The sequence below is a fragment of the Winogradskyella sp. HaHa_3_26 genome (assembly GCF_019278425.1).
Taxonomy (GTDB): domain Bacteria; phylum Bacteroidota; class Bacteroidia; order Flavobacteriales; family Flavobacteriaceae; genus Winogradskyella; species Winogradskyella undariae.
The window spans coordinates 1,852,571-2,047,500 of sequence record NZ_CP058981.1 but is presented as its reverse complement, the minus strand read 5'-3'; the positions used below and the strand labels follow the sequence as shown (position 1 = coordinate 2,047,500).

General features: G+C 31.1%; 174 protein-coding genes, 1 tRNA gene and 1 pseudogene (1 of these 176 cut by a window edge). 78 read left to right on the top strand and 98 right to left on the bottom strand.

Annotated features, from left to right (window positions below):
* Positions 1 to 8: 8 nt before the first annotated feature.
* Positions 9 to 1,355 (bottom strand): RIP metalloprotease RseP, encoded by a 1,347-nt coding sequence (gene rseP, locus H0I32_RS08860; RefSeq protein WP_173587761.1) that lies wholly within the window; start codon positions 1,353 to 1,355, stop codon positions 9 to 11.
* A gap of 96 nt (positions 1,356 to 1,451) precedes the next feature.
* A complete protein-coding gene (locus H0I32_RS08855; protein ID WP_179314091.1) occupies positions 1,452 to 3,386 on the bottom strand; it encodes a M1 family aminopeptidase in 1,935 nt (644 codons plus the stop codon).
* A gap of 85 nt (positions 3,387 to 3,471) precedes the next feature.
* Here H0I32_RS08855 and H0I32_RS08850 point away from each other — a divergent pair, with 85 nt between their 5' ends.
* The 4 genes from H0I32_RS08850 (at position 3,472) to H0I32_RS08835 (ending at position 6,754) form a co-directional block, all read left to right on the top strand.
* Complete coding sequence (locus tag H0I32_RS08850; protein WP_179314092.1) at positions 3,472 to 4,152, top strand: SCO family protein; 681 nt, start codon at positions 3,472 to 3,474, stop codon at positions 4,150 to 4,152.
* A gap of 98 nt (positions 4,153 to 4,250) precedes the next feature.
* Positions 4,251 to 4,478: a ferrous iron transport protein A gene (locus H0I32_RS08845; protein WP_179314093.1), complete on the top strand. Its 228-nt coding sequence runs from the start codon at positions 4,251 to 4,253 to the stop codon at positions 4,476 to 4,478.
* Positions 4,471 to 6,570: a ferrous iron transport protein B gene (gene feoB / locus H0I32_RS08840; RefSeq protein ID WP_179314094.1), complete on the top strand. Its 2,100-nt coding sequence runs from the start codon at positions 4,471 to 4,473 to the stop codon at positions 6,568 to 6,570. The genes H0I32_RS08845 and feoB overlap by 8 nt, the downstream gene beginning before the upstream one ends.
* A gap of 43 nt (positions 6,571 to 6,613) precedes the next feature.
* Complete coding sequence (locus H0I32_RS08835) at positions 6,614 to 6,754, top strand: FeoB-associated Cys-rich membrane protein (RefSeq protein ID WP_173587756.1); 141 nt, start codon at positions 6,614 to 6,616, stop codon at positions 6,752 to 6,754.
* A 273-nt stretch (positions 6,755 to 7,027) separates the two neighbouring features.
* Here H0I32_RS08835 and H0I32_RS08830 read toward each other — a convergent pair whose 3' ends face one another.
* Both H0I32_RS08830 and H0I32_RS08825 read right to left on the bottom strand, forming a co-directional pair.
* Positions 7,028 to 7,837, bottom strand: a complete 810-nt coding sequence (locus tag H0I32_RS08830) for a DUF6503 family protein (RefSeq protein ID WP_246293621.1) — start codon at positions 7,835 to 7,837, stop codon at positions 7,028 to 7,030.
* Positions 7,838 to 7,946: 109 nt separating this feature from the next.
* Positions 7,947 to 8,600, bottom strand: coding sequence for a metal-dependent transcriptional regulator (locus H0I32_RS08825; RefSeq protein WP_173587755.1), 654 nt, complete (start codon positions 8,598 to 8,600; stop codon positions 7,947 to 7,949).
* Between the two features lie 101 nt (positions 8,601 to 8,701).
* Here H0I32_RS08825 and H0I32_RS08820 point away from each other — a divergent pair, with 101 nt between their 5' ends.
* From H0I32_RS08820 to H0I32_RS08790, 7 genes are all read left to right on the top strand, one after another.
* Positions 8,702 to 11,056 carry a TonB-dependent receptor gene (locus H0I32_RS08820; RefSeq protein ID WP_179314095.1) on the top strand — a complete coding sequence of 785 codons (2,355 nt, stop codon included), beginning with the start codon at positions 8,702 to 8,704 and terminating at the stop codon, positions 11,054 to 11,056.
* A gap of 12 nt (positions 11,057 to 11,068) precedes the next feature.
* Positions 11,069 to 11,539: a thioredoxin family protein gene (locus H0I32_RS08815; protein ID WP_173587753.1), complete on the top strand. Its 471-nt coding sequence runs from the start codon at positions 11,069 to 11,071 to the stop codon at positions 11,537 to 11,539.
* Positions 11,540 to 11,771: 232 nt separating this feature from the next.
* Positions 11,772 to 12,215 (top strand): tetratricopeptide repeat protein, encoded by a 444-nt coding sequence (locus tag H0I32_RS08810; RefSeq protein WP_179314096.1) that lies wholly within the window; start codon positions 11,772 to 11,774, stop codon positions 12,213 to 12,215.
* Positions 12,216 to 12,299: 84 nt separating this feature from the next.
* Complete coding sequence (locus tag H0I32_RS08805) at positions 12,300 to 13,214, top strand: metal ABC transporter solute-binding protein, Zn/Mn family (protein ID WP_179314097.1); 915 nt, start codon at positions 12,300 to 12,302, stop codon at positions 13,212 to 13,214.
* Positions 13,214 to 13,948, top strand: coding sequence for a metal ABC transporter ATP-binding protein (locus H0I32_RS08800; protein ID WP_173587750.1), 735 nt, complete (start codon positions 13,214 to 13,216; stop codon positions 13,946 to 13,948). Before H0I32_RS08805 ends, H0I32_RS08800 begins: the two co-directional genes overlap by 1 nt.
* A gap of 113 nt (positions 13,949 to 14,061) precedes the next feature.
* Positions 14,062 to 15,189, top strand: a complete 1,128-nt coding sequence (locus tag H0I32_RS08795) for a metal ABC transporter permease (protein WP_179314098.1) — start codon at positions 14,062 to 14,064, stop codon at positions 15,187 to 15,189.
* Positions 15,182 to 16,342: a metal ABC transporter permease gene (locus H0I32_RS08790; protein WP_173587748.1), complete on the top strand. Its 1,161-nt coding sequence runs from the start codon at positions 15,182 to 15,184 to the stop codon at positions 16,340 to 16,342. The genes H0I32_RS08795 and H0I32_RS08790 overlap by 8 nt, the downstream gene beginning before the upstream one ends.
* Before the next feature lie 267 nt (positions 16,343 to 16,609).
* Here the strand turns inward: H0I32_RS08790 and H0I32_RS08785 are convergent, their stop codons facing one another.
* Complete coding sequence (locus H0I32_RS08785) at positions 16,610 to 17,383, bottom strand: TerB family tellurite resistance protein (RefSeq protein ID WP_179314099.1); 774 nt, start codon at positions 17,381 to 17,383, stop codon at positions 16,610 to 16,612.
* A gap of 125 nt (positions 17,384 to 17,508) precedes the next feature.
* Here H0I32_RS08785 and H0I32_RS08780 point away from each other — a divergent pair, with 125 nt between their 5' ends.
* The 5 genes from H0I32_RS08780 (at position 17,509) to H0I32_RS08760 (ending at position 20,988) form a co-directional block, all read left to right on the top strand.
* A complete protein-coding gene (locus tag H0I32_RS08780) occupies positions 17,509 to 17,922 on the top strand; it encodes a hypothetical protein (RefSeq protein WP_179314100.1) in 414 nt (137 codons plus the stop codon).
* A gap of 121 nt (positions 17,923 to 18,043) precedes the next feature.
* Positions 18,044 to 18,454: a BrxA/BrxB family bacilliredoxin gene (locus H0I32_RS08775; protein WP_173587745.1), complete on the top strand. Its 411-nt coding sequence runs from the start codon at positions 18,044 to 18,046 to the stop codon at positions 18,452 to 18,454.
* A gap of 120 nt (positions 18,455 to 18,574) precedes the next feature.
* A complete protein-coding gene (locus H0I32_RS08770) occupies positions 18,575 to 19,312 on the top strand; it encodes a lysophospholipid acyltransferase family protein (protein ID WP_179314101.1) in 738 nt (245 codons plus the stop codon).
* A gap of 23 nt (positions 19,313 to 19,335) precedes the next feature.
* Positions 19,336 to 20,316: an acyl-ACP desaturase gene (locus tag H0I32_RS08765; RefSeq protein ID WP_173587743.1), complete on the top strand. Its 981-nt coding sequence runs from the start codon at positions 19,336 to 19,338 to the stop codon at positions 20,314 to 20,316.
* Positions 20,317 to 20,325: 9 nt separating this feature from the next.
* Entirely contained in the window at positions 20,326 to 20,988 is a 663-nt protein-coding gene (locus tag H0I32_RS08760; RefSeq protein ID WP_179314102.1) for an HD domain-containing protein, read from the top strand.
* Positions 20,989 to 21,103: 115 nt separating this feature from the next.
* Here the strand turns inward: H0I32_RS08760 and H0I32_RS08755 are convergent, their stop codons facing one another.
* Both H0I32_RS08755 and H0I32_RS08750 read right to left on the bottom strand, forming a co-directional pair.
* Entirely contained in the window at positions 21,104 to 21,277 is a 174-nt protein-coding gene (locus H0I32_RS08755; protein WP_173587741.1) for a hypothetical protein, read from the bottom strand.
* Between the two features lie 9 nt (positions 21,278 to 21,286).
* Positions 21,287 to 22,165, bottom strand: coding sequence for an AraC family transcriptional regulator (locus H0I32_RS08750; protein ID WP_173587740.1), 879 nt, complete (start codon positions 22,163 to 22,165; stop codon positions 21,287 to 21,289).
* A 284-nt stretch (positions 22,166 to 22,449) separates the two neighbouring features.
* Here H0I32_RS08750 and H0I32_RS08745 point away from each other — a divergent pair, with 284 nt between their 5' ends.
* Both H0I32_RS08745 and H0I32_RS08740 read left to right on the top strand, forming a co-directional pair.
* Positions 22,450 to 23,007, top strand: coding sequence for a hypothetical protein (locus H0I32_RS08745; RefSeq protein WP_179314103.1), 558 nt, complete (start codon positions 22,450 to 22,452; stop codon positions 23,005 to 23,007).
* Between the two features lie 573 nt (positions 23,008 to 23,580).
* Positions 23,581 to 24,138 (top strand): hypothetical protein, encoded by a 558-nt coding sequence (locus H0I32_RS08740; RefSeq protein WP_179314104.1) that lies wholly within the window; start codon positions 23,581 to 23,583, stop codon positions 24,136 to 24,138.
* Between the two features lie 787 nt (positions 24,139 to 24,925).
* Here H0I32_RS08740 and H0I32_RS08735 read toward each other — a convergent pair.
* The 5 genes from H0I32_RS08735 to hemH form a co-directional block, all read right to left on the bottom strand.
* Complete coding sequence (locus tag H0I32_RS08735; protein WP_179314105.1) at positions 24,926 to 25,708, bottom strand: enoyl-CoA hydratase/isomerase family protein; 783 nt, start codon at positions 25,706 to 25,708, stop codon at positions 24,926 to 24,928.
* Positions 25,709 to 25,839: 131 nt separating this feature from the next.
* The gene (locus tag H0I32_RS08730; RefSeq protein WP_179314236.1) at positions 25,840 to 27,249 is read right to left on the bottom strand and encodes a sensor histidine kinase; all 1,410 of its coding nucleotides are present in this window, start codon (positions 27,247 to 27,249) and stop codon (positions 25,840 to 25,842) included.
* A 165-nt stretch (positions 27,250 to 27,414) separates the two neighbouring features.
* Positions 27,415 to 27,963: a CopD family protein gene (locus tag H0I32_RS08725; protein ID WP_173587736.1), complete on the bottom strand. Its 549-nt coding sequence runs from the start codon at positions 27,961 to 27,963 to the stop codon at positions 27,415 to 27,417.
* Between the two features lie 12 nt (positions 27,964 to 27,975).
* Positions 27,976 to 29,328, bottom strand: a complete 1,353-nt coding sequence (locus H0I32_RS08720; protein WP_179314106.1) for an MATE family efflux transporter — start codon at positions 29,326 to 29,328, stop codon at positions 27,976 to 27,978.
* 12 nt (positions 29,329 to 29,340) lie between these two features.
* Positions 29,341 to 30,363 carry a ferrochelatase gene (hemH, locus tag H0I32_RS08715; RefSeq protein WP_179314107.1) on the bottom strand — a complete coding sequence of 341 codons (1,023 nt, stop codon included), beginning with the start codon at positions 30,361 to 30,363 and terminating at the stop codon, positions 29,341 to 29,343.
* A gap of 219 nt (positions 30,364 to 30,582) precedes the next feature.
* Between hemH and H0I32_RS08710 the strand changes: the two genes are divergently transcribed.
* Positions 30,583 to 34,089, top strand: coding sequence for a TraB/GumN family protein (locus H0I32_RS08710; RefSeq protein WP_179314108.1), 3,507 nt, complete (start codon positions 30,583 to 30,585; stop codon positions 34,087 to 34,089).
* Positions 34,090 to 34,166: 77 nt separating this feature from the next.
* Positions 34,167 to 34,349, top strand: coding sequence for a hypothetical protein (locus H0I32_RS08705; RefSeq protein WP_179314109.1), 183 nt, complete (start codon positions 34,167 to 34,169; stop codon positions 34,347 to 34,349).
* On the opposite strand, the pseudogene H0I32_RS08700 reads toward H0I32_RS08705, so the two are convergent.
* Positions 34,346 to 34,570: pseudogene (locus tag H0I32_RS08700) on the bottom strand (helix-turn-helix domain-containing protein); the annotation flags it as partial. The gene H0I32_RS08705 and the pseudogene H0I32_RS08700 overlap by 4 nt on opposite strands.
* A gap of 42 nt (positions 34,571 to 34,612) precedes the next feature.
* Between H0I32_RS08700 and H0I32_RS08695 the strand changes: the two are divergent.
* Together H0I32_RS08695 and H0I32_RS08690 are read left to right on the top strand one after the other, a co-directional pair.
* Positions 34,613 to 35,158, top strand: a complete 546-nt coding sequence (locus H0I32_RS08695; RefSeq protein ID WP_179314110.1) for a GLPGLI family protein — start codon at positions 34,613 to 34,615, stop codon at positions 35,156 to 35,158.
* A 288-nt stretch (positions 35,159 to 35,446) separates the two neighbouring features.
* The gene (locus H0I32_RS08690) at positions 35,447 to 38,035 is read left to right on the top strand and encodes a carboxypeptidase-like regulatory domain-containing protein (RefSeq protein ID WP_246293622.1); all 2,589 of its coding nucleotides are present in this window, start codon (positions 35,447 to 35,449) and stop codon (positions 38,033 to 38,035) included.
* Positions 38,036 to 38,038: 3 nt separating this feature from the next.
* On the opposite strand, the gene H0I32_RS08685 is transcribed toward H0I32_RS08690, so the two are convergent.
* Complete coding sequence (locus tag H0I32_RS08685) at positions 38,039 to 38,242, bottom strand: helix-turn-helix transcriptional regulator (protein WP_411292368.1); 204 nt, start codon at positions 38,240 to 38,242, stop codon at positions 38,039 to 38,041.
* Positions 38,243 to 38,330: 88 nt separating this feature from the next.
* On the opposite strand from H0I32_RS08685, the gene H0I32_RS08680 reads away from it, so the two are divergent.
* Together H0I32_RS08680 and H0I32_RS08675 are read left to right on the top strand one after the other, a co-directional pair.
* The gene (locus H0I32_RS08680; protein ID WP_179314111.1) at positions 38,331 to 39,068 is read left to right on the top strand and encodes a GLPGLI family protein; all 738 of its coding nucleotides are present in this window, start codon (positions 38,331 to 38,333) and stop codon (positions 39,066 to 39,068) included.
* A 3-nt stretch (positions 39,069 to 39,071) separates the two neighbouring features.
* Positions 39,072 to 41,741, top strand: a complete 2,670-nt coding sequence (locus tag H0I32_RS08675; RefSeq protein WP_179314112.1) for a carboxypeptidase-like regulatory domain-containing protein — start codon at positions 39,072 to 39,074, stop codon at positions 41,739 to 41,741.
* A 36-nt stretch (positions 41,742 to 41,777) separates the two neighbouring features.
* Here the strand turns inward: H0I32_RS08675 and H0I32_RS08670 are convergent, their stop codons facing one another.
* Positions 41,778 to 42,677 (bottom strand): helix-turn-helix transcriptional regulator, encoded by a 900-nt coding sequence (locus tag H0I32_RS08670; protein WP_179314113.1) that lies wholly within the window; start codon positions 42,675 to 42,677, stop codon positions 41,778 to 41,780.
* A gap of 208 nt (positions 42,678 to 42,885) precedes the next feature.
* Here H0I32_RS08670 and hemA point away from each other — a divergent pair, with 208 nt between their 5' ends.
* From hemA to H0I32_RS08630, 8 genes are all read left to right on the top strand, one after another.
* Positions 42,886 to 44,133, top strand: coding sequence for a glutamyl-tRNA reductase (gene hemA, locus H0I32_RS08665; RefSeq protein WP_179314114.1), 1,248 nt, complete (start codon positions 42,886 to 42,888; stop codon positions 44,131 to 44,133).
* Entirely contained in the window at positions 44,126 to 45,703 is a 1,578-nt protein-coding gene (gene hemC / locus H0I32_RS08660) for a hydroxymethylbilane synthase (protein WP_179314115.1), read from the top strand. Before hemA ends, hemC begins: the two co-directional genes overlap by 8 nt.
* Before the next feature lie 58 nt (positions 45,704 to 45,761).
* Positions 45,762 to 47,513, top strand: coding sequence for a TrkH family potassium uptake protein (locus H0I32_RS08655; protein ID WP_173587727.1), 1,752 nt, complete (start codon positions 45,762 to 45,764; stop codon positions 47,511 to 47,513).
* Between the two features lie 34 nt (positions 47,514 to 47,547).
* Positions 47,548 to 48,264: a potassium channel family protein gene (locus tag H0I32_RS08650; RefSeq protein ID WP_173587726.1), complete on the top strand. Its 717-nt coding sequence runs from the start codon at positions 47,548 to 47,550 to the stop codon at positions 48,262 to 48,264.
* 1 nt (position 48,265) lies between these two features.
* Positions 48,266 to 49,294, top strand: coding sequence for a uroporphyrinogen decarboxylase (gene hemE, locus H0I32_RS08645; RefSeq protein ID WP_179314116.1), 1,029 nt, complete (start codon positions 48,266 to 48,268; stop codon positions 49,292 to 49,294).
* A 72-nt stretch (positions 49,295 to 49,366) separates the two neighbouring features.
* Positions 49,367 to 50,152, top strand: coding sequence for an EI24 domain-containing protein (locus tag H0I32_RS08640; protein ID WP_179314117.1), 786 nt, complete (start codon positions 49,367 to 49,369; stop codon positions 50,150 to 50,152).
* A 689-nt stretch (positions 50,153 to 50,841) separates the two neighbouring features.
* Positions 50,842 to 51,744, top strand: a complete 903-nt coding sequence (gene hemF, locus H0I32_RS18080; protein WP_246293627.1) for an oxygen-dependent coproporphyrinogen oxidase — start codon at positions 50,842 to 50,844, stop codon at positions 51,742 to 51,744.
* Positions 51,745 to 51,761: 17 nt separating this feature from the next.
* On the top strand, positions 51,762 to 52,148 hold the full coding sequence (locus H0I32_RS08630) for a YchJ family protein (protein ID WP_179314119.1): 387 nt from the start codon (positions 51,762 to 51,764) through the stop codon (positions 52,146 to 52,148).
* 68 nt (positions 52,149 to 52,216) lie between these two features.
* Here H0I32_RS08630 and H0I32_RS08625 read toward each other — a convergent pair whose 3' ends face one another.
* Positions 52,217 to 54,853 carry a DEAD/DEAH box helicase family protein gene (locus tag H0I32_RS08625; protein WP_246293623.1) on the bottom strand — a complete coding sequence of 879 codons (2,637 nt, stop codon included), beginning with the start codon at positions 54,851 to 54,853 and terminating at the stop codon, positions 52,217 to 52,219.
* Positions 54,854 to 54,964: 111 nt separating this feature from the next.
* On the opposite strand from H0I32_RS08625, the gene hemB reads away from it, so the two are divergent.
* From hemB to H0I32_RS08555, 14 genes are all read left to right on the top strand, one after another.
* The gene (gene hemB, locus H0I32_RS08620; RefSeq protein WP_179314121.1) at positions 54,965 to 55,957 is read left to right on the top strand and encodes a porphobilinogen synthase; all 993 of its coding nucleotides are present in this window, start codon (positions 54,965 to 54,967) and stop codon (positions 55,955 to 55,957) included.
* Between the two features lie 131 nt (positions 55,958 to 56,088).
* The gene (locus H0I32_RS08615; protein ID WP_179314122.1) at positions 56,089 to 57,483 is read left to right on the top strand and encodes a sensor histidine kinase; all 1,395 of its coding nucleotides are present in this window, start codon (positions 56,089 to 56,091) and stop codon (positions 57,481 to 57,483) included.
* Between the two features lie 5 nt (positions 57,484 to 57,488).
* Positions 57,489 to 58,175: a response regulator transcription factor gene (locus H0I32_RS08610; RefSeq protein WP_173587718.1), complete on the top strand. Its 687-nt coding sequence runs from the start codon at positions 57,489 to 57,491 to the stop codon at positions 58,173 to 58,175.
* A 133-nt stretch (positions 58,176 to 58,308) separates the two neighbouring features.
* On the top strand, positions 58,309 to 58,911 hold the full coding sequence (locus H0I32_RS08605) for a hypothetical protein (protein ID WP_179314123.1): 603 nt from the start codon (positions 58,309 to 58,311) through the stop codon (positions 58,909 to 58,911).
* Positions 58,912 to 59,224: 313 nt separating this feature from the next.
* Positions 59,225 to 59,632, top strand: coding sequence for an Lrp/AsnC family transcriptional regulator (locus H0I32_RS08600; protein ID WP_173587716.1), 408 nt, complete (start codon positions 59,225 to 59,227; stop codon positions 59,630 to 59,632).
* Positions 59,633 to 59,639: 7 nt separating this feature from the next.
* Positions 59,640 to 60,575, top strand: coding sequence for a hypothetical protein (locus H0I32_RS08595; protein WP_179314124.1), 936 nt, complete (start codon positions 59,640 to 59,642; stop codon positions 60,573 to 60,575).
* 175 nt (positions 60,576 to 60,750) lie between these two features.
* Entirely contained in the window at positions 60,751 to 61,446 is a 696-nt protein-coding gene (locus H0I32_RS08590) for an Ig-like domain-containing protein (protein ID WP_179314125.1), read from the top strand.
* A 21-nt stretch (positions 61,447 to 61,467) separates the two neighbouring features.
* A complete protein-coding gene (locus tag H0I32_RS08585) occupies positions 61,468 to 62,331 on the top strand; it encodes a hypothetical protein (protein ID WP_179314126.1) in 864 nt (287 codons plus the stop codon).
* A gap of 232 nt (positions 62,332 to 62,563) precedes the next feature.
* Positions 62,564 to 63,688 (top strand): CNNM domain-containing protein, encoded by a 1,125-nt coding sequence (locus tag H0I32_RS08580; RefSeq protein WP_173587712.1) that lies wholly within the window; start codon positions 62,564 to 62,566, stop codon positions 63,686 to 63,688.
* A 3-nt stretch (positions 63,689 to 63,691) separates the two neighbouring features.
* The gene (locus tag H0I32_RS08575) at positions 63,692 to 64,165 is read left to right on the top strand and encodes a methylated-DNA--[protein]-cysteine S-methyltransferase (RefSeq protein ID WP_179314127.1); all 474 of its coding nucleotides are present in this window, start codon (positions 63,692 to 63,694) and stop codon (positions 64,163 to 64,165) included.
* 3 nt (positions 64,166 to 64,168) lie between these two features.
* Positions 64,169 to 64,690 (top strand): PaaI family thioesterase, encoded by a 522-nt coding sequence (locus H0I32_RS08570; protein WP_179314237.1) that lies wholly within the window; start codon positions 64,169 to 64,171, stop codon positions 64,688 to 64,690.
* 12 nt (positions 64,691 to 64,702) lie between these two features.
* Positions 64,703 to 65,851 (top strand): serine hydrolase domain-containing protein, encoded by a 1,149-nt coding sequence (locus tag H0I32_RS08565; RefSeq protein ID WP_179314128.1) that lies wholly within the window; start codon positions 64,703 to 64,705, stop codon positions 65,849 to 65,851.
* A 54-nt stretch (positions 65,852 to 65,905) separates the two neighbouring features.
* Positions 65,906 to 66,619 carry a 3'-5' exonuclease gene (locus H0I32_RS08560; protein ID WP_173587782.1) on the top strand — a complete coding sequence of 238 codons (714 nt, stop codon included), beginning with the start codon at positions 65,906 to 65,908 and terminating at the stop codon, positions 66,617 to 66,619.
* A 28-nt stretch (positions 66,620 to 66,647) separates the two neighbouring features.
* Complete coding sequence (locus H0I32_RS08555) at positions 66,648 to 68,339, top strand: ABC transporter ATP-binding protein (RefSeq protein ID WP_179314129.1); 1,692 nt, start codon at positions 66,648 to 66,650, stop codon at positions 68,337 to 68,339.
* On the opposite strand, the gene H0I32_RS18075 is transcribed toward H0I32_RS08555, so the two are convergent.
* The 9 genes from H0I32_RS18075 to H0I32_RS08515 form a co-directional block, all read right to left on the bottom strand.
* Positions 68,334 to 68,459 (bottom strand): hypothetical protein, encoded by a 126-nt coding sequence (locus H0I32_RS18075; RefSeq protein WP_256928796.1) that lies wholly within the window; start codon positions 68,457 to 68,459, stop codon positions 68,334 to 68,336. The genes H0I32_RS08555 and H0I32_RS18075 overlap by 6 nt on opposite strands.
* A 229-nt stretch (positions 68,460 to 68,688) precedes the next feature.
* Entirely contained in the window at positions 68,689 to 69,342 is a 654-nt protein-coding gene (locus tag H0I32_RS08550) for a 3-oxoacid CoA-transferase subunit B (protein ID WP_173587781.1), read from the bottom strand.
* A gap of 94 nt (positions 69,343 to 69,436) precedes the next feature.
* A complete protein-coding gene (locus H0I32_RS08545; protein WP_173587708.1) occupies positions 69,437 to 70,138 on the bottom strand; it encodes a CoA transferase subunit A in 702 nt (233 codons plus the stop codon).
* A 90-nt stretch (positions 70,139 to 70,228) separates the two neighbouring features.
* Positions 70,229 to 72,583 carry a penicillin-binding protein 1A gene (locus tag H0I32_RS08540; RefSeq protein WP_173587707.1) on the bottom strand — a complete coding sequence of 785 codons (2,355 nt, stop codon included), beginning with the start codon at positions 72,581 to 72,583 and terminating at the stop codon, positions 70,229 to 70,231.
* 2 nt (positions 72,584 to 72,585) lie between these two features.
* On the bottom strand, positions 72,586 to 73,092 hold the full coding sequence (locus H0I32_RS08535) for a gliding motility lipoprotein GldH (protein ID WP_173587706.1): 507 nt from the start codon (positions 73,090 to 73,092) through the stop codon (positions 72,586 to 72,588).
* On the bottom strand, positions 73,076 to 74,314 hold the full coding sequence (locus H0I32_RS08530) for a stage 0 sporulation family protein (RefSeq protein ID WP_173587705.1): 1,239 nt from the start codon (positions 74,312 to 74,314) through the stop codon (positions 73,076 to 73,078). The genes H0I32_RS08535 and H0I32_RS08530 overlap by 17 nt, the downstream gene beginning before the upstream one ends.
* Before the next feature lie 158 nt (positions 74,315 to 74,472).
* On the bottom strand, positions 74,473 to 74,703 hold the full coding sequence (locus H0I32_RS08525; protein WP_173587704.1) for a ferredoxin: 231 nt from the start codon (positions 74,701 to 74,703) through the stop codon (positions 74,473 to 74,475).
* A complete protein-coding gene (locus H0I32_RS08520) occupies positions 74,703 to 75,947 on the bottom strand; it encodes a peptidase U32 family protein (protein ID WP_173587703.1) in 1,245 nt (414 codons plus the stop codon). Before H0I32_RS08520 ends, H0I32_RS08525 begins: the two co-directional genes overlap by 1 nt.
* Positions 75,948 to 75,953: 6 nt before the next feature.
* Positions 75,954 to 77,027 carry a rhodanese-related sulfurtransferase gene (locus H0I32_RS08515; RefSeq protein ID WP_173587702.1) on the bottom strand — a complete coding sequence of 358 codons (1,074 nt, stop codon included), beginning with the start codon at positions 77,025 to 77,027 and terminating at the stop codon, positions 75,954 to 75,956.
* A 489-nt stretch (positions 77,028 to 77,516) separates the two neighbouring features.
* Between H0I32_RS08515 and H0I32_RS08510 the strand changes: the two genes are divergently transcribed.
* From H0I32_RS08510 to H0I32_RS08485, 6 genes are all read left to right on the top strand, one after another.
* A complete protein-coding gene (locus H0I32_RS08510) occupies positions 77,517 to 79,940 on the top strand; it encodes a TonB-dependent receptor (protein WP_173587701.1) in 2,424 nt (807 codons plus the stop codon).
* Between the two features lie 18 nt (positions 79,941 to 79,958).
* Positions 79,959 to 81,266: a hypothetical protein gene (locus H0I32_RS08505; RefSeq protein ID WP_173587700.1), complete on the top strand. Its 1,308-nt coding sequence runs from the start codon at positions 79,959 to 79,961 to the stop codon at positions 81,264 to 81,266.
* A 210-nt stretch (positions 81,267 to 81,476) separates the two neighbouring features.
* The gene (gene recA, locus H0I32_RS08500) at positions 81,477 to 82,481 is read left to right on the top strand and encodes a recombinase RecA (protein WP_173587780.1); all 1,005 of its coding nucleotides are present in this window, start codon (positions 81,477 to 81,479) and stop codon (positions 82,479 to 82,481) included.
* A gap of 105 nt (positions 82,482 to 82,586) precedes the next feature.
* A complete protein-coding gene (locus H0I32_RS08495; RefSeq protein ID WP_173587699.1) occupies positions 82,587 to 83,015 on the top strand; it encodes a hypothetical protein in 429 nt (142 codons plus the stop codon).
* Positions 83,016 to 83,057: 42 nt separating this feature from the next.
* The gene (locus H0I32_RS08490) at positions 83,058 to 83,603 is read left to right on the top strand and encodes an RNA polymerase sigma factor (protein WP_179314130.1); all 546 of its coding nucleotides are present in this window, start codon (positions 83,058 to 83,060) and stop codon (positions 83,601 to 83,603) included.
* 3 nt (positions 83,604 to 83,606) lie between these two features.
* Positions 83,607 to 85,178 carry a hypothetical protein gene (locus tag H0I32_RS08485; protein WP_179314131.1) on the top strand — a complete coding sequence of 524 codons (1,572 nt, stop codon included), beginning with the start codon at positions 83,607 to 83,609 and terminating at the stop codon, positions 85,176 to 85,178.
* 19 nt (positions 85,179 to 85,197) lie between these two features.
* Here the strand turns inward: H0I32_RS08485 and H0I32_RS08480 are convergent, their stop codons facing one another.
* The gene (locus H0I32_RS08480) at positions 85,198 to 85,947 is read right to left on the bottom strand and encodes a lysophospholipid acyltransferase family protein (RefSeq protein WP_173587696.1); all 750 of its coding nucleotides are present in this window, start codon (positions 85,945 to 85,947) and stop codon (positions 85,198 to 85,200) included.
* Between the two features lie 122 nt (positions 85,948 to 86,069).
* Here H0I32_RS08480 and trpS point away from each other — a divergent pair, with 122 nt between their 5' ends.
* Together trpS and H0I32_RS08470 are read left to right on the top strand one after the other, a co-directional pair.
* Positions 86,070 to 87,038, top strand: a complete 969-nt coding sequence (trpS, locus tag H0I32_RS08475) for a tryptophan--tRNA ligase (RefSeq protein WP_179314132.1) — start codon at positions 86,070 to 86,072, stop codon at positions 87,036 to 87,038.
* 1 nt (position 87,039) lies between these two features.
* Positions 87,040 to 87,216, top strand: a complete 177-nt coding sequence (locus tag H0I32_RS08470; protein ID WP_173587694.1) for a hypothetical protein — start codon at positions 87,040 to 87,042, stop codon at positions 87,214 to 87,216.
* 89 nt (positions 87,217 to 87,305) lie between these two features.
* Here the strand turns inward: H0I32_RS08470 and H0I32_RS08465 are convergent, their stop codons facing one another.
* Positions 87,306 to 90,623: a T9SS sorting signal type C domain-containing protein gene (locus tag H0I32_RS08465; protein WP_179314133.1), complete on the bottom strand. Its 3,318-nt coding sequence runs from the start codon at positions 90,621 to 90,623 to the stop codon at positions 87,306 to 87,308.
* A 238-nt stretch (positions 90,624 to 90,861) separates the two neighbouring features.
* Positions 90,862 to 91,965 carry a DNA-processing protein DprA gene (dprA, locus tag H0I32_RS08460; protein ID WP_179314134.1) on the bottom strand — a complete coding sequence of 368 codons (1,104 nt, stop codon included), beginning with the start codon at positions 91,963 to 91,965 and terminating at the stop codon, positions 90,862 to 90,864.
* A 473-nt stretch (positions 91,966 to 92,438) separates the two neighbouring features.
* On the opposite strand from dprA, the gene H0I32_RS08455 reads away from it, so the two are divergent.
* Together H0I32_RS08455 and H0I32_RS08450 are read left to right on the top strand one after the other, a co-directional pair.
* On the top strand, positions 92,439 to 93,374 hold the full coding sequence (locus H0I32_RS08455) for an SPOR domain-containing protein (protein WP_179314135.1): 936 nt from the start codon (positions 92,439 to 92,441) through the stop codon (positions 93,372 to 93,374).
* 261 nt (positions 93,375 to 93,635) lie between these two features.
* Positions 93,636 to 94,148 (top strand): acyl-CoA thioesterase, encoded by a 513-nt coding sequence (locus H0I32_RS08450; protein WP_173587690.1) that lies wholly within the window; start codon positions 93,636 to 93,638, stop codon positions 94,146 to 94,148.
* 14 nt (positions 94,149 to 94,162) lie between these two features.
* Here the strand turns inward: H0I32_RS08450 and H0I32_RS08445 are convergent, their stop codons facing one another.
* The 24 genes from H0I32_RS08445 to H0I32_RS08330 form a co-directional block, all read right to left on the bottom strand.
* Positions 94,163 to 95,401: a murein hydrolase activator EnvC family protein gene (locus H0I32_RS08445; protein WP_173587689.1), complete on the bottom strand. Its 1,239-nt coding sequence runs from the start codon at positions 95,399 to 95,401 to the stop codon at positions 94,163 to 94,165.
* Entirely contained in the window at positions 95,401 to 96,192 is a 792-nt protein-coding gene (locus H0I32_RS08440; RefSeq protein ID WP_246293624.1) for a DUF4292 domain-containing protein, read from the bottom strand. Before H0I32_RS08440 ends, H0I32_RS08445 begins: the two co-directional genes overlap by 1 nt.
* A 6-nt stretch (positions 96,193 to 96,198) precedes the next feature.
* Positions 96,199 to 97,554: a tetratricopeptide repeat protein gene (locus H0I32_RS08435; RefSeq protein ID WP_179314136.1), complete on the bottom strand. Its 1,356-nt coding sequence runs from the start codon at positions 97,552 to 97,554 to the stop codon at positions 96,199 to 96,201.
* Positions 97,547 to 97,861: an antibiotic biosynthesis monooxygenase family protein gene (locus tag H0I32_RS08430; RefSeq protein ID WP_173587687.1), complete on the bottom strand. Its 315-nt coding sequence runs from the start codon at positions 97,859 to 97,861 to the stop codon at positions 97,547 to 97,549. The genes H0I32_RS08435 and H0I32_RS08430 overlap by 8 nt, the downstream gene beginning before the upstream one ends.
* A 97-nt stretch (positions 97,862 to 97,958) precedes the next feature.
* Positions 97,959 to 98,978: a sugar phosphate nucleotidyltransferase gene (locus H0I32_RS08425; protein WP_179314137.1), complete on the bottom strand. Its 1,020-nt coding sequence runs from the start codon at positions 98,976 to 98,978 to the stop codon at positions 97,959 to 97,961.
* Between the two features lie 113 nt (positions 98,979 to 99,091).
* Positions 99,092 to 99,526, bottom strand: coding sequence for a dUTP diphosphatase (gene dut / locus H0I32_RS08420; RefSeq protein ID WP_173587685.1), 435 nt, complete (start codon positions 99,524 to 99,526; stop codon positions 99,092 to 99,094).
* Between the two features lie 20 nt (positions 99,527 to 99,546).
* Positions 99,547 to 101,007: an oligosaccharide flippase family protein gene (locus tag H0I32_RS08415; RefSeq protein WP_173587684.1), complete on the bottom strand. Its 1,461-nt coding sequence runs from the start codon at positions 101,005 to 101,007 to the stop codon at positions 99,547 to 99,549.
* 137 nt (positions 101,008 to 101,144) lie between these two features.
* Positions 101,145 to 101,618 carry a hypothetical protein gene (locus H0I32_RS08410; RefSeq protein ID WP_179314138.1) on the bottom strand — a complete coding sequence of 158 codons (474 nt, stop codon included), beginning with the start codon at positions 101,616 to 101,618 and terminating at the stop codon, positions 101,145 to 101,147.
* Positions 101,619 to 101,665: 47 nt separating this feature from the next.
* Positions 101,666 to 102,619 (bottom strand): hypothetical protein, encoded by a 954-nt coding sequence (locus H0I32_RS08405; RefSeq protein ID WP_179314139.1) that lies wholly within the window; start codon positions 102,617 to 102,619, stop codon positions 101,666 to 101,668.
* A 145-nt stretch (positions 102,620 to 102,764) separates the two neighbouring features.
* Entirely contained in the window at positions 102,765 to 103,625 is an 861-nt protein-coding gene (gene atpG, locus H0I32_RS08400) for an ATP synthase F1 subunit gamma (RefSeq protein WP_173587681.1), read from the bottom strand.
* A 143-nt stretch (positions 103,626 to 103,768) separates the two neighbouring features.
* Positions 103,769 to 105,349 (bottom strand): F0F1 ATP synthase subunit alpha, encoded by a 1,581-nt coding sequence (gene atpA, locus H0I32_RS08395; RefSeq protein WP_173587680.1) that lies wholly within the window; start codon positions 105,347 to 105,349, stop codon positions 103,769 to 103,771.
* A 61-nt stretch (positions 105,350 to 105,410) separates the two neighbouring features.
* On the bottom strand, positions 105,411 to 105,947 hold the full coding sequence (gene atpH, locus H0I32_RS08390; RefSeq protein WP_179314140.1) for an ATP synthase F1 subunit delta: 537 nt from the start codon (positions 105,945 to 105,947) through the stop codon (positions 105,411 to 105,413).
* Between the two features lie 5 nt (positions 105,948 to 105,952).
* On the bottom strand, positions 105,953 to 106,453 hold the full coding sequence (locus H0I32_RS08385) for a F0F1 ATP synthase subunit B (RefSeq protein ID WP_173587678.1): 501 nt from the start codon (positions 106,451 to 106,453) through the stop codon (positions 105,953 to 105,955).
* A 97-nt stretch (positions 106,454 to 106,550) separates the two neighbouring features.
* Positions 106,551 to 106,745, bottom strand: a complete 195-nt coding sequence (gene atpE, locus H0I32_RS08380; RefSeq protein WP_179314141.1) for an ATP synthase F0 subunit C — start codon at positions 106,743 to 106,745, stop codon at positions 106,551 to 106,553.
* Positions 106,746 to 106,783: 38 nt separating this feature from the next.
* Positions 106,784 to 107,950 (bottom strand): F0F1 ATP synthase subunit A, encoded by a 1,167-nt coding sequence (atpB, locus tag H0I32_RS08375; protein WP_173587676.1) that lies wholly within the window; start codon positions 107,948 to 107,950, stop codon positions 106,784 to 106,786.
* Positions 107,951 to 108,040: 90 nt separating this feature from the next.
* Entirely contained in the window at positions 108,041 to 108,433 is a 393-nt protein-coding gene (locus H0I32_RS08370) for a DUF6168 family protein (RefSeq protein WP_173587675.1), read from the bottom strand.
* Positions 108,426 to 108,644, bottom strand: a complete 219-nt coding sequence (locus tag H0I32_RS08365; protein WP_256928795.1) for an AtpZ/AtpI family protein — start codon at positions 108,642 to 108,644, stop codon at positions 108,426 to 108,428. Before H0I32_RS08365 ends, H0I32_RS08370 begins: the two co-directional genes overlap by 8 nt.
* The gene (locus H0I32_RS08360; RefSeq protein ID WP_179314142.1) at positions 108,628 to 109,062 is read right to left on the bottom strand and encodes a polymer-forming cytoskeletal protein; all 435 of its coding nucleotides are present in this window, start codon (positions 109,060 to 109,062) and stop codon (positions 108,628 to 108,630) included. The genes H0I32_RS08365 and H0I32_RS08360 overlap by 17 nt, the downstream gene beginning before the upstream one ends.
* A 16-nt stretch (positions 109,063 to 109,078) precedes the next feature.
* Positions 109,079 to 111,697 (bottom strand): tetratricopeptide repeat protein, encoded by a 2,619-nt coding sequence (locus H0I32_RS08355; protein ID WP_317166995.1) that lies wholly within the window; start codon positions 111,695 to 111,697, stop codon positions 109,079 to 109,081.
* A gap of 187 nt (positions 111,698 to 111,884) precedes the next feature.
* Positions 111,885 to 112,607: an ABC transporter ATP-binding protein gene (locus H0I32_RS08350; RefSeq protein ID WP_173587673.1), complete on the bottom strand. Its 723-nt coding sequence runs from the start codon at positions 112,605 to 112,607 to the stop codon at positions 111,885 to 111,887.
* 14 nt (positions 112,608 to 112,621) lie between these two features.
* Positions 112,622 to 114,100, bottom strand: coding sequence for a DUF5687 family protein (locus tag H0I32_RS08345; protein ID WP_179314143.1), 1,479 nt, complete (start codon positions 114,098 to 114,100; stop codon positions 112,622 to 112,624).
* 51 nt (positions 114,101 to 114,151) lie between these two features.
* Positions 114,152 to 114,841, bottom strand: coding sequence for a hypothetical protein (locus H0I32_RS08340; RefSeq protein ID WP_179314144.1), 690 nt, complete (start codon positions 114,839 to 114,841; stop codon positions 114,152 to 114,154).
* On the bottom strand, positions 114,838 to 115,473 hold the full coding sequence (locus H0I32_RS08335) for a hypothetical protein (protein ID WP_179314145.1): 636 nt from the start codon (positions 115,471 to 115,473) through the stop codon (positions 114,838 to 114,840). The genes H0I32_RS08340 and H0I32_RS08335 overlap by 4 nt, the downstream gene beginning before the upstream one ends.
* Positions 115,474 to 115,479: 6 nt before the next feature.
* Positions 115,480 to 115,812 (bottom strand): PadR family transcriptional regulator, encoded by a 333-nt coding sequence (locus tag H0I32_RS08330; RefSeq protein ID WP_115838117.1) that lies wholly within the window; start codon positions 115,810 to 115,812, stop codon positions 115,480 to 115,482.
* A 139-nt stretch (positions 115,813 to 115,951) separates the two neighbouring features.
* On the opposite strand from H0I32_RS08330, the gene H0I32_RS08325 reads away from it, so the two are divergent.
* Positions 115,952 to 117,010, top strand: a complete 1,059-nt coding sequence (locus H0I32_RS08325) for a ferredoxin--NADP reductase (protein WP_179314146.1) — start codon at positions 115,952 to 115,954, stop codon at positions 117,008 to 117,010.
* A gap of 724 nt (positions 117,011 to 117,734) precedes the next feature.
* On the opposite strand, the gene H0I32_RS08320 is transcribed toward H0I32_RS08325, so the two are convergent.
* Both H0I32_RS08320 and H0I32_RS08315 read right to left on the bottom strand, forming a co-directional pair.
* Entirely contained in the window at positions 117,735 to 118,751 is a 1,017-nt protein-coding gene (locus H0I32_RS08320; RefSeq protein ID WP_246293625.1) for a glycosyltransferase family 9 protein, read from the bottom strand.
* A gap of 186 nt (positions 118,752 to 118,937) precedes the next feature.
* A complete protein-coding gene (locus H0I32_RS08315; RefSeq protein ID WP_173587667.1) occupies positions 118,938 to 119,546 on the bottom strand; it encodes a DUF4254 domain-containing protein in 609 nt (202 codons plus the stop codon).
* A 72-nt stretch (positions 119,547 to 119,618) separates the two neighbouring features.
* On the opposite strand from H0I32_RS08315, the gene upp reads away from it, so the two are divergent.
* Positions 119,619 to 120,278: a uracil phosphoribosyltransferase gene (upp, locus tag H0I32_RS08310; RefSeq protein WP_179314242.1), complete on the top strand. Its 660-nt coding sequence runs from the start codon at positions 119,619 to 119,621 to the stop codon at positions 120,276 to 120,278.
* On the opposite strand, the gene H0I32_RS08305 is transcribed toward upp, so the two are convergent.
* Positions 120,267 to 121,184 carry a DUF6427 family protein gene (locus tag H0I32_RS08305; protein WP_173587666.1) on the bottom strand — a complete coding sequence of 306 codons (918 nt, stop codon included), beginning with the start codon at positions 121,182 to 121,184 and terminating at the stop codon, positions 120,267 to 120,269. The genes upp and H0I32_RS08305 overlap by 12 nt on opposite strands.
* A gap of 75 nt (positions 121,185 to 121,259) precedes the next feature.
* Between H0I32_RS08305 and H0I32_RS08300 the strand changes: the two genes are divergently transcribed.
* Positions 121,260 to 121,487 (top strand): DUF6341 family protein, encoded by a 228-nt coding sequence (locus H0I32_RS08300; RefSeq protein WP_173587665.1) that lies wholly within the window; start codon positions 121,260 to 121,262, stop codon positions 121,485 to 121,487.
* 122 nt (positions 121,488 to 121,609) lie between these two features.
* On the opposite strand, the gene purD is transcribed toward H0I32_RS08300, so the two are convergent.
* Positions 121,610 to 122,881 (bottom strand): phosphoribosylamine--glycine ligase, encoded by a 1,272-nt coding sequence (gene purD, locus H0I32_RS08295; protein ID WP_173587664.1) that lies wholly within the window; start codon positions 122,879 to 122,881, stop codon positions 121,610 to 121,612.
* Positions 122,882 to 122,966: 85 nt separating this feature from the next.
* Here purD and H0I32_RS08290 point away from each other — a divergent pair, with 85 nt between their 5' ends.
* The 3 genes from H0I32_RS08290 to H0I32_RS08280 are packed head-to-tail and all read left to right on the top strand — an operon-like array spanning position 122,967 to position 126,538.
* On the top strand, positions 122,967 to 124,277 hold the full coding sequence (locus tag H0I32_RS08290) for a phenylacetate--CoA ligase family protein (RefSeq protein ID WP_179314147.1): 1,311 nt from the start codon (positions 122,967 to 122,969) through the stop codon (positions 124,275 to 124,277).
* Positions 124,278 to 124,280: 3 nt separating this feature from the next.
* Positions 124,281 to 125,375, top strand: coding sequence for a non-hydrolyzing UDP-N-acetylglucosamine 2-epimerase (wecB, locus tag H0I32_RS08285; RefSeq protein ID WP_179314148.1), 1,095 nt, complete (start codon positions 124,281 to 124,283; stop codon positions 125,373 to 125,375).
* Positions 125,375 to 126,538, top strand: a complete 1,164-nt coding sequence (locus H0I32_RS08280; RefSeq protein WP_179314149.1) for a glycosyltransferase family 4 protein — start codon at positions 125,375 to 125,377, stop codon at positions 126,536 to 126,538. The genes wecB and H0I32_RS08280 overlap by 1 nt, the downstream gene beginning before the upstream one ends.
* Here the strand turns inward: H0I32_RS08280 and H0I32_RS08275 are convergent.
* The 15 genes from H0I32_RS08275 to H0I32_RS08205 all read right to left on the bottom strand — a co-directional run bounded on the left by H0I32_RS08275 (position 126,535) and on the right by H0I32_RS08205 (position 142,907).
* Positions 126,535 to 127,890, bottom strand: a complete 1,356-nt coding sequence (locus tag H0I32_RS08275; RefSeq protein WP_179314150.1) for an exopolysaccharide biosynthesis polyprenyl glycosylphosphotransferase — start codon at positions 127,888 to 127,890, stop codon at positions 126,535 to 126,537. The two genes, H0I32_RS08280 and H0I32_RS08275, sit on opposite strands and share 4 nt — an antisense overlap.
* A 37-nt stretch (positions 127,891 to 127,927) precedes the next feature.
* Positions 127,928 to 129,058 carry a glycosyltransferase gene (locus H0I32_RS08270; protein ID WP_179314151.1) on the bottom strand — a complete coding sequence of 377 codons (1,131 nt, stop codon included), beginning with the start codon at positions 129,056 to 129,058 and terminating at the stop codon, positions 127,928 to 127,930.
* A 183-nt stretch (positions 129,059 to 129,241) separates the two neighbouring features.
* Positions 129,242 to 130,348: an O-antigen ligase family protein gene (locus H0I32_RS08265; RefSeq protein WP_218747122.1), complete on the bottom strand. Its 1,107-nt coding sequence runs from the start codon at positions 130,346 to 130,348 to the stop codon at positions 129,242 to 129,244.
* A 101-nt stretch (positions 130,349 to 130,449) separates the two neighbouring features.
* The gene (locus tag H0I32_RS08260) at positions 130,450 to 131,250 is read right to left on the bottom strand and encodes a glycosyltransferase (protein WP_179314153.1); all 801 of its coding nucleotides are present in this window, start codon (positions 131,248 to 131,250) and stop codon (positions 130,450 to 130,452) included.
* Entirely contained in the window at positions 131,210 to 132,616 is a 1,407-nt protein-coding gene (locus tag H0I32_RS08255) for an O-antigen ligase family protein (protein ID WP_179314154.1), read from the bottom strand. The genes H0I32_RS08260 and H0I32_RS08255 overlap by 41 nt, the downstream gene beginning before the upstream one ends.
* A gap of 61 nt (positions 132,617 to 132,677) precedes the next feature.
* Positions 132,678 to 133,112 carry a serine O-acetyltransferase gene (locus H0I32_RS08250; protein WP_179314155.1) on the bottom strand — a complete coding sequence of 145 codons (435 nt, stop codon included), beginning with the start codon at positions 133,110 to 133,112 and terminating at the stop codon, positions 132,678 to 132,680.
* Positions 133,109 to 134,368: an oligosaccharide flippase family protein gene (locus H0I32_RS08245; RefSeq protein WP_179314156.1), complete on the bottom strand. Its 1,260-nt coding sequence runs from the start codon at positions 134,366 to 134,368 to the stop codon at positions 133,109 to 133,111. The genes H0I32_RS08250 and H0I32_RS08245 overlap by 4 nt, the downstream gene beginning before the upstream one ends.
* A 112-nt stretch (positions 134,369 to 134,480) precedes the next feature.
* Positions 134,481 to 135,338: a dTDP-4-dehydrorhamnose reductase gene (rfbD, locus tag H0I32_RS08240; protein ID WP_179314157.1), complete on the bottom strand. Its 858-nt coding sequence runs from the start codon at positions 135,336 to 135,338 to the stop codon at positions 134,481 to 134,483.
* Positions 135,335 to 135,880, bottom strand: coding sequence for a dTDP-4-dehydrorhamnose 3,5-epimerase (gene rfbC, locus H0I32_RS08235; protein ID WP_179314158.1), 546 nt, complete (start codon positions 135,878 to 135,880; stop codon positions 135,335 to 135,337). The genes rfbD and rfbC overlap by 4 nt, the downstream gene beginning before the upstream one ends.
* 5 nt (positions 135,881 to 135,885) lie before the next feature.
* Positions 135,886 to 136,749 (bottom strand): glucose-1-phosphate thymidylyltransferase RfbA, encoded by an 864-nt coding sequence (gene rfbA / locus H0I32_RS08230; RefSeq protein WP_179314159.1) that lies wholly within the window; start codon positions 136,747 to 136,749, stop codon positions 135,886 to 135,888.
* A 1-nt stretch (position 136,750) separates the two neighbouring features.
* On the bottom strand, positions 136,751 to 137,770 hold the full coding sequence (gene rfbB / locus H0I32_RS08225) for a dTDP-glucose 4,6-dehydratase (protein ID WP_179314160.1): 1,020 nt from the start codon (positions 137,768 to 137,770) through the stop codon (positions 136,751 to 136,753).
* Positions 137,763 to 138,815 (bottom strand): hypothetical protein, encoded by a 1,053-nt coding sequence (locus H0I32_RS08220; protein WP_179314161.1) that lies wholly within the window; start codon positions 138,813 to 138,815, stop codon positions 137,763 to 137,765. The genes rfbB and H0I32_RS08220 overlap by 8 nt, the downstream gene beginning before the upstream one ends.
* Before the next feature lie 3 nt (positions 138,816 to 138,818).
* Positions 138,819 to 140,510, bottom strand: a complete 1,692-nt coding sequence (locus H0I32_RS08215; RefSeq protein ID WP_173587646.1) for a DUF6909 family protein — start codon at positions 140,508 to 140,510, stop codon at positions 138,819 to 138,821.
* A 28-nt stretch (positions 140,511 to 140,538) separates the two neighbouring features.
* Positions 140,539 to 142,041: a GH3 auxin-responsive promoter family protein gene (locus H0I32_RS08210; RefSeq protein ID WP_179314162.1), complete on the bottom strand. Its 1,503-nt coding sequence runs from the start codon at positions 142,039 to 142,041 to the stop codon at positions 140,539 to 140,541.
* The gene (locus H0I32_RS08205) at positions 142,041 to 142,907 is read right to left on the bottom strand and encodes a M23 family metallopeptidase (protein ID WP_173587644.1); all 867 of its coding nucleotides are present in this window, start codon (positions 142,905 to 142,907) and stop codon (positions 142,041 to 142,043) included. The genes H0I32_RS08210 and H0I32_RS08205 overlap by 1 nt, the downstream gene beginning before the upstream one ends.
* A gap of 115 nt (positions 142,908 to 143,022) precedes the next feature.
* On the opposite strand from H0I32_RS08205, the gene H0I32_RS08200 reads away from it, so the two are divergent.
* Positions 143,023 to 143,205, top strand: coding sequence for a twin-arginine translocase TatA/TatE family subunit (locus H0I32_RS08200; protein ID WP_173587643.1), 183 nt, complete (start codon positions 143,023 to 143,025; stop codon positions 143,203 to 143,205).
* An 84-nt stretch (positions 143,206 to 143,289) separates the two neighbouring features.
* On the opposite strand, the gene H0I32_RS08195 is transcribed toward H0I32_RS08200, so the two are convergent.
* The 4 genes from H0I32_RS08195 to H0I32_RS08180 are packed head-to-tail and all read right to left on the bottom strand — an operon-like array spanning position 143,290 to position 148,038.
* Positions 143,290 to 144,270: a DUF4837 family protein gene (locus tag H0I32_RS08195; protein WP_173587642.1), complete on the bottom strand. Its 981-nt coding sequence runs from the start codon at positions 144,268 to 144,270 to the stop codon at positions 143,290 to 143,292.
* A gap of 23 nt (positions 144,271 to 144,293) precedes the next feature.
* Positions 144,294 to 145,853 carry a LysM peptidoglycan-binding domain-containing protein gene (locus H0I32_RS08190; RefSeq protein ID WP_173587641.1) on the bottom strand — a complete coding sequence of 520 codons (1,560 nt, stop codon included), beginning with the start codon at positions 145,851 to 145,853 and terminating at the stop codon, positions 144,294 to 144,296.
* 34 nt (positions 145,854 to 145,887) lie between these two features.
* Positions 145,888 to 146,847, bottom strand: coding sequence for a hypothetical protein (locus H0I32_RS08185; protein ID WP_173587640.1), 960 nt, complete (start codon positions 146,845 to 146,847; stop codon positions 145,888 to 145,890).
* Between the two features lie 3 nt (positions 146,848 to 146,850).
* A complete protein-coding gene (locus H0I32_RS08180) occupies positions 146,851 to 148,038 on the bottom strand; it encodes a phosphoglycerate kinase (RefSeq protein ID WP_173587639.1) in 1,188 nt (395 codons plus the stop codon).
* Between the two features lie 178 nt (positions 148,039 to 148,216).
* Here H0I32_RS08180 and H0I32_RS08175 point away from each other — a divergent pair, with 178 nt between their 5' ends.
* On the top strand, positions 148,217 to 149,377 hold the full coding sequence (locus tag H0I32_RS08175) for an ATP-binding protein (protein WP_179314163.1): 1,161 nt from the start codon (positions 148,217 to 148,219) through the stop codon (positions 149,375 to 149,377).
* A 37-nt stretch (positions 149,378 to 149,414) separates the two neighbouring features.
* Here H0I32_RS08175 and H0I32_RS08170 read toward each other — a convergent pair whose 3' ends face one another.
* The 5 genes from H0I32_RS08170 to H0I32_RS08150 form a co-directional block, all read right to left on the bottom strand.
* Positions 149,415 to 149,936 carry an OmpH family outer membrane protein gene (locus H0I32_RS08170; RefSeq protein ID WP_179314164.1) on the bottom strand — a complete coding sequence of 174 codons (522 nt, stop codon included), beginning with the start codon at positions 149,934 to 149,936 and terminating at the stop codon, positions 149,415 to 149,417.
* A gap of 213 nt (positions 149,937 to 150,149) precedes the next feature.
* Positions 150,150 to 151,007, bottom strand: a complete 858-nt coding sequence (locus H0I32_RS08165) for a class I SAM-dependent methyltransferase (protein ID WP_179314243.1) — start codon at positions 151,005 to 151,007, stop codon at positions 150,150 to 150,152.
* A gap of 1,741 nt (positions 151,008 to 152,748) precedes the next feature.
* On the bottom strand, positions 152,749 to 154,620 hold the full coding sequence (gene mnmG / locus H0I32_RS08160) for a tRNA uridine-5-carboxymethylaminomethyl(34) synthesis enzyme MnmG (RefSeq protein ID WP_179314165.1): 1,872 nt from the start codon (positions 154,618 to 154,620) through the stop codon (positions 152,749 to 152,751).
* Positions 154,621 to 154,747: 127 nt separating this feature from the next.
* Entirely contained in the window at positions 154,748 to 155,161 is a 414-nt protein-coding gene (gene ybeY, locus H0I32_RS08155) for an rRNA maturation RNase YbeY (RefSeq protein ID WP_179314166.1), read from the bottom strand.
* Positions 155,154 to 158,753, bottom strand: coding sequence for a DUF4175 family protein (locus H0I32_RS08150; protein WP_179314167.1), 3,600 nt, complete (start codon positions 158,751 to 158,753; stop codon positions 155,154 to 155,156). The genes ybeY and H0I32_RS08150 overlap by 8 nt, the downstream gene beginning before the upstream one ends.
* A gap of 278 nt (positions 158,754 to 159,031) precedes the next feature.
* Between H0I32_RS08150 and gltX the strand changes: the two genes are divergently transcribed.
* Both gltX and H0I32_RS08140 read left to right on the top strand, forming a co-directional pair.
* Positions 159,032 to 160,549 carry a glutamate--tRNA ligase gene (gene gltX, locus H0I32_RS08145; RefSeq protein ID WP_179314168.1) on the top strand — a complete coding sequence of 506 codons (1,518 nt, stop codon included), beginning with the start codon at positions 159,032 to 159,034 and terminating at the stop codon, positions 160,547 to 160,549.
* Positions 160,550 to 160,660: 111 nt separating this feature from the next.
* Entirely contained in the window at positions 160,661 to 161,593 is a 933-nt protein-coding gene (locus H0I32_RS08140; protein ID WP_179314169.1) for an SPFH domain-containing protein, read from the top strand.
* 98 nt (positions 161,594 to 161,691) lie between these two features.
* On the opposite strand, the gene H0I32_RS08135 is transcribed toward H0I32_RS08140, so the two are convergent.
* Both H0I32_RS08135 and H0I32_RS08130 read right to left on the bottom strand, forming a co-directional pair.
* Positions 161,692 to 161,898 (bottom strand): hypothetical protein, encoded by a 207-nt coding sequence (locus tag H0I32_RS08135; protein ID WP_173587631.1) that lies wholly within the window; start codon positions 161,896 to 161,898, stop codon positions 161,692 to 161,694.
* Positions 161,899 to 161,958: 60 nt separating this feature from the next.
* Positions 161,959 to 163,968, bottom strand: a complete 2,010-nt coding sequence (locus H0I32_RS08130; RefSeq protein WP_179314170.1) for a glutamine--tRNA ligase/YqeY domain fusion protein — start codon at positions 163,966 to 163,968, stop codon at positions 161,959 to 161,961.
* 137 nt (positions 163,969 to 164,105) lie between these two features.
* Between H0I32_RS08130 and H0I32_RS08125 the strand changes: the two genes are divergently transcribed.
* From H0I32_RS08125 to H0I32_RS08115, 3 genes are all read left to right on the top strand, one after another.
* Positions 164,106 to 164,306 (top strand): zinc ribbon domain-containing protein, encoded by a 201-nt coding sequence (locus H0I32_RS08125; protein ID WP_179314171.1) that lies wholly within the window; start codon positions 164,106 to 164,108, stop codon positions 164,304 to 164,306.
* 129 nt (positions 164,307 to 164,435) lie between these two features.
* On the top strand, positions 164,436 to 164,798 hold the full coding sequence (folB, locus tag H0I32_RS08120; RefSeq protein WP_179314172.1) for a dihydroneopterin aldolase: 363 nt from the start codon (positions 164,436 to 164,438) through the stop codon (positions 164,796 to 164,798).
* An 81-nt stretch (positions 164,799 to 164,879) separates the two neighbouring features.
* Positions 164,880 to 164,950 (top strand) — tRNA-Cys (locus H0I32_RS08115).
* Between the two features lie 62 nt (positions 164,951 to 165,012).
* On the opposite strand, the gene H0I32_RS08110 is transcribed toward H0I32_RS08115, so the two are convergent.
* The 6 genes from H0I32_RS08110 to rnr are packed head-to-tail and all read right to left on the bottom strand — an operon-like array spanning position 165,013 to position 169,815.
* Positions 165,013 to 165,549, bottom strand: coding sequence for a GldL-related protein (locus H0I32_RS08110; RefSeq protein WP_173587627.1), 537 nt, complete (start codon positions 165,547 to 165,549; stop codon positions 165,013 to 165,015).
* 13 nt (positions 165,550 to 165,562) lie between these two features.
* A complete protein-coding gene (locus H0I32_RS08105; protein ID WP_179314173.1) occupies positions 165,563 to 166,243 on the bottom strand; it encodes a LysE family translocator in 681 nt (226 codons plus the stop codon).
* Between the two features lie 44 nt (positions 166,244 to 166,287).
* Positions 166,288 to 166,959, bottom strand: coding sequence for a head GIN domain-containing protein (locus H0I32_RS08100; protein WP_173587625.1), 672 nt, complete (start codon positions 166,957 to 166,959; stop codon positions 166,288 to 166,290).
* 9 nt (positions 166,960 to 166,968) lie between these two features.
* A complete protein-coding gene (locus H0I32_RS08095; protein ID WP_173587624.1) occupies positions 166,969 to 167,205 on the bottom strand; it encodes a hypothetical protein in 237 nt (78 codons plus the stop codon).
* Complete coding sequence (locus tag H0I32_RS08090) at positions 167,205 to 167,504, bottom strand: YbjQ family protein (protein WP_173587623.1); 300 nt, start codon at positions 167,502 to 167,504, stop codon at positions 167,205 to 167,207. The genes H0I32_RS08095 and H0I32_RS08090 overlap by 1 nt, the downstream gene beginning before the upstream one ends.
* Before the next feature lie 55 nt (positions 167,505 to 167,559).
* Positions 167,560 to 169,815, bottom strand: coding sequence for a ribonuclease R (gene rnr, locus H0I32_RS08085; RefSeq protein WP_179314174.1), 2,256 nt, complete (start codon positions 169,813 to 169,815; stop codon positions 167,560 to 167,562).
* Between the two features lie 1,125 nt (positions 169,816 to 170,940).
* Between rnr and rpiB the strand changes: the two genes are divergently transcribed.
* The 3 genes from rpiB to H0I32_RS08070 are packed head-to-tail and all read left to right on the top strand — an operon-like array spanning position 170,941 to position 172,754.
* The gene (rpiB, locus tag H0I32_RS08080; RefSeq protein ID WP_173587621.1) at positions 170,941 to 171,375 is read left to right on the top strand and encodes a ribose 5-phosphate isomerase B; all 435 of its coding nucleotides are present in this window, start codon (positions 170,941 to 170,943) and stop codon (positions 171,373 to 171,375) included.
* Positions 171,376 to 171,399: 24 nt separating this feature from the next.
* On the top strand, positions 171,400 to 172,311 hold the full coding sequence (locus H0I32_RS08075) for a cation diffusion facilitator family transporter (RefSeq protein ID WP_173587620.1): 912 nt from the start codon (positions 171,400 to 171,402) through the stop codon (positions 172,309 to 172,311).
* Complete coding sequence (locus H0I32_RS08070) at positions 172,311 to 172,754, top strand: GNAT family N-acetyltransferase (protein ID WP_179314175.1); 444 nt, start codon at positions 172,311 to 172,313, stop codon at positions 172,752 to 172,754. The genes H0I32_RS08075 and H0I32_RS08070 overlap by 1 nt, the downstream gene beginning before the upstream one ends.
* On the opposite strand, the gene H0I32_RS08065 is transcribed toward H0I32_RS08070, so the two are convergent.
* The 3 genes from H0I32_RS08065 to rnpA all read right to left on the bottom strand — a co-directional run bounded on the left by H0I32_RS08065 (position 172,755) and on the right by rnpA (position 175,700).
* Entirely contained in the window at positions 172,755 to 173,597 is an 843-nt protein-coding gene (locus H0I32_RS08065) for an OmpA family protein (RefSeq protein ID WP_179314176.1), read from the bottom strand.
* Between the two features lie 61 nt (positions 173,598 to 173,658).
* The gene (locus tag H0I32_RS08060; RefSeq protein ID WP_179314177.1) at positions 173,659 to 175,293 is read right to left on the bottom strand and encodes a S41 family peptidase; all 1,635 of its coding nucleotides are present in this window, start codon (positions 175,291 to 175,293) and stop codon (positions 173,659 to 173,661) included.
* Positions 175,290 to 175,700, bottom strand: a complete 411-nt coding sequence (rnpA, locus tag H0I32_RS08055) for a ribonuclease P protein component (protein WP_179314178.1) — start codon at positions 175,698 to 175,700, stop codon at positions 175,290 to 175,292. Before rnpA ends, H0I32_RS08060 begins: the two co-directional genes overlap by 4 nt.
* 172 nt (positions 175,701 to 175,872) lie before the next feature.
* Here rnpA and H0I32_RS08050 point away from each other — a divergent pair, with 172 nt between their 5' ends.
* The gene (locus tag H0I32_RS08050) at positions 175,873 to 177,867 is read left to right on the top strand and encodes a DUF3352 domain-containing protein (protein ID WP_179314179.1); all 1,995 of its coding nucleotides are present in this window, start codon (positions 175,873 to 175,875) and stop codon (positions 177,865 to 177,867) included.
* 77 nt (positions 177,868 to 177,944) lie between these two features.
* Here the strand turns inward: H0I32_RS08050 and H0I32_RS08045 are convergent, their stop codons facing one another.
* The 3 genes from H0I32_RS08045 to H0I32_RS08035 form a co-directional block, all read right to left on the bottom strand.
* On the bottom strand, positions 177,945 to 179,747 hold the full coding sequence (locus H0I32_RS08045; protein ID WP_179314180.1) for a M1 family metallopeptidase: 1,803 nt from the start codon (positions 179,745 to 179,747) through the stop codon (positions 177,945 to 177,947).
* A gap of 181 nt (positions 179,748 to 179,928) precedes the next feature.
* Positions 179,929 to 181,536, bottom strand: a complete 1,608-nt coding sequence (locus tag H0I32_RS08040) for a S8 family peptidase (RefSeq protein WP_179314181.1) — start codon at positions 181,534 to 181,536, stop codon at positions 179,929 to 179,931.
* 25 nt (positions 181,537 to 181,561) lie between these two features.
* On the bottom strand, positions 181,562 to 182,422 hold the full coding sequence (locus tag H0I32_RS08035; protein WP_179314182.1) for an MBL fold metallo-hydrolase: 861 nt from the start codon (positions 182,420 to 182,422) through the stop codon (positions 181,562 to 181,564).
* 156 nt (positions 182,423 to 182,578) lie between these two features.
* Here H0I32_RS08035 and H0I32_RS08030 point away from each other — a divergent pair, with 156 nt between their 5' ends.
* Together H0I32_RS08030 and H0I32_RS08025 are read left to right on the top strand one after the other, a co-directional pair.
* Positions 182,579 to 182,941: a DUF202 domain-containing protein gene (locus H0I32_RS08030; RefSeq protein ID WP_218841355.1), complete on the top strand. Its 363-nt coding sequence runs from the start codon at positions 182,579 to 182,581 to the stop codon at positions 182,939 to 182,941.
* 110 nt (positions 182,942 to 183,051) lie between these two features.
* Positions 183,052 to 184,956, top strand: coding sequence for a cation:proton antiporter (locus H0I32_RS08025; protein WP_173587611.1), 1,905 nt, complete (start codon positions 183,052 to 183,054; stop codon positions 184,954 to 184,956).
* A gap of 144 nt (positions 184,957 to 185,100) precedes the next feature.
* On the opposite strand, the gene H0I32_RS08020 is transcribed toward H0I32_RS08025, so the two are convergent.
* Positions 185,101 to 185,961, bottom strand: coding sequence for a T9SS type A sorting domain-containing protein (locus H0I32_RS08020; protein WP_179314183.1), 861 nt, complete (start codon positions 185,959 to 185,961; stop codon positions 185,101 to 185,103).
* 1,584 nt (positions 185,962 to 187,545) lie between these two features.
* On the opposite strand from H0I32_RS08020, the gene H0I32_RS08015 reads away from it, so the two are divergent.
* Positions 187,546 to 187,824, top strand: coding sequence for a hypothetical protein (locus tag H0I32_RS08015; RefSeq protein WP_173587609.1), 279 nt, complete (start codon positions 187,546 to 187,548; stop codon positions 187,822 to 187,824).
* A gap of 104 nt (positions 187,825 to 187,928) precedes the next feature.
* On the opposite strand, the gene lepA is transcribed toward H0I32_RS08015, so the two are convergent.
* Positions 187,929 to 189,725, bottom strand: coding sequence for a translation elongation factor 4 (gene lepA / locus H0I32_RS08010; RefSeq protein WP_179314184.1), 1,797 nt, complete (start codon positions 189,723 to 189,725; stop codon positions 187,929 to 187,931).
* 210 nt (positions 189,726 to 189,935) lie between these two features.
* Here lepA and H0I32_RS08005 point away from each other — a divergent pair, with 210 nt between their 5' ends.
* On the top strand, positions 189,936 to 192,299 hold the full coding sequence (locus tag H0I32_RS08005; RefSeq protein ID WP_246293626.1) for a TonB-dependent receptor domain-containing protein: 2,364 nt from the start codon (positions 189,936 to 189,938) through the stop codon (positions 192,297 to 192,299).
* A gap of 141 nt (positions 192,300 to 192,440) precedes the next feature.
* Here the strand turns inward: H0I32_RS08005 and H0I32_RS08000 are convergent, their stop codons facing one another.
* Positions 192,441 to 192,974, bottom strand: a complete 534-nt coding sequence (locus H0I32_RS08000; RefSeq protein WP_179314186.1) for a hypothetical protein — start codon at positions 192,972 to 192,974, stop codon at positions 192,441 to 192,443.
* Positions 192,975 to 193,090: 116 nt separating this feature from the next.
* On the opposite strand from H0I32_RS08000, the gene dusB reads away from it, so the two are divergent.
* Entirely contained in the window at positions 193,091 to 194,086 is a 996-nt protein-coding gene (dusB, locus tag H0I32_RS07995; RefSeq protein WP_179314187.1) for a tRNA dihydrouridine synthase DusB, read from the top strand.
* A 186-nt stretch (positions 194,087 to 194,272) separates the two neighbouring features.
* On the opposite strand, the gene H0I32_RS07990 is transcribed toward dusB, so the two are convergent.
* On the bottom strand, positions 194,273 to 194,930 hold the 3' portion of the coding sequence (locus H0I32_RS07990) for a T9SS type A sorting domain-containing protein (protein ID WP_179314188.1). The gene runs 2 nt beyond the window's last position; the window shows 658 of its 660 coding nt (coding positions 3–660); the start codon is cut by the window's right edge — 1 of its three bases falls inside, at position 194,930; the stop codon is at positions 194,273 to 194,275.

Genomic DNA, 194,930 nt, shown 5'->3' with positions numbered 1-194,930 from the left:
TTCAAAATTTAATTGCTGAATGCCTTAAAGATGTCATTTCCATTAGCAAACAACACTAAGGCAATTAAAATAAAGAAGCCTACCATTTGTGCACGCTCTAAAAATTTCTCACTTGGCTTACGTCCAGAAATCATTTCATATAGTAAAAAGACTACGTGACCACCATCTAAAGCAGGAATTGGTAATAAATTAAGTATCGCCAGCATAATTGATAAAAATGCTGTTAAACCCCAAAAATAAGACCAGCTCCATGCGCTTGGAAATTGATCGTAAATAGCTTTAAATCCACCTAAACCCTTATAAGCACCTGTACTTGGATTTGTAATTGCAGCTAATTGATCAAAATAATTAGTAATCGTCTTTGTGAATTTACGTCCACCTGCAGAAAAGCTTTCTCCAAAAGAGTATTCCTTTCTTGTAATTTCTAAATACCCTAGCTCATCAAAACGGCTGTAGTTATTTGTCCAAGGACGAATACCAAACTTACCTTCTTCGTCTAATGTTAATTCTTCTTTTACTATACTATTATCGTCTTTAAGAACTTCGACTGTAACTTTTTGATTTTTTAAGTCTTTAGTAAGCGCTTCAACTTGATCAAAATATTTAATCTCCTTACCATTTACACTCTTAATGATATCACCCATTTTTAAATCCTTCTTAGCATTTAAAGAAGAATCTGCAACTTCACCTATCATAAAAGGCACACGGTATTCAAAATTGAATTTACTTTTACTAGAAGAATATTGTCCTAAAAAGTCTTCAGGCAAATGAATATCTTTCTTTTCACCAGCTCTTTCGATAGTTATGGTTTCTGCACTAATAAGATTAAACCCAACATCCGAATCATTAACAACAGGTATATTATTAATAGACAAAATCTTATCTCCAGTCTTAAAACCGATATCTAATAACGTAGGGTTATCTATCCAATAACCATCTTTTAAACTGTCTACTTTTACATCCGAATCACCGTAAGTAAATGAAACTGCCACATAAATAACATAGGCCAATATAAAATTCACCGTAACACCACCAAGCATAATAATAAGACGTTGCCAAGTTGGCTTAGAACGAAACTCCCACGGTTGTGGTGGTAAAGCCATTTGTTCTTTATCCATACTTTCGTCAATCATACCCGCAATCTTAACATAACCACCAAGCGGCAACCAACCAATACCATATTCGGTATCTCCTATTTTCTTTTTAAAGAGTGAAAACTTTACATCAAAAAAGAGGTAAAATTTTTCAACTTTAGTTTTAAAAAGCTTTGCTGGTATAAAGTGTCCAAGCTCGTGTAAAACAATCAGCAAGGATAAACTAAGTAAAAATTGAGATATTTTTATAACAAATTCCATGTACTATTTTTCAAATTTCGATTTGCAAAAGTAAGGTTTTTATATGAAATGATATATTACTTAACAATTGGTAATATATTAAAATTCAGACCTACACTAATTTTTTATAATTCGTTTATTGATGATTTGATCATCTGTTTGAAATTGAACAAATAATAACCCCGAAGACAACGCCGTTAAATCTACTTGAGGACTCCAATTTTGTTCGAGTAACAATTGCCCTAAACTATTATATATTTTTATACTATTTATAGTAGTCTGCTCTGGTTTTTCAATATGAATTAAAGAGGTTGTAGGATTTGGATACAGGGTTATTTCTGTATTAAAATCATAATCATCAGTACCTAAAGTTACCGTATTGTTTTTTGAAATTAAATGATAATCGGGATCAAATAACACCTCATCTACTGTAAAATCAACAGTTTCTAAAAACTCTTCATTATTAATTGTATGATCTAAAACGACGTCTATACTTTCTCCCAAACTCCCTAAAATCCTAATAGATACTCCGGCTTCGAAAAAAGAAACAGATTCATCACTTTGAGTTTGCGCTAACGTAAGCTGTAACTGATTTCCATTTTGGCTCCAGTTAACCTCATAACTTGGATAGCCTTCATTATAAACCCAATCATCGAAAAACTCACCTAAATCTTCACCTGTAGATAATTCCATTGCAGTAATAAAATCATCCGTTTTAGCATAATCATAAGCTAATGTTGGTGTCGTTAAATAATCTTGTAAACCCTGATAAAAATCGGTGTCTCCTAATTTTTTTCGTAATTGATGTAGCACCATCGCTCCCTTATTATAACTTAAACGACTGCTAAAAATTCGACTTATACTCGTTGTATCTTGATCGGTAAGATAAACAGCACCTCCAGGTTGAGAGGTAATACTAGAAACGGTTTGTTGTCTCCAAGATTTAAAAGTTTCTTCACCATCTAAATCTTCAATAACTAAACCAGCTAAATAGGTTGCAAAACCTTCGTTAAGCCAAATATCTTTCCAACTACCACAGGTAATTTTATTACCAAACCATTGGTGCGCTAATTCATGTGCAATAAGACTTCTACTAAACGACCCCATAAAAGAAACGGTTGTATGCTCCATACCGCCTCCCCAACCAAATTGGGCATGTCCATATTTTTCGTCTGCATAAGGATATTCTTCAAATTTATTAGTGAAAAAATTCATGATATCTACAGTAACTTCTGTACTAGCTTGTGCACTTGTTAGGTTTTCTGGATATACATAGTTGACGATATCAAAAGGATTTCCATCATTAGGAACCTGATGCGAATACACCTCATAATTAGTAACTGCAATAGCAATTAAATATGCAGGAATGGGGTGACTATGTTTAAAATGTGTTGTTTTTTCTGAACCAATTATGGTCTGACTCTGTTCTAAGCCATTAGAAACGGCAACATAACTTTCGCTTGAAGGATTAAGCTCTGGCGTTGTAATATAAACATCAATCTCATCTATTTTATCTATTAAATCTTGCTTACAAGGCCACCAACCTTTAGCACCGTAAGGTTCAGAAAGTGTCCAAATAATAGGATCTCCATTATGTGTGGTTTGCTCAAAAGAATCAAACCCCGAACTTACAGGATTACCGGAATAACTTACAGTTAACGAGTCTAAAACTCCTAAATTTTGTATAACTGGTAATGTAATCACCAACTCGTCATCTGTATTTTGAGTAAAACTTAAAGCTGTTCCTCTTTGTAAAACTTGAGAAACAATCATATTATCAGCCAAATCAAAAGTGATTTCAGACACGTCTTCTTTAGCTTCGAAATAAGTGGTTACATCTCCAGAAATTGATGCTACAGACGGATCTATATCGAACTCTAATCGGTGATATTTTACATCATAATTTCCTGTATTAGTATTCTGACTGCTTAGAATTTGATTCATAGCTGATTTAGCTTCCACATCACGAATTTCATTTAATGTATCATGAAAATCTTGAGCACCTATTTGTAGTGCGAATGCCAGGATTAAGCACCCCAAAAATTGTTTCATAGCAATGGTTTTTATTGTTAAAAATAAAGCTTTTATTGAGATACAGTCGTATTTTTGTATGACAACTATCTTTAATACATACATAATGTCATTTCTTGCGTTCTTTAAAGGCTATAAAAAATTTGGAATCTTTTTTTCTGTACTTTCAATTATTATCCTTGTAATTATCTATAATATTCTTAATGTAAAACAAAATTTACCCATTTATCAACCAGGAATGGTGAGTGAAGAATTAGTAGATAGCACAATTCAATATCAATTAAAATATCACAAAATTGCTGACTTTAGTTTAACCAACCAAAACGGAAAAACGATAACACAAGACGATTACAAAGACAAGATCTATGTCGCTGATTTCTTTTTCACAACATGCCAAACCATTTGCCCAATAATGACAGGCCATATGGCTGAAGTACAAAAAGCAATTATGGGTGACGATGATGTAATGCTGCTTTCACATTCTGTAACACCTGAAATTGATAGTGTTGCCCAATTAAAAAAATACGCTTTAGAAAAAGGTGTTAATGACCAAAAATGGAACCTTGTAACTGGTGATAAAAAACAAATCTACGAACTGGCTAGAAAAAGCTACTTAGCAGTTAAGACAGACGGTAATGGTGATCAATATGATATGATACATACCGAAAACTTTATACTTGTTGACAAAAAACGTCAAATTAGAGGTTTTTACGACGGTACTAAACCTGAAGATATAAAGCGCCTTATAGAAGACATAGAAACTTTAAGGTATTTTGATAAGCAGTAAGAAATGGATAAAGCCGTTAAATATTCCTTATCTAGCTTCTTACACTAATAAATTTCTCTTACTTTTGCTTCTTTAAAACAATTCTAAATAAGCAAAGGTTGACATTAGCAGAATTAAAACGCGGACAACAAGGCATCATTACAGATGTGTCTTCTATTCATATTCCATTAAAACTTCTTGAAATGGGATGTTTACCTGGGAATACGGTAGAGCTTGTACAAGTCGCACCTTTTGCAGACCCATTGTACCTAAATATAAATGGTACACATTTAGCTATTAGAAAAGAAACTGCTATTCATATTATAATTGAAACTGCGCATGAGTAAGCAAATTAATGTTGCTTTAATAGGAAACCCAAACACAGGGAAAACTTCTGTTTTTAACGCCCTAACCGGTTTAAATCAAAAAGTAGGAAACTACCCAGGTATTACAGTTGAAAAGAAAGAAGGTATTTGTAAACTTCCTAGAGGCGTAAAAGCACATATTATTGACCTACCCGGAACCTATAGCTTAAACGCTTCTTCATTAGATGAAAATGTTGTTATAGAATTACTTCTAAATAAAAATGGCAAAGATTATCCTGATGTTGCCATTGTTGTTAGTGATGTTGAAAACCTAAAACGTAACCTTTTACTATTTACACAAATTAAAGATTTAGAGATCCCAACAATTTTGGTGATTAATATGTCTGATAGAATGGCTTACAAAGGTATTTCTTTAGATATCGCACATTTAGAAAGAGAACTTAAAACAAAAATTGCCTTAGTCAGCACCCGAAAAAATAAAGGTATAGAGCAGATTAGAGAACTAATTATAAAACATAAAGAACTCTCTGTAGAGCCTTGTTTAAATTCGTCAACCATAGACGAATCCTATTTTGATAATTTAAAAAAAGCATTCCCAAACCAATTATTATATAAACTTTGGTTGGTTATTACGCAAGATGTCAATTTTGGTAAAACAGACCGAAAAAATTACGAAGCTGTTGAGGATTTTAAAACAAAATCTAAAACAGATTTAAAACGCCTTCAACAAAAAGAAACAATAAAGCGTTACCAATTTATAAACGAAACGCTTAAAAAAGGACAAACTATTGACCTTAAGTCGGCAAAAGATTTACGTATAAAATTAGACCGAATATTAACCCATAAAGTTTGGGGATATTTAATTTTTGGACTCATTTTATTATTAATGTTTCAAGCTATTTATGATTGGTCTAGTGTACCAATGGATTTTATAGATAGTTCTTTTGCATCTTTAAGCGAATGGGTCAAAGAAACTTTACCAGAAGGCGCTTTCACTAATTTACTAGCAGAAGGAATCATTTCTGGACTTGGAGGAATCGTTATTTTCATTCCACAAATTGCATTTTTGTTCTTGTTTATTTCTATTCTAGAAGAAAGTGGTTACATGAGTCGTGTGGTCTTTTTAATGGATAGAATTATGCGCCGCTTTGGACTTAGTGGAAAAAGTGTAGTGCCCTTAATTTCTGGTACTGCTTGCGCTATTCCGGCTATTATGGCAACACGTAATATTGAAAGTTGGAAAGAACGCTTAATCACCATATTAGTCACACCTTTTACAACCTGTTCCGCTAGGTTACCTGTATACCTTATTATTATTGCTTTGGTAATTCCTGAAGGTCGAATTTTAGGTTTAAGCTACCAAGCATTAACATTAATGCTATTATACCTTATCGGTTTCGGAACTGCAGTTGGTTCAGCTTGGATACTAAACAAGATAATGGGATTAAAAAGCAAGAGCTTCTTTGTTGTAGAAATGCCAAATTATAAGTTACCATTATTTAAAAATGTAGCACTAACAGTTTTAGAAAAAACAAAAGCTTTTGTATTTGGTGCTGGTAAAATCATTTTAGCCATCTCAATTGTACTTTGGTTTTTAGCATCTTACGGACCTGGAGATAATTTTAATAATGCAGAAAGTATTATTACAGAAAAATATGCTTCTGAGAATTTAACGAAAGAAGAATTACATCAAAAAATAGAATCTCAGAAATTAGAACATTCCTATATCGGAATTGCAGGTCATGCTATAGAACCTGCAATAAGACCTTTAGGTTACGACTGGAAAATTGGTATTGCCATTGTTAGTTCTTTTGCTGCTCGTGAAGTATTTGTAGGAACTCTAGCAACTATATATAGTGTTGGTAGTGACGAAGAAGAAACCATTAAAAATAGAATGGCAGGAGAAGTAAACCCTATTTTAGGTGGACCTTTATTTAACTTTGCTTCTGGTATTTCATTATTACTATTTTACGCTTTTGCTATGCAATGTATGAGTACACTTGCTATTGTAAAACGAGAAACTAACTCTTGGAAATGGCCTATTTATCAATTAGTAATCATGAGTACTTTTGCTTATATTGTAGCTCTAGTGGCTTACCAAGTCTTAATTTAAAGAAGTAATAGTATAAAACGTAAAACTTTTAAAAAAGAAATATATGAACACTATTATCCAAAACACACTAGCATTTTCCGCTGTAGGATTAGCAGTGCTCTTTTTAGCAAAAAAGTACGTATTGCCTACTAAGAAAAAATCGAATAAAGCCTGTGGAGGTGATGATGGTTGTGGATGCCACTAAAAAATCCCTTTAAAAAAAAGGGATTTAATATCAATTAGAATTTGTCTATAATATTTATTTTAATAGCTTACTTCTTCGATTACAAAGAAAACAAAGCAACTTTTTCAAAAGATTTTATTAGTAGTCTAATTCTATGTATTTGCTTATGCTTTTCCGCAATAGCGTTTGTTACTTTTTTTAACCTCACCATTATACATGGCATCTTTTATATAGGCATAGAGATTATCTTAATCTTTGTAATAAAAGCTTTAATTCAGAACAAGTAAATTATTATTACTTCTCAATAAAACCTTCTGGAATCGTAAATGTATCAGCTTCTGGAGTTACAAATTTTATATTTTTTAACGTTGCTTCACCTATCACTTTTCCTAAACCACCATCTTTAGTCCATTCATAAAATTCCCAATTGTGAGCAAATGGAATTCCATCTATGGTTTTAAAATTAGAATACCCTATAGCGTGTGGATCAGATTCCGCAGCTTCTTTAGATTTATTAACGGTAACGATATAAGCAACATATTCCACCATATGTGTTTCAGGATCGCTATAAACAACATACCAATCATCAGGAGCATCACCCGTATTAGCTTCAAAACTTAAATGTTGTGTATCATACATTTTATTATTAAGCTCAGAAGTTTCTAGTTCAGACCAAATTGTTCCTTGGTCACTTAATTTATTTTGAAACAGTAAGAAATACATCCAAGTATAAGCATCAAAACGAGCTGCTTTATCATTTTTTAAATCTGATGAATGAAATACTTTATCACCATCATAATATATAAACGAACCATCCTTTAATTCTATTTTACCTTTTGTAGAATTTGTTAGATAAGTCATTTTTGCATCTAAACGCTCTTGACCTCCAAAGCTAATTACCATATCTAACTCAATAGCTTCTTTAGATAAAAACGCCTCATTATTGTAAGCTTTTTCAATAGTTTCTATAGGTGACATTGGCATCTCATCTATTATCAGTTCAGGCACTTCAACTTCCTTATCTTGTTTGTTTTCATTTTTACAACTTACAGTAAGTAGTAAAATGAATAAACAAAAAACACACGATCTCAACATATTTGACATAAAAATAGATTTTAAAATTAAAAATTCCCTTATTAATTAGGGCGTAAGATAAGCACTAACAATTAGACCTCAATATTTTAATGGAATTTTTAGCTTTAAAAAATGAATACTATACCTTTTTTAAATAAAGATTTTTTGCTACGCTTTGAGAAACGACAATTTCAGAATCCTCTATCTCTAACTTTATAGAATTATCAAAAGGCTCTTTGTGCAAAATCTTAATTATAGTACCTAACCCAATACTATTACTGTCTAAATATTTTAAAAATTCAGAAGACGTATCATCTACACCTATACATTTATAAGTAAACCCGATTTCAGCTTTAGCTAAAATAATTTTTTCAACAGTTTTAAAATTACCGTCTTTATCCGGTATAGGATCACCATGCGGATCGTAAATAGGAAATTCTAAAAACGCATCTAATTCGTTAACTAATTTATCAGAATTAATGTGCTCTAAATGTTCTGCAACTTCATGAACCTCATCCCATGAGAAATTTAATTTCTCCACCAGAAACACTTCCCATAAACGATGACGGCGTATCACTTTTACAGCATAATCACGACCTGCTTTAGAAAGTGTTGCGCCTTGATAAGGTACATGTGTAACCATCTTTTTTTCAGCCAACTTTTTAACCATATCAGTTGCTGATGATGCTTTTGTATTCATTTCCTCAGCAAGCGCATTGGTAGAAACACCTTTTTTAAATTGTTGCTCTAAATGGTAAATGGCTTTTAGATAATTCTCTTCTGCTAAAGTCACAAGTTTTTAATTTATGCAAAGATATATTTTTTTTATTAAAAACATATTTTTAGATTTGCCTAAATTATAATTCAATCAAGTCTAAATAATAATTTAACTATATGAAATATTTTACCCTCATTAGCTTATTAATGGTCACATTGATTTCCGCTCAAAATGACAAAACCACAATTTCGGGCCAGGTAACAATTGAAGGAGCCCCTGTCCCATATGCTAGTATTTATGTTAAAAACGGAACAAAAGGCACAGATACTAACGAAAATGGAGATTATAACCTAACCCTTGCCTCTGGAGAAATTATATTAATAGTGAAATCGCAAGGTTACAGAACACAAGAAACACCATTAACCTTAACCCCTGGAGTTAACCAAATCATTAATTTTGAAATGATTGAAGATGTACTTGGCTTGGATCAAGTTGTAGTCAGCGCCACAAGAAACAGAATTAGCAAAAAAGAAGCACCTGTAATTGTAAAAGTACTAAGTCCCAAACTCTTTAATGCCACACAATCTGTATCCTTAGCAGATGGTTTAAATTATCAACCTGGAGTACGATTAGAAACCAATTGCCAAAATTGTGGTTTTACACAGGTACGTATGAATGGTTTACAAGGACAATACACACAGATTCTAGTCAATAGCCGCCCTGTATTTAGTGCTTTAAATGGTGTTTATGGATTAGAACAAATACCCGTTAGCATGATAGACCGTGTCGAAGTTGTGCGTAGCGGTGGTTCTGCCCTTTTTGGATCTAATGCAATAGCAGGAACTATAAACGTGATTACTAAAGAACCTGTAAATGATAGCTGGGAAATTAGTACAAACCTAGGATTAATAGATGGAAAAACAGCAGACCGTACCGTTAATATTAATGGATCTGTTGTTAGTGAAGATTTAAAAAGTGGGGTTACCGTTTACGGTATATTCCGTGATCGTGACGCCTACGATGCAAACAACGATGGTTTTAGTGAAATTACAGAATTAAAAAACAACTCTTTAGGATTAAAAACTTTTTTAAGACCAAATGACAATAGTAAAATTGGGTTAGATTTTACCGCCATTAGAGAATACAGACGTGGTGGAAATAAATTAGAATTATCACCTCAATTTAGTGACATTACAGAAGAACTTGATCATAATACCGTTTTTACAGGTTTAGATTATGAACTTTTTAATGATGACCACACCAACACCTTAAGTGTTTATACTTCTTTACAGCACACAGATAGAGGAAGCTATTATGGTGGATTAGGGGGCGGAAGAACTGCTGAAGATTCTATCGCTGCAAATAATGCATTTGGAAACACTAAAGATTTAGCTTTTGTTGCAGGAGCTAAATTTAATCATGAATTTAAAAACAATGATATCGTAACAGCGGGTATAGAATACCAATTAAATGACACTAATGATGCTATTATTGGCTACAACCGTCTTGTAGATCAAAAGGTAAATAGCATAGGTGTTTATGGGCAATACGAATGGAAACCAATAGAGAGATTTTCTGCACTTATCGGCGTACGTTTAGATAATGTAAACGTGGATGGCTATTATACTATTCAAGACATAGAGAGCTCTTCAGATGTTTCAGAAACAGTAATAAGTCCAAGACTAACCTTATTATATAACCTAACAGACGAACTAAAATTCAGAGGTGGTTATGCTAGAGGATTTAGAGCACCACAAGCCTTTAATGAAGATTTACACATCTCTTCTGTCGGGGGAGAACAACGTTTTGTTATATTATCTAACAATCTAGAAAGTGAGTTTTCAAATGCCTATACAGCTTCATTTGATTACACAAAGGATTTCAACAAAACACAAACTAATTTATTGGTTGAAGGGTTTTACACCACATTAAAAAATCCATTTACAATTGTAAGTACAGGTACCCCATTATCTAACGGCTCTATTTTAGAAGAAACTCGTAATGGTTCTGGTGCTTATGTTACAGGTGCTAATATTGAACTAAGTGTTTCACCAAGTTCAGATTTATTTTTCCAAGCAGGTTTAACCGTACAAAAGTCAATATTTAAAGAAGATCAACTACTATTTGAATCTGATGGTTCTATACCAGGAGAACAAGATGTTTTATTAGATGAATTTGTAAGATCACCAAATACTTATGGTTTCTTAACTTCTAGCTGGGAAGTTAGCGATGCTTTTAAACTAGACGTTACAGGAAGCTATACTGGTTCTATGATTGTTCCTCTTGTTGTTAGTGATTCTGGTTTTGTAGACCTAATAGATACAGAATCGTTTTTTGACATGACTACAAAACTAACCTACCATTTTGATCCTATTGAAAATTTTCACGTAGAATTAAGTGGAGGTGTTCAAAATATTTTTGACAGTTACCAAAGTGATTTTGATACCGGAGCAGGAAGAGATTCAACCTATGTTTACGGACCTAACCGACCACGTACTTTCTTTATTGGTCTTAAGTTTGGAGACTTTTAAAACCTTATCATTATGAAATACATTTTTTATACACTAACCTTATTTCTAATACCACAAATCCTCTTATCTCAAAGTGATGTAGAGATCCATTGGAAAACATGGACAGAACTAGAAAAAGCAGTAGAAAAAGAACCAAAACCTGTATTTGTTTATTTTAATGCAGAATGGTGTGTCTATTGCAAAAAGTTAGATAGAGAAGTCTTTACCAAACAAGCGGTTATTAAAAAAATGAATAGCGATTATTATGCCGTAAAGATGAATGCTGAATCTTTAGACACTATTGTATTTGATGGCGTAACATTCACCAATAAACAAGCCATAACCAAACGTAATGGCATACACGAGCTTCCACTACTCTTAGCCTCTAGAGAAGGTGTAGAATTCACACTTCCAGCAACATTAATTTTTAATAGAGATTTTGTAATTAAACAGAAGGTATTCAATTACTACACCTCTAAGCAATTATTAAAAATGCTTAAATAATCTCATAAATAGTTTTTTACTTAAAACCATTAAAGGCATAGTAACCTTAATAAAAGTTACTATTTTTTTCATATTCTGAGAGTTAGGCAGTACCGCGATTTCATGTTAAAAAGCGGTACAGCCGTCTAACTTTTAAACAAACACCATTAAAACCCTATAATTCTACTTACTACTAAAATTTATTGAAAATTTTTAAGACCTCATTAACTATGAATTATAACAATAAAAACTCATGAGCGATATTTGTCTAAACCATATTGAAAATTATTGGAAAACAAGAACAAAGATTTCTAATCAATTATTCGAAGAAAAACAATTCGAAAAAGCGTTAATAGATTATAAAAATGCAATTTACAGATCTGAAGTTCTAAACAATCATCCTTCAAGCTGTAAAGAACTAGGCATACCGTTTGCTCAAATATATCTTGTTTCGTGTAACAACCTTATAAACACATACGAAGAGTTAGGCAATTTATCAGAGGTAGAAAAGATGCTAAAACGAAAGATCTATTTTATCTTACATTTTAAAAACTCAGAGCACACAGATAAAACAATATTACAATCCGAATTAAGTCGTGCAGCTCTAGCCTATTTAAATTTTACAGAACAAGAGGGTGGTCATAATAAAAAGCAAACACAACTATATAAAACACTTAAATCTGAAATCAGATCTTAATAATTCTATTCCTTATAAAATTGAATTTAAAACTAACGATAGATATTTCAATATTTAGTATATTCGTAATAAATATTTAGACCTATGAAAAAAATAATTTCCCTTTTAGCTATCATTCTCATTTTTACAGCCTGTAAAGACAATAATGCTAAAGATAATGGAAAACTAAATATAGTTACCACAACCACTATGCTTACCGATTTAGTTCAAAATATTGGTGGAGGTATGGTAAATGCACAAGGATTAATGGGCTCTGGTGTAGATCCTCACCTTTACAAAGCCAGCGAAGGCGATGTTTCTAAATTAGTTAATGCTGATATTATTTTTTATAGCGGCTTACATTTAGAAGGTAAATTGGTTGAAGTACTTGAAAAAATGGAAAGTTCAAATAAAACAACCATAGCACTTGCAGATGCATTAGATAAGAAAACACTTATAGGGTCTGAATATTTTGCTTCAAATTACGACCCACATGTTTGGTTCGATATTAATTATTTTGAACAATTTGCAGAAAAAACAGCTGCGGTTTTAGCTGAAAAAGACCCAACAAATGCTGCTAAATATGAAGCAAACAAAAATGCTTATATCATAAAGCTTGAAGCACTTCAAAATACCATAAAACAAACGATAGAAACACTTCCAAAAGAAAAAAGAGTTTTAGTTACTGCACATGATGCCTTTAATTATTTTGGAAAAGCTTACGGTTTTGAAGTTGTTGGTTTGCAAGGCATATCTACCGCAACAGAAGCTGGTGTACAAGATGTTCAAAAATTAGCTACCTTTATTATAGACAAACAAATTAAAGCTATATTTATAGAAAGCTCAGTACCAAAACGAACTATTGAAGCTTTACAAGCATCCGTTAATTCAAAAGGACATGATGTAAAAATAGGTGGAACGTTATATTCCGATGCCCTCGGAACCACAGGGACAGTGGAAGGAACTTACATTGGAATGTTTGAATATAATGTGAATACAATTGTTAATGCACTTAAATAATGGATAAAATAGCCGTAAAAGTTGACGATTTAACCGTAGCCTACAACTACAAACCTGTACTTTGGGATATTGATTTAGAAATTCCTGAAGGTGTACTTATGGCCATTGTAGGACCAAATGGCGCTGGGAAATCAACACTTATAAAATCGATATTAGGGATCCTAAAACCCATTGCTGGTAGTGTAACTATTTATGGCAAATCGTACGAAAAACAACGTAAATTAGTAGCCTATGTACCACAAAAAGGAAGTGTAGATTGGGATTTTCCAACTACCGCCTTAGATGTTGTTATGATGGGAACTTATGGAAGTTTAGGATGGATAAAACGCCCTGGTCAGAAAGAAAAAAAATCAGCTTTAGAAGCTTTAGAAAAAGTGGGCATGCTAGCTTTTAAAAGCCGACAAATTAGTCAACTTTCTGGAGGTCAACAACAACGTATTTTCTTAGCACGTGCTTTGGTACAAAATGCTTCTATTTATTTTATGGATGAACCTTTTCAAGGTGTAGATGCAACTACCGAAATAGCGATTATCAATATTTTAAAAGAATTGAGAAAAGCAGGAAAAACAGTTATTGTAGTGCATCATGATTTGCAAACGGTACCCGAATATTTTGATTGGGTAACTTTTTTAAATGTGAAGAAAATTGCCACAGGTCCTGTAAAAGATATTTTTAATGATGATAACCTGACGAAAACTTATGGTATTAATTACCAAGTGAGTATTCAGGAATAGATACTATTCCTGCGAAGACAGGAATCTAAAAAACAGAAACAAAGGTCTAAAATAGATTCCTATCTTAGTAGGAATGAAAAATAAAATATAAAATCCCTGATTTCTCAGGAATTATGGACATATCAAAATACATAGAATTAGTCTTTACAGATTACACGCTTAGAACCATAACATTAGGAACGGCAATTTTAGGTGCTATTACCGGAATGCTAGGGAGTTTTGCTGTACTAAGAAAACAAAGTTTATTAGGTGATGCCATTTCGCATGCTGCCTTACCTGGTATCGCAATTGCTTTTTTAATTACAGGAGCAAAAGACACCAACACGCTTTTAGTAGGTGCACTTGTCAGTGGACTTATTGGAACCTTTTGGATAAAAAGCATCGTCACTAAAACCCATTTAAAATCTGACACCGCATTAGGACTTATTTTATCTGTATTTTTTGGTTTCGGAATGTTATTACTCACCTTTATTCAAAAACAACCCAATGCCAACCAAGCAGGTTTAGACAAATATCTTTTTGGGCAAGCAGCAACTTTAGTAGAAAGTGACGTTTGGATGATGGCTATCGTTACCGGACTTTGTTTAATAGTAATGTTAACTTTTTGGAAAGAATTTAAACTCTTACTCTTTGATGCTGATTATACAAAAACACTTGGTTTTAACACCAAATTCATAGATATTCTTATTACTGTTTTTATTGTATTAGCGATTGTATTAGGGCTACAAACTGTCGGCGTTGTATTAATGAGTGCTATGCTTTTAGCACCCGCAGCAGCTGCTAGACAATGGACTAATAGTTTAGCAAAAATGGTATTTTTAGCAGCAATATTCGGTGCATTTTCAGGAGTTTTTGGAACTGCAATTAGCTCTACTCAGAACAATTTATCTACAGGTCCTGTCATTGTGCTTGTAGCAAGTGTGTTTGTTGCATTTTCATTTATATTTTCACCAAGCAGAGGCTTACTATTCAAACAAATTAGAGTCTTAAAAAACAGACGCGATTTAGAATTACATAAAACGTTAGCCTTTATGTATCATATTGCAGAAACACATGATAATATTTCGCATCCACACAAGATTAAACTTTTAAATAATTTTCAAGGTTACACCAAAAGCACCCTTCAAAAATTAGTAGATAAAAACTATGTAGAACGTAACGGAAGTATGTGGAACTTAACACAAATCGGCTTTGAAACTGCCGCAAATTTGTACACTAAACAAGAGACAGAAGATGAATAGTGCTCAAATAGAAATACAACTTATAGCAAGTTTAGTTGCCATTGCTTGTGCCATCCCAGGAACATTTTTAGTGCTGAGAAAAATGGCTATGATTAGCGATGCCATAAGTCACGCTATATTACCAGGAATAGTGATTGGCTTTTTTGTTACACAAGATTTAAATTCACCTGTACTTATTCTTTTAGCGGCTTTAACCGGAATTATTACCGTTGTCTTAGTTGAATATATTCAGAAAACAGGCTTAGTAAAAGAAGACACAGCAATTGGTTTAGTGTTTCCTGCATTATTTAGTATTGGCGTCATTCTTATTGCAAAAAACGCTAATGATGTACACCTAGATGTCGATGCCGTTTTATTAGGTGAATTAGCCTTTGCCCCTTTTGATAGATTATTAATCGGCGGTACAGATGTAGGACCAAAATCACTTTGGGTAATTGGTTCAATTTTACTCGTTACAATATCACTATTAATCTTATTTTTTAAAGAATTAAAAGTAAGCACATTTGACACAGGACTATCTGCTTCTCTCGGGTTTTCACCAGCAATTATCCATTACGGATTAATGTCTGTATCATCCGTAACTACGGTTGGTGCCTTTGATGCCGTTGGCGCTATTTTGGTCGTTGCACTTATGATTGCACCAGCAGCTTCGGCCTATTTACTCACCACCGATTTAAAGAAAATGCTTGCTTTAGCCATTAGCTTTGGCGTATTTAGTGCTGTATTTGGGTATTGGGTAGCACATTGGCTAGATGCGTCAATCGCCGGATCAATAACAACTATGCTTGGTATTGTATTCTTACTGGTTTATTTATTTGCACCTTCAAAAGGTATTATTGCCGTAATGTATAGAGAACGTCAACAACGCACAGAAGTATCTTTATTAACTTTCCTACTACACCTAAAGAATCATGAAGAGCTAGAAGAACGCCACGTTAATCATCTTTACGAACATATTAATTGGCAAAAAGTTCGAGCGAGAAGCGTCTTAGATTTAGCACAGAAAAATAATATGATTCTTATTGAGAAAAACATCGTTTCCTTAACTAAAAAAGGAAATGAATTTACCTCAAAAGCCATCGATTATATTATAACTAATGAGGATTCGCAAATTGAAGATATGAAAGATGACTTCTTCCTGTTTAGAGGATAAATCAAATATCTTTGCTAATTATTACTAAATAACAACGAAAGATTTAGCCGTAAAAAACGACTGAGCTAAAAATTTTAAAAATAATCATGAAACTACTGAGTTATATTACTGGCAAAAACGGATTAATTATAGTAGGATTTGTTGTCCTATGTGTTTTTATCTATAATAAATACAAATCTATGCGCTACTTTAAATACATAGAAAAACGCCAAAAAGAAAAAGAGAGAAAAGAGTAAAATCTACTTAATTTATCTAATAATCAAAAATCTACTTAAAGCCACGTTCTTTCTGAATGTGCTCATAAGCCTCTTGTACCTGTCTAAACTTAGCCTCAGCACCTTGTTGATGCTCTTTACCTAAGTGACCTACACGATCGGGATGGTATTTTTTAGCCATAGAACGATATGCTTTTTTAACTTCTGTATCAGTTACAGACTTATCTATTTCAAGAATTTTATAAGCATTATCACTACTATTATAAAACATCGCTTTAATACTTTGGTAATCTCTGTTGCTTATTCCTAGATAACCCGTAATCATATAAATCTGATTCAACTCATCTTCAGTAACAATACCATCTGCTTTTGCTATTCCGAATAAAAAATGAAGCAATTGCAAACGCGATGCATGATCCATCATTTGTTTGATCTGCAAACAAACTTGTCGTGTAGAAATTTCTTGCTTACTTATACGTTTAAATAATTCAAAAGATTTATTAGCACGATCCTTACCATACATATTAACAAATTGCTGACGCACAAAATCAAGCTCACGTTGGTCTTGTTTACCATCAGCTTTTATAACAACAGAAGCTAAAATTAAGAGGCTTACTTCAAAATCCCCTGATTGGGTTTGCGTTCGCGGTCTAGTTTGCGTTGTTCTGTATGGATCTTGCTTTCCTTTTTCACCATCATTAAGTAAAGTAGCTCCTTTATCTGCTATATTATCAACAAAACTACCCAAAGCTAATCCTATAATAGCACCGATAGGACCACCAAAAGACCATCCTAAAGCACCACCAATCCATTTTGCAAAACTCATCTATTCTTTTTTTTGAAATTCAAAGATACTATTTGTTAGTTGTATGAAATTACATTTTGTTACGTTTTTGTACGCAACCTTTTATATAATTTGGTATCTTTTAAATACAATCAACAATTCATATTATGAAATCTAAATTATACATTCTAATCCTAACACTAATTACTTTTGGCTGCAATTCTGATGACGACGCACAGCAAAACACAAACGCGACTCTTAATGGTCCTTGGTCTTTAATAAATGTTTCTGGCGGTTTCGCTGGTGTAGATAACGATTTTGAAATAGGACTTATAACATGGGATTTTGATACTGATAATTTACAATTAACAGTGACCAATAATAACACCGAAGCTGTTATTTATGATGGTTTATCTTCTGGAGATTATGATTTTCAAGTGCTTACAACCACTGGAGAGGTGGGATATTTAGTTATACATAATCATGGTATTAATCACGCAATTACTACCTTAACAGCAACGCAACTTATATTAGACGAAGGTGTTGCAGCAGATGGTTTTCTACTCACATTTAGCCGATAGTTTTACACCACTATTGAAAACCAAAATACCATCATTTAAACTGACAACTAGCTATTGAATTCTGCCCACTATTTTTCATTATCTTTGCAATTCAAAAAAGATTAATTAAAAAGAAAAAAATATGTACCCAGCAGAATTAGTAAAACCAATGCGTGAGGATTTAACCAAAGTTGGTTTTGAAGAATTACATACAACAGAAGCTGTAGAGAGTGCTATTGCAAAAGAAGGAACAACTTTAGTCGTTGTAAACTCTGTTTGTGGATGTGCAGCAGCAAATGCTAGACCTGGATCTAGAATGAGCTTAGAAAACGCAAAAAAACCAGACCATATCGTTACTGTTTTTGCAGGTGTAGATAAAGAAGCCGTTGATGCAGCAAGAGCACATATGGTTCCTTTTCCCCCAAGTTCTCCATGTATGGCTTTATTTAAAGATGGTGAATTAGTACACATGTTAGAACGTCACCATATTGAAGGTCGTCCTGCTGAGTTAATCGCAGAAAACCTTAAAGATGCTTATAACGAGTATTGCTAGAGTAAACGAAACTTAAAGTTTCAATACTTATTAAAGGCTGTCATTTTAAATATTGTTGATTACAACATGAAAATTTAAAATGACAGTTTTTTTATGCCTAACATTTTATATTTTTGCTGAATGAGAAAACTATTAGCCTATCCACTTTCGGTTATATTCTATTTGTGCTTTGGCTTCACCTTGGTCGTGTTTCACCCTATTCAATGGATTAGCTTTAAGGTATTTGGCTATAAAGCATTAAAAAACACAGTAGATACTTTACAGTTTTTCATTATGCGCTGCCTAAATCTTTTAGGTACAAGAATTTCATTTAACACCCCTTACAACTTAAGCACAGACCGCCCTTTAATTATCGTTTCTAATCACCAAAGTATGTTCGATATATCACCAATTATGTGGTATATGCGTAAACATCATGTAAAATTTGTATCTAAAATTGAATTAGGAAAAGGAATCCCAAGTGTGTCTCATAATCTTAGACATGGTGGCTCTGTTTTAATAGACCGAAAGAATCCAAGACAATCATTGTCTGCTATGATGACTTTTGGATCTTATATTGAAAAAACAAAAAGAGCAGCTGTTATTTTTCCTGAAGGAACACGAAGTAAAGACGGAAAACCAAAACCTTTTAAGACTAAAGGATTAGAAATGTTGATTAAAAAAATACCGTCAGCACTTATAGTTCCGGTCACTGTAAACAACTCTTGGAAGATGCTGCGCTATGGTAATTTCCCTATGGGAATAGGAAATCATATGAAATTTACGGTACATAAGCCCGTAGAAATTACTAACTTTACAGATAAGACTGAATTAATTCAGCAAGTAGAACAAACTATTATTAATGCAATCGAGAAATAATCTTCTCAAAAAAACCCTAAGAGATGTCGTTAAAAAATGTAAGACTAGAAGTGATGCAACATCTTGAAAAAGATGTACAATCCTTAATTGAAAAATATTTAATTCCTGTTGAAAAAATCTGGCAACCCACTGATTTTTTACCAGACTCTACAAAAGATTCATTTTTTGAAGAAGTAAAAGAAATTAGAGAACTCTCTAAAGAATTACCTTATGATTTCTGGGTCGTTTTAGTTGGTGATATGATAACTGAAGAAGCTTTACCAAGTTACGAATCTTGGCTAATGGACGTAGAAGGTGTTGACCAAATTGAACGTAACGGATGGTCTACTTGGTTAAGACATTGGACAGGTGAAGAAAATAGACATGGAGATGTTTTAAACAAATACTTATACCTATCTGGACGTGTAAATATGCGTGAAATTGAAAAAACCACACAATATTTAATTAATGATGGTTTTGATATTGGTACAGGTAGAGATCCTTATAAAAACTTTGTATATACTAGTTTTCAAGAACTAGCAACATATATTTCTCACAACCGTGTGGCTAAGATGGCTAAGCAAAAAGGGAATAGACAATTAGCTAAGATGTGTAAGATTATTTCTGGAGATGAAATGCGTCACCACCATGCGTATTCAGAATTTGTAGAACGTATTTTTGCTGTAGATCCGAGCCAAATGATGATGGCTTTTCATGATATGATGAAACGTAAAATTGCGATGCCTGCACACTTTTTAAGAGAATCGGGTGAAAGTATCGGAACTGCTTTTGAAGAATTTTCTAACACAGCACAACGTATTGGCGTGTATACTTCTAACGATTATGTAGATATTTTACAGAAATTAATTGATCGTTGGGAAATAGGAAATATGACCGGTTTAAACGAAGAGGCAGAAAAAGCAAGAGATTACTTAATGAAGTTACCTCCTAGAATGTATCGCTTATCAGAACGTATGAAGATTCCTGAAAACTCATTTCAATTTAAGTGGGTAGATCCTGCATAATATTTTAGAATGACAGCAACAGACACACAACTCATTGAAGCAACTATTAACTTCGTTAAAACGGAACTTAAAAATGCAGAAGGTGGACACGATTGGTTCCATATTGAACGTGTTTACAAAAACAGCTTGTTAATTGCTAAGGACGAAAATGTAGATATAACTATAGTTTCATTAGCAGCATTATTACATGATATAGCTGATCCTAAGTTTCATAATGGAGACGAGACTTTGGGATCTAAAGTTGCTAGCGCATTTCTATTAAGCCAAAATGTTAATGGAGAGATTATTAAGCATGTGACTCAGATTATAGATAACATGTCTTTTAAAAATTCATTTGATTTAAACACTAGTTTTTCTTCAAAAGAAATGGAAGTTGTACAAGATGCTGATCGATTAGATGCCATTGGCGCTGTTGGTATTGCGCGCTGTTTCAATTATGGCGGATTTAAAAACAGGGCATTATATAATCCTGAAATTAAACCCAATCTCAATATGTCTAAATCAGAATATAAAAATTCTGAAGCACCAACAATTAATCATTTTTATGAAAAATTGTTATTATTAAAAGACAAAATCAACACCAAAACAGGTAAAAAGATTGCTTTAGAAAGACATCTATATATGGAAGGCTTCTTAAACCAGTTTTTTGCCGAGTGGGAAGGACAGAAATAAAAAAGAGCGATTTTGAAAATTTTCAAAATCGCTCTTTTAAGTTTATATATTTAATTAACCTTTACTCCTTAATGATTACAAATACTAATAACCTCAATAAAAACTAGAAAAAGACCTAACTCTCTCTTGCAACTTCTAGCGCCGTAAGCTTGTATTCAATTTTAGACATCTCTTCTCCATAATGAATAATCTCATCTGCCGTTAAATTATTGCTAGAATTCACTTTTGCTAAAATAGCATCACCTTGCTTAGTATAATAAGCGATTGCATTTTCTATTTTATCATCCATACCTATATATTACTGAACCATTAACTTTAGCTCTCCTCTATACTTAGAAGCACTTTTGCCCGTAAACTCTTTAAACAATTTATTAAAGTGAGAGAAGTTATTAAAACCACATTCAAAACTAACATCTGCAATACTCATTTGACTTTCAGAAAGTAGTTTGGTAGCATGTACAACGCGATATTCGTTAACAAGCTTTGTAAAAGTCTTACCTGTTACCTTTTTAAAATAACGACAAAACGCAGGAACCGTCATACTCACTTTATCTGCAATTTCATCTAAACTAATGTGTTCTTTAAAATTCTGGTTCACATGCTTAAAGATAATATCAATCTTAGCACTGTCTTGAGGTTCTGTTTCAAAAGCAAAACCATCTGCATTTAATATGGTATAGTCTTCAGATTTAGCTAAACCATGTAAAACCTCTAATAGAATAAGTATTCTTTTAAATCCTGTTTTCTCATTTAGCTTTTCAATTTTTTTCCCAAGCTTAAGCTTTGTTGGGACTCCAAACAGAATTCCTTTTTTAGAAAGTTCAAATAATTTATTAATCGCTTCCATCTCAGGAATATCAAAAAAATGATTTCCTAAAAACTCTGGTCTAAATTGCACTAAGGTTTCAGAACCATTTATAGTTAAACGATCCGTAAAACCATTGTGAGGTAAATTAGATCCTATTAATAATAACTGACTATTATTAAAGTAAGATAAATGATTACCTATATGGCGTTTACCTTGTCCTTTATTAACGTATACCAATTCGATTTCAGGATGAAAATGCCAATAGGGCTTCACTTCTCCTTTATATGCATCTATTTTATGCTTCCTTACTAAGATGGAACTTCCAAATTCAGGGCTTATTTTTTCTAAAGTAGGTTTTCTTGTATTCATAATATATTAATTATGGCAAAGTTAAATCTATTCAAACTCAAAACCTATAGAAAATTACCAATAATATATACTATTTTATCCTAATAATACAATAATAACACGCGTTAGGGTAATTATGTATATATATTAGCCAACATGCTTGTTTTCAAAACCTAAGAACCACTATACCTTTGTAGTGTTAAAACATTTGAACTGAATAGTATAAAATTCGCGACTTAAAAAGAACAAACGAAAATGATTAAGGTCAATTTTAAAATTCCAGTTTAACTCAAAAAAAGAAAATTATGAAAAATTTATTTAAAAACATTTTAGTATTAGCTGTGATGTTAGGAACATTGACAAGCTACGCAAATTCAACATTAGAAGTTTCACCTACTTTTAATGATTTAAAAAAAGGAAATTCAATCACTGTAACTGATTCTTCAGGATTAGTAGTTTTTAGTGGTCTAATTAACTTTAACGGAAACATTAGTAATCTTTACGATTTCTCTCAATTAAACGATGGAGTTTATACTATTGAGGTAAACAAAGATTATGAAATTGAAATCAATACAGTAGAAATTAAAAACAACACTGTTAGTTTTATAAACCAAGGAAGTGAAAAGTTTTTTAAGCCTGTGTTTAGAGTAGAAGATAACAGAATAATCATTTCAAAATTAGCTTTAAATTCTGCTGACATGAAAGTAGATCTTTATTTTGAAAATGAATTAATTCACACAGAAACTATTTCTGGAAATAAAGTATTAAATAGAATATACAAATTAGATAAAACAATAAAAGGAGAATACTCTGCTATTGTTACATCTAATAAAAGAGTATATGTTGAGAATTTTAAAATATAAATTGTTGTTTAAATATTAGTTTATTTGTAAAAAGTGGGTCACTAAGTGCCCACTTTTTTTTTGCTTATAATTTATTTACAATACTTAAAAACAAATGAAACCCATTCATAATATTATTAAATAAAGATTGCATCATTAAGTTACAATAAAGTAATAGAAAATATATGCTATTAAAAATAATAGATCCTTTGTATGTTTATACAAAGGATCTATTATTTTGATTTTATTTACACATCATAATACCTAATTCACATACCTACCCCACAATAAAAACACCTAACAGAAGACGTATTTTAAAAACCAGGCCTATTAACCCCAAAACTTATAGGGTATAAAATATAAAATGTAGAATTTACGATTGTTAAGTATTAAATATTGACCTCAAAAAATGATCAAATCATCAAACCTATGTAAGATTACCATTAATATACACTAAATTAACCCTGTTAAATACTCCAATTATCGATATGGTTAATATTGCATATAAATAAGCAAAAATCGTTGTTTTCTATAATTACAATGCCCTATATCTTTGCACATGTAATTAGTTTACAATATTTAAATAATTAGATAATGAAAAGTATTTTAAAATATATATTAGTATTAGCTGTGATGTTAGGATCATTTACAAGCTACGCAAACGAATCTTTAGAAGTTGTACCAACTTCTAACTATGTAAAAAAAGGAAATTTAATTTCAGTGTTTAATATTTATGGTGAAGTATTATATAGTGGAACAGTTAATTTTAACGGAAACCTTACTTCTCTTTTTAATTTCACACAATTAGAAAATGGTAAATACACTGTTGAAATCACTAGAGATTATGAAATTGAAATTAACACTATTGAAGTAAAAAACAATATTGTTTCTTATTTAAATATTGACAGAAAAGTAGTTTTCAAACCAGTTGTTAGAATTGAAGACTCTAAAGTATTAATTTCTAAATTAGATTTTGATACAAAGAAAATGGATATTGAACTTTATTATGAAGGAAAGTTAATACTTTCAGATACTGTAGAAGGAAGTAAAGTTTTAAATCGTGTGTACCAATTAGACAAAACACTTAAAGGCAATTACACAGCCGAAATCAAATCAAATGACAGAGTGTTTGTCGAGAATTTCAGAATATAGATTGTTGTTTATATTAGTTTATTTAGTTCAAAAAGTGGGTTGTAGAGAGCCCACTTTTTTTTGTTTAAAAAAGTTTCATCTTACTTAGCCTAAGATTACAAAGATTGATATTTAATACCTGCTTATTTTAAAAATACTCAATCCTTGACAATTATATCAGATCATAATTTCCTTTATTTATCTACCCACTCCATTAGTCAACTACAATAAAAACTTCCATTGATGTATTATTTCAATAACAATTCTTTATTTGCCTGAACACACTAGTAAATACTATTGCAATTTGGAGTTTTTTTTGTAAACTAGACACTAACAATTATAATCTTACAATTGTTATTCAATTATTAAAGCGCTTTTAAAATCAATACCAATTCATGGTTCTTTATTAAAGGAAATTAAGCCTACTTTTTTCTGTTATTTGAAGTTTTTCATACTCTAAAACGAGTATAAAATAGAGCATATTATAAACAAAAATTATTACTATAACAGTTTTGCTACTTACAAAACAAAATACTGCTAATCACCCCATAAAGAAGAGGTTAATATAGATTAGTAATATGACAAAATAGATGTTATAAGCTATGTAACCGCACAATATATTTGCCTAAAATAAAGATATAAAGACATGTACAAATTTTACAAAATACAATTAGCAATCATGAGCCCTTTTATTGTAGCAAGCTTCATATTAGTAGCTCCTATCTATTTATCATATAAAATGTTATCTAAAAAAACTATTGTTAGATAACATTTTACACGACTATTATTTTATTACTTCCCTGGAATATTACTTTCCAGGAAAATCTGCCTTACGTTTTTCTAAAAAAGCCGTAGTACCTTCAACAAAATCTTCGGTACCAAAACAATTACCGAAAGCTTCAATCTCTACCTCAAATCCATTGACTCCGTCATCATAATTTGCGTTAATTGCACCAATAGCCTCAGCAATGGCAACAGAAGAGTTGCGCATTATTTTACTAGCAATCTTTTCAGCAAGAGGTAATAATTCTTCTTGAGGCACAACATAATTCACCAAACCGTAGCTTAAAGCTTTATTTGCGTCAATCATACCTGCTGTCATAATCATTTCCATAGCTCTCCCCTTACCTACTAATTGTGGTAAACGTTGTGTACCTCCATATCCTGGAATAACGCCAAGAGACACTTCTGGTAATCCCATTTTTGCATTATCACTTGCCAATCTAAAATGAGAAGCCATAGCTAATTCTAATCCACCACCAAGAGCAAATCCATTTACAGCAGCAATAACCGGTGTACTTAAATTAGCTACAAAATCAAATAAAATTTCGTGACCATAAGCAGCTAAATCACCTCCTTCTTCAACATTAAAATCAGCAAACTCACTAATATCAGCACCTGCGACAAAGGCTTTCTCCCCACTTCCTGTAATAATGACCACCTTAGTATCACCATCTGTATCAGCAGCTTCAAAAGCATCATGCAATTCTTGAATGGTAGCTCTATTTAAAGCATTTAACTTTTTAGGTCTGTTAATTGTAATGGTTGTAATTCCGTTAGAATGTTCTGATAAAATATTTTCGTAGTTCATAGAAAGTTTATTTTTATTCCTCTTAAAAAAAAGGAATCTAGTTGTTATATTATCTAAATTTCTTTACTAATTTAAGAACTCTAAAATAAGTTTAGATTAATATACCAAGAGCTTCTTAAACTTTAAAAAAGTTAATTCTTAGGAAAAGTTACTGTAAAAATGGTTCCTTTTCCTAGTTGTGATGTAAAGGTAATACTTCCATTATAAGTTTCTACAATGTTTTTAACCATTCCTAAACCAAGTCCCATACCACTAGATTTAGTAGTAAATTTAGGTTCAAAAATCTTAGCCTTAGTATCGTCTGGTATACCAGAACCATTGTCTTCAATAGTAATAATCACATTAGTATTATCACTAAAAACACAAACAGAAATTTTTGAATTTTCAGAATTATCAGGAATCGATTGAATCCCATTTTTAACTAAATTGGTCACAACTCTAATTAATTGTGTTCTATCAAACTTAGCTATAATCTCATCTTTTTCTGAATGAAATTCAATATAATCTTCATTAAAAATATCGAGTGCCATCTTAACAATAAGCGCCACATTAAGAATTTCACTTTTTTGCGCAGGCATTTTCGCAAAGTTTGAAAAAGCAGAAGCAATAGAGCTCAAAATATCTATTTGCTGTATAAGGGTATTACTATATTCTTTAAGTTTTTGATGAATATTTTCATCTTGTGGATCAAATTTTCGTTCAAAACTCTGAACGGTTAATCGCATCGGTGTTAAAGGATTTTTAATCTCGTGAGCGACCTGTTTAGCCATTTCTCGCCAAGCTTGCTCTCGCTCATTGGTCGCTAATTTAACAGCACTTGCCTCTAACTCATCAATCATACTATTATATGAATTTACTAACGTTTCAATTTCTTCACTAGAAGATTCAATTTCAATTTTCTTATTTCGTTTTTCAAGTCGTGTTTCACTCATTTTATCACTAATCGTTTTAAGTGATTTTGTAATAAACTTAGAGATGAAATAAGCAAAAATGATAGCAACAAGAATAAGTACCAAATAAGCATAAGCTAAACGAAACAAAAACTCCTTAAGCTCTTTATTAAAGAAGTCATCATTTTCTAAATACGGTAAGTTTAAAATTGCAATGTTTTTAAACTTTTCGTCCATAATATAGCTATACGAAGATTGAAAGGTATGACCCGAAACTTTGTTTTTTAAAACATAACGATGCTCTAAAGTATTAGATAAAACATTCAGTATTTCAGCATCTAAACAGCGTTCATTTGGATCTACCTGCAAGGTTCGTTTAGAACTTTTTAGTAATTGCCCATCGAGATCGTATAGTTTAATTTGTAGATTATGAATGGCATCTATTTCAAATATTTCATCTTTAAAAATTAGTGGAATATTTTCTGTAGTTACAGGATAAGTAGTTTCCCTTATAACAAAATCAATACTTTGCTTAATGGCTTTTTCCTTTCGCTCTAAACGTTCTTTATGGTAATCTTTAGCCTCTTCACTATATTGATAAATCGTTACTGCTGCAATTAAACCAGATGCCAACAAGACCAAAAGGATCATGTTTAAAACTATTCGGGCTCTTAAGGATAGGCGTTTAATCATTATGGAAATACCCAATATGAATGGGCGTCTTTTAATTCTTAGTTACAAGTCTTAAAGATAGCAATAATCAATCCAAAGCAAGTACGTCTAATTTTCAAATTAATTAAAATTTTAAAGACACCTTTAAGCTTCTGGGTTTTTAGAACGCATATTTTTATACAGCTTAAACCCGAGCATAATTAAAATACCCAAAACAAAAATACCTACAACACCAAAAATCCAATTAATTGAACTTTTAAGAATCACCAAGAAAACAACAGCAAAGAGTATAAATGTTGCACCTTCGTTCCAAATACGCATAAAACTAGAAGTTACTTTTACTTCATCATTTTGAAGTTGCTTAAAATAAATATGTGTTTTATAATGGTAAATAAATAAGAGCAATACAAACGTGAGTTTTACATGCATCCAGCTTTGCTGAAACCAGCTTGGCATTAAAATCATTAATATGACAGCAAATAAAGTCGCTAAAATTGCTGAAGGCCAAGTGATAATAAACCACAATCGCTTTGCCATTAGTTTTAATTGTTTACCTAAAATTTCTTTTTCGGGTGAAGGCTTATCGGATGCTTCAATTTGATACACAAACAACCTAGGAATATAAAATAACCCAGCAAACCATGTAATTACAAAAATAAGATGAAAGGATTTTATATATTGGTAATACTCCATGAGCTCACTAATTTAAACTATTTTATTGATTAGATTTTTTCGGATTTCACGATTTAAAAAATAGCCCGTTACAATTGTAGCTAAAACATCTGCAATAGGAAATGACATCCACACGCCAATTTCACCATAAAATTTTGGTAAAATTAATATCAATGGAATAAAGAAAAACCCTTGCCGAGACAACGTAAGTAACAATGCAGGTGTGGCCTTACCAATCGCCTGAAAATAAGCAGCACCAATAAGTTGCAATGCTATAATTGGTGTCGCAGCAAAAACCCAGCGCATTGCAGAAGGTGTTTGTCTTATAACATCTAAATCTGAAGTAAATACCCTAGTAATTGCCTCAGGAAACAACATAAGCACTACAAATATTACAGAGGCTAAAATAGCGGCATATTTTATAGCAATATTAATACTCTCCCTAACACGTTCGTAATTTTTAGCGCCATAATTAAATCCTGCAATTGGTAAAAAACCTTGAGTTACACCAAGTACAGGAAACAAAGCAAACATTAACATTCTACCCACAATAGCATATGCTGTAACAGAAGTTGCACCACCTAAATTGAATAGAATATTATTCATAAACAAGTATGTAACGCTAACAACAGCTTGTCTTGCCAAGGTTACAAAACCCAAAGCTGCAATTTCTTTTACAATAGACAAATCAAGACCAAAGTGTGATAAGCTTATTTTTAATTCTGAATGCTTTGAATTAAAAAACCAAACAACAAATAAGAATGAGCAACTATAAGAAATTGTTGTTGCCCATGCCGCACCAGCCATTCCGTAACCCAACAAATTGATAAAAATATAATCTAAAAGTAAATTACCAATCGATGGAATCATCATGGCATACATTCCGAATTTTGGTTTTCCTTCTGCTCTAATTACATTATTACCAAGCATAGAAAAGGCCAACATAGGAATTCCGTAAAGCACAATTTTATAATACACTTTTGCAGGGGCAAAAATTTCGCCTTTACCACCAAAGAGCAGAATAATATCATCTACAAAAAATAAGCCTAACGCTACAATAGATGTGGTTAATACTAAAACTAATGTAATTTGGTTTCCAAAAGTTTTTAGAGCTTTCTCGTAATTAGAAGCACCAAGTGCGCGAGAAATAATAGATGCTCCACCAACACCAACACTCATTCCTAAAGCCGCAATAAAGAACGAAACAGGTAATACAATATTTATAGCTGCAATAGCAATGGCACCAATCCATTGCCCAACAAAAATAGTATCAACTACAACATTTAGAGACATAACCAACACTCCAATAGATGCAGGCACAGCTTGCTTAATTAGCAATTGACCAATTGGTTGATTTCCTAATTCTTCTGACGACACTTTTGCCATTAATTAACTTAACTATTTAGAAGTTGCCCATTCATTAATCCATTTTGCTAAAAGACTGACCCATTCGGCATCATCATTTAAACATGGAACTGTAGAAAATTCTTTTCCTCCCATTTCGTGAAAAATCTCTTCACCTTCCATAGCAATTTCTTCTAAAGTTTCAAGACAATCACTAACAAACGCAGGCGTTACAATGGCCATTTTCTTAATCCCTTCTTTTCCAAAACGCTCAATGGTTCTATCTGTATAAGGTCTTAACCATGGATCGAAACCTAATCGCGATTGAAAACTGGTAGAGTATGTTCTCTCTTTCAATTTAAGATGTTCCCCAACCAAACGTGTTACCTCTTTACATTGGTGTCTGTAACAAAACTCATGTGCTTTAGATGGTGTTGCACAACAACTTCCATCAATTTTACAATGCGATTTTGTAACATCACTTTTTCTAATATGACGTTCAGGAACTCCATGATAAGAAAACAATAAATGATCGATATCTTTTCCTTCAATACTTCTAGAAATACTGTTAGAAAGTACTTCGATATATTCTGGATTATTATAAAATGCTTTTAAATCTGAAAATTTTAACTGAGGGAAATGTTCTTGTCTTATTTCTTCAGCTAACACCAAAATAGTTTCGGTAGTTGCCATAGCAAACTGAGGATATAATGGTACTAAAAAGACCTCATCAACACCTTTATCGACTAATTCTTGTAAGCCTTTTTTAATCGTCATACTACCATAACGCATGGCTAATGCAATAGGATATTCTACTTGTTCTTGAACTTTTTCTTGAAGTCGTTCAGATAACACAATTAAAGGCGAACCATCTTCCCACCAAATTTTCTTGTATGCAGCTGCAGATGCTTTTGGTCGTGTATTTAAAATAATACCTTTTACTAATAGCGTTCTAGCCCAAAGTGGTACATCAATAACACGTTCATCCATTAAAAATTCCCCAAGATATTTCTTAACATCTTTAGGATTTGGACTCTCTGGTGAACCCAAATTGACTAATAAAATTCCTTTTGCCATAGTTTTCTTTTTCGCTTACAAAAATACACCCTTAATATAATAATTTCTAATGGTTGGTATTGCTTTTATTTATTCTACTATCTTAAATGTTTTGTTAACTTTTAAGTTATCCATTAAAAAATGAATAGTTTTAATCTTGGTATTTAATCGAGTTTAACGAATTCTACCCAACCCTTAAAAGGATTTAAATATCTTTACAAGTACCGCTTAAATTATATTATGAAAAAAACCGCTTCTATAATTCTTGTTTTATTTACCGCTTTTGCTTTCTCACAACAACAATATCAGAGTTTACTTTGGAAGGTTACCGGAAACGGATTAGAAAAACCGTCTTATCTCTATGGCACCATGCATGTCAGCAAAAAAGTAGCTTTTAGACTCGATGATGTGTTTTATAAAGCCTTAGACCAAAGTGATTGTATTGCTTTAGAATCTGACCCCACAACTTGGCCTGAATTTAATCATGAAACCATGCTAAATCAAATAGCTGCCTACAATGATTATAATGAAGATTTCTACACCAATGCATTTAAGTTAATGCACCCTGAAGAAACCACAATTAGAAGTTCTGTTAGGATGGATAACAATGCCATAAATGCCTATTTATACAGAAAAAGCAATGCTTCAGATAATTTTGAAGAAGAAACTTATTTAGACATGTTTATTTTTCAAGCGGGAAAGAAAAATAACAAAGAAATATATGCTTTAGAAGACTTAGAAGAATCGAGATACTTGACCTCAAAAGCAGCTTACAATGCTAATAAAAAGGAATTAGAACCGTGGATTCAAAAGCTATACGCTAAAGAAAATCCTTATTTAATTCAAGAAAATCTTTATCGCGATCGCAATTTAGATTTATTAGATTCTATTGGAGCTGCTGTAAACACAAAATTCTTTAGAGAAAACATGCTTTACATCCGTAATGAAAATATGGTGGTTTCTTTAGATAAACTAATGCCAACCAAATCGGTTTTTGCCGGTGTTGGAGCTGCTCATTTACCAGGCGAACACGGCATGATTAATCTGTTACGAAAAAGAGGTTACACTGTAAAAGCATTAACATCTAAGCAAACTAATTACAGTAAAATAGAAAAAATAAAGTTAGACAGCCTATTTATAGCACCAACACTTAAAAAACACACAACACCAGATGGGTTTTTAAGCATCAACACTTACGATGAGTTACGTGAGTTTTCTTACGGCGGACAAAAGTATTATTTAGATCCAGATATGACTAATGGAGCCTATTTAACCATTAATAGAATTAGCCGTTTTAGATATTTACCAAACGAAAAATCTAATATCACCTTAAAGGATATTGATAATTTATTATACGAGGACATTCCTGGAGATATTATTAAAAAAGAAGAATTAACAGATCCTTATCCTGGTATAAGCATTGTTAACAAGACTAAAAAAGGAGAGTTTCAGAAATATCATATTTACGAAACACCTTTAGAAATCATCATTATAAAATTTGCAGGTCGAAGTGATTTTGTATTAAAACATGAAGGTGACGTTTTTAATTCTATCGATTTAAAAACATCTTCAAATAGCACACAATTATTTGTGTCACCAGAAAAAAAATTTCAAGTTAATTTTCCTGAATATTATACCTCTAGTAACATGAATAATTATGGAAAAAAACTACTTGAAGGTTATAAAGATGATGCCTATTATTTTTTGGAAGAAGCGGTATTAAACGACCTCTCTTATATTGAAGAAGATAGCTTTGAGGCTAAATATTTTCATCATGCTTTATATAAAAACTATAAGCTCTCAGAAGCTAAAGGCGGATTTAAAGCTGGTGATTACAAAAATTATGAATCTTATGCTGTTTTAGATTCTTTAACAGGCAAAAAACTCCATCTTAAAACCATAGCAAAAGATGGTAGCTATTACTTATTAGGTTACGTTGGAAATAATGCTGCTGATAAAACTGCATTTTTCAAATCTTTTAAATTCAACAAAACCGATTATACCAATTTTAAAACAGTAATCGACACATCGCTATACTTCTCTGTAAATACAAACGGAAAAGCACCATTACCAAACCCTTATAATTACAACGGCAATACAAAACTTAAAGATTATGAGCAAACAATAAACGAAACGGTTTATTCTACAAATGCCAATGAACAAATTGCAATCTATAGAACTAAGTTTCACGATTTACAAATGTTTTATAACGTAGATAGTCTTTGGAAAAATTTAGAGGATAAAGTAAACTATAAGTCGCGTTATTATATATCAGAAAAACCATTTAATATAGGCAATCGTTCGTCATTAAAAACTGGTGATATTTACACTCACAATTTTACTTACTCGGATTCTTCGAGTGCCAAACAAGTGTTAGTTAAAAATATTTTGAAAGAAGGCGTTCTATATGAATTAAAAACTTTGATAGATTCAATAAATGGTCCTTCAAAATTTGTATCAGAATTCTACAATTCATTCACGCCAAAAGACACCTTATTAGGTAAAAGTGTTTTAAAAGATAAAACTAATTTGTTTTTTAAAGCACTAAGAGCCAATGATAGTATCGTTTTAGAAGCTTATGAACTTGTTAAGTTTAAAAAGCACAACAGTAAAGACATCATTTCGGTATTAAAAGATTTTCAGTTTGATAAAGACCGCCTAGACATTAAATCTCACCTCGTAGAACAGCTTATTACAATCGACTTAAAGAATAATTTAGAATTTATAAAGCAACTGTATCTCGATAGTTATTCCGATCCGCAAACACAAACCTCAATCTTAGAAGGCTTATTAGATTCTAATAATAAAGCATCCTATAAAATTGCTTTAGAACTTATGGAACGTGATTTACCCTTAGGAAGCGTAAACAGCATGTTTTACAATTATAACAGTAAAGACTCTTTACAACTTAAAGCTTCTTTATTCCCTAAAATACTTGAATACTCTACCATAGAAGAGTATAAACAACCTCTTTACACTTTACTAGCCAAAGTAAAAGATAGCGGTTTAATAAGACAAAAAACATACAAAAAATATAAAAATCAGTTGATTAATGACGCTAAAATGGAAATTAAGCGAAATTTAGGAAACTATAATTACGGATACAACACCTACTCTAGTGATTTATCTACTTATGTTCGTTTAATTTTCCTCTACAGAAATGAACGCTCGGCAAAAGATTTCTTTGACAAATTACTAAATGTAGATGACGCATATGCCTTAGTAAAATATTATGTATTATTATCTAAAGCAAAAGAAACCATACCAGAAAAGCTGAACGAAATACTCGTAGAAAACGAAGAAAACCAATACTTACTTTTAGAAGAGTTAGACAAAGAAAGGCTTTTAAATAAAATTAAATCTATTGGAATTAACCAACAGCAATTTGCAAAATCTAAACTCTTATCGGATGCTAATTATGAAAAAGAAAAAGATTCAATTAAGTTTATTCTTAAACGCGATTTTATAACGGACAAAGGAAAAGATGCAGTGATGTATTTCTTTAAAATAGATAAAGACGATGAGTATTCTGGCAAATTAGAAACTTTACATTACATATCTTTTATAAAACCCAAAAACCCAAATGAATTGGTAGTGAATTATTACTCTAAATCTGAAAATTACGGCACTATGATAGACAAAACAAAAGAGTTAAAAGAGCAGTATACTGAAATCTTAAATCTTGCTATTTATAAAGACAGACAACGTGTTAGAGCTATCGGTGGTGATGGGTATTATGATTACTAAGATTTAATTTGTCTTTTCACCTTAAATCAACTAGACCAAAAAATATGCTTTTTATTACACCAATGTAAATTATTTTCATGGGAACATTACTAGTCGTAATGATTATTACAAGCTTAGTTTTAGCATCAAAAAACGAGAGTACTTTTAAGTTTTTAATTTGGACAGTACTAATTGTAGGCTTACCTTTTATAGGAAGTGCCAGCTACTTAATAAAACATTATACGTCTATAAATACCAAAACCAATAATGCTTTTAGTTAACTAGAAACCGTTATATACTTCTTAGACGTAGTTACAAATTTCTTGTTAAAAGCCGCAATAAAATGGCTTCCGGTGCTGTAACCCACTCGTAACCCAACTTCGTTAACATTATAATCACCAGATTCTAAAAGTTTACGTGTCACTTTCATTTTATAATCGAATAGAAAACTAAAAACCGAGTCGCCATAAATCTGCTTAAAGCCTTCTTTTAATTTTTTAATGATTGAAGCGCCTGATAGACAAACCTTAATCGTTCAAATTACATGAAAATAATTTCTTATTCAATTATACTTTTTTATATCATTACTCATATTACCTATGCACAGAATATGAATTATGATGTTGAAATAGAATATACAATCTCCTTTAATACCGAAAGACCAACCACACAAAAAGGCATTTTATATTTAGATAGCTCGAGAAAAAAGTCCATGTTCATGTACGGGAAAAATACAGAATCTAGCATAAAACAAAGTGACGAGGAAAACACGGAATATGATTTATTTTCCGCAGGAAAGAAAAAAGTTTTTTACCAAGATTTCAATAAAGATACCCTTATATCAAGAATAAATTTATTTTCTGAACAATTCATAGTAGAAGAAAATATCCCACAATTGAAATGGGAAATTCATGATGAAGAAAAAATGCTTGATAAGTACCTTTTAAAAAAAGCAACTTTATACTTTAGAGGTAGAAATTATATTGCATGGTATTCGGAAGAGTATCCTTTGCCTTACGGACCTTGGAAATTTAGTGGTTTACCAGGGCTGATTATGGAAATATATGACACAACTAAACGTTACCATTGACAAGTAAATTCAATCAAACAAACTGAAGAAACTGCTTTAGACTTGCAGCCTGTTTTAAAAGGAAAAGAAACTTTAACAATAAAACAATACGCTGACAGAAAATTTAACAATAATACACAGTTTAAAAGAATGGCAAGCAAACTCCCAAAAGGAGTACAAGTAACTCAAACAAAAGTTCCAAGAACAGGTTTCGAAATTAAATTTGAATGGGAAGAGAAAAAGAACTAATTCTATTAATTTTTTTATTTTTTAATGGTCTCATTTATTCCCAAACAATTATTTCAGGATTTGTTAAAGAAAAAAAATGGAAATTCAATTCCTTCAGCAAGTATTATTCTAAAAGATTCTCTTGGCTCTTCAACTATTGGATATACATTTTTAGATCAAAATGGAAACTATAAATTAACCACTAACCAATACGGTCATTTTAAACTTTCGTTTTCCTCCCTTGGCTATAAAACCAAAATCATTTCCATTACTATTTTAAAAAATCAAAGCCATCTTAACTTAGATATCGTTTTAGAAGAGCAACCCATAGATTTAAAAGAAGTAATTATCCATGCAGAAAAACCTATTTCTATCCTTAAAGACACCATCCTTTTTAAAACTAGATTCTTTACTAATGGCACAGAACAAACGGTAGAAGACCTATTAAAAAAAATTCCAGGATTAAATATAGATAGTAACGGCACAGTTAAAGTAGGCAATCAAGAAATTGAGAAACTTATGATTGATGGAGACGATCTTTTTGAGAAAGGCTATAAAATATTGTCAAAAAATATGCCTGCCTATCCTATAGAAGAGGTTGAGGTATTAAAACACTACTCAAACAATCGGTTACTAAAAGACATTGAAGAAAGCAATAAAGTAGCTCTAAATTTGAAGCTAAAAGAAGATGCTAAACGTATTTGGTTTGGTAATGCTGAACTAAGTATTGGTAATGATAGTTTCTACCAACTCAAAGGTAACCTTATGAATTTTGGCAAAAAAAATAAATACTATTTTTTAGCCAACGGCAACAGTGTTGGTTATGATACCACAGGAGATATTCAACAACTCATAAAGCCTTACCGTATTAATGAGCCGGCCAGTATTGGGGACAACCAACAGGTTAATAATTTACTACATTTATCTGCTGGTAGCTTAAATTTTAAACGTAGCAGAACCAATTTTAATAATGCAGAACTGGTTTCATTAAATGCTATATTTAATCCTACTGAGAAACTAAAAATAAAAACATTAGGCTTTTTTAATTGGGATGAAACCGATTTTTACAGAAATAAAATTGATAATATCAATGCAAACAACACCAACTTTACCAATACCGAAGACTATAATCTTAGAAACAAAAAAAGAATTGCATTTGGTAAGTTAGATTTAACTTACAACATCTCTAAAACCAAAATGCTAGAAGCGACCACAAAATTTAATAGTGGTAATTATAATGATGGCTCTAATTTAATCTTTAACGGGAATTCTACAATAGAAAATCTAAAGCATCAAAATACATTATTTGATCAAAAAATCAATTACACCAATAAATTTACAGATAAAAAAGTCTTTTTACTTACAGGTCGCTTTACTCAAGAAAAATCACCACAAAATTATAGTATCAACCAATTCTTTTATCAAGACTTATTCCCAGATGCAACTAATACAAACAACGTAAAACAACAAAGCACCAACCAAATGCAATTTGCAGGTGTAAGCGCACATTTATTAGATAGAAAACCTAATGGGAACTTATTAGAACTTCAATTTGGTAATGAATATCGAAAAGACAAATTAAATACTGAGTTTTCAATCTTAGAAAATGAAACTACTTTAGAACAACCCATAAATTACCAAAACAATACCACCTATACCGTTAATGATTTGTATGTAAAAAGCAAATACCGTTATAAAATAGGCGATTTTGGACTCACAGGAAAATTAAACATACATCAGCTTTTTAATCAATTAGAATTCAGCAATAGCTCAGAGAACCAAAACCCTTTCTTCCTTAACCCAAGTATAGGTTTGGATTGGAAAATAAATGATAAAAATAAAATTACTTCGTCGTATTCTTATAATACTACAAATGCAACAATTTTAAATGTATATAACAATTTTGTACTTACTGGCTTTAGATCGTTTTCTTCTGGCACTAGTAGTTTTAATCAATTAGATGCCTCTAGTGTTTCGTTTAATTATCAATTGGGTAATTGGAGCGATCGCTTTTTTGCAAATACATTTATTTTGTACAGTAAAAATCACGATTTCTTTTCTACGAATACAGAAATTCAACAAAATTTTACCCAATCGCGACAAATACTAATAAAAGACCGAGCGTTTATAAGTATAAATTCTAAATTCGATTATTATTTTAAGTTTATATCTTCTAATTTAAAACTAGATTTAGGCTACTCTAAAAGCGAATTTAAAAACATTGTAAATAATTCAGACCTAAGAACCATAATCTCTAATAATTATAATTACGGCATAGAATTACGTTCAGGTTTTAAAGGTGTCTTCAACTACCATATAGGTACAAAATGGACAACAAACGAAATAGAAACCACAATTAATAATACTTATTCTAACAATGAAAGTTTTTTAGACTTAACCTTTATTTTTAATGACAAATTTGATTTACAGTTACAATCTGAGCGTTATTATTTTGGAAATATACAAACAACGGATAACACGTATTATTTCTTAGATTTTAATGCCAGATATCAACTCCCAAAAAGTAAACTATCTTTGGGTTTAACCGGTAAAAACCTATTCAACACTAAAACCTACAGAACATTCTCAATAAGCGATATTGGCTCTTCTTCCACCGAATATAGGTTACTACCAAGACATGTGCTATTAAAACTAGAATATAGGTTCTAAAACCTAACTAGAAGCCGATATATACTTCTTAGGCGTCGTCCCAAATTTCTTCTTAAAAGCCGCAATAAAATGGCTTCCGGTGCTGTAACCCACTCGTAACCCAACTTCGTTAACATTATAATCACCAGATTCTAAAAGTTTACGTGCCACTTCCATTTTATAATCAAATAGAAAACTAAAAACCATAATGTTAGTGTTTTTTTTTATCTTTAAGGTATTCATATAGTTACAGATAAGCTTTGCAAATTAATCATATCTAAAGATTAAATACCTTTAGATTTTTTATAAAAAACACATGAAATATCTTAGAATACTAATAGTTTTTACCATCTTTTTTGGAACATGGGCTTTGAGCGCGCAATCTAATCTTTCTGGTATTGTAACTTACGAGTCTACTATAAATCAAAATAAAAAAGATGATTACTTTAAAAAAAGAGATTCATTAATCAAAGAAAAGAAAGGTGAGTTTATGGTAAAAAGCCTGGATGCTATTTTCTCAAATACAAAACCCATTGTGTCAAAAATTGTATTTAATAATGGTGAAGGTCTATATAAAGTAGAGAAAGATTTAAATTTAGACAATAGTGACATAGCGCAAGGGACAGCTAGAATAAGTGCAGGTGGCTCTAATGAGTATTACTATAATATTAAGAAAGACACATACTTAATAAAAAATTGTGTGATAGGTGAATGTTTTATATATCCAAACCCAGATTTAGAGTGGGAATTAACACAAGAAGCAAAAGAAATTAATGGCTACACAGTCTTTAAAGCCAAAAGAAGTGAAGGCAAAGTTACAGCTTGGTATGCACCAGCATTACCCTTAAATTTTGGACCAAAAGGCGAATATGGTTTACCTGGATTAATTTTAGAACTAGAACTGGGTAAAACAACCTTTAAGGCTACTAAAATAGAACTTAATCCCAAAAAAAAGATTAAAGTAAAAGCTCCAACGAAAGGAAAGGTTGTTACTTATGAAGAATATGAAAAAATTATAGAAAAAGCAAAACGCAGTGTCTTCGGTAACAATTAGTGGATGAAAATAAACTATATCATTTTATTCCTATTTTTTTCAACACAGTTATGGGGTCAAAAAATAACAATATCGGGTACCGTTAAAGATAGCCTTAATAATGTGGTTCCGTATGCTAATGTAATTGCTAAACCCAAAGACCTATCAAAAAACTTACAATTTTCTATAACGGATAATGAGGGATTGTACAAATTACAACTTACTAAAGGAGATACAGTAACAGTTAGAATTTCGTATTTAGGTTACAAGCCTATTAATTTTCAATTTATAGCCTCAAATGCGCTAAAAAAAGATTTTATTTTAGAGCCATCTTCAGAGGAGTTAGATGAAGTTGTTATAGAAATGCCCGTAACCGTGAGTGGTGATACCACTACCTACAAAACCGATAAATTTGTTGATGGCTCTGAGCGAAAATTAAGAAACGTACTCAAAAAACTACCTGGTGTAGAAGTAACCAAAGATGGTAGTGTGACCGTTTTAGGTAAAAAAATCACCCATATGCTAGTTGATGGAAAAAAATTTTTCGGTGGCAACTCTAAATTAGCCGTAAAAAACATTCCTGCAAATGCAATTGGAGATATAGAAGTCATTGATAATTATAATGAAATCGCCTTTTTAAAGGGTTTAACAGATTCTGATGAAATGGCTATGAATATTAAACTAAAAAAAGATAAAAACCGATTTACTTTTGGTGATATATCTGCTGGAATAGGCAATAACGATTTTTATAAAACAAGTGCAAACCTCTTTTATTATGCACCAAAAATCAATATAAATTTTATCGGTAATATTAATAATATAGGTGAGCAAACCATGTCCTTTAAAGATTATCTTAGTTTTTCTGGTGGTGTAAATGCTGTTTTTAAAGGTAATTTTAATTTCCGTGGAGGCGACTTTTCTCAATTTATGGACAATAAAGATGTCTTAACAAGCACGCAAAAATTTGGTGCTTTAAACATTACTAAAACAGTTTCCTCAAAATTAGATATTTCTGGTTATATAATTCTTTCAGATAGTGATACCAACAATTTTGTTGAGGATTTTAATGAATACACAACCTATACAGAAGAGAAAACCAATAAAACAAATGCTCAAAATTTATTAGGTATAACAAACCTTAATTTAGAATATGTGCCAAACGCATCAGAATGGTGGCATGCGAGAACCCAAATAAAAAGAACAAATACAACTAATAACGATAATTTAGCAACAATTGTCTCAAACAATACTAATAACATAAATACAAACAGAAATTTAACGGCTACTTTTTTAAACCAAAATGTAGAGTGGCACAAAAGAAAATCTAAACACCATACGTTTTCAGCTGTTATCAATTATGTATTCGATTCAACCGACAGAAATAACTTTTGGTCTACACAAGATCCAATTCTACAAGGATTAATTCCAACAGATAATAGTCAAGATTTAATACGTCTTAACCAAAATAGAGACACGGAACAGCAAAATTTTGATGGTATCTTTAAATATTACTGGGAAATTAACAAGAGTAACCACATATATACCACACTCGGCAATAAACTTTTAGCAGAGGATTTCCTTACTACAGACCAACAAATATTAGATAATGGTGATGAAAATAATTTTCAATCTGATGGTTTCAATAATAATCTAGATTTTAAATTAAACGATGCCTTTGTAGGAATACATTATAAATTTAGAACAGGTATTTTTACTTTTAAGCAAGGTGCCTTTTTACACAATTATAATTGGAACGTAAATCAACAAACTAAGATTCACAAAAATAAATGGATTGTGTTACCAGATTTTTTAGCTAAAATCGACTTTAATAAATCTAGAAAAATTCAACTGAATTACAACTTAAAAACAAGCTTCTCTGATGCTAGTCGTTTTGCAAACCAATTTTATTTACAATCTTATAATTCTGTTTTTAGAGGTAATGAAAATTTAGAAAACAACTTATTTCATTCGCTGAATATAAGATATAGTAGATTTAGCCTGTATAGAGGTTTAGTTCTATTTGCAAATCTTAGCTATAACAAGCAAATTAGAGGTGTAAAGAATACTGTTGTTTTTGATTCTTCCAATCCAAACGCCTCTCAACAAATTAATCAATTTATAAGTGCCAAACTATTTAATAACGCTTCTGAAGATTTTACGGCTAACATTCACTTAGAAAAAGATATTAAAAACATAAAATCTAAATTTAATGTAGGATACAACAAGTCAAACTTCAAACAAGAGGTAGATAATACTATTGAAACAAACAGAAATACAAGTTATAATTATGAATTGGGTTTAGAAACGCTCTTTGAAAAGTTTCCAACCATAGAAATCGGTTTAAAACAGGATATTAGTCGATTTACATCTAACAGTACAACTTCTAAATTTGTAACTACAGTACCTTTTTCAAAAATAGATTACTATTTTTTTGATGGTTTTATATTCAATTTTGAATACAGTAAAAACATTTATAACAACAAAGATTTAGCTCGAAAAAACGACTATCAAATTGCAAATACATCTTTATCATACAAAAGAGAGAATAGCGCTTGGTCTTTTAAAATCACGAGTCAAAACCTATTTAATGAAGAATTTAAACAAAGTAATAGTTTTTCTGATTATCTAATTTCAGATAGTAAGACTTATATTTTACCTCGCATTATTATGTTTAGCATTGGCTATAACTTGTAATTTGAGAAACTAAGTAATTTTTAATCATTTCGCTTTTCAACTAGAAGCCGTAATATACTTCTTAGGCGTAGTCCCAAATTTCTTTTTAAAAGCAGCTATAAAATGGCTTCCAGTGCTGTAACCCACTCGTAATCCCACTTCGTTAACATTATAATCGCCAGATTCTAAAAGTTTACGTGCTACTTCCATTTTATAATCGAATAGAAAACTAAAAACCGAGTCGCCATAAATCTGCTTAAAGCCTTCTTTTAATTTTTTAAGACTTAAACCAATTTCATCTGCTAACTCTTGTAACGTTGGTGGCTCTGACATATTAGCAATAATAATATCTTTTGCTTTTTTTAGTTTAGCAACATTAACCTCATCAACTAAAAACGGACATTGCTCAATATCTGCATCCTCGCTTCTATTAAAAAACAGACTTAATAATTCGTAAGCCTTACCTTTAAAATATAAAGGTTTAATAGAGTTATTAAGATTAAAACTAATTAACTGATTTAAAACCACAGCCATTGATGGAGAAATTTTTCCATCCTTATAATACTTTTTATCCTTATTATCATCCATTAAAAAAGTAACGTAATTGGTATCTTCAGAAAATAAACCATGAAACTTCTTAATAGAAATCACTAAAGACACCAACCAAGAATGCGGTTGTAATTCTAAATGAATAGGTAAATCGCGCTCAGGATTATAAAGTAATAAAGACGTTTCTTCATCAATATTTAAAGTATAACGCCCTTGGTTAAACACAAAAGCAGCAGTTCCTTTATTACAAAAATGAAACTGAATATAGCTGCTATCTATCTTCCGTTCAAGAATTTCTACAGTATCATTTTCATTTTTATGCGTTAAAACAAAAAAGCCTTCTTCTAGATATGTTTCTTCAAAAGTACCTTTAGCGATACTTTTTAAGTCCTTTTTTTCTGAATTCATTTTACTATTATTTAGATTTGTTCTAAACAAGAAGCTCGAAAGCTCTTAATTATATACAAAAGTATGATTTTTATCATCTTTTTGATAAAAACGAGGCTAAAAAACCACAAGCGATACTAAAAGTTCTCCTAGCGTTGTTTTTTTAAAAATATCGAAATTACATTTGCGCCGTTACTTTCCAAAGTCAGGTAAACGAGCGAACGTCACAATGCAACATAAAAGTAAATATTTTTACGCTATAGGTCTCAGCTATAAAAAAGCTGATGCGGAAGTGCGTGGTCATTTTAGTCTTAGCGATACCGCTAAAGAAAACGTATTGACCCAAGCCAAAGAAAACGGTATAGAAAGCCTAGTGGTAATTTCTACATGTAATCGTACGGAATTGTATGGTTTTGCAGAACATCCATTTCAGCTGATTCATTTATTATGTGAAAACACTAAAGGAACTGTAGAAGAGTTTCAAGAAGTCGCTTACGTACATAAAAATAAAGAAGCCATTAACCACATGTTTCGTGTAGGTTCTGGTTTAGATAGTCAGATTTTAGGTGATTTTGAAATTATCTTTCAACTTAAAGCTGGTGCAAGAGCTTCTAAAAAATTCAACTTACTTAATTCATTTACCGAACGTTTAGTAAATTCGGTAATTAGAGCAAGTAAGCGTATTAAAAACGAAACGTTGTTATCTTCGGGTGCAACATCTGTTTCTTTTGCTTCTGTTCAGTATATAATGAATAATGTAGAAAATATTTCAAAAAAGAATATTCTACTCTTCGGAACAGGTAAAATAGGAAGAAATACATGTGAAAACTTAGTGAAACACACTAAAAACTCTCACATCACCTTAATCAATAGAACCAAAGGTAAAGCAGAAGAAGTTGCAGGTAAATTTAATCTTGTAGTAAAAGATTACGATAATTTAGCCGAAGAATTAAACGCTTCAGATATTGCCATTGTTGCAACAGGTGCTCACAGCCCAACGGTTTATAAAGATTTAATTTCGACTACAAAACCTTTATTAGTTTTAGATTTATCTATTCCAAAAAATGTGAATGAAGATATTAGAGAACATTCTAATATTACGCTTGTACATTTAGATGATTTAGCTAAAATTACGGATGATACTTTAGAAAAACGTAAAGCATTTATTCCTGAAGCTGAAGGTATAATTGTAGAAATTACAGCCGAATTTAATGCTTGGTTAGATACCTTAAAATTTGTACCGACCATTCAGGCTATAAAACATAAGTTGACAGATTATAAAAATTCTGAACTCAACAACCAACGCAAAAAAATAGCTGATTTTAATGAAGATCAGGCCGAATTGATTAGTAATAATATTATTCAAAAAATTACCAATCAATTTGCACACCACTTAAGAGAAGATAGTGACTCTTCTGATGAAAGCATAGAGCTCATCAAAAAAATATTCCAGTTAGAAACTACAGATAATGTCTAAAATTATTCGCATTGGCACACGCGACAGCCAGCTCGCTATGTGGCAAGCAAAAACCGTTCAATCTCAACTTGAAAGATTGGGTCACAAAACCGTACTTGTACCTATAAAATCTACCGGAGACTTAGTTCTAGATAAACCCTTATACGAAATGGGAATTACTGGAGTTTTTACTAAGACTTTAGATGTTGCTATGCTGAAAGGCGCCATTGATATTGCAGTTCACTCATTAAAAGACGTACCAACTGTTTTACCAAAAGGTATTATACAAGCTGCTGTTTTAAAACGTGGAAATGTTAATGACACTCTAGTTATTAAAAAAAATGAAGAGTTTTTATCTGCTAGAAATGCCATTATTGCTACAGGAAGTTTAAGACGTCGTGCACAATGGCTAAACCGTTACCCAACGCACACTATAGTTGGTCTACGTGGTAATGTAAATTCACGATTAGAAAAATTAGACGAGAACGAAGATTGGGATGCTGCTATTTTTGCAGGGGCTGGTTTAGGACGTCTAAATCTTACACCCGAAGATGCTATTAATCTACATTGGATGATTCCTGCACCAGCACAAGGAGCCGTAATGATTACAGCATTAGAAGCAGATGAAGAAACACGTGCTATTTGTGCCGAAATTAATCACGAAGAAACAGAAATAAGCACATCAATTGAGCGCGAGTTTTTAAATCGTCTTGAAGGCGGTTGTTCTGCACCAATCGGAGCTTTAGCTTACATTAAAGACGAAGAGGTTAATTTTAAAGCTATTCTTTTAAGTACAGATGGTTCTAAAAAGATCGAAGTTTCTAAAGTTGTCCCTCTTGGTAGTCATCATAATTTAGCAGAATTCTGTGCTGATTATGTTATTGGTAAAGGAGGGAAAATTTTGATAGACGAATTAGGTCAAGGTGATAAAGTCACTAATATTTATTCAACTAAGAAATTAACAAAAGATCAGGTTGCTAAGTTCCATGGGGATGTTGTACCTGTAAGTAACGATGATATAAAAACGAATCCTAACCGATTAAATAAAAATATCGTTCGTAATGAGATTGAAAATGTCATTATCACAAGTCAGAATGCTGTAGAAGCTTTACTAACTAACTTCTCTGCTATAGAATTACAATTCAAAAACATATATTGTGTTGGTAGACGTACTAAACGTTTAGTAGAAAAACGCATAGGTAAAGTAAAGCACCATGAATCTTATGCTAAAAATTTAGCTGAACATATGGCTGAATTTATGGATGGTACAGAAGTAACTTATTTTTGTAGTAACTTAAGGTTAGATACAATTCCAGACATTTTATCTAAAAACAATATTAAAGTTAACGAAGTTGAAGCTTACGAAACAAAACTAGACGCTAAAAAAATTGAAGAAGATTTAGATGGTGTTATGTTTTACAGCCCATCTACAGTTCAAAGTTTCTTACAATTAAACGAAGCAAAAGGAATTGCGTTTTGTATTGGAGAAACAACAGCTACAGAAGCTAAAAAGCACTTTAAAGAAGTACGCGTAGCAAAAGTTCCTTTAGTAGAAAGTGTTGTAGAATTAGTTAATGAATACTATAGTTAATAGTAAATTTACACCTATTTTAAAAATAGGTGTTTTAAAATAAACCATAGTGATTTAAATGTCAAAGCTAGAAAGACAATCTGTCCTCAATTACATTTATCGTTTTTTCGATATTATTGTATTGTTCTTTATTGTCTTTGATTTTGGTTATGATCATACTGATAATTTTACATCACCACATGTCTTTGGCTTAATTGCTTTATCAGTCTTATTAATCATTTTTAATGCTGTTAAACTTTATGCTTATAAGTATAAAAAAAACCAAAGAGTTGCACTTGTTAATATTGTTATCATCTCAATATTACTATTAGCTTCTGGTTTTTTAGCAATTACGCATAGACATAACGATTATCATTATATTTTACAAAAAATAAAGCCAATATTAGAATTAGGTCTTGTTTTATACTTCTTACTTAGACTGCTAGTTTTTGTACGTTACATTTATGAAAAGTATTTTAATCCTGCCATCGTATTTGTAGGAAGCTTTTTTATACTAGCCATCTTAGGTGCTTTTTTATTAATGCTACCAAGTGCAACTACAAATGGTATAAGCTTTACAAATGCTTTATTTACAGCCACAAGCTCTGTTTGTGTAACAGGCCTAGCGGTATTAGATACCAGTAAAGACTTTACTATTGTAGGACAATCTATTATCCTAGTTCTAATACAATTAGGCGGTTTAGGTATTTTAACATTCACCTCTTTTTTCGCCTTCTTTTTTAGAGGAAGTTCATCCTTTAAAGAAGGTTTAAATACGCGAGATTTTATTGCTCAAGATGGCCTTAAAGATGTTTTTCGTGCGGCACTAAATGTGGTAATTTTCACAATGTCTTTAGAAATGATTGGAGCCATATTTATTTATTCTTCAGTTATAGATAACACCGTTATTAAAGATAGAATTTTCTTCTCAGTTTTTCACTCTATATCTGCTTTTTGTAACGCTGGATTTTCCATTTTACCATCCGGATTATTTGAAAAAAGCATCCGTTTTAACTATAGTTTTCAATGGATAATTATGATGCTTGTTATTTTTGGTGGATTAGGTCATAATATTATTTTCAACTACTATAAGAAAATTAAAATCTTCTTCTTAGAATTATTTGATCCTGAAGGTGTACATAAACGAATAAGCATCATTACACTAAACACAAAGATCGTTATATACACTACAGTAATATTATTATTTTTAGGTTGGGTTGTATTCTTTATTTCAGAATACAACAACACTATGTTAGAGCACACAACTTTAATAGGTAAATTAACAAACGCAGCCTTTAACTCGGTAAGTCCAAGAACAGCCGGTTTTAATGTTATTGATTATAGCCAAATGACTGTTCCATCATTGTTGTTTGTGATATTTTTAATGTGGATTGGAGCATCACCAGCATCTACAGGTGGTGGTATAAAAACAAGTACATTTGCATTAGCAACACTAAATATTTTCACCGTTGCAAGAGGTAAAACACGTATTGAGATTTTTGGAAAAAGAATATCATCACAATCCACCTCAAGAGCGTTTGCTATTTTAAGTATTTCACTTATAGTTATTGGCTTAGCAATAATGGCATTGTTGGTATTTGAACCTAAAAACACACCTATATTAAATATTGTTTTTGAATGTTTTTCTGCCTTTAGCACCGTTGGCTTAAGTTTAAATTTTACACCAACTTTAAGTGAGGCTAGTAAATATGTTATCATTTTAATCATGTTTATTGGTCGTATAGGAATGCTCAACTTAATGATTGGTTTATTAAAACAAATAAACCATCAGTTTTACGAGTATCCTAAAGAGAATATTTTAATTAACTAAGGTTATTTTACAAAGCATATAAATTTTTATAAAGATGAAAGTAATCGTTATCGGACTCGGAAATTTTGGGAATGCACTCGCATTAAGTCTTACAGAAACAGGTAATGAAGTCATTGCCATAGACAGAGATATGGAGAAAATAAATTTGTTAAAAGATTTAGTTTCTCACACCATCTGTATGGACTCTACAAACGAATTAGCTTATGATGCTGTACCATTAAAAGACGCAGATAAAGTGGTCGTTGCTATTGGTGAAAATGAAGGTGCTGCCATAATTACAACAGCTATCCTTAAAAAACTAAGCGATGTAAAGATTATTAGCCGTGCCATATCTCCTATTCACGATACCGTTTTAGAAGCGATGGGAGTGAATAGTATTGTTCACCCAGAACAAGATTCCGCAAGACGATTAACTCAACAAATTAACTTTAAATCTACTTTAGAAAACTATCAATTAGATAATAATTTCACCATTTCTGAAGTAAAAGCTAAAAAAGATTTCTTCAATAAATCTTTAAAAGAACTTGATACAACAAACAAGTTTAAACTGACATTAATTACCATTATTCGTGAAAAAGAAATTCATAATATAATAGGTAAAAAACATATAATTAAAGAAAGTATAGGTCGAATCAATTCAGAAACCGTAGTACAAGAACATGATACTTTAGTCGTTTACGGAAACAACAAAGACATAGAGAATTATTGCGCAGGACAAGAAGAATACGATTTGAGAAATAAAAATATATAACATGATTAAGAACGATTTATTTTTAAGAGCATTAAAAGGGGAAACAGTAGAACGTCCACCAGTATGGATGATGCGTCAAGCAGGACGTTATTTACCAGAGTTCATGGAAATTAAAGCGAAGTATGATTTTTTTACACGCTGCCAAACACCTGAATTAGCAAGTGAAATTACCGTACAACCTATTCGTCGTTATGGTATGGATGCTGCTATTTTATTTTCAGATATTTTAGTAATTCCACAAGCTATGAATATCGAAGTGGAAATGAAACCAAATTTTGGTCCTTATTTACCAAACCCTATTCGTTCTCAAAAAGATGTCGATAATGTTATTGTTCCTGATGTAAAAGTAGCTCTAAACTATGTTTATGAAGCTGTAAAAGCTACCAAGGAAAAATTGAATGATGAGATTCCTTTAATTGGTTTTGCAGGTTCTCCATGGACAATCCTCTGTTATTGTGTGCAAGGACAAGGTTCTAAAAACTTTGATAAAGCCAAAGAATTTTGTTTTACAAGTCCTATAGCTGCTCACGGTTTATTACAGAAAATCACAGACACAACCATTGCTTATCTTAAAGAAAAAGTAAAAGCTGGTTGTAATGCTGTACAAGTATTCGATTCTTGGGGAGGTATGTTATCTCCAGTAGATTATCAAGAATTTTCTTGGCAATATATGCAACAAATCATTGACGCTTTAAAAGACGATGCTCCGGTAATTGCTTTTGGAAAAGGATGTTGGTTTGCTTTAGATACTATGGCAAAATCTGGTGCTTCTGCTTTAGGAGTAGATTGGACATGTTCTCCTAAAAACGCACGTTACCTAACAGGGGGAAACATTACTTTACAAGGTAATTTTGATCCAACACGTTTATTTTCGCCACCAGCGGAAATTAAAAAGATGGTAACACAAATGATTAACGATTTCGGAAAAGATAAATACATCGTTAATTTAGGACACGGTATTTTACCAAACATTCCATTAGAAAATGCAAAAGCATTTATTGACGCGGTTAAGGAATATAAAGCAGAATAAGTAAATCTTCAATTATTGTAACTTACAATACGTTTTAACGTCTTTTAAGTGTAGTTAACTAAAAACAATAATATGATCAATAATATATTAAAAGGTATAAAAGCCTATTCTGGATCATTTGCTTTAATTTCAAAATTAAAACTTTGGAAATATTTTGCAATTCCTGTGCTTATTAGCATTATTACCGCCACTATTATCGGATTGATGTCTTATGGCCTTTCGGATAATATGGGGCGCTTTATAGCTAAAGCCTGGACTTGGGAATGGGGCAAAGGAACCTTTACAACCATTTCTACCTTTATAGGTGCTATTATGATTGTGGCTATAGGCTTAATTCTATACAAACACATCATTATGGCATTGTCTGCGCCTTTTATGAGTCCAGTTTCTGAAAAGATTGAAGAACACATAACCGGAATTGACAGACATAACCATAGAAAAACCTCTTTCCAAGAGCAATTATGGAGAGGTATACGAATCAATGTTAGAAATTTAGGAAAAGAGTTACTTGTAACTATACCCATTTTATTCTTAAACTTTATTCCTTTAATAGGAAGTATTGCTGCTACAGTTATTTTGTTTTTAGTACAGGCTTATTATGCCGGCTTTGGTAACATGGATTATACTTTAGAGCGCCATTTTAAATATAAAGAAAGTCTACAATTTGTAAGAAAGTATCGTGGTGTTGCTATAGGTAATGGCATTGTGTTTATGCTATTTTTATTCATTCCGTTTATTGGTGTTATTATCGTTTTACCCTTAAGTGTTACGGCTGCATCTTTAAAAACAGTAAATCTTTTAAAGGAAGAAAACCTTTTAAATAAAAAGCTTTCTAACTTAGAGAAACTGAAAGCTTAAATTACTTAAGATCTAGTAGGTTTAAAAGCTTATAAATAACAAAATAAGACCTCGCAGGTTTTAAAAACCTAGCAGGTCTACCCAATCTTTATAAAAAAACGCTGTATTTTAACAAAATGGAATTACTAATAAAAGAGAATTACTATCATATTTATAATCGTGGAATTAATAGAGAAACTATTTTTCAAGATGAGAAGAATATGACTTATTTTCTAAAATTAGTTGAAAAGTATATAATCCCAAAAGCTAATATTTTAGCCTATTGCCTACTTAACAATCATTTTCATTTTATCATTGAAGTAACTTCAGAAACTAAAGAAGTTAATCAAGCATTTTCAAATTTATTTAATGCTTATACAAAAGCTTATAATAAGCAAAACTCAAGAACGGGAGCCTTACTAGAACGCCCTTTTAAAAGGAAAGTTATCAAAGAGGAAAGTTATTTAAAACAACTCATTTTATACATTCATAAAAACCCAGAAAAGCATAATATTGTTAAAGATTTTAAAGCTTATGAGTTTTCTTCGTTTCAATCTTACATATCTAGAGAAGAAACCCTTATCAGTAATAAAAAAAACTACATCATAGAACTTTTTGATGATTTAGAAAACTTCAGCGCAACTCATAATAATAACATATCGATAGAATTAAATATGGAATACGATGATTCTAGACCTGCTAGGTCTTCAATGAAAGATAAATTCTTCAAATACATCCACCAATTACAAGATACCATCACCTCTAAATTAGAAGAAGTCGATGGTAAAGTTAAATTTCAAGAAGATATTTGGGAACGTCCAGAAGGTGGCGGTGGAAGAACACGTGTTATAGAAAATGGTGCTGTTTTTGAAAAAGGAGGTGTTAATATTTCTGGTGTTCATGGTAAATTACCAGACAGTATGCAGAAGTATTTTGGCGTGGAAGATGCTGATTTTTTTGCCTGCGGATTAAGTTTAGTCTTACACCCCACTAATCCAATGGTTCCAACAGTACATGCGAATTGGCGTTATTTTGAAATGTATGATAAAGAAGGTAACATCGTAGATCAATGGTTTGGTGGCGGACAAGATTTAACGCCTTATTATTTGTTTGAAGAGGATGCTAAACATTTTCACCAAACATGCAAAACAGCTTGCGATAAACACAACCCTGAGTTTTACCCAAAATATAAAGCACGTTGTGATGAATATTTCCATAATGCACACCGAAATGAAGGGCGTGGTATTGGTGGATTATTCTTTGATTATTGCAAATCTACCGATGAAATGGACATGCAAAACTGGTACAATTTTGTAACCGAAGTAGGCGATAGTTTCTTAGAAGCTTATGTACCAATTGTTGAAAAACGAAAAGCTTTAGAATACACCAAACCTCAGCGAAATTGGCAAGAAATACGTCGTGGTCGTTATGTAGAATTTAATTTAGTACATGATAAAGGCACACTATTTGGATTAAAAACCAATGGACGCATAGAAAGTATTCTTATGAGTTTACCACCACATGTGCAATGGGTTTATGATCATAACCCAGAATCTGGAAGTGAAGAAGAAAAATTAATTAAGGTGCTACAAAACCCTATAGATTGGGTTTGAATTAAATATATTTAATTATGAACTGCCATTGCGGAAACAAAAAAATCTACCAAGAATGCTGTGAAATTTTTCATTTAAACAATGGAAAAACAGACACCGCAAAACAACTTATGCGTTCTCGATATAGCGCATTTGTTTTAGCTGATGGCGACTATTTAATGGCAACACACCATAAATCTACACGACCAATAAAAGAGAAAAAAGCCATTGTAAAATGGGCTAAATCGGTACAATGGATTAGATTGGAAGTCTTAGAAACTATCAAAGGATCGGAAAAGGATACAGAAGGCACCGTAACTTTTAATGCTTATTTCTTTGAAAATGGAAAAGTAGATGTTATACACGAAATATCAGCTTTTGTAAAAGAGAATGATCAATGGTTTTATTTAGGTTTAAGTCAGTAAACAAGTTAAACCTTTGCTGATTTCAAAAATACTAACAGATCTATTATTTGAGTCTACACCTTAATAAACTATTTCCAAACCATAACTTCCTTAGTCACTTCTTTAAAAGCATTATACACATGATATAATCTTGCTTTTAACAATAACTTTCTCCCCTCTACACTTCTTGTAAATAAGAGTTTTGTTTTTCCTAAATAAGTATTCCAATGCTTTTGAAACACCAAAGCATTTCCCTTTTTATCACCAAATAATTCAGGAACAGGATAAAAATTCTCTACGTCAAAACGCTTTCGTAATACGTTAGTTTTAATAATTAAATATCTAGGCGATTCAATTGGTTCTAAAAGTTGACTTAATGCTTTAGTAAACAAGGAATTTTCAAGGGCATTAGCACCAACCAAATTGCAAACTACATCTCCTTTTCCTAATAGATAAGAATTTACACTAATAGCGTCTCTATTAGACGTTAAATAACCAAGTTCGTGCAATGTATCTAAAATTGCTAATCCCATTTTACCTATCTTTTTATAAAGATAACCATGCCGTATATACAGTTTTAAAGCTTTATAAAACTTGTAACCAAACCCAAAAACAAAGGCTGCTAAAAATGTATAAATAAAATAGTAAAAACCACGTTGCAGAATGAGATGGAAACTTTCCACAACAAATTCAACATAAAAGAGCAACACCGTGAAAAATAATTCGACTACAAAAAACCGAAGCACATCAAAATAATAGATTTGCTTTTGTGCCTGAAAAGGGCGGTTTCCAGAATGTAAAACCTTAACCTCTTTGGTTAACTTTGTCCCTTTACCAATAGCATTATTCCATTTTTCGGTAACTAAAACACGTTTCTTAGCGTGGTTTAAAGTGGCTATATTTAAAGTTTCAATAGTATCTACGGGAATTTCATCAGGAATATCTAAACGTTCAAAACCATTTGAAATAAACGGAATGGTACTATTAGTAACCCCTACAAAAGCTTCAAAACGACGTTTTAGTGTATCTACTTCTTTTCCGCCATCTAAAACTGTAGGATCTACACAAGCCAAATGCCAAATATTTCCGGTTTTATTAGGCTGATTTGCATCTTTCCGAATGGCTCGACCACGCATTTGATTAGAAGACACAAACGAACCTATAAAAGAAGCCAGAATTAAGCTATTTATTGAAGGTGCATCCCAACCCTCTCCTAATAAAGATTTTGTACCAATGAGGACTTTAATGTATCCGGCTTCAAAAAGTTGCGTAATGAGGCTTACTATAGAAGTATTTGACTTCCCTTTAGCACTAACCAATAAAAACGAAGCGTCTGTTTGTAATGGCAAAAAGCTAAAACTATCTAAAGCTTCAATCGTTTCAAACACCTCTAAAATAGACTGATGTATAATAACAATGCTTCCAGAAAGTACTGCTAATTCCTCTGGCTTTTGACAATAATGCCTTACATATTGAAAAATAGGAAGCACTCCAATTTTGTTAATATCCTTTATACCTTCATCTGTAACATTTAAAAACTCTTTCCGAATGTAATCTGTAAGAATAACACATCGTAAATCAGCTTTTAAACTTACCCGTTCTGCGTTAACAATACTCACAATACTTTTAAGTTTACTAGGACTGTTAGAAAGGGATTTATACAATAATTGTTCACCTATAAAATCTATCGATTTTTTTTCAAAAACATGAAGTCGTCGTAATTTTTTTTCTAATTTTAAAAGGTATTCTTCCTGCTTAATAAGTTGCTCTCTATCAGAAACTAACAAATATTTAAACAAAATACCAAGCCAATGCAAATCGAGTTCAGGAAACTGAATTATTTCTTGTTTACCAAACCCTAAAACTTCTAATTTTTGATGGTCAATACCAAAACCGCAAGCGTATAAAAAAATAAGAATTGAAGAAAAATATTCGGTGTTAGTATAGAGTTCTTCTAGGTGCCAATTTGGGTTTTTATAAAAACGGTGATGTGTTAAAAAGGAAATAAAATCTTCATCCTTTAATAATTCATCTTTAAAATTAGCAATATCTCTTCGGTAATCTACAATAAAATTGATCTCTAAATCTTCAGGTTTTGAGAAATACACAAAATCCTGATGGGGACTTAAATCTTTTTCGCGCACTAAATCTGGAACCGCAATTTCATCATCAACTTCACCACAAAGAGTAAAATATTTAGAAACCTCTGCCCTACTACTATCATAAGGAGGCGTAGCCGTAAGTGCCACAATATAGAAATCAGAATTCTTTTTTAAATCCATTAAACAAGTCCACCACGCATTTTTTAAATGGTGTGCTTCGTCTAAAACAATGGTTTCAATCTGATGTTTTTTAAAAAATTTATAATAGTCTTCTTTATCCTCAAATGTCTTATAAAAGGCATGAAGGGACTGGTAGGTAGAGAAAGTAATGTCGCTAGGCGCTTTTAAATCGAAAGAAAAAACTTCAAAATTAGCAGTTTTCGTAAAAAAAGACTGCAATCTGTTTTCCCATTGGTTCCTAATAGTCAATGTTGGCGCTAAGACTAAAGTTTTCTTTCCAAGCCTCCTAATGATCTCTAATCCTAAGATGGTTTTTCCAGAACCGGGAGGTGCAATAACATGAAAATGGTGATCTGCTATATGACTATTAAAATCTTTTAAAAGTTCTGCCTGATAGCTTCGCCAAGGATAAATAAATTGTAAAAGTCTTAAGCTTTCTAGCAATATAAAATGGGTTATAATGAGTAACTTTGTAGGCATTAAAAGTAATCATAAAACTTAAACTAAAAACCTGTCTGGTTTTTAAAACCAAACTGGTCTATAAAAAACATAATCATGTTTCCAATACAAAGAAATAGAAGACTGAGAACTAGCGAAGCTATTAGAAGTTTAGTTAGAGAAACTTACATCACACCAAACGATTTTTTAGTACCACTTTTTGTGGTGGAAGGAAAAGGTGTTAAGGATGAAATTCCTTCAATGCCAAATTACTATAGGTTTAGTTTAGACACACTTCAAAATGAAGTAAAAGAACTATGGTCTTTAGGTTTAAAATCTGTTTTACTATTTGTTAAAGTAGACGACAAATTAAAAGATAACAAAGGTACAGAAGCTATAAATCCTAACGGATTAATGCAACGCGCTATAAAAGCAGTAAAAGATGCATGTCCAGGCATGTTAGTAATGACAGATGTAGCTTTAGATCCTTATTCTGTTTACGGCCACGATGGTATTGTAGAAAATGGTATTATATTAAATGATGAATCTTCTAAAGTGTTAGCAGAAATGGCATTAAGCCATGCCGTAGCAGGTTCTGATTTTATTGCACCTAGCGATATGAATGACGGAAGAACTTTAAGAATTCGTCAGTTACTAGAGCAGGAAGGTTTTAAAAACACTGGGATTATGGCTTATACCGCAAAATATGCTTCGGCTTTTTATGGTCCTTTTCGAGATGCTCTTGATTCGGCTCCAGTTGATTTGGTAGATGTGCCAAAAGACAAAAAAACATATCAAATGGATTACGGCAACAGACTAGAAGCCGTTCGTGAAACCCTTATAGATATTGAAGAAGGTGCAGATATTGTAATGGTAAAACCAGGATTATGCTATCTAGATATTGTCCGTGAAATTAAAAATGCAGTGAATGTGCCTGTTGCTGTTTATCAAGTTTCTGGTGAATATGCCATGTTAAAAGCTGCAGCTGAAAAAGGGTGGTTAGATCATGATGCTGTGATGATGGAACAAGTGACTGCAATTAAGCGCGCTGGTGGTGATATTATTGCAAGTTATTTTGCAAAGGATGTTGTAAAGCTTATTAATGGTTAAACAATAGCCTACAATTAAACTAAGAACTGCTAACCACGATATTTATAATTTAAGTTAATGCAAGGTTAACGGGTTCTGTTTTTGCGCTTATTAAAATCTACAGCTTACATTTGTGAATACATCATAATCTTGTGAACAAAAAGATAAATATTTTAATAAGCGCATCTATTTTAGGATTATTAGCCTTGTCTCTTATTCAAGGCTATTTAATTAATAACACTTACAAATTAAAAAAAGAAGCTTTTATAAACGATACTAGACGTTCTATTTCTCGTATTGACGATTTCTCACCTACACTAGATTCTCTCTCAAACATCTGGCAAGAAGATTTGTTAACAACCCTTACTGATTACAAAGTTAAAACAGCTACAAAAACAGATGTTATCAATAACCTACAACGCGTTATTAACTCTATAAACGAACTGTTTAAACAAGGTTATCAAAAAGAATTACTTAAAAACAATATACCGTATGGCATAAAATATCATAAAAGCGTTAAGCATATTATCCTGATGGACTCCATAAGTAATGATACCATTTATGATTATAAAAAAATGCCTAAAGCCATAATATTAGGAGATAGTATCCCTGTAAAAAACGAATTATATATAAGCAATACACTCTGGGAAACAGATCATTTAGACACACGAGAAATTGACGGAAAAGCTGTAAATACCTCATTATATCTTATGTTTCATACCGAAGATGTAATGGATATAGACGGCTGGAAAACCGAAGTTTTTAAACAAATGATCGGTCTTTTAATGCTATCGCTTCTTATATTTTGTTTTGTTTTTGGACTACTTTACTATTCTATAAAAAATCTTATCACACAAAAGAAAATTGCAGATATAAAAACGGATTTTGTTAATAATATTACTCACGAATTAAAAACACCTTTAACTACCTTAAGCTTAGCTAGCGAAATGCTTAAAAACCCTCTAGTAAAAAAAGATAGCCAACATTTTGATGCTACTATAAATACTATTGAACGCCAAAATAAAAGACTTCAAAAACTAATTGATCAAGTACTTAGTAACAGTTTGGGATACAAAGAAATTAAACTTATTAAAAAGCCCGTAGAAATTGAAGCCTATTTAAATACCGTTTTAGATGATTTTTCACTAATCCCATACACGAAAAATGTGACATTGAATCGTGTGTTTTTAGCAAAAAATAAAGTTATTAAAATTGATAAATTTTATATCACAACAGCACTCTTAAATATTCTTGAAAATGCCGTAAAATACTCAAACGACGACTGCGTTATTACTTTTAATGCAGAAATTGATTCCGATTTAAAAATTAGCATTACAGATCACGGTATTGGCATTTCTGAAGAAAACCACAAACATCTTTTTGATAAATTCTACCGCGTAGAAGACAAGGCACTTCATGATGTAAAAGGTTTAGGTTTAGGCTTGTATTATTCTAACCAAATAGTAAAAGCACACCACGGCACTATTACAGTGAAGAGCGAAAAAGATATAAAAACAACTTTTGTTATAACACTTCCCATAAATTAATAGTTATGAAACACATCCTCTTAGCAGAAGACGATTTAGATTTTGGGAACATTTTAAAGCAATATTTAGAACTTTCTGGTTATACCATCACTTGGGCTAAAGACGGACAAGAGGCTTTAGATCTTTTTAAAACTGAAACCTTTAATATCTGTGTTTTTGATGTGATGATGCCAAAACTTGATGGATTTTCATTAGCTAAACAAATCATTGCCATTAATCCTGAAACTCCTTTCATATTTTTAACCGCAAGAAAACTGAAAGATGATAAAATTAAAGGATTAAAACTAGGTGCAGACGACTACATTATTAAACCATTTGAAGCCGATGAATTGGTATTACGTTTAAATAATATTTTAAAACGAACTCAAAATCATTCCAATCAAATTAAAACCTCTAGTGTTGTAACTATTGGTAATTACTCTCTAGACACGCAGCGACTAGAGTTAACCTGTAAAGACTTCAAAAAACAACTCACTCAAAAAGAAGCTGAACTAATTCTTTTTCTTTTTCAACATAAAAACCAACTTCTAAAGCGCGAAGCTATTTTAAAAGCCGTTTGGGAAAATGACGATTTTTTCTCAGGGAGAAGCATGGACGTTTTTATTAGTCGGTTACGAAAATATTTTAAACACGATTCTTCTATTTTAATTAAAAGCACTCGCAATATTGGTTTAGAATTTAAAGTCAATTAACAAAAAATTCAACTGTTGGTTAACGCTAGGTTAACGCTTCTCATTTTCTTTTTTTTAGGATATTTCTCTTCTAATTTTGAATCATCAATAAAAACGAACAGTTATGAATGTTTCAAAATCAAATCAAAAAATCATGAAAATCTTAAACAAAAAAATCGGATTCCTTGTCGTTGCTACTTTATTTTCGGCTATACAAGGCCAATCGCAAACAGCACCCAATCCACCAACACCTCCAACAACAATGAGTGTATCAACTAATATCTCACGGTCTATTTCTATAGAAGAAAATAATGATGTACAACATAGTAGCTCTATTTCTGTTTCAAATTCTGACGACACCTATAAATTTAGAGCACGATATGACAATTCAAAAAATGAAGGAATAAAAGCTTTAGTCTTAAAACAATTAGGAAAGGATAATCTACTTATTAGCGGTAAAACATACCTATGGACCATCGAAAAAGATAATAATAAGACTTTCGAATGCAAATTAAATAAAGGAAATATTAAAATTTTCGTAAATAAAAATAAAGTTTCACATTCGTTTCAAAATAAAATAATTGAACTCGGAAAAGACTTGAAAAATTATATTTCTGGCACAGATACTGATAAAGAAGAAGCTAAAAACACAGAAGAAGCTAAGCAAAATCTTGAAAAAGCCAAAAGAGAACTAGAAAAAGCACAGCAAGAATTAGAACGTGCCGAGCAAGCTGCTAAACGAGAAACAGAAAATTAAAAAACAATTTTATTATTTATTTTTAGAGAAACGTCCTTATCAAAATTTGCTAAGGACGTTTCTTATAAGATCGCTCTATCACCTAGCAAAAGGTTAATCTATCTTATGTTTATTATTACATCGCAACGGATTCTTGTTTCATTCTATTTCAAAAAACAATAGTATCTAGATTTAGATAATCATCCAGAAGATTTTTAAACTGAACCATAATTTCAAACAAACTGCTTGTTTATCTTAAAAATAAATGCAAAAATTTTCCTACATTTGGTTTCGAATCTTTTGAATAACAAACAAATTAATTTCGAAACAGAAAATGGACGCTATTGACCAAAAAATTGTAAAAATGCTTCGCGAAAATGCACGTGAATCATTTGCTACTATAGGAAAAGCTGTAGAATTATCAGCTCCAGCAATTGGTAAACGTGTAAAACAACTAGAGAAAAAAGGATTTATTTTAGGGTATTCTTTAAAGCTTAATCATGATAAATTAGGCGTTACAGTTAGGGCTTATATCAATTTAAAAATTCATCAATCTAGTACTATAAGAACAGCATACAACCAAATCAAATACATAAACGAAGTAGAACGTTGCGACCGTATTACAGGAGAAGATAGTTTATGTATTTTAGGCTATTTTAAAGACAACAAGGCTTTAATTACTTTTTTAGAACGTATTTCGCAATACGGAGTTCCTAATACTAGTATTATATTAGAAAGTTAGATAACCTATGTATTACAATTGTAAAATACAGATAGCATTTATACTCTTAGCATTGGTTTTTGGATGCAAAGACAAACACCAATCTAAAATTAAGGATATATCGGTTTCTGAAATCCCCTCAAATAATTATGAAGAGAATCAAAAATTAGATTTAACAGAAACAATCAAAGACTCTCTGGAAATTAAAAAAGGTGAATTTGCAGACTATCCCTTAGAAGAAATTCATTCAAACTATATAATGTCTCATAAAGACTCTTTGGATTTACTTCTTTTTTGGAGAAAAATAGCCTTCTCTACTTTAGAAACTGAAAATTCCAACTTATCAAATTCAAAAATAAAATCATTATTAACTAATCATTTTGATGGTGACAGAAGCATCTTAGTTGCCAGTGTATATACTTCTCCTGATAACTTGTTTAAAATATTTGTTGGTCGGGGAGAATCTTGTGGTGCGTATTGTAATCCTTATTGGGTTTCCCAAATTGTGCTAGAAAATGGACAAATCATCGAGAAATTAGAGTTTAAAAATCTAGAACATATTTACCTAATGCCTGATGGAAAATACCTAATAAAGGAAAAAAGTTTTGGTAGACCTGCATCTGTTTACTCTGAGAAAACAAAATCTGCCACTTTAATTTCTTTTAAAGATAATGAGATAAACTATCACCAAATCGATTATAATTATCCAAAGTACAATGAAATTCTAAACGACAGTATTTACAATCCTAGCGGAAAACTATCGTTATCTCAAGAAAGTTTTATTGAGACAAAGCACTATTTAACTTACAACAAAAAATCGAAAACACTCTCGTATAGTTATGCCACCGATTTTTCATTTTGCTGTCAGGTTGATTCAATATATGCTTACAAAGGGGAATTTAAATATAAAAATGGACAATTCATTCATTTAACTGAGCAAAAAAAGTATATCGAAATAGATTAAAAGTTGCTATAATTAATAATTTTGAATCGTAAAAAAACACTCTTGTATAAAATATAAGAGTGTTTTTTTTATGATCTATTTCCAACGCCCCCTAATAGTGAATTCTTAATTTTTTAACATTATAGTGTAAGGGTTTTAAATTATTAAAGACAACTACTTTATAAATTTACTATCTATGATTAAAAAGTACACGTTTTTACTTGTTTCATTATTACTATTACAAACAAGTTGTATCGGAGAAGATATTGTTAATGACTTTATTGAACCTGAGCTCAGAATTCTAAACCCTATTAACTCATTACCCGTTCCTGAAACTTATCAGCTAAACACTGCATATTTTAATAATATAGGAATTGAAGAAGAAACAATAGTAACCTGGAGCAGTTCTAATTTAAACATTGCAACCGTTGACACTTCTGGGTTTCTAACTGCTATTTCTGAAGGAACCACCACAATATCTGCTTCTGTATTAGAAAATGATATTTTTTTAGAAGAAAGTTTTTCTATAACCATTACAGAAAATGGAACTGTGGTAATTATAGAACCCGTTGTAAAATCGGGTACCATTGTAACGACTAGTAGTTATTTACTTACCGGTAGTTTTACACTCGCAGAACAAGAAAACTCTGACAACCTACTGCTTTCTGTAAATAGCGACTACCAAGCTACAACTAGCCTACCTGGACTTTACTTGTACTTAACTAATAATCCTAACTCAATTTCTGGTGCCTATAGTGTTGGACCTGTTAGTGTTTTTAATGGCGCTCACACATACACAATTCCCAACACTAACATTAACGATTACACCTATTTACTTTACTGGTGCCAACCTTTTGGTGTAAAAGTAGGTACAGGCGAAATATTAGATTAATTACATATTTAAATTATGACAATGACTTTAAAAAAAATAATCCCAACTTTAATTATCATCTTAAGCTTTCAACATTCTTTTGCACAATGGACTAAAGATAAAGGCAAAGGATATTATAAAGTTTCAGCCTGGTATTTAGAATCTGACGAACATTATACAGATACCGGAGATAAAGATCCTAACGCCACCAGAACAAATTTTAATTTCAACTTTTATGGACAATATGGACTTACTAAAAAATTAGATTTAGTAGCCTATATTCCTTTTTTCTCCAGAACAACTCAAAATGATGCTGTTTCAAGAACAACCGGACAAGTTTTAACTGAAGGTGAAGCCGTAAATTCTATTGGAGATATCGACTTAGGTGTCAACTATAGCCTATTTAATAAAAACTCTTGGGCTTTATCTGCCTCTTTAAAATTTGGCTTGCCTACAGGAAAAAGTGAAGGTGGATCTGATGGAAGTTTTCAGACTGGTGATGGAGAATTTAACCAACTAGTACAGCTTAACTTAGGTAAATCCTTTAATATATATAACCAATCCTTTTACAGTAAAGTATATTTAGGGTTTAATAATAGAACCAATGATTTTTCTGATCAACTAACCACAGGATTAGAATTAGGAACTCAATTAATTCAAAATAAATTTTGGCTAATAGGAAGACTAAACACAATACAATCCTTACATAACGGAAGTTTAAATGCACAAAATTCTCAAGGTAGCATATTTGCAAATAATATCGAATATGTTGGTTTAGGCGCAGAAGTTGCTTATTACATCAATAAAAAACTAGGTGTCTCGTTCAACTATTCTTCTCTTTTAAGCGGAAAAATTATTGCAGCAAATCCTTCATTTAGTGCTGGCGTATTTTTAGATATAAAATAATTTAGCCTATCTCAATTAAAAAAAACTAATTTATATAAAAGGATTAGTCAATAATTAAATTTATGACTAATCTTTTTTGTTTACAGTCCTAGAAGTATTTTTTTTCCTGTTACACCAAGGTGAAAGATTAACAAATTAATAAGTAAAACCAATATTTTTAAGGTCGATAAAATAAATCTACAATTCAACATTCATTTTGTAACTTAGCCCTAACTAAAACACTTATTTATTAATGGGCTTACTTATTTTTTACGCTGTCATATCTATATTCTTTTCTTTTATATGTTCTATTCTAGAAGCTGTACTCTTAAGTTTAACACCTACATTTATAAATCTTAAAAAGAAAGAAGGCAAAGTTTATGCTACGGAACTAGAAGAATTAAAAAAAGATGTTGACCGTCCTTTAATTGCTATTCTTACATTAAACACTATTGCCCACACGGTTGGTGCTATCTTAGTTGGTGTACAAGCTAAAGTAGCTTATGCCGAAATGTATGGCACTACAGAAAGAACCATTTTAGGTATTACTATTACTGAAGATTTAATGGTAGCCATTGTATCTACCGTAATGACTATTCTAATTTTAGTTGCTTCAGAAATTATTCCAAAAACAATAGGGGCAACATACTGGAAACAGTTAGCCAACTTTACATCTAAAGCTCTTAATATTTTAATATTCCCTCTTAAATACACCGGTATTTTATGGGTGCTTCAGTTAACCACAAAACTCATTGGCGGAAAAGGACACGGAAGTGTTTTAAACAGAGAAAGTTTTGCTGCAATGGCAGATATTGCACATGAAGAAGGGGTTTTTGAAGAAAATGAAAGTAAGATTATAAAAAACCTACTCACCTTTAAAGAAGTTTTTGCCAAGGATGTAATGACACCTAGAACAGTAATGAAAACTGTGGATGAAAACATGACTGTAAAGGAGTTTTTTAAAGAAAATATGAATCTACGATTTAGTAGAATCCCTATATATTCAGGAGATGCAGACAACATTCAAAACTTAGTTTTAAAAGATGAAGTTTTTAAAGAAATGGCCTTAGATAATGGATCTAAAAAATTATCTGATCTTAAACGAAATATTATTGTTATTGAACGAAATCTACCTATTCCTAAACTATTTGAAAAGTTAGTAGAAAGCAGAAATCATATGGCTTTAGTGGTCGATGAATATGGTTCTGTTAGTGGAATTGTAACCATGGAAGATGTTATAGAAACTCTTCTAGGTCTAGAAATCATGGATGAAAGTGATAACGTTTCAGACTTACAATCTTTAGCTAGAAAAAGCTGGGAAGCTAGAGCGAAGAAACTAGGTATTATTGAAGAGGAAAAAACACCAGAAAACGAATAGAAAATGGTTTCGTGCATCATTAATTCTCCTTTAGGTTACGCAAAAATTATTGGAGATGAAAATGGTATTACTCAAGTTAGCATACTAAATACTGAAGAACAAATCACAGATATAATTCCTCATGAACTTGAGGATTGTGCTAATCAACTTCAAGATTATTTTGAAGGTACTCTAAAAACATTCAACTTAAATCTAAATCCTGAGGGTACAGAATTTCAGAAAAAAGTATGGAAACTTTTAGGAGATATTCCTTTAGGTAAAACCATATCTTACCTTCAATTATCTAAGCAATTAGGCGACCCAAAAGCCATTAGAGCTGTTGCTAATGCTAATGGTAAAAACCCACTTTGGATCATTGTTCCATGTCATCGCGTTATTGGAAGCAACGGAAGTCTTACCGGTTATGCTGGTGGTTTACACCGAAAACAATGGTTACTTAATCACGAGAGCGAAAACAAACAACAAACCTTATTTTAATTGATGTACAAAGTTGCTACCGAATTTTTAAAACGTTTTTTTAAAACCTCAACAATCTATAAATACGGTTTTAATTGGTCGCCTATGTATAGACGGACAACTGCTAAACTTATTGAAGTAAGTGACGATCTACACTACGTAAAAATAAGACTCAAACTTAATTGGAAAAACCGGAATTATGCCGGTTCCTTATTTGGAGGCAGTATGCTTGCTGCTACAGACCCAATCTACATGATACAGTTAATTCAGATCCTTGGTGATGATTACGTTGTTTGGGATAAAGCAGTAGAAGCACGCTATAAAAGACCTGCAAGAACAACAATTTATGGTGAATTTATATTTTCTGAACAAGAAGTTAAAAACATAAAAGACTCAATATCAAAAAATAAAGAAACTGACATTCTTAAAACAATGAGTCTTGTAGATGATAACCAAAATATAATTGCTACATTTAATAAAACACTATATATCGCTGACAAACAATTTTATAAAGACAAATTAAAAAAACGTCAAGCAACTAATTAACACTTACCACAAATGAAGTTTCTAAAAAACACACTTAAATTCATTGTTATTCTATTGGCAGTTGTTATTGCTGCACTTTACATAACGGATACCGATTATTTATTAAAAGCTGTACGAACCATATATATGAATGGCCACAAAACAGCATATTTAGAAGACTACAAACAATTTGATAACCAAGCCATTAATATAGGAACACCTGAACCTTGGCCAAATCATAAAGATTATAACAGCGCCTCAGAAACAGAAGAGCTTACAAAGCTAAACGAATCTTCAGGTACCATTGCCTATGTTATTATTAAAAATGATAGCATTTGGTTTGAGAATTATTACGATGAATTTAATGAAAATTCTAAATCGAATAGTTTTTCTATGGCTAAAAGTTACGTTTCTGGATTGATGCAAAAAGCGATTCAAGATGGATATATTAAAAGTTTAGACCAACCTGTTTGCGATTTCCTTCCTGCATTTTGTGATGGAAAAGCGGCAAAAATGACGGTTGGTGATTTATCTAGCATGAGCTCTGGTACAAATTGGGATGAAGCCTACTATTCTCCTTTTTCTATTACCACACGTGCCTACTTTGATGATGACTTATCTAAAGTTATGAATGGCTTAAAAATGGCAACAGATCCTGGAAAAAGCTACAAATATGCAAGTGGAGACACTCAAATGTTAGCTATGGTGATTGAAAAAGCTACAGGTAAAAAATTATACAAGTATTTTGAAGAAAGCTTTTGGAAACCTTTGGGTGCAGAAAACGAAACACTTTGGCAAGTAGATAGTGAAGATCACGACTTGGTAAAAGCCTATTGTTGTATTGCAAGTAATGCAAAAGATTTTGCACGTTATGGAAAACTTTTTAAAGACCATGGAAAATGGAATGGTAAACAAATTCTAGATTCTACATTTGTAGCAAAATCAGTACATCCACGTTTTAAAAATGGTCCAATGTATGGTTACGGCTGGTGGATCGCCAAGCACAAAAACAAAGATGTTTTTTATATGCGTGGCCACTTAGGTCAGTATGTAATTGTAATCCCTGAAGATAATGTTATGGTAATCAGACTGGGACACACGGTTGCAAAAGCTAAAGGTGATGCACATTCACCTGATTTTTATACCTTTATAGACGAAGCTTATTCCATGATGGAAAAGTAAAACGCTAAACCTTTCAGTTTTTAAAACCTGTTGGGTTTGCCAAATACACAATACATGATTAGCAAACTCAACTTAGAAAACATTCTATTTTTAGATATAGAAACCGTTCCTGAAACAGAAAATTTTTCAGATTTAGATAATGCAAAACAGGACCTTTGGAATGCCAAGTCGCGTTACCAGCGAAAAGAAGAATTTTCAGCAGAAGAGTTTTATGACCGAGCAGGCATTTGGGCTGAATTTGGTAAAATTGTATGTATTTCGGTTGGCTACTTTAACATAGAAGAAGAAATTCGAAGTTTTAGAGTGACTTCCTTTTACGGTGATGAAATAAAAATTTTAAATGATTTTAAAAACTTACTAAACACACATTTTAATTCTGATAAGTATTTACTGTGTGCTCATAATGGTAAGGAATTCGATTTTCCATACATAGCAAGACGCATGATTATTCACCATATAGAATTGCCAGAAAAACTAAATTTATTTGGAAAGAAACCTTGGGAAGTACCTCATTTAGATACTTTAGAATTATGGAAATTTGGTGATTTTAAAACCTATACGTCATTAAAATTATTAACTAATGTATTAGGCATTCCTTCACCTAAAGATGATATTGATGGTAGTGAAGTTTATCACGTCTATTACAAAACGAAAGAAATAAATAGAATTGTTGTTTATTGCGAAAAAGATACAATTGCAGTCGCACAAATATTTTTAAGATTAAGAGGCGACAAATTGCTTCAAGATAATGAAATAAAACATGTGTAATCTAGTTTTCTAGATTCAAATCTCTCTTATGGCAGATCAAAAATTACTTCAAGTTGAAGGTTTAAATATTTCCTTTTATAAGGATAGAATTGAAAATAAAATTATAAAAAATAGCTCATTTCATATCAATAAAAATGAAATTGTAGCCGTTGTAGGCGAATCTGGATCTGGTAAATCTATTTCTTCACTAGCCTTAATGGGATTATTACCTAAACAGATTTCGAAAATTACATCTGGAACCATTCAATTTGAAGATAAAAACTTGGTGGATCTATCTGATAAAGAATTTCAAGCTATAAGAGGAAGAGAAATTGCCATGATTTTTCAGGAACCTATGAGTTCTTTGAATCCTTCTATGCGCTGTGGTAAACAAGTTGAAGAAATCTTAAAACAACATTTTAAATTATCTAATTCAGAAATTAAATCCGAAGTTCTAAATCTTTTTGATAAAGTAAAGCTACCTAATCCCGACCGAATTTATAAAGCGTATCCTCATGAAATCTCCGGAGGACAAAAACAGCGTGTTATGATTGCCATGGCTATTGCTTGCAAACCTAAATTACTGATTGCAGACGAACCAACCACAGCTTTAGATGTTACTGTACAAAAAGAGATTTTAGAGTTGCTTAAAACGATTCAAATTGAAACAAAAATGAGCGTTCTGTTTATCTCTCATGATTTGTCTTTAGTTTCGGAATTAGCAGACCGTGTTTTAGTGATGTATAAAGGTGAAATTGTAGAACAAGGTACAACCAAAACCATATTTAATCATCCAAAAGACAATTATACCAAGGCGTTAATTGGCGCTAGACCATCAACAGATTTTAGATTAAAACAATTACCGACAATCTCTGACTTTATGAATAACAGCGTAAGTCAAACCATTATTTCTGATGAAAACAGAATTGAAAATCACAACAAATTATATGCTCAAAACCCTTTATTAGAAGTTATTGATGTTGAAAAAACATACCTATCCAAAACGGGATGGTTTACGAAAGACAAACCTTTTAATGCCGTAGATGGTGTAAGCTTTAAAGTTTACCCAGGAGAAACGATAGGCTTGGTTGGTGAATCTGGTTGCGGAAAATCGACTTTAGGAAATGCTATTTTACAGTTAAACAAAGCGACTTCTGGACAAATATTATATAAAGGGAAAGACATTACAAATTTGAATACTTCGGATATGCGAACGTTACGAAAAGATATTCAGATTATATTTCAAGATCCATTTGCTTCGCTCAATCCAAGATTAACTGTTGGTAATGCTATTTTAGAACCCATGACGGTTCATAATATAGGATCTTCAAATAAAGAACGAAAAGAAAAGGTTATTGAAATTTTAGAAAAAGTAGGCTTAGATGCTTCTGCTTTTGACCGCTATCCACATGAATTTTCAGGAGGTCAGCGTCAGCGTGTAGGTATAGCAAGGACTATTGCTTTAGAACCTCAGCTTATTGTATGTGATGAGTCTGTTTCGGCTTTAGATATTTCAGTACAAGCACAAGTTTTAAATCTATTAAATGACTTAAAGGAGCAATTTGGCTTCACTTATATATTTATTTCACACGACTTGGCCGTTGTAAAATATATGGCAGATCAGTTATTAGTAATGAATAAAGGAAAAATTGAAGAAATTGGAGATGCAGATACAATATATGCTTCCCCTAAAAAAGAGTATACAAAAAAGCTGATTCATGCTATTCCTAAAGGATTATAGCATGAATACTCTTTTTGTTAATTTAAAAACATCAGAGATAAACTCTAAAGTGCTTTCTAATACTGAAAATTCATGATTTTCAGTTAAAGTAGGGTTTGGTAAGCTTGATTTAGTTTTCATAATCAATATTTCAATATAGGTTTGGGGCAAAAAGGAAATTAAGTTTATGGTAACTTACGTTTTCTAATATATTTCTTTTATTAGATACAGCAATATCTAATATATTTTAACATTAACCGCTTAAACACTTAATAAATCGCTGAAATACATTTTAATTTAACATTTAAAAGATTTTACCTTCAAAAAAAAGCAGCTAAAATTAGCAGCTCTTACAAATAAAATTTATTTTTCACACATTCATTTCCGGTATTTCAGCTTCAATAATTAATTCACCTTCCGTAGCAGAAATAATAGCCTCGACAGAAACTCCTGGCGCACGTTCTAAAAGCTGAAATCCTTTTGGAGTAACTTCTATCACCGCCATATTTGTTACAATTTTCTTTACACAACCAACACCTGTTAAAGGTAAAGAGCAATTTTTTAATAATTTAGACTCACCTGCTCTGTTGGTATGCATCATTGCAACAATAATATTTTCTGCACTTGCTACTAAATCCATAGCACCTCCCATTCCTTTTACCATCTTTCCTGGTATTTTCCAATTAGCGATATCACCTTTTTCAGAAACTTCCATAGCACCAAGTATCGTTAAATCTACGTGTTGACCTCTAATCATACCAAAACTTGTTGCTGAATCAAAAAATGATGCTCCTGGCAAAGTAGTTATTGTTTGTTTGCCTGCATTAATAACATCTGCATCTTCTTCTCCTTCAAAAGGAAATGGCCCCATACCCAAGACTCCATTTTCACTTTGAAATTCGACTTCAATATCTTCTCTCACAAAATTAGCTACCAAGGTTGGAATACCTATACCTAAGTTAACATAATAACCATCCTTAACTTCCTGTGCAATGCGCTTTGCGATTCCGTTTTTGTCTAACATATCTTCTGTCATTTCTGCCGAGGCAGAAATCTATTTAATTAATATTATAACTCTATTTGGAGATTCCTATCCTAATAAATAGGATTGACAAGCTTTAACCTCGTTGTCTTACTGTAAGTTGCTCAATTCGTTTTTCATAAGTTTCACCTTGAAAGATACGTTGAACAAATATTCCGGGAATGTGTATTTGATTAGGATCTAATGTTCCAACCGGAACTAATTCTTCAACCTCAACAACGGTTACTTTAGCAGCACCGCACATGTTTGGGTTAAAATTTCGAGCAGTTCCTTTAAAAATTAAGTTCCCTGCGGCATCACCTTTCCAAGCTTTAATAAAAGCAAAGTCGGCTTTAAAAGCATGTTCTAAGACATACATTTTCCCATCAAATTCTCTAGTTTCTTTTCCTTCGGCTACTTCTGTTCCGTAACCTGCGGGTGTATATATCGCAGGAAACCCAGATTGAGCTGCTCTGCAACGTTCGGCTAGTGTGCCTTGCGGAATTAATTCGACATCTAATTCACCAGAAAGCATTTGACGTTCAAATTCATCATTCTCTCCAACATAAGATGAAATCATTTTTTTGACCTGCTTTTGCTGTAGTAACAGACCTAGACCAAAGTCATCAACCCCTGCATTATTAGAAATACAGGTTAACCCCTTAATATTTAGTTTTACGAGCTGAGCAATGGCATTTTCAGGAATTCCAGATAAGCCAAAACCACCAAACATAAAGGTCATATTATCAGTAACACCCTTAAGTGCCTGAGAAATATTATCTACTTTTTTATTAATCATAGGTACTAGTTTTTGCATTTGAAAAATACAAAAACTAGTATCAAATTAATAATATAAAATCATAAAATGGAATACCTAAGTTGAGATTCTTTAAAAATCGAAATCAACATTATCTTCAGGATTATCATCGCCAACAAGATCACCTTCATCTTTAGCTTCACAATCTATATTGATTGTTAAATTAGAAGGCTTTTCAAAATTACTTGTAGATACATCTAAAGTTTCATCTGCGTAACAAGCTTTCATATAAAGCCCCCAAATTGGTAATGCCATAGATGCACCTTGACCATAAGTAATTGTTCTAAAATGCGCTGCTCTATCTTCTGCACCAACCCAAACACCAGTTACTAAATTGGGCACCATACCCATAAACCAACCATCACTTTGGTTTTGTGTTGTTCCTGTTTTACCAGCTATTGGATTCTGAAGATCATAAGGATAACCCGTCATCACTTCTTGATACATTTTATTATACTTTTCTACTCCTTTAGTTCTTAAACGTCCACCAGAACCTGCTTTTGTAACCCCTTCCATAAGATTAACAGTTACATAAGCAACTTCTTCACTTAATACATCTCTACTTTCTGGTGCAACTTGATATAAGATAGTTCCATTTTTATCTTCAATACGTGTTACCATAACAGGCTTGTTATAAACTCCTTTATTAGCAAAGGTAGAATATGCAGCAACCATTTCGTAAACACTAATATCTGCTGTTCCTAAAGCAATTGCGGGCACAGGTACAATATCTTGTTCAATACCTAATTTCTTAGCCATTTCTACAACAGGTTGAGGTCCTATTTCATTCATTAACCTTGCCGTAACTGTATTTGTAGAACTTGCCAAAGCATCTTTAAGCGTTTGCTCACCTGAATAATTACCATCAGAATTTTTAGTTGTCCAAGGTTCTGGATTTCCAAACTTATTAGCAGCAATAGTAATTTGTGTTCTTGGAAAATAGTCGCAAGGCGATAATTGTAATTGATCAATAGCAGTAGCGTAAACAAAAGGTTTAAAGGTAGATCCTACCTGACGCTTCCCTTGTTTTACCATATCGTATTGAAAATTTCTGTAATCTATACCACCAACCCAAGCTTTAACATGACCTGTTTGTGGATCCATTGACATCATCCCTGTACGTAAAAATGATTTATAATAACGCATAGAATCTTTAGGCTTCATTATAGTATCTATTTCACCTGCTTTACCATTCACCCATTTAAAAACTCTCATTTCTGTTGGTACCTCAAATGAAGCACGGATCTCTTTCTCAGACTTTCCTTGCTTTTTAAGTATTCTCCAACGTTCTCCACGCTTCATACCGTCATTCATTAGCTTAGTAACTTCAGATTTTGAAAGATCTAAAAATGGCGCTGTTTTATTACGGTCTGGTGTATTTTGATTATCAAACTCTGCTTGTAATCTAGACATGTGTTGTTCAACCGCCGTTTCTGCATATTTCTGCATGCGAGAATCTATTGTTGTGTAAATTTTAAGACCATCAGTATATAAACTATATTTACTACCATCTGGTTTTCTATTCTGATCATCCTTTGCCCAATCTTTCATGAAACCCCTAAGGTATTCTCTAAAATAAGTCGCAATACCTTCACGGTGAGATTCTGGTGAATAGTTTAAATCTAATTCTGTTTTTTGAAGAGAGTCTTTTACTTCTTCTGTGATATAATCATATTTAGCCATTTGAGCCAAAACAACATTACGTCTATTTCTAACACCAACAGGATTTTTGTGAGGTCTAGGATTGTATAACGAAGGGTTTTTTAACATCCCAACAATCATACTAGATTCTTTAGTATCTAAATCTCTTGGTTCTTTTCCAAAATATATTCTAGAAGCACTACGAATACCATCTGCATTGTTGTTAAAATCAACAATATTAAAATACATCGCTATTATTTCCTCCTTAGTATATTGACGTTCTAAACGGATAGCAATAACCCACTCTCTTACTTTTTGAGAAAGACGCTCAATAATATTTGAAGAAACCTGTTTTGTAAATAAGTTTTTTGCTAATTGTTGAGAAACGGTACTTGCTCCACCACCAGCGCCTAATTTATAAATAGCTCTCAAAGTTCCTCTACCATCAATACCAGAGTGTTCATAAAATCGGATATCTTCTGTTGCAACCAATGCATCGACCAAATTTTGAGGTAAATCTTTAAAACCAATTGGAGTTCTGTTATCGTCAAAATAAAACTTCCCTAATGTTTCATCATTTGAAGAAATAATTTCTGAAGCTAAATTAGTTTCCGGATTTTCTAATCTTGTATAATCGGGCATTTCACCTAAAAATCCCCAAGACGCGAATAAAAACAATAACACAATAGCTGAGATACCAGCTAAAAATAATATCCAAAACCAACGTACATATTTTGAAAAATCTAATGTTTCTGACTTAGATTTTACTACTTTCTTTTTTGCCATATTTACTCTTTTTGAGCTTTTTCTACTCTAAAACCAATATCTGTAATTCCTTTTAAAAACTCTACACCATTAACATCTCCATTTTTTCTCATGGCATGCTGAATATTAACAATGTATTCTCCTTCTTCGTTAAATTTAAACGGTTCTTTATAACCTCTAAACCACAATTTATTTTCTTTTAAATCTGAAAATCCCGTTCCTAAAAGTTCCCCATTAGGAGCTGCCATTTTATACTCTAAAGTATCTGTAACAACCTTGCCGTTAGGATAATCTAATTCTACAATAAGAAATAAATTACTAAACTTATAAGCATCTGTATTTCTTAAATTAACATATAAATTATAATTCTTTAAAGTGTCTGGTGCTTTAAAATTAAATGAAGCAATAGAATCTTTGTGCCATTCTTTAGGTACTGATTTGTAAGTATCAAAGACTGCATTAGAATCACAACTTACCACAAAAAAACAACTTATAATTCCAAAAAATAATGCCTTAATTGTTCTTAGCATTTGGCTTTGAATTTTGCTTTGGCTTTGCATTAATATTTTGATTACGGTTTCTATTTCTAGGTTTGTTTTTGGTATTATTGGTATTATTTCTGTTATTCTTATTGGTTTTACGTTTCTTATTCGGTTTTGGATTATCGAAACGTGTTAAACTATCTTGACCAACAACATTTTCAAATTCGGTTTTAGGATCTTGTATCTGCTCTACAGCATACATTTCTAAACTAGCTACCTTTTCCCTTTTCTTATTTTTCTCAATAATTTCATTGGCCTGTTCTGTAGTAATAATATGCCAGTTCATCCATTCTCCCTCATAAGCATACCACATTAAACCTTTAAAAATATCGGTTTTTTGGCAAACAGCATTCCCTTTTTCGGTGTACAATTTTACATCGGACTTTGGAAATGCTTTTAAGGCGTCTAAGTAAGCATCTAACTCGTAATTAAGACAACATTTAAGCTTACCACATTGTCCTGCAAGTTTTAAAGGATTAAGCGATAATTGTTGGTAACGCGCTGCTGATGTACTTACCGATCTAAAATCGGTTAACCAAGTAGAACAACACAACTCTCTACCACAAGAACCAATACCACCAAGTCTTGCTGCTTCTTGTCTAAAGCCAACTTGTTTCATTTCTATACGTGTTCTAAACTCACGTGCAAAAACTTTAATTAGTTCTCTAAAATCTACGCGTTCTTCTGCGGTATAATAAAATGTAGCTTTACTGGCATCTCCTTGAAATTCGATATCCGAAATTTTCATTTTCAGATTTAAATCAATAGCAAACTGACGTGCCTTAACCTTCATTGGTTCTTCTCTATCTCTAGCTTCAGACCAAATATCAATATCTTTTTGTGATGCTTTTCGGTATATTTTCAGAACATTTTCTGCATCATCAAGTCTAACTTTCTTACGCTTCATTTGTACGCTTACCAATTCTCCGGTAAGCGTAACCATTCCGATATCGTGACCCGTTTTTGCTTGTGTTGCCACAATATCCCCAATACTTAAAGTGAGGTTTTCTGTATTTTTATAATATTGTTTTCTGCCGTTTTTAAAACGTACCTCAACACCTATAAAAGGTTGTTGTCCGTTAGGAAGCGACATGTTAGCTAACCAATCAAAAACAGTAAGTTTATTGCAGCTATCTGTGCCACAAGTCCCATTGTTTTTGCATCCTTTTGGTTGGCCATCATTACCAGTTGAGCAACTGTTACAAGCCATAAAATTTATATATTAAATCTAGACAATACATGTCTAAATAGAGGATTCGTAAATAATTAATGAGTAAAGATAAGATTATTTCCTGAGTTAGCTAAAATCTGATTTATTATTGCAACTTCACGATAACTTAGAAACCTTTTAAAACAGCGTGTTTACTATCATTTAATCTTAACAGAAATGATATTTACAGGACACGCTTTTGATGCATTTTCACAAGCCTCTAAAATCTCATAATCATTTGATTTTAGAGTATAAAAACCTTTCTTTTCTTTTGTGTTTAGCAAAACTGTTTTTCCGTCTTTTTTAGACATCTGAAACTGATTTGGTGCCATTTCCACACAGTAATTACAGCCAATACATTTATTGCGTTGTAAAGTTATAACGACCATTAAGCTTCAACTTTATTTTCAACAATTTTGTACAATTTATCTGAAGGTCTAATTCTGAATTCAAGTGGTATCGTAATCGAGTCTCCTTTGGTTCCTTTATTTAATTTTTTATCATTAACTAACATATCTTTTAACTGAAACTCTTTTGCTCCTGTTGTAGGACCTGTAATTAAGATCTTATCACCAATAGACAGATCATAAGCTTCGATTTTAAATTCTCCAACTTTAGCTTTAGGATAAAAATGAACACCTTTACCAATATACACTTTCTTTTGTGTAGCATGACTTCCTGATCCTTTACTCCATTCTCCTAATTTTTGACCTAAATAATAACCACTCCAAAAACCACGATTATAGACTTTTTCCAGATCTTGCATCCACAAAATCACCTTTTCCTTATTATAGGTATCATTTTTAACGCTATCAATAGCATCACGATAACACTTAATAACATTCGCTACGTATTCTGGTGCTCTACCTCGTCCTTCAATTTTTAAAACCTTTACTCCAGCATCTGCAATTTCATCTAAAAAATCAATAGTACACAAATCTTTAGGCGACATAATGTACTCATTATCTAGTTCCATTTCAAAACCAGTTTCCTGATCAATAACCGTATATTTTTTTCTGCAATTTTGTTTACAAGCACCTCTATTTGCTGAAGAATTACTAGAATGTAAACTCATATAACACTTCCCAGAAACAGCCATACAAAGTGCACCGTGACCAAAAATTTCAATTTCTATTAATCGTCCTGAAGGTCCTTTTATTTGCTCCTTTTCAATTTGCTCTGTAATATGTTTTACTTGACGCAAACTCAGCTCTCTACTCAACACCATTGTATCAGCAAAAAGTGCGTAGAATTTTACGGTTTCAATATTAGTGATATTAATTTGAGTAGAAATATGTACTTCCATACCGTGCTCTCTTGCCACAGCAATCACTGCTTGATCCATAGCAATAACTGCAGTTATATTAGCTTCTTTTGCTTTTTTAATCAAGGTTTTTACAATCGATAAATCGTGATCGTAAATTATAGTATTTAAAGTAAGGTAGGTTCTAACATTTTTGGCTTCACAACGTTTTACAATTTCTTGTAAATCATCTAGAGTAAAATTAACTGAAGCTCTCGCTCTCATATTAAGTTGCTCTACTCCAAAATATATTGAATTTGCGCCATTATCTAAAGCTGCCTGCATGGATTCAAAATTACCGGCAGGTGCCATTAATTCTATTTTCTGCATAACAACTTATATTTTATCTGTTTTTAAGGTTTCAAAAATATTTCTTAAATCTTTTTTATACGGTAAGTGATCGGCACGGCCTTTTTTGAAAATATCGTTACTATTTCCTTGCCCTTTTCGTAATGCTTTTTGTTCTTCGAATGGTAATCTGTTTATTTCCATACAGTTTGTAGAACAACAGTTTTCCATTTTTTCTTTACAAGAATCGCACTGAATAAATAATAAATGACAAGCTTCATTAGCGCAATTGGTATGTAAATCTGCTGGCTCACCACATTGATGACAATGAGCAATGACATCGTCGCTAATACGCTCTGATCTACGTTCATCGAAAACGAAATTCTTACCTAAGAATTTATTTTCTAAACCCTGTGCTTCAATTTGTCTTACGTAATTAATGATTCCACCTTCAAGCTGAAATACATTTTTAAAGCCTTTATGTTTGTAGTATGCACTGGCTTTTTCGCATCTAATTCCGCCTGTACAATACATTACTAACTTCTTGTCTTCTTTGTGCTCTCTTAAATCTTCTTCAATTAAATCTAAAGATTCTCTAAAAGTATCGACATCTGGAGTTACTGCATTTTTAAAATGACCTATTTCGCTTTCATAATGATTACGCATATCTACCAAAACAGTGTTTGGATCTTCAATAAGTTCATTAAACTTCTCAGCATTGACGTGAACCCCCTTGTTGGTAACATCGAAAGACGTATCGTTTAAACCATCTGCGACTATTTTTTTACGGACTTTGACTTTCAACTTTAAAAAGGCAAAATTATCGTGCTCTACAGCGATATTTAATCTTACGTTTTCTAAAAATGTAATGGTATCTAAATGATTTTTGAAAGCTTCAAAATTTTCTGCAGGTACAGAAAGTTGGGCATTAATACCTTCTGTAGCCACATAGATTCTACCCAAGACCTCTAATTGATCCCAAGCAAGAAATAAGTGATTTCTAAAAATTTCGGTATTATTAATTTTGGCGTACTTGTAGAAAGAGATTGTTAAGCGTTCTTTTCCCGCTTGTTCAATAAGTTCAGCTCTTTCTTTAGCACTTAAGTTATTGTACAGTTGCATGCTATACTAATTTTTAAGGTTAAAGAATAATTAGCCGCAAAGGTATCATTTTTAACGAAAACGAAATACTGAAGCACAAAAAAAGCACTAAGAATATCTCATAGTGCTTGATTAACTTACTAACTTAAAAATTAATCTACATCGGTTTAACAGTCACAGAGGATTTAACAGCAACTGAAACACCAAATACATTACTTAAAAATTTAAAAAGCCGAAAACCAATCGACTCTTTAAATTTAATCATAGCAATTATTTTCCTTTTTCACTTAGTAGATGTAAAAATCACTGAAGGGTTGCGTATAGAAATTGATTTTCATTTTCTACACCAAATACAATTGAAGACCTATAACCTTATTCATAAAAAACAACAGTAAAATAAAACAGGAATTTAAAAGTAAAAACCTAGCAATCATAAGATATTTGCAACTAAAAGATATTTTAAAAAAAAGGCTATTTTTATTTGGAATAAATATAAATAAGGATATTTTTGTGAAAAATTTATACGTGTTTAGAATCAAAATATTTTCTTTTTACTTAGTCCTGATTTCTAGCCTTACAGCTTTTAGTCAAAATGGGAATTTTTACGGAAAAGTGAAATACAATTCTAACGAACCAGCAGTAGCTATATTTATAGCCCTAAAAGGTGATCAGGTAGAAAAAGAAACAAATTCTAACGTAAATGGTTCATTCAATTTTAAAGACATCCCTTACGGAGATTACACCATTACATTTTATTCACTAAACGATCTTCCTAAAATAGTTTCTGTAAAATTAGATTCAAAAAACAAAGAAGTTAATGTTATTCTAGAGATTTCAGCACTTGATGAAGTATTTGTAAAATCTAAAACCGTACAGCAAAAAATTGAAGAAAAAGGTTTTGCTGTAAATGTTATTGAAACTAAAGAAGCTGCAATACAATCTATACAGGTTAATGAAATGCTAGATCAATCTGCAGGGGTTAGGGTTCGTCAATCTGGTGGTTTAGGATCTCATGCCCATTATAATTTAAATGGAATGACTGGTAATTCGGTTAAAATTTTCATTGACGGTGTACCTATTCGAAATTTTGGACCCTCATTTTCATTAAATAGTATCCCTCCCTCTTTAATTAAACGTATTGAAGTTTACAAAGGCGTTGTACCACCACATTTATCAGATGATGCTATGGGTGGCGCTATAAATGTTGTATTAAATGATATTACTAAAAATGAATTAAAAGCATCTATTTCTACGGGATCGTTTGGAACTTACAGAACGGACGTTAATGGAGGTTACAGAAATAACAAAAATGGGTTTACCGCTAGAGGTTCTGCTTTTGTTAACTATGCCGATAACGATTATGAAGTTTGGGGGAATCAAGTTGCCGTAGCACTGTCTGCAGGAACACCGGATGTTTATATACACGCCAAACGTTTTCATGACAGATATAGGTCGCAAGGAGGAAAAGCTGAATTTGGATTTACAAATGTTGAATGGGCAGATAAACTTTTGGCTGGAGTTTTACTTTCTAATATGGATCAACAAATACAAACTGGTGCAACCATGGAGATTGTTTATGGAAATAGGCACACAGAGCAAAGCACCAATATGTACAGCTTAGATTTTGCAAAAGAAAATATTGCGAAAAATTTAGATGTAAGTGCATTTGTGTCTTACTCACGCCTAAACAGAAAAACTATAGATACCATTGCTACACAATACAGTTGGTTAGGTTACCCAACAAGTTATTTTAATGACCCAGATGTTTGGTCTAGCGGCGCTGAAGCAGGAGACCCAACACTTCAAAAAGACATAGATGAAACGGTAAACACTCGTACTAATCTAGCCTATCATATCAACGAGAATAATACTATTCAATTAAATCACTTACTAAATACATTTACTAGAGATTCTGACGACCCAATGCTTCCTGCTGCTGAAAATGCATTGAAAGAAGAACGTAAATATTTAAAATCCATCTTAACGGTTTCATTAGAAAACAAAGCCTTTGATGAAAAACTAAGAACTTCCGTTTTTGGAAAATCTTATTACATGGATAGAACTTCGAAGTTACGAACAAGAAGTTCTAACACCTCAGGATCGACTATTATAATTGACGAAAACAATATCACTTCTAATGACTTTGGATTTGGAGGCTCTATTTCTTATTCAATCACACCTAAAATTACGGTATTTGGTTCAGCAGAAAAAGCCATTCGCTTACCTGAATCTGACGAAGTTTTTGGTAATGTAGCTTCAAATTTAAATGCCTCTGTAAATTTAAAACCAGAACATAGTAACAATTATAATTTAGGTTTCACCTATGATAATATTCAACTAAAGAAACACACTTTCGGAATTACTTCAAATATATTTATTAGAGACACCGAAGATTTAATTATGTCATTTCCAACAGGAAGTAATGAAGAATTTTTTGAGAACTCAAATATTGGAAAAATCTATACTGAAGGATTCGACTTTACCTTAAATTATAATTACAACGAAGCACTTTTCTTTAGTGCTAACACATCATTTTTTAATGCCAGAGATTACAATGTAACCTATGATGTTAATGGAAACCCTATAACACCAAGTTACGAGCGACTTGCCAATACGCCTTACTTTACAATGAATTACAATTTAAAATTCAATACCAAGAATTTTATTCAAAAAGGATCTACGTTATCGACTTATACTAATGTATTGTATGTACATGAATTTTTTAGAGGTAGTAGTGTTCTTGGTGGTTCTGGAAAAATTGTAATTCCCGGCCAAGTTTCTTTTGATGCTGGTTTTGCTTATACATTTCCTAAAAACAAAGTCTCTTTAAGTTTTGATGTAAAAAACATATTAAACAAACAATTATTCGATAATTACGCCCTTCAAAAGCCTGGTAGAGGATTTTACGGGAAACTAACTTTTTCAATTTTATAAATAATAATTTCAAATATTATGAATTTCAATTTTAGATCAATTTTAAGTATCGCCTGTATATCGGCATTAGTTTTATCAACTTTTTCGTGTAGTGAAGATGACTCACCTTCAACAACATCGACAAATGATTCTGCTTATAGACCATACCACTTGGTAATTGGGTCTAGCCCAACGGGGGAATCTGAAACTTATACACAAGGAGTAACAGTTGAAGACCTTAATAACCCTGATAAAACATTTACATTTAGTGGTTACGGTCAAGAAATTCCATCGACACGTACAGCAAGATTATACACTTCTGATGATGGAGAAACGGTATACAACTTAAATTATGGTGGTGGAGACATCGCTAAATATGATTACATCAGTGGACAAACCTATAATTTACTTTTAACAACAGATGTCCAAGCCGTAATGGGAACTGCGTACCCACGTTGGACAAAAATTGACGACAACTACGCCATGTTACATAACGTAACGACTGAAAATATCTATGAAGATCCAACAGACGAAACTTCTCCTTATATAAAAACCACTGCTACTGTTACTTTAGCGCGTGTAGATTTAAGCACAATGAGTGTTTTAGAGAATACTTCATTTGAGTTTCCTTATAACCTAGATGAATCTGGGGAAGGTATCCATACGTTTAGAATTGATGCTCCCGTTATTACCAACGGAAAATTATATTATGGTGTTGCTAAACGTTTTTACGATGCATTAACTGGTGAAAATGGCACTATGGTTTATGACAACGTTGAAACTTTGGTTGTAGATTATCCTTCTTTAGAGAATGAAACAACAATCACTTCTACATTAGCACAAGGTTCTACTAACGGCTATAGAACACCTGTTGCTCATAAGGATGAAAATGGAGACACTTACCAATTAGTAACTTCTGGAGATGTATCAATGATGAAAATAAGCAACGGTACTTACGATGAAGCTTATGGTAAGTTTGATATTAAATCACTTTTAGGTCATAATGCAGAAGCAAACACAGGTTGGTTTTATGTAGGTAACGGAATTGGCTATGTACCTGTTTTAAATACAGACTTAGGAGATAGTGCTAGCTCTAACTGGGATGTTGTACGTATTGATATATATAACAAAACAGCAACTACAATGAATGTACCATTAGATTTATGGCTACGTCAATACCAGTGGGCAAGCCTAATTGATGGTAAATTATACATGGCTTTAGCATCTTTAGGTGGTGAAGGTAAAGTTTACATTTTTGATCCTAGCTCTACAAGTGCAGATGGTTTTACAACTGGAGCAACGTTACAAACAGGAACAACTGATGCATCATATATTGGATTATTCTAAAATAGAAATACCGATTTAATATATTAAGCCAGAGCATTTATTTGTTCTGGTTTTTTTATACCTTATAAACATCGAATGAGACCAATCAATTTTAAAAACTAAAAATCATCACTTTCATTTGTAGTAATTTGAAAACGAGAAATGTTTTAATTAAAATAAGTGTTATTTTTGAATAATAATTTAATGAAGAATTCTAAGAAAAAAGAAGATATGAGTAGTGAAAAAGACGCAAAATTAAAAGCTTTAAAGTTAACTTTAGACAAGTTAGATAAAGCTTACGGAAAAGGAACAGTAATGAAAATGAGCGATCAAGCTGTGGTAGATGTTGAAGCTATCTCTTCTGGCTCATTAGGATTAGATATTGCATTAGGCGTTGGCGGTTATCCTAGAGGTCGTGTTATAGAAATATATGGACCAGAATCTTCAGGTAAAACAACCTTAACACTTCATGCTATTGCAGAAGCACAAAAAGCAGGAGGTATTGCTGCGTTTATTGATGCGGAGCATGCTTTTGATAGAACTTATGCTGAAAAATTAGGAATAGATATTGATAACCTAATCATCTCTCAACCAGATAACGGTGAGCAAGCATTAGAAATTGCTGATAACTTAATTAGATCGGGTGCTATTGATATTGTTGTTGTCGATTCTGTTGCTGCCTTAACACCAAAGAGTGAAATTGAAGGTGAAATGGGAGATTCTAAAATGGGCTTACATGCACGTTTAATGTCTCAAGCACTTAGAAAATTAACAGCTTCTATTAGTAAAACAAACTGTACTGTGATTTTCATTAACCAATTACGTGAAAAAATTGGAGTAATGTTCGGTAACCCAGAAACTACAACAGGTGGTAACGCTTTAAAATTCTACGCTTCTGTACGTTTGGATATTAGAAGATCTACACAAATTAAAGATAGCGATAGTAATGTAATGGGTAATAAAACCCGTGTTAAAGTCGTTAAAAACAAAGTTGCTCCACCATTTAGACTCGCTGAATTTGATATTATGTATGGACAAGGCATCTCTAAAGTAGGAGAAGTTTTAGACCTTGCTGTAGAGCACGAAATTGTTAAGAAAAGTGGATCATGGTTTAGTTATGGTGATACCAAATTAGGACAAGGACGTGATGCTGTTAAAATGATCATTAAAGATAATCCGGATTTGATGGACGAACTAGAAGAGAAGGTTAGAGCTCTGATAAACGAAGCAAAATAATTGAAATTAAAAATCCTGAAATTAATCTTTCAGGATTTTTTTTGGTTTAAAACGCAACCATTTTGTCATTTTTACATCTACTATAATAATTGACTATGTTTTAATATGAAAAAATACGCTTTACTAATTCTTGTTTTTATTACAACATTAACCTCATGTAGCATTGACGATGATAATTCAGATTTATTTTACGTAAATTTTATGCCTATAGAAAGTGTAGATATTCCTGAATATTTTGTTTACGGGGAAACTTATGAAATTTTCATGACCTATACAAAACCTAACTCTTGCTATTTCTTCCGTGATTTTTATTATGCAATTGATGGTAATGAAAGAATCGTTGCGATAGAAAACAATGTTTACCAAGAAGATAATTGTGATGAAACACCAGAATCTGAAACCGTAAGCCTTAACTTTTATGTTACAAGTAATGAAACATATCTTTTTAAATTTTACCAAGGAAAAGATGAAGAAGGTGTTGACCAGTTTCTCTTAGTAGAAGTACCTATTATAGACGAAAGACCAGAAGCTTAAAGTTCAATAAAAAAATTAATTATTAATTAATCCCCAAACAATTTGAGTTTAGAACAACTCATAAAAAATTGTAAGAACAACGATGCTCAAGCTCAAAGCCAATTATACAAGCAATTTGCAAGTAAATTATTTTCGCTTTGTCTTAAGTACTCAAAAAACTATGCCGAGGCCGAAGACAATCTGCACGATACCTTTATAACAGTATTTCATAAAATAGAGCAGTATAATAACAAAGGTTCTTTTGAAGGTTGGTTAAAACGTATTGCTATTAACACGGCTTTGCAACGTTACAGAAAAGATGTTGGTGTTTACGATATCATTAATGAAGAAAACATTGAAGACGCTTCTGTAGACCTCAACGATACGGATGTTAATATTGATTTTTTACTCAAAATTATTCAAGAATTACCTAACAGATACCGATTGGTTTTTAACTTATATGTACTGGATGGTTATTCGCATGTAGAGATTAGTGAATTGATTGAAATTTCAGTAGGAACGTCTAAATCTAATTTATCACGTGCAAAAATGATATTAAAAACAAAAATTGAAGCTTATAACGCGACTCAAAACTCGCAGAGTGTTTAAATAATGGAAGACAAGAAAAACATAGATAGACTTTTTCAGGAAAAATTCAAGGATTTCGAAGTTAAGCCTAACGATGCTATTTGGGATCGTATCAACGAAAGTCTTCCTAACAAAAAGAAAAAACGTAGAGTTGTTGCGCTTTGGTGGCAACTTGGCGGTATAGCTGCTACTATTGCTTTATTATTTACTGTTGGAGTTTCTGTTTTTAATTCTGAAGAAAATAAGCCTCAAGAATTACCTTATGTAAATATTGATAAGAATACAAACACTGAATCTTTAAATAAGACTGAAGATGCTGCAAATAAGATTTTAAATTCACCTAAGACAACAAAAAAAGAAAACATTCAAGTTGCTGACTCTGATTTTAATTCAGAACAAAATTCTAATTCAAAAGATTTAAACTACGAAACTATTGAAGAAGCTTATTCTTCTAACAAAATAACAACAGCTAAGCAATCAAAACAAAAAAATGATGCCATTGCTAACAACATAGACAAAGGGATAAATAAAGCTTCTCAAAAGCTTAAAGAATCAAGAATAGTTAATAATTCAAATCAGAACTCTGAAGTTGCTAGCAAAACAAAATCATCAGATACAACTATAGAAGACACTCAAATAACTTCTGAAACAGAAAGAAAATCTATAATTAACAAGACTATAAAAAACAATAAAACAGCGGTTGTAGAAAATACTTTATCTAAAAAAGTAAATACTGAAACATTAGCTAAAAAAGAAGCCAAAACAGAACCCGAATCTGAAAATTTATTAATTGAAGAGACCGAAAAGGCTACAATTGAAAATGCGATTGCAGAAAATAATGAAACAATAATTGAAGAGGACAAAGAAGAGACACAAAACAGATGGAGCATTTCTCCAAATGTAGCACCTGTTTATTTTAATTCACTAAGCGAAGGTTCTTCAATAGATAATCAATTCAATAAAAACGCCAAAAACTCTGATATTAATATGAGTTACGGTATTACAGGAAGTTATGCTATTTCTAATAAAATAAAAATTAGAACAGGTATTAACCGTGTTAATCTAAACCAAACCACTACAGATGTTTTTGCTTTTACCGGTGCAGAAACAGCCGCTAGAGGATTAAATGGCTCATTTAGTAATATTACTTTTAGCGAAAACACACAAAACGTATCGCTAATGAGCTCTGAAATGATGAATAGGTCTTCTGCTCCTGAATTATTGAAAAATGTAAGCAAAAGCGAAATAGATCAACGTTTTGGTTTTATAGAAGTGCCTTTAGAATTGGAATATAAATTATTAGATCGCAAATTTGGGATTAATATCATTGGAGGCTTTAGTACTTTCTTTTTAAGTGAAAATGAAATCTATGCCGATATCAATGGCGTCTCAGAACAAATCGGTGAAGCCAATAATATTAATGACACAAGTTTTAGCGCCAATTTTGGTTTAGGAATGGATTACAGCCTTTCTAAACAATGGTATATAAATCTTGAACCTACTTTCAAGTATCAATTAAACACGTTTAACAATACATCAGATGATTTTAGATCTTTCTTTATTGGGGTCTACACTGGGCTAAACTACAAATTTTAGAGTATTAAAAATACAGTTCTTAGTTCGTTTTTTTAATTAAATTAGTAGTTAACTCGTCTAAAATTAAAGTTCTAGCTTCTTTATTTAATGGTTTTGTGTCTGCTATTGTTAATCCTTCAGTTGGTAAAAACTTATGAATCTTAGCGCGCATTCTACCTGGGCTTCCACTAAAAAAAGTATAAGAAAAACGCTTCTTATTATCATAAAATGTAATTGGCACAATAGGGATTTGATGATTAATTGCTAATCTAAAAGCACCATCTTTAAATTCATCTAACAAAATATCTTCATCAGGTACACCACCTTCAGGAAAAATGCAAATACTCAAACCTTGCTTTAAACGTCTTTGCGCTCTTAAAAAAACAGCTTGTCTACTTTTAGCACTTCCTCTATCTACCAAAATACAGGTTCGTTTATAAAAGAATCCAAATAGTGGAATTTTAGATAATTCTTGCTTACCTACAAATACAAAAGGATTTTTTACAGCCACAAACATCATCATAATATCTGCCATAGAAGTATGGTTGGCTACAAACATGTAACTCTTATTTCGGTCAGGAACTTCTGCTTTTTTAATGCTATACCCAAACCCCATTCCTATTAAAATAAACTTAGACCAAATACGTGCTAGCCTAAAAAAATAAGGATACCACTGCTCTCTTAATATCGAAATGATAAGTAAAGGAAATAATACAATAATCGGAATAGCTACTAAAATATAGAACCAAACACGATACAAAAGCCAAAACGGATATTTTATAATTGCCATGGCACCAAAACTAGTTAATTAAATTAAATCACTTCTTATAGTTGTGCTAAAAAATTTACCTTTGCTTATTATTTTTAATTTAAGTTTAATTTAATGAAACATCTGCACCCGCAGGTTATGTTATGGCAAGAATTTTAACAGGAGTACAAAGTACAGGAACACCACATTTAGGAAACATCTTAGGTGCAATTTTACCAGCTATTGAAATGGCAAATGATGCTAAAAACGAATCGTTTTTATTTATCGCAAATTTGCACACATTAACACAAATCAAAGATGCTGAAGAATTAAGAAACCATACCTATTCTGTTGCTGCAACCTGGCTTGCTTTTGGTTTAGATATAGAAAAAACAGTATTTTACAGACAAAGTGACATTCCTCAAGTAACGGAATTATCTTGGTATTTAAGCTGTTTTTTCCCTTACCAACGTTTAACATTAGCTCACGGGTTTAAGGATAAAGCCGATCGTTTAGAAGATGTAAACTCTGGTTTATTTACCTACCCAATGTTAATGGCTGCAGATATTTTAATATATGATGCTGAAATTATTCCTGTAGGAAAAGATCAGTTACAACATATTGAAATGACACGTGATGTTGCTTCTCGTTTTCATGCTAAAATGGGAGAAACTTTTGTTTTACCTGAAGGAAAAATACTAGAAAGTGGAATGCTTATCCCTGGTACTGATGGTGAAAAAATGAGCAAGAGTCGCGGTAATTTTATCAATATCTTTTTACCAGACAAACAACTCCGTAAAAAAATAATGTCTATCGAAACTGATAGCACAGCTCTTGAAGACCCTAAAGATTGGTGTACCTGTAACTGTTTTGCTATTTACAGCTTACTAGCCTCTGAAGAACAACTTGCAGCTATGAAAGCAAATTACGAAGGTGGAAATTATGGTTATGGTCATGCAAAACAAGCCTTATACGAATTAGTTGTAGAGCGTTTTGCAGAACAAAGAGAACGTTACCATTATTATATGGATAATCTTGAAGAAGTTGATGCTGCTTTAGCTGTTGGAGCTAAAAAAGCAAAACTTGTTGCTAATGACGTATTAAAACGTGTAAGAGAAAGAGTGGGTTATTAAAATGAAATTTAAAAGAGAAGCTCTAAGCCCTGCGCTAACAATTATAGCGATGACATTATTATTAATCTCACGATTATTAAGTGACGACACCTCTATGGATTGGTTAGGTTATTTAGCCATAACTGTTATGATTACTGCTATTGTTAGTCTCTTTTTAATCTATAAAAAATCAAAGTAAACAAATACTAGATTTAGCACAATACTAAATAAAAAAAGCCCTCAGTTATTTTAACTGAGGGCTTTTTTATGTTTAAACTAATTGTACTATTAGTTTATTAGCTTTTTAGTTACGATACTACCATTATCTAATTTTATAGATGCTATATAAACACCTTTAGCAAAATTAAATTCTGTACTAAAAGTATTGCTATTTTCATTAGATGTGTAGTTGGTAATTTGCTTACCGCTTATATCATATATGTCTACAGATTCAATTATACTAGAAGACTTCACATAAAACATAGCATCATTAATATATGCAAATGTGTTAGTATTAGAAATCTCTTCAACAGAAAGTGTAACAGGCTCTGTATATCTTAAAATAAAACGATCATTAAATGTACCTTGATCACCAGTGAATGTATAAGGTACTGTTCTTAAATCGTGAACCACATTAGTATAAGTATCTTCTAAGTAAATATCTTGTTCTTGCTCTTCAAATAAGCTTCCTTTTAATTTAGCGATAGCAATATTATAAATACCACTTTGAGATAATTCAATACCTAGTGGTACTGTATTTGTGTCTACAAATGGTAATGGAAGTCCTTGTATTACTAATTTATCTTCTTCAGTAATTAAAGAATATAGATTAAACCCACCATTGTTAGTGTTAGAATCATAAAGTCTATCTTTTTCTTCTGTAGCACCATCTACATACCCAATTAATGTACTAATAGCATGGTTATTTTCATTAGCTAAACTTAACCAAACTAATTGTTTTTCTGTACTAACTAAAGTTTCTTCACTATTTCTGTAAAATCCACTATTATCATAAGCTTCTTCATCATCGTGACGCATATCATTAGTAAAGGTTACAGAAGCAGAAGTTGCAGAGTTTAATATTTTAACAAAAAAACCTTGACCTGAAGCGATTTTTAAAACATCACTTGCACTTGCATCCGAACTTCCAGTATAATTATATGTAATGTACTGGTTACCATAATTCATTCCAAAATCCTCATAATAATATTGATTAACAGTCGTCGCTATTTCATAATCATGTGTCCACAAATGCACACCCCCATCAATTACTGCATTATCAACACTATTCACTGTAAGGAAATCATAAGCATTTATAGACGAAGGGTACGGATTACCTATTAAATTCCAATTACTATTTCCTTCTCCCTGACCTCCTGTACCACTAACATCAACGGGCCAAGAAATATTGCCGTTACTTGGTTTACCAGTAAATAATGCTGTATCATCTGATACTGTATTAACTCTAGCGATGTAACCTTTACCTATTGACATACTACCGCTTGCATTTACCCAATTACCTCGAGTTCCATTAGCATTCTCTACATCTGTTTCCCAACTATATTTTCTATCTCCTGGAAGATTTGATACTAAACCTGTTTCAACAGGAGATGACCAATACACATAATCATATTGGTGTAGACCCTCTGCTTTACGTATTACTTTTATATCTCCACTGTTTTCTACATCATTAATTTGTACTAGACTAGCATCATCTTCTATAGTAAAAGTAGCAGCAGGTATAGCATCAACGGCAACACCATCTACAGTAGTTGCAGCAACCTCCTCCTCTACCGTAAGTGAATTATAAAGTGTCATTGCATATCCTTCTGGTATCGTTACATTTTTTCCTGCTGGAACTGTACAATCACAACCTTCTACATTTGCTGGGTCATTATAATCAGCTGTAACTATTAAACTACGATCTCCATCAGGAACAGAAATACTATTGTCTGTATAAACTGAAGCTAAAACCCAGTTTGTACCATTCCAATAAGCAGGTGTACCCCCTTCAGTAATTGTAAAAGGTAAATCTACAGCACCATAGCCATTTGCAACTCTCACTCTATAACTCGTATCTTCTAAATCTGAACTATATAAGCCAGCAGGTATGGTAAATGTATTTGATGTTTCTGATAACAGTGTATTATTTTCAAACCATGTATAGGTAATTTCTTCTTTTGGATCGGAATTATTTTCTGTACCTTCAATAGAACCTAATGCAGTGAAAACAAATTCACTTGATGGAAACCTACAAACAAACCTTGAAACTGGAGATTTATCAATCACCGGAGATTTAATATCAAATGTAGACTTGTTATAAGCCATAAAAGACATATCTGAAGAGCCACCAGCTCCCATATTGATATTATCAATACTATTAATATTTTCATAAGCGGCAGCAGTAGGTGATCCATCAATTTCAAAATCTTCTAAACTTAGCGCTGCCATTCTAAACCCCCTATCTCCTTTATTACCAAATGATGCCACAGTAGGAATAGCAGTTTCAAAAGTTGCACTTGCAGAATAATCTAATCGATAAAAATCGACTCTCCATTGATATAACCTAGTTTCACTACTATTAGGATCAGTATACTCATAATGATTAACAAATGAAAGTTTAACAGGTCTCCCAACAACATTACCATCTACATCTGCATAATAATATACATCACTACCGCCTGGCTGTGCCATTTGTGTGATTAATAAATCTGGTATACCATCATTTACAGCACCAACATCTCCATTACCACTATAAAACCTTATATCTGCTTGATTATTAAAATTCGCTATACCTGTACCTAAATCTAATCCGTGGTCTCCATCTATGATAACATCGTATACTGTTTTTCTAACCGCATTATTCAACACATTTGAATCTGTAAAGCCATCTATTTTATCTGCAAACCCCATATAATTATTAGAATTAGGTTTACCACTAACTCCGTTAGTAGAATATGCTTTAAACTCTTGACTGACATACTCCGTACTTGTGGCTGAGACATCTACACCTAAAGCACTTAATTTCGTTTCTAAGAATGCATTATCAACCCCTGTAGAAAAGATTATATCATTACCACCATAATTCATTTTAAACCCTAACAACTCATGGCTATCATTTGGCCAAGTTGCTTTACCTGCGGCATCGTTATCAGGATCCCAATCAGAAGATTTCCAAAAATGTTCTCCATCTCCATTCTGATCCCAAGTGGTATACACTTCTCTAACTCTAATTTCACTACTAGCACTCACAGTTTTATTTGTAGTTGTTGGCGCAATATAATTAAATGTTGTAGACGCACCACTGACTCCTGTTATTGAAAGGGTTCCAGTTCTATCAGTTGTAGTAGTTGCCGTAATCTTAAAAGTCATTTCTGTACTACTTACAAACGTCTTACTCCCAGTACTCATGTTAGTAATTGAAATACCTGACTGATCCCCGTCAGTAAAGCCCGTACCAATAATAGTTACTTTACTACCTGTAGTTACACGAGTAGGAAAAATATTAGTTACAACAGCTTGTGCATAGAAAGACACAGCACTAAACAAAAGTAAAAAAGCAGTTATGTTTTTTTTAGACGATAGGAAATGTAAAATTGTATTCATAGGTATTGAGTATTATTAAGCTTATAAACATAAGAATTAGCCTCAGGCAAATATCTTTTCAGTGTAAATTTGGGTTTTACAATGCAAAAATGCTACAGTTTAAATGATACTCAAAAAAAACTAGTTGATGTGTAGAGAAATCCCTTTAAAATGCAGAGATAATATTATAACACACACGTGTGATGTATTTTAAGTGAAAAAAGAGTCAAAAAGACAGAGTGTATTTCATCGAATATTTCTAGATTATTTCGAATAATTTACCAGGTAAAGGGCGCACTAAACCTTTTAGCTCTAGATTAAGAAGTAAACCCGCTAATTTATATGTAGGCATTTCGCAACGTAATGCAATAATATCTAACAATTCCTTATTGTTTTCCCTTAAAAACTGACAAATAATTTTTTCATCGGGACTCAACTCTACAAAAAGCTGTTGTTGTATTACTGGCTTTTTGTTAGACTCTAATTCCCAATTCAACATATAAGGCACATCTAACGGATGAGATAACAAATGTGCTTTCTGAAACTTAATAAGATTATTACACCCAATACTTTGGCTATCGGTTGTTCTACCTGGTACAGCAAATACTTCTCTATTATAAGAATTAGCAATATCTGCGGTGACTAAACTTCCGCCTTTTTCTGCAGATTCTATAACTAAAGTTGCTTCGCTTAACCCTGCTATAATACGGTTACGTTTTAAGAAGTTGTTTCTATCAAAAGTATCAGTGCTCCAAAAATCGGTATAAAAGCCTCCGTGGTTTTCAACAGACGCTACGTATTTTTTATGCACTTTTGGGTAAATTTGATTAAGCCCATGTGCCAAACAACCAATAGTTTGTAAATTATGCTTAACCGCTGCTTTATGTGCTGTAATATCAGTTCCGTAAGCAAAACCAGAAACAATAATGGGATTAAAAGGCGATAGAGCTTCTACTAATTTTTCGCAGAAAGCAATGCCGCTAGTCGTAATTTTACGCGCACCAACAATACTAATAATACGTTGCTGTTTTATATTAATATTGCCAGATTGAAACAAAACTATAGGACCATCTAAACAATGTTTTAAACGTTCAGGATATGTATCTTCTGTAAAATAGCGCGCCTTAATATTATTATCTTTTATAAATTTTAATTCTTGCGCTGCTTCTTCAAGAAGGTTTTTATCAAAAAGCCCTTGAATAGTCACCAAACCAATGCCGTCTATTTTTAAAAGTGTTGCTTTCTTTTCTTTAAGAACAGCTTCTGCAGATCCACAATGATTAATGAGTTTCTTTGCTGTTGTAGCTCCTATTTTTGGAACGTGTTGTAGTGCAAGAGCGTAAATGAGTTGTTGGTCTGTCATTGAAAACTATGTACTTGTACGAATTAATCTACCTACACGAATATAACTATTTAATTATTAACATTATAACACTTTATATTTCATAAGTAGAAAAACAGATCTGATTCTTTATAATTTTAGAAGCTATAAAATAAAATGATAAACAACACCCCTAAAGTCCCTTCAACGGGACAATTCATTTAAAATAAATCAAGTAGAATTTTGAGTTTATATAGATGAAGAAAATCTAAAAATAAGAAGTGAGGGTTGATTAATAATCAAAAAACTAGACATATTCTTAATTTTAAAAACAGCTCGAAAGTCATCACAAGAGGACAATTGACTCGATATTGATACTGATTTTATATAAAAAAAGAGAAAATCTAAATATTAAATCCTAAGAAAATCAAATAGATAGTTGCATCTATGATCTGATGTTAATAAATAAGCCGCTCGAAATTTCTTTCGGAAATAAAAATTTCTAACTTTGCCGCATGCAGTTAGAGACTTACATAAGCGACCTTTTATACCGTTACGAATGTGTTACCGTACCTGAGTTCGGAGCCTTTTTAACACAACGTGTTTCGGCAAAGATTCACGAAACAACCCATACATTCTATCCTCCTAAAAAAGTTTTATCTTTTAACGAGCAATTACAACAGAATGATGGCTTGTTGGCTAATTATATTGCTGAGGTAGAAAAAATACCTTATTCAGCAGCATTGCTTAATATCTCTAAGGAAGTAAAAGCTATTAAATCTTACCTATCTGAAGGTGAAACTATTCAGTTTAAGAATATTGGTGATTTAGGTTTAAGTACTGATGGTAAAATTCAATTTAATCCTTCTAGTCATATCAATTATTTGACCGATGCTTTTGGATTATCTCATTTTTCTTCTTCGGAAGTTACAAGAGAAGTTTACAAAGAAACCGTTGAGGCTATTGAAGAAACTGCACCAATTACATTAACACCAGAAAAACGCTCTAATCATAATTGGTTAAAATATGCAGCTGCGGCTGTTATTTTACTTGGTTTTTGTGGTTTAGGAGCTGCTACTTACTATAATTCAACTATAGAAAACCACAACCAAATTGCACAAGAGCAAGCTAATGAGCAACTCGATGCTAAAGTACAAGAAGCTACTTTTGTAATGAGTCCGTTACCTGCTGCAACTTTATCTTTAGAAAAACAAAGTGGTAATTACCATGTTGTTGCTGGGGCTTTTAGAATGAGAGAAAATTCTGAAAAGAAAGTAAAACAACTAAGAGAAAAAGGATTTAAAGCCCGTATAATAGGTACAAATCGTTTTGGATTACACGAAGTTGTTTACGGTAGTTTTGATACTCGAAACGAAGCTCAAAATGAATTATTTAAAATTCGTAGTGAGTATAACCGTGATGCATGGTTACTTATAAAAAATCTTAAATAGATTTCTGCAAAGTAGAAGCTATTCATTTTCTTCTGATATTAATTTCAGTACTTTATAGCAACCTTTTGGGGTTAACGTTATGTTGTGCCTTTTTGTGAATTTTTTTTCAAAAAGACGCTTAGCGAATTCATTAAATTTCTCATAGAAATTAGAGAATATGCTAAAGAATTTTGATAAGTTCCTCAGCTTCCTGCATTTTTCTATAATCATACATCTGCAATATAAAATCCCTTTATATTTGCGCAAATCTTAAAATTACTTATGTTACCTAAAACTGCACTACAGTCTAAAACAATTGCAACCGATTTAGTATTACCAAGCGAAACTAATCCGCTACATAATTTATTTGGAGGGGAACTTTTAGCACGTATGGATAAAACGGCTAGTATTTCTGCTAGAAGACACTCTAGACGTATTGTAGTTACAGCTGCTGTTAACCACGTGGCTTTTAATAAAGCAATTCCGTTAGGTAGTGTTGTTATGATTGAAGCTAAGGTTTCGAGAGCTTTTTCTTCTTCTATGGAGGTTTTTATTGATGTTTGGATTGAAGATAGAGAGTCTGGAGAACGCCTTAAAGCCAATGAAGCTATTTATACTTTTGTTGCTGTTAACGAAGCAGGACATCCTGTAAAAGTACCAGAATTAGTACCAGAAACAGAATTAGAAAAGCAACGTTTTGATGCTGCTTTACGTCGTAAGCAATTGAGCTTAGTTTTAGCAGGAAAAATGAAACCTGCAGATGCCACTGAACTTAAAGCCCTTTTTGACAAATAAGCTCTCTACTTTGCTTATTGCCTAGCCAACCAAGACTCAGGATTTAACTTCAAATTGTTTTTATAAATTCTGAAGTCTAAAAGCGTTTCACCTGTAATTTTATTACTGAAGACTTTACCGATTACTTGACCCGTTGTAATCTGATCTCCTTTTTTTACATAGAGTTGAGAAAGGTTATGATAGATAGATAAGTAATCACCATGTCTTATTAAAATCGTTGGGTTTCCCCATTTCATAGCATGAATTGAAGATACAACACCATTAAAAACAGCCTTAACATCGCTATTGACTTCAGTAGCGATCTTAATACCAGAATTATTAACTTCAACAGATTGGTCTGTTAATGATCTACCTTTTCCAAATTTAGCCTTTACAACACCTCGAGATACTGGCCAACCCAATTTTCCTTTATTGGCAGCAAAACTAGCTGCGAGTTTTTTAGCTTCAGGTGTTAAAATAAATTTTTTGGTAGAACTTGTTTTATTACTTGTATTTTGATTTGTGTTTTTATTGGCTTCAGCAATTGCTTCAGCAATTATACGGTCTATTTCCTTATCTAAACGATCTGCTTCTTGCTTCTTAGATTTAATCTGCGATGCAAATTTACTCATGTCAGATTTTATAGATGCAACTAAAACTTCACGCTGTTTTAGTTCACTTTCTAATTCGCGTTTTGCAATTCGGTTTTCTTCAATAAGCTTCTTCTTATCTTCTTTTTGTTTAGATAATTGAATGTTTAAAACTTGAAGTTCTTTTGTTTTTACTTTTATAGATTCTCCCTGCTCTTTTTGGTATTCTCTATATTGACGTATGTATTGAAGGCGTTTGTAGGCTTGCTGAAAATTGTTAGAAGACAAGAGGAACATTACTTTACTTTGTTCAGATTTACTCTTATAAGATTTTACAACCATTGCCGCATAATCATCTTTTAACTCTTGTAATTGCGTTCTTAAGCTCGTAATTTCTTCTTGATTTGTATTAATCTCTCGGGTTAATAAATTAGCCTGTTCATTAGTAATTCTTATTAAATTCTTTCTCACATTAACTTTATAATTAATGTCTTCAATAAGTGTAATGGCAGATTTCTCTTCTTTCTTTTTTGTAAATAACAAAGCATTGATCTGCTTCATTTCTCTCAAAATTTGCTGACGCTGTTGCTCTAATTTTTTTTGCTTATCACTTTGTGCAAAAAGCGATGTGCAAGACAATAATAGCCCAATAATAAGTGTAGTGTAGAAACGGTTTGTTGTCATTATTTAATCACGATTTCTTTATAGCCCGCTGGGATGTTAAACGGAAAACGAACTTCATCGTTCAAAGATACCGATTTAAATGCCATAGTAATAATAACTTCATCGTCATTATCAACAGCAATAATCTTAATATTTTCTGGAATAATTTGCTTATCTACTTCTTGATAAGACGCGTAATCTACTTGTAACATTCGTTTTTCTGACTGTTGATACATTTGCAAACTATCCATTTTAAAATGTGAAGGGTTAATTAAATAAAACAACTCTATCAATACATTTTGGTCTTTAGGACTTAAGGCATAAGAATTTCCATTCACAGAAACCTGATGCGCTTCTTCCTGTAAATCGTAAATAGCTTGTCCTAGCAATATGTTTTGTACTTTATTAAAATCGAGATCAACACCAACAACATCGCTTAATAATTTGTAATCACCATCAAAATATTCGCCATCTAACTTATTGTAAAACTTCACTTTATCTGGCGTAATCATCATACGAGCCATCCCGAATGGAGCACTTAACCAAATGACTTGATCTTTTTCCATTCTAAAACTAAACGTATAACCTTGATTTTTTTCTCCTTGAATAAGATCAATCGCAACCTTAGCGTTCATCGTTTTAAAATCAGATTCACTTTTTTCGTGTTGCTTTATTACTTGTTTTGCAGATAGTTTATCGCTAGCAACACCAGAAGCTATAACACTTTTGGTTCCGCTACAACTCATTACCAAACCAATAAGCATGGCACTAAATACAACTTTTAGTTTTATATCTTTTTGAAATATATTCATTTACACTTATTTTTTTAAGGCTTTTGCCTTTTTAGCAAACGTTTCTGATTTACTAATATTATTTATGGCTTTATAAGCGATGCTTAATTCTGAATAAAAATCGGCTTCCATACTTGGGTTATCGATTAAGAAATCTAATCCCATTTCTAGATTATCAATTGCCTTTTTAGGTTCGCCAGAATTATTCTGAGCCACACCATTTACTAAATACAGAATAGGTTGCGCAGGATACAATTCTAAAGCACGCTCACTATCTATTATAACTGCATTGTAATCTTTTATATCTAATTGAAGTAATAAGACATCTTTAATTAATTTGAAGTCGTTAGGGTTCTGTTTTAAAGCTTCTTTAAAATTAGACAATGCCTTAACCTTATCTCCGGCTTTTAAATAATAATGCCCAAGATCACTATGTGTTTGCGCATCTTTATTATCATCTATTAAGGATGTAATATCTATTAAATCGGATTCGTATTCTGGATTATGAGATACAAAAGCAACAAAGTCTTTCAATACTTTTGCCTTAGCATCTGCATTAATTTCAGGACTTGTTAAAACTGTTTTTACAGAATTGATTGCTTTGTCTACTTTTTCATCTTGAAGATAGAATTTATACAAAGCTAAATGCACAAATTTAGAATCAGGCTTTATTTTTAGCAAATCTTTAGCTGCTTTGTAAGCCTTTTTTTGATCGCCTGTTTGGCTATAACGATAAATCAGTTTTAAGTGATTATCCTCATTATTAGGATTATTAGCAATACGTTGTTCTAGGTTTTCAATACGATCGTCTGCATTTCCTGTAATGCTATAAATATCGTTACGCATACCGTCTCTAGATTCACTCAAACCATACTCAGCATCCAATTCGTCTAAAATATCTAAGGCTTGCTTGTATTTTTCTTCCCTTACATAAAGTGACGCTAAATCTTCTTTATAATCAGGGTGGTATTTTACTAATTGCTTTATCGTTTTTAAAGCATTTTTAATATCATCTTGCTGAAAATACACATCATAAAGTTCATCTAAAAACCAAACATTGTCTGGCTGCATGTCTATTGCTTTTTTCAGGTTATCTTCTGCAGCGCCAAAGTTTTTAAGTTTGTTATAGTTTTTACCTAATTCGAAATAAATAACAGGAAACTTAGAACTAAGATTTAAACATTTTTTAAGCTCAATAACAGCACGGTCGTAATTTTCAATTCCTTTTTCTTTTAAGGCTTCAAAGAAATGCTCTTGAAATTCATCTTCAACATTCCCTAAATCATCATCTGGTTTTTTATTAAAATCGACCTGAGCATAATTAACCTGCGGAATTAATATTCCGAAAAGAAAAACAACTATAAAAATATACTTCTTATTCACTTTTATTTTCTTTTAACAAGTCTTGCACTACTTCTAGTTTTTCTAAAATTTCAATTTTTATACACGACGCTTTCATTGCGTTTTTAAAGGTATTTGCTTCCTTAGGTAAATGTTTTCCTGCATTATCAAAAATAGTTTTACTTGGCCATTGTGCGTATGCAATGAAATTTAAGTCCTCTTTTTTATGTAATCTAGATCCTAAGCTATCTTCGTGTTTATAAATCAATGCTGTTAAACCTTTCCAAGCGTCTAAAAACTGATCTTCATGATTTGGTTTAACTACAAATGAATATAATACAACGTACATAATTTAAGATGTTACTTGGTATTCTTTGGAATAGTTTTCAAAAAGTATTCCAAAGAAGAATTAAAAAAAATGAGATTTCTGCTTTTGCAGGAATTTGTTACTCTATTACAGTATAATCACCAATACTAATCTTAGTAAACTCGCCATTGTACTTTACATGATTACCAATCATAGCTTCGTCTAAATTAGCATTCTTGATATTTGTATGATTCTGAATTAAGCTATTTTTAACGGTTGTGTTTTCAATAACACAGCCTTCACCAATTGACACATTAGGACCTACAGTTGTGTTTTTTAATACCGTTCCTTTTCCGATATAACAAGGCTCAATAATTTTAGAATTTTCTAAAACCACAGAATCATCAACCAATTGCTCTTCTTTATCAGCGGTTAAGAACCCTAACATTTTAGCATTTGTATCTAAAGTTACAGCTTTATTTCCGCAGTCCATCCACTCATCAACAGTTCCTGTTTTAAAAACACGTCCATCACCCATCATGCGTTTAATACCATCGTTAATTTGGTATTCGCCACCGTTCATTATGTTTTCGTCTAAAACTTCTTGTAATTTATCTTTAAGAACCGCAACATCTTTAAAGTAATAGATACCGATAACGGCTTGATCACTTACAAAGCTTTCTGGTTTTTCAACAAGTTCTACAATACTCTCGTTTTCATCTAGCTTTACAACACCGTAAGCTTCAGGGTTCGCAACACACTTTGTCCAGATAACACTATCTGCTGTTGGATCTAAATCAAATTCAGCTCTAATCAATGTATCTGCATAAGCAATCACTGCAGGCCCAGATAAAGATGGTTTTGCGCTCATTATAGCGTGACCTGTCCCTAAAGGTTGATCTTGTCTGTAAATGGATGCTTTAGCCCCTAAACCTTCTGCAAGTTCGGTTAAACTATTAACAACATCGTCTCCAAAAAATGCCGGATCTCCTAAAACAAACGCAATTTCTTCAATAGGTTGTTTTAAAACTTTTGCAATATCCTTAACCAAACGATGAACGATGGGTTGACCGGCAACAGGAATTAATGGTTTTGGTACGGTTAAACTATGTGGTCTAAGGCGAGATCCTCGACCTGCCATTGGAACTATTATTTTCATATTTTGAGCCTGCAGATGCAGGTGATTTTTGTTAAACTATATTCCTGTGAAAACAGGAATCTAATTTTTTAGTTTGTTGTTTGTTCTGAGATTCCTGCTTTGTCAGGAATTTGTTATTTGACTCCAGTACTTCCAAAACCGCCTTCACCACGATCTGTACTAGATAATTCTTCGGTAAGTTGCCATTCTGCACGTTCGTGTTTTGCAATGACCAATTGAGCGATACGCTCTCCGTTTTCAATCACAAAATTTTCGTTAGAAAGGTTTACTAAAATAACACCTATTTCGCCTCTATAATCCGCGTCAATAGTTCCTGGCGCATTGAGTACTGTAATTCCTTTTTTAGCCGCTAATCCGCTACGAGGTCTTACTTGTGCTTCGGTGCCTATTGGTAATTCAATATACAAACCTGTACCAACAATACTTCGTTCTAAAGGTTTTAAAATTTTAGATTCTGATAAGTTAGCTCTTAAATCCATACCTGCCGAAGCGATAGTTTCGTAATGAGGCAATTGATGACTAGACTTATTGATGATTTTTATATTCATGTAATATTCTGAATGACGAATTAATTTCGATTTAAAATTTGTTTTATTTCCTCTTTTTCAAGTGAAATAACTAATCCCAAAAATACAATTATCATTGCACTTCCGATAATATAATTTTCTCTGTAGTTATAGAAAAACACAAACGAAAATAGAATAGACACCAATAGATATAATCCTATTTTCTTCAAATTATAAGGGATTGGATAATGTTTTCTTCCAAAATAAAAAGATAATAGCATCATTACAGCATAAGCGGATAATGTGGCAATGGCAGAACCTTTAAAACCAATTATCGGAATTAGAATATAGTTTAGACTTAACGTAATTAGTGCACCAAATATTGAAATATAGGCACCATATTTTGTACGATCTGTTATTTTGTACCATACAGAAAGGTTGTGATAAATGCCTAAACAAAAATTAGCTAGAAGGATAAATGGTACAATCCACATGGCTTCATAATAAGCATCACTACTAATAATATAGGGTTTTAAGATATCTGCAAAAACAATAACACCTAAGAAAATGACAGAGCCGAAAGCGACAAAGTATTCTAATATTTTAGCATAGTTTTTTTGTGGATTTTTAGCTTTAGAGTGGCTAAAGAAATAAGGTTCTATACCTAAACGAAAGGCTGTTGCAAACAACGTCATAAATAAAGCCAATTTATAACATGCCGAATACATTCCTATTTGTTCCTCTGCAATATCTGTTGGTAAGAGTTTTTCTAATAAAATACGATCAAACGTTTCATTTACAGAATAGGCAATCCCTGCAATAAGAACAGGCAATGCATAACGCATCATTTTTTTCCATAAAACAGTATCGAAAGTAAACTTTAGTTTGGTGTAGAATGACAGCAATAACAACAGAGTTAATCCGCTTGCAATAAGGTTAGAAATGAAAATGTAACTGATTTCAAAATCTGCTATATAAATACTATTAAAGATTGGATAATTAGTCGCTAAATCTTTTAAGTATAGTAGTAGAAATACATTCAATCCTAAATTAACAGCGACATTAAGGATCTTAATAATCGCATATTTCATAGGTCTTGCTGTAGCACGCAACCATGCAAAAGGAATAATGACTAGAGCATCTAAGAGCAATATGATGAAAACTAAATTGAGATACTTAAGTTCTATATTTATAAGTGATGAAATTTGATTTCTAAACAGAAAGGCAATTCCCATTAAACCAAGTGAACTTATGATTAATGAAATAGCAGAAGTACTGGTGACTTTTTCTTGATTTTCATCCTTATTAAAAAATCTGAAGAATGCAGTTTCCATTCCGTATGCCAAAACCACATTAAAAAGCACAAAATAGGCGAAGATAAACGATACACGTCCATACTCTTCTACAGATAAAACCTCTGGGTTTGTGTAAAGTGGTACTAAAATAAAACTCAACATTCTTGGTAGCACCGTTGCTAAACCATAAATGAATGTTTGTTTAAAAAGTGATTTGAATCCGCTCAATTTTATGAATACTAATGAAACTCAAAAGTATTAAATATATATTGGTCTAACTGTTTATGAAACTAAAAACCCAATTTAATAAGTTAAGTTTAACTAATTTATAAATTGAAAGAATTATTTATCAATCTCAGAGTTCTTTACCTTAGAGTATCATTATCGTAAAAAACACCTTCTTTCTCTTTTAACCCAGAAATTTTCTGATACTTAAGCAATCCATTTTCAAAATAACTAATTACACATTCTGTATTTAATAGCTTAAACGGAAATGTAGGTTCTTTATCTTTTATAAAAGCTGCTTCGAGGCTCATATCTCTATCGTAAGGCGAAGGATTTTGAAGTTTTGCTGTATATTTTGCACGCCCTTTAACCAATTTACTTTTAAGACCTCTAAAAAAGACGCTATCCACTACAACTTGGTTATTAGCATTTAAATTAGGAAATGTTATATTAAACCCTGAACCACCTTTCTCTACTTTTGCTATCCAAGATTGAAAATAAGGTTTATAGGGAGATAATAAAGATTCTTTTTCTAATTGATATTTAGAACTAGAACACTGACAAAAACTAAATACAATACCAATTGCACAAAGTAATACATATACTTTCTTCATTACAGTAGAATAAAAGACATTATAAATATGAGAAAAAAGGGTAGTTATTAAGATTTATTAATGATTCTATTCAATGCTTTAAAATCACGAAAGTCTATATTATAAGTTACTCTTTTATATCTTCTATAAATTATTTCGCCCGAAACACCATCAACAACTGTAATAATTTTATGAAAATTATTTTGATGATACATTAAATAATAAAAAGGTTGTTTCTCATTTAATATCTTTTCATTTAACTCTTCAGCTGTTAATACGGTCTTATTATAAGTATAGTCTTTAAATAACTCTTTAGTTATTTCAGTTTTCTCACTGGCTGTATGGCTAGTGAATCCGTAAATTATATTTTCAGGAATAAATAAAGATACTTTTTTTAAGGTCTTAATTTTTTCATCATCAACATAATCTTTAAAAATATCATAGCTTTCAGAATCACTAATGGCATTGTTAATTTGCTGAAAATAATTTTTTAAATAGCCTATTCTATAATCGAATAAACCATTATTAACAACGTCATTTAATTGCGCTATTTCAGCCTCAACGCCTGCATGAGTTGTAAAAAAAACACCTCCATAGAAATTATCATCCCAGCTAAATACCTTATCTACGTTGTGTTGATTATGTAATAGCGTTATTTCACTTAATTTAAAATAATTAAATACATATTTAACGCCTTGTAATCTTACAGACCTTGAAATGAACCTAAATAATACATCACCAATCTTAATTCGTTTTTCAACCTCATTTTCCGTGATTAACTCAATAGTATTTACAGTCCAAACTTCGTCTAAGATTTTTTTATAATCTTCACGGGTATACCCATTGTTAAATTGATCAGGTATAACAAAATAAGTTTTAGCCGTTTTTAATATTTTAATTTGTTTTTTTTTCAGTTTCTTTTGAAAAAACTCTGGTCTTAACTCTATCCTTCCTAGTGTAGATTGAGAAAACACATTTAACGAAACAAATAATAACAATAGAATTACTAGTCCTTTTTTCATTGTGATTGAGTATATTAAAGCATTGATTAGTAATTCAAAAATAAGATAAAAAATAAATTTTACAGCTTTAAAACAAAAAAACCTAACTCGTTAAAGTTAGGTTTAATATTATCTTATTTTCTGAATTATAATCAGCAGAAAACGATTAGTTATTTAAGGCTTCAGCACCACCAACAATCTCAAGGATTTCGTTAGTAATTGCTGCTTGTCTTGCTTTGTTATAAGTTAATTTTAACTGATCTCTAAGCTCTGTTGCATTATCTGTTGCTTTATGCATAGCCGTCATACGAGCACCATGTTCTGAAGCGAAAGAATCTCTAATTCCTTTAAATAATTGTGTCTTTAATGACTTAGGAATTAATTCTTCAATGATTTCTAATTTAGAAGGTTCAAAAACGTAATCTAAATTTACATTAGAATCAGCTTCAACAGGAACAATCGGTAAAAATTGCTCTGTTAAGATCGCTTGTGTCGCAGCATTTATAAAGTGATTATAAACGATTTCAATTTTATCGTATTCACCAGAAATAAATTGAGCCATTAATGTTTCTGCTATTTCAGAAACATTATCAAAAGTTAAATCATCATAAATATCGCTCTTATTGTCAACAACTCTATTTTGTTTAGCAAAAGCGTCGTTAGCTTTTTTTCCAACAGCTAGTACAGAAACGTTTTTAGAAGCGTAAACATTGCTTATTAAGTTCTGCGTCTGCTTAATGATATTAGCATTAAAAGCACCACATAATCCTCTATTAGATGTTATAGCAACAATAAGAACATTTTCTACTTCGCGTTGTTCTGCAAATTTACTTCCAGAATCCTCATCTAAAGTTGCACTTAAACTCTGAAGTAATTCGGTTAACTTATTAGAATAAGGTCGCATAGCAGTAATAGCATCTTGCGCTTTCTTTAACTTAGCAGCAGATACCATTTTCATGGCACTAGTAATCTGCATCGTTGAAGATACTGATGATATTCTGTTACGTATTTCTTTAAGATTAGCCATTCTTTGATATGTATTAGAATGTTATAAAAAAGACTCTTTGCTTAAGCTCAGAGTGACATTCCGTTTTGAAATCTATTAAATTATTAAAATTAAGAGTTATAAGCAGAGAGATTCTGTTCCTATAACTCTTAATTCTATGCTTATTAAGCTTTGTATTTACTTGAAAGGTCTTTAGCTACACTTGCTAATGTATCAATAACCTCATCTGTTAATTTACCTGCTTTAAGTAAATCTAGAGTATCTCTATGCTTTGCATTTAAAAACTCTAAATAATCACGTTCAAATTCTTTAACTTTCTCTACAGGAACATCTTTTAATAAGTTCTTAGAACCAGCATAAATAATTGCTACTTGATCTTCAACTTTAAAAGGATCATTCTGCGCTTGTTTAAGAATCTCAACGTTACGCTTACCTTTATTAATTACGTTTAAAGTTACAGCATCTAAATCTGAACCGAACTTAGCAAACGCTTCTAATTCGCGATACTGAGCTTGATCTAATTTTAAAGTACCAGATACTTTCTTCATAGATTTAATCTGAGCGTTACCACCAACACGAGATACAGAAATACCTACGTTAATTGCTGGACGAACACCAGAGTTAAATAAATCACCATCTAAGAAAATCTGACCATCTGTAATAGAAATCACGTTAGTTGGGATATATGCTGAAACGTCACCTGCTTGTGTTTCAATAATTGGTAAAGCTGTTAATGAACCACCACCTTTAACTAAAGGTTTTAAAACATCTGGAAGGTCATTCATTTCTTTAGCAATAGCATCATTATTAATGATTTTTGCAGAACGTTCTAATAATCTTGAGTGTAAATAAAATACATCACCAGGATATGCTTCACGTCCCGGTGGACGTCTTAATAATAAAGATACCTCACGGTAAGCAACTGCTTGTTTTGATAAATCATCAAATACAATTAAAGCTGGTCTACCAGTATCTCTAAAATACTCACCAATAGAAGCTCCTGTAAACGGTGCATAAACTTGCATTGCTGCAGGATCTGATGCGTTAGCTGCTACTATAGTAGTATATGCTAAAGCTCCTTTTTCTTCTAAAGTTTTAGCAATAAGTGCTACTGTTGAAGCTTTTTGCCCAATAGCAACATATATACAATATACAGGCTCACCTGCATCGTAAAATTCTTTTTGATTTAAGATAGCATCAATACAAACTGCAGTTTTACCAGTTTGTCTATCTCCAATTACCAACTCACGTTGACCTCTACCAACAGGGATCATAGCATCAATTGCCTTAATACCTGTTTGTAACGGCTCAGTTACTGGTTCTCTATAGATAACACCTGGAGCTTTACGCTCTAAAGGCATTTCGTAAGTTTCACCAGAAATTGGTCCTTTACCATCTATTGGATTTCCTAAAGTATCTACAACACGACCAACAATACCTTCACCAACTTTTACTGATGCAATACGTTCTGTACGTTTTACTGTAGACCCTTCTTTGATTCCAACTGAAGTTCCTAAAAGTACAATACCTACGTTATCTTCTTCAAGGTTAAGTACAATACCTTCTGCACCACCATCAAATTCAACTAATTCGCCATATTCCGCATTAGCTAATCCGTAAGCACGTACAATACCATCACCTACAGTTAATACTGTTCCTACTTCGTCTAATGAAGCACCTGCTTCGAAGCCCGAAAGTTGTTGTTTTAAGATTGCTGATATTTCAGCTGGTTTTACTTCTGCCATCTTTATTTAGATATTATTAGTCGTTAGATTATTTTGACGTTAAACGCCTATCTAACGCTTCTTAATTTAATGTAAATTCTCTTTTTAACTTATTTAATTTGTTAGAAATACTCGCATTATATTGAATATCACCAACACGTAATACAAAACCACCAATAATGCTTTCGTCAATTACGTTTGTTACTTCTGCTTCTTTACCTGTAAGCTCTTTTACTTTAGCTAACACTTTAGATTTCAAATCATCGCTTAAAGGAACTGCTGTAGTTACAGTAGCTACTTGTGTACCATTCATTTCATCAAATAAATGCGTGTAGCTTATCGCTACATCATTTAAAATTGCCAATCTCTTATTAGAGATTAAAGTGTCTACTAAATTAACCGTAATAGCGTTAGTATCTTTAAATACTGCTACTAATACTGCTTTTTTATCTGAAGCTTTTACTACAGGACTTTGAAGCATCTGACTTAAATCTTCGCTTTTTGCAATAGTATCCGTGATTAATTTCATATCACTATTTACTGCATCCGTAGATTTCTGATCTTTTGCTAAGCTTAAAACTGCTTTAGCATATCGTATTGCCGCTCTTGCTCCTGACATCTATTTTAGTTTAAAGTTGCTTCTCCTAACATAGACTCAACTAATTCTAGTTGTTTGTCTTTATTAGATAATTCGTTACGCACTACTTTCTCAGCAATCTCTAAAGATAAACCTGCTACTTGGCTTTTTAATTCTGCCATAGCTGCTTTCTTTTCACTTTCAATAGCTGCTTGTGCTTGGATAATCATTTTATTGGCTTGCACCTGTGCTTCAGCTTCTGCTTCTGCAATCATTTTAGTTTTAAGCTCACGTGCTTCTTTAATCATTGTCTCTCTTTCCAAACGCGCTTCTTGCAATAATTTTTGGTTATCTGCTTGAAGATTCGCCATCTCACGTCTTGCTTTTTCTGCAGCATCTAATGCTCCTTGAATACCTTCTTCTCTTTCAGTTAAAGAACTGATGATAGGTTTCCAAGCAAACTTTACCATTAAGAAAATTAATAATAAAAGTAATACAGTTTGAACTGCAAATAATCCTGGTGAAAAATCGTTTAATAATGTTTCCATCTTATTAAATAATTAAATGTTTTTTTAATTTCTTTTTTAAAATAAAATAGGCTCTGCAACCAACCGTTGCAGAGGCGCTATCTTGTTTTTTTTGAGCTTACTTCCCTAAGATTAAAGCACCGAATGCTAAACCTTCTAAAAGTGCTGCAACAATAATCATTGCTGTTTGGATTTTTCCAGCAGCTTCAGGTTGACGAGCAATACCTTCCATTGCTTTTCCACCAATTTGACCAAGTCCAAAACCTGCTCCGATTACGATTAATCCTGCTCCAATTAAATTGTAAGTTACCATTGTAAAATATTTATATAGTTAAATTAAAAAAACTCTTCTTAGACAAAATCACTTCTTACGTCTTCCGTATCAACAATTTTATGATCATGTTCATGATCGTGTTCTGCAACCGCCATACCTATAAATAAAGCTGAAAGCATTGTAAAAATATAAGCTTGTAAAAAGGCTACTAAAACCTCAATAAACATAATTAAAACAGAAAGTATAAAAGACAACCCTGTTGCACCTGCAACACCTAATGTATCTTTCATTACAAACATAATAGCAATTAAAGCCATTATTACCGTATGACCCGCTGTGATGTTTGCAAATAAACGTACTAATAATGAAAAAGGCTTAATAATGAATGTACCAACCAATTCTATAACTGCTAATATTGGTCTAATTAAAATTGGTACGCCTGGCATCCATAAAATGTGCATCCAGAAATCTTTATTACCGCTTACCGCATAAATGATAAGTGTAAAGATGGCTAAACATGCCGTTACGGCAATTTGCCCTGTAACATTAAAACCTAGAGGTGTTAAACCTACCATGTTTAAAAGCCAGATAAAAAAGAATACCGTTAATAAATAACCTGTAAATTTTCTATAATGTTTTTCACCAATGTTTGGTCTAGCAATTTCGTCTCTAACATAAAGCACTAATGGCTCTAACACACGACCAAAACCTGTAGGAATCGTTTTTGTTTTATATTGTTTTGCTAATCTAACAAACCAGAAAAACATTAATAACCCGATAACTAAAATACCAACAACACTCTTTGTAATAGAAAAATCTAAAACTCTAGCACCATTAGTAGCATGATGCTCAGCATCAAAATTAACAGCTGTTGCTCCGGCTTCTAATTCATATATTTTAGAATGAATTTTAGCGAATTTTAAACCGTTTTTTTCAACGATAACATGTCCGTCATCATTATGATGAAATTCAGAAGACATAAAAGTCACTAATCCCTCAGAAGACCATAAGATCATCGGAAGTGGAAAACCAGCATGTTTACGTTCACCTTCATCATTTGTATATGAAAAGAATGTAAAATCGTGAGAATCCTGTAAGTGATGAGCGATATACGCATCCACTTCCTCCCTAGTATCTATCTGCCCACCATCCTCATGATGAGAAGATTGTGCATAAACAGTTGTTGACAAGAACACTAAGACTGTAAGTGCTAAAAATTTAAAACTTTGTTGAAATACCCTCATTGTTAAAAAAATCAAAAAAATTACTCTTTTCAAATTCGGTGCAAAAGTACGTAATTTATTAAAAAAACAATATCTTTTTATTCTTAATGTTTAATCCTCATTTTGCGCTAAAATTTTCACCACAAAAAATACCTCAAGTCCTAAAAACAAGAGCAATGGCACCAAAAGACTTAACCGCTCTACCATTGTTAAAGTTTCTAAACTAAATATTGAAGATTTAAATGCCAAAAAAAACAAACCTCCTTTTATAAAAAGTGTCGGCAAATAAATAAATCCTAATTGAGGTTGAAGACTTTTTATAGTAGAAAATAATTTTAGATGTACACAGATCAATAACGATGCTACGACTAAAAACACATTAGTGTCCCAAAGATTAAAACGAACAGTATTATTAGATTCGTTAAGAACAAATTCTTGTGAGAAATGAATAATAAGAAACAATACCGCAAAAGATGCAGTATAAAGCATAAGTGATTTAATCATCTTCTTTAGACACTTTTATAACTTGTGAAATTACCAAATATATAGATGCAAAAACAGACAAAAGGGTTAAGATAGTATCCCAAAAATTCTTTTCATACTTTGCATCTAACCATTGCCCTAAATAATGGCCAAGAAAAATAACCCCTCCCATTTGAAACCCAACAGCGGTGAATCTAATAAACTTACTTGGATTATTATTTGCTTTGGGCACTTTTAGCTTGTTGTGATTTACTTGATTCTCCGGTAGCTAAAGATTTAACCGTACCGCCCATAGAACACGTTGCGTTAAATGTTGCCCCTGGTTCTACAGCTAATTTACTAATATGTACTTCACCCTCTATATTTGCTGTTGTTTTTAACGATAAAGTACCTGAAAGAATAAGTTTACCTGAAAACTTACCTTCAAAATCAGCATTTTCTCCTTGTAGAGTTCCTTTTATATAGCCCGACTTGCCAACAACAACTTTACCAGATGTTTTTACATTTCCTTCTATTGTTCCGTCAATTCTAAATGGTCCTTGACTCACAATATCCCCAACAATTTTAGTGCCTTGAGCTATTATATTTTGTTGCGTACTTGTTTCCATAATTGATTGTAGTTTTGGTTTTTTCTTTTCTGAAGAAAACATAATGATAGGTTTTAAATTACTGTAATTCTAAATACATGTTTAGGTTTTTATGCCTCTGTATTATAGCATAATTCGGTGACGAAATCGCAAAATAAGATCGTGTAATTTTTGGTTTTATAATGCGCCCTCTTGAATCTTTTTCTTCACTTTTAAGTAATTCTCCAAATCCCTTAGCCCCTTCAATACTTTTTAAACCGTGGACAACTACAAATGTTGTATTCTTATCATAAATATCTTTTGATGTTGTAAGGTCGAAATACGTAATTTTAGCAACCTCCTCATCTAATGTTTTTATAAACGCCTCAACATCTTCTTTTGAATTATTTTCAAACTGATAGATAACATTAAACTTATCTATATTATCATCTTTTAAAAAATCTTTTTTCTCTAAAATAGGAAATGCTTCTTTTATAATCTCTTGGGCTTTTTTACCTTCTTCTGTATCAGGATAGGTTAATGCAATATAATTAATAGCTATTTTATATGCCTCAAATCCATAAAGCCTACCTCTAGCAGATGCTTTTAAAATCTCAAACTTTGCCACAATATCATCACCTTCAAATCGCTTAATTTGAACTTCTGCTCCTTCTATTACAGCAGTATAATCTTCAGCTGTAAATTGATCATATAATTTAGTATAAATAACTTCTGGGCTATTTTCATCCTTAGATAATTCAGATTGAGGATTTAAAAGAATTTCTGCATAACGAGAATCTGGATAATCATTAATTATCGCAATTTTCATAGCTTCTGCTTTCCCTAAAGAACCTAATTCGATATAAATATGATATAGATTGTATTTTGAAGGTAAAACTAAGCGATCTTCAGGATTCTTTCCTAAAAGAACTTCTAGCTTGCTTTTTGCCAATTCAAACTCTTTAAATTTTTCCTTATAAATGATTCCTAATTGATAATAAGCATAGTTACGTTCTTTAACAATACTATCTAATTCTTTTTGTTCTGTAGGTAATGATGCTAAATAAGTTTCAGGATTAAAAAGCTGATTTTCTTCGGTTTCCTTTTCTTCACCCTCTTCTTCTGTAGAACTTGTAAGGTCTGCACGTTGATTATTTAACCTCCAATTATCTTGAAGTTTACGATCACCCCAAAGTTTTAGAAATTCATTTTTACCGTAAGCTACAGTTGTAGAGTTATAAAAATAAAAACTACTATTACCCTTACTCCTCGTAGATGATTTTGTTTGAAGTCCTCTTGATGCACCTGGAGGATTTAAACCTTTTGAATATTTTTGATTATTTTGAGATAATTGAGAAGAGGGAGCTGACTGCTTTCTTAAAGCTTCTTCTTCCGCTTGTTTTTGTTCTTGTAAAGCTTTTAAGCGTTGACCTTCTGCGTGTTTAGTATAAACAGCTAATTGCTCTTCTTTTGGAAGACTTACCATTCTTAAAATACTATCATTTGTCTGCGCAATACCTTCGTAATAAATAACATCATCTAAGTTTTCACGCTTCTTTTTAATAACTCTATACGGTTTGGTATTCAACTCCATTGACGTCATTGTGCTATCGTAATAAGCACCAGCCGTCTTATAGATATTTCTGTCAAAATACATATTACCAAGCGTCTCATAATCTAAAGCTCTCAAATACTTATCTCCTGTAATTTTTCTAAGCGATTTATTATAATAAACTTCAGAAACACTATCGGAAACATTATTACGGTAATACTCTGCAATACGATAATATATTTTATCTAAATAAGGTCTATTTTCTCTATTCTCTTCTAATTCTGTTAAATATTCTTCAAAAACGACGGGATCAATACTTGAAAAATCATAATTGTTTGATCTTTCAATATGAGCATTAATATAAAATGATCGAGGAATTTGACGATGCATTTTTATAATCGCATCGAATTCTAAATTTGCGCTGTCTTTTTTTCCAAATTCATTATAAAGTTGTCCTTTAATAAAGTGATAACGTGCTTTTTCTCTTTTTATCTTAGTATTTTCTACTGCAATAGTAAGCTCTACAATAGCACTATCTTTAGATTTTAAATTAATATAAGCCTGAGCTAATGTAGCCGTTGCGTCTGCTAAATCTTGACCCTCTAATTCTTCCTCTTCTAATAAACGTCTTAATTTATCAATTGCTCCACGATCATTATCTAAACGCATACTTGTTTTTTCGCGCCAGATTTTAACTTGATTAATTTTATCGCTAGTTGGGTATTTATTAAGAATATTATTAAATGCCGCCATAGCTGGCACAAAGCGCTGATCAAAGTAACGGGCTTGACCTAAAAGTAAATATGCTTCGTCAACTTGTGGGTTTTTTTCTTTTCCACCGATATTCATACTATGCTTCTGAATGGCTTTAATCGCTTTTTCCTCAGCACGTTCAAAATCAGCATTTTTAGTTTGACCAGGTAAGAAGAGATCGTCTTTAATCTCCATACGTTCTACAGGAAGAAGGTTCCAAAAGTCCTCTGTAAATTCGTTATTTACATTATCCTTTCCTCTTTCTAAAGCAATATTACCATTATAAAGTATATTGAACTCTGTACTTAAGGCATGAAAATTTCGATTTATAAATTTATCCTTCTTGCGCGAACAGCTCTGAACTAGCATCATCACACAAAACAAAGGCAATATAAGTTTGTAATAGGTTTTCAACGTTGGTTCTATTTGATTAATAGATAACTAAAACACACCGTATTTAGTGTGTTAGTTCGTAAAAATAAGCATCTTTTTGAACTTCTAATATTATTTAATCGTTTTTTGAGTAACTACAACAGGCTACAACATAAAAAGGCTCGTAACTAACAATTAATTACGAGCCTTAAATTATAAATATAAACGATTATTCTTCTTCGTCAGAAAATATTGCGCCACCAGAAAAGTGTGCCTCTAATTCTTTTAAAGTTTCAGGATTTGTTTCTAAATCTTTAACCACATTTCCTTTTTCTAAAACCACAATACGCTCACAAACATCTGTTACGTGAGTTAAATCGTGACTGGATACTAAAACTGTAACACCTTGTTTTTGGGCTAAATCTTTAATAATTTGCTTTAAACGAATTTGCGTTGTTGGATCTAGATTCGCAAATGGCTCATCTAAAATAATAACTTCAGGATGACCAATAAGGGCGGCTACAATTCCTGCTTTTTTCTGATTTCCTTTACTTAAATCTCTTAAGTATTTCTTCTTCCCAATAATTTCACCATTGAAGAAGTCTTCAAACTTAGCGGTTAAATTATCGACATCGGCTTTATTTTGCCCTCTTAATTCCCCAATAAAATAAAAGTATTCTTCTGGTGTTAAGTAACCAATTAAGAAACTTTCATCTATAAAAGAGGATGTAAACGGTTTCCAATCTTCACTTTCATCTACAACTACATTATTACTGGTAATGTTTCCAGTTGTTGGCTTAATTAAATCAAGCAATAAACTAAAATAGGTTGTTTTCCCTGCTCCATTATTTCCAACTAAACCAAAACTTTGGCCTTTAGGAATGCTTAATTCTTCAATATTTAGAACTGTAGTTCCGTTATATGTTTTGGTAAGATTTTTTGTATATATCATGATGAGATGTATTATTAGTTATCCTGACTAAAAGCGTCAATCATTTTGTATTTTGAGTTGATATATTTCTTAGTAATGAATTTCATTAATTTTTTATGAAACACAATACCCGCAACTCCAAGTACCATTAATAAAGCTATTGCTGCTGCAAAACCTACAAGCCAATTTACAAGTCCAAATAACCCCATTGGAACAATCATTAATGGAATACCAATTAACCACTGTACAGCTCCGGTACCTTGATAATTAAAGGCTGCTTTTTTATCTAAATTTATTTTTTTTCGATTATAAGAGCCTCCCCAAAGAATAACATGCGTATTGATACCAATGTTATAAATTGCTGCTGCAAAATGAGCGATTAAGATTTTATAACCAAAGTAGACGTAAGGAATTCCTAGAACAAATAGAATTACGACGCTAATTACCATAAGGATAAATTTTGAACGTAAATATTGTTCGTATTTAATGTTCTGACTCATTAGTAATTTATAATAACCACTATCCCAAGCCGGAATAAATTGGCCGAAATTAATAAGAAAGAATCCTGTAGAAAATATACCGATTAAAGCAAACATAAATGTCATTTCTCGATACACTGGCTGTGGATAAAAGAACAACCCATATAAAACACCAATAAATAATAGAAACACCATAGATTTGGTTCGTTTATTTCTCCAAATCAATTTTAAATCGAGTTTCATAAAAGGGGCTATATCACCAAAACGCTCTGTCCAAGATAAGTCTGAAGCATTTACTTCAGTTACTTTAGATTTCAATGAGTTATCTAAATATAATTTCTTCTCTAAGATTTTAAAATTGAAACCGTAACATAATCCTAAAATTATAATTGGAATTAATATAAGAATTGGATGATGCGCAATGGCCAAAAACCCACTTCCGACTAAAGATGTCATTGGTAGAATTTCAAAATAATTTAACCCAAATAAAACACCAATGATAACAATTATTGGTAAAAATGATATTTCGGATTCTGCTGAAAATGCTTCAATTATAAAATTCAAGAAATTAATAATGAGTACCGAAATCATCATCGTAAACATCCAAGTTAAAACTAAAGATGTTTCATAACCATCACTTACTAACATAAAGCTAAAAGGAATAATGGCAAACAGAGGTAAAAAGTTAAAAAATGAAAGTGCCGATTTCCCCAAAACATAATTTACAACAGTAGCGCGTTTAATAGGAAGCGTTAACAACGGTTTCACACTCATTACGGGTAATTTTTGTAAAAAGAAACGCATTAGCAAGTCTGCAATAATCCAATAAAACAGATAATTATTTGCAACTACAAACGGATCTTGATCTGGAAAACCTTCTTTTAGTAAATAAAGTAATCCAATACCTAATCCTATAAAAACAGCAACAAAATAGAGCGCAAATAATACCATGAAGATATTAATTACCATATTCTTTTGCCAATAGGACGAACGGAAATATTGCTTCCATTCGAGATTGAGAAAGTGTTTTATCATAGTGTAATGATGGGTTGGTTTATGTAGTAAGTATTAAAAAAGAGAAATTTGTTACAAACTAAATTCTGGATAGGTTTCATTTAGTAGTTTTTCAGCCTTACTTGGGATTACCTCTAAACTGATATAGTTTATTAATGTTAAGGCGGTAAAAGCTAAAGAAAAGAGCAGTAAAAACAAGGTGTTTATTTCAAACTTATCTGGAATTGTAAATACATTATACAATTGTGAAATAAATATTAAAGATGTTCCACTTGCTTGCTTAAAAATTAGTTCTTCTAATAACCATTTTTTATTAGAAATTTCTTTTCTACGTCTAAACTGCCTATTGAGTTGTGTACCTTTATAGATACACCAACCTGAAATTATAACGTAAAAAACCATAGTAAGAATGGCTGTATATTTTGAAGAAAAAGCGACATAAAACATTAAAAACAAAGCTATAGTTCCAATAATTTGTGGCACCTCAAACCATTTTTTAAGTTCGGTCCACAAATAACCTCTATAGCGTTTGTTCATGGCCTTTTGTTTCTGCTCAATGGCATCCATAAAACCAAAAATTCCAAATTTTTTGAAGGCTTTGTTTTTGGCGTCTTCAAAAGTGAGCTTGGGCTGAACTTGCCATTGTGCTTCTATGTCATTAGCTAAATGATCTACCAGTTCTGTTTGTAAATCGTAATGTTCTACAAAATGTTGTCTTGTAAAAGCGTAGAGTTCTTGTATTTGGGATTCGGTTAGTTTCATGTTTCTCTTACAAGTTTAATATATTTCTCTATAATTTTTCTTCTATTGTTTTCAATTACAATTACCGCAGAAAGACTTAATAAAAGCGAAATGCTAAAGTATAAGACTAATACTGTTGGAGTTTCGAATAAATAATCTTTTAAAATACCAAACGTATATAAAAACACAGAGGGAAGTGAAGTTATACTAAACAATGATTGCATAGATTGAACTTTTTTTAATGCTTTAGAATACCGAATTTGATAATAGATTGGATAAAGCAGCAAAATTGCCAGTGTCGATAACCAAATGAAACTAAAAGTCTTTAAACTAAAAAGATTAAATATCACATATCCAATAAATACTAATGCGGTAAGTATTGCTATAAATTTTAATTGATAAAAAAACTTAGCAAACTGAACCCAAAGCAACTTTTGATAACTCCAATGAATCGTCTTCTTCTGTTTCTTATCAAACTCTAATATAAAGTTAACTTTACTTAATAAAAAATCTTCAATAATAACATAAGCAGAAGAATCTTCGAACTCTGTTGCCAAATGATCTATTAATTCAACTCTAATATCAAGATGTTTTATCTTTTTATATATGAGAAAATCATCTATAAATTGTATGTCTTCTTTTTCTAACCTCATCACAACCTAAGCTAATTTAGGATTCACTAACGCCTGCATCGTTTTAATATAGTCTGCTAATTCTTCTAGCTTATTAACGGTTTCTTTGGTCCCAGTTTCTGTGAGTTTATAATATTTACGCAATCGGTTATCTACTTTTGCAACTTCGACATCTAACAAACCCTCAGCTTCTAACTTGTGTAAAGCTGGGTATAATGCACCTTCCGTAATTTTTAACTCACCTTTAGTTAATTCCTTTACCTTTTGGGTAATCTCATAACCATACATTTTGTCGTGCTCATTTAATAGCTTTAAAATGATAGTCGTTAAACTTCCTTTATATAATTTTGAATTGCTCATCGTCTCACAAATATATACATAATTTTCTTATGTATAAGAAACTTATGCATGTGTATTTATTGAATTTTAGACCTCTCAGGCTTTTGAAACCCTCTAGGTATGTAGCAGAATGTTTATCTTTGCACAAAATTATTTTTTAATGTCACAATTTCACTCACTCATTATAAAGTCAATCGACAAGGTTACAGACCAATCGGTTGCGATTACATTTGACGTTCCTGAAAATCTTAAGGAAAAATTCAGCTTTAAAGCCGGACAATATATTACTTTGAAAACCACTATTAATGATGAAGATATTCGTAGAGATTACTCTATTTGTGCTTCAGAAAAAAGTGGTAATCTAACCGTTGCAGTTAAGGCTGTTGAAGGTGGAACATTTTCAATTTATGCTAATAATACACTAAAAGCTGGTGACGTATTAGAGGTTGCAGAACCTAATGGTCGTTTTACATTTGAAGCTAACGATGCAAAAACAAGAACCATTACTGCTTTTGCTGCAGGAAGTGGAATTACACCGATTTTAAGTATTGCAAAAACCCTTTTAGAAAACGAAGCCTTTAGCAACTTCATACTCGTTTACGGAAACAAATCTTCTAAAAACACTATGTTTTTTAAAGAACTTGTAGAATTACAAGCACAGTATGGTAACCGTTTTCATGTTCACTTTATATACAGTCAAGCTCGAGAAGAAGATGCTTTATTAGGTAGAATTGAAAAAAGCACCGTTAACCTCATCGTTAAGAACAAATACAAAGAGGTAACGATTGAAAAGTTTTACCTCTGTGGCCCAGAACAAATGATCCATACCGTAAAAGATGTTTTAATTGAAAACGGAGTAAAGGAAAAAGCAATTGCTTTTGAATTATTTACAGCTCCTGTTGAAACAGAAACGACTGCTGCTACAGATTTACCTTCTGGTGAGACTAAAATAAAGGTTTTAGTTGATGAAGAAGAATTTGAATTTAGCATGTCTCAAGAACAAACCATTTTAGAAGCCGCTTTAAAACAAGATATTGATGCACCTTATTCTTGCCAAGGCGGAATTTGTAGCAGTTGTATTGCAAGAGTTACCGAAGGTGAAGCTAAAATGCGACAAAACAATATCCTTACAGATAGTGAAGTTGCTGACGGCTTAATTTTAACCTGTCAAGCGCATCCAACTTCAGCTTCTCTTGTTGTGGATTATGATGATGTTTAATCTTGATTATTAGATTAGTTAGATTTTTAGATCATTAGATATACAGACCTTTCATGTTTTAATAACGTGAAAGGTCTTTTTATTTACGATAGGTTCTCGATATAAAAGTCTGAAAAAATGAATTTCACTCGAACTGACGTGTAATAATCAAAAGAATGAACGTCACCTCGAGTGATTTTTGAGGTACGATAAAATTGTGTCGAGAAGTCTATAAACTAAAGTACAGAAGACAATCCTGATTTGTAAAAGAAACAGAAGTAAACAGTTCTCGATACGAAATTCTAAAAATGAATTTCTCTCGAACTGACGCGTAATAATCAAAAGAATGAACGTCACTTCGAGTGGTTTTTGAGGTACGATAAAATCGTATCGAGAAGTCTATAAACTAAAGTACAGAAGACAATCCTGATTTGTAAAAGAAACAGAAGTAAACAGTTCTCGATACGAAATTCTAAAAATGAATTTCTCTCGAACTGACGCGTAATAATCAAAAGAATGAACGTCACTTCGAGTGGTTTTTGAGGTACGATAAAATCGTATCGAGAAGTCTATAAACTAAAGTACAGAAGACAATCCTGATTTGTAAAAGAAACAGAAGTAAACAGTTTTCGATACGAAATTCTAAAATGAATTTCACTCGAACTGACGCGTAATAATCAAAAGAAACAACGTCACTTCGAGTGATTTTTGAGGAACGAGAAAATTGTATCGAGAAGTTATGAAACTAAATAACTTCCTTAATTTTAGAAACGATTGTAGCTTCAGAAATACTACTTGCAGCGTTTTCGTAACCTTCAGGGAATTTATTCCCGTAAATAGAAGTCGGAATTAAAGGAAGCTGAGTTCTATCTGCTGTTAAAGCAAAATCATCAGGTTGATTAAATGGTGCAAACCCAGCAAAGGGATGCGTTACGCCCCAAATGGTAATTACTTTTTTACCTAACATTGCCGCCATATGTGCATTACCAGAATCCATAGCCAACATAAGATCTAAGTTAGAAATAATAGCTAATTCTTCTTGTAAATTTAATTTACCTGCCACAGATTTTACGTTAGAAAATTCTTGTTCAAGCTCATTTAGAATTACTATTTCTTTTGCCCCTCCACCAAATAAAATAACATTATAATTTTTGGAAATGTCAGCAATTACAGCCTTCATTTTATCTATAGGATACAATTTACTGTTATGTGCTGCAAACGGTGCAATTCCTATATTTTTGAGGTTTTTATTCGAGAAAAAATCTTTTAAATTATCATTTATTTTTTTTGGCTTAAAAAATATTGGATCCGATAAATTAATTGAAAAACCTAAAGCTTCAAAAACATCCGCATAACGTTGATGCGTTGTTTTTAATTGTTTAAAATATTTACCTGTAGTCAACGCTTTTTTCTCTGCCCTCCCTTTATCTAATTGCACCGCTTTTTTCCCTAAGAAAAAGAATTTTAAAATCTTACTTCGCAATACATTATGTAAATCTGCTACAACATCAAAATGTAATGCCTTAAGTTCTTTAGATAGTTTATAAAGTCCTAAAACACCTTTATGCTTTCCTTTTAAATCAGCTGCATAAACAGTAACATTTTCTAAATCCTTAAAAAAAGGCTTAAAAAACGCTCTTGTAACGACTGTAATTTTCAACTCGGGATGCTGCGTAGTTAGCGCTCTTAAAACAGGAACAGTCATCGCGACATCGCCCATGGCAGAAAATCTAATAACTAATATGTGTTTTGGATTTGGCATAAAACAACAATCAAAAAGGTGTATAAATACTTTTATAAAATTGAAAAACCGTTGTCAGTGAGAAACAACGACAACGGCTTATAATTAAATTATACTAGGTTTTAAACATAACTTAAGTATGTCATATTGAACACCGTCGAAATATCTTTAATTGAAATTCTTCACTTTGTTCAGAATGACAAAAGATTACTTTTGCCCTCTTAAAACAGGGTTAAGCTCATCGTCATTGTACATTTTCATTTGCTTGTAAACTTTCATATACTTATCACCATTAGCGATATCCGTAAGTAAATCATCAATAGCAGTACTTAAATCTACACGTTGCTCTAATAAAACGTCTAATTTCTTTTGGCAAGCCGCTTTATGCACCTCTGATGCATCTTCTCTAACAGTTTCAATATGCATATGGTAAATTTTCAAAGCTAAGATTGACAACCTATCAATAACCCAAGCAGGGCTTTCAGAATTGATTTTAGCATCTGACTTTGGCTCAACAGCTTTATATTTATCTAAAAAATAACTGTCAATAAATTCAACAGTATCTGTTCTATCTTGGTTAGAAGCATCAATCATTCGTTTCAACTTTAAAGCTGCAACAGGATCAATGTTTGGATCTCTAATAATATCTTCGTAAGCCCACTGAACAGTGTCTATCCAAGACTTTCTGTATAACAAATGTGCTATAAGATCATCACTTTTATCATACTTGTTAGTAAAAGGCTGATCTACGGTATTTAATACTTTATAGGTTTTTATAACGTCTTGAAAAATGGCGTTTGCTTTTTGTGAAAACATAATGAAATTGATTTAATGTTTACAAATATACTTGGAATTATTAACTTTAACGACAGAACTAATTTTCAAAATATGCAAATTCACAACCTTTCCGAGACGCCTTCAATCTTAAATACTTTTATGTCTGAATTACGAGACGAAACTGTTCAAAAAGACAGTATGCGCTTTCGTAGAAATATTGAACGCATTGGTGAAATTATGGGCTATGAACTGAGTAAATCACTTCAATTTGACACACATACAACTCAAACGCCATTAGGTAAATCTGAAACTGTTTTACATCAAAAAGATATTGTTCTCTGTTCTATTTTAAGAGCAGGTGTGCCGCTTCATAATGGTTTATTAAATTATTTTGATGCCGCCGAAAACGCTTTTATTTCAGCCTACAGACAACACAAACATAATCCTGAAAGTTTTGAAATAGTAGTGGAATATTTAGCTTGCCCAAGCTTAGAAGGTAAAACCTTAATATTAGCAGACCCAATGCTAGCAACTGGGCAGTCTATGGTGGCAACTTTTGAAGCTTTAAAACCCTTTGGAAAACCAAAAGCAATACATTTAGTTAGTGTTATTGGCGCACAGCCTGGTGTAGATTTTGTATCTAAGGCTTTTGACACAGACGTTACGCTTTGGATTGCTGCTATTGATGACAAGCTTAACGAAAAAGGATATATTGTTCCTGGATTAGGAGATGCTGGTGATTTAGCCTTTGGAAACAAACTACAGCAATAAACTTATAATTGGTGTAACGATTAAAAGGGCTACAAAAATTTGCTTAAACCAACGCTCTGAAAGCATTTCCATATAATTTGCCATTATTATTGAAAACGGAACTAATAAAAATAGATATTCACTTCCGTTTTTAATAGGTGAAATTACAGCGATTAAAAGCGCTATAACAGAAGCCCAAGCAATTATAAAATAAGAGGGTTTTAATTTCTTATTCTTATCAGGAATAATTCTGAAGTAATAAAAAAGCGTCCACACAAACGTGCTAAATAATACTGTTAATTTTAAAATACTCGCTTTAGTATTATATGCAGTAAAATCTAGGCTTAAATAACGTTCAAAATCTGACGGTTTAAAATACACGTCATACATTATAATATTATACACTAAGAGTAAAATTAATACGGTTGCAGTACCTATAAAAGGGACAATAACGTTTTTAAAATCATTTTGAGAATAATATATTAAAGCAACGATGACTAACACAAAAAATAATATAGACCAAAAATAAAATAACGTTGCGAGTGCAATCCAAAAAGCAGCATCAAACAATTTCTTTTTAATATTCTGCTTTGTGTGTAGACTAATTAAGCGTCTTAAAGAAAAGACTATAAACAAATTAGATAGTAATAAATCGGTATGCCTTAGTGCCTCTGGAAATATGCCGAGAAGCAAAGCAAAAACCAGTATCGCGTAACTATTTCTCTGAGTTAGATTATTTTTTGAAACAATAAAATCGAGTAAAAAGACCAAAAAGAGTGTAATTAGCCATTTAAAAAGGGCTGCCAAACCACTATGCATATCTAAAACAAACAACGAATAGTTTGTAACAACAAAAAGCAAACTCACATAAATGGCAACAATTATGAAGTTTATAGGTTTAGATTTACTAAAAACACTTGTAATCATGAACTCTTTTTGTATTTTTGCTTCTCGATTTTCAATTCTATAACAATTTTAGAATTGGTGTAAATTTATAAAGTTATGAAAGATTTCTTTTACGCAATACAAGATTTATTTGTAAATGTTTTACTTAAACCTCTTGATGCTCTTAAAGCTTTAGAGTTAGAAAACTGGTTTTCTGCAAACATTTTCAATTGGATTTTTATGGCTATAGGTGTTGTTGCATTTGTTTATTGGATGCTACAACTTAAAAAGCATAGTGATAATGGAGAAGAAAATAAAAGCATTACTTCTCACTCTTACATTTAGACTTTTTATTTTATTTAAGAATTAAATTTTTCTGTACTCTAATCCCGAAGCTTTTCTTTTAAGATAACTTCGTTTATTAGCGCACAGAAAAATTTTCTATTTATAATAAGTTTGGACCGATCTTATAAATCAAATCCGATATCCTTACGATAATACATCTTATCAAAATGTAGTTTTTCTATACTTTGGTAAGATTTTTTTATGGCTTCATTGTACGTATTTCCATAAGATGTTATTGCCATAACACGACCACCAGAAGTTACTGTTTTTCCTTCTTTAGAAATTGCTCCTGCATGAAAAACAATAGAATCCGTAATATTATCTACACCTGTAATTTCTTTTCCTTTTTCATAAGCTTCAGGATAACCACCAGATACTAACATTACCGTTGTCGCTGCTCTCTCATCAATAACAATATCAACCTCACTTAACGTTTGGTTTGCCATTGCTTCAAAAACCTCAACTAAATCTGTTTTTAGTCTTGGTAAAACAACTTCTGTTTCTGGATCTCCCATTCTTACATTATACTCAATCACCTTAGGATCATCTCCCACTTTAATTAAGCCAATAAATATAAAACCAACGTATGGTAAATTATCTTTCTTTAAACCATCTACTGTAGGTTTTACAACTTGGTTTTCAATTTTATCTAAAAATTCTTTAGTTGCAAATGGTACTGGTGACACCGCTCCCATTCCGCCTGTATTTAAACCTGTATCTCCTTCTCCAATACGTTTGTAATCTTTAGCTGTAGGAAGAATTTTGTAATCTTTTCCATCCGTTAAAACAAAACAACTTAATTCAATTCCGTCTAAAAATTCTTCAATAACAACCTTAGTACTTGCGTCTCCAAACTTAGCATCAACTAACATACTTTTTAGTTCTGCTTTAGCCTCGTCTAAATCATTAAGAATTAAAACTCCTTTTCCTGCTGCTAATCCATCTGCTTTTAAAACGTAAGGAGGTTGTAGCGTTTCTAGAAACTTATAGCCGTCTTCTACATTCTCTATCGTAAAACTCTCATAAGCTGCAGTAGGAATGTTATGACGTATCATAAATTCTTTAGCAAACTCTTTACTACCCTCAAGCTCTGCAGCGGCTTGTTGTGGTCCGATAACTGCTACATTTTTAATAGCATCATCTTGTAAAAAGAAATCGTGAATACCTTGAACCAATGGATCTTCTGGCCCAACAATTACAATATCAATTTGATGTTCTAAAACAGCCGATTTAATCGCTTCAAAATCAGTAACACCAATATTCAGATTTGTAGCAATTGCTTCAGTTCCTGAGTTTCCCGGAGCCACAAAAAGTGACTTACAACGGTTACTTTGTGCAATTTTCCATGCAAATGTGTGTTCTCTTCCGCCAGAGCCTAGTACTAAAATATTCATAGAATGTTATTGTTTGCTCAAAAATAAAACTAATGCTTCGAATACACCAATATTTTTTATTTACTTTACAAAAACATCTTATTGCTTGAATTTATTTGATCTTTCATTAAAACTCAACCGCTTTCCTATAAAGAAGGCTTGTTGCGCTTTACAAAAAATTCAGAATAAAAATGAGGCAGAATTTAACGACTATGTCGTTAAAAAAAAAGAAGATATTTTTAATTATCACATTCAAAATAATTCGTTTTATAAAAGTATTTCTAAAAATGCAAATGTTAAAGATTGGAAAAGTATTCCTATCATGACAAAACATGATTTACAAAGCGATTTGAGTAATAGACTTTCAGAAGAATTTAATAAAAAAAATGTTTACATCAATAAAACATCTGGCTCATCTGGGCATCCTTTTGTTTTTGCAAAAGATAAATTTTGCCACGCCTTAACATGGGCAGTTATACAAAACAGATTTGGTTGGTTTGGTTTGGATTTTAACAGCTCCAAACAAGCTCGGTTTTATGGTATTCCGTTAGATAAAAAAGGCTATTACAAAGAACGAATTAAAGATTTTATAGGGAATCGTTTTCGGTTTTCGGTTTTCGATTTAAGTGATGAATCTTTTCAAGTTTGCTTAAAAAAATTCAAAAACACCAATTTCAACTATATCAACGGTTATACAAGTTCAATCGTTCAATTTGCTAAGTTTTTAGAAAGAAAAAACATTGTTTTAAATACTATTTGTCCCACATTAAGTGCGTGTGTGGTGACTTCGGAAATGCTTTTTGAAGACGACAAAAAACTATTAGAAAAACAGTTTAATATCCCTATAATTAATGAATATGGTGCTTCTGAATTAGATTTAATTGCTTTTCAAAACCCTGAAAATATTTGGCAAGTAAATAGTGAAACACTTTTTGTAGAAATTGTAGATGACCAAAATAATATTCTGCCTTACGGTGAAGAAGGCCGCATTGTTATTACAACTCTTTACAATAAAGCACATCCGTTTATACGTTATGATATTGGAGATATTGGTATACTTTCGGAAGAAAGTACACTGCAAAAACCTATTCTTAAAAAATTAATAGGAAGAACCAACGATATTATTACTTTGCCTAGCGGAAAAAAAGCGGCGGGACTGACTTTTTATTACATTACTAAAAGTATTATTGAAAAAGATAGCGCTATAAAAGAATTTATTATTGAACAACATAAAATAGACACTTTTAAAATAAAATATGTGAGTACTGAAACCATTTCAGACTCCAAAAAAGAAGATATAAAAACAGAAATAACCAATTATCTTGAAAAAGGATTAACCCTTATTTTTGAAAAACAAGACATTATAAAACGCTCAAAAAGCGGAAAATTAAAGCAATTTAAATCTTTACTTAACTAATTTATGAACATTACAATTATAGCAGGAGCACGACCAAATTTCATGAAGATTGCCCCCATTATTGAGGCAATTAAAGAAAAAAAAGCGCTTGGCTTTGATATTAATTACAGGTTAGTACACACGGGTCAACATTATGATAAAAATTTAAGCGATACTTTTTTCACAGAATTACACATACCGTTCCCAGATGCTAATTTAGAAGTGAAAAGTGGTACTCAAGCCGAACAAACTGGTGCAATAATGATTGGTTTTGAAAAGGAATTACAACAAAACCCTTGTGATTTGGTAATGGTTGTTGGCGATGTTACCTCTACAATAGCGTGTACTATTGTTGCTAAAAAAGCAGGAATAGATGTTGCACATGTGGAAGCCGGAATTAGATCTGGAGATATGAATATGCCCGAAGAAATTAATAGAATTGTTACCGATAGTTTAACCGATTATTTTTTTACCACATCTAGCTATGCTAATAAAAACTTAGCAGCTCTAGGGGTTTCTGAAAGCAAGGTTTTCTTTGTTGGAAATGTAATGATTGACACCTTATTAAAACATACACCAAGATTTGAAAAACCTCAAATTTGGGAATCTTTTAACTTAGAAGAAAAGAAATACATGGTGATGACATTACATCGCCCAAGTAATGTAGATGAAGAAAACCAGCTTAAAAGCTTAATACATAATATTGTAAGTTTAGGTAAAGATTTTCCTATAATATTTCCAGTGCATCCACGAACTAAAAAGCTTTTGGAAGGATTAGATTTAAATTTTGAAAATCTACACTATGTAGAACCTTTAGGCTATTTACATTTTAATTATTTAGTAAAAAATGCTTTTGCAATGCTAACTGATTCAGGAGGAATTACCGAAGAAACCACCGTAATGAATGTACCGTGTATTACGCTTAGAGATTCTACCGAAAGACCTGAAACTTGTGAAATTGGGACGAATGTTTTGGTAGGAAATGATACTAAAAAAATTGAATCGGCTTTTAAAGATTTGCTTTCAGGACACTGGAAACAAGGACAAACACCAGAGCTTTGGGACGGTAATGCTGCAAAACGAATTACGGACTGTTTAGTTGACATTTATTCTCTTTAATGAAAGACATATTAATTATAACAAGTTATTTCCCCCCAGAAACAGGCGCGGCTTCCAATAGGATTTTTCATTTAGCAACCGGTTTACATTCTCAAGGTTTTAAAGTTGCCGTAACCACACCGTTGCCCAATTACCCAAAAGGGAAAATTTTTAATGATTATAAAGGTCGTTTTAAGCATATTTCTGTTGAAAACGGAATTACCGTAAACCGCCTGTGGATTTACGCCAGCAACTCAAAAAACAAGTTGTTACGCCTTATTGCAATGCTATCTTACAGTTTTAGTTTAGTATGGTTTTTTATGTGGCATAACATCCCAAAAACCGTTATTGTACAATCTCCTCCCCTTTTGGTAGCGTTTACTTGCATGTTATTTTTAAGACGAAAAAAACATAAGTTAATATTAAACGTGAGTGATTTATGGCCTATTGCTGGTTTAGAATTGGGAGCCTTTAAAAAGAATTTTAGCTATAAAATGCTAGAAAAAATTGAACGTTTTAATTATAAAAAAGCCGATTTAATTTTAGGACAAAGTGAAGAGATTTTAACTCACGTTTTAGGTATGTTTCCGGAGAAAAAGGTGTTTTTATATAGAAATTATCCTGATTTTAAAGCTCCAGATCGCCAATACGCGCCAGCTTCCGAAGGAAAAATAAAAATGGTTTATGCCGGATTATTAGGGATTGCTCAAGGGATTTTTAAACTTTGTCAAGAGTTAGATTACAAAAAAATTGAGTTTCATATTTATGGTGCAGGATCAGAACAGTTACAAATTGAACAATTTATAACAGCAAACCCAAATCTTCCTATTATTTATCATGGAGAAGTAACTAGACAAGAATTACACCAAGAGCTTTTAAAGTACGATTTAACGGTTATTCCGCTACTTAATAGAATTTATGGATCTGTTCCTTCAAAAATATTTGAATATGCTAAATTAGGGCTTCCAATGCTTTATTTTGGGGGTGGTGAAGGTGAAGGTGTTGTAAAAGAAAATAATTTAGGTTGGATTGCTGAAGCTGGAAATTACGAGGTATTAAATCATTCTATTTCTAAATTAAACAGGAACGATTTCTCAGAAAAACGCTCTCTAAATATTATAAAAAAGGGAGTTGATGTCTTTAGCTTTAAAGTACAACTAGAGAGGCTAACTAAAGTTATTTAATAAGCTTTATCTTCTCCTTTAAAAATATTAATAAAAGTTTGGAAGATAATTTTTAAATCTAGAAGAATAGACCAGTTTTCTATGTAAAAAATATCATATTTAACTCGACCAATAATATCTTTATCCGTTTCAACTTCACCTCTAAATCCACTAGTTTGGGCCAAACCTGTAATTCCTGGTTTTACAAAATGTCTCACCATAAATTTATCAATTCTTTTGGCATACATTAAGGTATGACTTACCATGTGAGGTCTTGGGCCAACTACAGACATATCTCCAAAAAGAACATTAAAAAACTGGGGTAATTCATCAATACTGGTTTTTCTAATGAATTTACCAATTTTAGTTACACGCTGATCTCCTCTTGTGGCCTGGTAAAGATGTGCGTCCTTATTTGGTGTCATGGATCTGAACTTGTAGCAATCAAATTCTTTATAATTAAATCCATTTCTAGATTGCTTAAAAAACACGTTACCTTTAGATTCTAACTTTATTAAAATAGCAATAATTGGTGTTAGCCAAGATAGCACGAAAATAATAACAAAGCTTGAGAAAAATATATCGAAACCTCGTTTTATAAATGTGTTAACAGAGTCCTCTAATGGAATATTTCTAAGCGTAAGAATAGGAATATAATCGTAATACTCATAGCGTAATTTTTTAGCATAAATCTCTTTACTATCCGGTATAAATTTTAGAATCTTAAGATTATTATCTGCAAAATTTACAATGTCCGCAATTTGAACATTACTCAATTCTGAAATGGAACAGTAAATCTCATCGATTCCTTCTTTTAAAACATATTTAAAACACTCTTCTAGAGAATATTCTTTGTTTTTTAAATTAAATGTCTTTTTGTGTAAATAACCATATTCAGGGTTCTTATTAAAAAAATTTTCTAAGGCCAATGTTTTTTTATTTAAACCTAAAATAACAGTTTTCCTAAAGTTTCCACCAAACGATGTTCTATACTTCTGTAACAAATAGTAAATAGTAAACTTAAAAATAGTGATAAAAAGAAAACAGAATAATGTATATTTTACAATTGGTCTAGGGTATATTTTATACTCATGGTATAAACCTGAAAATGCAAATACAACTAGTAAAAATAAAATAAATTGTTGTACTATAAGAGATAAAATATTTACAGGCCTCGTATATCTATATACTTCATAAAAACTAGAATAGACCGATATTAAAAACCAACTTATAGATATTAAAGTCAAAAAAATAAAAGGATCATTACCTTTAAGTAAATACAATACAGCAATTCCATTAATGATTATTAAATCAATAATGTATGAAATGGGTCTTAAATATCCTGAATATCTACCTTGTTTGAATAAACTCAATTTTGTTTTTTTGTTATTTAATAAAAAATTATTAATGTTACTTTTTTAGATTTTCACAATAAATTTTTTCTAGTTTACAAATGTTTTTAGTAATATCAAATTTACTATTAAATAGTGCTAGCGAATTTTGAGAAAACTTATTATTCTTTTCATTATTATTAATCAACTCAATGATTCCTTCAGAAAACTTGTACTTATCTTCATTAAAAATAAGATAACCATTATAATTATCTTCTACCAAATCTCTATTTCCGTCAGCATCTGTTGCCACTATTGCTTTTCCAAGAGCTAAACTTTCAATAATGGAATACGGCAATCCTTCATATCTTGCTGTAGATATGTATAATTGAGACGCTTTAATAATATTAAATATATCAGCTCTAGTAGTCCACTCTAAAAGTGTAATATTGTTCTCTAATCCAAGTTTTATTATTTTATCTTTTACAGAATTCAAATTTGGTGAATAAAATCCAACTCCCATTAAAACAAGGTGAATATCTTTTATTGTTTTTTTCGTCTCTGCTAATACTTCTACCATCAATTCAATATTTTTTTGAAAAGATGGACGACCTACTGAACAAATATAATTATCTGGCCAATTCTTATTAATTGATAAAGGTTTTATCTCACTAATAGGATTTATTGAATTATTAAACAATAATGCATTTTCTTTCTTATAACCAACATCAAGTATTGCCCTATTGCTTTCAGATATAGAGGTCGCTAATACTTTATTATTTGTTCTACGAAAATATTTTTCAACAAGCAAATATAATTTTTTCTTGAATTTAGTTTCTGCACTTAAATATGAATATGCATGTGGTGTATACAAAACAGGAGTTTTTAATATAAAACCTACTGCTTTTCCTACTACCCCCCCCTTAGCACTATGAGCATGTATAACATTAGGCTTTTCTTTTTTTAAAATTTTTATTGTTTGATATATAGATAATAAGTCTTTAATTACATTTATCTCTCTTTGAATTGGTAGTTTATAGTCTTTAATTAGCCTTTTCTTATTATCTAAATATGGCTTCTTAGTATCCTCTTTGCTGTGAATAACTATGCTATGAAAATTAGAGCTTTCAATATTTTCTAAAATAAGTCTAAGGTACACGTCAACACCCCCTACAGAATTTAGAATATGAGCAACTTTTATTTTATTCATTAATATTTTATTTTAATCAAATCTATATTTAGAATCATACCAGATTTCTGATTTCTTACTTTTAAAGAGTAAATTACTCGATTAACATCTTTCTTGATTTCAATTTGTAGTTGAAAAATTAATTAAAATACTTTTAATATTACCGTACTAATCTCTCTCTATCTTGCTATTTAATTATTATTGTCATTCTCTACTTTTTAAAAGTAAAATAGAAGAAAATGCAAATAAGTAACATCCCACCTGCCTATGTAGTATATTCTCTACGAGCATTACTAAAAATAAAACTCCTAAAAGGCTAATTACTAAAAAACTAAAACGATTAATTATCATCAAATCATACAAATAGAGCAAAAAAAGTCCAAGAGCAATAAAACCAGAACTCAAAAGGATATCAAAAAATTGATTATGAGTATTAAACCTACTATTCACAAACCATTCTTTTCTTGCTTTATCCTTAATGTTATTTGCGTAGCAATTAACTAAAAGCTCTTTTGTATTATAATAACCATGACCTATTATTAATTCTTTATTATAATCAATAAGACCTAAAGAACAATTCCATATTTCATATCGTGGTTCGCGCTTTTTTATTTTTTCAAAGAGTGAATCAGTATAAGTATCATTAGAGTGAAAAAAACGTTTTGAAAGATTAGGATTTACAAGAAAAAATAATGCTAAAAAAAAGATTAACCCAAATGCAATAATAAACTTATATCTAGATTTATATTGCGAATAGATAAAGTATATAAACACAAAAACAGCCGATATTATAGCTATTCTGGCAGCAATAACAAGTAAAAATAGTAAGATTATAACAGCATTAAATAAAAACAATAACCGAACACCTTTTTTTAACTTTAACGTATTACTATATAAATGTAATGACAAGACCAAACTAATTACGCAAGTAAACCCTAAGTATAATCGTTCTGAAATTAAAACTTCATTAATAAAATTCCCTTGTGAAAAACTAAATTCACCAGTATCATTTATAAACACAACGATATTATAAATAGAGATAAGTATTGCTAAAAATACAGCGACAATAAAAGTGATTTTGACATGTATTATAGTCTTTAATGGAATAATAAGAGGAATAAGAATAAGGGGGATTGCTAATTTTTGAAATAAGAATAGATCATTTTTAATCTCACCATTTATTAAAGAGAATACTATAATAACACAAAAAAAAACGAGAAAAATAGCGTAACTTTTTTCCTTTTTTACAAATGCCTTTATTTCGCTTTTTTTAATTATAAAGAAGCCTAACAGAACCAATGTTATTAACATAACATTTGGAGCTGCAGATAGTACTTTCTCGAAAGGCAAAGTAAAACATAGCAAACAAAAAAACAGGTTGTATGTTTGATAAAGATATTTTTTTAAGGTCATTATTTTTTTATAATAGATTTTAATTTGGTAGTTGTTTCTCTGGATAAAAAATATAAAACAGAACTTCTAATTATACCATGTATTGGATATAACCCAAAATAAAAATTCTCTATAATAATATTAATCCGATGTCTAATTTGTAACCTTCTTCGTTTTGAAGAAATAGAATTTAAAGACATTTCATAGATTAATAATACTTCAGGGTAATTTGCTACTTCATATTTTTTCACAATTCTAAAGAACAAATCGTAGTCTTGGGCGGCCTTTGAGTATTTTTTATTATAAAGACCAATATCGTTAAAAACTTCAGTTCTAATTATTACTGAAGGGTGCACAAACATATTATTAAGATACATCTTTTTCTTAATTTCATCATGTTTTATCGGATGTTTTAAAATAAAAAGTTGATTACTCTCTTCATCTACCATCTTTGCCCAAGTCCCTAATAGTTTAATATCTGTATTAGAGTCTAAAAAAGATAATTGTTTTGAGCATTTGTTTTTTACAAATAGATCTCTACAATCCAGGCGACCAGTATATTCATAGCCATTTTTTATAGAAAATTCGAGCCCCTTGTTTAAGGCATAACTGAGTCCTTTATTTTCTTCTAAATAATTAAAAAATATTTTTCCATTTGTAAAACTATTTGTTAATTCTTTTTCGTTAAGCTCTACACTACTACCATCATCAATTACAAAAATATCTACAGGAAAATCTTCATTAATTGATGCTATAGATATTTGTAACCCTTCAGGATCATTATAATGAGGAATTAATATTATTAATTTTTTCTTTATCATTTTTCTTCTTTTCTTCTTTTTGTAGCAGAATAATTAAGGTTAAGCATAACCAAAAAAAGTATATTCTAAATGTATCTGTCTTACCCCAATTAAATAAAAAACCAATCATAGATATTGTAATTACAATTGGTATTATTGTTTTACTTCCTTGTTTTCTAAAAGCTTTATTATAACACCAAAATAATATTAATAAAACAAAAAACACAAATAAGCAAAACCCTATTATTCCTGTTTCTGCTAACAATCTAACATATAGATTATAACCTGGAGGAAAACTTTTATGGTCTTCATTTAAATACTTGTACTTAAATTCCCAATTATTCTTTACAGCCCAATCTGGGTATAAATCTTTAGCTTCATAAGCTTGTAAGCCGTAACCTGTTCCTTTAATAGGGTTGTTTAAGAAAACTTTAAACAAAGCAATTTGTATTCCAAACCTCGATTTATTAGATATCGCATGCACATCATCAGAGGTTTTAAATGAAGAAATTTTTGATGCAGTGTATTCATAAATTGGTTTTGCAAAAAACAACAGCGAGATAAATATTACAACTGCACTTATTGAAAATATTTTCGCGAACAATTTATGAAACTTTTTATCTTTTAAGATGTACATCATAAAGATAATTATTTGAACAATAATTATAAAGATTCCGGCTCTAGAACCTGATAAAAAAGCTAATATAATGGTTAAAAAAATCGGAAAAAAACGACTTCGTTTTTTTTCTGTAAGAATGTAACTAAACATCCATCCAGAAATACTTAACAAATAGGTAGCTAATGCTGGGGACTCAAAAGTAACTGAAGATAATCTTTTTGTCGTTGTATCTATATAAACTTCGGTAAATGGAAAATAATCAAAAAGCGTTAAAACATCTAATAGCTGAACCATATTAAACTTAACTATGAAAAGTTCAAATACAGCGTAAATTGCCACAACGTATAATGAGTAGGTTAATACTGTTCTAATTTTAAAAAAAACAACCGCTGTATTATACTTTTTAAATACATTATAAAACAACCCGACAAGAAATAAAGAGGACAATATTAGTGAGGTATATTGCCTTATAAAACGTGATAATCCTGATGTTTTTTTAAAATAATAACCAGATAAATCATAGAAATTTAAAATACCAGTAAAGAAAAAATAAATAATAACTAAAAGAAAAACTTGAAACAATAAGTTATTAAATGGCAATTCTAATTTCTTTTTACAAACCACAAATAATGAAGCTAATAAGAAAAACAGAATACAAGAATCTTTTTTAAATTCTCCTAGAAACTCAAGACCTTCATACGAATTAAAGGGTAGAAAGAATATACCCAGCAATACAATAAAAAAAGCTAAATCATTTAATTTTATCACTACTCTTACTTATAATTCATCTAAAAAAAAAGAATTCCGATCAAGTTCAATAACACTTAGATTATTTTGTTATTTTCTTTTTCACTTCTGCTGGACTACCTGCAACAACTACATTTGATGGAACATCATTTAAAACAATTGAGCCTGCACCAATAATTACATTATCACCAATATTAATGTCACCAATGAGAATACTATTTGGATAAATAATCACATTATTTCCGATTTTCGGATAACGGGCTTCTTTATAGTTTTGAGTGTCTTTGGTTCCTATTGTTACATTTTGAAATATTTGACAATCAGTTCCTATTTGCACCTTAAACCCAATTACAATTCCTATAGGATGATGAAAAACAGTTCTTTTTTTGTACAAATTCCAAATACCAATATTAAGATGATTACAGAAATAAACCTTAATATTTCGATAACAATAAATACTTAATATTGAGCCAATAATAAATCGGGTTAGTGCTTTCGCATAACGTAGTAAATTCATAGAATGTTATATTTTCTACACATAATATATCTATATACAGCATCTACCATAAAAGAAAAAACAAATATTAAACTCAGTAAAAATAGAGATATTTGATTTCCTAAGCTAAAATATACGATTATTATTATTAAGACATACGCCACACTAGATAATGCCATACTATACAATACATCTTTATCATAGCCATGAATAATTAAGCAATTTCTTCCAAATAATCCGCTTAAAATTTCAAAAGGAACAAAAAAGACCACAACCGTTAAAATAAATATTGAATCTGTCATTTGTTCACCTCCAAGGATTAAAACTAATAAAGGGGCAAAAAATTGAACTATAATAACAAAACCTACAGATAATCCAATACATAGATAAATAATTTTTCTTAAAAAGAATTTATTCTTATCTCTACTCATTTTTGGAAAAATAGAAATACTGATTAACTCCAGAAATGACATACCTATCCTAGATATCTTAAGTGCCAAATCAAAGTATGCTACTTCCTTATATGAAAACAAAAACTTAACTATAACAATATTTAAGTTTGTCTTTAAGGTGTTTGACGCATAAGCCAAAGCCATTATATATGACTTTTTAATATACAATTTTAAAATTCTTAACGGCTGCCAAGAATACTTAATTCCTTTCTTAAATATAATGTATTGTGATATAACACCTGCTATTAGAGCTCCTGTTCCATTAATTATAGGAACTAATAAATAATCTCCACTTTGATTGACTAATAAAAATGTAAGCACCAAAAAAATACATCTGCTTATCAATGTAATTATGGTTATATATTTCATTTCCTCTACTCCTTGAAAATAATAAATAGGGAAAATCAATTCATAAACACATAACCAAAGCGTTAAATAAAATAATAGTTTGTTGTCTCTAAGCTCAGGGATCACAAAGATTAAAGCAGTAAGAATTAATATTGAAATTACAAAAAAGAAACCTTTTATAATGAAAACACTACTAATTATTTTATTAAGTTTTTCCCTATTATATTTATGAATACTTATTTCTTTGGTGGCAGTGATATTAAAACCAAAGTTTATTAACACAACAAAATAGCCAATAATAGCCTGAGCATAAATTACCAAACCATAAGTGTTGCTTCCTAATACTCTAATTAAGTAAGGGAACACAATCAAAGGAATAAGCATATTTAAAACCTGTAGAATTGATAAATAAGAGAAGTTCTCTATTATTTTCTTATTCCTATTAAGGATTTTAAAAATCTTGGAATTTGAACTCATTTTGTTTTTTAAGTCTCTCTAATTACTTCGCGAAATTATAGTATTATTTTGTTGTAAAAGACATATTTCTATGAAAATGAATAATTCATCACCTCACCACTGTAGGCTTTTCTTATTTAGAAAAATTCTCAATACATTTCACTAAACTAAACTTCCAATTTGGGATAGAAACATGGAGATTATTTACTAATTTAGAAGTGTTAAGAACACTATATTTCGGTCGATCTGCTGGTGTTGGGTAATCTAAAGTTGAAATTTTATTTAACTTAATATCACTATTACTTACGTTAAAAATTTCTTTAGCAAAATCATACCAACTAATCTCACCTTCGTTACTATAATGATAAATACCATAATTAGTATTTCTTAACTCAATAATTTGCAATACAGCTTCTGCTAAATCTTTAGCGTATGTTGGGCTCCCTATTTGGTCACCAACGACACTTATTTCATCACGTTCATTAGCTAACCTCAACATGGTTTTTAGAAAATTATTACCATATTCTGAGTATAACCAAGAGGTTCTAATTATGAAATGTTGTGGTAATAGCTTAGAGATAGTTTGTTCTCCAGCCAATTTAGTTTTACCATAAACCCCTAATGGATTAGTAATATCGTCTTCTAAATATGGGACGGTAGATTTACCATCAAAAACAAAATCTGTTGAAATATGAATTAATGTCGTATTAAACTTTTTACAAGCTTCAGCTAAATTCTGAGCTCCTAAATGATTTACTTTATCTGCTAATTCAACTGCTTCTTCTGCTTTATCTACAGCAGTATAAGCTGCACAATTTATACAATAATCAAATGAAGACGCACCAAAGACATCCTCTATATTCGCTTTATTTGTAACATCTAATTCAGAAGAAGATTTAAAAATAAATTGAAGATTTGGATGCTTTGAAACTAAGCTTTGAAAACATTGTCCTAATTGACCGTCTTTAGCTGTAATAAGTACATTTATCATATTTTAGCATCTTTTAATTTAGGTAAAATGATGTCTTTATCTGAAAGAATAAAATCTGTACTTGGTAGTTGCCAATCTATTTTTAAATCTTCATCATTATAAATAAGACCTGCTTCTGATGCTTTATTGTAATAATTATCACACTTATAACTAAAAATTGTTTCATCTTCTAAAACAATAAAACCATGCGCAAAACCTCTTGGCACAAAAAGCTGTGTTTTATTCTCTTCTGTAAGCTCTACTGCAACATGTTGCCCAAATGTTTTAGACCCCTCTCTTACATCTACCGCTACGTCTAAAACAGCACCTTTAACAACACGTACTAATTTTGCTTGGCCATGTTCTCCTAATTGATAATGTAAACCTCTTAAAACACCTTTAGAGGATTTAGATTCATTATCTTGAACAAAATTAACATCCAATCCTAATAGTGAATTAAATGTTTTTTGATTAAAACTCTCAATAAAATAACCTCTTTTATCTTTAAAAATATTAGGCTGTAAAATATAGCAACCTTCTAATTTTGTTTCTTTAATTGTCATTCTTTTTATTTAGATAATAAACTTAATAGATGCTTACCGTAACCACTTTTAATTAATGGCTCAATAAGAGATTTAAATTGATCCTCATTGATATACCCCATACTAAAAGCCGCTTCTTCTATAGCTCCAATTTTTAAACCTTGACGTTCTTCTATCACTTGTACAAACTGAGAGGCTTGCATTAAAGATTTAAAAGTACCTGTATCTAACCAAGCTGTACCTTTATCTAGAACGCTTACTTTCAATTTTCCTTGACTTAAATAAGCTTTATTAACATCTGTAATTTCTAATTCCCCTCTGTGACTTGGCTTAATATTTTTTGCAATGTCTACGACAGAATTATCATAAAAATATATCCCAGGAACTGCATAATTAGATTTTGGATGTTCTGGTTTTTCTTCAATTGAAACAGCCTTACCCGATTTATCGAACTCTACAACACCGTAACGTTCTGGATCGAGAACATGATAAGCATAAACGATTCCTCCATCAGGATCATTATTTTCTTGTAACAAGTCTGATAAACCAGTTCCATAAAAAATATTGTCACCAAGAATTAAAGCCACTTTATCGTCTCCTATAAAATCTTCTCCAATAATAAAAGCTTGAGCTAATCCATTAGGTTCTTCTTGTACCGCATATTGAAAATCACAACCAAATTTAGTACCATCACCTAACAATTTTTTAAATAAAGGTAAATCTTGAGGTGTAGAAATGATTAATATTTCTCTTATCCCAGACAACATTAAGGTTGAAAGCGGATAATATATCATTGGCTTGTCGTAAACAGGCATTAATTGCTTGCTTACTGCTAAAGTTAAAGGGTGTAATCTTGTTCCTGATCCACCTGCTAGTATAATTCCTTTCATATTAACTGTTGTATTTATTAAGGTACCACTCTATCGTTTTCATTATACCAGATTCAAAATTTTCACTCGCCTTCCAACCTAATTCATTTTCTAATTTTGAAGCATCAATAGCGTACCTAAAATCATGTCCTGGTCTATCTTTAACAAATGTAATTAAATCAGCATAAGACGAAGTATTCTCTCTTGGCTTAATAGTATCTAATAGTTCACAGATTTTGTGAACGATGTATAAATTATCACGTTCATTTTTTCCACCAACATTATAGGTTTCACCAGCTTTTCCTTTTTGAAATGCTAAATCAATTCCTGTACAATGATCTTCTACATACAACCAATCTCTAATATTTTTTCCATCTCCATAAATCGGTATAGCTTCATTATTGATTGCCTTTCTTATAATGGTTGGAATCAGTTTTTCATCGTGTTGTTTTGGACCGTAATTATTGCTACAATTAGTAGTCACTACATTCATTCCATACGTATGAAAATAACTTCTTACAATAAAATCTGATGATGCTTTTGAAGCACTATAGGGACTATTTGGTGCATAAGGAGTTTCTTCAGTAAACAAACCTGTGTCTCCCAAGGTTCCATAAACCTCATCTGTTGATATATGATGAAATCTGTTAGTCTCACAACCTTCTTTAAATGAAAATGGAGCATCCATCCAATGTTTTTTGGCAACATCTATTAAGTTAAAAGTTCCATTAACATTTGTTTTTACAAAGGCATCAGGATTCTTAATTGAATTGTCTACATGAGATTCTGCCGCAAAATGAATGACCCCAGAAAATTTATATTTTATAAAAAGACTATTTACAAGTTCTGTATCACAAATATCTCCTTCAACAAACGTGTAGTTTTTATTTTCTTCAAGTCCACTTAAATTAGAAAGATCGCCTGCGTAAGTAAGCAAATCAAGGTTAACAACATTTACATCCTTATAATTCTCTAAAAAATGAACTATAAAATTTGAACCGATAAAGCCTGCCCCTCCTGTAATTAAAATTATTTTACTCATAATTCTTAATAAAATTAAATGCTTTTAGTAGTAAAAATGTTATTATAAAAAGTAATAATGTTAAAACAGGAAATAATATAAAATAGCGATGACCTATACTTTTATCCTCACTACCCAACCTATCAAAAGTAGATAAAACATTAAAGTAAGTATTTTCTTCAGCAATACTTTGATCTAACAATTTTAAATTTCTTAAAATATCTTGCTCTTTAATAAATAATTCATACTCCTTAGTAATTGATTTCTCTTCTTGAAGTGGAATACCTGAAGTAAAACCGAATGATAAATCTTTAGTTTCTGAACTGTTTTTTAAGACCTGTAAATATGTTTTTTGAATGCTATCTAGACGTGTTAATTCTAATTTATAAGAAGAACGCTCTATATAAGCCATTGTATCCCTAACTTGCTTTTTATATTTGGCAAAATCATTCTCAAACGTCTTTTCAAAACCAGGATAAAGCTTTGTAAAAATATCATTTTTAGTAGACCTCGCTTTAATAGAAAACAAATTACCAGTTAGTAAATCTCTATTCCCAACGTATTCTTTATAACTTAACTCGTCTACCAAAGAGGTATCTATAGATTGTACATATTCATCATATTCACTAAATAAATCATTTTGAGTTTCAGGTCCTGCTTCAAATTCAAAACCTATAAGTTCTTTTGCGGTTAGTGTATCTATTTCAAATATATTTGACAACTCAGTAACATTATCCGAACTGATTAAACTATTAAAATAATTAATATTACTCGCTAATTGATATTTAGAATCAAAATTGGTTTTTACCAACATATTTGAATAATAAATTGGTTTTTTTGTTTTTTGAACAACAAAACCTAAAACAGCAGTAATTAATACGGCAACAGCTACTATTTTTATATGATCTACAAGTGGCTTTATAATATAAATAAAAGCAGAAAAAACACCTTTAAATATCCTACCTATAAAAGAAAATAGCCTTTCAAATAAATTGCCAATAGCATTAAACAGTTGTCCTAAATCAACCTCTTCATTCTCTGGTTGCTGTGGTAATTTTTCACTCATTTTTTATGAATTAAATATTTGTTCTAGTATTTTTTTTGTGATCGCGTAAGTCGGTCTAACTCCAGAAGCTCCTAATCCTCCAGAAGCTAAGGTTCCTCCTGTTTCTAATGGATTATCACTAGCGTAATACGCATATCTTACTTTTACATCTTCGTTTATATTGCCTCTAACTCTAGAAGCTGCTTGGATGGCTTTTTGGTAGTGCGCACCTTCCATTTCTAAACCTATAACGTTCCAGGTGGATTTTTTAAAGAATTTTAAAATTTCTTTATTCTGAAGTGATGTTCCCAAAACAGTAACCATCGTTCCTTCAAAAACAGAGAAACCACAATCTAAAAGATCTTCCTTAGTTAACTCATTTTTAAATGGATAATTATCTGCAGTACCTTCAAAAATATGAGCATTAGGAATCATAACATCTCCTTTTCCTCCTTGTAAAATACCAGCTTTCCCCATAATGGAAATAGATTCTACATTTAAATGTACATCTTTACCTGCTACATGTATAGGCTTTAAAAATTCATCTAAAGTTTCATAAGCTTGCTCTCCAAAGGCATAATCCATTACAAAGATGACCGCTTTTTTCTCTTTAGCTTCTTCTAAATACTTAAAGTCTGTTTTAGAAAAATCTATTTTATCGGTATCAAAAATCTGGATATCAATATTAGTCCCTGAAGTATCTTTAATAGTTATCATTCCGTTTTGCAACGCTAATTTTTCAACCTTACTTCTTAAGTGTCCATTTTGAGACTCACTTAAAGCTTCATAAGTTTGAAAAATATCTTTTTTAGCATCTGCTCCTTTAAGTGCTCCTTTGGCAAATAAAGTATTCATAACGCTATGCATGTTAGCACTAATAATATGAATAGGTCTCCCTAATAATCCGTTTTTATGTAAAGCCGACTTTATTTCATCTGCCCAAATTTCACCATGAATATGATGTCCTAAACGCTCTCTTAAAACAGGACTAAATGTTATAGTACGTTTTTCATTATTAATTGTTTCTTCTATCGCTAATTTCCCTAACCAATATACAATATGAAGTAAGCGTTCTGGTTGGTTTTCAGTAGCAAATTTTGGATAAGCATCTGTTAACTCATGAAACGTTCTGCCTAAAATATTAGCAGTATGCGTTATTGCAATTTCACGTTCTTTTTGTGTCAGTTTATTAGTAGAAAGGACAGCATTCTCTAATTTTTGCCAATCTCTAATTGTAGAACCATCTTCATCAATAATAACACGCTTGCTTATTTTATGAGACTCTACAAATAAAAACGTAAGATGTGTTAAAATATCGTAAATCTCAGAACGACCTCTTGTGATTTCAATATTCATTTGCTCATCGTCAATACGATAGCAATTACGTCTTCTTTTAGGTGGAATTATAGATTGAAAATGAGAATTTGCATACCCTTCATCACTTGTTAAGTTAACAAAAGTACACTCTTCTATACCTTGAGGTAAACGATCTACCACATATAATAATCCTTCTAATTCTGCTTTCTCTTCACCAATTGAGCCATAAATCTCTGGACGCAATAGCAATAAAGCTTCACGTAATGTTTCTCCAGAAATCCCCATTGGCTTATAAAAACCACGGTTAAAGAGGTGACGCATTGTTATATACATGCGCTCTATAGCACTAGAACTCTCTTGTGCTCTAGTTCTTCCTTGTTCTTTTTTTGTTGTACTCATAATATTAGTTTAACCTGCAAATATAGGCTTATTTCGTTAAATGAAGTTCATGTAAACTATCTGCAATCTTTCGATCGTTTGATAATCTTGGTATTTTATTCTGTCCTCCCAACTTTCCAATAGACTTCATATAGCTCTGAAAACCATCTTTTTTAATTCTTGTTATTTTTAAAGGTCTAAGAACTTTTCCTGTAATTAAATCTAAATAATAACTGTTTTGTTGTTGTAAAGATTGTTCTAAGGCTTCAATTAATTCAGCTTCATTTTCTAGTTCGTTTTCAAACTCTATTAACCATTCGTGATAAGGTAAACCTTCCTCAGGACTTATTTGAGGGGCTACCGTAAATTCATTAACCGAAATTAACGTATTTTTTGTTGCTTCTTTAAGCGCTTGCTCTACTTCTTTACCAATAACATGCTCGCCAAATGCTGAAATAAAATGCTTTATACGACCGCTAACAATCAATCTATAAGGCTTTAATGATGTAAACGCAACAGTATCTCCAACATTGTATGCCCATAATCCTGCTGTAGAAGAAATAATCATTACATAATTTACACTTAACTTAACATCTGTAATTGTAATTCGTTTTGGGTTTTTATCGAAAAAATGTTCTGCCTCTACAAATTCATAGAATATTCCTGAATCTAGCTGAAGCAACATTCCTTTTTCGTCTTGTTTATCTTGAAACGCAAAAAAACCTTCACTTGCCGGATACAACTCAATACTATCTACTTTTCTTCCTATTAGATTCTCGAATTTAGCACGATAAGGTTCATAATTAACACCTCCAAAAATGAACAAATTGAAATTTTGAAAAAGATCACCAACACTCTTACTAGATTTCTCTATTAATTTCTCAAAATACATTTGTACCCATGGTGGTATTCCAGAAATGATACTCATATCTTCATGGATCGTTTCTTCTACAATTGCATCGACCTTAGTTTCCCAATCTTCAATGCAGTTGGTTTCTAAACTTGGCAATCTGTTTTTTTGAAGATATTTAGGGACAAAATGAGCAACTATACCAGATAATCGACCTAATTTTATACCGTGTTTTTCTTTTAAAATAGGACTTCCTTGAAGGAAAATCATTTTACCATCTACAAATTTCGCATTTCCAGTTTCATGGATATATAGCAAAATTGCATTCCTTGCCGCTTCAATATGAGTTGGCATGCTTTCTTTTGTAATAGGAATATATTTTGCACCAGATGTGGTTCCTGAAGTTTTTGCAAAATAAATAGGTTTACCCTTCCAAAGAATATCTTCTTCACCTGCAACAACGCGTTCTACATAAGGCTTAAGTTCTTCGTAATCTCTAATTGGAACATTAGCTTGAAACTCTTCAAACGATGTTATATTTTTAAAATTATGATCTTTTCCAAAAACGGTGTGTTCCGCTGTAGAAATTAAATTACGAAACACTTTTTGTTGTGTTTCTAAAGGTTTAGAAGACCATTTATTTATTTTCCTTGCGACGTATTTTGCAAAAGGTTTTGAAAGTGCGGCTTTGAGTGATACCATTACTGAAAATTAATAAAGTTAGTTGGGTTTACAGAGTATCCCTTGCTCCAAAGTTCAAAATGTAAATGTGGGCCTGTGGTTAATTCACCTGCGTTGCCAGACATAGCTATAACCTCACCAGATTTTACTAAATCTCCTTGAGATTTTGTAATCGCAGAATTGTGTTTATAAACAGAAATAAGCTCTTCATTGTGCTCTATAATAACCACATAACCTGTTTCTATAGTCCATTCAGCAAAAATAACGGTACCATCTGCAGCTGCTTTTACAGGGGTATTTAACGGAACTACAATATCTACAGCAAAATGTTTTTCTTTTAGGTCATAACCTTCAGAAATAGTTCCATTTACAGGTGGAAATAATACGTAAGATTGATCATCTGAGACCTCAAACAAATTATATTTATCTTCCTTATCTACTTTAGCTCTTAAAAGAGAATCTTCTCTACTTGTTGGGACTTGTAAAATATCGAGATCATTTTTAGCTGCTTCTATAATAGAATCTCTATTAAAATCTATGGTTGCAACATCTCCTATTAAAACTTTTCTGATAGATGCGTAATAGCGTTTATTCAACTCTAATTCTTGAACTAAAGAATCTGTTTTATAGTTTAAAACAGTAGCTCTCTTTTTTAACTTAGCTGATGAATAGCCTGGGATATATTCTCTTAAAGGCGTAAATGCAATAAGTAAAACCGTGAAAAAGATAAGTGATATTGCTGAAAGTGAAGATAACACAAACACATTAAGCCTTGTTAACTTTATTGCAAAACGTTCTTCAAAAGTATCTTCGTTTAGTATAACTAAACGGTACTTATGAAGTAACTTTTTAGTAAACTGTTTTTCTTTTTTTTTCTTTTTTGCCATCAAAACAAAATTAGTTAAAATACTGAAATAGTACTACCATTAACTCTTAAAGTTGACTAAAGAATACTGTTATATAAACTATAATTACTAACTTTGTAGTCTAAAATTTAAAATTATGATTTTCAATAATATATTTTTATTCATAGGACCATGGCAATATGTTATAATTGGTCTTGCTATACTTTTATTGTTTGGTGGTAAAAAAATACCTGAATTAATGAAAGGATTAGGTAGTGGAATTAAAGAATTTAAAGACGCTAGCAAAGAAGAATCTACAGATATTAAAGAGAAAGAATAATACTTTTATTTCTCTTGTAAGAAAACAAAAGAGGCTATCTAAAATATATTTTAGATAGCCTCTTTTTGTTTTAAGTTTTAATTATTATTTAATCTTAACCGATTTAATCATCGCTTCCAATTCAAAAATATAATCTCTTTTTTCTAAGGAAGGTGCATACACATACCCATCTGCTACAATGTAACGGTTATTAATTTTATCTTCAATGGTATAAGTGATAAATGGACCTGCCATTGTAAAACCATTCATTACCCACATACCTCTCACTTCGTATGCTGGCTTATTATCTATAATCGTTTCAAACATTGATGGCGCATAAGCATCTTCAACCTCCATATAAATACCATCTTCTCCTGGTATTTTAGTTTTTGTAATATCGTTTCTCATCTTTACAATATCTACAATTGCACTATCGCCTTTAGAAATAGTTTCCATTGGTACAGTATAAAGCATTAGGTCTATCGTTTTAGTATTACTTAAATTCTTTCTAAGCCAGAAAAAATCTTCGTCTGACTTAGCGATATTATAAACTGAAGGAATACTCATAGAGATTCCTAACTTCTCTTCTATGTTCTTATCCGTTAATGGAGAAAGCTTAATACGTCTTAATTTTTCGTTAACTTCTTCTTTATTAAAAGCATCAATAATTTTATCCTTATTCTCTTCTAATTCCCTTATGATATCTTGGTTTGTTTTACCACCAACTACAGCAACTGTTTGAGGTTTAGCAAAGGGATTATTTACAATTTTAGTTGTAGATTCTACATTACCTTTTTCAATTTTAAGTACTATTCTGCTTCGTGCAGCAAATCCGTCAAAAACCTGAGTAGGAATTTGTTTCATATTAAATAAAGGCTCTTCTGTTGGTAAACCATTTACTGGCGCAGCAAAAATATTCCTTATCTCCTCTCCGACTTCACCATCCCACACATTATTATCTGCAACTATAGAAATGGTATTTAAATTTCCATTTGAAGCGGGTAAATAAATAGTGTTGTCTTTTTCCTTTTTATCTCCACATGCTACAAGCAATACACAAAATAATACAGTACAAAAAGCTCTCATAATTTATAATTTTTGTTGGTTTTTTATTTAGACACTACAAGTGTCATTCCTATTTTGAGTTTATTACCACTAATATCGTTCCAATCTTTAATATTATCAACAGAAACTCCAGGAAACTTTTGAGCAATACTCCAAAGTGAATCTCCAGACTCTACTTTATAGACTTGTTTTCCTGCTGTATTGATTACTTTTTTAGGCTTTTGTACCGGTTTAGTAACACCATGATTCTTAGCGAAAATAGTAAGACGTTGTCCTACTTTTAAACTATTGCTTCTTAAGCCATTCCATTGCTTTAATTGACTTACTCTTACGCCATATTTCCTTGCAATCTTACCAAGATAATCTCCGCTTTGTACACGATATCTAATCTTACTATCTGCTTTAATAAGTTCTGGTAATGGTTTTTCACGCTTATTAAATTCTGCATTTGCAAAAGCATAAATACGATCTTCGTTAGTGACAAATGTTCCAATTGCTGAACGCGGTAATCTTAAGACATATGTTTTTCCTTCTACCTTTGGAATAATATCTAATTTATAAGCCGGATTTAAAAACTGTAATGCTTCAATATTTATACCGGTAGCTTCAGACACATGGTTTAATGAGATCATTTGTTTCACGTGTACCGTATCTGTTTCAATTAACTGATAATCGGGGCGTTCTGGCTTAAAACCATGCTCCTCTGCATATTCAAAAATATACATTGTTGCTAAAAATGCAGGTACATAACCAGCTGTTTCTCTTGGTAGATTATGACGGATATTCCAGTAATTTGTAGCTCCGTTAGACCTTCTAATCGCTTTATTTACATTTCCTGGTCCCGAGTTATAAGCTGCTAATGCTAAATCCCAATCATTAAAAATGCTATATACTCGATTTAAATATTCAGCGGCTGCTTTTGTTGCTTTTATAGGATCACTACGATCATCTACATAACTACTCACCTCTAAACCGTGTTCTTTTCCTGTTCCGTACATAAATTGCCACAAACCAGTTGCACCAACTCTAGATCTTGCTCTTGGTTTTAAAGCCGATTCTACAATGGCTAGATATTTCATTTCTAACGGAATATCATGATTCGCAAATTCTTGTTCAAACATTGGAAAGTAAAAATGACTTAAGCCTATTAACTTTTCAAACGATCTGCGTCGGTGTTTTAAATAGCTTTTAATAACACTCTCTAAGGATTCGTTATATTCTACATTAAATGGAGTTCTAGCGTTTAAACGTTCTAATCTAGCCTTTAATGTGTCTGTAGAAAGTTCAGGGTAATCCACAGGTTTGTAATTCATTTCTGCTATTGATTTGTAAATAGTATCAAAAAGTGAATTATTATATAATTCTTCTAACCATTTTTCATCGAGTTTTGCAGCTTCGGGTAGGTCTGAAAGATTTTTAACATCTAAAGAATCTTTAATCGGATGAATCTTATCTTCAGTTTTAAATAACTTACCATCTAAAACCGCATCTTCAGTTCTATTAACCTCAGATGGTGTTTTTACAATGCTATCCGTTTTAACTTGTGCTACAAGATGAGCACTAAAAATAATTGTACAAAAAAATAATACTATAACGCGTAGCATAGCTTAATATCGTTTATTAAATTAATCGAATTGATTAATTAGGTTTAAAATAAAAAATTGGGGAATTTCTAGAATGAGGCTCACCTTCTACACCTTGCCGTAATAACTCACCTGTAAAGGTATTTATTGTTCCGACTTCTTCTCTTCCATCTCCATCTATAAAATATTCAAAAGCACTATCTTCAGTATCGTAACCTATTGATGCACTTCCTATAAAAGTATAAGTATCAGAATTATCAGTAATTAAATCACCTTGTAAATCTGTTAAATATTCATGGACTTGATAGCTAATTTCTTTTCTTCCGATTAGGAATTGATGTTCTGCATCACCAAACCCTTTAAAAAAGTTGTAATTAAAGTTTGTATGTTCTTCTACTAAACTAAACGTATCTAAATCGATAATCATAGTTTTTTGAGCTGAAGAATTAAACACATCTTGAATGATAACTAACTTATTAGACGCTTGAAAATAACTAATTCCTTCAATACCAAAATTAGGAATACCAAAGGTTGAAGTTACATTCTGAGTTTCTACCAACGATCCATTCTCAAAAGTTTTTAAAAGAATATTTGAATCGTCTTCAGTAACTAAAAAATGATATCTATTTTCTGATTCCATAAAGACACCAGACATTAAATAATCATTTTCATCAAAATTAATAACAGAAGATTGAACTGTATAGTTGTAATCTCTATTCTCGTATAAGTCTTGTAAATCAATGTAATTCAACTTAAAACCTGAATAAAAATCACTTCTAGAAATAAAGTACAACCGTTTAGATTGTACTTTATTATAATAGCCTAAAATGCTCAAATAATACTCAGAAGAGCTACTTTCAAAAATCACCTTATTTGTTTGGTCACCTATGAAAACGAGATCTCCATCATAATCTAAGAGCACTTTATATCTTATATCTGTTACTTCAGAAGTTGTATCATCAGAATCACAGCTAAAAAAGAAAAATAATAAGAAGATGTATTTAAACAACCTCATATATTAATCTAATATCGCAGCGATACCAGGTAAAGTTTTACCTTCTAGACTTTCTAACATTGCACCTCCACCAGTACTTACATAACTTACTTTGTTTTCAAATCCGAATTGTTTTACAGCAGCAACAGAATCTCCACCACCAACTAAAGAAAACGCTCCGTTTTTGGTTGCTTTTGCTATAGAGTTTCCTAATTCGATTGTTCCTTTTGCAAAACTTTCCATTTCAAAAACACCTAAAGGTCCGTTCCAAAGAATCGTTTTACATTGGTTGACAACAGTATCAAAAATCTCGATAGATTTAGGACCAGCATCTACACCTTCCCAACCATCAGGAATATTTGTAACATCACAAAATTGTGTATTTGCAGTATTGCTAAAATCATCAGCAGCAACAACATCTACAGGTAAATGTATTTTAACACCTTTTGCTTCAGCTTGCTTTAAAATATCTAAAGCCAATTCCATTTTATCATCTTCACAAATAGAATTACCAATTTTTCCACCTTGAGCTTTAATGAAAGTAAATGTCATACCTCCACCAATAATTAAGTGATCTACTTTGTCTAAAATATTCTCAATTACTGTAATTTTTGAAGAAACTTTAGCACCACCAAGTACTGCTAAAACTGGTTTTTCACCATCTTCCATTACTTTTTTAATGCTTTCAATTTCTTTAGCTAAAAGAAGACCAAAACATTTAGCTTCCGGAAAAAACTCAGCTACAATTGTTGTAGAAGCATGTGCTCTATGCGCTGTACCAAAAGCATCATTAACGTATATATCTCCTAATTTTGATAATTTCTCAGCAAAATCTTTATCACCTTTCTTTTCTTCTTCGTGAAAACGTAAATTTTCGAGTAATAAAATTTCACCAGGTTTTAAAGCTGCTGCTTTTTCTTCTGCCTCTGCACCAACACAATCGCTAGCAAATTTTACTTCAACACCTAAAATATCTTCGATTTTAGGAACAATATGCTTTAATGAAAATTCATCTTGAACACCTTTTGGTCGTCCTAAATGCGACATTAAAACGCAGCTTCCTCCGTCTTCTAAAATTTTAATAATTGTCGGTTTTGCCGATACAATTCTCGTAGCATCAGTTACTTCAAACTTATCATTTAACGGCACGTTAAAATCAACTCTGATTAATGCTTTTTTATCTTTAAAATTAAAGTCATTTAATGTTTTCATGATATATATTTTATAACACAAATATAAAGATTAGAAACATAAATATTTTATATAGTTTTGCTTAATATCGAATAGAATTTGAATTTAACGTTTAATTTAAATTTGTTCCATATAAGACGTGAAAAATCTTGTAATAAAAGACCTCAATTAAGAGGTAAAACATAATAGAATCAAAACCATGTTATTTTCTGAAGTTTTAGGTCAACAACACATAAAAAATCACCTTACAACAAGTGTTGATGGAGGCAGAATTGCACACGCACAGCTATTTGTTGGAGCAGAAGGTTCTGGCGCGTTACCTATGGCATTGGCTTACGCACAGTATATTTTGTGTAGCAATATTAATGGTGAAAATACTGGTGGAAAAGATTCTTGTAATATAAAGTTTAAAAACTTCTCGCATCCCGATTTGCATTTTGCTTTTCCTGTTACAACAAGTGATAAAGTAAAAAGTAAACCTGTTTCTAAATATTATTTAGAAGAATGGCGGCAACTATTAGACCAACAACCTTATGGAAATCTCTTTGATTGGTACAAGCTTTTAGGCGTTGATAACAAACAAGGGCAAATTGGTGTTGAAGAAGCTTTAGAAGTCGTTAAATCCCTTACTTTAAAGTCTTTTGAAGGCGGACATAAAGTGATGATTATCTGGATGGCTGAAAAGATGAACACCGCAAGTGCTAACAAGCTTTTAAAGCTTATTGAAGAACCACCAGAAAAAACAGTATTTATTCTTATTACAGAAGACGAAGGACAGATTATTAACACTATAAAATCCCGTTGTCAGATATTACATTTCCCACCTTTAGCTGAAGAAGCTATTGTAGAAGGGCTAATAAAAAACTACCATATAGAAGAAGCTGTTGCTATAAAAATAGCACAACAATCTAATGGAAATTACAACAAAGCTTGCGACCTTATCTATAATGATAGTGAGGATATTCAGTTTGAAAAATGGTTTGTACTTTGGGTACGTTCTGCTTTTAAAGCACGAGGAAACAAAGCTGCTATTCACGATTTAATTTCATGGTCTGAAGACATTGCTAAAACAGGACGTGAAACACAGAAGAAATTTTTAAGCTTTTGCCTTAATTACTTTAGACAAGCCTTATTATTGAATTATAATGCTAAAGAATTGGTTTATTTAGAACCAAAATCGGAAGATTTTAAGCTAGAAAAATTTGCGCCTTTTGTTCATGACGGTAACATAATGGAAATATCATCAGAACTACAAGATGCTATATATCATATAGAACGAAACGGTAATTCTAAGATTATTTTAACCGATTTATCTATAAAACTCACTAGATTATTGCATAAAAAAAGTCAAGCTTCATAGCTTGACTTTTTTTTATATGTAATATTAAAATTTAATATTATTTTTTCTCTTTATAAGCTGCATTAAGTGCCTCAAGAACTTCTTTAGTTAAATCATTAGTTTCTTTACCGTACATAACGCTTCTAGAAGCATCACTAGTACCAAAAACGTAAGAATATCCGTTAGCTTCTGCATAATCTTTTACAAAATCTACAACTTCAACAATAGAAGAATCTATTTCAGTTTGAAACTCAGTCTGAAATTTTTGTTGGTCAGCTTTCATTTGCTGCTCTATCATTTGCCATTTTTGTTGAAATGGTTGTGCCGCTTGTTGTTGTTGTTGCTCTGACATGCTAGCTAATCTTTGTTGTAATTCTGCAACCTCTTTTTGATAAGCTTGTCCAAGACTATCGCTTTTCTTTTTTGTAGCTTCATCTCTAGCTTGATATTTATCTTCAATATCTAACTTTCCTTGATAATCATTAATTAGTTCAGAGTTATTTACAAAACCTGTTTTTTCTGGTTGAGCACAAGATGCTAAAACAACTAATACGCCTAAGCTTAAAAATATTTTCTTCATGATTTATTTTAAAATTAATTTTTACAAATGTATAAAAGTTAGATTGTGATTTGGATAAATTATTTAACTATTGATGTTTTCTATTGAATTTAATCACCTCCATTAATTTAATCAATTAAAAACAAGCTTAAATAAAGTGTTTTAAGAGGTTTTAAAAAAAACCCTTTACAATAACACATTTACAATCTAAATCAGTAATTAGCGCTCATTAAATCAAGAATTAACCTTTTTTAACACATAAATAAGCGAAGAATACTCATTATTTTGACTTGCTTTACGATTTGAGCACCAACCTATCCAAAAAGCTTTAAAAGGATTCATAAATCCGGATTTGTATTTTTCAGAAAGTAAACAGACATAATACGCATCAAATTTCATTGGTAAAGTCTTAACCAATTTCATATTTTCTTTTTTAAATAATTCTGAAATCGATGTTTTTGAAAAATGCCAAAGATGTCTCGGCACGTCATAAGCAGCCCAAAAGTTTTTATAGTATTCCGCATCATAACTTTTATAATTAGGAACAGCAATAACTAAAGTACCATTCGGCTTTAAAAGGGATTTAAATAATGCCGTTTGTTTTTCTAAATCAGGTAAATGTTCTAAAACATGCCAAAGCGTAATAACATCAAAAGAGTTTGGTTCAAAACTCTCTAAGACTTTTGGTTCAAAAACTGTATCATTTGTTTTTGAATTAGCGATTGTTCTTGCCTTTTTATCAGGTTCAATTCCTGTAATCTTCCACCCTCCTTTTAATGCTGTTTGTAAAAAATCACCAGTTCCGCAACCAATATCTAAAAGTGTTTTAGACTCAGATTGAAACGAATTAATCAGTTTTAGTTTACGTTTTAGAGAAATTACTCTCACATAATGATAGGCATATTCTAACAAATTACGCTTAGTATCTGTATGCGAAATGTAGTCTTCACTTTTATAATACGCAGACAACTTTTCGCCTTTAGGTTCCGGAAAAGTCACTAACATATCTAATTCGTTATTATATAATAACTGGAATTCTTCCTTAGAAACAGAATGATCTTTTAAAGTAATGTATGTTGATTTATTTTTTATCACGAGTATAAAATGTTTGAATATTATTAAATTTTAATGAAATTGAAGCCTATTAATTTTTAATCTTAAGACAAAAGTAGAATTATATATTATCGTTTTAAATCTAAATCTTATAAAAAAGACTCTTATTTATTATATATTATTTTCTAATTTAAGACTTAATGATCTAAAAAAAATAACAAAGTAGTCCTGTAATTTTCTTTTTTTTAGAAGCGTTAATAAAATACAAGGAGATTAAAATCACAAAATGGAATTTATTTATTCCATTTTATTAATCTAAATCAAACTATTTTAGCGCAACAAAATGAATAAATCTAATATTAAACAACTTAAAAAATCAATAAAATTTACTTTTAAAAAGTATTAATATTGATAATTTAAACCAAACCTCACCTCCTATTTCAGTACATGTTTAAATTTAAAAGGCTGAAAACATATTAAAAAAACTACACATTGTTCCACGTGTAACATTTTAATTGAGTAGAAAAAGACAATATGTTTCTGTATTTAATCTTATAAAACAATACTATCTTTTAGTTTATTTTAAATAAAACACACTAACTAAAGCAACAAAATTATAAGATTTAGATACCAAAACTACTTTAAAAACAAGTAAAATTTACTTTTAAATAGTATTAATATTGATAATTTAAACCAAACCTAACCTCTTATACCAGTACATATTTAAAATAAAAAAGGCTGAAAACATATTAAAAACTACACATTGCTCAACGTGTAACATTTTAATTGAGTAGAAATAGATAATATGTTTCTGTATTTAATCTTATAAAACAATACTATCTTTTAGTTTATTTTAAACAAAACACACTAACTAAAGCAACAAAATTATAAGATTTAGATACCAATACTACTTGAAAAACCAGTGATATTCACTTTTAAAAAGTATTAATATTGATAATTTAAACCAAACCTAACCTCTTATACCAGTACATATTTAAAATAAAAAAGGCTGAAAACATATTAAAAAACCACACATTGTTCCACGTACAACATTTTAATTGAGTAGAAATAGATAATATGTTTCTATATTTAATCTTATAAAACAATACTATCTTTTAGTTTATTTTAAACAAAACACACTAACTAAAGCAACAAAATTATAAGATTTAGATACCAAAATCACTTGAGAAATCAGAGATATTTACTTTAAAAAAAGTATTAATATTGATAATTTAAACCAAACCGCACCTACTATTTTAGTACATATTTAAAATTAAAAAGACTGTAAACATATTAAAAACTACACACATTATTCTTCGTGTAACGTTATAATTAACCTAAAAATAGACACTATTTTTTAGTTTTCTATACTATAAAACAATGTATCTTTTTTACTTTATAGAAAAAATATCACCAAAAAAAGCACACAAAAACTATCTCTTTTTAAAAACAACACAAGCTTTAAATTTAAAAACAACTAAAATAAACAGCTTAAATTTTAATTTTAAAACTATTAATAACAATAAAAAACACAAAATAAAGCATCTATTCAAAGCTACAAATCTTATGTTTAAAAGTTGTTTTTCAAACTAAATCACGCCAATTTCAAGAAGAAATAATTAAAATAAAGAAGCTTTAAAACACTTTAAAAAGAATAAAAAAAAGAATGAAAAAAAATCGTTTCAAAGTATAAATAAGGAATAAATATGATATTATTATCTCGATGTTCCACGTGGAACATCGAGATAATAATATAAAAAAACTACTAATACAACATTAATTATCGGCCTAAATAAACCAATAAAACAGAAATATCATTAGGTGAAACACCACTAATTCTTGATGCTTGAGATATGTTAACAGGTTCTATTTTTGCTAATTTTTGCCTTGCTTCTATACTCATAGATTTCAATTTTGAGTAATCAAAACCGGTTGGAATTTTCAAATTCTCAAGTCGATTAAGCTTATCCGCATTGTTCTTTTCCTTCTCAATATAACCCGCATATTTGACTTGAATTTCTGTTTGTTCAATCATTTCTTGATCTAATTCATTAGCCAAAACATAATCATTTACAGCTTTAAATTGCCTAACATCATCGATAGTAATATTCGGTCTAGCATACAATTTAAACATCTTATCTTGCTGTTTAACCGGTGATGAATTCTTAGCTTCTAAGACCGGATTTGCTTCTTCAGGCGTTACACTTGTATCTCTAAAAAACTGTACAAACGCATCAGATTTATATTGCTTTTCTTCCATACGGTCTAAACGTTTTTTAGACGCTAAACCTAAATCATAACCTTTAGGTGTTAATCTAAAGTCAGCATTATCTTGTCTTAAAAGCGTTCTATATTCAGCTCTTGACGTAAACATCCTATAAGGCTCTTCAGTACCTTTTGTGATTAGATCATCTATTAAAACACCTATATAAGCTTCGTCTCTTTGTAAAGTAAAAGCCTCCTTTTCTTGCACTTTTAAACTTGCATTTATACCTGCCATTAAACCTTGAGAAGCTGCTTCTTCATACCCTGTAGTACCATTAATTTGTCCTGCAAAATACAAGCCTTCAACTAACTTAGTTTCTAAAGTATGCTTTAACTGTGTAGGCGGAAAATAATCGTATTCAATTGCATAACCAGGTCTAAAGAATTTTACATTTTCAAAACCAACAACAGAACGCAATGCTTTAAATTGAACATCTTCAGGTAATGATGTAGAGAAACCATTAATATAATATTCACAAGTATTCCAACCTTCAGGTTCTACAAATAATTGATGTCTATCTTTATCTGCAAAGCGATTAATCTTATCTTCTATTGAAGGACAATATCGTGGTCCAACACTTTTAATTCTACCATTAAACATTGGCGATCTATCAAAGCCTTCACGAAGTAAATCGTGCACCAATTCGCTTGTATAAGACATATGACAAGAACGTTGTTTTGTCAACGGTTTTGTAATATCTAAATATGAAAATTTGTCTGGATGTTCATCTCCAGGTTGCTCTACCATCTTAGAAAAATCTAAAGATCTTCCATCAACTCTAGGCGGTGTTCCCGTTTTCATTCTTCCAGATTCGAAACCTAAATTAACAAGCTGTTCTGTGATTCCAGTTGCTGCTCTTTCACCTGCTCTACCTCCACCAAAATTCTTATTACCAATATGGATTAAGCCGTTCAAAAAAGTACCATTAGTAAGTACAACAGACTTCGATTTTATTTCAACTCCAAGTGATGTTTTTACACCAACAACTTTATGATTCTCGACTAATAATCCAGAAACCATTTCTTGATAAAAATCTAAATTCTCAGTTCCTTCTAGAAGCATTCTCCAGTCTTCTGCAAAACGCATTCTGTCACTTTGAACTCTTGGACTCCACATTGCAGGTCCTTTAGATTTATTCAACATTTTAAATTGAATAGCAGACGTATCTGAAACAATTCCGCTGTAACCTCCAAGCGCATCAATTTCTCTTACAATTTGACCTTTTGCAATTCCTCCCATTGCAGGATTGCAAGACATCTGTGCAATGTTCTGAAGGTTCATTGTAATTAATAATGTTTTGCTACCCATATTTGCAGCAGCAGCAGCAGCTTCACTACCAGCATGACCAGCACCTACTACTATAACATCGTAAACTTCGTTAAACATATTTATCTTTGATTTTGTTCCACGTGGAACAATTTATTCCTACAAGCGTAGAATTTAAGTTTTATTAATAATTTTTAACTTGCTATCAACTTTAATAAAATTGAAACAAAGCGTAACTAAACGTTAATTAAAAATTTCGCTTAGCTAAATAATATTCTTCTTTAGAACGCATCATCTTTTCGTCTTCATCATTCTTATCCTTGTAACCACAATAATGTAAAACGCCATGAATAATAACTCTAGAAATTTCGTCCTTAAATAAGGTTTTAAAATCTTCTGCGTTTTCTTTTACACGATCTACAGAAATATAAATATCACCATGTAATTCTTTACCTAAAGAATAATCGAAACTGATAACATCGGTTAACGTATCGTGATCTAAAAAATCTACATTTAATTTATGTAAATAATCATCTGAACAAAAAATATAATTGATTTCTCCTTCCTTACAATTTTCTTCAGTAATAGCTTTTGAAATCCATTCTGAAATTTGGTCTGTGTGTTCTAAACTGAACTCGGTTTCGTTATTAAAACTAATCATCTGTGTCTTTAAAATACTCTTGAATTTTCTTTTTAAAATAATCTTGCAAAGGTAGTGCTTGACGATTTAAAATTTCGGTTGTATTGAAATATTGTTTTGCTGTTTCAATTTGATTTGAATTTGACTGATAAAACTCTTTAGTGTTTGTTTCAGATTTACGTTTGGTATCTTCACCTTGCATAAATGTAGCATTCTCCATTTTTAATAATTGATGTTGAACATCCATCATTTTTTGAAGTGTCTGATTTGTAAATCCTGTGTTTAATAAATCTAATTCAATCTCTTCCATTTGCTTTATTAATTGACCTGCAGATTGGATTGTTCCATCTTTAGAAATTCGGTCTTCTAAAGCTTGTCTTAATTGTTGTTGTTGTTGGTAAATTTTAAACAGCTCTCCATTTTGTTCTTCACTTCCGCCCTCTCCATAACCTTTATTTTTTTCACCTTCTCCTTCTCCATTTTCGCCTTCACCTTTATTTTTTCCATTCTTTCCACCCTTGCCATTTTTACCTTCTTTTCCATTTTGGCTACCTTCACCTCCTTCACCGTTTTCTCCAGACTTTCCACCTTCACCACTTTTTCCTTCTTGGCCAGATTTACCATTTTCACCACTTTCTCCTTGCTCACCTTCTTTTCCAGATTTTCCTTTATCAACTGGTTTTTCACCTTCACCTTGTTCGCCTTCTTTACCTTCTTCTCCAGGTTTCTTTCCTTCACCTTCCTTACCCTCTTTACCTTCTTTACCTTCTTCTTTTTTTACGCCCTCTTCCATTTGTTTATTCAACTCTTCTTGACTCATAATAATATCAGGTAAAGATTCACCATCACCTTTTCCTTGTCCTTTTGAAGGTTGCATGGACATTTCCATATTGTCTAAAACTTCACTTAAAAAATTAGCCAATTCATTAGTTGCAGTAACAGCATATTGTTGCGCACTTACACCAGAGTAAATTCTATTCTCTGTAAATTCATTAAGAGCTTTATCTATATTGAAATAAACATTTGAAATTTCTGAATTAACCTTTTCAGATATTTTAGGTTGTCTTAATGATAACGCAAATAAACTATCATCAATATGTTCAAAATGTTCTCTAAGATTATTTTGTTTTATAATATACTTACCGTAATTGTTATTATTGACATCTAAACGATCAAAAGTATTCATAAGTTCCTCTTGATCAAACGAATAACTCAGTAAATTCTCTAATATTTGACGTAAAGTATCAATATCTTCAGATTGTTGATCACCGCCACCGCCTCCACCAGACATTGCTTGATCCATCATCTCTGCCATTTGCTTCATCTTCTTAGCAGCTTTCTTTTGCTGTTTTTTAGCCTTTTCCTGCTTTTCATTGGCTTCAATAGACTTTTCTTCACCGTGGTCCTTTTCTTTTTCTTCTAGGGCTTCTTTCGCTTCCTTTTGATCATGATTGATTTCATTCTCTAAAAATTCATCTCTAGGAATATCTACAGATTTTTGAAGTTGTCTATCTTCTCTTTTAAGTTCATCAAGATCTTTTTGAAGTTTCTCGAATTCTTGATTTAGTTTTTCTTGAGCTTCTTTTGTATTTTCATTCTTCTTATCAGAAAGTTCTTCTTGTTTCTCTGATAACGTTTTTAATTCTTTAGAAACTTTCTCTGCTTTTTTCATGACATAAAAACGTTTAGTCAATTCTAAAAGCTGCTGCATGCTTCGTTTCTTATTTTTGTTTTGCTTGGCTAATTCATCAAGTTTTTGCGTGAATTTTTCTTTGTTGATTTTATCGTTTAATTTTTCAAGTTCATCTAAAAGCTTTTCATCTTTTTTAAGTTGCGCTTCATTTTCTTTTAAACGTTCTTTTAAATCTTCTTTGAATTGATCGTCTTTCTTTTCGTCCTTTTGAAATTCTTCTAAATTATCTTGAAGCTTTTTGTTGAAATTTTTCATCAACTGTTCTTGATTTTTTTGACGTTTTAAAAAATCTTCAAATTTCTTTTTATCATTAAAATTAAGACTTTCTTTTTCTTTTTGAGTTTTAGATAATTCCTCAAGCTTCTTATCTTGCTCTTCAAGTTTATCAAAAGTTTTACTGATATCCTTTATCGTTTCACTTTGCTCATTTAATTGTTTCTGCTCTTCTTCTTCTTTTGTTAATTTACGATAACTAAACGTTGAACTTTTTGTGCGCTTATAATTATGAATTGCGTCATTATCGAAAACTTCAAAATAAAGTTGGTAGCTCACTCCTTCTTCTAAATTTAATTGATTTGGAAAAGCACTTACAAATTCGCTAAAATTAGAATTAGAGATTGAAATTGGTGAAACCACTTTTTTTGATTCATCTTCTGTTGGATAATACACCAATTGTAATTTAGATAAACCATAATCATCATTGGCTTGTCCGAAAAAATATAAACTTTGTTGATCTATAGAATCTTTTTGAACTTTAATATGTAACTCAGGATAAATATCCTTTACAACATTAATGTTATAAGCTAAATTCTCGTAATCTGTTAAATCTTCATTACTAGTAGTAATGCTATAATTGTAATTTTTATAAAGTTGTTTAGAAGCTTCAAAATTATCGTCAGAATTTAATTTAAAACTCAAAGTGTCTTCTGCATAAATATGAACACTTGTAGTTGCTTTCGTTTTTGTTTTCCATGTTACTTTTGTTCCTTCTGGGATTAAAGCAGAACCTGTACTTTTCAACACTTCATCCTGTTTTTTAGTATATGAAGGGTAATCTAAAACCATATCAAAATTAACAAGGTTTGGTGTATTTACAACTGTAAGTTCATAAGGTTTAGACGTTACATCATTAGCCGTTAGTGTAAATTCTACAGCATCTTTTGGTAAACTAAATGTATAATGAAAATTACCAGGACTTACTTGTTGCAGAAAATAAGACTGACCATTAAATTTTATTTGTGCATTCTCAGGTATAACGTTCCCTGCAGTAGATACTTGTAATTTAAAATCTTTATTTTCTACAGCCTGGAGCGATTCATTAAGAACAAAAAACTGAAAAGGTGCAGGTGGCTCATAAGCTGTTTTATAATTTACAACACGCTCATAACTATCACTAAACCAATTAATTTTGCCCGTTATATAAGATAATAATAAAATAGCAACAGGTATAGCTGCATATTTTAGGTATTTTGTATTCGATTTAAAATTTACAGCAGTTTTAAAAGGAATGGGCTGTAATTCTAAAGATTTCTGCTCTATACTCGCTAATAATAAATCTGAATGTTGAACGCTTTCATTAAGTTGAAGGACATTTAATAATTTGTCATTAACTTCAGGAAAATGATTTCCAATTAATTTAGAAGCCGTTTCAAAATTAATACCTTTTCTAAATTTGAATAAATGAGATAACGGAATAGCGATAAACTTTACAAAGAGTCCTAATTCTACTAAAATAAAGACCCAGAATAAAATAGTTCTGGCCGTAGAACTCAACCATAAAAAATATTCTACAAGCAAAGTGATTATTAAATATAACAAACCAATGGCGAAAAAAAGGATAGCGCCTTTGAGTAATTCATTGGTATAATACCTTTTAATAAATTCTTCTAGTTTGTGTTTTATGGTTTCAAAATTGCTCATATATTATTCTAACTGACTAAACTACAATTTTATTTTTATTGCAATTACTGCAAAATTGGTAAGATTCTGTTAATAATAAGCCTTTTTGGTGTTAAATAGAGCTGAAATACAATCGTATTTAATTGAAACCATCAAATAATCGAATAATTTACAAGTCTATTTTTTAATTACATCTAAAAAACTTAGTGCATCACACTTCCAACTTCACAGCGATAATTTTATCTTTGCACGATATTCTGAAAGAAATTCAGATTCACAAACAATTACGATATTCTGTTATGTCTCAAAAAGTACGAGTGCGTTTTGCACCAAGTCCTACAGGACCTTTACATATTGGTGGTGTGAGAACCGCTTTATTCAACTATTTATTTGCCAAAAAACATGGTGGTGATTTTGTTCTTAGAATTGAAGATACCGATCAAAACCGTTTTGTTGAAGGCGCAGAAGAATACATTATAAAATCTTTAGATTGGTGTGGAATGCCTTTTGATGAAGGTCCAGGGAAGAATGAAAAATTTGGTCCTTACAGACAAAGTGAACGTAAGCATTTATACAGACAATATGCAGACGATTTAATTGCTAGCGGAAATGCTTATTACGCTTTTGATACTGCAGAACAGTTAGATGCAGAAAGAAAAGCACACGAAACTGAAGGGAAAACATTTATCTACAACTGGCATAACCGTGAAAAAGGACGCTTAGTTAATTCTCTAGTATTAACACCTGAAGAAACACAAGCTAAGATTGAAGCTGGTGACGATTATGTAATTCGTTTTAAATCGCCACAAGACGAAAATTTAATTCTAAAAGATATTATTAGAGGAACAATTAAAATTGATACTAATATTTTAGATGATAAAGTTTTGTTTAAAAGTGACGGGATGCCAACCTATCACCTAGCGAATATTGTGGATGACCATTTAATGGAAATTACACATGTTATTCGTGGTGAAGAATGGTTACCATCTTTAGCCTTACACAAATTATTATATGATGCTTTTGGTTGGGATGCACCAGAATTTGCACATTTACCATTAATTTTAAAACCAACAGGAAAAGGAAAATTAAGCAAGCGTGATGGTGATAAATTAGGTTTCCCTGTATTTCCATTAGAATATACTGCACCAGACGGAACGGTTTCTAGAGGTTATAAAGAAGATGGTTATTTCTCTGAAGCTGTCGTTAATTTCTTAGCTTTCTTAGGATGGAATCCAGGTACAGAACAAGAAATTTTTAACTTAGAACAATTAGTTTCTGATTTTGAATTAGAAAAAGTACATAAAGCAGGTGCACGTTTTGATCCGGATAAAACCAAATGGTTTAATCACCATTACATGCAACAACAATTAGATTTACATTTAGCTGAACAGTTTAAAACCATGCAACCAGAATTGGCTGAAATTGATGTGAATTTCATCGCTTTAGCAGTAGGTTTAATTAAAGAACGTGCAACTTTTGTAAGTGATTTTTGGAACTTGAGTCATTTTTTCTTTACAACACCAACTTCTTTTGATGAAAAAGCTTCTAAAAAAGCCTTAAAAGAAGGAACTGAAGACGTATTAAATAAAGTTATTGAACTTGTTAATAACACAGAAGATTTTACAGTTGAAAACCTACAAACTAAAATTAAAGGTTGGATTACAGATAACGAAATAGGATTTGGTAAAGTAATGATGCCTTTAAGATTGGCTCTTGTTGGCGCTTTACAAGGTCCTGATGTTTTTGATATCATGTATATGATTGGGAAAGCTGAAACGGTAAAACGTATTGAAAATTTAATAAAAAGTATCTCATAGAACGGTTTTAATAAGATGTAATCCTTATTGATTTACAGATTGATAAGGATTACTAAAAAACCAACTTTACATTTTGTATATTGTAGTATTAATTTTAAATAAAATCATGTTATGGGTAACTTTATATTAGTACCACTTTTATTAATTGCATTATTTGTATTGTTTTCATCATTCTTTGTGGTTAAACAACAAACGGCTGCCATTATAGAACGCTTTGGTAAATTTCACAGTATAAGGCATTCTGGTTTAAAACTTAAAATTCCGTTAGTAGATAAAATTGCAGGAAAATTAAGTTTAAAGATTCAACAATTAGATGTTATTATTGAGACTAAAACTTTAGATGATGTTTTTGTAAAACTAAAAGTTTCTGTACAATACAAAGTAGTAACAGAAAGTGTTTATGATGCGTTTTATAAGTTAGATTATCCGCATGATCAAATCACTTCTTATGTATTTGATGTGGTGCGTGCTGAAGTACCAAAAATGAAATTAGATGATGTTTTTGTAAAGAAAGATGATATTGCATTAGCCGTAAAAGCAGAATTAAATGATGCTATGATGGATTATGGTTTTGATATTATTAGAACTTTAGTGACTGATATTGATCCAGATCCACAGGTAAAAATAGCAATGAACCGTATTAATGCGGCAGATAGAGAAAAAACAGCAGCGCAATATGAAGGAGATGCACAACGTATCTTAATTGTAGAAAAAGCCAAAGCAGAAGCAGAAAGCAAACGTTTACAAGGACAAGGTATTGCAGACCAACGTCGCGAAATTGCACGTGGTTTAGAAGAGTCTGTAGATGTTTTAAATCGTGTTGGTATCAATTCTCAAGAAGCATCTGCTTTAATCGTTGTAACGCAACATTATGATACTTTACAAGCTATAGGGCAAGAAACCAATAGTAATTTAATTCTTTTACCAAATTCACCACAAGCAGGAAGCCAAATGTTAAATGATATGGTGGCGAGTTTTACAGCAAGTAACCAAATTGGTGAAGCCATGAAAAACAAAAAAAAGCTAGATGAAGCAAATGATTAATTGCTAAATATGTATAGCAACAATTGTTAATTTGTATTTATAAAAAAACCTCATAACTAATAATTATGAGGTTTTTTTATGAATTGAAAAGAACGGATTTAATGTTCCTTTTTATATTTCTCAATCATCTCTTTTAATTCATTTAGATAATTTTCTAAATCTTCTTTATTTAAACTTCCATCAGAATTATCACCTTTTGGTAATGTACTTCTAGTTTCACCTAAATATTTTTGAAGCTCAGGATAATTTTCTTCAATGTCTCTTGTAACCGTTGAGATTTCTGTAAGTATAGCTGTATGTTTCATAATTTTAAAGTGTTAACTTTAACTTAAGAAATTATACAACCAATCTCTCTCAATAAAATGTTAAATCTCTGAAGCCTCAGCTACTAACAATTCATTTTTATCTTCTTTAGCTTTCTCTATAAACTCATTAATAGCTTCATTTCTTTCTAAGCCATTTTTAAGCAATACTTTTAACGCAATTAAAGTTGCGATACGAGTACCTGCTTTTTTTACAGCAGTTCCAAATAGAGGCTCTAAATCATCGTAAGCAACATCATTGGCTAAAGTTTGTATCTCTGCTTTAGACTTTGCTTGTTTTTCTTCAGGTAAATTGGTGTATTTTTTACCCAATTGCTGAATAACACTTAAAGCAGGACGTTTTTGTTGTTGCTGTTGCGGCTTATTTTGAGTTTGATTATTTTGAGGTTTTGGTTTTATTTTTTCCCAACTATCTCTTAAGCCTACCGTTTTATTAAAAACTAATTTTTTGGCTTTAGAATCATTATCTACGTTGAAATATCCTAGACGTTGAAATTGAAACTGCTCTCCTACTTTAACATCTGCTAAACTTGGTTCTAAATAAGCCGTTTTTAGAGTTAAAGATTTCGGATTTAAAAGTTCCATAAAATCTTTGTCTTTATCACTATCTGGCGACTCGTGCATAAACAAACGATCGTATTCTCTAATTTCAGCTTCAATAGCATGTTTTATAGAAACCCAATGTAAGGTTCCTTTTACTTTTTTAGAGGTATCCTCGTCGTATGTACAATGAATTTCGGTAATCTCACTATTTTCATCTTTAACTACGCTATTCGCTTTAATGATGTAAGCATTTTTTAGTCTTACTTCACCACCAAGTTTTAATCTAAAATATTTACTTCCAGCTTCTTCTTTAAAATCATCTTTTTCAATATAAATTTCTCTTGAAAAAGGTACTTTTCTAAATCCTGCAGTAGCATCTTCCTGATTATTTTCAGCGTCTAACCATTCCTCTTTATCTTCAGGATAATTAGTAATTACAACTTTTATAGGATCTAAAACAGCCATCACACGATTGGCAGATTTGTTTAAATCTTCACGAATACAGAATTCTAATAAAGAAACATCTATTACATTTTCGCGCTTAGCAACACCTACTTTTTTTATAAACTGACGGATAGAATTTGGTGTATAACCACGACGACGTAAACCAGAAATCGTTGGCATACGCGGATCATCCCAACCCGAAACAAATTTATCTTCAACTAAACGCAATAATTTACGTTTACTCATTATGGTATAACTCAAGTTTAAACGTGCAAATTCTCGCTGTTTTGGCATCATAGGAAATTCATCTTTTGCATAAGCATGAACATTTTCCTTAAACCAATCATAAAGATCTCTGTGTGGTTTAAATTCTAAAGAACATAATGAATGTGAAATTTGTTCTATATAATCACTTTCACCATGCGTCCAATCGTACATTGGATAAATACACCAATCATCACCTGTTCTATGATGATGCTCAAACATAATACGATACATCATAGGATCTCGCATTAACATATTTGGACTTTCCATGTCAATTTTAGCACGAAGAATATGCGTACCAGCAGGAAATTCGCCAGCTTTCATACGAGTAAATAAATCTAGATTTTCTTCAATACTACGATCTCTATACGGACTATTTTTACCCACTTGCGTAGGTGTTCCTTTTTGTTCGGCTATTTCTTCAGAAGTTTGGCTGTCTACATAAGCCTTACCATCTTTTATCATTTGAATAGCCCAATCGTATAACTTCTGAAAATAATCTGAAGAATATAGTTCATTTTCCCATTGATAACCTAACCAAGCAATGTCTTTCTTTATAGCATCTACGTACTCTTGTTCTTCTTTTGAAGGGTTAGTATCGTCGAATCTTAAATTTACAGGTGCATTATACGTTTCCCCTAATCCAAAACTAATACCAATGGCTTTGGTATGACCAATGTGTAAATAACCATTAGGTTCTGGTGGAAAACGGAATCGAAGTTTGTCTTTTGCTAAACCGCTAGCTAAATCTTCTTCTATAATATGCTCAATAAAATTGAGGGCTTTTGTTTCTTCTGACATGTCTTGGGTATTAAGAAATAGAGATTATATAATAATACAATATCCTAGTTCTATAAATCGATTGTAAAATTAAACAAAATGTAACATTTATGCACTTTTTTATACTCATAGTATGAAACAATAAATTTAAATATATTATGAATTACAAATGTCCCAAATGCGATAATACAACTTATGAAACAGGTGAAATGAGAGCTACAGGTGGTACTTTTTCTAAAATATTTGATGTACAGAATAAGAAATTTACATCCGTTACTTGTAAAAGATGTAGTTATACAGAGTTCTATAAAACCAAAACTAGTGCCTTGAGTAATATATTTGATTTGTTTACGAATTAAAAAAAGAATAAATATTTATCTATTTCGTATAAATATCACATCAACTACGTGCAGTAACAAGTTACAATTATCTGAATTAAAATTCTATTAGAAATTCACTATAAATAAACTTAGTATTATTTTTGCAGTATGGGAATGATAAAAGTTGAAAATATAAGAGTCTTCGCTAACCATGGTTGCTTAAAAGAAGAAACCGCAATTGGAAGTGATTATAAAGTAGATATTGAAGTTAAAGCTAATTTGCAAAAATCAGCGGTATCTGATGAATTAAGTGATACTGTAGATTATGTTTTACTAAATAAAATTGTAAGAGAAGAAATGGCTATTCCTTCTAAGCTTTTAGAAACGGTTGCTAAACGTATTTTGAACCGTGTTTTTGTTGAAGAATCATTAATTACTAAGGCTACAGTAACGGTAAGTAAAATTAATCCTCCGATAGGTGGTGATGTTGAGATGGTTAGTATAAAAATGAGTCAGAAAAGAAAAAAGTAAAGCTATTTAGGCAATACCATATATAATTTTTATATTTGCGCTCTCAATAAATAATTGAGAATCCTATTTACAAAAATATAGGGTGTCGTGGCCGAGCGGCTAGGCAGTGGTCTGCAACACCATCTACAGCGGTTCGAATCCGCTCGACACCTCAAAAAGCCTCTAAGTTTTCTTAGAGGCTTTTTTATGTTTAAATTATAATTTTTTTGAGAAATTATGCTTTTTCTAACTGGCTTCTATCTATTAAAAAATAATCTAAAAATAGTAAGATATTAAGACTCAGAATTCCTAAAACAAACAGTAAAGATCCATAAGGCCAATGTTGAATTTTAAATAGCAGACCGAAAAAGACCATAAAAGCAGTTAATGCTATTAAAATTTTATAAAATACTTTTAGAAATCTATTCTTCGTAAATTTTCTATTTTTAATATAAACTGGTCCTTCAACAATAAACCAATAAATAAAAAGAATTAATAAGAGTGTTTGAAAAAGATAAGGCACATAAAAAATATGAAAAGCACCAACCAAATAGTTAAAAACCCAAACTAAGACTAAAGCTAATTTTACATAGTCTAATAAAAATTTAATCGGTTTACTAATAAAACGAATAGTGTATAATATAGCTAATGAAATAGCAGCTATTAACATTAAGTTATTAGCAAAAGGCCAATGCATAATTTTAAATAATGCTCCGAAAATTAAAACGATAACTGAAAGACGTAATGGGAAAGTTAATATTTTAGTTTTCATACAAGTAGAATAACTATATAGAATTCACAGATTCAATCTGTTCTATTCCTTTTTCATATAAATCAGGAAATAAACCTTGACTTAGTAATATAATACCAAAGACTAGAATAACTAAAGCTACTATTTTCTTCGTCTTAAAAATACGACGTGGTGTTAATTTACTTTTTAATCTTTTAGCAGCCGCTATTTTAACAAGATCTGTTAGAAAATAAGATACAATCATTGTGGTTATAAAGACTGTAACACCGTTCTCTGAAGTTGTAATAGACGTCCCAATAACAATGAAACCTAACCAACCTAATAACACACCTATATTTATAAAATTGAGTAAGAATCCTTTTATAAAAAGCATTCCGTAATTCTTTTTAGGTAACTCTATTCTATGGTGTTCTCTAACAATACTTCTAAAAGATTTAGATGTTTTAATAAAGCTAATAAGTCCATAAATGAGCAGTAAAGCACCACCAAAAACTAAGAGTTTGGGATCGTCTTTTATTTTATCTAATAGTGAATCAGTACTTAAGAAGATAACAAAAATAAAAACGATATCTGCTAAAATAACGCCTATATCAAAAATAATAGCGCTAGTAAAGCCCTTAGTTGCACTCGTTTCTAATAAAACAAAAAAAACGGGTCCAATTGTAAAGGCTAATATAATTCCGAAGGGAATTGCTGCTAAGATATCGTCTAACATGTAAAAACTTACGGTTTTCACAAAGGTAAGAAACTCAAAGGAAACTACATGCGTTTAATTTTTCCGCCTAACATTGTACTTTCGTTAATCTCTTTAGGTTTGCCATAAATATATACACTTCCACCTGCTTTAACTTTTGCATCAACAAATTCAGTAGCATGTATAAAAGCCTCACCTCCAGCGTTAATACTCACTTCAGATTTTTCTGTAATAAATTCCTTAGCATTAAATTCTCCACCAGTAGAAATTGAGATAATTTGATTTTTAGAACTACCAGATACATTAATAATTCCGCCTGTTACAGCTTTAAAATTAGCATACGTCGTTTCTACAACTGCAGTAATCTCTGCACCTTCTTGAGTTCTTAAATCAATTTCGTATTGTTTAAGAGGTTCTTTTACAGTAACTAAAGCACCTTCATTAGCATCTATTGCATCTACAGAAACAAAATAAAGAAGCACAACAGTATCGTTACCATCGTAGCTTTCTTTAATATTCATCCTAATTTTTAGCTTTCCGTTGTTATTAACAATTTCAACATTTTTTTTATTATCTCCTGAAATGACTACTCTATTTTCGTTAGAAGCTATCATTTTAAGATTAATTAAATCGAATACCTTAACGGTAGAAAATTCACCTAATTCTTTTTCAATAGTTTCTTGAGCGTTAGTAAATAAAGTGCTTATTAAGAATATTGCTACTATTATATTTTTCATATTATTGACTTATTTTAAGGTAAATACCTTTTTACTAAAGTACCATTTTAACTGTATTTCTTCTCCAAATTGTTTTTTAACTATTCGTCTTTGAGGTGTTAAAATGATCGTTATTATAGCAGAACAAACTGCTAAAACCAATTGATTAATATCTTCAAAAATGGATTGAAGACTAAATCTCACAATGATATATACAACGGTAAAAATTAAAAAAACGTATAAACCTGCTTTATTACTTGTACTCATTAAATGGTGATTTTTACTGCCGTTCCTGTTACAGAAACCATGGCATAATTACTTCCTGTTAATTCAATTTCAACTTTTATACCAACAACAGCATCTGCATTTAATTTTGCAGCATTATTTTGTAAAACTTGAAAAGCTTCTTCTTTTACAACCTCAATACTGGTTTGTATTTTCGCATAATATTTAGACATACTAAAGCCCATAGCTATAGTTTCTTTATTAATTACAACTCCAGTTACAATACCTAAATACTTGGTAATTTTATGGCCTTCAATAGAATTTGTTGTGGTAAGAATCATGTTTAAATATTTATTTATAAGATCTTAATTTTATTGAAATGTTACAATGAAAATTTTAAACTTCTGTTTCTGCTTCTGGTTTTCCAACCATATAGAAATCTAAATGCTTTTTAACTAAATCTGCATTCTTCACTTTTACAATAACTTCATCACCTAACTGATACATGGTGTCGGTTTTACTACCAACCATAGCATATTGACCTTGATCAAATTGGTAATGGTCATCTTTCATATCTCTAACACTCACCATACCTTCACATTTATTCGAAATGATTTCGATATAAATTCCCCAATCGGTAACTCCAGAAATAACACCCAAAAATTCTTCGTTTTCATGATCTTGCATAAAACGAATTTGCATGTATTTAATAGAATCGCGTTCTGCTTTTGTTGCTAAATATTCCATGTTACTAGAATGTTTACAACGTTCTTCGTAAATCTCTTGATTTGCAGATTTTTCACCATCTAAATATTGTTGTAATAAACGGTGTGCCATAACGTCTGGGTAACGACGAATTGGTGATGTAAAGTGACTGTAATAATCGAAAGCTAAACCATAATGACCAATATTATGCGTTGTATACTCTGCTTTAGACATCGTTCTAATCGTTAACGTATCTACTAAATTTTGTTCTTTTTTACCAACAACATCCTTTAATAAATTATTTAAAGAAGAAGAAATACTCCCTTTATCTTTAAAGTTTAATTTATGACCAAAACGACCAACAACGGTTTGTAATTGTGCTAATTTAGATTCATCTGGCTCATCATGAACACGATAAACAAATGTCTTTTCTGGTTTTTGTTTTCCAACAAATTCAGAAACTTTTCTGTTAGCTAATAACATGAATTCTTCAATCATTTTATTAGCATCCTGGCTTGTTTTAAAGAAAACACCAACCGGATTTGCTTCTTCGTCTAACTGAAATTTCACTTCTACTTTATCAAAAGAAATAGCACCATCTCGCATACGAGCATTTCGCATTTTACGTGCTAATTGATTCATTTTAATTGTAGCCTGAGCAACATCAACTGAAGTTTGATATTCTTTTCCTGTTAAAGAAACTTCTGCAGGAATCGTTGTATCAATTTTATCTTTGTTCTTTAAAACTTCAACTTCATTAATATCAGCATTATTTTCAATAATAGCCTGTGCTTCTTCATATGCAAAACGCGCATCAGAATAGGTTACAGTTCTACCAAACCATTCGTTTTTAATTTCACATTTATCATTCATCTGAAACACTGCAGAAAATGTATATTTTTCTTCGTGTGGACGTAATGAACAAGCTCCGTTAGATAAAATTTCGGGTAACATTGGCACTACGCGATCAACTAAGTAAATAGACGTTGCACGCTCGTAAGCTTCATCATCTAAAACGGTTCCTGGCTGTAAATAGTGAGAAACATCTGCAATATGGATTCCGATCTCGTATAAGCCATTATCTAGAACTTTAAAGGATAGTGCATCATCAAAATCTTTTGCATCCTTAGGATCTATGGTAAAGGTTAAATCTTTACGCATATCTCTACGCTTTGCAATTTCTTCTAGTTTAATTTCTAAATCAATAGTATTTGCATAGTCTTCAACTTCTTTAGGAAACTCTAATGGTAACCCATATTCTGCTAAAATGGAATGAATTTCTGTACTATGTTCTCCTGGTTTCCCTAAAACTTCTATAACTTTTCCGTTAGGTGAATCGGCTTTATCTGGCCATTCTTCTAAAGTTACCAATACTTTATCACCGTCTTCTGCTTTATTTATTTTGTTAATAGGTACAAAAATATCAGTATACATTTTGTTACTATCAACTACAACAAAGGCAAAATTCTTTTTATCATGAATTTGAATGGTACCAACATATTCCGTTTTTGCACGTTTTATAATGTTAGTAATTTCACCTTCTTGTTTACCTCTATGTTTTCTTTTATAGGCGTAAAATTCTACTTCATCGCCGTGTAAAGCTTTATTTATATTATTTGAAGCTATAAATGTATCGTCTTCAAAATCATCTGAAATAATATAACCGTTTCCTTTAGAGGCTACGTCTAAAATTCCCGTATGATATTCGTTATCAACAGTGGCTTTAAATTTACCACGATCTACTTCTTCAATCTCTTGTTTAGCTTTAAGTTGTTGCAATTTTTTTATTATCTGATTGCGACTACTAGCGTCATTAACACCTAATTTAGATGCAATTTGTTTGTAGTTGAAAGTTGAATTTCTATCTTTTTTTAAAATACTAAGAATTGTATTTGTAAGGTTGGAAATCTTATTATTTGAAGGTTTCCTTGATCTCTTTTTTGTCATTTAATTTGTAATCTTATTCGTTTCCTAAAAAGTGTTAGGAATTCTAAATTTTAACCCAATATAAGTAGAAGAGAAGATACTGAGTTTATTACAAAGTTAAGATATTATAATTAAATAGTGTTTAGTTAAGGTTAAATAAATGAAAAAGTGCTTTAAACAGTATTTAAAATACCTGAATATTAAAGATTAAACAAAAACAATTCTTCAATTTTAAACTTATAAAAAATAGAATAAAAGTATTCTGTTAATTTAAAAAATAGTAAATAAAGTATACTAGATACCTAAGGTTAATAAAACGTTACCAGAGGAAGTAGAAATATAACGTTAACACATTACTATAGGTTTCTATTTAGTTATTCTGTTACGTTTTTCTTGTATAAAATTTCATAGAATAAAGTCAATTAATTGATTTACAAAGCATTAAAAAATACTTTAATAAAAAATAGATTATAGAAGTTTGTATAGCTTTCTGTAAGGCTTGAGTGCTACGCTATACCTACTATAACCGATATAACACAAAACTATATTTTAAGCTTCTCTAAAGTTTAATTTCTAAAAAAACGATGTTATGAACATATATATACATATCATCTTTTTTTCTTTTAAAATTTAAAAATTAAATAGTGGTTATTATAGTCTGTTAATATGTACCATAACTTTTTGAAGTTTTATTTTGATAACTCGTAGTTTACATTTTACAACATTTTAGTTAACATTAAATTTAGATCTAAAACGTTCATTTTTAAGTAAAACTAAAAAGCTATTAACAACTGTTAATAACGAATGTTAATAGAATTAGGTGATATGTATTTTGTAAAATACTGTTCACTTCCTCTTTTTTTAGTCTGATAACTTATTTTAAAAAAAGTGCTAACTAATTAGGTTTTTAACTTCTTATTTTGGTTTGGAAAAATAACTGAATAATCCTAATTTTTGTTTTCAATAGTTGTAAACAGATATTAACAATTACTGATCATTTTATTTAGAGTTATGAACATTGTTGATGACTCCTTTTAGAAAACCTTTTTACAAACTTAAAACTTATGTATAAGTAAGCCCTTATAAGTTATGCATACTTGTAAGCAATTATTAACTTTGAGGTCTAATAACAAAACACAACGTAACATGACAATATCAATAGGAAACGATCACGCAGGTCCAGATTATAAATTTGCAATCGTAAAACATTTAGAAGCAAAAGGACATACTATTACTAATTATGGAACAGATACATTAGATAGTGTAGATTATCCTGATTTTGTACATCCTGTTGCAAAAGATGTTGAAGCTAAAAAAGTAGATTTTGGTATCCTTATATGTGGTAGTGCAAATGGTGTAGCAATGACGGCTAATAAATACCAACATGTTAGAGCTGGTGTTTGTTGGACTAACGAAATTACTGAGTTAACACGTTTACATAATAATGCTAATATTATTTGTGTACCAGCCCGTTTTACTTCAATACCTCAAGCCATAAAAATGGTAGATACTTTTTTAGAAACTAAATTTGAAGGCGGTCGTCATCAAAATAGAGTAGATAAAATTCCATTGTCATGTTAAAAAGTAGTAAAAATTGATATTAAAATGAGCCATTCGCATCAGCATTCTCATAGTCCAAAAGATTTAAGAGGGCAAAAGCTCTTATTATCAATACTCCTTAATGTAATTATTACCGTAGCTCAGGTCATTGGTGGTTTAGTTTCAGGAAGTTTATCCTTATTAAGTGATGCATTACATAATTTTAGTGATGTATTATCTTTAATAGTAAGTTATGTTGCTTCTAAATTAACCAAGAGAAAGGCATCAATTAATAGAACTTTTGGTTATAAGCGTGCCGAAATTTTAGCAGCTTTTATTAATGCTTGTACGTTAATAATTGTAGCTATTTTATTAATTATAGAAGCCGTAAAACGTTTTCAAGATCCGCATGAAGTGGAATCTGGTTTAGTTATTTGGCTTTCAATTGTTGCCATAATAGGAAATGGTTTAAGTGTTTTAATCTTAAAAAAAGATTCTAAGAATAACATAAATATGCGTTCTGCTTATTTGCATTTATTTACAGATATGTTAGCAAGTGTAGCGGTATTAGTTGGTGGATTATTAATGAAGTATTACCAAATATTTTGGGTAGATAGTTTATTAACGTTATTAATTGCATTGTATTTAATTTGGGTAGGTTACGATTTATTAAAAGTATCTACTAAAATGTTGATGTTATTTACACCAGATACTATTAATATAAAAGACGTAGTAAGAGCTGTAAATAAGCTACCAAAAGTAAGTAAGCTGCACCACGTACATATTTGGAATTTAAGTGATGACGAATTGCATTTAGAAGCACATTTAGATCTTAAACAAGATATTTCTACCACAGAGTTTAATAGTCTCCTTTCTAAGATTGAAAACTTACTTCATGAAAAATTTGATATCAATCACGTTACCATACAACCAGAGTTTAATAAAATAGATCCTAAAGAAGTAATTGTACAAGACTGATGCTGAATATTGAAATAAAAACGTTTAACGAATTATCTACACAAGAGCTTTATGCAATTCTTCAATTAAGAAGTGAAGTTTTTGTTGTTGAGCAAGATTGTGTATATCAAGATATCGATGGAAAGGATCAAAAAGCGCTTCATATTTCAGGCTATAAAGACGAAAAATTAGTCGCTTATACACGTATTTTTAAAGCAGGATATTATTTTGAAGAAACTAGTATAGGAAGAGTTTTAGTACGTTTAAACGAACGAAAATTTAAATATGGTAATACTATTATGGAAGCTTCCATTGCTGCTATAAAAACACACTACAATGAAACTCTGATTAGAATTTCTGCACAATCTTACCTAAGAAAATTTTATAACAACTTAGGCTTTAAAGAAGTTGGAGAGGAATATTTAGAAGATGGTATTCCTCATATAAATATGATTAAATCTTAATTATTTTTCTTCGTAAATACGAGTTACCAATATTTCTACACGTCTGTCTAGCTCTGGTTCACCTCCAAGTGGAAATTTTCTACGCATACCAGCAAATTTCATTCGGTAGTGTTTTACACCTTTTTCTTCTAAATAGTCATAAATATATTTAGCTCTAGCAAGAGAAAGATTACGTTTTTTTGTTTTACGATCAATAGCATCTCTTTGCCCTTGTGTACAACACACATGCCCTTCAATGGTGAAGTAAACATTGGTGCGTTCTACTAAAACTTCAGAAATTCTATCGAGGACAGCCAATGATTCTTTAGTTAAATAACTATACCCAGTTCTGAATAATAAGTTATCTAATAAAATTTTATCACCTTCTTTTAAATCTCCTTTTAATAAATCTTCTGCTTTAACTTTTGAAGGTTCTTCTTCTACAACTTCTTTTTTAGCTGGAAAAACAGGAGTAACAATGATTTCAACTTTTCGGTTTAGACCTCTAATTTTATTAAGATCATCTTCTTTAATAATATTGACTAAAATTTTACCTTTTCCATCAACATTAGTCATTTTAGACTCATCAAATTCATTATTAGAAAAGACTTCTTTTATGGCATCTGCCCTATTTTGCGATAAAACTAAGTTGTAATTATCACTACCTCTATCATCAGTAAAGCCATAAATAGTAACTTTAGCTATATCTACATCTTCAATTTTTGATAAAAAAAGGAGTAATCTACTGTGTTCTGTTTCTGGAATAACGTGTTGATCAGTTTCGAAATAAACTTCGTGTTTTAATTCTTTTTGAGCAAAAGAAAACTGAAAACACAGGCATAAAAATAGTATTAGGGGTTTCATTGATTCTAATTTTCGTATGTCCAGAAAATGTTAATAACGTTAAATATAAAAAAATTAAGTTCTATCTCAAAATGCTAGCGTACTGAGTAGGATTATTTAGAATATTTATAGCTTTTTTTATTTCTGAATTGTTAGCGGTGTAATAAGTATATAAGCCTTCACTATAAAAATAACGCTTAATAATTTCGTCTGTTAATAGTGAATTTAATTGCTTTTTATTGTTGTCTATAGCATTAGATTTATAGGCTTTTAAAGTTTTAGATAAGTTGTTATAATCAGATTCTATAACATTATTAAGACCTTCATCTTCAGCTATTAAAATAGCATTTTGTAATGCTTTTTCTGTTTTAGTTTCAAAATTAAATTCACTTGACTTTATATAATTTTTAAATTTTTTAAAGTCTGAATCTGAAAGCTCAAAGTTTTTTAAATCTTCAACTTTATGATTGTAATAATAATCGGTTGCAAAATCGAATATTAAATTTTCGTTAGATATTGCTTTTGTAATTGGTGTGTGCTTAGCAAATTCTACTTCAACATCAGGTTCTACTCCACCTCCATCAAAAACATTACGCCCATTTTTAGTTTTAAAAGCATTGTAATTTTCTTGTTTTGTACGGGTTGCATTTCCATTTTTATCACGATTCCAATAATCTAAAGCCTGAATACAGCGTCCTGATGGTGTGTAATATCTAGATATTGTAATCTTCATTTGTGTCCCATAAATTAAGGCTTTAGGACGTTGAACTAAACCTTTACCAAAACTACGTGTACCAACAACAACAGCACGATCCATATCTTGTAAAGCACCTGAAACAATCTCACTTGCAGAGGCACTTTTCCCATCTATTAAAACCACTAATGGGATTTGAGTATCTATAGCTTCATGTTGTGTATAATAAGTTTTATTATATTTTTTTACTTTCGATTTTGTGGTAACTACCAATTGATCTTTTGGAACAAAAATATTGGTAACGTTAACAGCTTCGTTTAATAAGCCGCCTGGGTTTCCTCTTAAATCTAATACTAATTTTGTTGCCCCTTGATTTTTTAAAGCTTTAATAGCTTTTATGGTTTCAGATGAAGCTTTATTATTAAATTTTCTTAGAACAACATATCCTGTTTTTTCATCGATCATAGAATAATAGGGCACCGCTTTTATTTCTAAAGATTCTCTAATAATATTTACTGTTTCTGTTTTACCTTGTCTTTTGTAAGTGACAGAAACTTCTGTACCTGCAGCACCTTGTAGTAAGTTAGCAGCATCGTCTTTAAAATCTGCTACAATAACTTTATCAACTTTTATAATTTCATCACCAGCTTTAAGTCCGGCTTTATCTGCAGCATAACCTTTGTAAGGCTCTACAATAACCAATTTATCATGTAGGGTGAGTATTTTTGCACCAATACCTGTATAATCACCTGCATTATTAATTCTAGCGGCTTCTACGTCTTGTTCGTTATAAAATTGAGTGTAAGGGTCTAAATCGTCTAACATACTTTTAATAGCTGTATCCATTAAGTCTCCAGGATTGGTATCATCAACGTAATTCATGTTGATTTCCTTAAAAAGTGTGGTGAAAATTTCGATTTGTTTCGCAATTTCAAAAAAGTCATTTTTAAAAGCTGTGGTACCAAAAAATATAAGCACAGCTATTGCAGGAATTATTATTTTTTTAGGAAGAAATTTTTTCATGTTTCAGAAGTATTAGACTCAGATTTTTCAACCAAAGGCTCATTTTGAACTAAGAATTTTTTAAATAAAGTATTGATATTCTTATTTAATTTATCAAAAGTAGTACCATCTTTACTCAGGTACAAAATCATAAACGCATAAGAATTAGAACTATTGTTAAAGTATAACGGTTTATTAAGACGATAAGCTTCGCGTAATAATCGTTTTATTTGGTTTCTAGAAACGGCTGTTTTATGTAAACGTTTGCTTACAGAAACACCAGTTTTTAATTGAGAACCATCTTCAAATTCTGTTTTAATATATACAAGTCGTAACGGATAAGCTGTAACAGCCTTTCCATTAGTAAATAGCGCTTCAATAAGCTTTTTACTTTTAAGTTTATCTTTTTGCGAGTATTTAAAAGGCATTTTAAGAAATTATGCTTTTTTTAAAGCTTTAAAAATTAATTTAACAAAGTAAGTTTAAATCTTAGCAATACTAAAGCTTTAGTCTCAAAATTTTACGAGTCATTTTTTTACCATAATATTAAGTTATTTTTGTAGTGAAGATTTATTCATTTTAATCCAAATATAACACCCAATGACAAAAAGGAAATCTCTGTTTGTTATACTCTTAGTCCTAATCAGTTTTTTATTATACTCATTTTACACTTTTTATATCGATAACAACGATAATTTAAAGTCTATATACTTAGTTCCTGAAGATGCTGTTTATATCATAGAAACCCAAGATCCTATAGATAACTGGAATGAGGTTAGTAAAAGTGATATATGGAATCACCTTAATACCAATTCTTATTTTAATGAATTAGCTGAAAGCCTTAATAAAATTGATACGATTTTTAAACAGGAAAAAAGTATTTTCGATAAAATAGGAAATAGAGAAATTTTAATATCTGCACACGTTTATAAACCTAAGAAATATGATTTTTTCTATGTTGTAGATTTACAGAAAATAGCAAAATTAAATATTTTAAAGAATCACTTAAACACATTTACCAATAGTAATTATAAGATAAGCAAACGTAAATATCATAACCAAGAGATTATAGAAGTTTATGATGTTATAAAACGCGAAACTCTACATATCAGTTTTATTAAAAACCAAATGATAGCGTCTTATGTGCATACTTTAGTCGAAGCCTCTATAGATCAGTATAAAGAACCAAAAATAGGGAGAAACCTTGATTTTATTGAAGTAGAAAAAGAAGTTGGTTATGGCGATATGTTTAGGTTGTATGTGCAGTATAAATATCTAGATGAGTATTTAAAAGTTTTTTCTAATGATTCTGGTGCCTTAACAAAAACACTAAGTAATAGTTTACATTTTAGTGGATTTAATTTTGATGTCGATGATAACACTATTACAGCAAATGGAATTACCAATTATGATGAAGCGGTAAGTTTATATTTAAAATCGCTTCAGAATTCTGGTCACAGTTCTAGAAAAATTGCAGAAATAGCACCAAAACAAACGGCACTTTATTTAAGTTTTACTTTTGATAGTTTTGAAAAATTTTACACCAATTTCGAAAATGTATTAAAAGAAAAACCAGAAGAATTTAAAAGTTATTTAGACGGTACAGAGCAAATAGAAAACTTCTTAAAAATAGATTTAAAGAAGAATTTTGTAAGTTGGGTAGATGATGAAATCGCTTTAATTCAGTTACACTCTACAGTTACTGATTCTAAAAAAGATGTTGCATTTATATTAAAAACAACAGATATCGATGATGCTAAAAAGAACTTAGATTTTATTTTAGAACAAATACGACGACGAAGTCCAGTAAAATTTAAAGAAGTCAGTTACAAAGGGCACACCATTAATTTTATGGATATTAAAGGGTTTTTCAAAATCTTATTAGGCGATTTATTTAAAGAAATTGACAAACCTTATTTTACAATTATTGATGATTATGTTGTTTTTAGTAATCATCCAAACACATTGAAGAGTATCATTACCAGTTATATTAATGATGATACACTAGCAAATTTTGAATCTTTTGAAGATTTCGATAATAATTTTGATAGCAGGTCTAATGTTTTTGCATACATCAATGCACCAAATTTATACAATAGTGCTTATAATTTTTTAGACGCTACTACAAGAAAAGAACTAAGTGCTAATAAAGATTATTTTATCTGTTTCTCTCAAATAGGGATTCAATTAAAATCAGAAGATGATCTTTTTGAAACCAAATTAGTTGTAGACTATGAGGATCCCGAAACTGTAAAAACTAAATATTCATTTACAGATTCATCGTCTAAGGTTAAGGGAAATCAAACAAAAAAAGAAGTAGAAATAACAGAAGAGACCATAAATAAAGCCACCATTTTTACTATTAAAGAAATTTTCGCTTCTGATTTAACCGCTAAGCAATTTGAAAAGAAATATTACAACGGTAAAATTAGATTTTCTGTAGAACTTAAAAACGGATTAAAACACGGAGATTACTTAGAATATTATAGTAACGGAAAGTTAAAAATTAAAGGCAGCTATAAAAGAGATCAACAAAATGGTACTTGGCGTGTCTATGATTACAATAAAGATGTGGTATTTAAAAAACGCTTTTAAACTAAAAAGTTATAAAAAAAAAGAAAAGAGCACAACCTAATGGTTGTGCTCTTTTTTTATTTAAGATTATTATGGTTTTACTCTAAAGTAAATACATTGTTTCCTCTATCAATATCTGCCATCATCTGAGAAGCATCAATCTCAACCGATTTTACGGCTTTTTTAGCATCAAAAGAGTATGTTGGCATTGCCCAGGCCCAATCATTAATAATAGTTGCTGAGGTTGGCTTTTCTCCACGCATCATTTGTAAAGGAATGTAAAAATCTTCGGTAGTTCCGTCTGTATAAGTTACAGAAAGATCTATAGGCATTGGCATTAAACCAATACGCTCTAAAGTAATTGTTTTTCCTTCCACTTTATTAACACCATAATCAATAGTATTAGTTGTTTGTGCAAAGTCTGTAAAATACCAATCTAATTCAAAATCAGTAATACGTTCTGCAGTTCTAACTACATCTAAAGGCTGTGGATGTTTAAACTTAAAATCTTCAAAGTATTTTTTAATAGTTTTATCTAAATTTTCTTCACCAATTATATAACCTAATTGTGCTAAAAGTACAGCTCCTTTACTATAAGCAGCAGCTCCATAAGCTTGGTTAAATTTATAACGATCCGAGTGAGTTGTTAAAGGTTGTTCTATACCAGAATTTGCTAAAGCAATGTAACCAGCATAGGTTCTCGCTAAAGGATTTTCACTTTTTTCATCTTTAAAAATTTGCATTGCTAAAGTAGAAATATACGTTGTAAAACCTTCGTCCATCCACTCGTGTTTAGATTCATTACTTGCTAATAAAAATTGAAACCAAGTATGTGCCAACTCATGTGCGGTAACACCCAATAAGCTACCATAACTACGTTGTCCGGTAATTAAAGTGCTCATAGCATATTCCATTCCGCCATCACCACCCTGAATAACAGAGTATTGATCATATGGATATTGACCAACAGCTTCGTTATAAAACTCCATTAATTCTGCGGTGTCTGCTTGTAATTTCTTCCAATTATCAAGATATTTTTGTTCTAAATCTTTTTTATAATAGAAGTTTAAAATTGTACCATTAGACATTTTATATGTATCGTGAATAAAATCAGGATCTGCTGCCCAAGTAAAATCGTGCACTTTTGGAGCTTTAAAATGTAGTGTTTTTAAATTCGATTTTATAACAGGTTCTCCTTGAAGATATCCGGTACCACCAACAACATAATCTTTATCGATTGTTAATTTTACATCAAAATCTCCCCAAACACCATGAAATTCTCTTCCGATGTAAGGATCAGCATGCCATCCTTCTGTATCATATTCTGCTAATTTAGGATACCATTGTGCCATAGATAAAGCAACACCTTCTTTGTTATTTCTACCAGAACGACGAATTTGAACAGGAACTTGTGCATCAAAATCCATATCAAAAGTTACTTTCTCTCCCGGTTGTATAGGTTGATCTAGTTGAACCTCTAAAACAGTACCAACAGTTTCATAAGTTATAGATGTTCCGTTTTGTTTTAAACTGTTAACTTTTATAAAACCAATTTCATTAGGTTGAAGTTTACTAATACGATCACCAACACGAGGATCTGGATCTTGAATTGTACGTGAACGTACATCCATTTCGCTACCAGGTTGAAATGCATTAAAAAATAAATGGTAATATACGCGGTTTAGTACATCTGGTGAGTTATTGGTATACACCAATTTCTGTTTTCCTTTGTACTGATAGTTGTTAACATCCATGTTAATATCCATAGAATAATCTACATGTTGTTGCCAATAGCAATTTGTAGAATTACTTGATTTTTGAATAGCATCAACAGGAGTTTTCGCTACACTACAAGACCAAAAAATTAGAATTGAAAAAAGACTAAAAATTAAATGTTTCATGAAATTTATATGTTTTAGGGTAAGCATAAAGTTTATAAACCTATAGAATTATTTTATGAAAAATTCAGAAATTAGGTTTGAAAAACTTGATTAAATAAAAAGGTTATCTGTCAGATTTTTGAAAGATAACCTTTTTAAATATAGACTTATATTAAAATTATTAATTTAATAGAAGTGCTTATTATAATTTAGAAGCCATAATTAACGCATTATAAACGTTAACAATTCTTCCTGATTTAGATAAGTCTGCAAAAGATTTAATGTTAGAGGCATCACCACCAACAACAACTTTAGTTGTTATAGCTAACCCAGAATCTAAAATCACTTGTTTAACTTGTGCAGCAGTTAATTTAGGGTAATAAGAACGAACTAAAGCTACGGCACCAGCAACAGCAGGGGAAGCCATAGAAGTTCCACTTATACTTGCATAATCGTTATCAGGAAATGTAGAATAGATAGCAGAACCAGGTGCAAAAACATCTACATTCTTCTTTCCGTAGTTAGAAAAACCAGAAACAATTTTAGAACCATATTTAGACGTTAAAGAACCGACTCTAATGTAAGTGTTAGAAATTTCTTCGAAGTTTACATTATCATCAGGAAAGTTAGTTCCTTCATCAACGTTTTTACTATCATTACCTGCAGCATGTACAAATACAACATCATTATCAGAAGCATATTTAATAGCATCTCTTACCCATTCTGCATGTGGAGAAAAAGATTTACCAAAACTTCCATTGATTACTTTTGCACCATTATCTACAGCATATCTAATAGCTAAAGCTACATCTTTATCATATTCATCACCATTTGGTACTGCTCTAACAGACATAATTTCTACGTTGTTTGCTACACCATTGGCTCCTAAACCGTTGTTACGTTCTGCAGCAATAATACCTGCAACGTGTGTACCATGAGATTCACCTTCTTTTATAGGTTTTACATTTGCGTTACCATAACCTGGATTATCAGCTAAATCATCTGGGTTATCTCCAGTTGTTCTTCCTTTAAATTCCAAATTGTAGTTGGTGTTTAAACGCTCAGCTAAACCATCTAATGCTCCTTTTATTTCCTCTTTTGCAGCTTGCACACTTTCTAATCCAAAACTATTCATCTGAGCAGCTACTGATTTATGTTGTAGTAAAGTCTCATCTGTAGTTTCTAATGCTTTAACCTGATCATTAGTATAATCTTCTGTTCCAAAATGCTTTGTAAATGCAGCATCAGCATCTTGTAATGCTTTATAAATTTGCTCATAACGTATTTTAGTAGGAGATAATTTAGCTATTCCTGCTTCTAATTCCGTTTTAGCTTCAGCAAATTGAGGATTGTTTGTGTTACCTGAAGCAACTATTCTAGTCATTTCTAATTGTTCATCGTATGCATCTCCTAAGAAATTCCAACCATGAATATCATCTACATAACCATTTTTATCATCGTCAATTCCGTTGTTAGGAATTTCATCTTCATTAGTCCAAAGTACATTTCTTAAATCTTCATGATCGATATCAATACCAGAATCGATAACAGCAACGATAACTTTAGTTCCTTTTTTATCTTTAATAATTTCAGTATAAGCTTTATCAACACTCATTCCAGGAATGGTATCTTTTACAAGGTCTAAATGTCCCCAATGTTTCTTTTCAGTATCAGTTAATTCAGTAACTTTTAAAGGTGAAGAATCAATATTTTCTATTGGAGTAGAAAGAATTTCTGATGTGCTACCACAACCTAGAAATAAGGTTCCAACAAGACTTAAGTATGCTAAAGGTTTGTAATTAAATTTCATTAGTTTTTTTTTATTGTTTTTTTGTTTAGATAAATAATTCGTTTGTAGTAAAAGTTTCATTAAGCCTTACACCTTTTTCAGTATGTTTAACGGTTATAATTTCGTTATGAGCGTCGTGTTCTAAAAAGAGATAAAAATTATTGTCTGCAGCCATATTTAAAAATAACTCTTTTTCATCGAGAGTTAATAAAGGTCTTGTATCATAACCCATTACAAAAGGCATAGGTAAATGGCCAACGGTTGGCAATAAATCTGCCATAAAACAAATGGTTTTTCCTTTGTATTGTAGCATCGGAATCATTTGTTTGTCGGTATGTCCGTCAGCAAAGAATAGATCGAAACCTAAAGCTGAATTTTTAAGAATTTTATCTTCAGGAAGACCGGTAAATTTTAATTGGCCGCTTTCTTCCATAGGTAGAATGTTTTCTTTTAAAAACGAAGCACGTTCTCTTCTATTGGGTTCAGTAGCCCATTTCCAATGGTCTTTATTACTCCAATAATGTGCGTTTTTAAAGGCTGTTTCGTAACCTGTTCGGTCTTTATTCCATTGTACACTTCCACCACAATGATCAAAATGAAGATGCGTCATAAAAACGTCGGTAATATCATCACGATGAAATCCATGAGCGGCTAATGATTTATCAATGGTATCATCTCCCCAGAGGTAATAATAGCCAAAAAATTTATCATTTTGTTTGTCCCCCATTCCGGTATCGACTAAGATCAGTCGATCTCCATCTTCTATTAATAAACATCGCGCAGCGATATCTATCATATTATTGTTATCAGCGGGGTTTGTACGCTGCCATATAGGTTTTGGTACGACACCAAACATGGCACCGCCATCGAGTTTAAAGTTTCCAGCTTGTATAGGATATAATTGCATTATATAATATTTAGAGATAGACTCCGCAAATTACTAAATCCGTGAAACTTTATCGACGAAAGGATAATTTATTAGTGGTTATTTAACAATTTAATCCTACATATTTTAAACTCACTTTAAAAATAATTACATTTAGATGTATAAAATGAATTAGCAATGAAAAAAATATCAAAATCACCTTTAAAAATAAAGAAGATTAAGCTTTTACGTTTTGGGCGTGATTTTAAGCCAGATCAACAGGTTATTTTGCGAGATTATTTAGCTATAGAGCGTACTCGTTTGGCTAATGAGCGTACGCTTTTATCTTACGTCCGTTCTTCTCTATATTTATTATTAGGGGCTATTGCTTTGTTTGAGCTTAAAGAGTTTTCAAATTTTCAATACTTAGCACTAACAGCTATTATATTTAGTATCTTATTTTTTATTATCGGTATTTATAGGTTTACGTTATTAAAGAAGAGCTTAAAACGGGTTTATTATAAATCTGAAGAAAAAGATCCAAATGCTGTTGAAAGTTAGATATACATTAGGTTTTATAAGTAAATTTAATATATAAATCTTTGTTATATCCCATAACTTAAAGGCTTATATAAAATTAGAATTTAGTATTTTCACACAAAAAGAAATAAATGTTAGAATTAGCAGGAATTATTATCCTTGGCATATTAGCACAATGGGTAGCTTGGAAATTTAAGATTCCAGCGATTTTACCTTTAATACTTATTGGATTATTGGTTGGCCCTATTGCTGCAGAATTTTTAAGTGAAGATGGTACTAAATGGATTGAACCGATTTATAATCCACTATTAGATCAATATGGAAAACCTATTTTAGATGAGTTTGGAAAGCTAATTCCGGGTAAAGGTTTGTTTCCTGGTGATAGTTTATACTACTTTGTATCACTTGCGATAAGTATTATTTTATTTGAAGGAGGACTGACGCTTAAACGATCTGAAATAAAAAATGTAGGTCCCGTTATAACAAAATTGATAACTGTAGGTTCTGCAATTACATTTTTTGGATCTGGTATGGTTGCACATTATGTTTTTGGATTAAGTTTAGATTTATCTTTCTTATTTGCCGGACTTATTATTGTTACTGGCCCAACCGTAATTACACCTATTTTACGTAATATTCCTCTTAAAACAGACGTGTCAGCGGTTTTAAAATGGGAAGGAATTCTTATTGACCCAATTGGAGCTTTAGTAGCCGTTTTGGTGTTCGAGTTTATAAGTGTTGGCGGTGATAGTGGTTTTACTAAAACTGCGCTTATAGAATTTGGTAAAATTGTATTATTTGGTACAACCTTTGGGTTCACTTTTGCACATGCTTTAGCTTTTGCTATAAATAAGAAATTGATTCCGCATTACTTATTAAATGTGGTTTCATTATCTACTGTATTATTGGTTTTTGTTGAGTCTGAATTGTTTGCACATGAATCGGGTTTATTAGCCGTAGTAGTGATGGGAATGGTGTTAGGGAATAGTAAACTAGAAAACTTAAAAGAACTGCTTTATTTTAAAGAATCTTTAAGTGTATTGTTAATCTCAATTTTATTTATTCTTCTAGCAGCAAATATTAATATTTCAGATTTACTTTTACTTTATACATGGAAAACAGCAATACTTTTTGCTATTGTAGTTTTTGTTATTAGACCATTAGCTGTTTTTGTAAGTACTAAAGGTTCAAAATTAAACTTTAGAGAAAAATTGTTTATAAGTTGGGTTGGTCCCCGTGGTATTGTTGCTGCAGGTATTGCTTCTCTTTTTGGAAGTAAACTAATGAGACAAGGTGTTGAAGGTGCAGAATACATTACACCTTTGGTATTTATGATTGTTTTAGGAACCGTTTTATTAAATGCTACCACTGCTCGTTTATTTGCGAGATTGGTTGGTGTGTTTTTAACAAAATCTAACGGTATTTTAATTATCGGTGCTTCTAAATTACCACGATTATTAGGACATTATTTAGTGAATAACGGACGTCATGTAGTGCTTATAGATAGCAATCAAAATAATATAAATAAAGCTCAAGAATTAGGTTTAGATGCTTTGAGTAGTAATATTTATTCAGATACACTATCAGATAATATTGAGTTAAATGATGTGGGTTATATTATGGCAATGACAGGGAATTCTGATATAAATTCTTATGTTATTGAAAAGTTTGGTAAAGAATTTGGTGAAAATGGTTCGTATCGTTTGGTGACTTCAGATGAAATGAATAATCCTGAAAATAGCCCTAAAGAAGGCTTGTTTTCTCCTACTGATGACTATATTAATCTAATGGAAGTAACTCGTAAATATCCAGCAATACAAGAAGTGAATATTGATGATTCGGAGCATTATGCTAGTCTTATAGAATTAGCAAGTAAAGATCAGTTTGTAATTCCTTTATTTTTAAAAGATGATGAAGGTGAACTTCATATAATATCTGTATACGATACTAAAGCAGAAGATATAGGTGAAGGTTTTAAATTGGTGTATTTAGGAAAACCTTTTGATGTTGAAAAGGTTGTAAAAGAAGAAGTATAATTTTTAGGAAGTAAACTCTAAATTATTAGTCGTTTTTAAGTTGATGTAATATGTCTTAATTATTATAACTTTAAATAAAAAAAAGCAGTTATTTCTTTTTGAAATAACTGCTTTTAATTTTAGATAAACAGACTTAAGAAAGTCTTATTTTTTAATAAACTTACTTGTGTGCGTATAACCTTTATCATCTGTTAATTTAACGATATAAGTTCCTGCTGCTAAAGCTGAAGTGTGAATAGTAGATCCGCTATATTCTACGTCTATTTTTCTTCCTATTAATGTAAATAATTGCACTTCTGATAATTGTACATTTTTCACATAAAGATCATCTGTTGTAGGGTTTGGATATAAATCAAATCCTTCAGAGATTGTTAAGTCTGTTGTAGATAGCGTTTCATCTGCTATCACTAAATTATCAATAAAAACATTTGTAGCATTAGTAGTTATATCGCTTTCAAAGGCATAAAATGCAACCTGCACATTATCCACAAAATAAGAGTTGTCAGATAATTCTATTGAGAATGATTCTCCTCCTTCTGCTATAATAGTATTACTATCATATAAGGCTAAAGATGTAAATGTGTCTCCTCCATCTTTAGAAATAAGTAATCTAATTTCATCTCCTTCATTAAGTGCTTGAAATGTACTTTCATTATTTATAGAAAAAGCCATGTCCCACTCAATAAAATAACTACCTGATGCAGGTGTAGCTGATAAATCTATTAAAGGTGTAGTTAACCAATCAAGTTTTGCATCATTTGTCATGTTAATTCTAATAGCATCAGATGTTGATTCATTATTAAAAGTATCTGCAGCCCATGCTCCACCAGTAGTATTTGAACTTCCATTAGCATAATTATCATCATTATCTCTAAACTGATCCCAGTCTCCTAAAGAAAATGAATTTGCAACACCAGAAACACCTGTAAAGTCTTCCGAAAACACTTGACCGTTTATTACATTAAATGCAAAAAAAACCAATAAAAATTGTAAAATTCTAATCATAATTATATATTTTAAGTTAATATTAACACAAATATATTAAAAGATTGCATAAAAACAAGTTGTATAGAAGTTATGTTAATTTTTTTTAAATTATATATTTTAATATATAGATTACAGGTTTCAAAATGCAAAAAAAGTTATTTTACAGAACCTTAAAGGAATGACTGTAGTATTGTTTAATATTATCATTCAACTTTAAAATAATTAGACACACTTTCTAAGTTTTTTCTACAAAAACGGTTTAATTAGTTGAATAAATTATTCTATTATTAGTGGTGTTTTATTTTTAATCTAAAATGACAAAAGATGGAATTATTTTTTAATAAACTTACCTGTGTAAGTATATCCTTCTTTATTTTTTAATTCAACAATGTAAACACATTTACTTCATAAAATTCTAAATCTTTCCCATATAGATTATCTGCTGTATTCCTTTAGCAATGGTTATATCTATTGTAGAAAGAGTTTAACTATCTGTTACTACAAAATTATCTATATATACATTTGTAACATTAGCATTGATATCGCTTTCATATGCATAAAAAGTAAACTGCATAACGCTTAAAAAATATGAGTTATCAATACTACGGAGAATATTTCTCCTAACTCTGCTATAGTACTATCAAATAAAGCTAAAGAAGTAAATGTTGTTCCTCCATCTGTACAGATAAGTAATCTAATTTTATCTCCTGAATTAAGTGTTTTAAAAGTAGATTCATTATTTGGATTAGAGGCTATACTCTATTGTTGGATTAACCACTCACGCTTTACACTGTTTGCCATGTTAATTATCATGGTTGTGGTTCCATCATTGAGAAAACCATCTGTGGCCATGCACCACCATCATCTACAGAATAACCATCTTCATAAGAGTCGTTGGTGTCTCTTGTTTCATTTTCAGCCAACTAAGGAAAAGTTGTTCGCTATGCCAGAAGCACTTAAAAAGTCTTCAAAAAATGCTTGTCCATTCATTAAAATAAATTAAAAAATAACCAAGCAACATTGTAAAATTCTACTCATAATTTTCCATATTAACATATTGGGTTGAGTTTAATATTATAATATGTTATTAGTATTTGTTGAATTTGAATTGTTTACTCACGAGGTCTGGTTTATTAGTGGTTTTGGTGTTAGAAAACTGTAACCTTGAAAAATTTAGAAAATAATTTGGAGAAAACGGTTTGTGTTTATTAGTACTTCAGTTAAGATGAGTTTTCCGGAAAAGAGACAGAAAGAAGGTTTATTCTCTCCTACGGATGATTTTTCAATTTAATAGAAGTAACACGTAAATATCCTGTAATGCAAGAAATAGAAGATGTAGCCTATTATGAAAACCTTATGAAAAAGGCAAGTAAAGATAAATATTGGAATCCTTTGTTAAAAAAAATGATGAAGGAGAGCTTCCTTGTTATTTTCATTTTAATAATTTTTATATTAAATAGCTGTTTTTTTAGTATTTTATATCATTTATTGTAGGTGATTACCAATTTTGATTGTACCGTTCGTCTAAAAAAAATTATTTTATTTTGTTTTTATCATAAAAAGTGCATATTTGTTAAAAATCTTAACAAAAATCAATTTATTATGAAAAAAATTATTTTATCTTTTGCAGTAATCGCAGCTATCGGTTTTACATCTTGTTCAAGTGATGATGACAGTAGCGATGGAGGAAGTGATTCTGCTTGTCAAACATGTGATTTAGAAATATTTGGATTCGCTACCTCTACAGAATATTGTGATAATGGAGATGGTACTTATACTTATACTACTGAAGGTCAATCGGTTACTGAGGATCTTCCTGAAGGAACTTCTTTTGACGATATTATTTCTGCATATGAAGCAGCAGGAGCTACTTGTAACTAAGAAATAGTTATTATTGTATAAAAAAAAACAGAAGCTAATTGCTTCTGTTTTTTTTGAATTATAGGGAAAACAATAAATTTTTAATATTTATTACCAATTAAAGTTTAATCATTCAATTTTAAAACAGCCATAAATGCTTGTTGAGGTATTTCTACATTACCAACTTGACGCATACGTTTCTTACCTTTTTTCTGTTTCTCTAATAACTTACGTTTACGAGAAATATCACCACCATAACATTTTGCAGTTACATCTTTACGAAGTGCTTTTACGGTTTCACGTGCTATAATTTTTGCTCCAATAGCTGCTTGGATAGGAATATCGAATTGTTGTCTAGGTATTAATTCTTTTAGCTTCTCACACATCTTCTTACCTATGTCATGTGCGTTATCTGTGTGTATTAAAGCAGAAAGGGCATCTACAGGCTGTGCGTTTAATAATACGTCTAAACGTACTAATTTAGAAGCTTTCATACCTATTGGATGATAATCGAAAGATGCATAACCTTTAGAAACCGTTTTTAAACGATCGTAAAAATCGAATACAATTTCGGCTAATGGCATTTCAAAAATTAACTCAACACGTTCTGTAGTTAAATAGGTTTGATTTATAATCATTCCGCGTTTTTCAATACACAGACTCATTACATTACCAACAAAATCAGATTTTGTAATAATGGTAGCTTTTATAAATGGCTCTTCAACACGGTTTACGGTTGTTGGTTCTGGTAAATCAGTAGGATTGTTAACTATAAAAGCTTCAGTAGGATTTTTATTGGTGTACGCGTGGTACGATACGTTAGGTACGGTAGTAATTACCGTCATATCAAACTCACGTTCTAAACGTTCTTGTATAATTTCCATGTGAAGCATTCCTAAGAAACCACAACGGAAACCAAATCCTAAAGCTGCAGAACTTTCTGGTTGAAACACCAATGACGCATCGTTTAGTTGAAGTTTTTCCATAGAGTTTCTCAACTCTTCGTAATCTTCGGTATCTACGGGGTAAATACCAGCAAATACCATTGGTTTTACATCCTCAAAACCTGCAATTACATTGGTTGTTGGATTAGCAAAATCAGTTATGGTATCTCCTACCTTTACTTCTTTAGCCGTTTTTATACCTGTAATTAAATAGCCAACATCACCAGCTTTTACACTTTGTTTTGCAACTTGTGTTAGTTTTAAAGTCCCAACTTCATCTGCAAAATATTCTTTTCCTGTAGCGACGAATTTAATTTTTTGTCCTTTTTTAATTTCACCATTAAAGACTCTAAAATAAGTTTCAATTCCTCTAAAAGTATTATAAACTGAATCGAAAATTAAAGCTTGAAGTGGTTCATCTACATTTCCTTTTGGTGCAGGAATTCTTTCAATAATGGCTTTTAAAATATTTTCGACACCAAAACCTGTTTTTCCACTAGCGTGAATTACTTCTTCTGGATCACAACCTAAAAGATCAACAATATCGTCTGTAACTTCTTCCGGGTTAGCACTAGGTAAATCTACTTTGTTTAATACCGGAATAATTTCTAAATCATTTTCTAAGGCTAAATAAAGGTTAGAAATCGTTTGTGCTTGTATACTTTGCGCTGCATCTACAATTAATAAAGCACCTTCACAAGCTGCGATAGAACGAGAAACTTCGTAAGAAAAATCTACGTGACCAGGTGTGTCAATAAGATTTAATACATATTTTTCGCCTTCATATTCATAATCCATTTGAATGGCGTGCGATTTTATGGTAATACCACGTTCGCGCTCTAAATCCATGCTATCTAAAAGCTGAGCTTGTTGTTCACGAGCAGTTACAGAACCTGTAACATCTAATAGACGGTCAGCTAAAGTGCTTTTACCGTGGTCAATATGGGCTATAATACAAAAATTACGTATGTTTTTCATGTCTTTTTTCTAAGGCAATAACTAATTTGCAAATATAATTGATTTCTTGTGCTTTAACGTATCTAAAATATTTGTTTTATAAAATGGATTATACTGAGGAAAAACCACAATAGAAAGTAAAAAACAATTTATATATTGCGAGACAAACGTAATTTTATGATTATTAGCCAACGCCACTATTTTTGTGTCCTTTTTTTTGCTCTATCTTTTATGGCATTTGCACAAGAATATACTCTTTCTGGTCGTGTCGTTGATGTGAATAATAATCCGATTGAGTTTGCGAATGTTGTTCTTTTAACAGAAAATGAAGATGATTACTTTACAGGCACTTCAACAGATGATTCAGGTTTTTTTAGTTTAACTACTTTAACAGAGAGTACATTTTTTTTTAAGGTTAGCTATGTGGGGTTTGAAGATTTTAATCAAAAAATTGTACTTACCACAGATTTAGATTTAAAAACGATTACACTTAAAGAATCTTCAGAAAACCTAGGAGAAGTTACTGTCGTTGCTAAAAAACCAACCATAACACGAAAACTAGATCGTTTAATTTTTAATGTAGAGAATACAGCATTAATAGAGGGGTCTACATTGAGTGTTTTAAAAAATACGCCTGGAATTATAGTAGGAGATCAAGGTATTAATATTAAAAGTGCAAAAGCAACAGTCTTTATAAATAATCTAAGAGTACAATTAACGTCATCTGAATTAATACAGCTTTTAGAAAGTACACCTGCCAATAATATTAAATCTATTGAAGTTATTACAAATCCACCTGCTAGTTACGATGCAGATAGCGGTTCGATAATAAATATTGTAATGAGTAAAAATTTAGTGACTGGTTATAGAGGAAGTGTACAAACTAATTATACTCAAGGTGTTTTTCCAAGATACAATGCATCAACAAGTCATTATTTTAAAAATGACAAAATAAACCTTAACCTTAACTACAGCTATTCTGATAAAAAAATTAATAGAGATCAAGAATATGTTGTAAATTATTTAGACAATTCTAATAATACAGAAGAAATTTGGGAGTCTAACATAAATAGAAATACCTGGTATCAAACACATAATCTTAATCTTAATTTTGATTATTATATTAATGATAAAAGTACACTAAGCGTAACCAGTACAGGGTTGTATATGCCCTATTTTAAATATAAGATAAATAACAATACTAATATTACAGATGAAAACTCAGTGTTTGCATCCCGTTTTACTTCAGGTAATTTATCTAGAGATAATAAGTATAATGTTGGTACAGATGTAACTTTTGTACATAATTATGAAAACAGCTCTACTCTTTCTTTTAATTTACACTATACAGCTTATGATTATGATAGAGACCAAAAGGTTTTAAGTCGTTTCTATGATAATAGTAATGTGTTTACCGGCGATGCTGAATTTATGACCAATGCAAATCAAAATACAGATATTACAACGGGTAAAATAGATTATAGATTACCTATCAATGAAAGTTCTAATTTTGAAACTGGCGTTAAATATTCTAATGTAAAAACAGATAGTGATATTACAAGATTAGATATTATTGGGAATTCTGAAGTTTTAAATGTGGGTAATACAGATGTTTTTAATTACAAAGAAAATGTGTTTTCAGGATACGCAAACTATAGCACAACTTGGAATAAATGGGATATAATTCTTGGTTTTAGAGTAGAACAAACTAATATTGAAGGAGAGTCTTTAATGATGGGTGAAACAAATACACAAAATTATTTAAATTGGTTTCCAAACACTAGTTTATCATACCAATTAACAGATGATGTAACTATTGATGCCAGTTATAAACGTAGTATTACTAGGCCGAGTTATAAAGATCTAAACCCATTTACCTTTTTTATAAACGAAAATACGGTTGTTTTGGGTAACCCATATTTAACACCTTCATTTATAGATCATTTTAAAGTTGGTGTTAACTTTTTGGACTATTTTACTGTAGAATGGTATTATGTGAATACGGATGATGCAATTGAAGAATTTCCAAGACAAGATAACGATACAAATATCATTGCTTACACACCAACTAATATTGATAAAACGTCAGAAACGGGATTAGATTTAATTTTTAATTATTATCCATCTAATAAATGGAGCGTTTATGCTGTTTCTTCAACGTATTATGTAAAAGAGCAATTAAATTTTGATACAGACTATGTAGAAAAAGATCAATGGTCTCAGATATTTATTTTATCACCAAACTTATATCTTCTCAAGGATAATAGTTTAAATGTCAATTTATCAATGTTCTATTCAACTAAAAACCTTCAACGTTTTACTACAGTTAAGGGACAACTATTTTCTACGCTAAGCATTTCTAAATCTATTTTAAATAAAAAAGGAACCTTATCACTTTCTGTTGAAGACTTATTTAATAAGCAATATACTTATACAAAAACACAATACTTAGATCAAAGCAATACTGGTTTTGTAAATAGTGATAATCGATTTATTAAGTTAGGTTTTAGTTACAAATTTGGTAACACTAAACTTAATACCAATGAACACACCACAGATGCTGAAGAACGAGATAGACTTAAAGATTTAAACTAATCTTGTCATTGAGCAATAAACAAAATAGTATCTCTACTACCGCTATTATTTCGGTTTGAAAAAAAGCTAAATATTTACCATCGTAAGAAAACACAAGGAATAGATTAAACGTTTCGCAATTTGTAACACGTTTTATATCATTTATACACCTAAAATTTCTGCATCAACTCTAAACTTTGTGTCAATTACAATGTTGTGAGTTTCGTTAATGGTTTCATCTGTAGTTGTTCTCACTTTTAGATTAAAACTATCTTCTTTAATGTATTCTCTTAATTCTTGGTCTAAAATATTTAATTCTAAAACATTAGAGTTTGTGTTTTGTAAATCAATACCATTTGCAATTTCTATTTCTTCAAGACCTTCAGCATTAATGTAAATGTATATTTCTTTTAGGAAATTGAAATCACCATCTTCTGGAGTTTCAATTGTTATTGTCATTGTTTTTAATTTAATACTTTCTATTAAATCTTTGTGTGTGTTATTACTTTCAAAAGAAGATTCAGAACCCGTGGTGATATCGGGAGTATCTAAAGCAATAGGAATATTAACTAAGGTTGTTGGCGGAATTGAAAAATTGCTTTGATAATCTAAATCAAATTTTGTTAATTCATCTATAGCATCACAACTCACAAGTAAGCCTAATACTATAAAAATAGGAAGTAATATCTTTTTCATTTTTAATGTTTTGAGATAAATATACATATTAAAACTGAATTGATTTTTTACATAGTTTATTAAGTAGATTAACAAAGAATAATAAAAACCTTAATTTTGCGACAAAATATATACTCTTGGTTAAAATAGGCGACATAGAATTACCTGACTTTCCATTGCTTTTAGCACCTATGGAAGATGTTAGCGATCCACCATTTAGAGCACTTTGCAAAGAGCAGGGCGCAGATGTAGTGTATACGGAGTTTGTAAGTAGTGAAGGTCTTATTCGTAATGCAGCAAAAAGCGTTATGAAATTAGATATTTATGAAAAAGAACGCCCTGTTGGGATTCAGATTTTTGGAGCGAATATGGAAAGCATGCTGCAAACCATTGATATTGTAGAGAAATCGAATCCAGATATTATAGATATCAATTTTGGTTGTCCGGTTAAAAAAGTAGTATCAAAAGGAGCAGGAGCAGGTATTTTAAAAGATATCTGTTTAATGGAACAGTTGACTGCAGAAATGGTAAAGCGTACTAATTTACCTGTCACTGTAAAAACCAGACTAGGTTGGGATCATGATTCTATTAAAATAGTTGAGGTTGCAGAACGTTTGCAAGATGTAGGTTGTAAAGCAATTTCTATTCATGGTAGAACTAGGGCTCAAATGTATAAAGGTGAAGCTGATTGGAAACCGATTGCTGAGGTAAAGAATAACCCTCGTATGCATATTCCTGTATTTGGAAATGGAGATGTAGATACACCAGAAAAAGCGATGCTAATGCGAGATTCTTACGGGTTAGATGGCGCTATGATTGGTAGAGCATCTATAGGAAATCCATGGTTTTTTAAGCAGGTGAAGCACTTTTTTGAAACAGGTGAACACTTAGCTCCTATTTCGTTAGCAGAACGTGTAGATGCCGCAAGACGTCATCTTCAAATGGCAATTGATTGGAAAGGAGAAACCTTAGGGGTTTTTGAAACCCGAAGACATTATACTAACTATTTTAAAGGAATTCCGCATTTTAAGGAATTCCGCATGAAAATGGTAACAAGTGATGACTCTAAGGATGTTTTTGCTGCCTTTGATGAGGTTTTAGATAAGTTTTCTGATTATAAATTCACTTTATAAATTCTTCATATTTAACTAAAATGCTATTATTGATTTGTGCTTACTTTTATTTATTTTAAAAAGTATTGTATGCTAAATTGATTTAAAAAAATGGGCGCTATTTGATTAAAACCAAATAGCGCCCAAATAAGTTTATAAAAGAATAAGTTCTCTAATTTTTAATAAACTTGTATAAGTTTTTATCAATTAAAAGCATGTAACGCCTTTTTTTAGATGACTTACATCTATACTATTATTTCCTATACTTAGTGTCAATGTTTTAATTTTTTGACCTAAAACAGAATAGATAGCTATTTGTGAAACAGTATTAGTGTTATTTATATTTAAAACACTCGAAGTAGGATTAGGGTAAATAATTACATTGTTTAATTCGTTGTCAGAACCGATAGATAATGTACTTTCCACAACTTCAAGAACTATATTATCTGTGTTATAAGTAATGGAAATCTCTTTATCAGTACCTAAATCAGGATATTCAATACTACTAAAAGTACCTGTTATAGCGTTGGCTTGTAAAATGGTATAAGTTGTTCCTATTGTAGGGTCGTAATCTTCTAGTAGATTAACCTTTAATTTACCACCAATTGTTGCTGTTTCATTAACGTTTACTAAATCAACTTCAATGGTACTTTCAATTTCTGTTGTTAAAGTAGCACTACTAGTTAAGCTTAAGTTAGCATCAAAATTATAAGTTTCAATACTATTACTATTGCTTCCTGGTGTTAAATTTTTGATGTTTACAAAATCTGAAGTATGTATATTATTATTCCCGTATAGACTACTTTTATTTATATAAGTCCCTGTGTTATTTAGAGTTCCATCGTTATAAAATAAAATACTAGTC

Bases quoted from the DNA above. Each gene is read 5' to 3' on its own strand.
- rseP (WP_173587761.1), bottom strand. From the start codon at position 1,355: ATGGAATTTGTTATAAAAATATCTCAATTTTTACTTAGTTTATCCTTG.
- H0I32_RS08855 (WP_179314091.1), bottom strand. From the start codon at position 3,386: ATGAAACAATTTTTGGGGTGCTTAATCCTGGCATTCGCACTACAAATA.
- H0I32_RS08850 (WP_179314092.1), top strand. From the start codon at position 3,472: ATGTCATTTCTTGCGTTCTTTAAAGGCTATAAAAAATTTGGAATCTTT.
- feoB (WP_179314094.1), top strand. From the start codon at position 4,471: ATGAGTAAGCAAATTAATGTTGCTTTAATAGGAAACCCAAACACAGGG.
- H0I32_RS08835 (WP_173587756.1), top strand. From the start codon at position 6,614: ATGAACACTATTATCCAAAACACACTAGCATTTTCCGCTGTAGGATTA.
- H0I32_RS08830 (WP_246293621.1), bottom strand. From the start codon at position 7,837: ATGTCAAATATGTTGAGATCGTGTGTTTTTTGTTTATTCATTTTACTA.
- H0I32_RS08820 (WP_179314095.1), top strand. From the start codon at position 8,702: ATGAAATATTTTACCCTCATTAGCTTATTAATGGTCACATTGATTTCC.
- H0I32_RS08815 (WP_173587753.1), top strand. From the start codon at position 11,069: ATGAAATACATTTTTTATACACTAACCTTATTTCTAATACCACAAATC.
- H0I32_RS08810 (WP_179314096.1), top strand. From the start codon at position 11,772: ATGAGCGATATTTGTCTAAACCATATTGAAAATTATTGGAAAACAAGA.
- H0I32_RS08805 (WP_179314097.1), top strand. From the start codon at position 12,300: ATGAAAAAAATAATTTCCCTTTTAGCTATCATTCTCATTTTTACAGCC.
- H0I32_RS08800 (WP_173587750.1), top strand. From the start codon at position 13,214: ATGGATAAAATAGCCGTAAAAGTTGACGATTTAACCGTAGCCTACAAC.
- H0I32_RS08795 (WP_179314098.1), top strand. From the start codon at position 14,062: ATGGACATATCAAAATACATAGAATTAGTCTTTACAGATTACACGCTT.
- H0I32_RS08790 (WP_173587748.1), top strand. From the start codon at position 15,182: ATGAATAGTGCTCAAATAGAAATACAACTTATAGCAAGTTTAGTTGCC.
- H0I32_RS08785 (WP_179314099.1), bottom strand. From the start codon at position 17,383: ATGAGTTTTGCAAAATGGATTGGTGGTGCTTTAGGATGGTCTTTTGGT.
- H0I32_RS08780 (WP_179314100.1), top strand. From the start codon at position 17,509: ATGAAATCTAAATTATACATTCTAATCCTAACACTAATTACTTTTGGC.
- H0I32_RS08775 (WP_173587745.1), top strand. From the start codon at position 18,044: ATGTACCCAGCAGAATTAGTAAAACCAATGCGTGAGGATTTAACCAAA.
- H0I32_RS08770 (WP_179314101.1), top strand. From the start codon at position 18,575: ATGAGAAAACTATTAGCCTATCCACTTTCGGTTATATTCTATTTGTGC.
- H0I32_RS08765 (WP_173587743.1), top strand. From the start codon at position 19,336: ATGTCGTTAAAAAATGTAAGACTAGAAGTGATGCAACATCTTGAAAAA.
- H0I32_RS08760 (WP_179314102.1), top strand. From the start codon at position 20,326: ATGACAGCAACAGACACACAACTCATTGAAGCAACTATTAACTTCGTT.
- H0I32_RS08755 (WP_173587741.1), bottom strand. From the start codon at position 21,277: ATGGATGATAAAATAGAAAATGCAATCGCTTATTATACTAAGCAAGGT.
- H0I32_RS08750 (WP_173587740.1), bottom strand. From the start codon at position 22,165: ATGAATACAAGAAAACCTACTTTAGAAAAAATAAGCCCTGAATTTGGA.
- H0I32_RS08745 (WP_179314103.1), top strand. From the start codon at position 22,450: ATGAAAAATTTATTTAAAAACATTTTAGTATTAGCTGTGATGTTAGGA.
- H0I32_RS08740 (WP_179314104.1), top strand. From the start codon at position 23,581: ATGAAAAGTATTTTAAAATATATATTAGTATTAGCTGTGATGTTAGGA.
- H0I32_RS08735 (WP_179314105.1), bottom strand. From the start codon at position 25,708: ATGAACTACGAAAATATTTTATCAGAACATTCTAACGGAATTACAACC.
- H0I32_RS08730 (WP_179314236.1), bottom strand. From the start codon at position 27,249: ATGATCCTTTTGGTCTTGTTGGCATCTGGTTTAATTGCAGCAGTAACG.
- H0I32_RS08725 (WP_173587736.1), bottom strand. From the start codon at position 27,963: ATGGAGTATTACCAATATATAAAATCCTTTCATCTTATTTTTGTAATT.
- H0I32_RS08720 (WP_179314106.1), bottom strand. From the start codon at position 29,328: ATGGCAAAAGTGTCGTCAGAAGAATTAGGAAATCAACCAATTGGTCAA.
- hemH (WP_179314107.1), bottom strand. From the start codon at position 30,363: ATGGCAAAAGGAATTTTATTAGTCAATTTGGGTTCACCAGAGAGTCCA.
- H0I32_RS08710 (WP_179314108.1), top strand. From the start codon at position 30,583: ATGAAAAAAACCGCTTCTATAATTCTTGTTTTATTTACCGCTTTTGCT.
- H0I32_RS08705 (WP_179314109.1), top strand. From the start codon at position 34,167: ATGGGAACATTACTAGTCGTAATGATTATTACAAGCTTAGTTTTAGCA.
- H0I32_RS08695 (WP_179314110.1), top strand. From the start codon at position 34,613: ATGAAAATAATTTCTTATTCAATTATACTTTTTTATATCATTACTCAT.
- H0I32_RS08680 (WP_179314111.1), top strand. From the start codon at position 38,331: ATGAAATATCTTAGAATACTAATAGTTTTTACCATCTTTTTTGGAACA.
- H0I32_RS08675 (WP_179314112.1), top strand. From the start codon at position 39,072: ATGAAAATAAACTATATCATTTTATTCCTATTTTTTTCAACACAGTTA.
- H0I32_RS08670 (WP_179314113.1), bottom strand. From the start codon at position 42,677: ATGAATTCAGAAAAAAAGGACTTAAAAAGTATCGCTAAAGGTACTTTT.
- hemA (WP_179314114.1), top strand. From the start codon at position 42,886: ATGCAACATAAAAGTAAATATTTTTACGCTATAGGTCTCAGCTATAAA.
- hemC (WP_179314115.1), top strand. From the start codon at position 44,126: ATGTCTAAAATTATTCGCATTGGCACACGCGACAGCCAGCTCGCTATG.
- H0I32_RS08655 (WP_173587727.1), top strand. From the start codon at position 45,762: ATGTCAAAGCTAGAAAGACAATCTGTCCTCAATTACATTTATCGTTTT.
- H0I32_RS08650 (WP_173587726.1), top strand. From the start codon at position 47,548: ATGAAAGTAATCGTTATCGGACTCGGAAATTTTGGGAATGCACTCGCA.
- hemE (WP_179314116.1), top strand. From the start codon at position 48,266: ATGATTAAGAACGATTTATTTTTAAGAGCATTAAAAGGGGAAACAGTA.
- H0I32_RS08640 (WP_179314117.1), top strand. From the start codon at position 49,367: ATGATCAATAATATATTAAAAGGTATAAAAGCCTATTCTGGATCATTT.
- hemF (WP_246293627.1), top strand. From the start codon at position 50,842: ATGAAAGATAAATTCTTCAAATACATCCACCAATTACAAGATACCATC.
- H0I32_RS08630 (WP_179314119.1), top strand. From the start codon at position 51,762: ATGAACTGCCATTGCGGAAACAAAAAAATCTACCAAGAATGCTGTGAA.
- hemB (WP_179314121.1), top strand. From the start codon at position 54,965: ATGTTTCCAATACAAAGAAATAGAAGACTGAGAACTAGCGAAGCTATT.
- H0I32_RS08610 (WP_173587718.1), top strand. From the start codon at position 57,489: ATGAAACACATCCTCTTAGCAGAAGACGATTTAGATTTTGGGAACATT.
- H0I32_RS08605 (WP_179314123.1), top strand. From the start codon at position 58,309: ATGAAAATCTTAAACAAAAAAATCGGATTCCTTGTCGTTGCTACTTTA.
- H0I32_RS08600 (WP_173587716.1), top strand. From the start codon at position 59,225: ATGGACGCTATTGACCAAAAAATTGTAAAAATGCTTCGCGAAAATGCA.
- H0I32_RS08595 (WP_179314124.1), top strand. From the start codon at position 59,640: ATGTATTACAATTGTAAAATACAGATAGCATTTATACTCTTAGCATTG.
- H0I32_RS08590 (WP_179314125.1), top strand. From the start codon at position 60,751: ATGATTAAAAAGTACACGTTTTTACTTGTTTCATTATTACTATTACAA.
- H0I32_RS08585 (WP_179314126.1), top strand. From the start codon at position 61,468: ATGACTTTAAAAAAAATAATCCCAACTTTAATTATCATCTTAAGCTTT.
- H0I32_RS08580 (WP_173587712.1), top strand. From the start codon at position 62,564: ATGGGCTTACTTATTTTTTACGCTGTCATATCTATATTCTTTTCTTTT.
- H0I32_RS08575 (WP_179314127.1), top strand. From the start codon at position 63,692: ATGGTTTCGTGCATCATTAATTCTCCTTTAGGTTACGCAAAAATTATT.
- H0I32_RS08570 (WP_179314237.1), top strand. From the start codon at position 64,169: ATGTACAAAGTTGCTACCGAATTTTTAAAACGTTTTTTTAAAACCTCA.
- H0I32_RS08565 (WP_179314128.1), top strand. From the start codon at position 64,703: ATGAAGTTTCTAAAAAACACACTTAAATTCATTGTTATTCTATTGGCA.
- H0I32_RS08560 (WP_173587782.1), top strand. From the start codon at position 65,906: ATGATTAGCAAACTCAACTTAGAAAACATTCTATTTTTAGATATAGAA.
- H0I32_RS08555 (WP_179314129.1), top strand. From the start codon at position 66,648: ATGGCAGATCAAAAATTACTTCAAGTTGAAGGTTTAAATATTTCCTTT.
- H0I32_RS18075 (WP_256928796.1), bottom strand. From the start codon at position 68,459: ATGAAAACTAAATCAAGCTTACCAAACCCTACTTTAACTGAAAATCAT.
- H0I32_RS08550 (WP_173587781.1), bottom strand. From the start codon at position 69,342: ATGTTAGACAAAAACGGAATCGCAAAGCGCATTGCACAGGAAGTTAAG.
- H0I32_RS08545 (WP_173587708.1), bottom strand. From the start codon at position 70,138: ATGATTAATAAAAAAGTAGATAATATTTCTCAGGCACTTAAGGGTGTT.
- H0I32_RS08540 (WP_173587707.1), bottom strand. From the start codon at position 72,583: ATGGCAAAAAAGAAAGTAGTAAAATCTAAGTCAGAAACATTAGATTTT.
- H0I32_RS08535 (WP_173587706.1), bottom strand. From the start codon at position 73,092: ATGCTAAGAACAATTAAGGCATTATTTTTTGGAATTATAAGTTGTTTT.
- H0I32_RS08530 (WP_173587705.1), bottom strand. From the start codon at position 74,314: ATGGCTTGTAACAGTTGCTCAACTGGTAATGATGGCCAACCAAAAGGA.
- H0I32_RS08525 (WP_173587704.1), bottom strand. From the start codon at position 74,703: ATGGTCGTTATAACTTTACAACGCAATAAATGTATTGGCTGTAATTAC.
- H0I32_RS08520 (WP_173587703.1), bottom strand. From the start codon at position 75,947: ATGCAGAAAATAGAATTAATGGCACCTGCCGGTAATTTTGAATCCATG.
- H0I32_RS08515 (WP_173587702.1), bottom strand. From the start codon at position 77,027: ATGCAACTGTACAATAACTTAAGTGCTAAAGAAAGAGCTGAACTTATT.
- H0I32_RS08505 (WP_173587700.1), top strand. From the start codon at position 79,959: ATGAATTTCAATTTTAGATCAATTTTAAGTATCGCCTGTATATCGGCA.
- recA (WP_173587780.1), top strand. From the start codon at position 81,477: ATGAGTAGTGAAAAAGACGCAAAATTAAAAGCTTTAAAGTTAACTTTA.
- H0I32_RS08495 (WP_173587699.1), top strand. From the start codon at position 82,587: ATGAAAAAATACGCTTTACTAATTCTTGTTTTTATTACAACATTAACC.
- H0I32_RS08485 (WP_179314131.1), top strand. From the start codon at position 83,607: ATGGAAGACAAGAAAAACATAGATAGACTTTTTCAGGAAAAATTCAAG.
- H0I32_RS08480 (WP_173587696.1), bottom strand. From the start codon at position 85,947: ATGGCAATTATAAAATATCCGTTTTGGCTTTTGTATCGTGTTTGGTTC.
- trpS (WP_179314132.1), top strand. From the start codon at position 86,070: ATGGCAAGAATTTTAACAGGAGTACAAAGTACAGGAACACCACATTTA.
- H0I32_RS08470 (WP_173587694.1), top strand. From the start codon at position 87,040: ATGAAATTTAAAAGAGAAGCTCTAAGCCCTGCGCTAACAATTATAGCG.
- H0I32_RS08465 (WP_179314133.1), bottom strand. From the start codon at position 90,623: ATGAATACAATTTTACATTTCCTATCGTCTAAAAAAAACATAACTGCT.
- dprA (WP_179314134.1), bottom strand. From the start codon at position 91,965: ATGACAGACCAACAACTCATTTACGCTCTTGCACTACAACACGTTCCA.
- H0I32_RS08455 (WP_179314135.1), top strand. From the start codon at position 92,439: ATGCAGTTAGAGACTTACATAAGCGACCTTTTATACCGTTACGAATGT.
- H0I32_RS08450 (WP_173587690.1), top strand. From the start codon at position 93,636: ATGTTACCTAAAACTGCACTACAGTCTAAAACAATTGCAACCGATTTA.
- H0I32_RS08445 (WP_173587689.1), bottom strand. From the start codon at position 95,401: ATGACAACAAACCGTTTCTACACTACACTTATTATTGGGCTATTATTG.
- H0I32_RS08440 (WP_246293624.1), bottom strand. From the start codon at position 96,192: ATGAATATATTTCAAAAAGATATAAAACTAAAAGTTGTATTTAGTGCC.
- H0I32_RS08430 (WP_173587687.1), bottom strand. From the start codon at position 97,861: ATGTACGTTGTATTATATTCATTTGTAGTTAAACCAAATCATGAAGAT.
- H0I32_RS08425 (WP_179314137.1), bottom strand. From the start codon at position 98,978: ATGAAAATAATAGTTCCAATGGCAGGTCGAGGATCTCGCCTTAGACCA.
- dut (WP_173587685.1), bottom strand. From the start codon at position 99,526: ATGAATATAAAAATCATCAATAAGTCTAGTCATCAATTGCCTCATTAC.
- H0I32_RS08410 (WP_179314138.1), bottom strand. From the start codon at position 101,618: ATGAAGAAAGTATATGTATTACTTTGTGCAATTGGTATTGTATTTAGT.
- H0I32_RS08405 (WP_179314139.1), bottom strand. From the start codon at position 102,619: ATGAAAAAAGGACTAGTAATTCTATTGTTATTATTTGTTTCGTTAAAT.
- atpG (WP_173587681.1), bottom strand. From the start codon at position 103,625: ATGGCTAATCTTAAAGAAATACGTAACAGAATATCATCAGTATCTTCA.
- atpA (WP_173587680.1), bottom strand. From the start codon at position 105,349: ATGGCAGAAGTAAAACCAGCTGAAATATCAGCAATCTTAAAACAACAA.
- atpH (WP_179314140.1), bottom strand. From the start codon at position 105,947: ATGTCAGGAGCAAGAGCGGCAATACGATATGCTAAAGCAGTTTTAAGC.
- H0I32_RS08385 (WP_173587678.1), bottom strand. From the start codon at position 106,453: ATGGAAACATTATTAAACGATTTTTCACCAGGATTATTTGCAGTTCAA.
- atpE (WP_179314141.1), bottom strand. From the start codon at position 106,745: ATGGTAACTTACAATTTAATTGGAGCAGGATTAATCGTAATCGGAGCA.
- atpB (WP_173587676.1), bottom strand. From the start codon at position 107,950: ATGAGGGTATTTCAACAAAGTTTTAAATTTTTAGCACTTACAGTCTTA.
- H0I32_RS08370 (WP_173587675.1), bottom strand. From the start codon at position 108,433: ATGATTAAATCACTTATGCTTTATACTGCATCTTTTGCGGTATTGTTT.
- H0I32_RS08360 (WP_179314142.1), bottom strand. From the start codon at position 109,062: ATGTTTTCTTCAGAAAAGAAAAAACCAAAACTACAATCAATTATGGAA.
- H0I32_RS08350 (WP_173587673.1), bottom strand. From the start codon at position 112,607: ATGATATATACAAAAAATCTTACCAAAACATATAACGGAACTACAGTT.
- H0I32_RS08345 (WP_179314143.1), bottom strand. From the start codon at position 114,100: ATGATAAAACACTTTCTCAATCTCGAATGGAAGCAATATTTCCGTTCG.
- H0I32_RS08340 (WP_179314144.1), bottom strand. From the start codon at position 114,841: ATGAAACTAACCGAATCCCAAATACAAGAACTCTACGCTTTTACAAGA.
- H0I32_RS08335 (WP_179314145.1), bottom strand. From the start codon at position 115,473: ATGAGGTTAGAAAAAGAAGACATACAATTTATAGATGATTTTCTCATA.
- H0I32_RS08330 (WP_115838117.1), bottom strand. From the start codon at position 115,812: ATGAGCAATTCAAAATTATATAAAGGAAGTTTAACGACTATCATTTTA.
- H0I32_RS08325 (WP_179314146.1), top strand. From the start codon at position 115,952: ATGTCACAATTTCACTCACTCATTATAAAGTCAATCGACAAGGTTACA.
- H0I32_RS08320 (WP_246293625.1), bottom strand. From the start codon at position 118,751: ATGCCAAATCCAAAACACATATTAGTTATTAGATTTTCTGCCATGGGC.
- H0I32_RS08315 (WP_173587667.1), bottom strand. From the start codon at position 119,546: ATGTTTTCACAAAAAGCAAACGCCATTTTTCAAGACGTTATAAAAACC.
- upp (WP_179314242.1), top strand. From the start codon at position 119,619: ATGCAAATTCACAACCTTTCCGAGACGCCTTCAATCTTAAATACTTTT.
- H0I32_RS08305 (WP_173587666.1), bottom strand. From the start codon at position 121,184: ATGATTACAAGTGTTTTTAGTAAATCTAAACCTATAAACTTCATAATT.
- H0I32_RS08300 (WP_173587665.1), top strand. From the start codon at position 121,260: ATGAAAGATTTCTTTTACGCAATACAAGATTTATTTGTAAATGTTTTA.
- purD (WP_173587664.1), bottom strand. From the start codon at position 122,881: ATGAATATTTTAGTACTAGGCTCTGGCGGAAGAGAACACACATTTGCA.
- wecB (WP_179314148.1), top strand. From the start codon at position 124,281: ATGAACATTACAATTATAGCAGGAGCACGACCAAATTTCATGAAGATT.
- H0I32_RS08280 (WP_179314149.1), top strand. From the start codon at position 125,375: ATGAAAGACATATTAATTATAACAAGTTATTTCCCCCCAGAAACAGGC.
- H0I32_RS08270 (WP_179314151.1), bottom strand. From the start codon at position 129,058: ATGAATAAAATAAAAGTTGCTCATATTCTAAATTCTGTAGGGGGTGTT.
- H0I32_RS08265 (WP_218747122.1), bottom strand. From the start codon at position 130,348: ATGTTAATAACATTGGTTCTGTTAGGCTTCTTTATAATTAAAAAAAGC.
- H0I32_RS08260 (WP_179314153.1), bottom strand. From the start codon at position 131,250: ATGATAAAGAAAAAATTAATAATATTAATTCCTCATTATAATGATCCT.
- H0I32_RS08250 (WP_179314155.1), bottom strand. From the start codon at position 133,112: ATGAATTTACTACGTTATGCGAAAGCACTAACCCGATTTATTATTGGC.
- H0I32_RS08245 (WP_179314156.1), bottom strand. From the start codon at position 134,368: ATGAGTTCAAATTCCAAGATTTTTAAAATCCTTAATAGGAATAAGAAA.
- rfbD (WP_179314157.1), bottom strand. From the start codon at position 135,338: ATGATAAATGTACTTATTACAGCTAAAGACGGTCAATTAGGACAATGT.
- rfbC (WP_179314158.1), bottom strand. From the start codon at position 135,880: ATGACAATTAAAGAAACAAAATTAGAAGGTTGCTATATTTTACAGCCT.
- rfbA (WP_179314159.1), bottom strand. From the start codon at position 136,749: ATGAAAGGAATTATACTAGCAGGTGGATCAGGAACAAGATTACACCCT.
- rfbB (WP_179314160.1), bottom strand. From the start codon at position 137,770: ATGAGTAAAATAATTTTAATTACAGGAGGGGCAGGCTTTATCGGTTCA.
- H0I32_RS08220 (WP_179314161.1), bottom strand. From the start codon at position 138,815: ATGAGTGAAAAATTACCACAGCAACCAGAGAATGAAGAGGTTGATTTA.
- H0I32_RS08215 (WP_173587646.1), bottom strand. From the start codon at position 140,510: ATGAGTACAACAAAAAAAGAACAAGGAAGAACTAGAGCACAAGAGAGT.
- H0I32_RS08210 (WP_179314162.1), bottom strand. From the start codon at position 142,041: ATGGTATCACTCAAAGCCGCACTTTCAAAACCTTTTGCAAAATACGTC.
- H0I32_RS08205 (WP_173587644.1), bottom strand. From the start codon at position 142,907: ATGGCAAAAAAGAAAAAAAAAGAAAAACAGTTTACTAAAAAGTTACTT.
- H0I32_RS08200 (WP_173587643.1), top strand. From the start codon at position 143,023: ATGATTTTCAATAATATATTTTTATTCATAGGACCATGGCAATATGTT.
- H0I32_RS08195 (WP_173587642.1), bottom strand. From the start codon at position 144,270: ATGAGAGCTTTTTGTACTGTATTATTTTGTGTATTGCTTGTAGCATGT.
- H0I32_RS08190 (WP_173587641.1), bottom strand. From the start codon at position 145,853: ATGCTACGCGTTATAGTATTATTTTTTTGTACAATTATTTTTAGTGCT.
- H0I32_RS08185 (WP_173587640.1), bottom strand. From the start codon at position 146,847: ATGAGGTTGTTTAAATACATCTTCTTATTATTTTTCTTTTTTAGCTGT.
- H0I32_RS08180 (WP_173587639.1), bottom strand. From the start codon at position 148,038: ATGAAAACATTAAATGACTTTAATTTTAAAGATAAAAAAGCATTAATC.
- H0I32_RS08175 (WP_179314163.1), top strand. From the start codon at position 148,217: ATGTTATTTTCTGAAGTTTTAGGTCAACAACACATAAAAAATCACCTT.
- H0I32_RS08170 (WP_179314164.1), bottom strand. From the start codon at position 149,936: ATGAAGAAAATATTTTTAAGCTTAGGCGTATTAGTTGTTTTAGCATCT.
- mnmG (WP_179314165.1), bottom strand. From the start codon at position 154,620: ATGTTTAACGAAGTTTACGATGTTATAGTAGTAGGTGCTGGTCATGCT.
- ybeY (WP_179314166.1), bottom strand. From the start codon at position 155,161: ATGATTAGTTTTAATAACGAAACCGAGTTCAGTTTAGAACACACAGAC.
- H0I32_RS08150 (WP_179314167.1), bottom strand. From the start codon at position 158,753: ATGAGCAATTTTGAAACCATAAAACACAAACTAGAAGAATTTATTAAA.
- gltX (WP_179314168.1), top strand. From the start codon at position 159,032: ATGTCTCAAAAAGTACGAGTGCGTTTTGCACCAAGTCCTACAGGACCT.
- H0I32_RS08140 (WP_179314169.1), top strand. From the start codon at position 160,661: ATGGGTAACTTTATATTAGTACCACTTTTATTAATTGCATTATTTGTA.
- H0I32_RS08135 (WP_173587631.1), bottom strand. From the start codon at position 161,898: ATGAAACATACAGCTATACTTACAGAAATCTCAACGGTTACAAGAGAC.
- H0I32_RS08130 (WP_179314170.1), bottom strand. From the start codon at position 163,968: ATGTCAGAAGAAACAAAAGCCCTCAATTTTATTGAGCATATTATAGAA.
- H0I32_RS08125 (WP_179314171.1), top strand. From the start codon at position 164,106: ATGAATTACAAATGTCCCAAATGCGATAATACAACTTATGAAACAGGT.
- folB (WP_179314172.1), top strand. From the start codon at position 164,436: ATGGGAATGATAAAAGTTGAAAATATAAGAGTCTTCGCTAACCATGGT.
- H0I32_RS08110 (WP_173587627.1), bottom strand. From the start codon at position 165,549: ATGAAAACTAAAATATTAACTTTCCCATTACGTCTTTCAGTTATCGTT.
- H0I32_RS08105 (WP_179314173.1), bottom strand. From the start codon at position 166,243: ATGTTAGACGATATCTTAGCAGCAATTCCCTTCGGAATTATATTAGCC.
- H0I32_RS08100 (WP_173587625.1), bottom strand. From the start codon at position 166,959: ATGAAAAATATAATAGTAGCAATATTCTTAATAAGCACTTTATTTACT.
- H0I32_RS08095 (WP_173587624.1), bottom strand. From the start codon at position 167,205: ATGAGTACAAGTAATAAAGCAGGTTTATACGTTTTTTTAATTTTTACC.
- H0I32_RS08090 (WP_173587623.1), bottom strand. From the start codon at position 167,504: ATGATTCTTACCACAACAAATTCTATTGAAGGCCATAAAATTACCAAG.
- rnr (WP_179314174.1), bottom strand. From the start codon at position 169,815: ATGACAAAAAAGAGATCAAGGAAACCTTCAAATAATAAGATTTCCAAC.
- rpiB (WP_173587621.1), top strand. From the start codon at position 170,941: ATGACAATATCAATAGGAAACGATCACGCAGGTCCAGATTATAAATTT.
- H0I32_RS08075 (WP_173587620.1), top strand. From the start codon at position 171,400: ATGAGCCATTCGCATCAGCATTCTCATAGTCCAAAAGATTTAAGAGGG.
- H0I32_RS08070 (WP_179314175.1), top strand. From the start codon at position 172,311: ATGCTGAATATTGAAATAAAAACGTTTAACGAATTATCTACACAAGAG.
- H0I32_RS08065 (WP_179314176.1), bottom strand. From the start codon at position 173,597: ATGAAACCCCTAATACTATTTTTATGCCTGTGTTTTCAGTTTTCTTTT.
- H0I32_RS08060 (WP_179314177.1), bottom strand. From the start codon at position 175,293: ATGAAAAAATTTCTTCCTAAAAAAATAATAATTCCTGCAATAGCTGTG.
- rnpA (WP_179314178.1), bottom strand. From the start codon at position 175,700: ATGCCTTTTAAATACTCGCAAAAAGATAAACTTAAAAGTAAAAAGCTT.
- H0I32_RS08050 (WP_179314179.1), top strand. From the start codon at position 175,873: ATGACAAAAAGGAAATCTCTGTTTGTTATACTCTTAGTCCTAATCAGT.
- H0I32_RS08045 (WP_179314180.1), bottom strand. From the start codon at position 179,747: ATGAAACATTTAATTTTTAGTCTTTTTTCAATTCTAATTTTTTGGTCT.
- H0I32_RS08040 (WP_179314181.1), bottom strand. From the start codon at position 181,536: ATGAAATTTAATTACAAACCTTTAGCATACTTAAGTCTTGTTGGAACC.
- H0I32_RS08035 (WP_179314182.1), bottom strand. From the start codon at position 182,422: ATGCAATTATATCCTATACAAGCTGGAAACTTTAAACTCGATGGCGGT.
- H0I32_RS08030 (WP_218841355.1), top strand. From the start codon at position 182,579: ATGAAAAAAATATCAAAATCACCTTTAAAAATAAAGAAGATTAAGCTT.
- H0I32_RS08025 (WP_173587611.1), top strand. From the start codon at position 183,052: ATGTTAGAATTAGCAGGAATTATTATCCTTGGCATATTAGCACAATGG.
- H0I32_RS08020 (WP_179314183.1), bottom strand. From the start codon at position 185,961: ATGATTAGAATTTTACAATTTTTATTGGTTTTTTTTGCATTTAATGTA.
- H0I32_RS08015 (WP_173587609.1), top strand. From the start codon at position 187,546: ATGAAAAAAATTATTTTATCTTTTGCAGTAATCGCAGCTATCGGTTTT.
- lepA (WP_179314184.1), bottom strand. From the start codon at position 189,725: ATGAAAAACATACGTAATTTTTGTATTATAGCCCATATTGACCACGGT.
- H0I32_RS08005 (WP_246293626.1), top strand. From the start codon at position 189,936: ATGGCATTTGCACAAGAATATACTCTTTCTGGTCGTGTCGTTGATGTG.
- H0I32_RS08000 (WP_179314186.1), bottom strand. From the start codon at position 192,974: ATGAAAAAGATATTACTTCCTATTTTTATAGTATTAGGCTTACTTGTG.